The sequence below is a fragment of the Streptomyces sp. JLBG701 genome (assembly GCF_058544905.1).
In genome coordinates this window covers 7,862,414-8,091,049 of record NZ_CM178588.1, presented here as the reverse complement: position 1 = coordinate 8,091,049, position 228,636 = coordinate 7,862,414, and the positions used below count along the sequence as shown (strand labels likewise).

Annotated in this window: 200 protein-coding genes, 5 tRNA genes, 1 pseudogene and 2 riboswitches (1 of these 208 running past the window's edge); of the genes and pseudogenes, 77 read left to right on the top strand and 129 right to left on the bottom strand. The window is 70.1% G+C overall.

Annotated features, from left to right (window positions below; genetic code table 11):
* The first annotated feature begins 16 nt into the window (after positions 1 to 16).
* Together AC5DRG_RS37460 and AC5DRG_RS37455 are read left to right on the top strand one after the other, a co-directional pair.
* Entirely contained in the window at positions 17 to 988 is a 972-nt protein-coding gene (locus AC5DRG_RS37460) for an LLM class flavin-dependent oxidoreductase (protein ID WP_491804136.1), read from the top strand.
* Positions 989 to 1,041: 53 nt separating this feature from the next.
* Positions 1,042 to 1,419 (top strand): hypothetical protein, encoded by a 378-nt coding sequence (locus AC5DRG_RS37455; protein ID WP_491804135.1) that lies wholly within the window; start codon positions 1,042 to 1,044, stop codon positions 1,417 to 1,419.
* Between the two features lie 126 nt (positions 1,420 to 1,545).
* Here the strand turns inward: AC5DRG_RS37455 and AC5DRG_RS37450 are convergent, their stop codons facing one another.
* The 4 genes from AC5DRG_RS37450 to AC5DRG_RS37435 all read right to left on the bottom strand — a co-directional run bounded on the left by AC5DRG_RS37450 (position 1,546) and on the right by AC5DRG_RS37435 (position 7,871).
* Positions 1,546 to 2,964: a sugar porter family MFS transporter gene (locus AC5DRG_RS37450; protein WP_491804133.1), complete on the bottom strand. Its 1,419-nt coding sequence runs from the start codon at positions 2,962 to 2,964 to the stop codon at positions 1,546 to 1,548.
* A gap of 242 nt (positions 2,965 to 3,206) precedes the next feature.
* Positions 3,207 to 6,770: a chromosome segregation protein SMC gene (gene smc, locus AC5DRG_RS37445; RefSeq protein ID WP_491804131.1), complete on the bottom strand. Its 3,564-nt coding sequence runs from the start codon at positions 6,768 to 6,770 to the stop codon at positions 3,207 to 3,209.
* A 235-nt stretch (positions 6,771 to 7,005) separates the two neighbouring features.
* Positions 7,006 to 7,209 carry a hypothetical protein gene (locus AC5DRG_RS37440; RefSeq protein WP_491804130.1) on the bottom strand — a complete coding sequence of 68 codons (204 nt, stop codon included), beginning with the start codon at positions 7,207 to 7,209 and terminating at the stop codon, positions 7,006 to 7,008.
* Between the two features lie 380 nt (positions 7,210 to 7,589).
* Entirely contained in the window at positions 7,590 to 7,871 is a 282-nt protein-coding gene (locus AC5DRG_RS37435; protein ID WP_491804129.1) for an acylphosphatase, read from the bottom strand.
* Positions 7,872 to 8,012: 141 nt separating this feature from the next.
* Between AC5DRG_RS37435 and AC5DRG_RS37430 the strand changes: the two genes are divergently transcribed.
* Together AC5DRG_RS37430 and AC5DRG_RS37425 are read left to right on the top strand one after the other, a co-directional pair.
* Positions 8,013 to 9,107, top strand: a complete 1,095-nt coding sequence (locus tag AC5DRG_RS37430) for a CAP domain-containing protein (protein WP_491804127.1) — start codon at positions 8,013 to 8,015, stop codon at positions 9,105 to 9,107.
* A gap of 75 nt (positions 9,108 to 9,182) precedes the next feature.
* A complete protein-coding gene (locus AC5DRG_RS37425; protein ID WP_491804126.1) occupies positions 9,183 to 9,584 on the top strand; it encodes a winged helix-turn-helix transcriptional regulator in 402 nt (133 codons plus the stop codon).
* Here AC5DRG_RS37425 and mutM read toward each other — a convergent pair.
* From mutM to AC5DRG_RS37385, 8 genes are all read right to left on the bottom strand, one after another.
* Positions 9,557 to 10,417 carry a bifunctional DNA-formamidopyrimidine glycosylase/DNA-(apurinic or apyrimidinic site) lyase gene (gene mutM, locus AC5DRG_RS37420; protein ID WP_491804125.1) on the bottom strand — a complete coding sequence of 287 codons (861 nt, stop codon included), beginning with the start codon at positions 10,415 to 10,417 and terminating at the stop codon, positions 9,557 to 9,559. The genes AC5DRG_RS37425 and mutM overlap by 28 nt on opposite strands.
* 76 nt (positions 10,418 to 10,493) lie before the next feature.
* Complete coding sequence (gene rnc, locus AC5DRG_RS37415; protein WP_491804124.1) at positions 10,494 to 11,378, bottom strand: ribonuclease III; 885 nt, start codon at positions 11,376 to 11,378, stop codon at positions 10,494 to 10,496.
* A gap of 7 nt (positions 11,379 to 11,385) precedes the next feature.
* The gene (gene rpmF / locus AC5DRG_RS37410; RefSeq protein ID WP_007493396.1) at positions 11,386 to 11,559 is read right to left on the bottom strand and encodes a 50S ribosomal protein L32; all 174 of its coding nucleotides are present in this window, start codon (positions 11,557 to 11,559) and stop codon (positions 11,386 to 11,388) included.
* 2 nt (positions 11,560 to 11,561) lie between these two features.
* Positions 11,562 to 12,215, bottom strand: coding sequence for a YceD family protein (locus AC5DRG_RS37405; RefSeq protein ID WP_491804123.1), 654 nt, complete (start codon positions 12,213 to 12,215; stop codon positions 11,562 to 11,564).
* Between the two features lie 133 nt (positions 12,216 to 12,348).
* The gene (locus AC5DRG_RS37400; protein WP_491804122.1) at positions 12,349 to 13,464 is read right to left on the bottom strand and encodes a F0F1 ATP synthase subunit B; all 1,116 of its coding nucleotides are present in this window, start codon (positions 13,462 to 13,464) and stop codon (positions 12,349 to 12,351) included.
* Positions 13,465 to 13,522: 58 nt separating this feature from the next.
* Positions 13,523 to 14,002 carry a pantetheine-phosphate adenylyltransferase gene (coaD, locus tag AC5DRG_RS37395; protein ID WP_491813260.1) on the bottom strand — a complete coding sequence of 160 codons (480 nt, stop codon included), beginning with the start codon at positions 14,000 to 14,002 and terminating at the stop codon, positions 13,523 to 13,525.
* A 26-nt stretch (positions 14,003 to 14,028) separates the two neighbouring features.
* Positions 14,029 to 14,616 carry a 16S rRNA (guanine(966)-N(2))-methyltransferase RsmD gene (gene rsmD, locus AC5DRG_RS37390; RefSeq protein WP_491804120.1) on the bottom strand — a complete coding sequence of 196 codons (588 nt, stop codon included), beginning with the start codon at positions 14,614 to 14,616 and terminating at the stop codon, positions 14,029 to 14,031.
* A gap of 79 nt (positions 14,617 to 14,695) precedes the next feature.
* Positions 14,696 to 17,917 carry a helicase-related protein gene (locus tag AC5DRG_RS37385; protein ID WP_491804119.1) on the bottom strand — a complete coding sequence of 1,074 codons (3,222 nt, stop codon included), beginning with the start codon at positions 17,915 to 17,917 and terminating at the stop codon, positions 14,696 to 14,698.
* 164 nt (positions 17,918 to 18,081) lie between these two features.
* Between AC5DRG_RS37385 and AC5DRG_RS37380 the strand changes: the two genes are divergently transcribed.
* Positions 18,082 to 19,944 (top strand): HSP90 family protein, encoded by a 1,863-nt coding sequence (locus AC5DRG_RS37380; RefSeq protein ID WP_491804118.1) that lies wholly within the window; start codon positions 18,082 to 18,084, stop codon positions 19,942 to 19,944.
* A complete protein-coding gene (locus AC5DRG_RS37375; RefSeq protein WP_491804116.1) occupies positions 19,941 to 22,880 on the top strand; it encodes a tetratricopeptide repeat protein in 2,940 nt (979 codons plus the stop codon). Before AC5DRG_RS37380 ends, AC5DRG_RS37375 begins: the two co-directional genes overlap by 4 nt.
* An 8-nt stretch (positions 22,881 to 22,888) precedes the next feature.
* Here the strand turns inward: AC5DRG_RS37375 and AC5DRG_RS37370 are convergent, their stop codons facing one another.
* A complete protein-coding gene (locus tag AC5DRG_RS37370) occupies positions 22,889 to 24,598 on the bottom strand; it encodes a DAK2 domain-containing protein (RefSeq protein ID WP_491804115.1) in 1,710 nt (569 codons plus the stop codon).
* Positions 24,599 to 24,844: 246 nt separating this feature from the next.
* Between AC5DRG_RS37370 and rpmB the strand changes: the two genes are divergently transcribed.
* The gene (gene rpmB, locus AC5DRG_RS37365) at positions 24,845 to 25,030 is read left to right on the top strand and encodes a 50S ribosomal protein L28 (RefSeq protein WP_004924906.1); all 186 of its coding nucleotides are present in this window, start codon (positions 24,845 to 24,847) and stop codon (positions 25,028 to 25,030) included.
* Positions 25,031 to 25,124: 94 nt separating this feature from the next.
* On the opposite strand, the gene thiD is transcribed toward rpmB, so the two are convergent.
* Positions 25,125 to 25,916: a bifunctional hydroxymethylpyrimidine kinase/phosphomethylpyrimidine kinase gene (gene thiD / locus AC5DRG_RS37360; RefSeq protein ID WP_491804113.1), complete on the bottom strand. Its 792-nt coding sequence runs from the start codon at positions 25,914 to 25,916 to the stop codon at positions 25,125 to 25,127.
* The gene (locus AC5DRG_RS37355) at positions 25,913 to 26,878 is read right to left on the bottom strand and encodes a thiamine-phosphate kinase (RefSeq protein ID WP_491804112.1); all 966 of its coding nucleotides are present in this window, start codon (positions 26,876 to 26,878) and stop codon (positions 25,913 to 25,915) included. The genes thiD and AC5DRG_RS37355 overlap by 4 nt, the downstream gene beginning before the upstream one ends.
* Before the next feature lie 232 nt (positions 26,879 to 27,110).
* On the opposite strand from AC5DRG_RS37355, the gene AC5DRG_RS37350 reads away from it, so the two are divergent.
* On the top strand, positions 27,111 to 27,344 hold the full coding sequence (locus AC5DRG_RS37350; protein WP_003993216.1) for an Lrp/AsnC family transcriptional regulator: 234 nt from the start codon (positions 27,111 to 27,113) through the stop codon (positions 27,342 to 27,344).
* Between the two features lie 20 nt (positions 27,345 to 27,364).
* On the top strand, positions 27,365 to 27,847 hold the full coding sequence (locus AC5DRG_RS37345; RefSeq protein WP_491804110.1) for a DUF3515 domain-containing protein: 483 nt from the start codon (positions 27,365 to 27,367) through the stop codon (positions 27,845 to 27,847).
* Between the two features lie 12 nt (positions 27,848 to 27,859).
* Here AC5DRG_RS37345 and AC5DRG_RS37340 read toward each other — a convergent pair whose 3' ends face one another.
* Genes AC5DRG_RS37340 through AC5DRG_RS37330 form a run of 3 tightly spaced genes read right to left on the bottom strand, consistent with a single transcriptional unit; the run spans position 27,860 to position 30,869 of the window.
* Complete coding sequence (locus tag AC5DRG_RS37340; protein WP_491804109.1) at positions 27,860 to 29,017, bottom strand: D-alanine--D-alanine ligase family protein; 1,158 nt, start codon at positions 29,015 to 29,017, stop codon at positions 27,860 to 27,862.
* Between the two features lie 59 nt (positions 29,018 to 29,076).
* Complete coding sequence (locus AC5DRG_RS37335) at positions 29,077 to 30,087, bottom strand: NAD(P)H-dependent glycerol-3-phosphate dehydrogenase (RefSeq protein ID WP_491804107.1); 1,011 nt, start codon at positions 30,085 to 30,087, stop codon at positions 29,077 to 29,079.
* On the bottom strand, positions 30,084 to 30,869 hold the full coding sequence (locus AC5DRG_RS37330; RefSeq protein WP_491804106.1) for a lysophospholipid acyltransferase family protein: 786 nt from the start codon (positions 30,867 to 30,869) through the stop codon (positions 30,084 to 30,086). The genes AC5DRG_RS37335 and AC5DRG_RS37330 overlap by 4 nt, the downstream gene beginning before the upstream one ends.
* A 154-nt stretch (positions 30,870 to 31,023) precedes the next feature.
* On the opposite strand from AC5DRG_RS37330, the gene cofC reads away from it, so the two are divergent.
* Positions 31,024 to 31,662: a 2-phospho-L-lactate guanylyltransferase gene (cofC, locus tag AC5DRG_RS37325; protein ID WP_491804105.1), complete on the top strand. Its 639-nt coding sequence runs from the start codon at positions 31,024 to 31,026 to the stop codon at positions 31,660 to 31,662.
* Positions 31,663 to 31,716: 54 nt separating this feature from the next.
* Positions 31,717 to 31,920, top strand: coding sequence for a hypothetical protein (locus AC5DRG_RS37320; protein ID WP_491804103.1), 204 nt, complete (start codon positions 31,717 to 31,719; stop codon positions 31,918 to 31,920).
* A 78-nt stretch (positions 31,921 to 31,998) separates the two neighbouring features.
* Here AC5DRG_RS37320 and AC5DRG_RS37315 read toward each other — a convergent pair whose 3' ends face one another.
* From AC5DRG_RS37315 to leuC, 4 genes are all read right to left on the bottom strand, one after another.
* Positions 31,999 to 32,652, bottom strand: a complete 654-nt coding sequence (locus AC5DRG_RS37315; protein ID WP_491804102.1) for an HU family DNA-binding protein — start codon at positions 32,650 to 32,652, stop codon at positions 31,999 to 32,001.
* A gap of 138 nt (positions 32,653 to 32,790) precedes the next feature.
* Complete coding sequence (locus AC5DRG_RS37310; RefSeq protein WP_491804101.1) at positions 32,791 to 33,021, bottom strand: SCO5555 family protein; 231 nt, start codon at positions 33,019 to 33,021, stop codon at positions 32,791 to 32,793.
* Positions 33,022 to 33,287: 266 nt separating this feature from the next.
* Positions 33,288 to 33,881 (bottom strand): 3-isopropylmalate dehydratase small subunit, encoded by a 594-nt coding sequence (gene leuD, locus AC5DRG_RS37305; protein WP_491804100.1) that lies wholly within the window; start codon positions 33,879 to 33,881, stop codon positions 33,288 to 33,290.
* 5 nt (positions 33,882 to 33,886) lie between these two features.
* The gene (gene leuC / locus AC5DRG_RS37300; protein ID WP_491804098.1) at positions 33,887 to 35,320 is read right to left on the bottom strand and encodes a 3-isopropylmalate dehydratase large subunit; all 1,434 of its coding nucleotides are present in this window, start codon (positions 35,318 to 35,320) and stop codon (positions 33,887 to 33,889) included.
* Between the two features lie 191 nt (positions 35,321 to 35,511).
* On the opposite strand from leuC, the gene ndgR reads away from it, so the two are divergent.
* A complete protein-coding gene (gene ndgR / locus AC5DRG_RS37295) occupies positions 35,512 to 36,228 on the top strand; it encodes an IclR family transcriptional regulator NdgR (RefSeq protein ID WP_028806673.1) in 717 nt (238 codons plus the stop codon).
* Between the two features lie 72 nt (positions 36,229 to 36,300).
* Here the strand turns inward: ndgR and AC5DRG_RS37290 are convergent, their stop codons facing one another.
* Positions 36,301 to 36,819 (bottom strand): DUF4188 domain-containing protein, encoded by a 519-nt coding sequence (locus AC5DRG_RS37290; RefSeq protein ID WP_491804097.1) that lies wholly within the window; start codon positions 36,817 to 36,819, stop codon positions 36,301 to 36,303.
* An 81-nt stretch (positions 36,820 to 36,900) separates the two neighbouring features.
* On the opposite strand from AC5DRG_RS37290, the gene AC5DRG_RS37285 reads away from it, so the two are divergent.
* The gene (locus AC5DRG_RS37285) at positions 36,901 to 37,545 is read left to right on the top strand and encodes a MerR family transcriptional regulator (RefSeq protein ID WP_491804096.1); all 645 of its coding nucleotides are present in this window, start codon (positions 36,901 to 36,903) and stop codon (positions 37,543 to 37,545) included.
* A gap of 53 nt (positions 37,546 to 37,598) precedes the next feature.
* On the opposite strand, the gene AC5DRG_RS37280 is transcribed toward AC5DRG_RS37285, so the two are convergent.
* The 9 genes from AC5DRG_RS37280 to AC5DRG_RS37240 all read right to left on the bottom strand — a co-directional run bounded on the left by AC5DRG_RS37280 (position 37,599) and on the right by AC5DRG_RS37240 (position 41,743).
* Positions 37,599 to 37,671, bottom strand: a tRNA-Glu gene (locus AC5DRG_RS37280).
* A 28-nt stretch (positions 37,672 to 37,699) separates the two neighbouring features.
* Positions 37,700 to 37,771 (bottom strand) — tRNA-Gln (locus tag AC5DRG_RS37275).
* Between the two features lie 20 nt (positions 37,772 to 37,791).
* Positions 37,792 to 37,864: transfer RNA gene (locus AC5DRG_RS37270), tRNA-Glu, on the bottom strand.
* 62 nt (positions 37,865 to 37,926) lie between these two features.
* Positions 37,927 to 37,999, bottom strand: a tRNA-Glu gene (locus AC5DRG_RS37265).
* Positions 38,000 to 38,044: 45 nt separating this feature from the next.
* Positions 38,045 to 38,116: transfer RNA gene (locus tag AC5DRG_RS37260), tRNA-Gln, on the bottom strand.
* A gap of 91 nt (positions 38,117 to 38,207) precedes the next feature.
* On the bottom strand, positions 38,208 to 38,939 hold the full coding sequence (locus AC5DRG_RS37255) for an HAD family hydrolase (protein WP_491804095.1): 732 nt from the start codon (positions 38,937 to 38,939) through the stop codon (positions 38,208 to 38,210).
* A 281-nt stretch (positions 38,940 to 39,220) separates the two neighbouring features.
* On the bottom strand, positions 39,221 to 40,705 hold the full coding sequence (gene gltX, locus AC5DRG_RS37250) for a glutamate--tRNA ligase (RefSeq protein WP_491804094.1): 1,485 nt from the start codon (positions 40,703 to 40,705) through the stop codon (positions 39,221 to 39,223).
* A complete protein-coding gene (locus AC5DRG_RS37245) occupies positions 40,698 to 41,474 on the bottom strand; it encodes a fumarylacetoacetate hydrolase family protein (protein WP_491804093.1) in 777 nt (258 codons plus the stop codon). The genes gltX and AC5DRG_RS37245 overlap by 8 nt, the downstream gene beginning before the upstream one ends.
* A gap of 80 nt (positions 41,475 to 41,554) precedes the next feature.
* A complete protein-coding gene (locus AC5DRG_RS37240; protein WP_491804091.1) occupies positions 41,555 to 41,743 on the bottom strand; it encodes a hypothetical protein in 189 nt (62 codons plus the stop codon).
* Between the two features lie 573 nt (positions 41,744 to 42,316).
* Here AC5DRG_RS37240 and AC5DRG_RS37235 point away from each other — a divergent pair.
* The 9 genes from AC5DRG_RS37235 to AC5DRG_RS37195 all read left to right on the top strand — a co-directional run bounded on the left by AC5DRG_RS37235 (position 42,317) and on the right by AC5DRG_RS37195 (position 56,153).
* Positions 42,317 to 46,090: a sensor histidine kinase gene (locus tag AC5DRG_RS37235; protein WP_491804089.1), complete on the top strand. Its 3,774-nt coding sequence runs from the start codon at positions 42,317 to 42,319 to the stop codon at positions 46,088 to 46,090.
* A 9-nt stretch (positions 46,091 to 46,099) separates the two neighbouring features.
* Positions 46,100 to 46,513 (top strand): roadblock/LC7 domain-containing protein, encoded by a 414-nt coding sequence (locus AC5DRG_RS37230; protein WP_003993189.1) that lies wholly within the window; start codon positions 46,100 to 46,102, stop codon positions 46,511 to 46,513.
* Positions 46,514 to 46,624: 111 nt separating this feature from the next.
* Positions 46,625 to 47,020, top strand: a complete 396-nt coding sequence (locus AC5DRG_RS37225; protein WP_491804088.1) for a DUF742 domain-containing protein — start codon at positions 46,625 to 46,627, stop codon at positions 47,018 to 47,020.
* Positions 47,001 to 47,576: a GTP-binding protein gene (locus AC5DRG_RS37220; RefSeq protein ID WP_037744164.1), complete on the top strand. Its 576-nt coding sequence runs from the start codon at positions 47,001 to 47,003 to the stop codon at positions 47,574 to 47,576. The genes AC5DRG_RS37225 and AC5DRG_RS37220 overlap by 20 nt, the downstream gene beginning before the upstream one ends.
* 350 nt (positions 47,577 to 47,926) lie before the next feature.
* Positions 47,927 to 51,229, top strand: coding sequence for a nitrate- and nitrite sensing domain-containing protein (locus tag AC5DRG_RS37215; RefSeq protein WP_491804087.1), 3,303 nt, complete (start codon positions 47,927 to 47,929; stop codon positions 51,227 to 51,229).
* A 10-nt stretch (positions 51,230 to 51,239) separates the two neighbouring features.
* A complete protein-coding gene (locus tag AC5DRG_RS37210; RefSeq protein WP_005479603.1) occupies positions 51,240 to 51,653 on the top strand; it encodes a roadblock/LC7 domain-containing protein in 414 nt (137 codons plus the stop codon).
* Positions 51,654 to 51,749: 96 nt separating this feature from the next.
* Positions 51,750 to 52,331 (top strand): DUF742 domain-containing protein, encoded by a 582-nt coding sequence (locus AC5DRG_RS37205; protein ID WP_491804085.1) that lies wholly within the window; start codon positions 51,750 to 51,752, stop codon positions 52,329 to 52,331.
* Complete coding sequence (locus AC5DRG_RS37200) at positions 52,312 to 52,893, top strand: GTP-binding protein (protein ID WP_009314218.1); 582 nt, start codon at positions 52,312 to 52,314, stop codon at positions 52,891 to 52,893. Before AC5DRG_RS37205 ends, AC5DRG_RS37200 begins: the two co-directional genes overlap by 20 nt.
* Before the next feature lie 95 nt (positions 52,894 to 52,988).
* Positions 52,989 to 56,153, top strand: a complete 3,165-nt coding sequence (locus tag AC5DRG_RS37195; RefSeq protein WP_491804083.1) for an NACHT domain-containing protein — start codon at positions 52,989 to 52,991, stop codon at positions 56,151 to 56,153.
* 70 nt (positions 56,154 to 56,223) lie between these two features.
* On the opposite strand, the gene AC5DRG_RS37190 is transcribed toward AC5DRG_RS37195, so the two are convergent.
* Both AC5DRG_RS37190 and AC5DRG_RS37185 read right to left on the bottom strand, forming a co-directional pair.
* A complete protein-coding gene (locus tag AC5DRG_RS37190) occupies positions 56,224 to 56,415 on the bottom strand; it encodes an acyl-CoA carboxylase subunit epsilon (RefSeq protein ID WP_491804082.1) in 192 nt (63 codons plus the stop codon).
* A 57-nt stretch (positions 56,416 to 56,472) separates the two neighbouring features.
* Positions 56,473 to 58,068: an acyl-CoA carboxylase subunit beta gene (locus AC5DRG_RS37185; RefSeq protein ID WP_491804081.1), complete on the bottom strand. Its 1,596-nt coding sequence runs from the start codon at positions 58,066 to 58,068 to the stop codon at positions 56,473 to 56,475.
* A gap of 440 nt (positions 58,069 to 58,508) precedes the next feature.
* Here AC5DRG_RS37185 and AC5DRG_RS37180 point away from each other — a divergent pair, with 440 nt between their 5' ends.
* Together AC5DRG_RS37180 and AC5DRG_RS37175 are read left to right on the top strand one after the other, a co-directional pair.
* A complete protein-coding gene (locus AC5DRG_RS37180) occupies positions 58,509 to 59,117 on the top strand; it encodes a YceI family protein (protein ID WP_491804080.1) in 609 nt (202 codons plus the stop codon).
* 265 nt (positions 59,118 to 59,382) lie between these two features.
* A complete protein-coding gene (locus AC5DRG_RS37175; RefSeq protein ID WP_491804079.1) occupies positions 59,383 to 60,021 on the top strand; it encodes a hypothetical protein in 639 nt (212 codons plus the stop codon).
* Between the two features lie 37 nt (positions 60,022 to 60,058).
* Here AC5DRG_RS37175 and AC5DRG_RS37170 read toward each other — a convergent pair whose 3' ends face one another.
* The 3 genes from AC5DRG_RS37170 to AC5DRG_RS37160 are packed head-to-tail and all read right to left on the bottom strand — an operon-like array spanning position 60,059 to position 63,311.
* A complete protein-coding gene (locus AC5DRG_RS37170) occupies positions 60,059 to 60,829 on the bottom strand; it encodes an ABC transporter permease (RefSeq protein ID WP_491804078.1) in 771 nt (256 codons plus the stop codon).
* The gene (locus tag AC5DRG_RS37165) at positions 60,826 to 62,364 is read right to left on the bottom strand and encodes a DUF1349 domain-containing protein (RefSeq protein WP_491804077.1); all 1,539 of its coding nucleotides are present in this window, start codon (positions 62,362 to 62,364) and stop codon (positions 60,826 to 60,828) included. Before AC5DRG_RS37165 ends, AC5DRG_RS37170 begins: the two co-directional genes overlap by 4 nt.
* Positions 62,361 to 63,311 (bottom strand): ABC transporter ATP-binding protein, encoded by a 951-nt coding sequence (locus AC5DRG_RS37160; RefSeq protein WP_491804075.1) that lies wholly within the window; start codon positions 63,309 to 63,311, stop codon positions 62,361 to 62,363. The genes AC5DRG_RS37165 and AC5DRG_RS37160 overlap by 4 nt, the downstream gene beginning before the upstream one ends.
* Before the next feature lie 171 nt (positions 63,312 to 63,482).
* Here AC5DRG_RS37160 and AC5DRG_RS37155 point away from each other — a divergent pair, with 171 nt between their 5' ends.
* Entirely contained in the window at positions 63,483 to 64,628 is a 1,146-nt protein-coding gene (locus AC5DRG_RS37155) for a sensor histidine kinase (protein WP_491813259.1), read from the top strand.
* Positions 64,625 to 65,284 carry a response regulator gene (locus AC5DRG_RS37150; RefSeq protein WP_491804074.1) on the top strand — a complete coding sequence of 220 codons (660 nt, stop codon included), beginning with the start codon at positions 64,625 to 64,627 and terminating at the stop codon, positions 65,282 to 65,284. The genes AC5DRG_RS37155 and AC5DRG_RS37150 overlap by 4 nt, the downstream gene beginning before the upstream one ends.
* Positions 65,285 to 65,290: 6 nt before the next feature.
* Here the strand turns inward: AC5DRG_RS37150 and AC5DRG_RS37145 are convergent, their stop codons facing one another.
* Positions 65,291 to 65,860 (bottom strand): hypothetical protein, encoded by a 570-nt coding sequence (locus AC5DRG_RS37145; protein WP_491804073.1) that lies wholly within the window; start codon positions 65,858 to 65,860, stop codon positions 65,291 to 65,293.
* A 222-nt stretch (positions 65,861 to 66,082) separates the two neighbouring features.
* On the opposite strand from AC5DRG_RS37145, the gene AC5DRG_RS37140 reads away from it, so the two are divergent.
* Positions 66,083 to 66,865 carry a serine protease gene (locus AC5DRG_RS37140; RefSeq protein ID WP_491804071.1) on the top strand — a complete coding sequence of 261 codons (783 nt, stop codon included), beginning with the start codon at positions 66,083 to 66,085 and terminating at the stop codon, positions 66,863 to 66,865.
* Between the two features lie 230 nt (positions 66,866 to 67,095).
* Here the strand turns inward: AC5DRG_RS37140 and AC5DRG_RS37135 are convergent, their stop codons facing one another.
* From AC5DRG_RS37135 to AC5DRG_RS37125, 3 genes are all read right to left on the bottom strand, one after another.
* Positions 67,096 to 68,430: a hypothetical protein gene (locus AC5DRG_RS37135; protein WP_491804070.1), complete on the bottom strand. Its 1,335-nt coding sequence runs from the start codon at positions 68,428 to 68,430 to the stop codon at positions 67,096 to 67,098.
* A gap of 120 nt (positions 68,431 to 68,550) precedes the next feature.
* Positions 68,551 to 71,565, bottom strand: coding sequence for a glycoside hydrolase family 3 protein (locus AC5DRG_RS37130; protein WP_491804068.1), 3,015 nt, complete (start codon positions 71,563 to 71,565; stop codon positions 68,551 to 68,553).
* 50 nt (positions 71,566 to 71,615) lie between these two features.
* Positions 71,616 to 72,074, bottom strand: a complete 459-nt coding sequence (locus AC5DRG_RS37125) for an ATP-binding protein (protein ID WP_491804067.1) — start codon at positions 72,072 to 72,074, stop codon at positions 71,616 to 71,618.
* Positions 72,075 to 72,186: 112 nt separating this feature from the next.
* Here AC5DRG_RS37125 and AC5DRG_RS37120 point away from each other — a divergent pair, with 112 nt between their 5' ends.
* The 6 genes from AC5DRG_RS37120 (at position 72,187) to AC5DRG_RS37095 (ending at position 79,064) form a co-directional block, all read left to right on the top strand.
* Positions 72,187 to 73,008: a helix-turn-helix domain-containing protein gene (locus AC5DRG_RS37120; protein WP_491804066.1), complete on the top strand. Its 822-nt coding sequence runs from the start codon at positions 72,187 to 72,189 to the stop codon at positions 73,006 to 73,008.
* A complete protein-coding gene (locus tag AC5DRG_RS37115; protein WP_491804065.1) occupies positions 73,005 to 73,253 on the top strand; it encodes a DUF397 domain-containing protein in 249 nt (82 codons plus the stop codon). Before AC5DRG_RS37120 ends, AC5DRG_RS37115 begins: the two co-directional genes overlap by 4 nt.
* 8 nt (positions 73,254 to 73,261) lie before the next feature.
* Positions 73,262 to 76,042 carry a hypothetical protein gene (locus AC5DRG_RS37110; RefSeq protein ID WP_491804064.1) on the top strand — a complete coding sequence of 927 codons (2,781 nt, stop codon included), beginning with the start codon at positions 73,262 to 73,264 and terminating at the stop codon, positions 76,040 to 76,042.
* A 106-nt stretch (positions 76,043 to 76,148) separates the two neighbouring features.
* On the top strand, positions 76,149 to 78,014 hold the full coding sequence (locus AC5DRG_RS37105) for a ricin-type beta-trefoil lectin domain protein (RefSeq protein ID WP_491804062.1): 1,866 nt from the start codon (positions 76,149 to 76,151) through the stop codon (positions 78,012 to 78,014).
* A 40-nt stretch (positions 78,015 to 78,054) separates the two neighbouring features.
* Entirely contained in the window at positions 78,055 to 78,564 is a 510-nt protein-coding gene (locus AC5DRG_RS37100; protein WP_491804060.1) for a hypothetical protein, read from the top strand.
* On the top strand, positions 78,558 to 79,064 hold the full coding sequence (locus AC5DRG_RS37095) for a hypothetical protein (RefSeq protein WP_491804059.1): 507 nt from the start codon (positions 78,558 to 78,560) through the stop codon (positions 79,062 to 79,064). The genes AC5DRG_RS37100 and AC5DRG_RS37095 overlap by 7 nt, the downstream gene beginning before the upstream one ends.
* A gap of 12 nt (positions 79,065 to 79,076) precedes the next feature.
* On the opposite strand, the gene cimA is transcribed toward AC5DRG_RS37095, so the two are convergent.
* The 4 genes from cimA to AC5DRG_RS37075 all read right to left on the bottom strand — a co-directional run bounded on the left by cimA (position 79,077) and on the right by AC5DRG_RS37075 (position 84,371).
* Entirely contained in the window at positions 79,077 to 80,681 is a 1,605-nt protein-coding gene (cimA, locus tag AC5DRG_RS37090; RefSeq protein WP_491804058.1) for a citramalate synthase, read from the bottom strand.
* Positions 80,682 to 80,977: 296 nt separating this feature from the next.
* Positions 80,978 to 82,156, bottom strand: a complete 1,179-nt coding sequence (locus AC5DRG_RS37085; protein ID WP_491804057.1) for a hypothetical protein — start codon at positions 82,154 to 82,156, stop codon at positions 80,978 to 80,980.
* 215 nt (positions 82,157 to 82,371) lie between these two features.
* Positions 82,372 to 82,971, bottom strand: coding sequence for a TetR/AcrR family transcriptional regulator (locus AC5DRG_RS37080; RefSeq protein ID WP_491804056.1), 600 nt, complete (start codon positions 82,969 to 82,971; stop codon positions 82,372 to 82,374).
* A gap of 92 nt (positions 82,972 to 83,063) precedes the next feature.
* Positions 83,064 to 84,371, bottom strand: coding sequence for an RNA-guided endonuclease InsQ/TnpB family protein (locus tag AC5DRG_RS37075; RefSeq protein ID WP_491804055.1), 1,308 nt, complete (start codon positions 84,369 to 84,371; stop codon positions 83,064 to 83,066).
* A 28-nt stretch (positions 84,372 to 84,399) separates the two neighbouring features.
* Here AC5DRG_RS37075 and AC5DRG_RS37070 point away from each other — a divergent pair, with 28 nt between their 5' ends.
* Positions 84,400 to 84,609, top strand: coding sequence for an Arc family DNA-binding protein (locus tag AC5DRG_RS37070; protein WP_491804054.1), 210 nt, complete (start codon positions 84,400 to 84,402; stop codon positions 84,607 to 84,609).
* A 227-nt stretch (positions 84,610 to 84,836) separates the two neighbouring features.
* On the opposite strand, the gene AC5DRG_RS37065 is transcribed toward AC5DRG_RS37070, so the two are convergent.
* From AC5DRG_RS37065 to AC5DRG_RS37045, 5 genes are all read right to left on the bottom strand, one after another.
* Positions 84,837 to 85,061, bottom strand: a complete 225-nt coding sequence (locus tag AC5DRG_RS37065) for a hypothetical protein (RefSeq protein WP_491804053.1) — start codon at positions 85,059 to 85,061, stop codon at positions 84,837 to 84,839.
* A gap of 1 nt (position 85,062) precedes the next feature.
* Positions 85,063 to 86,382 carry a KamA family radical SAM protein gene (locus tag AC5DRG_RS37060; RefSeq protein ID WP_491804051.1) on the bottom strand — a complete coding sequence of 440 codons (1,320 nt, stop codon included), beginning with the start codon at positions 86,380 to 86,382 and terminating at the stop codon, positions 85,063 to 85,065.
* A 14-nt stretch (positions 86,383 to 86,396) separates the two neighbouring features.
* Positions 86,397 to 87,467, bottom strand: a complete 1,071-nt coding sequence (locus tag AC5DRG_RS37055; protein WP_491804049.1) for a hypothetical protein — start codon at positions 87,465 to 87,467, stop codon at positions 86,397 to 86,399.
* A 139-nt stretch (positions 87,468 to 87,606) separates the two neighbouring features.
* The gene (locus AC5DRG_RS37050; RefSeq protein ID WP_491804048.1) at positions 87,607 to 88,695 is read right to left on the bottom strand and encodes a branched-chain amino acid aminotransferase; all 1,089 of its coding nucleotides are present in this window, start codon (positions 88,693 to 88,695) and stop codon (positions 87,607 to 87,609) included.
* 286 nt (positions 88,696 to 88,981) lie between these two features.
* Positions 88,982 to 90,025 (bottom strand): 3-isopropylmalate dehydrogenase, encoded by a 1,044-nt coding sequence (locus tag AC5DRG_RS37045; RefSeq protein WP_491804047.1) that lies wholly within the window; start codon positions 90,023 to 90,025, stop codon positions 88,982 to 88,984.
* Positions 90,026 to 90,192: 167 nt separating this feature from the next.
* On the opposite strand from AC5DRG_RS37045, the gene AC5DRG_RS37040 reads away from it, so the two are divergent.
* A complete protein-coding gene (locus tag AC5DRG_RS37040) occupies positions 90,193 to 91,764 on the top strand; it encodes a purple acid phosphatase family protein (protein WP_491813258.1) in 1,572 nt (523 codons plus the stop codon).
* A gap of 103 nt (positions 91,765 to 91,867) precedes the next feature.
* On the opposite strand, the gene AC5DRG_RS37035 is transcribed toward AC5DRG_RS37040, so the two are convergent.
* The 4 genes from AC5DRG_RS37035 to AC5DRG_RS37020 form a co-directional block, all read right to left on the bottom strand.
* On the bottom strand, positions 91,868 to 91,999 hold the full coding sequence (locus AC5DRG_RS37035; protein ID WP_015493350.1) for a hypothetical protein: 132 nt from the start codon (positions 91,997 to 91,999) through the stop codon (positions 91,868 to 91,870).
* Positions 92,000 to 92,294: 295 nt separating this feature from the next.
* Entirely contained in the window at positions 92,295 to 93,164 is an 870-nt protein-coding gene (locus AC5DRG_RS37030; protein ID WP_491804045.1) for an alpha/beta fold hydrolase, read from the bottom strand.
* 94 nt (positions 93,165 to 93,258) lie between these two features.
* Positions 93,259 to 94,890 carry an L-glutamate gamma-semialdehyde dehydrogenase gene (pruA, locus tag AC5DRG_RS37025; RefSeq protein ID WP_491804043.1) on the bottom strand — a complete coding sequence of 544 codons (1,632 nt, stop codon included), beginning with the start codon at positions 94,888 to 94,890 and terminating at the stop codon, positions 93,259 to 93,261.
* A 38-nt stretch (positions 94,891 to 94,928) separates the two neighbouring features.
* Positions 94,929 to 95,855, bottom strand: coding sequence for a proline dehydrogenase family protein (locus AC5DRG_RS37020; RefSeq protein WP_491804042.1), 927 nt, complete (start codon positions 95,853 to 95,855; stop codon positions 94,929 to 94,931).
* 128 nt (positions 95,856 to 95,983) lie between these two features.
* On the opposite strand from AC5DRG_RS37020, the gene AC5DRG_RS37015 reads away from it, so the two are divergent.
* Together AC5DRG_RS37015 and AC5DRG_RS37010 are read left to right on the top strand one after the other, a co-directional pair.
* Positions 95,984 to 97,168: a PucR family transcriptional regulator gene (locus tag AC5DRG_RS37015; RefSeq protein WP_491804041.1), complete on the top strand. Its 1,185-nt coding sequence runs from the start codon at positions 95,984 to 95,986 to the stop codon at positions 97,166 to 97,168.
* A gap of 181 nt (positions 97,169 to 97,349) precedes the next feature.
* On the top strand, positions 97,350 to 98,186 hold the full coding sequence (locus tag AC5DRG_RS37010) for a transposase family protein (protein WP_491804040.1): 837 nt from the start codon (positions 97,350 to 97,352) through the stop codon (positions 98,184 to 98,186).
* An 82-nt stretch (positions 98,187 to 98,268) separates the two neighbouring features.
* Here the strand turns inward: AC5DRG_RS37010 and AC5DRG_RS37005 are convergent, their stop codons facing one another.
* Positions 98,269 to 98,850 carry a TetR/AcrR family transcriptional regulator gene (locus AC5DRG_RS37005; RefSeq protein ID WP_491804039.1) on the bottom strand — a complete coding sequence of 194 codons (582 nt, stop codon included), beginning with the start codon at positions 98,848 to 98,850 and terminating at the stop codon, positions 98,269 to 98,271.
* A gap of 97 nt (positions 98,851 to 98,947) precedes the next feature.
* Between AC5DRG_RS37005 and AC5DRG_RS37000 the strand changes: the two genes are divergently transcribed.
* Entirely contained in the window at positions 98,948 to 100,501 is a 1,554-nt protein-coding gene (locus tag AC5DRG_RS37000) for an MFS transporter (RefSeq protein WP_491804038.1), read from the top strand.
* Positions 100,502 to 100,578: 77 nt separating this feature from the next.
* Here AC5DRG_RS37000 and serA read toward each other — a convergent pair whose 3' ends face one another.
* The 6 genes from serA to AC5DRG_RS36970 all read right to left on the bottom strand — a co-directional run bounded on the left by serA (position 100,579) and on the right by AC5DRG_RS36970 (position 110,592).
* A complete protein-coding gene (gene serA, locus AC5DRG_RS36995; protein ID WP_491804037.1) occupies positions 100,579 to 102,168 on the bottom strand; it encodes a phosphoglycerate dehydrogenase in 1,590 nt (529 codons plus the stop codon).
* A 252-nt stretch (positions 102,169 to 102,420) separates the two neighbouring features.
* Complete coding sequence (gene ilvC / locus AC5DRG_RS36990) at positions 102,421 to 103,422, bottom strand: ketol-acid reductoisomerase (protein ID WP_491804036.1); 1,002 nt, start codon at positions 103,420 to 103,422, stop codon at positions 102,421 to 102,423.
* A gap of 118 nt (positions 103,423 to 103,540) precedes the next feature.
* A complete protein-coding gene (gene ilvN / locus AC5DRG_RS36985; RefSeq protein WP_491804035.1) occupies positions 103,541 to 104,068 on the bottom strand; it encodes an acetolactate synthase small subunit in 528 nt (175 codons plus the stop codon).
* Between the two features lie 21 nt (positions 104,069 to 104,089).
* Positions 104,090 to 105,940 carry an acetolactate synthase large subunit gene (locus tag AC5DRG_RS36980; RefSeq protein WP_491804033.1) on the bottom strand — a complete coding sequence of 617 codons (1,851 nt, stop codon included), beginning with the start codon at positions 105,938 to 105,940 and terminating at the stop codon, positions 104,090 to 104,092.
* A 243-nt stretch (positions 105,941 to 106,183) separates the two neighbouring features.
* Complete coding sequence (locus AC5DRG_RS36975) at positions 106,184 to 109,201, bottom strand: putative bifunctional diguanylate cyclase/phosphodiesterase (RefSeq protein ID WP_491804031.1); 3,018 nt, start codon at positions 109,199 to 109,201, stop codon at positions 106,184 to 106,186.
* A gap of 440 nt (positions 109,202 to 109,641) precedes the next feature.
* Complete coding sequence (locus AC5DRG_RS36970; RefSeq protein ID WP_491804030.1) at positions 109,642 to 110,592, bottom strand: 2-hydroxyacid dehydrogenase; 951 nt, start codon at positions 110,590 to 110,592, stop codon at positions 109,642 to 109,644.
* Between the two features lie 162 nt (positions 110,593 to 110,754).
* Here AC5DRG_RS36970 and AC5DRG_RS36965 point away from each other — a divergent pair, with 162 nt between their 5' ends.
* A complete protein-coding gene (locus tag AC5DRG_RS36965; protein WP_491804029.1) occupies positions 110,755 to 111,753 on the top strand; it encodes an aldo/keto reductase in 999 nt (332 codons plus the stop codon).
* Positions 111,754 to 111,905: 152 nt separating this feature from the next.
* On the top strand, positions 111,906 to 113,114 hold the full coding sequence (locus tag AC5DRG_RS36960; RefSeq protein WP_491804028.1) for a PQQ-dependent sugar dehydrogenase: 1,209 nt from the start codon (positions 111,906 to 111,908) through the stop codon (positions 113,112 to 113,114).
* A 33-nt stretch (positions 113,115 to 113,147) separates the two neighbouring features.
* Here AC5DRG_RS36960 and AC5DRG_RS36955 read toward each other — a convergent pair whose 3' ends face one another.
* From AC5DRG_RS36955 to AC5DRG_RS36925, 7 genes are all read right to left on the bottom strand, one after another.
* A complete protein-coding gene (locus AC5DRG_RS36955) occupies positions 113,148 to 113,384 on the bottom strand; it encodes a DUF6191 domain-containing protein (protein WP_491804027.1) in 237 nt (78 codons plus the stop codon).
* A 38-nt stretch (positions 113,385 to 113,422) separates the two neighbouring features.
* Positions 113,423 to 116,470 (bottom strand): helix-turn-helix transcriptional regulator, encoded by a 3,048-nt coding sequence (locus AC5DRG_RS36950; protein WP_491804025.1) that lies wholly within the window; start codon positions 116,468 to 116,470, stop codon positions 113,423 to 113,425.
* Positions 116,471 to 116,550: 80 nt separating this feature from the next.
* On the bottom strand, positions 116,551 to 116,736 hold the full coding sequence (locus tag AC5DRG_RS36945; RefSeq protein ID WP_491804024.1) for a hypothetical protein: 186 nt from the start codon (positions 116,734 to 116,736) through the stop codon (positions 116,551 to 116,553).
* A 184-nt stretch (positions 116,737 to 116,920) separates the two neighbouring features.
* The gene (locus AC5DRG_RS36940) at positions 116,921 to 117,541 is read right to left on the bottom strand and encodes a hypothetical protein (RefSeq protein ID WP_491804023.1); all 621 of its coding nucleotides are present in this window, start codon (positions 117,539 to 117,541) and stop codon (positions 116,921 to 116,923) included.
* 35 nt (positions 117,542 to 117,576) lie between these two features.
* Positions 117,577 to 118,149, bottom strand: coding sequence for a GNAT family N-acetyltransferase (locus AC5DRG_RS36935; RefSeq protein ID WP_491804022.1), 573 nt, complete (start codon positions 118,147 to 118,149; stop codon positions 117,577 to 117,579).
* A complete protein-coding gene (locus tag AC5DRG_RS36930; protein ID WP_491804021.1) occupies positions 118,127 to 120,370 on the bottom strand; it encodes an MMPL family transporter in 2,244 nt (747 codons plus the stop codon). The genes AC5DRG_RS36935 and AC5DRG_RS36930 overlap by 23 nt, the downstream gene beginning before the upstream one ends.
* A gap of 192 nt (positions 120,371 to 120,562) precedes the next feature.
* The gene (locus tag AC5DRG_RS36925) at positions 120,563 to 120,868 is read right to left on the bottom strand and encodes a hypothetical protein (protein WP_491804020.1); all 306 of its coding nucleotides are present in this window, start codon (positions 120,866 to 120,868) and stop codon (positions 120,563 to 120,565) included.
* A 190-nt stretch (positions 120,869 to 121,058) separates the two neighbouring features.
* On the opposite strand from AC5DRG_RS36925, the gene AC5DRG_RS36920 reads away from it, so the two are divergent.
* Positions 121,059 to 121,844 (top strand): SAM-dependent methyltransferase, encoded by a 786-nt coding sequence (locus AC5DRG_RS36920; RefSeq protein WP_491804019.1) that lies wholly within the window; start codon positions 121,059 to 121,061, stop codon positions 121,842 to 121,844.
* Between the two features lie 70 nt (positions 121,845 to 121,914).
* On the opposite strand, the gene gatB is transcribed toward AC5DRG_RS36920, so the two are convergent.
* From gatB to AC5DRG_RS36865, 11 genes and pseudogenes are all read right to left on the bottom strand, one after another.
* On the bottom strand, positions 121,915 to 123,435 hold the full coding sequence (gatB, locus tag AC5DRG_RS36915; protein ID WP_491804018.1) for an Asp-tRNA(Asn)/Glu-tRNA(Gln) amidotransferase subunit GatB: 1,521 nt from the start codon (positions 123,433 to 123,435) through the stop codon (positions 121,915 to 121,917).
* Positions 123,436 to 123,451: 16 nt separating this feature from the next.
* Positions 123,452 to 123,694 carry a hypothetical protein gene (locus AC5DRG_RS36910; RefSeq protein WP_491804017.1) on the bottom strand — a complete coding sequence of 81 codons (243 nt, stop codon included), beginning with the start codon at positions 123,692 to 123,694 and terminating at the stop codon, positions 123,452 to 123,454.
* Positions 123,691 to 125,190 (bottom strand): Asp-tRNA(Asn)/Glu-tRNA(Gln) amidotransferase subunit GatA, encoded by a 1,500-nt coding sequence (gene gatA / locus AC5DRG_RS36905; protein WP_491804016.1) that lies wholly within the window; start codon positions 125,188 to 125,190, stop codon positions 123,691 to 123,693. Before gatA ends, AC5DRG_RS36910 begins: the two co-directional genes overlap by 4 nt.
* Before the next feature lie 6 nt (positions 125,191 to 125,196).
* A complete protein-coding gene (gene gatC / locus AC5DRG_RS36900) occupies positions 125,197 to 125,493 on the bottom strand; it encodes an Asp-tRNA(Asn)/Glu-tRNA(Gln) amidotransferase subunit GatC (protein WP_018531282.1) in 297 nt (98 codons plus the stop codon).
* Positions 125,494 to 125,858: 365 nt separating this feature from the next.
* Positions 125,859 to 128,120: a putative bifunctional diguanylate cyclase/phosphodiesterase gene (locus AC5DRG_RS36895; RefSeq protein ID WP_491804014.1), complete on the bottom strand. Its 2,262-nt coding sequence runs from the start codon at positions 128,118 to 128,120 to the stop codon at positions 125,859 to 125,861.
* Between the two features lie 260 nt (positions 128,121 to 128,380).
* Positions 128,381 to 130,573 carry an NAD-dependent DNA ligase LigA gene (ligA, locus tag AC5DRG_RS36890; RefSeq protein WP_491804012.1) on the bottom strand — a complete coding sequence of 731 codons (2,193 nt, stop codon included), beginning with the start codon at positions 130,571 to 130,573 and terminating at the stop codon, positions 128,381 to 128,383.
* Between the two features lie 15 nt (positions 130,574 to 130,588).
* Entirely contained in the window at positions 130,589 to 131,596 is a 1,008-nt protein-coding gene (locus AC5DRG_RS36885; protein WP_491804011.1) for a methionine synthase, read from the bottom strand.
* A 33-nt stretch (positions 131,597 to 131,629) separates the two neighbouring features.
* A complete protein-coding gene (locus AC5DRG_RS36880) occupies positions 131,630 to 132,031 on the bottom strand; it encodes a hypothetical protein (RefSeq protein WP_491804010.1) in 402 nt (133 codons plus the stop codon).
* The gene (locus AC5DRG_RS36875) at positions 132,028 to 132,726 is read right to left on the bottom strand and encodes an SDR family oxidoreductase (RefSeq protein WP_491804009.1); all 699 of its coding nucleotides are present in this window, start codon (positions 132,724 to 132,726) and stop codon (positions 132,028 to 132,030) included. The genes AC5DRG_RS36880 and AC5DRG_RS36875 overlap by 4 nt, the downstream gene beginning before the upstream one ends.
* A 7-nt stretch (positions 132,727 to 132,733) precedes the next feature.
* Positions 132,734 to 132,877: pseudogene (locus AC5DRG_RS36870) on the bottom strand (LOG family protein); the annotation flags it as partial.
* Positions 132,859 to 133,656: a class I SAM-dependent DNA methyltransferase gene (locus AC5DRG_RS36865; RefSeq protein WP_491804008.1), complete on the bottom strand. Its 798-nt coding sequence runs from the start codon at positions 133,654 to 133,656 to the stop codon at positions 132,859 to 132,861. The pseudogene AC5DRG_RS36870 and the gene AC5DRG_RS36865, both read right to left, overlap by 19 nt.
* Before the next feature lie 86 nt (positions 133,657 to 133,742).
* Here AC5DRG_RS36865 and AC5DRG_RS36860 point away from each other — a divergent pair, with 86 nt between their 5' ends.
* Together AC5DRG_RS36860 and AC5DRG_RS36855 are read left to right on the top strand one after the other, a co-directional pair.
* Entirely contained in the window at positions 133,743 to 134,066 is a 324-nt protein-coding gene (locus AC5DRG_RS36860) for a DUF427 domain-containing protein (RefSeq protein WP_491804007.1), read from the top strand.
* 61 nt (positions 134,067 to 134,127) lie between these two features.
* Positions 134,128 to 134,907 carry an alpha/beta fold hydrolase gene (locus tag AC5DRG_RS36855; RefSeq protein WP_491804006.1) on the top strand — a complete coding sequence of 260 codons (780 nt, stop codon included), beginning with the start codon at positions 134,128 to 134,130 and terminating at the stop codon, positions 134,905 to 134,907.
* A gap of 359 nt (positions 134,908 to 135,266) precedes the next feature.
* On the opposite strand, the gene AC5DRG_RS36850 is transcribed toward AC5DRG_RS36855, so the two are convergent.
* Positions 135,267 to 135,449: a hypothetical protein gene (locus AC5DRG_RS36850; RefSeq protein WP_491804005.1), complete on the bottom strand. Its 183-nt coding sequence runs from the start codon at positions 135,447 to 135,449 to the stop codon at positions 135,267 to 135,269.
* A gap of 14 nt (positions 135,450 to 135,463) precedes the next feature.
* The gene (gene mnmA, locus AC5DRG_RS36845; protein ID WP_491804004.1) at positions 135,464 to 136,591 is read right to left on the bottom strand and encodes a tRNA 2-thiouridine(34) synthase MnmA; all 1,128 of its coding nucleotides are present in this window, start codon (positions 136,589 to 136,591) and stop codon (positions 135,464 to 135,466) included.
* A gap of 60 nt (positions 136,592 to 136,651) precedes the next feature.
* Between mnmA and AC5DRG_RS36840 the strand changes: the two genes are divergently transcribed.
* Both AC5DRG_RS36840 and AC5DRG_RS36835 read left to right on the top strand, forming a co-directional pair.
* Positions 136,652 to 137,326, top strand: coding sequence for an N-acetylmuramoyl-L-alanine amidase (locus AC5DRG_RS36840; protein WP_491804003.1), 675 nt, complete (start codon positions 136,652 to 136,654; stop codon positions 137,324 to 137,326).
* A 213-nt stretch (positions 137,327 to 137,539) separates the two neighbouring features.
* Positions 137,540 to 139,111: a multicopper oxidase family protein gene (locus AC5DRG_RS36835; RefSeq protein WP_491804001.1), complete on the top strand. Its 1,572-nt coding sequence runs from the start codon at positions 137,540 to 137,542 to the stop codon at positions 139,109 to 139,111.
* Positions 139,112 to 139,187: 76 nt separating this feature from the next.
* Here AC5DRG_RS36835 and AC5DRG_RS36830 read toward each other — a convergent pair whose 3' ends face one another.
* The 4 genes from AC5DRG_RS36830 to AC5DRG_RS36815 all read right to left on the bottom strand — a co-directional run bounded on the left by AC5DRG_RS36830 (position 139,188) and on the right by AC5DRG_RS36815 (position 142,227).
* Positions 139,188 to 140,315 carry an FG-GAP repeat domain-containing protein gene (locus tag AC5DRG_RS36830; RefSeq protein ID WP_491804000.1) on the bottom strand — a complete coding sequence of 376 codons (1,128 nt, stop codon included), beginning with the start codon at positions 140,313 to 140,315 and terminating at the stop codon, positions 139,188 to 139,190.
* Between the two features lie 168 nt (positions 140,316 to 140,483).
* Positions 140,484 to 141,647, bottom strand: coding sequence for a cysteine desulfurase family protein (locus AC5DRG_RS36825; protein ID WP_491803999.1), 1,164 nt, complete (start codon positions 141,645 to 141,647; stop codon positions 140,484 to 140,486).
* Positions 141,648 to 141,777: 130 nt separating this feature from the next.
* Positions 141,778 to 142,044: a DUF4190 domain-containing protein gene (locus tag AC5DRG_RS36820; RefSeq protein WP_491803998.1), complete on the bottom strand. Its 267-nt coding sequence runs from the start codon at positions 142,042 to 142,044 to the stop codon at positions 141,778 to 141,780.
* Between the two features lie 18 nt (positions 142,045 to 142,062).
* The gene (locus tag AC5DRG_RS36815) at positions 142,063 to 142,227 is read right to left on the bottom strand and encodes a hypothetical protein (RefSeq protein ID WP_491803997.1); all 165 of its coding nucleotides are present in this window, start codon (positions 142,225 to 142,227) and stop codon (positions 142,063 to 142,065) included.
* Positions 142,228 to 142,360: 133 nt separating this feature from the next.
* On the opposite strand from AC5DRG_RS36815, the gene AC5DRG_RS36810 reads away from it, so the two are divergent.
* A complete protein-coding gene (locus AC5DRG_RS36810) occupies positions 142,361 to 142,987 on the top strand; it encodes a TetR family transcriptional regulator (RefSeq protein ID WP_491803996.1) in 627 nt (208 codons plus the stop codon).
* A 98-nt stretch (positions 142,988 to 143,085) separates the two neighbouring features.
* Here the strand turns inward: AC5DRG_RS36810 and AC5DRG_RS36805 are convergent, their stop codons facing one another.
* Positions 143,086 to 143,463: a hypothetical protein gene (locus AC5DRG_RS36805; RefSeq protein ID WP_491803995.1), complete on the bottom strand. Its 378-nt coding sequence runs from the start codon at positions 143,461 to 143,463 to the stop codon at positions 143,086 to 143,088.
* 212 nt (positions 143,464 to 143,675) lie between these two features.
* Positions 143,676 to 144,536: a thioesterase family protein gene (locus AC5DRG_RS36800; RefSeq protein ID WP_491803994.1), complete on the bottom strand. Its 861-nt coding sequence runs from the start codon at positions 144,534 to 144,536 to the stop codon at positions 143,676 to 143,678.
* A gap of 157 nt (positions 144,537 to 144,693) precedes the next feature.
* Between AC5DRG_RS36800 and AC5DRG_RS36795 the strand changes: the two genes are divergently transcribed.
* A complete protein-coding gene (locus AC5DRG_RS36795) occupies positions 144,694 to 145,917 on the top strand; it encodes an alpha/beta hydrolase (protein WP_491803993.1) in 1,224 nt (407 codons plus the stop codon).
* Here AC5DRG_RS36795 and AC5DRG_RS36790 read toward each other — a convergent pair.
* From AC5DRG_RS36790 to AC5DRG_RS36750, 9 genes are all read right to left on the bottom strand, one after another.
* On the bottom strand, positions 145,826 to 146,482 hold the full coding sequence (locus AC5DRG_RS36790) for a trimeric intracellular cation channel family protein (protein ID WP_491803991.1): 657 nt from the start codon (positions 146,480 to 146,482) through the stop codon (positions 145,826 to 145,828). The genes AC5DRG_RS36795 and AC5DRG_RS36790 overlap by 92 nt on opposite strands.
* A 98-nt stretch (positions 146,483 to 146,580) precedes the next feature.
* Complete coding sequence (locus AC5DRG_RS36785; RefSeq protein ID WP_491803989.1) at positions 146,581 to 147,741, bottom strand: ABC transporter ATP-binding protein; 1,161 nt, start codon at positions 147,739 to 147,741, stop codon at positions 146,581 to 146,583.
* Positions 147,738 to 148,835, bottom strand: coding sequence for an ABC transporter ATP-binding protein (locus AC5DRG_RS36780; RefSeq protein ID WP_491803988.1), 1,098 nt, complete (start codon positions 148,833 to 148,835; stop codon positions 147,738 to 147,740). The genes AC5DRG_RS36785 and AC5DRG_RS36780 overlap by 4 nt, the downstream gene beginning before the upstream one ends.
* Complete coding sequence (locus AC5DRG_RS36775; RefSeq protein ID WP_491803987.1) at positions 148,832 to 149,839, bottom strand: ABC transporter permease; 1,008 nt, start codon at positions 149,837 to 149,839, stop codon at positions 148,832 to 148,834. The genes AC5DRG_RS36780 and AC5DRG_RS36775 overlap by 4 nt, the downstream gene beginning before the upstream one ends.
* A 69-nt stretch (positions 149,840 to 149,908) precedes the next feature.
* The gene (locus tag AC5DRG_RS36770; protein ID WP_491803986.1) at positions 149,909 to 151,657 is read right to left on the bottom strand and encodes an ABC transporter substrate-binding protein; all 1,749 of its coding nucleotides are present in this window, start codon (positions 151,655 to 151,657) and stop codon (positions 149,909 to 149,911) included.
* 58 nt (positions 151,658 to 151,715) lie between these two features.
* Positions 151,716 to 152,714 (bottom strand): ABC transporter permease, encoded by a 999-nt coding sequence (locus tag AC5DRG_RS36765; RefSeq protein WP_491803985.1) that lies wholly within the window; start codon positions 152,712 to 152,714, stop codon positions 151,716 to 151,718.
* A gap of 411 nt (positions 152,715 to 153,125) precedes the next feature.
* Positions 153,126 to 153,932 carry an enhanced serine sensitivity protein SseB C-terminal domain-containing protein gene (locus AC5DRG_RS36760; RefSeq protein ID WP_491803983.1) on the bottom strand — a complete coding sequence of 269 codons (807 nt, stop codon included), beginning with the start codon at positions 153,930 to 153,932 and terminating at the stop codon, positions 153,126 to 153,128.
* Between the two features lie 133 nt (positions 153,933 to 154,065).
* Positions 154,066 to 154,839, bottom strand: a complete 774-nt coding sequence (locus AC5DRG_RS36755) for an enhanced serine sensitivity protein SseB (protein ID WP_491803981.1) — start codon at positions 154,837 to 154,839, stop codon at positions 154,066 to 154,068.
* 81 nt (positions 154,840 to 154,920) lie between these two features.
* Positions 154,921 to 155,595 carry an AAA family ATPase gene (locus AC5DRG_RS36750; RefSeq protein WP_491813257.1) on the bottom strand — a complete coding sequence of 225 codons (675 nt, stop codon included), beginning with the start codon at positions 155,593 to 155,595 and terminating at the stop codon, positions 154,921 to 154,923.
* A gap of 184 nt (positions 155,596 to 155,779) precedes the next feature.
* Positions 155,780 to 155,878: riboswitch (glycine riboswitch) on the top strand.
* A riboswitch (glycine riboswitch) is annotated at positions 155,879 to 155,986 on the top strand.
* Between the two features lie 34 nt (positions 155,987 to 156,020).
* On the opposite strand from AC5DRG_RS36750, the gene gcvT reads away from it, so the two are divergent.
* The 7 genes from gcvT (at position 156,021) to AC5DRG_RS36715 (ending at position 163,753) form a co-directional block, all read left to right on the top strand.
* A complete protein-coding gene (gcvT, locus tag AC5DRG_RS36745; protein WP_491803980.1) occupies positions 156,021 to 157,154 on the top strand; it encodes a glycine cleavage system aminomethyltransferase GcvT in 1,134 nt (377 codons plus the stop codon).
* Between the two features lie 109 nt (positions 157,155 to 157,263).
* The gene (gene gcvH / locus AC5DRG_RS36740; RefSeq protein ID WP_491803979.1) at positions 157,264 to 157,641 is read left to right on the top strand and encodes a glycine cleavage system protein GcvH; all 378 of its coding nucleotides are present in this window, start codon (positions 157,264 to 157,266) and stop codon (positions 157,639 to 157,641) included.
* 15 nt (positions 157,642 to 157,656) lie between these two features.
* Positions 157,657 to 158,919, top strand: a complete 1,263-nt coding sequence (gene glyA, locus AC5DRG_RS36735) for a serine hydroxymethyltransferase (RefSeq protein WP_491803978.1) — start codon at positions 157,657 to 157,659, stop codon at positions 158,917 to 158,919.
* A gap of 56 nt (positions 158,920 to 158,975) precedes the next feature.
* On the top strand, positions 158,976 to 160,343 hold the full coding sequence (locus tag AC5DRG_RS36730) for an L-serine ammonia-lyase (RefSeq protein ID WP_491803977.1): 1,368 nt from the start codon (positions 158,976 to 158,978) through the stop codon (positions 160,341 to 160,343).
* Positions 160,344 to 160,604: 261 nt separating this feature from the next.
* Entirely contained in the window at positions 160,605 to 161,219 is a 615-nt protein-coding gene (locus tag AC5DRG_RS36725) for a type IV toxin-antitoxin system AbiEi family antitoxin domain-containing protein (protein WP_491803975.1), read from the top strand.
* Positions 161,219 to 162,118 carry a nucleotidyl transferase AbiEii/AbiGii toxin family protein gene (locus AC5DRG_RS36720; RefSeq protein WP_491803974.1) on the top strand — a complete coding sequence of 300 codons (900 nt, stop codon included), beginning with the start codon at positions 161,219 to 161,221 and terminating at the stop codon, positions 162,116 to 162,118. The genes AC5DRG_RS36725 and AC5DRG_RS36720 overlap by 1 nt, the downstream gene beginning before the upstream one ends.
* A gap of 687 nt (positions 162,119 to 162,805) precedes the next feature.
* Entirely contained in the window at positions 162,806 to 163,753 is a 948-nt protein-coding gene (locus AC5DRG_RS36715; protein ID WP_491803973.1) for an aromatase/cyclase, read from the top strand.
* A gap of 69 nt (positions 163,754 to 163,822) precedes the next feature.
* Here the strand turns inward: AC5DRG_RS36715 and AC5DRG_RS36710 are convergent, their stop codons facing one another.
* From AC5DRG_RS36710 to AC5DRG_RS36695, 4 genes are all read right to left on the bottom strand, one after another.
* A complete protein-coding gene (locus AC5DRG_RS36710; RefSeq protein WP_491803972.1) occupies positions 163,823 to 164,092 on the bottom strand; it encodes an acyl carrier protein in 270 nt (89 codons plus the stop codon).
* Positions 164,093 to 164,154: 62 nt separating this feature from the next.
* Positions 164,155 to 165,375 carry a ketosynthase chain-length factor gene (locus tag AC5DRG_RS36705; protein ID WP_491803971.1) on the bottom strand — a complete coding sequence of 407 codons (1,221 nt, stop codon included), beginning with the start codon at positions 165,373 to 165,375 and terminating at the stop codon, positions 164,155 to 164,157.
* Positions 165,372 to 166,640: a beta-ketoacyl-[acyl-carrier-protein] synthase family protein gene (locus tag AC5DRG_RS36700; protein WP_491803970.1), complete on the bottom strand. Its 1,269-nt coding sequence runs from the start codon at positions 166,638 to 166,640 to the stop codon at positions 165,372 to 165,374. The genes AC5DRG_RS36705 and AC5DRG_RS36700 overlap by 4 nt, the downstream gene beginning before the upstream one ends.
* A gap of 8 nt (positions 166,641 to 166,648) precedes the next feature.
* Positions 166,649 to 167,713 carry an acyltransferase domain-containing protein gene (locus tag AC5DRG_RS36695; protein WP_491803968.1) on the bottom strand — a complete coding sequence of 355 codons (1,065 nt, stop codon included), beginning with the start codon at positions 167,711 to 167,713 and terminating at the stop codon, positions 166,649 to 166,651.
* 277 nt (positions 167,714 to 167,990) lie between these two features.
* Between AC5DRG_RS36695 and AC5DRG_RS36690 the strand changes: the two genes are divergently transcribed.
* Entirely contained in the window at positions 167,991 to 169,010 is a 1,020-nt protein-coding gene (locus tag AC5DRG_RS36690) for a ketoacyl-ACP synthase III family protein (protein ID WP_491803967.1), read from the top strand.
* On the opposite strand, the gene AC5DRG_RS36685 is transcribed toward AC5DRG_RS36690, so the two are convergent.
* From AC5DRG_RS36685 to AC5DRG_RS36655, 7 genes are all read right to left on the bottom strand, one after another.
* Positions 168,970 to 169,938, bottom strand: a complete 969-nt coding sequence (locus tag AC5DRG_RS36685) for an ABC transporter substrate-binding protein (RefSeq protein ID WP_491803965.1) — start codon at positions 169,936 to 169,938, stop codon at positions 168,970 to 168,972. The genes AC5DRG_RS36690 and AC5DRG_RS36685 overlap by 41 nt on opposite strands.
* 140 nt (positions 169,939 to 170,078) lie before the next feature.
* Positions 170,079 to 170,828, bottom strand: a complete 750-nt coding sequence (locus tag AC5DRG_RS36680; RefSeq protein ID WP_491803964.1) for an amino acid ABC transporter ATP-binding protein — start codon at positions 170,826 to 170,828, stop codon at positions 170,079 to 170,081.
* Positions 170,825 to 171,718, bottom strand: a complete 894-nt coding sequence (locus tag AC5DRG_RS36675) for an amino acid ABC transporter permease (protein ID WP_491803963.1) — start codon at positions 171,716 to 171,718, stop codon at positions 170,825 to 170,827. Before AC5DRG_RS36675 ends, AC5DRG_RS36680 begins: the two co-directional genes overlap by 4 nt.
* Positions 171,719 to 171,728: 10 nt before the next feature.
* Positions 171,729 to 172,793, bottom strand: a complete 1,065-nt coding sequence (locus tag AC5DRG_RS36670; RefSeq protein WP_491803962.1) for an LLM class flavin-dependent oxidoreductase — start codon at positions 172,791 to 172,793, stop codon at positions 171,729 to 171,731.
* 21 nt (positions 172,794 to 172,814) lie between these two features.
* A complete protein-coding gene (locus AC5DRG_RS36665; RefSeq protein ID WP_491803960.1) occupies positions 172,815 to 173,333 on the bottom strand; it encodes a flavin reductase family protein in 519 nt (172 codons plus the stop codon).
* Entirely contained in the window at positions 173,320 to 174,495 is a 1,176-nt protein-coding gene (locus tag AC5DRG_RS36660) for a phosphotransferase family protein (protein WP_491803959.1), read from the bottom strand. Before AC5DRG_RS36660 ends, AC5DRG_RS36665 begins: the two co-directional genes overlap by 14 nt.
* A gap of 9 nt (positions 174,496 to 174,504) precedes the next feature.
* Positions 174,505 to 175,308 carry an AfsR/SARP family transcriptional regulator gene (locus AC5DRG_RS36655; protein ID WP_491803958.1) on the bottom strand — a complete coding sequence of 268 codons (804 nt, stop codon included), beginning with the start codon at positions 175,306 to 175,308 and terminating at the stop codon, positions 174,505 to 174,507.
* 129 nt (positions 175,309 to 175,437) lie between these two features.
* On the opposite strand from AC5DRG_RS36655, the gene AC5DRG_RS36650 reads away from it, so the two are divergent.
* Together AC5DRG_RS36650 and AC5DRG_RS36645 are read left to right on the top strand one after the other, a co-directional pair.
* The gene (locus AC5DRG_RS36650) at positions 175,438 to 176,343 is read left to right on the top strand and encodes an MBL fold metallo-hydrolase (protein WP_491803957.1); all 906 of its coding nucleotides are present in this window, start codon (positions 175,438 to 175,440) and stop codon (positions 176,341 to 176,343) included.
* A gap of 171 nt (positions 176,344 to 176,514) precedes the next feature.
* Complete coding sequence (locus AC5DRG_RS36645) at positions 176,515 to 177,231, top strand: SDR family NAD(P)-dependent oxidoreductase (RefSeq protein ID WP_491803956.1); 717 nt, start codon at positions 176,515 to 176,517, stop codon at positions 177,229 to 177,231.
* 77 nt (positions 177,232 to 177,308) lie between these two features.
* Here the strand turns inward: AC5DRG_RS36645 and AC5DRG_RS36640 are convergent, their stop codons facing one another.
* The 7 genes from AC5DRG_RS36640 to AC5DRG_RS36610 form a co-directional block, all read right to left on the bottom strand.
* Complete coding sequence (locus AC5DRG_RS36640) at positions 177,309 to 177,602, bottom strand: antibiotic biosynthesis monooxygenase family protein (protein WP_491803955.1); 294 nt, start codon at positions 177,600 to 177,602, stop codon at positions 177,309 to 177,311.
* Between the two features lie 10 nt (positions 177,603 to 177,612).
* On the bottom strand, positions 177,613 to 178,716 hold the full coding sequence (locus AC5DRG_RS36635) for an alkene reductase (protein WP_491803954.1): 1,104 nt from the start codon (positions 178,714 to 178,716) through the stop codon (positions 177,613 to 177,615).
* The gene (locus tag AC5DRG_RS36630) at positions 178,713 to 179,162 is read right to left on the bottom strand and encodes a nuclear transport factor 2 family protein (protein ID WP_491803952.1); all 450 of its coding nucleotides are present in this window, start codon (positions 179,160 to 179,162) and stop codon (positions 178,713 to 178,715) included. Before AC5DRG_RS36630 ends, AC5DRG_RS36635 begins: the two co-directional genes overlap by 4 nt.
* A gap of 112 nt (positions 179,163 to 179,274) precedes the next feature.
* Entirely contained in the window at positions 179,275 to 180,096 is an 822-nt protein-coding gene (locus AC5DRG_RS36625; protein WP_491803951.1) for an AfsR/SARP family transcriptional regulator, read from the bottom strand.
* A 185-nt stretch (positions 180,097 to 180,281) separates the two neighbouring features.
* Entirely contained in the window at positions 180,282 to 183,401 is a 3,120-nt protein-coding gene (locus tag AC5DRG_RS36620) for an AfsR/SARP family transcriptional regulator (protein WP_491803950.1), read from the bottom strand.
* A 250-nt stretch (positions 183,402 to 183,651) separates the two neighbouring features.
* Positions 183,652 to 184,671, bottom strand: a complete 1,020-nt coding sequence (locus AC5DRG_RS36615; RefSeq protein WP_491803949.1) for an LLM class flavin-dependent oxidoreductase — start codon at positions 184,669 to 184,671, stop codon at positions 183,652 to 183,654.
* Between the two features lie 41 nt (positions 184,672 to 184,712).
* Positions 184,713 to 185,171, bottom strand: a complete 459-nt coding sequence (locus AC5DRG_RS36610) for a MarR family winged helix-turn-helix transcriptional regulator (protein WP_491803948.1) — start codon at positions 185,169 to 185,171, stop codon at positions 184,713 to 184,715.
* A 217-nt stretch (positions 185,172 to 185,388) separates the two neighbouring features.
* On the opposite strand from AC5DRG_RS36610, the gene AC5DRG_RS36605 reads away from it, so the two are divergent.
* The 9 genes from AC5DRG_RS36605 to AC5DRG_RS36565 all read left to right on the top strand — a co-directional run bounded on the left by AC5DRG_RS36605 (position 185,389) and on the right by AC5DRG_RS36565 (position 196,697).
* Positions 185,389 to 186,870, top strand: a complete 1,482-nt coding sequence (locus AC5DRG_RS36605; protein WP_491803947.1) for a DHA2 family efflux MFS transporter permease subunit — start codon at positions 185,389 to 185,391, stop codon at positions 186,868 to 186,870.
* Between the two features lie 160 nt (positions 186,871 to 187,030).
* Entirely contained in the window at positions 187,031 to 187,951 is a 921-nt protein-coding gene (locus AC5DRG_RS36600) for a zinc-binding dehydrogenase (RefSeq protein ID WP_491803946.1), read from the top strand.
* 80 nt (positions 187,952 to 188,031) lie between these two features.
* Positions 188,032 to 189,009 carry a quinone oxidoreductase family protein gene (locus tag AC5DRG_RS36595; protein WP_491803944.1) on the top strand — a complete coding sequence of 326 codons (978 nt, stop codon included), beginning with the start codon at positions 188,032 to 188,034 and terminating at the stop codon, positions 189,007 to 189,009.
* A 10-nt stretch (positions 189,010 to 189,019) separates the two neighbouring features.
* Positions 189,020 to 190,684 carry an FAD-dependent monooxygenase gene (locus AC5DRG_RS36590; RefSeq protein ID WP_491803943.1) on the top strand — a complete coding sequence of 555 codons (1,665 nt, stop codon included), beginning with the start codon at positions 189,020 to 189,022 and terminating at the stop codon, positions 190,682 to 190,684.
* Between the two features lie 32 nt (positions 190,685 to 190,716).
* Positions 190,717 to 191,544 (top strand): SDR family NAD(P)-dependent oxidoreductase, encoded by an 828-nt coding sequence (locus AC5DRG_RS36585; RefSeq protein ID WP_491803941.1) that lies wholly within the window; start codon positions 190,717 to 190,719, stop codon positions 191,542 to 191,544.
* A gap of 35 nt (positions 191,545 to 191,579) precedes the next feature.
* Positions 191,580 to 192,824, top strand: a complete 1,245-nt coding sequence (locus tag AC5DRG_RS36580; protein ID WP_491803939.1) for a metal-dependent hydrolase family protein — start codon at positions 191,580 to 191,582, stop codon at positions 192,822 to 192,824.
* Positions 192,825 to 193,103: 279 nt separating this feature from the next.
* Positions 193,104 to 194,150, top strand: a complete 1,047-nt coding sequence (locus tag AC5DRG_RS36575) for a methyltransferase (protein ID WP_491803938.1) — start codon at positions 193,104 to 193,106, stop codon at positions 194,148 to 194,150.
* An 11-nt stretch (positions 194,151 to 194,161) separates the two neighbouring features.
* A complete protein-coding gene (locus AC5DRG_RS36570) occupies positions 194,162 to 194,836 on the top strand; it encodes a TauD/TfdA dioxygenase family protein (RefSeq protein WP_491803937.1) in 675 nt (224 codons plus the stop codon).
* 619 nt (positions 194,837 to 195,455) lie between these two features.
* Complete coding sequence (locus AC5DRG_RS36565) at positions 195,456 to 196,697, top strand: hypothetical protein (protein ID WP_491803936.1); 1,242 nt, start codon at positions 195,456 to 195,458, stop codon at positions 196,695 to 196,697.
* A gap of 10 nt (positions 196,698 to 196,707) precedes the next feature.
* Here AC5DRG_RS36565 and AC5DRG_RS36560 read toward each other — a convergent pair whose 3' ends face one another.
* Genes AC5DRG_RS36560 through AC5DRG_RS36550 form a run of 3 tightly spaced genes read right to left on the bottom strand, consistent with a single transcriptional unit; the run spans position 196,708 to position 201,761 of the window.
* A complete protein-coding gene (locus AC5DRG_RS36560; protein ID WP_491803934.1) occupies positions 196,708 to 199,137 on the bottom strand; it encodes a tetratricopeptide repeat protein in 2,430 nt (809 codons plus the stop codon).
* A gap of 57 nt (positions 199,138 to 199,194) precedes the next feature.
* On the bottom strand, positions 199,195 to 200,571 hold the full coding sequence (locus AC5DRG_RS36555; RefSeq protein WP_491803933.1) for a HupE/UreJ family protein: 1,377 nt from the start codon (positions 200,569 to 200,571) through the stop codon (positions 199,195 to 199,197).
* Between the two features lie 38 nt (positions 200,572 to 200,609).
* Positions 200,610 to 201,761: a DUF3500 domain-containing protein gene (locus AC5DRG_RS36550; protein ID WP_491803931.1), complete on the bottom strand. Its 1,152-nt coding sequence runs from the start codon at positions 201,759 to 201,761 to the stop codon at positions 200,610 to 200,612.
* A 487-nt stretch (positions 201,762 to 202,248) separates the two neighbouring features.
* Between AC5DRG_RS36550 and AC5DRG_RS36545 the strand changes: the two genes are divergently transcribed.
* The 7 genes from AC5DRG_RS36545 to AC5DRG_RS36515 are packed head-to-tail and all read left to right on the top strand — an operon-like array spanning position 202,249 to position 214,454.
* Positions 202,249 to 205,068, top strand: coding sequence for an AAA family ATPase (locus AC5DRG_RS36545; protein ID WP_491803930.1), 2,820 nt, complete (start codon positions 202,249 to 202,251; stop codon positions 205,066 to 205,068).
* Entirely contained in the window at positions 205,061 to 206,353 is a 1,293-nt protein-coding gene (locus AC5DRG_RS36540; protein ID WP_491803929.1) for a serine/threonine-protein kinase, read from the top strand. Before AC5DRG_RS36545 ends, AC5DRG_RS36540 begins: the two co-directional genes overlap by 8 nt.
* A gap of 9 nt (positions 206,354 to 206,362) precedes the next feature.
* A complete protein-coding gene (locus AC5DRG_RS36535) occupies positions 206,363 to 210,430 on the top strand; it encodes a hypothetical protein (RefSeq protein WP_491803928.1) in 4,068 nt (1,355 codons plus the stop codon).
* Positions 210,427 to 210,870: a hypothetical protein gene (locus AC5DRG_RS36530; protein ID WP_491803927.1), complete on the top strand. Its 444-nt coding sequence runs from the start codon at positions 210,427 to 210,429 to the stop codon at positions 210,868 to 210,870. Before AC5DRG_RS36535 ends, AC5DRG_RS36530 begins: the two co-directional genes overlap by 4 nt.
* Entirely contained in the window at positions 210,854 to 211,426 is a 573-nt protein-coding gene (locus AC5DRG_RS36525; RefSeq protein WP_491803926.1) for a hypothetical protein, read from the top strand. The genes AC5DRG_RS36530 and AC5DRG_RS36525 overlap by 17 nt, the downstream gene beginning before the upstream one ends.
* Positions 211,423 to 214,053, top strand: coding sequence for an Hsp70 family protein (locus tag AC5DRG_RS36520; RefSeq protein WP_491803925.1), 2,631 nt, complete (start codon positions 211,423 to 211,425; stop codon positions 214,051 to 214,053). Before AC5DRG_RS36525 ends, AC5DRG_RS36520 begins: the two co-directional genes overlap by 4 nt.
* Positions 214,050 to 214,454, top strand: coding sequence for a tetratricopeptide repeat protein (locus AC5DRG_RS36515; protein ID WP_491803923.1), 405 nt, complete (start codon positions 214,050 to 214,052; stop codon positions 214,452 to 214,454). The genes AC5DRG_RS36520 and AC5DRG_RS36515 overlap by 4 nt, the downstream gene beginning before the upstream one ends.
* Here the strand turns inward: AC5DRG_RS36515 and AC5DRG_RS36510 are convergent.
* Together AC5DRG_RS36510 and AC5DRG_RS36505 are read right to left on the bottom strand one after the other, a co-directional pair.
* Complete coding sequence (locus AC5DRG_RS36510) at positions 214,426 to 216,474, bottom strand: CHAT domain-containing protein (protein WP_491803921.1); 2,049 nt, start codon at positions 216,472 to 216,474, stop codon at positions 214,426 to 214,428. The genes AC5DRG_RS36515 and AC5DRG_RS36510 overlap by 29 nt on opposite strands.
* Before the next feature lie 10 nt (positions 216,475 to 216,484).
* Entirely contained in the window at positions 216,485 to 216,898 is a 414-nt protein-coding gene (locus AC5DRG_RS36505; protein WP_491803920.1) for an effector-associated constant component EACC1, read from the bottom strand.
* Positions 216,899 to 217,079: 181 nt separating this feature from the next.
* Here AC5DRG_RS36505 and AC5DRG_RS36500 point away from each other — a divergent pair, with 181 nt between their 5' ends.
* Positions 217,080 to 217,634: a glycoside hydrolase family 25 protein gene (locus AC5DRG_RS36500; RefSeq protein WP_491813256.1), complete on the top strand. Its 555-nt coding sequence runs from the start codon at positions 217,080 to 217,082 to the stop codon at positions 217,632 to 217,634.
* Positions 217,635 to 217,644: 10 nt separating this feature from the next.
* Complete coding sequence (locus AC5DRG_RS36495) at positions 217,645 to 218,187, top strand: MOSC domain-containing protein (RefSeq protein WP_491803919.1); 543 nt, start codon at positions 217,645 to 217,647, stop codon at positions 218,185 to 218,187.
* Positions 218,188 to 218,311: 124 nt separating this feature from the next.
* Here the strand turns inward: AC5DRG_RS36495 and AC5DRG_RS36490 are convergent, their stop codons facing one another.
* From AC5DRG_RS36490 to AC5DRG_RS36480, 3 genes are all read right to left on the bottom strand, one after another.
* Entirely contained in the window at positions 218,312 to 218,971 is a 660-nt protein-coding gene (locus tag AC5DRG_RS36490) for an NADPH-dependent F420 reductase (RefSeq protein ID WP_491803918.1), read from the bottom strand.
* Between the two features lie 155 nt (positions 218,972 to 219,126).
* A complete protein-coding gene (locus AC5DRG_RS36485) occupies positions 219,127 to 219,339 on the bottom strand; it encodes an EF-hand domain-containing protein (RefSeq protein ID WP_491803917.1) in 213 nt (70 codons plus the stop codon).
* 48 nt (positions 219,340 to 219,387) lie between these two features.
* Positions 219,388 to 220,302 carry a helix-turn-helix domain-containing protein gene (locus tag AC5DRG_RS36480; protein WP_491803916.1) on the bottom strand — a complete coding sequence of 305 codons (915 nt, stop codon included), beginning with the start codon at positions 220,300 to 220,302 and terminating at the stop codon, positions 219,388 to 219,390.
* On the opposite strand from AC5DRG_RS36480, the gene AC5DRG_RS36475 reads away from it, so the two are divergent.
* Positions 220,301 to 221,020: a GNAT family N-acetyltransferase gene (locus AC5DRG_RS36475; RefSeq protein WP_491803914.1), complete on the top strand. Its 720-nt coding sequence runs from the start codon at positions 220,301 to 220,303 to the stop codon at positions 221,018 to 221,020. The genes AC5DRG_RS36480 and AC5DRG_RS36475 overlap by 2 nt on opposite strands.
* Here AC5DRG_RS36475 and AC5DRG_RS36470 read toward each other — a convergent pair.
* The 7 genes from AC5DRG_RS36470 to AC5DRG_RS36440 all read right to left on the bottom strand — a co-directional run bounded on the left by AC5DRG_RS36470 (position 220,974) and on the right by AC5DRG_RS36440 (position 227,983).
* Positions 220,974 to 221,567, bottom strand: coding sequence for an ADP-ribosyltransferase (locus AC5DRG_RS36470; RefSeq protein ID WP_491803913.1), 594 nt, complete (start codon positions 221,565 to 221,567; stop codon positions 220,974 to 220,976). The two genes, AC5DRG_RS36475 and AC5DRG_RS36470, sit on opposite strands and share 47 nt — an antisense overlap.
* A gap of 81 nt (positions 221,568 to 221,648) precedes the next feature.
* On the bottom strand, positions 221,649 to 222,830 hold the full coding sequence (locus AC5DRG_RS36465; protein ID WP_491803912.1) for a YncE family protein: 1,182 nt from the start codon (positions 222,828 to 222,830) through the stop codon (positions 221,649 to 221,651).
* Complete coding sequence (locus tag AC5DRG_RS36460; protein ID WP_491803911.1) at positions 222,830 to 223,588, bottom strand: polysaccharide deacetylase family protein; 759 nt, start codon at positions 223,586 to 223,588, stop codon at positions 222,830 to 222,832. Before AC5DRG_RS36460 ends, AC5DRG_RS36465 begins: the two co-directional genes overlap by 1 nt.
* A 115-nt stretch (positions 223,589 to 223,703) precedes the next feature.
* Positions 223,704 to 224,207, bottom strand: coding sequence for an ATP-binding protein (locus AC5DRG_RS36455; protein ID WP_491803910.1), 504 nt, complete (start codon positions 224,205 to 224,207; stop codon positions 223,704 to 223,706).
* A 262-nt stretch (positions 224,208 to 224,469) separates the two neighbouring features.
* Positions 224,470 to 225,237 carry an enoyl-CoA hydratase/isomerase family protein gene (locus tag AC5DRG_RS36450; protein ID WP_491803909.1) on the bottom strand — a complete coding sequence of 256 codons (768 nt, stop codon included), beginning with the start codon at positions 225,235 to 225,237 and terminating at the stop codon, positions 224,470 to 224,472.
* Between the two features lie 98 nt (positions 225,238 to 225,335).
* Positions 225,336 to 226,589 carry a L,D-transpeptidase gene (locus AC5DRG_RS36445; RefSeq protein WP_491803907.1) on the bottom strand — a complete coding sequence of 418 codons (1,254 nt, stop codon included), beginning with the start codon at positions 226,587 to 226,589 and terminating at the stop codon, positions 225,336 to 225,338.
* 161 nt (positions 226,590 to 226,750) lie between these two features.
* The gene (locus AC5DRG_RS36440) at positions 226,751 to 227,983 is read right to left on the bottom strand and encodes a L,D-transpeptidase (RefSeq protein WP_491803906.1); all 1,233 of its coding nucleotides are present in this window, start codon (positions 227,981 to 227,983) and stop codon (positions 226,751 to 226,753) included.
* Between the two features lie 275 nt (positions 227,984 to 228,258).
* On the opposite strand from AC5DRG_RS36440, the gene glgX reads away from it, so the two are divergent.
* Positions 228,259 to 228,636: the 5' portion of a glycogen debranching protein GlgX gene (gene glgX / locus AC5DRG_RS36435; protein WP_491803905.1), read on the top strand. Its footprint extends 1,866 nt past the window's final position; 378 of the gene's 2,244 nt are visible here — the first part of the coding sequence; the start codon lies at positions 228,259 to 228,261; the stop codon falls past the right edge of the window.

Here is a 228,636-nt window from a genome sequence, read left to right as displayed (position 1 = left end):
GGCGAAGGGGACCCCCATGCCCGTCACGGTCGTACGTTTCAACCTGGTCGAGCCCGGCGCCACCCCCGCCTCGCTCAGCGCCCGCTACAAGGCGGCCGTCGAGATGGCCGCGTACGCCGACGAGCACGGGGTCACCACCGTGCAGACCGAGGAACACCACGGCGTCGCCAACAACTGGCTGCCGTCGCCGTTCGCCTTCGCGGGCGCGGTGTTGGGCGCGACCCGGAACATCGCGGTCACGGTCTCGGCGATCATCGGCCCGCTGCACGACCCGCTGCGGCTGGCCGAGGACATCGCCGTACTCGATCTGCTGAGCGGCGGCCGCCTGGTGACGGTCGCCGGGATCGGGTACCGGCCCGAGGAGTACGCCCTGTTCGACGTGGAATGGAAGCAACGCGGCAAGCTCCAGGACGAGCTCCTGGAGACGCTCCTCAAGGCCTGGACCGGCGAGGAGTTCGACTACCGCGGCCGTACGGTACGGGTCACCCCGCGCCCCTTCTCCGACCCGCACCCCCTGCTCCTGGTCGGCGGCTCCTCCCGGGCCGCCGCCCGCCGGGCCGCCCGCCTCGGCCTCCCCTTCTTCCCCAGCGCGCACCTTCCCGAGCTGGAGTCGTATTACAAAGAGCGGCTCGTCGAGTACGGCACCGAGGGCTGGACCATGATGCCCACCACCGAGACCCCCCTGCTGCACATCGCCGAGCACCCGGACCGCGCCTGGTCGGAGTACGGCGCCCACTTCCTGCACGAGGCCCGCACCTACGCCTCCTGGCAGTCCACCGACATCCGCTCAGCGGTGAAATCGACGGCCACGACGGTGGACGAGCTCCGCGCGGAGGGCGTCTACCGCATCCTCACGCCGGACGAGTGCGTGGCCCAGGGCCTGGACAACCTCGTACTGCATCCACTGGCGGGCGGCATGCCCCTCGACGAGGGGTGGCGGAGCCTGCGCCTGTTCGCTGAGCGGGTGCTTCCGGCACTGGGCGGCTGAGCCGCGGCGAAACCCGGTGGTCCGGGCGGGTCCGGCGGTGGTCCACTGCGGTCATGAGCCTGTCGGTGGAAGTGTTCGTCCGCGAGCCGGACGGGGACCTGCGGATACTCGACGTGCCGGACGACGTGTACCAGTCGGGCGGCTTCGAGTCATGGCGTACGACGGTGTGGGGATCGGAGTTCGTGCGCTCTCTGGGCGCCCGCCTCCTGCCCGTGCTGGCCGACGACGATCTCTACGTCGAGAACGAGAACGTGCCGGAACTGCTGCGTGAGGTCGCCCTGTTGCGCACCCACCTGGACGTGGTCGCCGCCGGCACGGAACACCCCCGGACCCTGGAGGAACACCGCGTCGGCATCGAACACCGGTTGTGGATCATCGAGGAGAGCGCCCACAAGGCCCTGGAGATCGGCGGCGGCGTCCTCATCTGGTGAGCGGTAGCCCGGGACACACCACCGCCGCCCCCGCTCGGAAGCTGACCGAGCGGGGGCGGCGGACGGGTACGGGGAGAGGGGCAGCGGGGGACTTGGGCCCTTCTCCCCGAGTCAGCGGGGGCCAGGTCAGCCCATCTCCTCCAGCGTCTTGCCCTTCGTCTCCTTGACGTACTTGAGGACGAACGGGATGGAGAGCGCGGCGAAGATCGTGTAGATCACGTAGGTCGCGGAGAGGTTCCAGTCGGCCAGCGACGGGAAGCTCGCGGTGATGGCCCAGTTGGCGATCCACTGCGCGGAGGCGGCGACGCCGAGCGCGGCGGCGCGGATCTTGTTCGGGAACATCTCGCCGAGGAAGACCCAGACCACGACACCCCAGGACAGGGCGAAGAAGAGGACGAAGACGTGGGCGGCGATCAGGGCGATCCAGCCCTGGGTGGCCGGCAGCTTGCCGTCGACGAGGTCGAAGGAGAAGGCCCAGGCCTCCAGCGCGAGACCGACGACCATACCGACGGAGCCGATGAGGGCCAGCGGCCTGCGGCCGATGCGGTCCACGAAGATCATGGCGATCACGGTGCCGACGATGTTGATGATCGACGTCGTGAAGGAGTACAGGAACGAGTCCGTCGGGTCGACACCGACCGACTGCCACAGCGTCGAGGAGTAGTAGAACGCGACGTTGATGCCGACGAACTGCTGGAACACCGAGAGGCCGATGCCGATCCAGACGATCGGCTTGAAGAAGAAGGAGCCGCCGAGCAGGTCCTTGAAGGTCGACTTGTGCTCGCTCTTCATGGCGTGCTCGATCTCGCTGACCCGGGCGTCCAGATCGATCTGGCCGCCCTCGACCTCTTCGAGGATCTCGCGGGCGCGCTCGTGCTTGCCGACGGAGATCAGGAAGCGCGGGGACTCGGGGATCGCGAAGGAGAGCAGACCGTAGAGGACGGCCGGGACGACCATCACACCGAGCATGACCTGCCAGGCCTCCAGGCCCATGATCTCGCCGCGCTGGTCACCGCCGGCGGCGTTCAGCAGGCCCCAGTTGACCAGCTGCGAGATCGCGATGCCGATGACGATCGCGGCCTGCTGGAAGGAGCCGAGCCGGCCGCGGTAGGCGGGCGGGGCGACCTCGGCGATGTAGGCGGGGCCGATGACCGAGGCCATGCCGATGGCGAAGCCGCCGATGACGCGCCAGAAGGCGAGGTCGTACAGCGAGAAGGGCAGCGCCGAACCGACGGCACTGATGGTGAACAGCACGGCGGAGATCTGCATGCAGCGGATACGGCCGATGCGGTCGGCGATACGGCCGGCGGTCGCGGCGCCGATGGCACAGCCGATCAGCGCGATGGCGATGACCTGGGCCAGGGCCGCGGAGCCGATGTCGTAGCGGTCCCGGATGGCCTCGACGGCGCCGTTGATCACGGAGCTGTCGTAGCCGAAGAGGAAGCCGCCCATCGCGGCCGCCGCCGCGATGAATATGACGTGCCCGAGATGTTCGGGATGAGCCGACCTGGCTCCTGACTGTTGTGCCTGCGCTGTGCTGGTCACGTGGTAACTCCTCGGGCCACCGGCGTCGCTGCCGGGTGGGGGTGGCGACCTTTCCAGTGGCGCACAGCAGGGCGCCGCCCACCACCTGAAGGTAAAAGCAACGTTGCAGAGACTATGCCTTCAAGTTTCGAAGTCAACAGAGGCACGGCTGTGAAGTTTCAGCACCCGCGAGGTGTCAATATGTTCAATACTTGAAGGCAGCTAAAAAAATGCAGGTCGCAATAGGTGTACGGGGCACGCGACTACCGGAGTCGCTGCGAGATGACCTTCGACACACCGTCGCCCTGCATGGAGACGCCGTACAGCGCGTCGGCGACCTCCATCGTGCGCTTCTGGTGGGTGATCACGATCAGCTGCGAGGCTTCCTGCAACTCCTGCATGATGCGGATCAGCCGCTGCAGGTTGGTGTCGTCGAGCGCGGCCTCGACCTCGTCCATCACATAGAACGGGCTGGGCCGCGCCTTGAAGATGGACACCAGCATCGCGACGGCGGTCAGCGAGCGTTCCCCGCCGGACAGCAGCGACAGCCGCTTGACCTTCTTGCCCGGCGGCCGGGCCTCGACGTCGACACCGGTGGTGAGCATGTTGTCGGGATCGGTCAGGATCAGCCGCCCCTCACCACCCGGGAAGAGCCGGCTGAAGACACCCTCGAACTGCACGGCCGTGTCCCGGAACGCCTCGGTGAAGACCTGCTCGACGCGCTCGTCGACCTCCTTCACGACCTGAAGCAGGTCGGCCCGGGTCTTCTTGAGGTCCTCCAACTGCTCGCTGAGGAACTTGTGGCGCTCCTCCAGCGCGGCGAACTCCTCCAGGGCGAGCGGATTGACCTTGCCGAGCTGCTGGTACGCCCGTTCGGCCGACTTCAGCCGCTTCTCCTGCTCGGCGCGGTGGAAGGTCCGGGGCTGGTTGCGCGGGTGCTCGGGATCCTCCGGCAGTTCCTCGCCCTCGGCGGGCAAAGAGGGCGGTACGAGCTGATGCGGGCCGAACTCGTCGACCAGCCCCGCCGGTTCCACACCCAGCTCTTCCAGCGCCTTGGTCTCCAGCTGCTCGATCCGCATCCGCTTCTCGGCGCCGAGCACCTCACCTCGGTGCACCGAGTCCGTCAGCTTGTCGAGTTCGCCCTTGAGGTCGCGCCCCTCGCTGCGAGCGGCGGTCAGTTCCTGCTCGCGCCGCGCCTTGGCGGCATCGGCGGCGGTCCGCTCCTCGTCGGCACGCGCGAGGGACACCTCGACGTGCGCGAGCAACTGCCGCGCCCCGGAGGCGACGGCCTCGGCGACACCGGCCTCGTGCCGCAGCCGCGCCCGCCGCTGCTCGGCACGCGCGCGTGCGTCGCGCTCCGCTCGGGCGGCGCGGTCGAGGGAGTCGGCGCGGCCGGCGAGTCCCTTGACCCGCTCCTCGTGGGTACGGACCTGAAGCCGCGCCTCCATCTCAGTCTGCCGGGCGTTGGCCCCGTCGGCGGCGAGCCGATCCCGTACGGAGGTGTCAGGTTCCTCCTCGACCGGCATCTCCTCCGCGACGGCGAGCCGTTCGGCCAGCACCTCGGCTTCCTCTACGGCCTTGTCGAGCGCTTCCTGCGCCCGTGCCGCCGCCGCAGTGGACCTCTCGGCCTCACCGGCGGCGCCGCGTGCCTGGCCGGCGAGGCGCCCGAGCTGCTGGGCCACGGCCGACTTCTCCCGGTCGGCGGCCCGGCGCCGCTCCCCCACCTCTTCGACGAGGGCGGCACACTCCTTGCGTCGCTCGGCTGCGGCTTGCTGCGCCTCGGCGAGTTCCTCGCATCGCACGGCCAGGTCTTCGAGCTCGGCGGCGGCCTCGTCCACGGACGCCTGTACTTCGAGAAGACTGGGCGCCCCGGCGGACCCGCCGTGCGCGAAGTGCGCTCCGAGCAGGTCGCCTTCGGCGGTTACGGCGGTCAGCTCCGGGTGGGCGTAGACGAGCTCTTCGGCGTCTTCCAGGGTGTCCACTACGACGATGCCGTGCAGGAGGCGTCGTACGGCGGGCATGAGGTCGGAGGGTCCCCGGACGAGGTCTGCGGCGGAGGGGGGTCCGTCAGCGTGGGACTGCGTCGATGCGCCTCCGTCCTCCTCCAGCGCCCCCGCCAACAACAGCGCAGCCCGTCCGCCGTCCTGCTTGCGCAGCAGCCTGATCGCATCCGCCGCCGCGGACGGTGATGTCACCGCGATCGCGTCGGCCGCCGCGCCGAAAGCCGCGGCCAGCGCGACCTCGTGCCCGGGAGTGACCGTCAGCAGTTCGGCGGCGGGGCCGAGAAGCCCGGTGAGCCGGTCCTTCGCCCCCAGCAGTGCCCCGGTGCCGTCCTTGCGGCGCAAGCCCAGCGCAAGCGCCTCGCGGCGGGCCTGGGTCGCAGCACGCTTGCGTTCCGCCGCCGTGGCCGCCTCGCGGGCAGCGGACAGAGCGGTCTCCGCCTCGGCCAGCGTGACTCTCGCCGCCTCGTGCCGCTCGGAGAGCTCCGCGTCGTCGGCGTCGAGGCCATCGACCTCGGCCTTGAGCGTCTCGTACTCCTCCTGCGCGCCGACGGCCCGCTCCTGGGCCTCGTCGCGCGCGGCGGCCAGCCGGTCGATCTCGGCCTGGGCGGAGCCGGCGCGGGAACGGGCCGCGTTGACCTGGCCGTTCAGCCGGGCCAGGCCCTCACGCCGGTCGGCGATGGCGCGGGCGACATCCTTCAGGCGCCGTTCCTCGACGGTGAGTTCGCGCTCCAGGTCGGCGCGGTGGGAGACCGTGTCCTCCAGGGCACGCTCGGCCGCCTCCAGGGCCGCTTCGAGCTCGGCCTCCTGCTCACGGATCCGGGCGGCCTCGCGCTCCATGTCCTCGGGGTCGCGCCCGCGCCGCTCCTCCTCGGGCGCGGAGGTGGCGCTCTTCACGCGCGCGTCGGCGAGCGAGATCGTGCCGCGCACCCGCTCGGCGAGCTGGGAGAGCTCGTACCAGGTGTGCTGGGCGCGCTGGAGACGCGGCGTGAGCTGCCGTACCTCGTCCTCCAGGAGTGCCTCGCGCTGGAGCGCCTTCTTCAGCTCCAGCTCGGCGGACTCCTTGCGTTCCTTGAGGGCGGCCTCGTCGGCGATCTCGGCCTTGAGTGCCTGCCGCAGTCGTACGAGGTCGTCGGCGAGGAGGCGGAGGCGGGCGTCGCGGAGGTCGGCCTGGATGACGGCCGCGCGCCGGGCGACGGCGGCCTGTCTGCCGAGCGGCTTCAACTGCCTGCGCAGCTCGTCGGTGAGGTCCTGCACGCGCGCGAGGTTGGCCTGCATCGCGTCCAGCTTCCGCAGCGCCTTCTCCTTGCGCTTGCGGTGCTTGAGGACGCCGGCCGCCTCCTCGATGAAGGCGCGGCGGCCCATGGGGTCGGCGTGCAGGACGGAGTCGAGCTGGCCCTGGCCGACGATGACGTGCATCTCGCGGCCGATGCCCGAGTCGCTCAGCAGCTCCTGGATGTCCAGCAGACGGCAGGTGTCGCCGTTGATCTGGTACTCGCTGCCGCCGTTGCGGAACATGATCCGCGTGATGGTGACCTCGGCGTACTCGATGGGCAGCGCCCCGTCGGAGTTGTCGATGGTCAGGGACACCTCGGCGCGGCCCAGCGGGGGCCGCCCTGTGGTGCCGGCGAAGATGACGTCCTCCATCTTGCCGCCGCGCAGGGACTTGGCGCCCTGCTCGCCCATCACCCAGCTCAGGGCGTCCACGACATTGGACTTGCCCGAACCGTTCGGCCCCACGACACACGTGATACCCGGCTCGAACCGGAGCGTGGTCGCCGAGGCGAACGACTTGAACCCGCGAAGGGTCAGGGCCTTGAGGTGCACGCCGCTGGACTCTACCTTCCACCCGTATCTCACACGTTGAACCCGGGGTACCCCGCGGTTTCACCAATGAACGTGCAGGGCACACCAGACGTTAAAGAGAGTGAAAGGATGCACGGGGGAAAGAAAGAAGGGACGCCGAAGCGTCCCTTGCAGACTCTGACTCAAACTCTGACAACTTAGCGGTTGATACGGGCAGCCCAACCACTGCGTGAGCTGTCGTGGAGCGATGCAGCGATCAGGTGAGCGCAGGCTCCGCCTGGTGTGCGTCGATGCTCTCCATGAGACTGTCGTGAGAAGCGGCAGCCGCGAGCGCGTCGTTCTCCGCCTGGATCCGAAGGAGCTCGGATTCCAGATCCTGTACGCGCTGCTGGAGCCGTCGCATCTCGGCGAGGAGTCGAGGGTCGGAGCCGCCGACGTAACCGAGAAGCGCCTTTGCCATGATGGATGGTCCTCCACACTGAGTGACCGACCGAATGCGGTGTGGGTCGTGAGGGAATCGCACCCGCGGTGCTTGACACTCTTGAGTTCTTGCTGCCGTTCTCCATGCCAAACAGCTAAGGTGCGCGGGGCTTTCAGCGTCTCACCAAAAAGTTTGACGGTCAACACGATCACGCCCTGCAATGGCGGGCAACCCGGGGGAACGCTGCCCAGATGGGCGGCGCTACGACTCCTGCGGGACCCTGAGGCCGTGGCGATCATCTTTACCTGCGGAGCCTGCCACGACAAGCCCTTCTTGGCAACCACCAGGCCATCTCTGCTTCAGGCAGGTGCCGGTGGCATGTCCCTCCGCTTCTTCCACAGCCGGTTTACAGATTCGGCTCAGCGGATGGCGAAGCCGTCGTAACCCCCACGAGGTGTGTCCCAGATCTCGGTGACACCCTCAACGCGGCCGGGCGTGTCGTCGCCCTGGAGCCAGTCGAGGAGCCCTTCACACCGTTCCCGGGAGCCCTCCGCGACCACCTGGACCCGTCCGTCCCCCAAATTGAGAGCAAAACCACTCAGGCCGCCGAGTTCGAGGGCCTTGGCCCGCGTGAACCAGCGGAAACCCACACCTTGGACGCGTCCCCGCACCCAGGCGACCAGTCGCACATCCTCGCTCATGGGTGCAACCTAACCGGCCAATGTCTCACTGGGCACTCCGTCCCCCAGCGCCATGCGGTACCGTCCCGACCCAATGAATCTCATATGAAACTCACTCAATCGAGTGAGTCTGGTCACCGCAAGGACGAGGAAGGCAAGGACATGGGACGCCACCGACGCTCCGCCGCCGGCCGCGCCGCCACGGGCCGCGCCACGGGGGTCACGGAAACACACGGCTCATACGCGAGCAGCTACGACCCGCATGACTCGTACGACGCATACGGCACGTATGCGGGAGACCTTCCCTCGGTGGGCACGGCGCCCTACCTGCACACGCAGGAGTACGCCGCCACCACCGCGAGGAGCGAGCGTTACCTCTTCGCCACCGACGAGGACTACCGCGTCGTCTTCCCCGAGGGCGGCAGCACGCCCCGTGGGGGTTCCGGCGGGGCGGGTGGGCGTCGGCGCAAGAAGAAGGGTGTGACGCCGGTCCGCACCGGACTGCTCGGCGTGTCCGCGGCGGTCGCCATCGGCACGGTCGCGGTCGCCACGGGCGCACTGCCCGGCATCGACAACTACAAGCTCGGCGGCGGCAACAACGGGGACAAGGTGCAGGCCGCCGACTCACCGACGAACAGCGCGACCGAGCAGGGCGGCACGTCCGGCAGCGCCGACAGCCGCGACGACGGTTCGTCGACGAGCCGCGACGCCGACCGTACGACGTCTCCCTCGCCGTCCGTCTCGGCCTCCACGGCCGCGCCGACCAAGGCTCCGACGAAGAAGCCGACGACCACACCCAGCAAGAAGCCGAAGGCGACGCCTTCCCAGGCGGCCACCAAGCCGTCGAAGCAGGCCAAGGCCCCGGTGACGGTGTCCGCGGAGGCCGCCGCCGAGGCCGCCGTGCTCAAGCTCGTCAACGAGGAGCGGGCGAAGGTGGGCTGCAGCGCCCTGTCCGCCAACAGCGCGCTGGCGAAGCTGGCCGAGGACTTCAGCGACGCGATGGCCGAGCAGGGTTTCTTCGACCACACCGACCCGAGCGGGGCCACTCCGTGGGACCGCGCGGCGGCTGCCGGGATCACCGACCTGGGCGGCGAGAACATAGCCCGGGGTCAGGCCGACGCCGCGGCTGTGATGGAGGCGTGGATGAACAGCCCCGGTCACAAGGCCAACATCCTGAACTGCGACTTCACGACGCTGGGAGTCGGCGTGCACTTCGGGACGGGTGGCCCGTGGTGGACGCAGGACTTCGGATACTGAGTGACAGTGGACGCAGCGCTAACTTCCGGTTAGTGCAACCTGTTGGTTAGCGCTGCGTTCACGTACGCTTGAGGGATGAACACCCCGCAGGAGTACACGGAGGCCCAGGACCTCCCGTACAGCGTGTTCGCCAAGGCCTGTCCGTCGCGCGGCACCCTGGAGCACATCACGGGGCGCTGGGGCGGGCTCGCGCTGAGCGCTCTGTACGAGGGATCGCTGCGCTTCAACGAGCTGCGCCGGCGCGTCGACGGCGTCAGCGAGAAGATGCTGTCCCAGACCCTGCACGCGCTGGAGCGCGACGGCCTGGTGCACCGCGAGGCCCAGCCGACGAACCCGCCCCGCGTGGACTACGAACTGACCCCGCTCGGCCGCCAGGTCGCCGAGCACCTGCTGGCCCTCATCCACCTCGTCGAGGGCCGCATGGACGACGTACTTCACGCACGCACGCGCTACGACGAGACGCGCGGCGCCCGCTGACACTTCGGGCAGAAGTAGCTCGACCGGTTCATCCAGGCGCGTCGGCGCATCGGCGTGCCGCACCTCTTGCAGGGCAGGCCCTCACGGCCGTACGCGTCGAGGGAGCGGTCGAAGTAGCCCGACTCCCCGTTGACGTTGACGTAGAGGCTGTCGAAGCTGGTGCCGCCCACCGCGAGGGCCTCGTTCATCACGTCCCTTACGTGGCCCAGGAGTTCGGCGGTGACGGGGCGGGTGAAGTTGGCGGTGGGGCGTTCGTAGTGGACGCGGGCCCGCCAAAGGGCCTCGTCCGCGTAGATGTTGCCGACTCCGCTGATCAACGACTGGTCGAGCAGGGCCCGTTTGACGGTCGTGCGCTTGCGGCGCAGGGCCTGGTGGAAGGCCTCGTCGTCGAACAGCGGGTCGAGGGGGTCGCGGGCGATGTGCGCGATGACGTCCGGCAGGCCGTCGGGGGTGTTGTCGTGCAACGACAGGCCGCCGAAGGTGCGTTGGTCGACAAAGCGGAGTTCGGTGCCGAGGGCGTCCGCGAAGCCGACCCTGATCCTCAGGTGCTTCTCGTCCGGTGCCTCGTGCGGCTGGACCAGGAGCTGGCCGCTCATGCCGAGGTGGGCCAGGACGGACTGGTTCGTGTCCTCCAGAGGCAGCCACAGGTACTTGCCGCGACGGCTGGGAGCGCCGATGCGGTGACCCTTGAGGCGGTGGGTGAAGTCGTCGGCGCCGGCGACATGGCGGCGCACCGCGCGCGGGTGCAGCACCTCGGCGTCGGCGACAGTGCGATGGGCGACCCACCGCTCCAGGCCACGTCGGACGACCTCGACCTCGGGCAACTCGGGCATGGGCTCCCCCACCACTGATGTATGAAGCGAGCGCCCGCCCCAACGCTCGGGACGGGCGCTCGGTCGCGCTGTTCGGTCAGGCGGACGCCGAGGACGGGCCGTCGTTCTCCTCGGCGATCTCGGCTGCCTTGGCGACCTCGGCCGCCTTGGCAGCTTCTGCGGTCGCCGTCTTGGCTCGCTCGTCGGCGGCAGCGCGGATGGACCGCCATGCGGACTCCGCTGCCTGCTGCTCCGCCTCCTTCTTGCTGCGGCCGGTGCCGGTGCCGTACGAGACGCCTCCGACGCGGGCGGCAGCAGTGAAGGTCTTCTCGTGATCGGGGCCGGTCTCCGTGACCAGGTACTCGGGCACGCCGAGTGTTTCGGTCGCGGTGAGCTCCTGGAGACTGGTCTTCCAGTCCAGGCCGGCACCGAGGTTCGAGGACTTCTCGATCAGCGGGTCGAACAGGCGATGCACCAGCTCCGACGCCGCGTCGAGTCCTTGATCGAGATAGACCGCGCCGATCACCGCTTCCAGGGTGTCGGCGAGGATGGACGCCTTGTCCCGGCCTCCCGTGCCCTCTTCACCACGGCCGAGCCGGATGAACAGGCCGAGTTCCAGGCCACGACTGACCTCCGCCAGCGCACGAGAATTGACCACTGCGGCCCGCAGCTTGGCCAGTTGGCCTTCAGGCAGGTCGGGGTGGGTGGTGTACAGCGTGTCGGTGACGACGAGACCGAGCACGGAGTCCCCGAGGAACTCCAGCCGCTCGTTCGTCGGCAGACCGCCGTTCTCGTACGCGTACGAACGGTGGGTCAGCGCACGCACCAGAAGGGCGGACTCGAGCTTGTAGCCGAGCCGCCCTTCCAGAAGCGTGTGGGACGAGGCTGTGTTGTCCGCTTTCCTGGCGTTCGCATCCGCCTTGGCGGTTGGGTCCGCCTTGGCGTCATCCGCCTTCTTGGGGCTAGACACAGTGCCTCTCACCAGCCGCTCAGACCTCGAGGACCTGGCGCTTGTTATAGGTGCCGCAAGACGGGCACGCGATGTGCTGCAGCTTGGGCTCGTGGCAGCGCTCGCACGCAACCAGGGTGGGGACCGCAGCCTTCCACTGCGACCGGCGGTGGCGCGTGTTGCTGCGCGACATCTTCCGCTTCGGAACAGCCACGGCTACTTCTCCTGCTTCTCGTTGGCGCGCGCCGATCGAGGCGCTTCACCACTGATCTCGTCCTTCTCGCCGTCTTCGAGTGAACCGGCGAGTCCCTGCAGTGCCGCCCAACGGATGTCGACGGCTTCGTGGTGGTGGTCCGGGTCGTCCGCCAGCCGGGCTCCGCACTCGGAGCACAGGCCCAGGCAGTCGTCCTGGCACACCGGCTGCATCGGCAGTGCGAGCACCACCGCATCACGCAGCACGGGTTCGAGGTCGAACAAGCCGTCCTCGATGAAGAGCCTGTCCTCGTCTTCCTCGGCGTCGTCGGCCGGCTCCGCTTTCGGGCGGCCCCGGTCGTCGGCGTCAGGGTACGAGAACATCTCCTGGAAGTCCGCTACGAGCTTCTGCTCAAGCGGCTCCAGACACCTTACGCACTCCCCCTTGGCCTGTGCACGGGCGGTGCCTGTGACAAGCACACCTTCCATGACCGACTCCAGGCGGAGGTCCAGCTCCACCGGGGCGCCTTCCGGCACTCCGATGACTCCCGCGATCCCGAGATCCTGGGGAGCTTCGATCGAGCGGTTCAGGCGCTGCTGCGCACCAGGCCGCCGACCCAGCTCGTGTGTGTCGAACACGAGGGGGTTGCGGTGGTCGAGGCGGGCGTTCAGAGCCATTCCTGCTTTCGATCTTCCAAGCTGAGGGAACGCTGCCCTCCGGTGTTCCCCGGGCAGCGTTGATCGCGGACGTGCACGCGACCGAAGAGCCAGGATACTGGACCTTTCGCTCACGGCCCAATCCGGTGGTCCCTTACTGGCCGCGGCCCTGCTCGTAGGCCCGCAGCTGCTCGGCGCTGATCATGCTCGTGTCGAAGAGGCTGGTCTCGTCGAGGGCATGCGCCTCGGGCCCGCCGTACCCCTGGTGGCCCTGCTGCTGGGCCTGGTTCGGGTCGTAGGCGGCCTGCTGGGCGTCGTAGCCCTGGTAGGCGTAGGGGTCGGCCTGCTGCTGGTAGCCGTAGGTGTCCTGCTGCTGGGCGTACTGCTGCTGGGCTCCGTACTGGTCGGCCTGGTCGGCCTGCTGGTACCCGTACTGGTCCTGCTGCTGATAGCCGTACGGGTCCTGCTGCTGGACCTCGTGCTGCGGGACGTACTGCTGCTGGGCGGGGATCTCCGGCATGCGGGCGGCGGCCGCCTGGTCCGCGTCCGCGAGAGCCGCGAGGTCGTCGAGGTAGTCGGCGTCGCTGGAGTGCTGGACGGGGGCGCCGTCGTCGCCGAAGGCGAGGGAGCCGAGGTCGTCGGTGGCGATACGGCCGTGCAGCTTCTGGCGGCCCTTGCCGACCGCGTCCAGGGTCTTGGCGAGAACCGCCTCGAAGGCGCCCAGCTTGGTGTCCACGTACGTGTCGGCGTCGCGGCGCAGGGTCTCCGGGTCATGGCTGCGCTCGGGGGCGTCCTCGTCCTCGTAGCCCTGCTCGTCCAGGCCGGGGCCCGTACCGAGGAGCTTCTCGCGGCCCCGGCCCACGGAGCCGAGGGTCTTGGTGAGGACGACCTCGAAGTTGGCGAGCTTGGAGTCGACATAGTCGTCGGCCTCCGCACGGACCTCCTCGGCCTCCTTGCGGGCCTCGGCGAGGATGCGGTCGCCCTCGTTCTGCGAGCGGCGGGCGATCTCGGTGTCGGAGATCAGGGAGCCGCGCTCGGCGTGTGCGCCCCGGATGATCTGCTCGGCCTCCTGGCGGGCCTGCTCGACCATCTGCTCCCGGTCGCCGATGAGCTCCTGGGCCTGCGCGAGGGAGCCGGGCAGGGCCGCGCGCACCTCTTCGAGCATCGCGAGCAGCTCGGCGCGGTTGACCACGCACGAGGCCGACATGGGCATCGACCGGGCACTGGAGACCGAGGCGACGATCTCGTCGAGCTTCTTCTGCACGTCCACCGTGTGCTCGCCACTCTCTACAGCTGTGATGGAGACGGACGGGACGACTGTAGCCCGTTCAGCCTTGGCGCAGACGCTTGTTGAGGGCCTCCAGGATCACCGGCGGCACCAGGTGGGAGACGTCTCCACCCCAGGTCGCCACCTCCTTGACCAGGGAGGACGAGAGAAAGCTGTAGGTGGGGTTGGTGGGCACGAAGAGGGTCTCCACGCCCGAGAGGCCGATGTTCATCTGGGCCATCTGCAGCTCGTAGTCGAAGTCGCTCACCGCGCGCAGGCCCTTGACGATGGCCGGGATGTCACGCTGCTTGCAGAAGTCGACGAGGAGGCCGTGGAACGCCTCGACCTTGACGTTCTCGTACTCGGCGGTGACCTGGCGGATCAGGTCGATCCGCTCGTCGATCTCGAACAGGCCCTTCTTGGACTTGTTGATCATGACCGCGACGTAGACCTCGTCGTACAAACGGGAGGCGCGGGAAATGATGTCGAGGTGTCCATTGGTGATCGGGTCGAACGACCCGGGACAGACGGCGCGGCGCACTTGAGATCCCTCGCTCTCCGGTCCGGTCATCGTGCGTCTTCGCACGTAGAGGCGGCGCGACCGTACCAAAACGTCCCCTCGCCGTAACGACGGGCCCGGACCCCTTCGAAGCCGTCCGGCCACCGGAATTCGCCGCCTCTGGTGCTGCGCTCCACGGTGACGAGGGCTTCGCCGGTGAGCCAGCCCTCGGTCCGGAGTGTGAGCAGAATCTCCCGAAGATCGTCGTCCGGGACGGCGTACGGCGGGTCGAGGAAGACGATGTCGTACGGCTGTGTCGGCGCCGGTGACTTGATGATCTGCTCGGCCTTGCCCGCCCTGACCTCCGCGCCGGGGAGGCCGAGGTTCTTGACGTTCTCGCGGATCACGCGGGCGGCCTTGGCGTCGGCCTCCACGAGGAGGGTGTGGGCGGCGCCTCGGGAGAGGGCCTCCAGGCCTACCGCTCCCGAACCCGCGTACAGGTCCAGGACCCGCTCGCCGTCCAGGGGGCCGCCCAGGAGGGCCTGCCAGGTGGAGAAGAGGCCTTCGCGTGCGCGGTCGGAGGTGGGGCGGGTACCGGTCCCTGGCGGCACGGCCAGGCGGCGTCCGCCGGCTGCGCCGGCGATCACGCGGGTCATCTGTGGTCCTTGGGTGTGGGCGGCTTCAGGTATCAGTGTGGCTGGTCGCGCAGTTCCCCGCGCCCCTGGGGGTCAGCCCTCAGCCCTTTTCCAGGTACTGCTCTCTCTCCTCGTCCAGTAGGGCGTCCAGGGCCGTTCGTAGGCCTGGCAGGCGCTCCAGGTCTGGGTCTGCCGCCACTACCTCCGTGGCCTCCTCCCTCGCCTCCGCGATGATCTCCTCGTCCTCGATCACGGCCAGCATCCTCAGGCTGGTGCGGGCGCCTGACTGGGCCTGGCCGAGGACGTCTCCCTCTCGGCGTTGTTCGAGGTCGATGCGGGAGAGTTCGAAGCCGTCGAGGGTGGAGGCGACCGAGTTGAGGCGCCCGCGGGCCGGGGTGGCCTCGGGCATCTCGGTGACCAGGAGGCAGAGACCGGCGGCGGAGCCGCGGCCTACTCGGCCTCGGAGCTGGTGGAGCTGGGAGACGCCGAAGCGGTCGGCGTCCATGATCACCATCGCTGTGGCGTTCGGCACGTTCACCCCGACCTCGATGACCGTCGTGGCGACGAGGACGTCCGTCTCGCCGGCGGCGAAGCGGCGCATCACGGCGTCCTTGTCGTCGGGGGGCATACGGCCGTGCAGGACCTCCACCTTGAGGCCCTGGAGGGGGCCCTTGGTGAGCTGGGCGGCCACGTCCAGGACCGCTAGCGGCGGGCGCTTCTCGGCCTCGTCCTCGGGGGACGGCTTCTTCTTGGACTTCTTGGGGTCGTCGTCCTCGTCGCCGATGCGCGGGCAGACCACGTACGCCTGGTGTCCGTTGGACACCTCCTCGCGCACGCGCTCCCACGCGCGTGCCAGGAAGTGGGGCTTGTCGGCGGCCGGGACGACGTGGCTGGCGATCGGTGAGCGGCCGGCCGGGAGTTGGTCGAGGACCGAGGTCTCCAGGTCGCCGAAGACGGTCATGGCGACCGTGCGCGGGATGGGCGTGGCGGTCATGACCAGGAGGTGCGGGGGCTGCTTGCCCTTGCCGCGCAGGGCGTCGCGCTGCTCGACGCCGAAGCGGTGCTGCTCGTCCACGACCACTAGGCCGAGGTCGTGGAACTGCACCTTGTCCTCGATCAACGCGTGCGTGCCGATCACGATCCCGGCCTCCCCGGTGACCAGATCGAGCAGCGCCTGGCGTCGCGCCGCCGTCCCCATGGAGCCGGTGAGCAGCGTGACCTTGGTGGCCTTCTCCGCGCCGCCCAGCATTCCGCCCTCGGCCAGCTCCCCCATCATCTCGACAATCGAGCGGTGATGCTGCTGGGCGAGCACTTCGGTGGGGGCGAGCATGGCGGCCTGTCCGCCCGCGTCTACGACGGCGAGCATGGCTCGTAGGGCCACCATCGTGTTGTGGGTGACCGTGAAGTTGTCGGTGACGTAGGCGTGGCTGGGGTGGGCGACGCTGATGCACTGGACCGGCTTGTGACCCACGTATTCCACTACACGGATGCCACGGCGGAAGGTGTTGTATTTCGGCCGGGGGCGCACCCGATCTGCCTTGCGGGACAGTCGGAACGGAGCGTACTCGTCGGGCAGCGCGACGGAGACCTCAAAGGCGGCTCGCTTTGGCAGGACCCGCGCTCGGCCTCCCAACGAACGTACAAGCCAGGCAACATCGTCTGCGAGCCGACGCGAGGCCGAGCAGAACGAGATGCTGAGGCCGGTCGCCTGAATGGTGCCGTCAGTGTCCAGGAGCCCCTGCAGCAGAGCGAGACGGTTCTTGATCGAGCTGTTCTTGAACTCGGTGGGGATGAACTTGTCGTGTGAGGTCAGCCCCCACAGTCCCAGATCACGGAGGGTCTGGATGATGGGGTTGCGTACGCCGCCCACGCGACGGGTGAGCTGAATCGTGTGGTCGCACCGAGAGCCGGCGACCGGAACGAGGCGGCAGTCAGGAGCCACGGCCGACGCTGCGGCATCGCGGATCTCGGCGTCGACGGTGGACAGCCTCAAGTTGTGTCGGAACGAGCCGTCGCCCAGCAGCAGGCCGAAGAGGTAGGGGTCGAGCGGAAGCTGCGAATCGTCCCCCAAGTCGACCGGCGTCGCCGCTGGGAGGTACCACTTCGAAGATCCATTGGCCTTGAACGTATCGAGACGGATCTCCCGAGTCGTCATGACCTTGGGAGCCTGGCCACGGTGCCATCCACAGCTCGTCCCGACGATCCAGAGATGCTCGTCGTCGCACTCGACAGAACTTCCGTCAGAGAGAACCAGCCGCCAGACATCGCGCTCTCCCTGCGGGAAGACACCGTCGACCAGCGCGATCTCGCCATTCGGCACGACAACCTCATCTCCGACCGCCAGATCCCCCATGCGACGGAATCCGGTTGGTGTGAGAACGAGCGAGTCGAGCGGCTGCGCCTTGCCCGATCCGACCTCGCCCTGGAGCAGCCGGTGCATCGGATGCTCCGTCGCCAGGTCGTCGAAGATCTCCTTGGAGACCTTCTGCTGGCCGTCGGTGAGGGTGAAGGGGAGCTTCGCGTCGAAGGCGGTCAGGAGGCCGTCGGGGGCGGGTTTGCGGGCGACCGCCGGGAGTTGGGCGTCGGCGTGGCGGCGGCGGGCGAGGGCGACCTGGAGGACGAAGGCCTCGTCCCACTTGAGGCGGTCGCGGGCGCCGGCGATGTCCGCCTTGGTGTGCGGGCGGTGGATCTTGAGGAGGGCCTCGGGGAGGGGGACCAGGCCGCGGCCCTCGCGCAGGGAGTCCGGGAGGGGGTCGATGGCTTCCTGGGCGCTGGGCAGCACCGTCTGGACGGCCTTGCCGATCTTCCAGGACTCCAGCTTGGCCGTGGCCGGGTAGATGGGGATGAGGGCGCCGGCCCAGGTGTCGACCGCCTCCTCGGGGTCGCCTTTGAGCAACTCGTAGGCCGGGTGGGCCAGTTGGAGTCGGCGGTTGAAGAGGGAGACCTTGCCCGCGAACATCGCGCGCGTGCCCGGCAGCAGCTCCTTGTGGGGTTTGTGAACACCGCTGCCGAAGAAGACCAGTTGGAGCCGGCCGCTGCCGTCCGTGATGGTCACTTCGAGGCGCTGGCCCTTGCCCCGGGGCGCCTTGGCCGAGGCGAAGGAGTGCAGCCGGGCGTCGGCGACCATCGCGACCACCGTCACATGCTCGTCCAGGGGCAGCTCGGCGAGGTGTGTGAGCTGGCCCCGCTCCTCGTATCTGCGCGGATAGTGGTGCAGGAGGTCGCCGACGGTGTGCAGGCCGAGATGCTCGGCCATCACCTTCGCGGTGGCGGGGCCGAGCACCTTTGTGAGTGGTTCTTCCAGTGCGGGCACGAGATCCATTGCACACCACGCCACTGACAATGCCGTATACGTCTCGGGAAACCCCTGGTCAGACGGCCGTTCGGAGCCATAGGATGGCGCGCTCCGGCCATGCCGCGGTCACCGCCTCACACGGGACCGCCCGACCCCGCGCCGTCGCCCGTCCCCCCACCGGCGCTGCGACCATGGACTCCCAGACCTCACAGTCATCTCAGGCATCCCAGTCACCTCACACGTTCCAGGTCGACCTGCGCGGTCTGGTGGACCTGCTCTCCCATCACCTCTACTCCAGCCCCAAGGTCTATCTGCGCGAGCTGCTGCAGAACGCCGTGGACGCGATCACCGCCCGGCGTGCCGAGCAGCCCGACGCTCCTGCGCGGGTGCGGCTCCATGTCGAGGGTGGCGTCGGCGACGCGGGCGGCACGCTGCGGGTCGAGGACTCCGGCGTCGGGCTCACCGAGGCGGACGTGCACAACCTGTTGGCAACCATCGGCCGCAGCTCCAAGCGCGCGGACGGGCTTCAGGAGGTCCGCTCGGACTTCCTCGGGCAGTTCGGGATCGGTCTGCTGGCCTGTTTCGTGGTCGCCGAGCGGATCCGGGTCGTCAGCCGCAGTGCCCGTACACCCGACGCGCCGCCCGTGGAGTGGACGGCCACCGACGACGGCTCGTACACCGTGCGGACGCTGCCCGACTCGGCCCGCCCCGAACCGGGTACGACCGTGCACCTGGTGGCGCGGGCCGGGGCCGGCGAATGGCTGGCCAAGGAGCGGGTGCTCGCGCTGGCCCGGGACTTCGGGGCGCTGTTGCCGTACGACGTGCGGGTGGGGGAGGAGGCGGTCACCGACCTTCCGGCGCCCTGGGACCGGGCGTACCCCTCCCCCGCGACCCGGAGGGTGGCTCTGGCGCGGCACTGTCACGAGCAGTTCGGCTTCACCCCGCTGGACTCGATCGAGCTGGATGTGCCGCTCGCCGGTATCCGGGGTGTGGCGTACGTGTTGCCGTCGGCGGTCAGTCCGGCGCAGCGCGCGAGTCATCGCGTCCATCTCAAGGGCATGTTGCTGACCGAGCGGGCCGAACAGCTGCTGCCCGACTGGGCGTTCTTCGTGCGCTGCGTCCTGGACACGGACAGCCTGCGGCCCACGGCCTCGCGCGAGTCGCTGTACGAGGACGAGACGCTGGCGGCCGTACGGGAGGCGCTGGGCGAAAGGATTCGGTCCTGGCTGACGGGGCTCGCGGCGGGTGATCCGGAGCGGCTGGCCGCGTTCCTGTCGGTGCACTACCTGGGTGTGAAGTCCCTCGCGCGGCACGACAAGGAGATGCTGCGCACGATGCTGCCGTGGCTCCCCTTCGAGACGACCGACGGGCGGCTGTCCCTGGAGGAGTTCGCGCAGCGGCACCCGGTCGTGCACTTCACGCGGACCGTCGAGGAGTACCGGCAGGTCGCGCCGATCGCGTCCGCGCAGGGCGTCGGGGTGATCAACGGCGGTTACACGTACGACAGCGAGCTGGTCGAGGCGCTCCCGTCGGTCCGGCCGGGGACCGTGGTCGCCGAGCTGGACGCCGACACGGTGACCGCCCACCTGGACGCGGTCGACCCGGCCGAGGAACTGGCCCTGGCGGGCTTCCTGGCGGCCGCGCGGGCCAAGCTCGATCCCCTGGGCTGCGATGTCGTCCTACGGGCCTTCCACCCGCTCTCCGTCCCCGCGCTGCATCTGGACGACCGGGCCGCCCGGCACGAGCAGGCCCGCGCGGAGGCCGAGGAACAGGCCGACGACCTGTGGGCGGGCATCCTCGGTTCGCTGCGGGGCAGCGCCCCGCGCGCGCGGCTGGTGCTGAACCACCTCAACCCGCTCATCCGCAGGATCAGTTCACTGAACGACCGGGAGCTGATCGGCACCGCCACGGAGTCCCTGTACGGACAGGCCCTCCTGATGGCCCAGCGCCCGCTGCGCCCGGCGGACTCCGCGCTGCTGAACCGCGCGTTCATCGGCCTCCTGGAATGGGCCACCCACAGCGACTCCGACTCCCGGGAGGACGGCCACCGATGAGCGGGCTCGACGACTTCGACTCCCTCCGCCAGGCGATGGCGGAGAACTCCGAGCAGCCGGAGGGACCGGCCCGCAACGCGCGCGCGGAGCAGCTGCTCACCGAGGCCGAGAAGCTGAACATCCCCCTCGCGGTGATCGAGGCGCTCGGACACCAGCTGAAGGTCTACAACTACAGCTCCGAGAAGGACAAGATGTTCGTCCCCTTCGCGCGCCTGCTGCGCCTGTGGGACGAGCGGCCCGAGGACTTCGACGAGTACGAGACGCACTCGCTGCACTGGGTCTTCAAGTGGATGTCCGCAGGCATGCTCGACCAGCCGCACGTCCCGCTCGCCTCCATCGAGAAGTGGCTCGGCGAGATGGAGCACCGCTACCGGCTCGCCGGGCACTCCGAGCGGGCCGTGCGCAGCGCCGAGTTCAGTGTGGCCGCACATGTCGGGGACGTGACCCGGGCCGAACGGGCGTACACCGCCTGGCTGGCCGCCGACCGGGACAAGATGGCCGACTGCCACGCGTGTGAGCTGCACGGGCAGGGCTGGTGGCAGGGGGAGCGGAACCGGGACGCGGAGGCGCTGGAGCTGTGGCGGCCGGTCCTGGAGGGCGAGTACACGTGCGCCCACGAGCCGCACACGGCCCTCGCGTCCTCGCTGACGCCCCTGCTGCGGCTGGGGCGCCTGGACGAGGCGCGCGCCCACCATCTGCGCGGGTTCCGGCTGGTACGCCCGATGGAGAGCATGCGCGCCGCGTACGCGGACCATGTGGAGTTCTGCGCGCTGTCCGGCAACGAGGCGCGCGGTCTTGAGCTCCTCGCGGAGCGGCCGGCGTACTTCACGGACTCCGGGCACCCGCGCAGCAAGATGGACTTCATGGCCGTAGTGGCCCTCCTCATGGACCGGCTGACCGCGCTCGGGCTCGGCGAGCAGCGGGTGCCCGGGCCGGCGGGACGGGAGTGGAGCGCGCGTGAACTCGCCGTCCACGCGCGCGCGGAGGCCCTCGCGCTGGCCGCCCGCTTCGACGAGCGCAACGGCACCGCGTACGTCAGTGAGCGCGCCCGCGCGCGTATGGACCAGCCGGCGCTCGTGGACCGGCTCCCGCTGGGTGTGCGATCCACGCGCCCCGCGCCCACGGCGCACGCCCCTGTTCACGCCCCCGCCCCCGTCGAGCGGCCCGCGACGGCAACGGAGCCGGAGCTGCCCGCCCTGCTCGCGGAGGCACGGCGGCTGTCCAACACGCTGCAGCCGAACGCCGTCGAGGCGTGGGCGGCGGTCGCGCTGGCCGCGGAGGGCGTGGAGCTGGCCGCACGCGACCGTGCGGAGATCGCGGACCACGAGGCGATGGACCTGGGCCCGGACGGTGTCGAGCTGTTCGAGCGCGCCGCCGAGCTGTACGCGGAGGCGGGCGACCCCGGGGAGGCCCTGGCGGCACGCACGCGTGCGGCGTACGTACGGGCGCTGACGGGCGAGGTCGACGAGGCGCTGGCGGCGGTCGCCGGGCCGTACGAGGAGGTCCTCGCGCTCTTCGCCGAGGAGGGCACGGGGCTGCGCCAGACGGCGTCCGTGCTGATGGGGCGGGCGCGGGTGCTGATGCGCCGCATGCATGAGGCCGAGGGCCCCGTGGCGGAAACGGTTCTGGCCGACGCCCAGGGCGCCGCGCGGGAGCTGCTGGCGCTCGTCGACGGGCACACCGGGGACGACATCCGGCTCGCCACCCGGGCCGCCGAGGCGCGGGCGATGCTCGCCGAGCTGGCGGCGCACTCCGGGGACGCCGAGGCGGCCGCGGAGCTGTTCGCGCGGGCCGCGGCGGAGTTCGTGGGGGCGGGGCTGCCGTGGTTCGCCGTGGAGTACGAGGCCCGGCTGGCCGGACTCGCGCACCACCTCGGCGACACGGCGGGGGCCGAGCGGGCGCTGCGGGACGCCCTGGAGCACGGCGGACCGCACCTGGAGGCGGCGGGCCGGGCCCAGCTGAACCTCCAGCTCGCCGAGATCCTCAGCGGCAGGGGCCTGTCCGAGGAGGCGGCGGAGCACGCGCTGGAGGCGGCGCACTGGGCCGACGAGGCGGGCGAGGGCCCGACGCTCGGCGCCTGGGCGCGGCATCAGCTCGGCGGGTTCCTGCTGCGGCAGGGCCGGTGGGCCGAGGCGGCCGAGGTGCTGGAGTCGGCGCTGCCCGACCTGAACGCCGAGACGCACGGCGACGGCGCGATCGTCCAGACGCAGTGGTGGCTCGGCGACTGTCTGAGCGAGCTCGGGGAGCACCGCGCGTCCGCCGAACGCCGACTCCAGGCCGCCGAGCTCGCCCGGCACTGGCCCGAGCAGCACGACCACGCGACGCTCGCCCACCTCGCCGCCGAGTCCCTCGGCCACGCGGGACTGCCCGCCGAGGCCGACCAGGCCTACACGCGCGCGGGCGACCTGTGGCGTTCGCTCGGCAACATCCACGGCCTCGTCCGCTCCCTGCGCGCCCGTGCGTGGCTCGCCCTGCGCATGGACGCGGGGCTCGACGGGGCGCGGGATCTGATGGCGGACGCGGTCCGGGAGTGCGCGGCGGCGCTGGACGCGGCGGACGACGAGAAGGCCAGGCAGCGGCTCGCCGCCGAACTCGGCCACACGCACCGCCAGTTCGGCGACCTGCTCGCCCGTTCCGTGTCCGAGGACGCCGAGGACGGCTCGATCCAGGCCGTGTTCGAGGAGGCCCTGTCCCAAATGGCGGACGCCGTCGTGGTGTTCGCCCCTCTCGGGGACGGCGCCCTGCACGGCAGGACCGGCGCCGAACTCGCCGCCGGCTGGCTGGAGGCCGACCTCAGCCGCCCCGCCGAGGCGGCGGCACGCGCGCGTGCGGTGCTGGAGGCGTACGCGGGCATCGAGGACGACGAGACGGCACAGGCCCGGCGGGCCGAGGCGGAGCAGATGCTCCAGCTCATGGAGGAGCAGGAGAAGGACTGAGCTCGGGACTATTCGACCCCGATGAGCAGCAACGCCCCCTGGCGTCCGCCCCGGTACACCACGGTGTCGACGGCCAGGTACGACTCCCGTACCCGCGCTTCCAGGTGGTCGGCGATCGGCTCGGGTGCCTCGTCGCCCAGGACGAGCGTGACGAGTTCACCGCCGGCCGCGAGCATGCGGTCGAGGACGGCCTCGGCGGTGGCGGTGACGTCGGAGCCGATCACGGCGACGTCGCCGTCGACGAGGCCGAGGACGTCGCCGGCCTGGCAGATGCCGGCCATGGTCCACGACTGACGTTCCGCGACGACGACCTCGGCGTAGCGGGTCGCGCCCGCCGCCGAGGTCATGGACACGACGTCCTCGTCGAAACGGCGTTCGGGTTCGTGCACCGCGAGCGCGGCGATCCCCTGCACCGCGGAACGCGTGGGGATCAGGGCCACCCTGATGCCCTCGGCGCGGGCCTGCTCGGCCGCCGCGGCCGCGGTGTGCCGTAGGTCGGCGTCGTTGGGCAGCAGTACGACCTCGCGCGCGTGGGCCCGCCGTACGGCCTCCACGAGCTCCCCGCTCGCGGGCGGCTCCCCGGGGCGCGCGAGCACGGTGGTCGCGCCCGCCTCGCTGTAAAGGCCGGCCAGCCCCTCACCGGGCACGACGGCCACCACGGCACGCTGGGCCCGCTCCCGGGGCGGCCGCTCACCCCGCGTGGTGTGCACGTCTCCGAGCCCGAAGTGCGTGATGCGGATCCGGTACGGGCGCCCGGCCTCGACGCCCGCCTCCACGGCCGCGCCGGCGTCGTCGACATGCACGTGCACGTTCCACAGCCCGTCTCCGCCGACCACGACGAGCGAGTCCCCGAGGGCGTCGAGCCGCTCCCGCAACCGCGCCACGGACGCGTCCCCGGCCTCCAGGAGATAGATCACCTCGAAGGCAGGGCCGCCCTCCTCCGGGTCGGTGTCACCGTCGGCGCACTCGACGGCGTCACGCAGTGCCGAGTCATGCAGTGCCGCACCCGCCTCGCCCACGCGCGCGTACGACCCGGAAACCGGCGCCGCGGCCACCCCCGGCCGCTCCCCCGTGAACGTCTCCACCAGCGCCGCGAGGACCGCCACCAGCCCCTGCCCGCCCGCGTCGACCACCCCGGCGCGCTCCAGGACGGCCAGCTGGCCCGGGGTCGCCGCGAGCGCCGCGCGCGCCCCCTCGTAGGCCGCCCGCGCGACCCTCCCGCAGTCGCCCTCGGTCTCGGTCGCCGCGTCGGCGGCGGCCGCGGCGACGGACAGGACGGTGCCCTCGACGGGGTGGGCCACGGCCTGGCGGGCGGAGTCGGCGGCGTGCCGCAGGGCGAGCCGCAGGCCCCCTCCGTCGGTGTGAGGGGTCTCACCGTCGGCGGCGAGCACCTGGGCCATGCCGCGCAGCAGCTGCGCGAGGATCGTCCCGGAGTTGCCGCGCGCCCCTATGAGGGCACCGTGCGCCATGGCCCCGACGGCATCGGCGAGCGACGGCTTCCCAGGCGTACCCGCCTCGTGCCCCGCGAACACCGCCTCGACCGCCGCGACGGCCGACTCCACGGTCAGATACAGGTTGGTGCCGGTGTCCCCGTCGGCCACGGGATAGACGTTGATCGCGTCGATCTCCTCGCGCGCCCGACCGAGCGCATCGAGCGCGAGACCGCACCAGGTGCGCACCGCGAGAGCATCGAAGAATGTCTGCGGCACCTGCGGCACCTGCGCCTCCTTGAGCTGCTGGACTGGGACGCAGGGTAGTCCCCGGGCCGGTGTCCGCCGGTAGAGGGCCGGGACGGGCCCCGGATCAGCCATGGTAGTTTCGTTGTACCGGCGCAGACGTTGTATGCTGCTCCGGTTGCCCGATCTGATCGGGCCTTCCCCTGGCAGCGCCACTCAGATCCTACGATCCTGATCCCGGCATGCCGGGATCCACCGTAAGTGCATCTGAAGTCTTTGGAGTGACCCGTGGCTGCCAACTGCGACGTCTGCGGCAAGGGGCCGGGCTTCGGCAACAACATCTCGCACTCGCACCGCCGTACGCCGCGTCGCTGGAACCCGAACATCCAGCGCGTTCGTACCGTGGTCGGCGGGACGCCGAAGCGCGTGAACGCTTGCACCTCGTGCATCAAGGCCGGCAAGGTCTCGCGCTGACGCACAGCTAAGCGCGCGGCCACTGCTGGTTCGCTGCATCGAGCCGGTCCACCTCGTGTGGGCCGGCTTTTTGCCGTGCCCGCCGTGCCTGCCCTCAGACACCCCGTGTGAGCGCCCACCCGTGATCCACCGGCCCGATCCCCCCGCCGAGCGCGAAGCCAGCCGCGATCGCCCCGGTGACATACTCCTTGGCCGCCGCCACCGCCGCCGGCACGGAGTCTCCCTTCGCGAGCTGCGACGCGATCGCGGAGGCGAGGGTGCAGCCCGTGCCGTGGGTGTGCCGGTTGTCGTAGCGGGGTGCGCGCAGCCAGTGCTCCTCGGTTCCGTCCGTGAGTAGATCCACGGCGTCCCCGGCGAGATGCCCACCCTTGATGAGCGCCCACGTCGGCCCGTACGACAGGACGGCGTCCGCGGCCTCCTTCAGCTGCGCCTCCGACTCGACCCGCACACCGGTCAGTTGGGCCACCTCGTCGAGGTTCGGAGTCGCCACCGTGGCCACCGGCAACAGCCGCTTCCGCACGGAGTCCAGCGCGGACGCGGCCAGCAGCGGGTCCCCGTGCTTGGACACGCCGACCGGGTCGACGACGGCCGGCGCGTCCGTGCCGCCGAGCAACTCGGCCACCGCCTCGACGAGTTCGGCCGAGGCGAGCATCCCGGTCTTCACGGCCTGTACGCCGATGTCGTCGACGACGCTGCGGTACTGCGCCCGCACCGCCTCCACCGGCAGCTGCCAAGCCCCCTGAACGCCGAGGGAGTTCTGCGCGGTGACCGCCGTGACGACGCTCATGCCGTGCACGCCGAGCGCCAGCATCGTCTTCAGGTCGGCCTGGATCCCCGCGCCCCCACCGGAGTCGGAGCCGGCCACGGTGAGCACCCGGGGCTTCACGACTCGATGTCCCCGAAGTGGTCCCAGCCGCCCTTGCTGGTCCAGGGGGCTCCGTCGACCGTCACCTGGGGCAGGGCGGAGGGGTTGAGCACCTCTCCGATGATCTTCCAGCGGGCCGGGAGCTTCACGTCCGGCGAGAAGGTCGCCACGATCGCGTGGTCCTCTCCCCCGGTGAGCACCCACTGGATGGGGTCGACGCCGACGGCCTGCCCGATGTCGTTCATCTGGGAGGGGATGTCGATCGCGCCGGAGCGGATGTCGATGCGGACCTTGCTGGCCTCGGCGATGTGCCCGAGGTCGGCGATCAGTCCGTCGCTGACGTCGCACATGGAGGTCGCGCCGAGCGCGGCGGCGGCCGGCCCCGCGTGGTACGGCGGCTCGGGGCGCCGGTGGGCCTCGACGAAGGCGCGGGGCGAGCGGAAGCCGCGGGAGAGCACCGCGAACCCGGCCGCGGACCAGCCCAGCCAGCCGGTCACCGCGACGAGGTCACCGGGCTGCGCGCCGGCCCGCGTGACGGGCTCCTGGCCGCGCAGGTCACCGAGCGCGGTGATCGACACCATGATCGTGTCACCTCGTACGACATCACCGCCGACCACGGAAGCGCCCGCGACCTGGCACTCGTCGCGCAGGCCGTCCATCAGCTCGGTCGGCCAGGCGACCGGGAGTTCGGCGGGGACGACCAGGCCGAGCAGCAGCGCGGTCGGTACGGCGCCCATCGCGGCGATGTCCGCGAGATTCTGAGCGGCCGCTTTACGGCCCACGTCGTAGGCGGTGGACCAGTCCCGGCGGAAGTGCCGGCCCTCAAGGAGGATGTCGGTGCTCGCGACGACCCTGCGGTCGGGCGCGGAGACCACCGCGGCGTCGTCGCCGGGGCCGACCCGGACCGCCGGCGTGGTGGTGAGACGGGAGGTGAGCTCCCTGATGAGCCCGAACTCTCCGAGCTCACCAACAGTGCCCTTCATTGCCCTTTCGACCCTTCTTTGCCTGTCCGTGCCCGGTCGCGGGTCATCTCGGTCCTCGATACGGTCGAGATGGCCGTTCTCTCCATACGGTCGGGATGACCGTCAACTTCTGTCGTGCCTGCACCCCGGCGCGCAAGCCCCGGCCTCCGCAGGTCTCCCCGCGGCGAGCGGCGACGCGATACCGTGGCGTTCCTTTTCCCCACATGATCCTCGTGGCCGCCCTGGAGGTTCCGTGGTACAGGCGTACATCCTGATCCAGACGGAGGTCGGCAAAGCGTCGACCGTCGCTGAAACGATCAGCAAGATTCCTGGGGTACTCCAGGCCGAGGACGTGACAGGACCTTATGACGTGATCGTGCGTGCCCAAGCTGACACTGTCGACGACCTCGGCCGCATGGTGGTCGCGAAAGTCCAGCAAGTGGACGGCATCACCCGTACCCTGACCTGCCCGGTCGTTCATCTGTAGCCCCCGTCTACCCTTGGCCGGTGAACTTCTTCCGCCACCGGCTTCTCGGTCTGCCCGCGTTCGTCCTGCTCATCGCGGTCGCGGGCTGCTCCTCAGCAGACGACAGCGCTTCGGCGGCGGTTCCCTCGCCGGGCGCGAAGGTCGTCGAGCTGTGCGGGAAGCTGGACGCGGCACTGCCGTCGGAGGTCGACGACCAGGATCGTCGGGATCCCGAGCCCGCGTCCGCGCTGACCGCGGGCTGGGGGAACCCGGCGATCATACTGCGCTGCGGTGTCGAGCGACCCACGAAGATGAACGACCCCGAGGCCGACGGAGTCGACGTCAACGGGGTCGGCTGGCTGCTGGAGAAACAGGACGACGGATCGTTCCGTTTCACCACCACCCTGCGGAAGGCGTACGTCGAAGTGACCATCCCGAAGGACCGCACAGGGGACGGAATGGCTCCCCTGGTCGACCTCGCGCCGTCCGTCAAGAAGGCGATCCCCGAAGGGATCGCCGACTGAGGGGTACGACGTTCAGCGCAGGCCCGTCGACCTGCGCAGCGCCGCTTGAATCAACCGGTCCACGAGCTCCCCGTATTCGACCCCGCTCGCCTGCCACATCTGCGGATACATGGAGATCGGGGTGAAGCCGGGCATCGTGTTGATCTCGTTGATCACGAACTCCCCGTCCTCGGTGAGGAAGAAGTCCGCGCGGACGAGCCCCTCGCAGGAGGCCGCGTCGAAGGCGTCGACCGCGAGGCGCTGAACCTCGGCGGTCTCCTCGGGCGTCAGGGGCGCCGGGACGATCCCCGGGGTGGAGTCGATGTACTTCGCCTCGAAGTCGTAGTACGCGTGTGCCTCGGGCGGCGGGATCTCGGCGGGGACGGAGGCCCGGGGCCCGTCCTCGAACTCCAGCACCCCGCACTCGATCTCGCGGCCGCGCAGCGCCGCCTCCACGAGGATCTTCGGGTCGTGCCGCTGTGCCTCGGCGATCGCCTCGTCTAGGCCGCTCAGGTCGTCGACCTTGGTGATGCCGATCGACGATCCCGCGCGCGCGGGCTTCACGAAGAGCGGCCAGCCGTGCTCGCCGGCGAAGTCGACGATCTTCTTGCGGGCGGCAGACTCCTCGCGCTCCCACTCGCGCGGCCGGATCACCACGTACGGGCCCACCTTGAGCCCGAAGGAGGTGAACACCCGCTTCATGTACTCCTTGTCCTGGCCGACGGCCGAGGCGAGCACGCCCGAGCCGACATACGGGACACCGGAGAGCTCCAGGAGGCCCTGCAGGGTGCCGTCCTCGCCGTAGGGGCCGTGCAGGACCGGGAAGACGACGTCGACCTCGCCGAGGGCCTTGGGCACGGATCCCGGTTCGCTGTAGACGACTTCGCGGTTGGCGGGGTCGACGGGGAGCACCACGCCGCCCTCGCTCGACTCGGCGAGCTCCTCGACGCTGGGCGTGCGGCGGTCGGTGATCCCCATGCGTTCGGGTTCGTCCGCGGTGAGCGCCCAACGGCCGTCCTGCGTGATACCGATCGGCAGGACGTCGTAGCGCGTCCGGTCGATGGCCCGCAGTACGGCGCCGGCGGTGACCACGGAGATCCCGTGTTCGGAGGAGCGCCCGCCGAACACGACGGCCACGCGCGGCTTGCGAGGCGGCTGCTCAGGGCTCTGGGGGAGGTTCTCGGTGCTCATATCGCGTTGAGAGTACCCGGTGGTAGTGGCCTGATACAGCGTGCCTCGGCGGGGGTTGCTCAGCGTCGTTCCGGCTTCGCGCTGCGCGACATCAGTTCCTTGACGGCGACCACCGGAGGCTTGCCCTCGTGGACGATGGCGACGACCGTCTCCGTGATCGGCATGTCGACACCGTGTCTGCGGGCCAGATCCAGCACGCTCTCACAGGACTTGACGCCCTCGGCGGTCTGTTTGGTGACCGCGATGGTCTCCTGGAGGGTCATGCCCTTGCCGAGGTTGGTGCCGAAGGTGTGGTTGCGGGAGAGGGGCGAGGAGCAGGTCGCCACCAGGTCGCCGAGGCCCGCGAGTCCGGCGAAGGTCAGCGGGTCGGCGCCGAGTACGACACCGAGCCGGGCGGTCTCCGCGAGGCCGCGCGTGATGAGCGAGCCCTTGGCGTTGTCGCCGAGTCCCATGCCGTCCGCGATGCCGACGGCGAGGCCGATGACGTTCTTCACGGCACCGCCCAACTCGCAACCGACCACGTCCGTCTCGGTGTACGGCCGGAAGTACGGTGTGTGGCAAGCCGCCTGGAGCCGCTGGGCGACGGCCGCGTCGGTGCACGCGACCACGGCGGCGGCCGGCATACGGGCGGCGATCTCCCGCGCGAGGTTGGGTCCGGTGACCACGGCGATGCGGTCATGGCCGACCTTGGCGACGTCCTCGATGACCTCGCTCATCCGCATGACGGTGCCGAGTTCGACACCCTTCATCAGCGAGACGAGGACCGTGCCGGGGGCCAACAGCGGTACCCACTCGGCGAGGTTGGCGCGCAGCGTCTGCGAGGGAATCGCCAGGACGGTGAAGTCGGCGTCGCGCGCGGCCTCGGCGGCGTCCGTCGTCGCCCGCAGGTTCTCCGGGAGTTCGACGCCGGGCTGGTAGTCCGGGTTCGTACGCGTGGAGTTGATGGCGTCGACGAGTTCGGCGCGACGCCCCCACAGGGTGACCTGGCACCCCGCGTCGGCGAGGACCATGCCGAAGGCGGTGCCCCACGATCCGGTGCCGAAGACGGCCGCCTTGACAGGCTTGCTCACGTGCTTTGCCCCTCTTCCTGCTCGACCGGTTCGGCCTGCGCCTGTGTCTCCTGGGCGGTCCTGCGCCGCTGCTCCTTCCGTTCCCGGCGCGGGTCGTACGGCGTCTCGGGGGCCTTCGCGCCGCGGATCTCCTCCAACTGGCGGGTGATGGCGGCCATGATGACCTCGGTGGCCTCTTTGAGGAGGTCGGGGGTCATCTCCTTGTCGTGGAACGGTGTGAGGTCCACGGGCGGGCCGGCCAGCACATGGTGGGTCTTGCGCGGCAGGACGTACAGCTTCTTGGCGTACGGCGGCAGCAACTCGTTGGCGCCCCACTGCGCGACGGGAATCACCGGGCACTTGGTCTGCAGCGCGACCCGCGCGGCACCGGTCTTGCCGGTCATCGGCCACTGGTCGGGGTCACGGGTGATGGTGCCCTCGGGATAGAAGGCGACGCACTCGCCGCGCTCCACGGCGTCGATCGCGGCCCGGAAAGCGCTGAGCGCGTCCGTGGTCTCCCGGTAGACGGGGATCTGTCCGGTGCCGCGCATCGCGGCGCCCACGAATCCCTTCCGGAAAAGCCCGCTCTTCGCGAGGAATCTCGGAACCCGTCCGGTGTTGTACTGATAGTGCGCGTACGCGAGGGGGTCCACGTGCGAATTGTGGTTCACCGCGGTGATAAAACCGCCCTCGGCCGGAATGTGTTCCATTCCTCGCCAGTCCCGCTTGATCAGAACCACCAGTGGCGGTTTGCAGAGGACCGCTGCGAAGCGGTACCAGAAGCCGATTCTGCGGCGGGGCACGCGAACACCTTCCTCTAGAGCCTGGGGGGCCGCACAAGTGTCGCCCCAGGCCGACGGTCTGTCGAGAACACCGTACGCCCCGGCGACGGGCCCGCCAGATGGGTGGTGTGAAAGCCGGGTGACAATGGCCGCGACAAGAGAGGGAACCAACCTCGTGCAGTGGACCTTGGTCGTACCCGTGAAGGCCCTGGCGCGGGCGAAGAGCAGGCTCTCGGACACCGCGGCCGACGGGCTGCGCCCGGGCCTGGCCCTGGCCTTCGCCCTGGACACCGTGGCCGCCGCGCTGGCCTGCCCGGCGGTCCGTGATGTGGCAGTCGTCACGGACGACGCCCTGGCCGGCCGCGAGCTGGCCGCCCTGGGCGCCCGGATCATCGCCGACGAGCCGCGCGGCGGCCTCAACGCGGCCCTGACACACGCGGCGACGGTCATCCGGGCCGAACGCCCCGAAAGCGATGTAGCGGCCCTCAACGCCGATCTGCCGGCCCTACGCCCGCCGGAATTGGCCCGGGTCCTGGACGCGGCCGCCGAATTCCCCCGCGCATTTCTCCCCGACGCGGCGACAATCGGCACAACTCTGCTGACCGCCCGAACGGGCAGCCCATTGCTCCCGACTTTCGGCACGGATTCCCGCTCCCGCCATCGCGCGTCCGGAGCGGTGGAACTCCGCCTGGACGCGGTGGATTCCGTACGACAGGACGTGGACACCGGCGACGATCTGCGGGCGGCACTCGCCCTGGGGGTCGGCCCGCGCACGGCGAAGGCGACCGAGCGGCTGCTGATCGCAGAGCTGTAGCAGCGAACCGGCGACCAATGGCGGCCCTCCCAGCGGAGCGCATACGCTGCGCCCATGCAGGCGACCGCTTACACCTACGACGCCGGGACGCGCAGCGGCAGTGTGCTGCTCGACGACGGCACCCCCGTCTCCTTCGACGCCGCCGCGTTCGACGCGGGCGGGTTGCGGCTGCTGCGGCCCGGGCAGCGGGTGCGGATCGAGGTGGAGGGGCCCAAGGAGGGCCTGCGCATCACCCTGGTGACGCTCCAGACGCTCTGACCCCCCTCAATAAAACGTGCCGCGGGCCGGACTCCGTCATGGAGTCCGGCCCGGTGCGTGAGTACCCCTGCGCCCTTGCTACTTGCGGGCGGTGGCCTTCTTGGCGGTGGTCGTGCGCGCCGTCGACTTCCTGGCGGGGGCCTTCTTGGCCGTCGCCTTCTTCGCCGGGGCCTTCTTGGCCGTCGCCTTCTTGGCGGTGGCCTTCTTCGCCGTGGTCTTCTTGGCGGCCGCGGTGGTCTTCTTCGCGGTCGTCGTCTTCGCCGTGGTCTTCTTGGCGGTGGCCGTGGTCTTCTTGGCCGTCGTCTTCTTGGCGGTGACCTTCTTCGCGGCAGCCGTTGCCCTCTTCGCCGGGGCGGCCTTCTTCGCGGCGGCCTTCTTGACCGTGGCGGAAGCACCGCCGGTCAGGCTGCCCTTGGGGGCCTTCTTGACCGCGACCTCGCCACCGCGCGGGAGCTTCTTCGTGCCGCTCACCAGATCCTTGAAGCCCTGGCCCGCACGGAAGCGCGGTACGGACGTCTTCTTGACCCGAACCCGCTCACCCGTCTGCGGGTTGCGGGCGTAACGGGCCGGACGGTCGACCTTCTCGAAGGAACCGAAGCCGGTGACCGACACCCGGTCCCCACTGACGGTCGCGCGGACGATGGCGTCCAGGACCGCGTCGACCGCGTCGGCGGCCTGCTGGCGGCCGCCCACCTTGTCGGCAATCGCTTCTACGAGCTGCGCCTTGTTCACGTCTTCCCCTTCGGAGACATTGCCAGAACGAAAGTGTTCAAGCTTTTTCGCACGTTAGGCAGATATATACCGCAAATCAAACACGAAACGGGCTTATCACCCGCGCGCCGCAACGGACTCGGCCGCTCTGGACTTGTTTCAGCGTTCCTCTTCGGGCATTCGGCCCGCGTCGAGGTCTGCCATGAACCGCTCCAGACGCCTTGTCGCATCGGCGAGGTCGTGCTTGGCCGCGGCCGTAATGACCAGCAGCTTCCGGGTCAGCGCCATCCGTACGCCCTCCGGGACTTGCAGTGCGCGCACTCTTGTGTGCGCTTCCTTGAGTTGGTCCGCGACTGCCGCATAGAGCTCGAGTTGGCCGTCGTGTTCCATGCACAGATTGTGCCATCTGGGGCGAGTTGTCGCCTGCGCAGGGTGCAACTGCCGCCTCAAACGGCCTTCCGAGCGCCCGCGGACGCCGCGGCCACACGGTGCGCCTACCCCGCCAACAACCGCTCTAACGTGGGAAGTTGAGTGCACCGACCGGGGCTCGCAGGGCCGTTCGGGTGCAGACATGGCTGTACCCCCAATCGTGGCGATCGGGGGTACAGACGGAGTGTTGCGGTGGCCGAAACTCGACTTGTTTCGCAGCCGAAGGGTCAGACCTTGAGCGTCCGCGGCTTGTGCGAGGGCCGCTTGGCCTCGTACGCGGCGATGTCGCCCTCGTTCTGGAGGGTGATGGAGATGTCGTCCAGCCCGTTCAGCAGCCGCCAGCGGGCGTTCTCGTCGAGTTCGAAGGCGGCGGTGATGCCCTCGGCGCGCACCTCGCGGGCTTCGAGGTCGACCGTGACCTCGGCCTGCGGGTCGTTCTCGGTGAGTTCCTGCAGCGCCTCCACGACCTTCTGCTCCAGAACCACCGTGAGCAGGCCGTTCTTCAGCGAGTTGCCGCGGAAGATGTCGGCGAAACGGGAGGAGATGACGGCCTTGAAGCCGTAGTTCTGCAGCGCCCACACGGCGTGCTCACGGGAGGAGCCGGTGCCGAAGTCGGGGCCGGCGACCAGGACCGTGGCGCCGTTGCGCTCGGGCTGGTTGAGGATGAATTTCTCGTCCTTGCGCCAGGCCTCGAACAGCCCGTCCTCGAAACCGTCCCGCGTGACCTTCTTGAGCCAGTGAGCAGGGATGATCTGGTCGGTGTCGACGTTGGAGCGGCGCAGCGGGACGGCCCGGCCGGTGTGCGTGGTGAATGCTTCCATGACTCTCAGACTCCAGCGGGCGCGGGGGCGGCGTTTTCTTCGGTCAGGTCGGCCGGGGAGGCCAGATGACCCAGGACCGCCGTCGCGGCGGCAACCTGCGGCGAGACCAGGTGCGTACGGCCGCCCTTGCCCTGCCTGCCCTCGAAGTTGCGGTTGGACGTGGACGCGGAGCGCTCACCGGGGGCCAGCTGGTCCGGGTTCATGCCCAGACACATCGAGCAGCCCGCGTGCCGCCATTCGGCGCCGGCCTCCTTGAAGACGACGTCCAGGCCCTCGGAGACGGCCTGCAGACCCACGCGCGCGGAGCCCGGAACGACCAGCATCCGTACGCCGTCGGCGACTTTGCGGTCCTTGACGATGTCGGCGGCGGCCCGCAGGTCCTCGATACGGCCGTTGGTGCACGAACCTACGAAGACGGTGTCGACCCTGATCTCACGCAGCGGCTGTCCGGCGGTCAACCCCATGTATTCCAGGGCCTTTTCGGCGGCCAGGCGCTCCGAAGCGTCTTCGTACGAAGCAGGGTCGGGGACGTCCGCCGAAAGCGGCGCGCCCTGGCCGGGGTTGGTGCCCCAGGTGACGAACGGCGCGAGGGAGGCGGCGTCGATGACGACCTCCTCGTCGAATTCCGCGTCCTCGTCCGTCTTCAGCGTCTTCCAGTACGCGACCGCGGCGTCCCAGTCCTCGCCCTCGGGCGCGTGGGCGCGGCCCTTGAGGTAGGCGAAGGTGGTCTCGTCGGGGGCGATCATGCCCGCGCGGGCGCCGGCCTCGATCGACATGTTGCAGATGGTCATGCGGGCCTCCATCGAGAGCTTCTCGATGGCGGAGCCGCGGTATTCCAGGATGTAGCCCTGGCCGCCGCCCGTACCGATCTTCGCGATGATCGCGAGGATCAGGTCCTTGGCGGTGACCCCGTCGGGCAGTTCGCCGTCGACCGTGATGGCCATGGTCTTGGGGCGGGCCAGCGGCAGCGTCTGGGTGGCCAGCACGTGCTCCACCTGGGAGGTGCCGATGCCGAACGCCAGCGCGCCGAAGGCGCCGTGGGTGGAGGTGTGCGAGTCGCCGCACACGACGGTCGTACCGGGCTGGGTCAGGCCCAGCTGCGGGCCGACGACGTGGACGACGCCCTGCTCGACGTCGCCCAGGGAGTGCAGGCGCACACCGAACTCGGCGGCGTTCTTGCGCAGCGTCTCCAGCTGGACCCGGGAGACCGGGTCCGCGATGGGCTTGTCGATGTCGAGGGTCGGGGTGTTGTGATCCTCGGTGGCGATGGTGAGGTCGAGACGCCGCACCGGACGCCCCGCCTGACGGAGGCCGTCGAAGGCCTGCGGGCTGGTCACCTCGTGCAGCAGGTGCAGATCGATGAAGAGGAGGTCGGGCTCGCCCTCGGCGCGCCGGACGACGTGGTCGTCCCAGACCTTCTCCGCGAGTGTCCTACCCATCGCTTTCCCTCCGGCCGGCAAGTGTCGCGCCGGCCCAACTAGAGATCTTCAGAGTCGACGCCGCCCGTGCCCCTGTGTCCGGGCGTCCGCCGTCGGGCCCGTTGGTCCGCGGGCCGCTGTGTATCCAAGGGTTGCGCGTCTCACGAAAAAAGGAACTTGCGTTTCACAGAGTGAGACGCGAGTATCGTTTCATGGACAACAGTAGCGGCGTCGGCGTTCTGGACAAGGCAGCCCTTGTCCTGAGCGCTCTGGAGTCCGGTCCGGCCACCCTCGCAGGGCTGGTCGCGGCGACTGGACTGGCACGACCCACGGCACACCGGCTGGCCGTGGCTTTGGAACACCACCGTATGGTGGCGCGCGACATGCAGGGCCGTTTCATTCTCGGTCCGCGTCTGGCGGAGCTGGCCGCGGCCGCCGGCGAGGACCGTCTCCTCGCCACCGCGGGACCGGTGCTCACCCACCTCCGTGACATCACGGGCGAGAGCGCGCAGCTCTATCGCCGCCAGGGCGACATGCGCATCTGCGTCGCCGCGGCGGAGCGCCTGTCCGGACTTCGGGACACGGTCCCGGTCGGCTCGACGCTCACGATGAAAGCGGGCTCCTCCGCACAGATCCTGATGGCCTGGGAGGAGCCGGAGCGCCTGCACCGCGGCCTCCAGGGCGCCCGCTTCACGGCCACCGCCCTCTCGGGCGTACGGCGCCGGGGCTGGGCCCAGTCGATCGGCGAGCGTGAGCCGGGCGTCGCATCCGTCTCCGCGCCGGTGCGCGGCCCCTCCAACCGCGTGGTGGCCGCGGTCTCCGTCTCCGGCCCCATCGAGCGCCTGACCCGCCACCCGGGCCGTATGCACGCCCAGGCGGTCATCGACGCGGCCGGCCGCCTCTCCGAGGCCCTGCGCCGCACGGGCTGAGTTTCGGGACGTAAGCGAGGAGGGCCTGCCCCAACGCCGCGGCAGGCCCTCCTCGCTTCCCCGATCCCCCCGTCATCCGGCTTCTTCGGCCATCCCCGCCGACCGGTACTCGAACCGGTCCCGGGCGCGGCGCCCCCGCTTCTCCAGGGGCAGCACTCCATGCGCGGCCGCGAGACCGAACACCGGCATGTCCGCGTAGATCGACTCGTACGACCCCTCGGGCACCACGTAGGTCTCGTGCCACAGCCCGACGTGCTGACGCGACTTCCCCGCCTTCTCCTTGCGGTTGATGATCGCCCACGCCCTGTGGTGGAACATGTCGGGCGAGTGCGCGTAGGAGTAGAGCTTCTCCTTGGACTCCCAGTACTGGACGACGTAGTACGTACGCGGCGAGGCCGTCATCAGCACATGCCCGAGCAGCCCTCGGCTCTTGTCCTTCTGGAGCTCGCGCAGCATGCGCGGCATCGCCAGGAGCACCGGCAGCCAGTGGTGCACTCCCCAGAAGTGGTTGATCCGCATGCCGATCAACAGCACGACCACATCACCCTCGGCCGCAGCGCTCGTACGGCCCGGCATCGGCTTCGCGAACATGACCGTCCCCCTCGTCAGATAGCGCCACTATCCTTCTGGCGATGCTTGGATAGTGGCACTTACCAAGGAAAGGCGCAAGAGATGCGGTTGGCGGAGCTGAGCGAGCGCAGCGGTGTGTCCACGGCGACGATCAAGTACTACCTGCGCGAAGGGCTGTTGCCGCCGGGCCACCAGATCAATGCGACCACCGCCGAGTACGACGAGGAGCATCTGCGCCGGCTGCGGCTGGTGCGGGCGATGATCCAGGTGGGCCGGGTGCCGGTGGCGAAGGTGCGCGAGGTTCTCGGGCACGTGGACGACGACTCCCTGGGCCGCTCGATCCGCCTGGGCGCGGCGCTGTGGGCGCTGCCGCAGGTGCCGGAGCCGGATGAGGAGGACGAGTACGTCCAGGCCGCACAGCAGGTGGTCAACGCGCTCCTGGACCAGCTCGGCTGGGAGAACGCCAAGCGGCTCACGACCATCTCCCCCGCGTACCGCTCGCTGGTGGTGGCGGTTGCTGCGTTCCGCCGGATCGGCTACGGCTTCGGGGTCGAACTGCTCGCGCCGTACGCCGAGTTGATGCACCGGACGGCCGTCCTCGACCTGGACAACATGGAGGCACACCCGTCGGAGGCGGAACGGATCGAGTTCGCGGTCCTGGGGGCGATCCTCAACGAGCCGGCGCTGCAGGCACTGCACCGGCTGGCCCAGGAGGAGGAGACGGCGCGGCGGTACGGCTTCGAGTAGCCGGCGCCGAGCACGACGAAGGCCCTCCGCCGAAGCGAAGGGCCTTGTCTCTGTACCCCCGACCGGATTCGAACCGGCGCTACCGCCTTGAGAGGGCGGCGTGCTAGGCCGCTACACAACGGGGGCCTAGATCTTGCGTTTCCGCAGATCGGAGCTGGTCTACCAGGACTCGAACCTAGAATGACGGTACCAGAAACCGTAGTGTTGCCAATTACACCATAGACCAAGGCGATTCAGAGTAAATCGTACCCCCGACCGGATTCGAACCGGCGCTACCGCCTTGAGAGGGCGGCGTGCTAGGCCGCTACACAACGGGGGCCCTAGCGATCCTGCATGAGAGGCGGCGGGTGCGACCCTGACTGCCTTCCCGGGAAGGATCTGTACCCCCGACCGGATTCGAACCGGCGCTACTGCCTTGAGAGGGCAGCGTGCTAGGCCGCTACACAACGGGGGCTTTGCGGATATACTCCGCGGTTGCAGATTCTGGAAGATCTGCGAGCTGGCCTACCTGGACTCGAACCAAGACTAACGGAACCAGAAACCGTCGTGCTGCCAATTACACCATAGGCCACTGGAACTCAAGCCCCTGCGGGGATCTCGTTCTAGCTTGCGCTTCCGGTACCCGGTCTTTCGACCCGCTCTCCGGCGGCGCAGGAAGAACATTACCTGAAGGTGGACGGCGCTCCAAAACGGGTATCGGCGCCGAGCAGCGCAGGGAGTTCGGCCAGGGAGACGATCCGGTGGGGGCCTGTGGGGGCGTCTCCGCCGGTGTGCGCGCCGCCCCGGTCGATCCAGACCGACAGCAGTCCGGCGTCGGCGGCACCGCGCCCGTCGATCTCCGGGTGATCACCGACGTACGCCACCTGATGCGGGGGCAGCGCCAGGGCCTCGCAGGCCGCCAGGAAGGCGTCGGCCTCGGGTTTGGAGACGCCGAGCTCGGCCGCGCACAGGACGGTTTCGAAGCGGTCGCGGACGCCCAGGAAGCGGAGTTTGTACTCCTGGACATGGATGCTGGAGTTGGACAGCACAGCGTGGCGGTGGCTGGCGGCGAGGGCGTCCAGAGCGGGCAGCACGTCCGGGAAGAGGGCCCAGGCGGCCTCGTAGTGCGTCCGGTACCGCCGGAACCAGTCGTCGGCCTCCGCGTCGGTCAGCTCCTCGCCCAGGAAGACCCGTACGCGATCGCGCCGCTGTCCCTCGAAGGTCGCCTCCCCCGCGGCGAACCTCGCCCACTGCTGGTCGGTGATCTCCCGCCAGCGGGCGAGGGCCTGCTCCGGGGTCGCGTAACCGGCGAGCAGGCCCTCGACCGAGAGATGCGTGCGCATGCCCTCGCGGTCCGCGCTCGTGTAGTCGAAAAGGGTGTCGTCGACGTCCCAGACCACGGCGCGGATACTCATGATCCGACGGTAACCCGGGGCCCGGGGGCGCGTCTGCCGGTCTGCGCTTGCTTGCGTCGACGCCGTAGCCGGGGCTGCCGGGAACCAGAGCTGCTCAGACGGCCGATGACACAACGTGGTGGCACCGACGAGAGAGACCGAGCCACAGCCGTGACCGAGTACCGAATCCAGTTCACCATCGAGGCCTGTGCGGTGTACGACGAGGACGACGCCGTCTGACAACGCCGAAGGGGCGGCACCCGGAGATCCGGGTGCCGCCCCTCACACCACGCGTGCGTGCGTTACGCCGCCAGCTTCGCCAGGGCCGCGTCGATGCGGGTCAGGGTCTTCTCCTTGCCAAGGATCTCCAGGGACTCGAAGAGGGGCAGGCCGATCGTGCGGCCGGTGACGGCGACGCGGACCGGGGCCTGGGCCTTGCCGAGTTTGAGGCCGTGGGTCTCGCCGGCGGCCAGGACCGCCTCCTTGAGTGACTCGGGGGACGTCCAGTCCGCCGACTCCAGCTTTTCGCGGGCCGTGGCGAGCAGGGCGTCGCTGCCCTCCTTCATGGCCTTCGTCCAGGACGCCTCGTCCTCCACGGGCTCCGGCAGGAACAGGAAGTCGACGTTGTCCGTGATCTCCGAGAGGACCTTGAGGCGGGTCTGCGCGTGCGGGGCCACGGCCTGCCACTTCGCCTCGTCGAAGTCCTCCGGCGCCCAGGGCGCGAACGGGGCCTGGAGCCAGGGGGCGCAGCGCTCGGTGAAGTCCTTCACATCCAGCAGCCGGATGTGGTCGGCGTTGATCGCCTCGCACTTCTTCAGGTCGAAGCGGGCCGGGTTGGGGTTCACGTCCGAGACGTCGAACGCGGCGACCATCTCCTCCATCGTGAAGATGTCCTGGTCGGCCGAGAGCGACCAGCCCAGCAGGGAAAGGTAGTTGAGCAGCCCCTCCGGCAGGAAGCCGCGCTCCCGGTAGAGGTTCAGCGACGACTCGGGGTCGCGCTTCGACAGCTTCTTGTTGCCCTCGCCCATCACGTACGGCAGGTGCCCGAAGGAGGGGATCTCCTTGGCGATGCCGAGCCCGATCAGCGCCTTGTACAGGGCGATCTGACGCGGGGTCGAGGAGAGCAGGTCCTCGCCGCGCAGGACGTGGGTGATCTCCATCAGCGCGTCGTCGACCGGGTTAACGAGCGTGTAGAGCGGGGCTCCGTTGGCTCGTACGATCCCGTAGTCCGGGACGTTCTCGGCGGTGAACGTCAGCTCGCCGCGGACCAGGTCCGTGAAGGTGATCGTCTCGTCGGGCATGCGGAAGCGGACGATCGGCTCGCGGCCCTGCGCCTCGTAGGCCTCGATCTGCGCGGCACTCAGGTCGCGGCAGTGGCCGTCGTAGCCGGAGGGCCTGCCGGCGGCGCGGGCGGCGTCGCGGCGCTCCTCCAGCTCGGAGGCGGAGCAGTAGCAGCGGTAGGCGTGGCCGGCGTCCAGGAGCTTCCGCGCGACGTCCTTGTAGATGTCCATGCGCTGCGACTGGCGGTACGGCGCGTGGGGGCCGCCGATCTCGGGGCCCTCGTTCCAGTCGAAGCCCAGCCAGCGCATCGCGCCGAGGAGCTGCTCGTAGGACTCCTCGGAGTCGCGGGCCGCGTCGGTGTCCTCGATGCGGAAGACGAGCGTGCCCTCGTTGTGCCGGGCGAAGGCCCAGTTGAACAGGGCCGTGCGGACCAGGCCCACATGGGGGTTACCGGTGGGCGACGGACAGAATCGGACACGGACTGCTGGGGCGGATGCGCTAGCCACGCTTGACAACCTTGTTGGTGAGAGTGCCGATGCCTTCGATGGTGACGGCGACCTCGTCGCCGACGGTGAGGGGCCCGACGCCTGCCGGGGTGCCCGTGAGGATCACGTCGCCGGGGAGCAGCGTCATGGCCTCGGTGATGTTGACGATCAGATCCTCGATGGAGTGGATCATCTCGCTGGTGCGGCCGAGTTGGCGCTGCTGGCCGTTGACCGTGAGCTGGATGGTGAGGTCGGACGGGTCGACATCCGTCTCCACCCAGGGGCCGAGCGGGCAGGACGTGTCGAAGCCCTTGGCCCTCGCCCACTGCTTCTCACGCTTCTGCACGTCGCGCGCGGTGATGTCGTTGGCGCAGGTATAGCCGAGGATGACGTCCTTGACGCGCTCGCGCGGGACCTCGCGGCACATGCGGCCGATGACGACGGCCAGCTCGGCCTCGTGGTGCAGGTCCTCGGAGAAGGTCGGGTACTGGATCTCGTCGCCGGGGCCGATCACCGAGGTGGAGGGCTTGAAGAAGGCGAACGGGGCGTCGGGCACCTCGTTGCCGAGTTCCCTGGCGTGCTCCGCGTAGTTACGGCCGTACGCCACGACCTTGTTGGGGAGCACGGGCGGCAGCAGCCTGACCTTGCTCAGCGGGACCTTCGTACCGGAGAGCTCGAAGTCCCCGAACGGGATGCCCTTGATGATGTCGAGGACGAGCTCGTCCTGCTTGTCGCCCTCGACCACGCCGAAGGCGACGTTCCCGTCGATGGAGAATCTGGCGATGCGCACGGGATCCTGGCGCCCCTCACTGAGCCGACTGGAGTCTGACGCTCCAGGCTAGCGCGGCAAAGGGAGGGCGCCTCGCCCTATTACTCCGCCGCGGCGGCGCTGACCGGGGCGTCCATGAGGATCGTGCGGCGCGGGTTGGCGGTCTGGGCCGGGAGGTCGAGCGAGTGTTCCGGCTGCTCCGGCGTCTGCAACGCGTCGGCGTCCTCGAGGTGCGCCAGCGTCGTGCGCCGGGGGTTGGCTATGTTGCGGAACATCATCGTCGTCTTCACTGTTGTACTCGGCCTCAGTCGTCGGTGGGTTGGCAGTTGACAGAGTCTGCCCTCTTGTAAAGCGCCAGGCTAAACATGCAATTCCCCGCCCAAGACGTGAAGAGCCCTTGAACAGCGTGTGAGTTTGCTCACGAATCCATGGGCAAACCGGTCAATTCAGGCCCGCAACCCACCCCAACGAAACGGACATTGACCCCCTGAAGCCATCATTCCGCTCCTGATCATGGCGACTGGGACACCCCCCGCGCCCGAGCGAGTCGCGTGGATAGGTCCGTAATGTACGAGTTCCCTTTCTACGTCTCGTAACGCACCCCTCACTTGCTGTCACGGAGGTCACAGCTCGGCCCATGGCCCTTGTTGGAGATCCGGCACTGTGCTGGAATTCCACGGACCGCCGCAGGATCGAGCCGGCGCACAGGGGGCGCGAAGCAGCGCCGCGTGGCGGTGAAAAGGGGGAGCCAGCGCCGGTCACTCACGACCACCACTGGGGACGCATTTCAGGGCGTCCCCAAGACGCCGACACCGTCCTTCCGTTCGCGCGGAGGGGCGCCTGGTCCAGAGGTTGCGACGCTAGTGCAGGGACGTTTCAAGAGGGATGGCAGCGCTTCGGCGGAGCCGGAGCCAAACAAGGGAACCGGTAACGGCTCCTCGCCCCAGCACGCCCAGAACCCGGGCCCGGTGGCCGCCTCCGACGGCGGCGAACATGCCGGTCGTCCGGGCGTGTCGGCGTCCGCGGGAGCGGCGGGGCCTACTGGGACCACGACCCCCGCGCCGGCGGTGAAGCCGCCGCAGGGCCCGAGCGGGCCCGGCCCGCGAATTGCCCTGCGCAACTGGCGCATCTCCACGCGTCTGGTGGCACTGCTCACGCTCCCCGTGGTCGCCGCGACCACCCTGGGCGCGGTGCGCATCAACGACTCCATGGACGACATCCAGCAGCTCGACAACATGAAGCTGCTGACGGAGATGACCAAGCAGGCCACCGAGCTGGCGTCCGCGCTCCAGGAGGAGCGCGACAAGTCCGCCGGACCGCTGGCGCACGGCTCGACCAACCCCACGGTCAAGGGCTACCGGGACAAGACCGACCGGGCCATGGAGAACTTCCTGTCGAGCTCGGAAGAGATCGACGCCGCCAGCAAGGGCGGCACCCTCCAGGGCGTCCGCGACAGCCTGGTGGGTCTCGCGGCGGACCTGGCCGATGTCAGCAAGATCCGCAACACCGCGTACGAGACCGAGGGCAACTCGATGCAGACGGTGGAGGCGTACCACCGCCTCATCACCCACCTGCTCGACCTCTCGCAGGACATGGCCGAGGCGACCAGCAACCCCGACATGATCCAGCGCACGCGCGCCCTGTCGGCGTTCTCCTCCGCCAAGGAGTACGCGTCGGTGCAGCGCGCGGTCATCGCGGCGGCACTGCCCGCGGGCAACACCACGTTCGGCAACCTCTCCGAGAACGACCGCCTCTACGCCGAATCGGCGCTGGAGTCCCAGGACTCCGAACTGGCCAGCTTCCGGAGCATCTACGGCGACGAGGGTGCCGAGGAGCTCCTCTCGCCGATCGAGGACGGCAGCCCGACGATCGAGTCGACCGACACCTACGCCGGCCGAGTGCTGAACTCCTCCACCGGTCTGGCCGGTCTGGACAAGCGCTCGTACCAGGACTGGGTCGACGACAGCTCCACCAAGATCGTCGAAATGAAGAAGATCGAGCACACGCTGCTCGAGGACATGGAGCAGAAGGCCCGCGAGCTGCGCAACGAGGCGGAGCGCGAGGCGATCATCTCCGGTGCGCTCATCCTGCTCGTGCTCGGTATCTCCCTGGTCGGCGCCTTCGTCGTCGCCCGGTCCATGATCCGCTCGCTGCGCCGCCTCCAGGAGACCGCCACCAAGGTCGCCCAGGACCGGCTGCCCGAGCTGGTCAAGCAGCTGTCCGAGTCGGACCCGCAGGACGTCGACACCTCCGTCGAGTCGGTCGGTGTGCACTCCCGGGACGAGATCGGCCAGGTCGCCGCGGCCTTCGACGACGTGCACCGCGAGGCCGTCCGCCTCGCCGCCGAGCAGGCCCTCCTGCGGGGCAACGTCAACGCGATGTTCACCAACCTCTCGCGCCGCTCCCAGGGTCTGATCCAGCGCCAGCTCTCGCTCATCTCCGAGCTGGAGTCCCGCGAGGCCGACCCCGACCAGCTCTCCTCGCTGTTCAAGCTCGACCACCTCGCGACCCGCATGCGCCGTAACGGTGAGAACCTTCTGGTTCTCGCCGGTGAAGAGCCCGGCCGCCGCTGGACCCGCCCGGTCCCGCTGGTCGACGTGCTCCGCGCCGCCGCCTCCGAGGTGGAGCAGTACGAGCGCATCGAACTGGCCTCCGTGCCGACCACCGAAGTGGCCGGCCGGGTCGTCAACGACCTCGTGCACCTGCTCGCCGAGCTCCTGGAGAACGCCACCTCGTTCTCCTCCCCGCAGACCAAGGTCAAGGTCACCGGTCACGCGCTGCCCGACGGCCGCGTCCTGATCGAGATCCACGACACCGGCATCGGCCTCTCCCCCGAGGACCTCGCCGCGATCAACGAGCGGCTCGCGTCGCCGCCCACCGTGGACGTGTCGGTCTCCCGCCGCATGGGTCTGTTCGTGGTCGGCCGCCTGTCGCAGCGCCACGGCATCCGCATCCAGCTGCGCCCCTCCGACTCCGGTGGTACGACCGCGCTGGTCATGCTCCCCGTCGACGTCGCCCAGGGCGGCAAGAAGCCCGCTCCGGGCAAGCCCGGCCAGAACGGTGCCCCCGCCGGCGGTCCCGCCGCCGCGGCGGCAGCCGCCGGTGTGGCCGCGGCCCGGCGTGGCAACGGCCAGGGAAGCGGCGGTGCCCTCGGCGCCGGCGCGCCCGGCGGTGGCGGACTTCTCGGTGCCGGAGCAGCTCCGCGCGGCCAGGTCGGCAGCGGCCAGGGTCCGCGGGCCGCGCTGCCGGGCAGTGGGGCAGGCGGGCGTCCCGGTGCGCCGGGCGGAGCGCGCGGACCGCAGGGTCCGGGCACACCGCCGCAGGGTCGGCCGGCTCCGGCCGGTGCGGGTGCCGGTGCCGGTGGCTTCGGCGGCCAGGCTCCGGGTGCCCCGCAGGGCCTCCAGTCCTCGGGCACGGACGCTTTCGGGGGCGGTTCACGTCCGCCGGTGCCTCCGCAGCGGTCCGGCAGCAACTCCGAGCAGAGTCCGCGCAAGTCGCGTGGCAAGCAGCCTCAGCTGCCGCCGCGCGGTGGCGCTCGGGCCGAACTGCCGGGCAGCGGCCCGCAGCAGCGACCGAGCTGGAGCGACGAGAACGCGCAGCCCCCGGTGCCGCGTGCCTCCCTCGACACTCCGCGCGGCCACGACGAGGCCGGCCCGGCCACGGCCCCGATGCCGCGGATCGACGACCGCCAGGGTCCGCCCGCGCCCGCCGAGATCCCGGCGTTCCCCAGCGCGAACGGCCAGCAGAACACCGGCCAGTTCACCCGTCCCGGTGCGAACGGCAGCCAGAACTCGGGCCAGTTCCCCCGTCCCGACGTCGACGCCCCGCGCCCCGGTGCGGGCGGCCAGCAGGGATCGGGCCAGTTCGTCCGCTCGGACGTCTTCGGTGCACCCGGCCCGACCAGCCCGGCCAACACGGGCCAGTTCGCCGTACCGCAGGCGTATGACAACAGCTCCACGGGCCAGTTCCCCGTGCCCGGGTACGACGGCAGCTCGACGGGTCAGCACGCTCTGCCCGGCCGCCAGAACCCTCAGAGTCCCTCGTCCACGGGCCAGTTCGAGCGACCGCAGGGCAACGGAGGCCGTGGCAACGCCGACTTCGGCGGCTCGCGGCCGCCGGTCCCGCCGCGTCCGCCGCAGCGGCCGGCCGCCCGTCCGGAGCCCGAGGCGCTGCCGCCGGCGGGTCCCGGTGACGGACGTACGCCGCTGTACGACACGCTGGAGACCAACTGGTTCCGCGGCCAGCAGCAGGCGGGCGGCTCTGCTCCGGCCCCGCAGCAGCAGTCTCCGCAGGCTCCCCCGGCTCCGGCCGCTCCTCCACGTCCGGCCACCGCGCCGGCCGGCGCCACTTGGCGCAGCTCACCCAACGACGACCTCGTCCGGCAGGCGGAGCGTGTGCGCCAGCCGTCGGCGGGTGGAGTCACCACTTCCGGCCTGCCGCGCCGGGTGCCCCGGGCGAACCTCGTCCCGGGCACGGCTCAGCAGCAACAGCACCACACCGGTCCTGCGGTCTCCCGTGCGCCTGATGACGTACGCGGCCGTCTGACCAATCTCCGTCGGGGTATCGCGCAGGGTCGCCAGGCCAGTGACGGCCAGACCGGCAGCTTCCCGAGCCCCACTCACCAGCAGGAGCGCTAGTTGAGCCCGATGAGCCAGGCGGCACAGAACCTAAACTGGTTGATCACCAACTTCGTGGACAACACCCCAGGGGTGTCCCACACCGTCGTCGTGTCCGCCGACGGACTCCTTCTGGCGATGTCCGAAGGCTTTCCGCGCGACCGCGCCGACCAGCTCGCGGCCGTGGCGTCCGGGCTGACCTCTCTCACGGCCGGGGCCTCCCGGATCTTCGAGGGTGGCAGCGTGGCGCAGACGGTCGTGGAGATGGAGCGCGGATTCCTCTTCCTGATGTCGGTCTCGGACGGCTCGTCCTTGGCTGTTCTCGCCCACCCCGAGTGCGACATCGGCCTTGTCGGCTACGAGATGGCGCTGCTGGTCGACCGGGCGGGAGCGGTGCTCACGCCGGACCTGCGCGCCGAACTACAGGGCAGTCTGCTCCACTGACCGCTCACAGTTCCACCCACCTCACGAAATCACCGTCCGGCCGACACAATCCCCCCACCGGCCCCATTAAGACGGCACGCTGATCGACTTGCTGTCCCGCCCGGAGGATTCATGACCCCGCCCACCGCCTCTCATGATCCGTACGCAGCGCCGTACGAGGACGAGGGCGACCAGCCGCTGGTCCGTCCGTACGCGATGACCGGCGGCCGGACCCGGCCGCGTTACCAGCTCGCCATCGAAGCCCTGATCAGCACGACGGCCGACCCGGCGGCGCTCATGGGACTGCTCCCCGAGCACCAGCGGATCTGCCACCTGTGCCGTGAGGTCAAGTCGGTCGCCGAGGTCTCGGCGCTCCTGGCGATGCCGCTCGGTGTGGCCAGGATTCTTGTCGCGGACCTCGCCGAGGCCGGACTCGTCGCCATTCACCAGCCGGGCGGCGACGAGAGCACCGGCGCGCCGGACGTGACACTGCTCGAAAGGGTGCTCAGTGGACTTCGCAAGCTCTGACGGAGGTCGGGCGACCACCTCCGCGAAGATCGTGGTGGCGGGCGGCTTCGGCGTCGGCAAGACGACGTTCGTCGGTGCCGTCTCCGAGATCAACCCGCTGCGCACCGAGGCCGTCATGACGTCCGCGAGCGCGGGCATCGACGACCTCACCCACACCGGGGACAAGACGACCACCACGGTCGCCATGGACTTCGGCCGTATCACCCTGGACCAGGACCTGATCCTGTACCTCTTCGGTACGCCGGGCCAGGACCGCTTCTGGTTCATGTGGGACGACCTCGTACGCGGCGCCATCGGCGCGGTCGTGCTGGTCGACACCCGCCGCCTCGCCGACTGCTTCCCCGCGGTCGACTACTTCGAGAACAGCGGCCTGCCGTTCGTCGTCGCGCTCAACGGCTTCGACGGGCACCAGCCGTATGCTCCCGAGGAGGTGCGCGAGGCACTGCAGATCGGACCGGACGCGCCGATCATCACCACGGACGCCCGGCACCGCTCGGATGCGAAGAGTGCGCTGATCACGCTCGTGGAGCACGCACTCATGGCACGTCTGCGCTAGCACTCAAGTCGTCCATGCCCTACGGAAGTTGTCGTAGATGCACCGGAGCCGGCTGTGTCCTTTGACACGGTCGGCCCCGGTGTTCATAACGTTTCGGCAGTGGAATCGGGTGGTATCGCCACGCGTCGCGGTCAACCGGTCTCGCTGCGCTCACATCGGCCCCGTCTTTTGACGGGGCTTACTCTTTATGACCGTTTTATCTAGGGCTTACATCACTCGGAATCAGAGCTTTCCACTGTTTGGAAGTGCGGATGCCGACGTGCTGGAATGCCTGAACTGCCCAATAGTCAAAGACGTACTCAGTACTGCGGCACACCGTTGGTGCCGACCGCCGGAAGGTTGTTGGTCGAGTGAGGCGAAGCAAGAACGGTCCCGAGCCGTCGGCCCGGGGCAACTTCACCCCGCCGCCGCGCGGAGCGGCCCCCGTCCCTGTGCCCGGTTCGGAGCCGACGGCCCCACCCGCTCCGAGCGGCGGCCGTTTCTCCCCGCGCAACTGGCGCGTGCCGACCAGGCTGAACGCGATCCTGCTCATACCCGTGGTGGTCGGCCTCGTCATGGGCGGCTTCCAGGTGAAGAGCTCGATCGACACCTGGCAGGAGGCCGAGGACGCGGAGAAGACCGCCGTCCTGGTCCGTGCCGCCCTGACCTATGGCGACGCGCTGTACAACGAGCGTGACGTCTCGGCCGCCCCCCTTCTCAGCGCCAGTACCAGCGCGAAGGACAAGGCGACCGTCGAATCGGTCCGCAAGACCACGGACGAGGCCGCCGACGCCTTCGACGAGGCCGCGCAGAACATGCCGCAGACGGCGGGCCTGCAGCGCCGCCTCAAGCTGTTCCGCGCCGAGGAGCCCACGCTCGAAACGCTCCGTGCGGCCGCGTACACCAGCAAGCTCACGGGTGTGCAGACCGAAGAGGGCTACACCAAGGTCGCCCACCCCCTGATGGAGTTCGCCAACGAGCTCGGTCTGGGCACCGGAAACATCACCAGCTACGGCCGGACCGTCTACGCGATCTCGCTGACCAAGGCGTCCCTGTCGCTGGAGCGGTCCATCGGTATGCACCTGCTGGTCAACCCGGGCCCCAAGGAGTCCGACCTGGCCAGCCAGCGCCTCGCGCTCTCCTCCTACGCGTACCTCGAAGGCATCGCCGTCGAGGAGTACACCGGCGGTGGCACCGAGGCCGACGCGGCCAAGCTCGTCGCGGCCGAGAAGGACATCAAGGCCAAGGGCGTGGCGATGGCCCAGCAGGCCGCCGCGGAGGCCAAGGCCGCGGGCAAGACGTACGTCCCGCCGCCGTCGAACCCGACCGACATGGTCAAGGCCCTCGCGGTCCTGCAGACCACGGACCCGTCGGCTCGCCAGGCGCTGGCCACGGAGGGCGTCACCCCGACCAACTGGTGGGCGGTCAACACCCTCAAGTACGACGCCTACCGGCAGATCGAGTCGGACCTGTCCGACAGGGCCGTGGACGAGGCCGCCAGCATCGCCGACGACGCCAAGCGTGACGCCTTCATCGTCGGTGGCGCCGTCGTGGTCGCCCTGCTCGCCGCGTTCATCCTGGCCGGCATGGTGGCCCGCCAGATGAGCCGCTCGATGCGCCAGCTGCGCAACGCCGCCTTCGGTATCGCCGAGCAGCGCCTGCCGATGCTGGTCGACCAGCTCTCGCGCACCGACCCCGGCCGCGTCGACACCCGGGTGCAGCCCATCCCGATCACCACCACGGACGAGATCGGCGAGGTCGCCCGCGCCTTCGACCAGGTCCACCGCGAGGCGGTCCGACTGGCCGCCGAGCAGGCTCTCCTCCGGGGCAACATCAACGCGATCTTCACCAACCTGTCGCGCCGCAACCAGGCCCTGATCGAGGGCCAGCTGACCCTGATCACCGACCTGGAGAACAACGAGGCCGACCCGGACCAGCTGGAGAACCTCTTCCGCCTGGACCACCTCGCGACCCGTATGCGCCGCAACGGCGAGAACCTCCTGGTCCTCGCCGGCGAGGAGCCGGGCCGCCGCTGGGACCAGCCGGTCCCGCTGGTCGACGTCCTGCGCGCCGCCTCCTCCGAGGTGGAGCAGTACGAACGCATCGAGCTCTCCGGCGTCCCGGAGGCCGAGATCCACGGCCGCGCGGTCACCGACCTCGTGCACCTGCTGGCCGAGCTCCTGGAGAACGCGACGACGTTCTCCTCGCCCCAGACCAAGGTCCGCGTCACCGCGACCCGTCTCCCCGACGGCCGCGTGATGATCGAGATCCACGACAAGGGCATCGGCCTCACCGCCGAGGACTTCGCGGACATCAACCACAAGCTGGCCAACCCGCCGACCGTGGACGCCGCGATCTCCCAGCGCATGGGCCTCTTCGTGGTCGGCCGGCTGTCCGACCGGCACGGCATCCGCGTCCAGCTGCGCCCCTCGGGCGAGCAGGCCGGTACGACCTCCCTGGTCATGCTCCCCGACGCGATCACCCACGGTGGTGGTGGCGAGCAGCAGATGCAGCGCGACGAGTTCACCGTCTCGCAGATCATCCCGGAGCAGAACTTCCCGGGCGAGAGCTTCAACCAGCCCCCGCTGCGCACCGCGGCCGAGCTCGGCTTCGACGACAGCCGCTACACCGAGGTCCCGGACGACATCCGCGAGCTGGACCCCGTAGGCCGCTCTCTGATGCGTGAGGAGCGGCGGGCGGCCCTGGAGGCCCAGTCGGGTCCCCAGACGCCGCAGGAGGCCGCTGAGGCGCAGGCGTACGCCGACGAGTTCGACAACCGGCAGTCCGTCTACGGCAACGGCCAGGCCGGGTACCAGGAGCAGCCCTCGGCGTACGACCAGCAGACGGCGTACGAGGAGCCGCAGCAGGCGCCGTACGAGGAGCCGCAGCGGGCGTCGTACGAGGAGCCGCAGCGGGCGTCGTACGACGAGCCGTACTTCGCGCCGAACGGTGGCGGGCTGCCGCAGCGGGACACCTTCTCCCCCAACGGCGGTTATCCGGAGCCTTCTTACCCGGAGCCCGCCCGCGGAGAGCAGACCGGCGCGCGCGCCGGTGCACCGGAGTCCTTCTCGGCCTTCGAGGAGCAGCCCTACCGGGACGACTGGCCGCAGCAGAACGATTACCAGAACGGCTACGCCTCCCAGTACGCTCCCGAAACGGAATCTCCGCAGGCCGCTGACGTGAGTGAGCGGGACCGCGTAGGCTTCGAGCGTCCGGGACCGGCACCTTCCGCCTCCCACGCGCTGACCGACGCCGGACTGCCCCGCCGCGGCGGAGCCGCCGCGAACGGCAACGGCTCGCGTCCTGCGACCCAGGAGCCGCCGGCCTCCGCGCCGGAGAGCAACGGCAGCGCGAACGGCACGGTTTCGGGCACGGGCACCAGCGACTGGCGCTCGGCCAACGACGAGCGCTGGCAGCAGGCTTCGGCGCTCAAGAAGCCCAAGGCGGGCGGGGTCACCTCCTCCGGCCTGCCGCGGCGGGTACCCAAGGCCAACCTGGTCGAGGGCACCGCCGAAGCGACCCCCCAGGGTGGCCCACAGGTCTCCCGCGCTCCCGAGGACGTCCGGGGCAGGCTGAGCAACCTGCGTCGCGGGGTCCAGCGGGGACGCAGTGCGGGAAGTGAAACGAACGGTCAGGGCTTCGGTTCTGACAGCACCTACAACCAGGAGCGTTAGTGTGAGCCCGATGAGCCAGGCGGCGCAGAACCTCAACTGGTTGATCACCAACTTCGTGGACAACACCCCCGGGGTGTCCCACACGGTGGTGGTCTCCGCCGACGGACTCCTTCTGGCGATGTCCGAAGGCTTTCCCCGTGACCGTGCCGACCAGCTCGCCGCCGTCGCGTCCGGACTTACCTCGTTGACCGCGGGCGCCTCCCGCATCTTCGAGGGTGGCAGCGTGAATCAGACGGTTGTGGAGATGGAGCGGGGATTCCTCTTCATCATGTCCGTGTCCGATGGTTCTTCTCTCGCTGTTCTCGCTCACCCCGAGGCGGACATCGGCCTCATTGGGTACGAGATGGCACTTCTGGTTGACCGTGCGGGTACGGTCCTGACACCTGACCTTCGAGCGGAGCTCCAGGGGAGCCTTCTCAACTAGCAGACAGACGGTGCGTTTTGGCGTCCCGAAGCCATAAGGTTTCGGGACGCGGCTTCCACGTGGTGGATGCCCGGCGCAGTCGGAGGAGGAGAGAAAGTGGCAACACCCCCAGGCGGTTCGTCTTCGGGCAACTGGTCCTATGGCCCTGGCCAAGGCCAGGGCCAGGGTGAGCAGAACCGGTACAACTTCCCCTCCACACCCAGCCAGCGGCGCCAGCCGTACGGAAACCAGGGCCCGCAGGGTCCCGGACCTTCGCCGTACGACCAGCCGCCCGCGCCGCGCATCCAGCCGGTGCAGCCGCAGCGACGCACCCCTGAGCAGGCGCCCACCGGGGCGTCGAACCCCCTGGTGCGCCCGTACGCCATGACGGGCGGCCGCACCAGGCCGCGGTACCAGCTCGCCATCGAGGCGCTGGTGCACACCACCGCGGCTCCGCACCAGATGCAGGGGCAGCTGCCCGAGCATCAGCGGATCTGCAACCTCTGCCGGGAGATCAAGTCGGTAGCCGAGGTCTCGGCTCTGCTCACGATCCCTCTCGGCGTGGCCAGGATCCTCGTCGCCGACTTGGCGGAGGCGGGACTGGTCGCCATCCATCAGCCCGGCGGCGACGAGAACGCCGGCGGCCAGCCAGACGTGACACTGCTCGAAAGGGTGCTCAGTGGACTTCGCAAGCTCTAGCGGAGGGCCTTCCCGCTCCACCACGTCCGCGAAGATCGTGGTGGCTGGCGGCTTCGGCGTGGGCAAGACGACGTTCGTCGGCGCCGTCTCCGAGATCAACCCGCTGCGCACGGAGGCCGTCATGACGTCTGCTTCGGCAGGCATCGACGACCTCACCCACACCGGGGACAAGACGACCACGACGGTCGCCATGGACTTCGGCCGCATCACGCTCGACCAGGACCTGATCCTGTACCTGTTCGGCACCCCCGGCCAGGACCGCTTCTGGTTCATGTGGGACGACCTCGTACGCGGCGCCATCGGCGCGATCGTGCTCGTGGACACCCGCCGCCTGGCGGACTGCTTCCCGGCGGTGGACTACTTCGAGAACAGCGGCCTGCCGTTCGTCATCGCCCTCAACGGCTTCGACGGCCAGCAGCCGTACAACCCGGACGAGGTCCGCGAGGCGCTCCAGATCGGCCCCGACACCCCGATCATCACGACAGACGCCCGCCACCGCGCGGACGCGAAGTCGGCGCTGATCACGCTGGTGGAGCATGCGCTTATGGCGCGGCTGCGGTAGCGGACGGTTCTTCCAGGGGCCCTTTCCTTACGGAGAGGGCCCCTTTGTCGTACCCCGCTGCCACAATGACCTTCTGCGGACTTGGGGGGACGCGGATGAGTGCTGAAGTGGCCGCGGTGCGCCTCGGACAGGCGGTCGCGACGAGCGCGGTGCGGCTGTGGCTGGGAGGCCGGCGACGCGAGCAGGAGCGGCGTGCGGGGATGTCGGAGCTCATCCGCATCCGGGTTTCGGGGCTGCGCTCCCAGCGCAGTGTGGAGCGGCAGTTCGAGGAGATCGCGGACGCGGTGGCGGCTCGCGTGGAGCCGTTGCTGGCGCACGAGTTCCCGGGGCTCGACGAGAACGAGCGGCTGGCCGCGGTCCAGGGCGTCACGGACACGTTCACCCACGCCGACCTGTCGGACGAGGCGGTGCTGGAATCGGACGCGGACGCGGCCGAGTTGGTGCGGCGCATCCGCCGCGACGCACCACACCCGGTCGGCCTGGGCGAGGCCGCCCAGCGGTACTACGAGTTGCTGTTCGCCGAGTGCTGCGAGTGCTACGTACGGATCCTGCGCCGTCTGCCGGTTTTCACCGAACGCGCGGTGGCCGAACTCCTCAGCCGTACGACGTCACTCGGCGCCGAACTGGCCCGCGTACTGGAGCGGTTGCCGACCCGCTCGCTGTACGCGCCCCAGGGAACGGACGAGGACAAGGCGTTCCTGCTGGAGTACCTGGAGCTGGTGAGCCGCTCGCTGGACGAGGTGGAGCTGTTCCGGCTCGCCTCGGAGCAGGTGACCCGGGCGAAGCTGTCCGTGGCGTACGTGAGCATGCGGGCCACGTCGGACGACGGGCGGCGCCGGACTGCCGTCGGGGGACGCCCTCTGCTACGCCGGGGCCTGCGGGACTGGGAGGAGTCCGAGAGCACCGGTATGCGGGTGGAGAACGCCCTCGGAGGCACGTCCAGGGTGCTGCTGCGGGGCGAGGCGGGATCGGGCAAGACGACGCTGATGCAGTGGCTGGCGGTCACCGCGGCCCGGGGCGCCTTCTCCGGCCCGCTGGGCGGCTGGAACGGGCTGATTCCCGTACTGGTGAAGCTGCGCCGGTACGCCGGCCGTGAACTGCCGCTTCCGGAAGCCCTGTTGGACGGCGTCGCGGGCTCCCTCACCGGTCACATGCCCAAAGGTTGGATGGACCGGGCCCTGCGTGACGGGCGCGTGCTGTTGCTGGTGGACGGCGTGGACGAACTGCTCGCCGGAGAGCGGCGGGTGGTCCGGGAGTGGCTGCGGGGTCTACTGGCCGCGTATCCCGACGTACGGGTCGTCATCACCTCCCGCCCGGCGGCCGCCCGCACGGACTGGCTGCGCACGGAGGGCTTCGCCGCGTACCAGCTGGACCGGATGGCTCCGGCGGACCTCACCGCGTTCGTACGGCAGTGGCACCGCGCGGTGCGCGAGCAGGGCGACGAACTGCCCTGCTCTGTCGAGGAGTTGCCCCAGTACGAACGCTCGCTGCTGACCAGTCTCCAGGACCGCCCCCACCTGCAGTCCCTGGCGGCGAACCCGCTGTTGGCCGCCCTGATCTGCGCCTTGCACCTCAGCAAGGGCCGACAACTTCCGCGCAACCGGATGGAGTTGTACAAGATCGCCCTGGAGACACTGGTCCAGCACCGGGATGCGGACCGCCGGGTGCCGAGCGCGCTGGACACTCCGCTCACCCTGTCGGACAAGCTGTGTGTGCTTCGGGACCTGGCGTGGCGACTGTCCGACAACAACCGCACCGAGATCAGCACCGATCAAGCGTGTCTCTACGTGACATCCCGCATGGCTGCGATGCGGCACCTGGACGGGGCCGATGGGAGCGACGTCCTGGATCATCTGCTGGCCAGGTCGGGAATCCTGCGTTCGCCCGTCGAGGGTCGCGTGGACTTCGTACACCGCACCTTTCAGGAGTACCTCGCCGCCCAGGACGCCGCGGACGAGGACAACATGGGCAACCTTGTCGAACGGGCCCACCTGGACCTGTGGCGCGAGACGATCGTGATGGCGGCGGGGCACGCGAACCTGCGGCAACGCCGCGAACTCATCGGCGGCATTCTCGACCGCGCCCGGGATGAACCGCGTCACGCCCGTCGACTGCGGCTGCTCGCGGGCTCCTGCCTGGAGACGATGACGAGCGTTCCGCAGGACTTGAACCGGCGGCTCGACGACGCACTCGGCACGCTGATCCCGCCGAAGCGCGGCTCCGAGGCGAGGTCGTTGGCCGCTGTGGGGCCTTCGCTGGTGCGGCGGTTGCCCGCATCCCTGGAGGGGATGTCGGAGCGGGCAGCGTGGACCACAGCACGTACCGCCGCGTTAATCGGAGGCGAGGAGGCGCTTGACCGGCTGGCCGGATATGCGGTGAACGCGGGCGAGGGCCTGCAGCGAGAACTCGTCGAAGTATGGGAGTACTTCGACCCTGATGAGTACGCGAGCCGGGTACTGCCTCTCCTGCCCTTGGAGAAGGTTCAGCTGCGCCTGACGCATCCCGCTCAGTGGTCCGCGGCAGTGGGACTGCAGCAAACGCGCCGAGTGTTGATTGAGTACGAGTTCACGGACGGCTTGGCCGCCACCTCGGCCCTTGGAGACCTGGACTGGCTCGCGGTGATGCGGCTGCGCGATGACAATGATCTCTCACCCCTTCGGCAGCGAACCGAGCTCAGCAGTCTCGTCGTGTGGGGCGTGGGCGACCGCCCCCTGCTTGACCTCGAACCCCTGCGCGACCTGACCAGGTTGGGCAACCTCCAACTCCAGAACTGGCTCTCGGTGCCTCCCCTCGACTCGATCCCCATCCCGGAGGGGCTGACGAGCCTGGGGCTGGGCAGACTCGCCGAGAACGTCGATCTGAGCCCCCTACTTGAGCGAACGAACTGGCACGCTCTGATCCTGCAAGGTGCCGGCACGCCGCGGGGTATGGGCGATCTGGCGAGGCTGACGACGATGGAACGCTTGGACTTGTACGAATTCGACCTCAGCACATGGCTTCCCGCCCAGGAGACTTGGCCACCCGGGCTGACGATGCTGACCCTGCACGCCTGTCGTCTACCGGCCGACTTGGGACACATCGCCGCACTGAACAAGTTGCGGAACCTGCTGTTGTTGAACTGCCGAACCACCGACGAGCACCCCCTCGCCCTCCACACCCTGGCCCGCACCCCGGATCAGCCACAGCTGATCGTGGACGTCAACCGCGCCACCCCCCTGCCAACCACCCCTATCCCCGGCGTCCGCGTAAAGCACCGCTGAACTCGCCCGCCAACGCCAACGGCCCCGCCCTCCCTACCGGGAGAAACGGGGCCGTGGACGCGAAATGAGCTCAGTGCCAGCTGTGCGGCGCCCTGAACCCAGGCTCGCGCTCCAGGCGGCGCCAGCCGGCCTTCGGGCGGCCTCGGTGGGTCGGGGCTTCGGTCGGCACGGATGCCGCGCGGGCCAGGAGGATTGCCGTGATCGCGGCGACTTCCTCGGGCTCGGCGTGGCCCTTCTCGACGCGGATGTCAGGGGTGTTCATAGGTCACAGTCTCCGTGAGAGAGGTTTCCGCGGGGGTAGCGCGGAGGGTCCGCTGGGTTACTGCGGGGGGTTGCCGTGCTTGCGGGAGGGCAGGTCGGCGTGCTTGGTGTGCAGCATCGCCAACGACCTGATCAGGACCTCGCGGGTTTCCGCCGGGTCGATCACGTCGTCCACCAGACCGCGCTCAGCCGCGTAATACGGGTGCATCAGCTCGGACTTGTACTCCTTGACCATCCGAGTCCTCATCGCCTCGGGGTCTTCGGCGTCCGCGATCTGACGGCGGAAGATGACGTTGGCGGCACCTTCCGCGCCCATCACGGCGATCTCGTTCGTCGGCCAGGCGTAGGTGAGGTCCGCACCGATGGACTGGCTGTCCATGACGATGTACGCACCTCCGTAGGCCTTGCGCAGGATCAGCGAAATCCGCGGCACGGTCGCGTTGCAGTAGGCGTAGAGGAGCTTCGCGCCGTGGCGGATGATTCCGCCGTGTTCCTGGTCGACGCCGGGAAGGAACCCGGGGACGTCCAGGAAAGTGACGATCGGGATGTTAAAAGCGTCACACATCTGGACAAAGCGCGCAGCTTTTTCCGACGCCTCGATGTCCAGGACCCCGGCGAGGGTCTGCGGCTGGTTGGCCACGATGCCCACGACCTGGCCGTCGAGGCGGGCCAGCGCGCAGATGATGTTGCGGGCCCAACGCTCGTGGATCTCCAGGTAGTCGCCGTCGTCGACGATCTCCTCGATGACCTTGGCCATGTCGTACGGACGGTTGCCGTCGGCCGGGACCAGGTCCAGCAACACGTCCGAGCGGCGGTCGCCCGCGTCCGTGGACTCCACCCGGGGCGGGTTCTCACGGTTGTTCTGCGGGAGCATCGACAGGAGGTAGCGCACCTCGGCGAGGCACGTCTCCTCGTCGTCGTACGCGAAGTGGCAGACGCCGGACGTCTCGGCGTGCACGTCGGCGCCGCCCAGGCCGTTCTGGGTGATCTCCTCGCCCGTCACCGCCTTGACCACGTCCGGGCCGGTGATGAACATCTGGGAGGTCTCGCGGACCATGAACACGAAGTCCGTCAGGGCGGGCGAGTAGGCCGCGCCGCCCGCGCACGGGCCGAGCATGACGGAGATCTGCGGGATGACCCCGCTCGCCTTGGTGTTGCGCTGGAAGATGCCGCCGTAGCCGGCGAGGGCCGAGACGCCCTCCTGGATACGGGCTCCGGCGCCGTCGTTGAGCGACACCAGCGGAGCGCCCGCCGCGATGGCCATGTCCATGATCTTGTGGATCTTCGTGGCGTGAGCCTCGCCCAGCGCGCCGCCGAAGATGCGGAAGTCATGGGCGTAGACGAAGACCGTACGGCCCTCCACCGTGCCCCAGCCGGTGATGACACCGTCGGTGTACGGCTTCTTGGCCTCCAGGCCGAAGCCCGTGGCCCGGTGCCGGCGCAGTTGCTCGACCTCGCGGAAGGTGCCGGGGTCCAGGAGCAGCTCGATGCGTTCCCGGGCGGTCAGCTTGCCCTTGGCGTGCTGCGCCGCGGTCGCCTTCTCGCTGGGGCCGGCCAGTGCCTGCGCACGGATCTCGTGCAGCTCGGCCACTCGCCCGCGCGCGTCCGTGGGCTCGCCCGTCGACTCACCCGGCGCCTCATCCAAAACGGTCATGTAGTGACCTTACGAAGGACCGCCAGGAAAGCTCGCCGTCGACTCCGAACAGTCTCCGGCCCGTTTTCCTGGTACCCCTGAACAGAACCACGACGGCGTGCAGCCGTTCCGACTGCTCAGGGGGCATGGCCCTTGTAGGGGTCAGACAAAGGGGGCGGGTGAGAGCCACCTCACATTCCAGGGTCGGACATGCCATCTCCGGGGTGACGGGAGCGGCCCAGACGGCGGCAATCCGACCACGGGGGGTGCGGAAGTCCGAACAGCAGGATTCCGCGACAATCCGTAGCGTTTCAGACACGCTGCGGATGATGTTGAAAGTTGGACGGAATAAGTCTACGGTCTTCCGTGTTGGCCTCATTGAACGTTCAACAGAATGGCAAGCAGCCTCCGCGCCGCGGTTTCCGACCTCGAACCGCGACCCGTCCCCTTAGGAGCACGTCATGGGCATCTTCGGCCGCAAGAGCGAAACCGAGACCGCCGGCACCACCGCGACCGCCGTGAACCCGGAGCTGGCCGCACTGACCGGCGAGTACACGATCGACCCGTCCCACAGCACCATCGGCTTCGTCGCCCGCCACGCCATGGTGACCAACGTCAAGGGCGGCTTCCAGGACTTCTCCGGCTCGCTGCACCTGGACGGCAGCGACCCGTCGCAGTCCACCGCTTCGATCGACGTCAAGATGGACAGCATCAGCACGGGCTCGGAGGACCGCGACGGGCACCTCAAGAGCGCGGACTTCTTCAAGACGGACGAGCACCCGACGATGACGTTCCGTTCGACCAAGGCCGAGGCCCTGGGCGGCGACGACTACCGGATCACCGGCGAGCTGACGATCCTCGGCGCGACCCACTCGCTGACGATCGACCTGGAGTTCAACGGCTCGGCGAAGGACCCCTTCGGCAACGAGCGGGTCGGCTTCGAGGGCAAGGCCGAGATCCTGCGCTCCGAGTGGGGCCTCACCTGGAACGCGGCCCTGGAGACGGGCGGCGTCCTGGTCTCCGACAAGATCAAGCTGAACTTCGACATCTCGGCGATCAAGAACGCGTGACGCTGCGCTGAGCCTGAGCGGGGGTTTCACCGCCCCCGCCGGATTGCGCAACGCCGCTGCCCCCTGAGCGCGCCCGCCTTCCTCCCCCGTACGGAGGGCGGGCGCTCGGCATGTCCGGGCACGATCGTGAGTGATCGAGAGCGGTCGCGGGCGGCCTTGATCGACCTTGAGTGACCGACTCCGGGCAATACCGATCATGCGGAAACTGCCGCGGCCCTTCACACCGTGTCCTGGACAAAGCCGTCAAAGCCGTCCAGGAGGCGCGATGAGCACGAGGACAGGACCGCAGCACTACCCGGGTGCGAACCGGGCCCACTGGTACCAGGACAACTTCGGCGGCGACCGGATGGAGGTCAACGTCGTCGTCCTGCACACCACGGAGGGCCGTACGTTGCCCGGTTACCAGGGCGGCGCCTCGGCGCCCAACCTGACGGCGGTGCCGAACCTGGCCGACAGGAAGCTCGACTGGTACCAGCACTTCGACATCGACATCTCCTCCCGCGCGCTGTTCAACAAGGCCGGCGGCGTCGAGACGAACACCCTCAACGTCTGTCAGGCCGAACTGGTCGGCACCTGCGACCCCGACCGCCACGCCCGCTGGAAGACGGCGGGTCAGGCCCACATCTACTGGCCCGAGGCCCCGGCATGGGCCCTGCACGAAGTCGCCCGCTTCCTGGCGTGGATGCACACCGAACACGACGTACCGCTGCGCGGGCCGGCGCTGTGGCCCGCGTATCCGAGGTCGTCCGGCAGCGGAGGCGGCCAGCGGATGACCGGGACGAGGTGGAACGCGTTCAAGGGGGTGTGCGGACACATGCACGTACCCGAGAACGACCACGGGGACCCCGGCGCCATCGACTTCACCGAACTGGTGAAGTTCGCGAAGGCGGCGCTGGAGGGCTGAGGCGCCGGTTGGGGGTACGTGCTTGAGCCGTACGCGCCTACGCGTCCCGCGTCCTGAACAGCGCCGCCCCCAGCGCCAACAGCCCCGCCGCGTAGGCCGCCAGTACCCCCAGTCCCGGCCAGGGGGCGATCGCGAGGTGGTCCAGGTCGCGGGTCGCCTGGATGGACAACGCCGCCGGCATCGGGGTCCAGCGTTCCAGGCGGGACTGCCAGGTTGGGGAGTTGATCAGATTCGCCATGAGCGGGATCACGTACAAGACCCCCAGGCCCAGCGTGATCGCTCCGGCCGTGTCTCTCAGCAGCGTGGCCAGGGACAGGCCCAGCAGGGTCACCAGGGCCAGGATCATGACCGAGCCCGCCGCCGCCCGGAGTGTCGACGGGTCCGTCAGGGACGGGAGCCCGTAGTCGGCGGGGAGGATCAGGCGGGCCAGGCCCAGGGACGTCAGCGTCGCCAACGCCCCCGCGGCCGCCGCCACCCCCGCCAACACCACCGCCTTCGACAGCAGCACCCGCCACCTCACCGGCATCGCCGTCAGCGTCGTGCGGATCGTGCCCGTGCCGTACTCCGCGCCCATCGACAGGACGCCCAGGATCAGGCACACCGACTGGCCGAGCCACACTCCCGTCAGGCTCAACTTCACCGTGTCCTCGTGGCAGCCATCGGCCGGGCGACAGACGCCGGTCGTGAGGGAGGAGACCGCCGCCGCGCCCACCGCCACCGTCAGGAACAGGGTCGCCGCCAGCAGCCACCAAGTGCTGGGCAGCGTACGGAGTTTCGTCCACTCGGCGTGCAGCCAGCACCACCTCACGCGTCCCTCCTGCGCAGGCTCCAGGCCGCCAGCAACAGGGCCGCCACCACATACACCACCAGGACCGACAGGCCGCCCCCCGGGGACAGCGGGTAACAACCCGTTTCCGGAAGGCAGTTGTGGTCCACGAAGGGGTAGTAGGTCGCCCCCTGCTGGACCGCGAACGCCGCCGCCGGTGTCACGCGCAGCAGCCATTGCCCCGCCGGGAGCGGAAGGGCGTACGCCAGGATCTGCGGGAGGGTGACCAGGACGACCACCGTCGTGATCGTGGCCGCGCTGCTGCGGAGCACCGTGCCCACGGCGAGGGCCAGCACCGCCACCAGGGAGAGCACGAGCGCGCTGCCGACCACCGCCCGTAGTGCCGGGGTCTCCAGGAGGGAGAGGTCCGGGTAGGCGGGGGGCTCGAAGCCGTTCTTGCGCAGGGTGCTCTGGGCCAGGGGGAAGGAGATGGCGGTTGCCAGCAGGCTCACCCCGAACGTCACCGTCCCCATCACCAACGTCTTCGCCGCGAGGACCCGCACACGGCCCGGCGTCGCCGTGAACGTCGTACGGATCAGGCCCCGTTTGTATTCGCTGGTCACGAAGAGGGCGCCCAACGCCACCATGAACAGGACGCCTACGAACACTCCCTGGAAGCTCATCTGGACCGTGTCGCCCCCGGTCTGGTCGGGGGCGATGTCGCCTCGGCCGGTGAGGGTGTAGACGCCGGTCCCCGAGACGTCCGTGGTACCCGGTCCCGCATCGGCCGGGGTCGGGCCGTTCGGGATCTCGCCGTTCACGTCCGTGCTCGTCCACTGCTCAGCGGACGAAGTGCCTTGCAGATCCAAGCCGTCGAACGTTGCCGTGACCAGTCCCCCACCCGCCGTCTGGCTCGTGCCGCCGAACGAACGCTGCAGGTTCTGGTGCGTGGGGGTCGCCACGAACAGGCCCACCTCCAGTGTGCGGGGCAGGTCGTCGGACAGGCGTACGTCCGCGATCTTCTTCCAGCTCCGGCCGTCGGACGACTCGTAACCCGTGAGAGTGTTACCCGTCCTCGTCAGGCGCAGCCATACCGGCGCGGTGGCCAAGTCGCTGTCGCCGCCTGCCTTGTCGTGCGTGAAGTTCCACTGCATGCGGACGCCGTGGTCCGGGGTGGACATCAGCGCCGCGTATGGCGCGCCCGGCTTCAGTCCCTCCTTCACCATCAGGCCCGCCTTCGCCCAGGGCTCCATCTCCTTCCCGTCCGCGCTCTTCAGCCCCGTCACGCGGGCCGTCAGCGTGCCGTCGCCGGTCAGTGGGCGGTGGGTGAAGTGGAAGGAGTCGGTGACGACCGTGCCGTCGGGGGCGGTTACCACGGTCGGGCCGCCACTGGTGCCGGATCCGCTCGCGCCCAGTTGGGATATCACCACCGTCACCGCGGCGGCCAGCGCCAGGACCAGCAGCCAGGCGCGGACCGTCCAGAACTTCGTCCACTCCGCTCGCACGAGACGACCGAAGGCCAAACGGTCGTGGGGCGGCTGTAGTTGGGAGCGGTACGAGGGGATCGTCGTCGTCATCGGGACACCTCGTCCGTGTCCACGTCGGCCCTCGACCCGGCTTTGAACTCCGTCGCGTCCCTGGTGAGTTCCATGTACGCCTCCTCCAACGTCGCCCGGTGCGCGCCGACTTCAGCGAAAGGGATGCGGGCCTCGCTCAGCAGCGCGACGATGCGTTCGGCCGGCAGGCCGGTGACGGTGAGGGTGTCGCGGTCGGTGACCGAGACGGTGGCACCCTCGCGGGCCAGCAGTTCCATGACCTCGGTACGGGCGGCCGTACGGAGTCTGACCCGATCGCCGGATGCCGCGGCGAGGAGTTCGGAGACCGCCGTGTCGGCGATCACGCGGCCCCGGCCGATGACCACCAAGTGGTCGGCGGTGTCCTCCAGTTCGCTCATGAGGTGGCTGGAGATCAGGATGGCCCGTCCTTCCGCGGCGAGATGGCGGAGGAGGGAGCGGATCCACTGGATGCCCTCGGGGTCCAGTCCGTTGACCGGTTCGTCCAGGAGGAGGACGGGCGGGTCGCCGAGCAACGCCGCCGCTATGCCCAGGCGTTGGCGCATGCCCAGTGAGTAGCCGCCCGCCCTGCGCCTCGCGGCCGTCTCCATGCCGACCTGTTCCAGAACCTCGTCCACCCGGCTCATCGGCAGGCCGTGCGAGTGGGCGAGCCAGCGGAGGTGGTCGCGGCCCCGGCGGCTGGGGTGCAGGGCGGCCGCGTCGAGTAGGGCGCCGACCTCCAGGAGCGGGGTGCGCAGGGCGTGGTAGCGGCGGCCGCCTACGAGGGCCTCGCCCTCGTCCGGGGCGTCGAGGCCTAGCAGGGCGCGCATGGTGGTGGACTTGCCGGCGCCGTTGGGTCCGACGAAGCCGGTGACCGTGCCGGGCTCGACCGTGAACGAGAGGCCGTCGACCGCGAGGGTCCGGCCGAACCGCTTGCGCAGGTTGCGGACTTCGATGGTTGCGTCGCTCATGCCAACGGAGGCTAGGGGCGGCGGCGCGGCACGTCGTCACGCCGGAGAGGTCCCTCCCGCGGGGGACGCTCCCCGGGCGGGGGGTCGGCACAATGGGCAGGTCGGCGAGGCAGCTCGGTGAGGCAGATCGGCGACGAGCCAGGGGGCTACGGCGGTGAGGGGGCTGCGGCGGTGAAGAAGTGGGTGCGGGTGCTGCCCGCTGTTCTCGCCGGTCTCGCCGTCGGCGAGATCATCGTCCGCGAGAGCGGCCCACACCCCGGCCCGCGCGGCGACATCGCCGCCATACTGCTGCTCGCCCTCGCCTCGACCCTGCCGCTCGCCTTCGTCCTGCAGACCAACCGGGTCACCCGGGGCGTGGCCGCCCTCGGTCTGAGCGCCGTCTGCGTGCTCGCCCTCGTGCCGTTCCGGGCGCCCACCGTGGCCGGGGTCATCGCACAGCTGACCTGCGTGTACGTGGTCGGCCGTGGCGGCTGGGCGGGGCTGTGCGGGGTGCTCGTCGTGCCGTACGTCGTGACCGCGCTGGTCAGTCACGACGAGGCCACCCGGGTGGTCGCCGTCCTCGTCGCCACGCTCGCCTCCGCCGCCGCCGCGACCGGCATCACGCATCACGTGCGCAGCACCGTCCTCGCCCACAGCGCGACCGAGCGGGCGTTCGCGGACACGCTCCTCGAACATGCCGCCCGGGGTGAACGGGCGCGTATCGCACGGGAGTTGCACGATGTCGTCGCCCACCACATCTCGATGATCGCTGTGCAGGCGGAGAACGCCCGGCTGACCACGGCCGGCCTGCCCACCGAAGGAGCCACCCGTTTCCTCGCCATCGGCGACACCGCCCGCACCGCCCTGACGGAGATGCGCCGACTGCTCGGCGTACTGCGGGAGGACGCGGACACCGGCGTCCAGCGGCGCCCCCAGCCCGGACTCGGCCAACTCCTGGAGCTGCTCGACGAGTCACGGGACGCGGCCGGTTCCGGCACCCGGCTGATCGTCAGCGGGCCGGTCGCCGCGCTCGACCCCGGCATCCAGGTCACCGCCTACCGGATCGTCCAGGAGGCGCTGACCAACGCGCGCCGGCATGCGCCGGGTGCGGCCGTGGACGTAGAACTCCGATACGGCACCGATGAGTTGGCGGTGCGGGTGCGTGACAACGGGCCCGGGACTGAATCGCCTGGATCGTCCGACTCCCCCGGGCACGGACTGCTCGGCATGCGGGAGCGCGCGGCAACTGTCGGCGGCACGCTGCACACCGGTCCCGCCCCCGGTGGCGGCTTCCTGGTCGAGGCGCTGCTCCCGGTCAAGTCGGAGGCCCTGACGTGAGTATCCGCATCGTCGTCGCCGACGACCACGAGGTGGTCCGCGCCGGTTACGCCGGACTCCTCGCCACCCAGGCCGACTTCACGGTCGTCGGCACCGCCCGCGACGGCGCCGAGGCGGTGCGCGTGTGCCGGGAGCAGCTGCCCGACGTCGTCCTCATGGACGTACGGATGCCGGTCATGGACGGGATCGAGGCGACCGCGCACCTCCAGAACGGGCCCGACGCGCCCCGCGTGCTCGTGCTCACCACCTTCGACCTGGACGAGCACGTGTACGACGCCCTCGCGGCCGGGGCCAGCGGCTTTCTGCTCAAGGACGTGACGGCGGAACGGCTCTTCGAGGCGGTACGGGTGGTCGCCGCCGGGGAGGCGCTGCTCGCGCCCGGGATCACGCGGCGGCTGATCGCCGAGTTCGCCCGGATGCGGCCGAAGGCCCCCGCCCAGGGCACTCTGGCCGTCCTCACCCCGCGCGAGACCGACGTCCTGCGGCTGCTCGCGGAGGGGCTGTCCAATCCGGAGCTCGCCGGGCGGCTGCACGTCGGCGAGGAGACGGTGAAGACGCACGTCAGCCGGATCCTGTCCAAGCTGGGGCTGCGGGATCGTACGCAGGCGGTCGTGATGGCGTACGAGACCGGGCTGGTCGTGCCAAGGGCGGGCTGACGTAGGTCAGTTCGCGCAGGCCAGGCGCACCGCGCGGCTGATGCTGTCGAACTGGGCGGCGGTGGGTACGGCCGGGGCGCGGCCCTCGCCGCGGGCGTTGCGCACGGCCACGAACAGCAGGGGTGTTCCGCGTCGTGGGAGGGGCGTCTGGCAGAAGACGTCGAGGCGGGCGTGCAGGGTGCGGGCTCGGCCGGGGAGGAGTGCGGCGCCGGGTGCGGGCAGGTCGAACACGAACAGGTTGGCGTAGCCGTCCTTCAACCCCGTGAACGTGACGCGGGACGCGGCCACCACGCGGAGGGTGACGCCGAAGTCCGGGCGGTAGCGGTGCGGCATCTCCACGTCCGTGATGCGGACGGTGGTGGCGGCGACCGGGTCGGGTGGTGGGGGCGGGGGGCGGTGGGTGAGGACGTAGCCCGCGACCGCGATGAGGACGACCAGGGATGTCGAGACGGCGGTTGCGAGCCGGGCGCGGCGTGACAGCGCCTGCCAGCGGTCCCGGAGCAGGGGTCGGTCCTCGCCCAGGATCTCGGCGGCGTCCTTGTCGTCCTCGTCGCCCCCGGCCGGTGGGGTGAGCATGGCGGAAGCGTAGGAGTGCGGGTGAGCCGACGGGTATCCGACGAACGGCCCATTCGCGACTGGCCGGATTACACCCCTTGTGTGCCGCCTCACAGCGTTCTCATAATCCAGCAACAGAATTGACCGGTCCATGCCAGCAAATGGACGGTTCTTTGGTTTGCCTTGGCATGAGCCTGACAGTTTCTGTCGTTTTCCTGTCAACCCCCCACGGAAGGCAACACGTTGAAGTCATTCCTCAAGGCGCTCAAGAGATGCGCGGTCGCCGCGGCGGCCACCCTCGCGGTCGTCAGCCTTCAGCCCGTCTCCGCCGCGCAGGCCGCTCCGCAGCCCGTCGTCGGTGGGACCCGTGCCGCGCAGGGCGAGTTCCCGTTCATGGTGCGGCTCTCCATGGGCTGTGGCGGCGCGCTCTACACCCAGCAGATCGTGCTCACCGCCGCGCACTGTGTGAGCGGTACCGGTGCCAACACCAGCATCACCGCCACCGCCGGTGTCGTGGACCTCCAGTCCACCACCGGGCGGGTCCAGGTCAAGTCCACGTACGTGTACCGGGCGCCTGGCTACAACGGCAACGGCAAGGACTGGGCGCTCATCAAGCTCGCCTCGCCGATCAACCTGCCTACGCTGAAGATCGCCACGACCACGCAGTACAACACCGGGACCTTCACCATCGCCGGGTGGGGGTCGGCCTCCGAGGGCGGGGCCCAGCAGCGGTATCTGCTCAAGGCGACCGTGCCGTTCGTCAGTGACGCGACCTGCCGGTCCTACAGCGGGTACAGCGGGCTTGTCGCCAGCGATGAGATCTGCGCCGGGTACGCGGCCGGTGGCGTCGACACCTGCCAGGGTGACTCCGGTGGTCCGATGTTCCGGCGGGACAGCGCGAACGCGTGGATCCAGGTCGGGATCGTCAGCTGGGGCATCGGGTGCGCACGGGCGAATGCGCCTGGCGTGTACTCGGAGGTCTCGACGTTCGCGTCGGCGATTGCTTCGGCTGCGGCCGGGCTCTGACGCGGGTTGTTCTGTACGACGGGTCCGGTGCCGCCGTGGCGCCGGGCCCGTGTTTTCGCCCCCGCCGCCCCTACCCGTCCCATCCCTGGGGGCTGCGCCCCCAGACCCCCCTTTCGGCCCTGAACGGGCCTCGTCCTCAAACGCCGGACGGGCTGGGTATTTCAGCCCCTCCGGCGTTTGAGGAGCGGGGGTCCAGGGGGCAGAGCCGCGGGGGCGAAGAACACAGGTCCTCAGAACCCACCGCCGAAGTCCCCACCCCCACCGAAGTCCCCTCCGCCCCCGAAGTCCCCCGAGTCGAAGTCCGCGCCCGAGACGTCGCCGCCCTCGTAGCCGCTGGAGCCGAAGTCGCCGTAGCCGGAGCCGTAGTCGGCGGCGTAGGAGGGGGTGGCCATCATGCTGCCTAGGACCGTGCCGAGGAGCAGGCCGGGCAGGATACCGCCGCCGAAGTAGCCGCCCGCCCAGGGGCCGTAGGCCGGGCCCGCGTCCCAGTACGGGCGGCGGCCGGAGGCCGTGTCCACCTCGCGGATCATCGGGTCGCGGCCGTCGGACAGCCGGGCACCGTCGGCCGCGCAGACCGGGACCTCTCGGGGCGCGCCGCCGGACGGGGTCCACATGGCGTCGGCCACGGACGGGCCGTGGCGGGGGTCGAAGAAGCAGGGGGCCCGGCGTTCGGGCAGCGGGCGGCTCTCGCGGCGGGCGGCCAGCTGGGCGAGCGAGAAACGGCCGTCCTCCAGGGCCTGAGTCACGGCCCGGACGTCCTCCGGTTTCGCCGCCTCCGCCATGTACGTCTTCGCCTTCTCGTAGGCGTCCAGCGCACGCTCGTAGTCCGCGCGCATGGCGTCGTCCGCGCCTGGCTCCGCCGGGTGGAAGTCGAGCCGGTCCAGTTCCTCGCCGAACGCGGTGATGTCCTCGTCGACGACCACCCGCAGCTTCTCCAGCGCGGCCCGCTGCTCCTCCTCGTGGCGCCGGCGGTTGCGGCGGACGAGCGTGTACACGCCGGCGCTGCCGGCCACGACGACCGCGCCGACCGTGATCAGCGCGGCGGCCGACACCCCGCCGCCGTCATCCGAGGAGCCCCAGCTGGCCGGCGCCGAGCCGCCCATTTTGGCCAGGGCGCGGTCGGTGAAGTCGGCTAGTTGGGTCCCAGTGGCCTCGCCCTCCACGCTGGTCACGAGGTTCTGCACGGCATCGCGGGGCAGGACCGAGGAGTCGGCGCCCGCGTCGAAACGGTCGCCGACACGGACCGCGTACAGGCCTGTGACGCCGGTCGCGGTGCGCAGGTTCTGGAGCAGGTCCTGCGTCGGGTAGTCCGCGGGGAGCACGGCCACGAAGAGTGCCTTGTCCGCGTCCTTGATCTTCTTCGCGAGGTCGTCGGCCTCGGCCGTCGAGAGCTGAGCGGAGGCGGCCGGGTCGACGTAGACGGGGCTCTCGCGGAGCGCTTCGGCGACGGTGGAGACGCTCGTCTCGGCGGAGGCGCGCGGGGCGCCGACCAGCAGGACCGAAGCCATGGCGAGCAGCAGCGCGGCCAGCAGTCCGGGAAGCCATCGGAATACGGCGACCTTCATACTTCGAAACTACCCGAAAGCCCACCCAATGGGTCATTGATGCTGATGAGGGAGTGGACGAGGGGTGGATCCGGTGGGAGGTGCAGGCCGCGCCAGGCACCTCCCACCGGATCCGTTGCCTCAGGCCGCCCTGTAGGCCGCCGTCAGCTTTTCCACCGCCGCACCGTACCGCCCGGTCAGCAGAAGATGATCCGCGTCGGCGAAAGGTTTCGAGACGGCCGGCGTGATGCCGGTCAGCCCGATCCGCTGCTGGACGATCAGCCGGGCCTTGGCGACGAGCGCGCCGCCCGCCTCCTCGGCACCGGTCCGCTCGGCCACCGCTGCTGCCGCCGCCAGCACCTTCAGAGTCCCGATACCCCCGTCCGGAACCTTCTTCAGTGTCGTCAGGCCCCAGCCGTACGGGAATTGCGGATCGTACGTCGCGTCTCCGACGTTGATCGGCAGCTGGGCCTCCGACTTCGGCCAGGTGACCGGGAGTTGGCCGGTGAAGGCGCGCCTGCCGTAGAGGACGTCGGCCACGCCGTCGCCCTCCGTGCCCGGCAGCCAGGACGCGACGAGGGCGTCGATGTCGCCGAGCCGGTCGCCGATGAGCTGGGGGCGCCCGGAGACGATCAGCACCGTGCACTTCATGGCCGCGCACACCTTGTCGACGGCTGCCTGGTCGGCGGCGGTCAGCTCCAGATCGCTGCCGTTGCCGACGTCGCCGACGCCCTCGGCGTACGGGGTCTCGCCGACGACCACGACGCCCACGTCGTAGCCGTCGGTCGGCGCCGACGCGTCCTTGGAGTAGGTGACGTCACCGCCGGCGTTCCGCATGCCCTCCAGGATGGTCGTGCCGGGGACGATGTCGCCGGACGAGCCCTGCCAGGTGACGGTCCAGCCGCCGGTCTGGTTGCCGATGTCGTCGGCGTTGGAACCGGCGACGTAGACCTTCTGGGACTTCTTCAGCGGCAGGACGGCGCCGGAGTTCTTCAGCAGCACCTGCGATTCGGCGGCGGCCTTGCGGGCAACGGCCCGGTGTTCGGCGGAACCGATCTCCGAGGCGCCGCTGGTGTCGGCGTACGGTTTCTCGAACAGCCCCAGTTTGAACTTCTGCGTGAGGATGCGGGATACGGCGTCGTCGACGCGCTGCTCGCTGACGCGCCCGGCCTCGACCTCGGCGATGAGCGCGGAGTGGAAGTCCTTGTAGGAGTAGGGGGCCATGACCATGTCGACGCCCGCGTTGACCGACGTACGGACGTCACTCGCGTAGTCGCCGGGTATCTGGTCGATGCCGTTCCAGTCGCTGATGACGAAGCCGTCGAAGTCCATACGGCCCTTGAGCACGCCGTTGATCATGTCGGCGCGGGCGTGCATCTTCACCGGGCCCAGGCCGTCGCCGACGATGTCGAGGGAGGAGTACGACGGCATGACCGTGCCGACTCCGCGGTCCACGGCGTCCTGGTAGGGGGCCAGATGGACGGCCTCCAACTGTTGGCGGGTGACCGTGGTGACGCCCTGGTCGATGGTGTACGAACCGGTGGTGGAGGAGCCGTACGCGGTGCCGCCGTCGCCGACGAAGTGCTTGGCGGTGGCGAGGACCTTGTCGTCGTCCTTCAAGTCCTTGCCGTTCCTTGCCCCTTGGAGGCCCTGGATGATCGTCTCCATGGACTCGACGAGGGCCGGGTCCTCACCGAAGGACTCGTACGAGCGGCCCCAGCGTTCGTCACGGGTGACACAGAGGCAGGGGGCGAAGTCCCAGGGGATGCCGGTCGATCGGACCTCGGCGGCGGTCACCGAGCCGGTGTCCTGCACGAGTTCGGGGTCCCGGGTCGCTCCGAGGCCGATGTTGTGGGGCATGACGGTGGCGCCGACCAGGTTGTTGTGGCCGTGGACGGCGTCGACGCCGTAGATCAGCGGGATCTGGAACCGCGTTGCCTGCGCCCGGAGTTGGAAGGCGTCGATCATCTTCGCCCAGGCCGCGGCGGTGTTGGGCGTCGGAGTGGAGCCGCCGCCGGAGAGCAGCGAGCCGAGGTCGTAGGCGGCTACGTCCGCCCCCTCCCCCACCGCGCCACGCTCGGCCTGGGTCATCTGACCGGCCTTCTCCGCGAGGGACATCCGGGAGAGGAGATCCGCGACGCGCTGCTTCACGGGCAACTTGCTGTTCAGATACGACAGTCCGTGCGCGTCGATGACCACCTGCGGGGTTTCCACGGGGGCCTTGGCGCCGGTCACGGTGAGCTTGAGCGGGATGCTCTCGGCGGATTCGGCGGACCGGTCCTTGAGGGTCGCGACCTTGACGGTCTGCGTGGCACCGGAGGCGGTGCCGGCCGGGAAGGTGAGGGTGCCGGAGACGGGGGTGTAGTCCTTGCCCGCCTCGGCGGTGCCGCCCGCGCTCTCGTAGGTGACGGTCACCGGGTCGTCGAGGGGGACGGAGCCGGTGGTGGCGACGGTGACCTTGACGGCGGCCGCGCCGCCCTCGTCGACCGGGTAGACGGCGGCGTCGGTCGTGACGCTCGCGCGCAGCGACTGGTCGGCCTTGCCGTACAACTCGACGTCGTCCATGGCGAATTGGCCGGGGGCGCCGACCGGGAGGGTGAGGGCGTAGCCCCACATCTGGGTCAGTCCGAGGATGTGGTCGATGCCGCCGACGGGCTGGTAGTCGGTGCGGTACGCGAAGTCCGTGAACGGGATCTCGATCTGCTTCCAGCCCGCGAAGTCGTCCACGAAGGAGGTCGTCCACAGCTCGGAGGCCTCGCCATGGGCGCCGCCGTCCTTGATCTCGAAGGCGATCCGCTTGCCGTTGTTCTGACCCTCCCACCAGAAGCGGATGCCCTGGTGGGCGGACCAGTCGTGGCCGGGTTCGGTCGCGGCGAAGTCGTGCGTGAAGCCGCCGTAGCCGCTGATGTCGTAGGTGCCGGTGAGGACCTTCTCGCCCTCGGGGGCGTCGGTCCGGCCGGTCAGCTGGAGTGCGGGCGGGTCGTCGCTGTCGCTGCCCCAGGTGAAGATGCCCTCGGCGGGCTGACTCGCGAAAGGCACCTCACCCTCGAAGCGGTCGACGGGGACGGGCGCGGGATCGTCGGCGGCCTGGGCGGACACCAGTGGGAGCAACGCCGCCAGCAGTGTGGCGGAGGCGAGCAGGGCGGTTCTTCGCATGGAACTTCCCCCTTGGCTCTCGGACTTGGCTCTCGAATTCCACAAGTGACTTACCTCACGCCGTGAGTTAACTGGTGGCTCACAGGGCCGTCAAGACACCCGGCAACCCCGAACTCACACCACACGACTTTTCCCGGATCCCGTTCCCGCACGCCCCACTTGTCGGCCAGCGCGGCCACGAGCAGCAGCCCGCGCCCGTGTTCGTCGTCCGACGCCGACGCCGGCTCCGGAGTTCTGAGTTCGCCCGGGCCGCTGTCATGCACCTCGACGAGGAGGACTCCGTCGGCGGCGAGGGTGAGGCTGAGACGAAAGCAGCGGTTCGGCGGGACGCCGTACAGGAGGGCGTTGGTGGCGAGTTCACTCACGCAGAGCAGAACGTCGTCGCCGCGCTCTGTCAGCCCCCACTCGGTGAGGGTGGTGCGGGTGAGGTCTCGGGCCGCGCGGACCGACCTGCGGTCGCGGGGGTAGAGGGCGGTGCGGGTGCGGAGGGGTTGGGGTGGGGCGTTCATGGGGCGACTGTCACAGGGAGTCACTAGTGTGGGGCAGTGGGTGAGGTCGTAGTTCTGATTACTACGACCTCACTACGAGGAGTTGCGGCGTGGACGGGGGAAAGGGAACGCCATGCACACGGCCAAGAAGCCCAGGAAGGTCAGTTCGTGGCGCGCGGTGGGGGCGCTGGTGGCGCACTTCCGGAAGCGGGCCCGGTTGACCCAGGAGCAGTTCGCCGAGATGGCGAGCATCAGCGTGGATACGGTGGGGTCGATCGAGCAGGGGAGGATGGCGCTTCAACCGGATCGGGCGGATCAGTTCGATCAACTGCTGGGGACCGGTGGGGCGTTGGGCATCCTGGTGGCCGAGATGCCTGTGCGGGAGAAGGTGGTGCAGTTCGCGCAGGGGTTGGTGGATCACGAGCAGGAGGCAGTGGGGATCCTGTCGTACCAGAGCCTGGCGATTCCTGGACTGCTCCAGACCCGCGACTACTGCCGCGCCGTCTTCGACTACCGGTACCCGGCCATCGGCAGCGAGACGGCCGAGCAGTGGGTGAACGCCCGCATGGAGCGGCAGTTGGTCCTGGATCGGGAGCGGCCTCCCGTATGCCACTTCATCATGGAGGAGAGCATCCTGCGGCGGGAGGTCGGCGGTTCGGAGGTGATGCGGGGGCAGTTCCGCCAGATTCTGGAGTACACCGAGCCCGTCCACATGAGCTTTCAGATCATGCCGATGGATCGGGCACCGCATGCCGGTCTCGATGGGCCCATGGTGCTGCTGGAGACGCCCGAACACGAGCGCCTGGCTTACCTGGAAGTCCAGCGCGTCAGCTTCCTTGTCGACGATCCCGACGAGGTCAGCGACTATCACCACAAGTATGGAATGCTGCGGTCACAGGCCCTCTCGCCCGACGAGAGCGTGCGTTACTTGCACGGATTGCTAGGAGACCGATGAGCACCGCACTTCAGTGGTTCAAGTCCAGCTACAGCGGCAGCGAGGGCGGCGACTGCATCGAGGTCGCTCACAGTTGGCGCAAGTCCAGCCACAGCGGCAGCCAGGGCGGCGACTGCGTCGAGGTCGCCACCCACCCCGCCGCGATCCACATCCGTGACTCCAAGAACACCGGCCCCATCTTCACTGTCGCCCCCGGCACTTGGACCGCGTTCCTCGCGCTCGCGCGGCAGGGCGAGCGCGACTAGGGGAGTAAATGGCCGACGGGGGATACGAGTGGGCTGACGGGGAGCAGGGCGCCTACCGGCGGGCCGTCCTGATCTGCCTCACGGACGACCGGCCGCGTGAACTGCTGGAGCGGCGGCCCACCGTCACCCCGGCCGCTGTGGTGGAGGCGATGTGCGCGGCCCCGTACGTCGACCGGCTGGTGGAGACGCCTCCCCGGTCTCTTCCGCACCGCCTGCATCACTGGATCTGCCGGGTAAACGGGCCCTACCGCTGGGTGATGCCGACGTCTGAGTCGCTGCCTGCGCTACGGGAGTCCGAGAACTACCAAGTCTGGCAAGGAGGAGCGGGCTGCGGCTTCCTGGTGATCATGTTCAGCATGCTCTTCGCTGCCTCGTGGGTTCCGGAGGTGGCCGCCGTCGCGCTCTGCCTGATCGTCGGTGTCCCGTTGCTTTCCCGGGCCCGGCGGATCCTGCGCACCCTGCCGGACCGGGCTCCACGACCGAATCCGCGCTCCGCGATCCGCATCACCCTGCTGGCCTGCCTCGCGTTCCCGCTGTGGTTCCTGGAGCAGGTGATCGCCGCACGCTGGATCAGCGAGTTGCAGCGCCGTGGGCTCGCCGAGGAGGTCGCGCGGGCCGTCGAGGAGTTGCTCGGCGACGATCGCGGCACCCTCCTGGTGACCAGCAGCCACGAAGGGCTGCGCTCCCCGCGGCAGATCTCGTACTTCGTGAAGAACGGCTCCGCAGACGAACTGCAGCGGAGAATGGCCCAGTTGGAGGGCGGCACCATAGCCCTGAGCGGGCCGCGCGGAGTGGGCAAGACGACGCTCATGGAAAACTGCGTGCGCCCTGGAGACTTCTCCGTCTTCGCGCACGCTCCCGCGACCTACGCCCCGCACGACTTCCTGATCTCGCTGTTCGTCCTCGTGTGCCAGACCTACGTCACGAGAGCGGGCCACGCCGCTCCGGATTTCGTACGGCTGTCGTACCTCCGCAGAACCGCCCGTCTGATGTCCCGGCCGCTCCGGCGCCTGGCACAGTGGCTCGCCCTCGCACTGCCTGCCGCCGTGCTCGTCGGCCTCGGCGTGTTCGCCGCCGGACGTTCCCTGGAGGAGGAGCACGCGCCCTGGCTGCGACGCCATCTCGCCTCCCTGCGGGACGAGGTCGCCTCCTTCGTCTCCGATGTCGTCGAGGGCCGGGCGCCGGAGGCCGCAGTGACACTCGCGGTCGCCGGGATCCTGTTGTGGCGTTGGCGCCCCTATCCGTCGCTGTCCCGTCAACTGAAGCGTGGCGCCGACAGCTTGAGGAGCATGGCCAACTTCGGCCTCGGCCTCGGCCTGGCCATCTCGCTCTTCGAGGACTCCGACCTGGGCAAGTCCATCGGCGCCCTGGTCAACCCCTGGGCGATCGCGACGGCCCTGGCCTGGTTGACGTGCTTCGTCCTGTACGCCGGCACCTCGCCGAGCGACGAAGTCCGCGTCCTGGGACGGTCGGTGACGAAGAGGCGGCTCTTCGGCCCGCCCGCCCTGGTGCTCTTGCTCGCGCTCCTCACAGAGGTCGCCGTCGACGGATCCACCCGGCCTCTACTGACCGACGACGATCACCCGGCCCGCATCCTCGCGGTCTTGCTCGCCTGGCTGCTCAGCACCCTCGTCAGCCAACCGTGGTCGTTCCTGCGGCCCACCCCGCAGCTCGTCGTCGCCTGCCGCGACCACCTCTACCGCCTCCAGACCGTCCAGAGTTCCAGCGCCGCCCTCACCTCCGGCGCTTCCCAGGTCCTCACTCTCGGCACCTCGCACACCAGCGCACTGACCACCGTGCCACCGAACTACCCTGTCCTGGTCGCCGAGTTCAGAGGGCTGCTCACCCGAATCGCCCTCGACGAGCACAGCCACGATCACCGCGTTGTGATCGTCATCGACGAACTCGACCGCCTCGGCACGGACTCCCAGGCCCTTGCCTTCCTCGGCGAGATCAAGGCGATCCTCGGGGTGTCGCACGTGCACTACCTCGTCTCCGTCGCGGAAGACGTGGGTGCCGCCTTCGTGCGGCGCGGGCTGCCGCACCGCGACGTTACGGACAGTTCCCTGGACGACGTCGTCCACGTACGGCCGTGCACGCTCCCCGAGTCGACGCGGATCCTGGCGAAGCGGGCACCGGGCATGGGTGACGCCTACGTCCTGCTCGCCCACGCCCTCTCCGGCGGCATCCCACGCGACCTGATCCGCTACGGTCGCCGACTGGTCGAGATCAAGTCGGTCACCTCCCAGGCCGAACTGCCGGACGTGTCGGCCCTGTTGATCGTCGAGGAGCTGTACGAGACGCTGGCCGGGTTCCGGACCCTCCTGGCCAAGCAGCAGTGGCACGAGGGGGATCCCGACGTCCTGGGGCTCTTCCGGAGCGTCACCCGGCAGCTGCGGGCCGCCTGTCCCTGCCCGGAGCCGATGAACGAACTGCGTCTGGCGCTGGCGCGGCTGGCGGCGCCGGAGACGGCCGGTCTGACGGAGGAGTCACGTCAGCTCGTGGACGAGGCCGCCGCCTACGTCTACCTCTCCCTCACCCTGCTCGACGTGTTCGGCCGCCCCGACTTCAACCGGCGCCTGGCCGAGGCCCGTTCCCCGGACGGCGATCCCGACCTGCTCGCCGAGGCCCGCCAGGAGCTGTCGCTCTCGCCGTACACCGCGCGTCCCGTCATCGACGCGATCCGGCGCGCCTGGCAGTTGGACCCGGTGTCCGCGCAGGGGCCGCAACCGACGGCCGTGATCCCGTCACCGCGCGGCGCCTCGTGCAGCTTGCATCACCGCAACTGACCCACAAACACCCGCACTTGGCCTAGACCTGACCCCTCCCCTCTGGTTCACTCACGACTTAGCTCACGCCGTGAGTTAACGTCTCGTCAGGAAGGGTGACGAACCCATGAGGAGAACCCCCCGCGCGATCCGGCTGCTGCTGGCCGGACTGCTCTCCACGGCCGGTATCACCGCGGCCACCGTCCCCGCACAGGCCGCCGGTGAACAGGTCACCGCGTATCTGACCACCACCGACGACAGCGCCGGACGCCATGTCGTTCGCGGGCTCCAGGCACAGACGCCGTTTGCCTTCCAGGCCAATGCCGGTGGCAGCGGTGAGAACATCACCGTCGACGAGAACACCCGCTATCAGACCTTCACCGGCGGCGGAGCGTCCTTCACGGACACCGCGGCCTGGCTGATGAACAGCAGTGGGGCGCTGTCGGCGGCGACGCGGAACGCGACCATGACGAAGCTGTTCTCGCAGACGGACGGGATCGGGCTGTCGTTCCTGCGCAATCCGATGGGCGCGTCGGATCTGGCGCGGTACGGGTACTCGTACGACGACGTGGCGGCCGGGCAGACCGACCCGAACCTGGCCGCGTTCTCCATCGCGCACGACCTCGCCGACGTCGTCCCGCTGACCAAGCAGGCCCTCCAGCTCAACCCGTCCCTCACCGTCATGGCCTCGCCGTGGACGGCGCCTGCCTGGATGAAGGACAGCGGCTCGCTCAACGGCGGCTGGCTGAAGTCGGAGTACTACGGGGCGTACGCCTCGTACTTCGTCAAGTACCTTCAGGCGTACCGGGATCAGGGTGTGCCGGTGTCGTACGTGACGGCACAGAACGAGCCGACCTGCTGCTCGGGCTACCCGTCGATGAGCTGGAACGCCTCCGGCCTTGCCTACTTCACCAAGAGTGAGTTGCTGCCGAAGCTCCAAGCGGCCGGCCTGTCCACCAAAGTCCTCGCCCACGACTGGAACTGGGACGTCTACGACTCCTACGCCGCCCAGACGGTCGACGACTCGGCCGTCCGCTCGCACCCCAACTTCGGCGGCATCGCCTGGCACGGCTACGGCGGTGACGTCGCCAAGCAGACCTCCGTGCACAACCAGTACCCGACGCTGGACGCGTTCGGCACCGAGCACTCGGGCGGCACCTGGATCGCCAACCAGCAGCGCGAGGACATGAACAACATCATCGACTACACCCGGAACTGGGCGAAGTCGGTGACCAAGTGGTCGCTGGCCGTGGACCAGAACATGGGCCCGCACAACGGCGGCTGCGGCACCTGCACCGGGCTGATCACCGTGCACAACGGGGACGGGGCGAGCGGGACCGTCGACTACACGGTCGAGTACTACACGATGGGGCACCTGACCAAGTTCGTACGGCCGGGCGCCCAGCGGATCGCCTCCACGGCGTCCACCAACGTGCCCAACGTGGCGTGGCGCAACCCGGACGGCAGCAAGGCGCTGATCGCCTACAACGACGCGTCGACCGCGAAGACCGTCACCATCAACTGGGGTGGCCAGCACGCGACTTACTCCCTCCCCGGCAAGACATCCGCCACGTTCACCTGGTCGGGGACACAGGCCGGGGGCGGCAGCCAGACCGGCGCCTTCGTCGGACTCGCGAGCAAGTGCCTTGACGTGGCCGGGGGTTCGACCACCAACAACACGGCCGTGCAGCTCTACGACTGCAACGGGTCGACCGCGCAGCAGTGGACCGTGCAGACCGACGGGACGGTGCGGGCGCTCGGCAAGTGCCTTGACGTGACGTCGGCTTCGACGGCGGACGGGGCGAAGGTGCAGTTGTACGACTGCAATGGAACCGCCGCGCAACAGTGGTCGTACAACTCGGCCACCGGTGATGTCGTGAATACGGCGGCCAACAAGTGCCTGGATGTCACGGGCAATTCATCGGCGAACGGGGCGCGGGCGCAGATCTGGACGTGCACGGGGGCCGCCAACCAGAAGTGGCATCTGCAGTAAGCAGGGCGGCTCGTGTCCCGCCCTCGACGGGGGGCGGGACATGAAACGTGTCGTAGTGGCGGTTGTGGGTGCGGTCGGGGGGTGTCTGCTGCTCGGCGGGTGCAGCCCGGCAGACCTGTCGCTCGCGGCCGTCCGGCTGGACAGGAACGGCACACCGGTCGCCACGGTGCGGCTGTGCGACGGTGACCACGGCTCCCGGGCGCAACTGAGCAGTTGGCCCACCGGGAACGCGGGCGCCAGCGAGCCGGTCGACCAGCAGACCGGCTGGCGGCCGGATTTCAGCGCGAAGGTCGAGGTCTCCACGGCTACCTTCCCGCTCTTCTCGCCGCCCACCGCCTGGCACACGGAGGCGACCGGGCAGCAGCGGCTGCAGCCCGACCGCACCTACGCCCTCGACGTCACCGGCCCCCGCTCCGGCTGGTCCCCGTACGACATCGTGGTCTATTTCACCACCACCGACCTGAACCGCCTGAAACCCGGCCAGGTCTGGGCCGACAGCCGTGCGATGAGCCAGGACGCCTTCGCCGACCTCGTGGACGACGCGTGCTGACGCGGGCGCGGGCTCGACGGAGGGCGGCGGCGGTCGCGGGTGTGGTGGCGGGGTGTCTGCTGCTGAGCGGGTGCGGGGGGTTGGATCTGCCGCTGGCGGCGGTACGCCTGGATACGAGCGGCGAGCCGCAGGCGGTCCTACGGCCGTGCGGCGACGATCTGATCCAGGGGCTCGCGCTGACGGGGGCTCCGGCCGATACGGACTCCGACCGGAACTTCTCGGGCTGGTATGTGCCGGGCAAGCGGCAGGGCGCCGACGCCGAGTTCCCGCTCTTCTCACCGCCGTCCGCCTGGCGGGCCCGACCCGAGGGACAACAGCGGCTGATGTCGAACTACACGTACGAACTCGCTTTCGGCAAGGCCGAGTTCAACTACGAGTACACCGGCCGCGTCACGTTCCGCGCAGCCGATCTCACCGCCCTGAAGCCCGGCCAGGTCTGGGCCGACGACCGGGCGATGAGCCTCGGCGAGTTCGAGAAGCTCGCCGAGGACTCCTGCTGAACCACCCGAGACCTAGTTGGCAGGTTCTACGCCCGCCCGCAGCAACCCATACGTGTAAGCGTCCTCCAGCGCCTGCCAGCTCGCCGCGATGACGTTCTCCGCGACGCCCACCGTCGACCACTCCCCCGCCCCGTCGGACGTGGAGATCAGGACGCGGGTCGTGGACTGGGTGCCATGCTTGCCCTCCAGGATGCGGACCTTGTAGTCGACGAGGTCGAGCTTGGCCAGCTGGGGGTAGATCTTTTCCAGGGCGACGCGGAGGGCTCGGTCCAGGGCGTTGACCGGGCCGTTGCCCTCCGCCGTGGCGACGATGCGCTCGCCCTTGGCGTAGAGCTTGACCGTGGCCTCGTTGGCGTGGGTGCCATCGGGGCGGTCCTCGACGATGGCTCGCCAGGACTCGACCTCGAAGTACTTGCGGGCCCTGCCCTCGACCTCGGCCCGGAGCAGCAGCTCGAAGCTCGCGTCCGCCGCCTCGTACGTGTAGCCCTGGAGCTCGCGCTCCTTGACCCGCTCGACGACGCGGCCGACCAGCGCGCGGTCGTCGCCGAGGTCGACGCCCAGTTCCTTGCCCTTGAGCTCGATCGACGCGCGGCCGGCCATGTCGGAGACCAGCATGCGCATGGTGTTGCCGACCTGCTCGGGGTCGATGTGCTGGTACAGGTCGGGGTCGACCTTGATCGCGGAGGCGTGCAGGCCGGCCTTGTGGGCGAAGGCCGAGACGCCGACGTAGGGCTGGTGGGTCGAGGGGGTCAGGTTGACCACCTCGGCGATGGCGTGCGAGATCCGCGTCATCTCGCGGAGCTTGCCCTCGGGCAGCACCTTCTTGCCGTACTTCAGCTCCAGGGCGGCCACCACCGGGAACAGGTTGGCGTTGCCGACGCGCTCGCCGTAGCCGTTCGCCGTGCACTGGACGTGGGTCGCGCCCGCGTCGACCGCGGCGAGGGAGTTGGCGACCGCGCAGCCCGTGTCGTCCTGGGCGTGCATGCCGAGGCGGGCGCCGGTGTCGGCGAGAACTGTCGCCACGACGGCCTGGACCTGCGCGGGCAGCATGCCGCCGTTGGTGTCGCAGAGGATCACGACGGAGGCGCCGGCCTCGGACGCCGTACGCACGACGGCCTTCGCGTACTCGGGGTTCGCCCGGTAGCCGTCGAAGAAGTGCTCGCAGTCGACGAAGACGCGGCGACCCTGGCCGGTCAGGTACTCGACGGTGTCCCGCACCATCTCCAGGTTCTCGTCGAGCGTCGTGCGCAGCGCCAGCTCGACGTGGCGGTCGTGGGACTTCGCGACCAGCGTGATCACCTGGGCGCCCGAGTCCAGGAGTGCCTTGACCTGCGGGTCCTCCGCCGCCTTCGCACCGGCCCGCCGCGTGGCGCCGAAGGCCACCAGCTCGGCGTGCTTGAAGTCGATCTCCTGCCGGGCGCGGGCGAAGAACTCGGTGTCGCGCGGGTTGGCACCGGGCCAGCCGCCCTCGATGAAGCCCACGCCGAAGTCGTCCAGGTGCCGTGCGATGGCCAGCTTGTCCGCCACCGTGAGGTTGATGCCCTCACGCTGCGCGCCGTCGCGCAGGGTCGTGTCGAAGACGTGGAACGAATCGTCGAGTTCGCTGGGTTCCGTCATGGTGTCAAGGCTCCTGTGTTGGATCTCGGTCTTTTACCGGAATGACCGGCTCCACCGTTCCCCAATGATCCCTCGCGCTGCGCTCCCGGCTGAAGGTGGGCCAGAAATGCGAAAAACCTCTCGCGGGTGCGAGAGGTCTGCGCGCGGGTCGAGGACGACGATGGCCGCCCGTACCTGGTCGTACGTGGCGGTCACTGCGGACCGGCGCGCCTGCTGCCAATAATCATGGCGAACGAGAGCACGGGGGCAGTCTGGCACAACCCCGCCCCCGTGCTCAGGGGTGTCTCAGGATCCGGTCATCCGGTCACCGGGAAGTGGCGGACGAAGACATCGGTCGTGCCGTTGGTGTCGTCCGGCACCAGGTCGGCCGCCCACGAGTCGAAGGCGACCGCCGTGCCGTCCCGGTTGACGGCCGCGTTGCCCGCCCAGGAGTCGTTCCGGCCGCCCGCCAGGTCGGCGCTCACGAGCGATGTCGTACAAGTGGCCAGGTCGGTCAGCCACACGCTCGCCGGATCGGACTGGTCGCCGAGCCTGCCGGACTCGTAGGCGACATGGATCCCGTCGGCGCTCAGCGAGGCCCCGTACGTGTAGTACGCGGAGCCCTTCCCCTTGATCAGCTTCGTGCGGCCCGTGTCGAGGTCGCGCACGAAGACGTTGGCGCTGCCGTTGGTGTCGCCGGGCGCCAGGTTGGGGGCGTAGGAGTCGAAGGCGACGGTGCGGCCGTCGGCGCTGATCGACGGGCCGGTGGACTCGCGGTTGGCCTCTCCTCCGCCGCGCGCAACCGACGCCTTCTCCAGCGCGCCGGTCTCCATGTCACGGACGTAGATGTCGCTGTAGTTGGCCGGGCCGCCCGGGTGCGGAATCGTGTACTGGTACGCGATGTGGCGGCCGTCCTCGCTGATCGAGGGCCGGCCCGCGGCGCGCGAGCCGTCCTCGGAGGGCTGGCTGACCGGCGCGATCGAGCCGTCGTAGACGCGGTAGCGGTAGACGCGCGACTGCTCCACGTGGTCGGGCGTGGAGGGCAGGGTCGCCACGAACGCGACCCACTGGCAGTCGAAGCTGATCGCCGGCTCACCCACCGACGTGAACTGCACGCCCTGGTAGCTCCGCGGAATCGCGCCGATCTTGCCGACGCTGCGGTTGCGCAGGAAGATCTGCGGCTCGTGGTCGTCGCGGGGTGTGGTGGTCAGGTTGGCGGCCTCCGAGACGAAGGCGACGAAACGGCCGTTGGCGCAGCCCGTCGGGTCGTACGAGCGGCCGTCGCCCATGCCGTCGCCCGGGAGCGCGTCGTAGCTGACCGCGTGGATCCCCGCCGGATCGCTGTAGTACACGTCGGACAGGCCGTTGGTGTCCCCGCTGTGCACGGCCGCGTTCGTGGTGAACACGAAGCCCCGGTCCGTGGCGGACGGCCCGAACGACGCGTCGGCCAGCTGGCCGCCGTTCGCGTCGACGCTGATGCGCTCGGTGTACGGCACGTCCTCCGCGTACGACGGGACAGCCGTCGCGGCGACGAGCGCGGCGCTTAACAGGGACCCCGCGAGAACCCTTCGCATGACTTTCTTCGATACGGACAAGGCGCATCCCCCGTTGGACACTTCTCCCCCGGCCCGGTGCCAGGGGCACACGAGGATGCAAGCTCATCGCTCGACACGGGGCAATAGGTCGTATTACGTACAACCCGGACGAATGATCAGGCGTCCGGGAGGAGCCCCTCGTCCACGAACTCCCGTACATGGCCGAGAACCTGCGCCCGGTCCGTGCCCAGCAGCCCGACCGCGACATGAATGGAGAAGCCGTCGAGCAGGGCGCGCAGCCGGGTCGCGAAACGGTCGGGGTCGACCCGGCGGAACTCGCCCCGTGACACGCCCTCCGCGATCAGTGCCACCAGGTCGCGGTGCCACATGCCCTCGATGGCGGCCTGGCGGTCGCGGGCGTCGTCGTCGGCGTTCTGCGAGCGGTTCCAGACCTCCAGCCAGAGGGTCCAGTACGGGTCGCGATGGCCGTCGGGGACATACAGGTCGACGTACGCGTCGAGGCGTTCGCGGACCGTGCCGCGCCCCGCGAGCAGCCGGCCGCGCTCGACGCCGAGGCGGCTCTCGCTCCACTCCAGGGTCTGGAGCAGCAGCTCGTCCTTGGAGTGGAAGTAGTAGAGGAGATGACCGCTGCTCATACCGACCTCGCGGCCGAGGGCCGCCATGGTGAGCTTCTCCAGACCGCGCTCGGCGATCATGCCCATGGCGGCGACGAGGACGTCCTCGCGGGGCCGGGCGTTCTTCCGCGCACCGGCCATCCGTGCTCCCGGACCTCTAGCGACTTCCGAATGTTCTAGCGACTTCTAGATCTTCGGCTGCTGTTGCGTGATGCATTGACATCCTCCACCTCTCAAATGAGGGGGATTCCAACCCGGTTGGGTTGAGGTTCACGGGCGCTCGAACGGCTTGTGGCCGCTGTCACCCCTCCGGCACCGGCTGTACGCCGGGGGCGGGGGATCCCGCCCTGTCCTGCCGCGACGTTGACTGCTGCGTTGGTGTCCGCGTTGCAGGTGAAGCCGCAGGAGGAACAGACGAACTCGGCTTGGCTCTCGCGCGAGTTCTTGTCGATCCATCCGCAGGCACTGCACCGCAGACTCGTGTACGGGGCGGGGACGTCCTCGACCCGCCCGGGTGCCTTGTGTTCGGTGCGCTGACGCAGGAGGCCCCAGCCCTGGGCGAGGATGGCCCGGTTCAGGCCGGCCTTGGCGGCACGGCCATTCTTGAGGAACGCGCCGGGCTGGTCTGGGTCGGCCTTCGGCTTGGCTCTGGCCGTCATGTTCTTGATGTTGAGCTTCTCGAAGCGCACGAGATCGTAGGTGCGGGCGAGCATGGTGCTTGTCCTCTCGCACCAGTCCTTGCGCCGGTCCGCCTCGCGCGCTTTGAGTTTCGCGACCCTGGCGTACTCGGCGGTCTTCTCCGGGCTGCCCTTCTTCGCCCGTGCCGCCCGTCGCTGGTGCTTGCGAATCCGGGCGCGTTCCTTGACGGTGAGTTGCGGGCAGTTGAGGGTGCGTCCGTCGGACAGAGCGGCGGTGATGGTGACGCCCCGGTCGATGCCGACGACCTCGCCCGTGCCGGGCGCTTTGACCGGGTCGGGGATGACCGCGAACGCGATGTGCCACCGGCCGTTACGGAAGGTGACCCGGAAGGTCTTCGCGTCGGGGAGGCCGGTGCGGGTGAGACGGAATCGGACCCAGCCACAGCCGGGCACCTTGACCTGCGCCCACCGACGGTTGAGCCTCTGCACCACGACCGACCGGCCCATGACCTGCTTGCCGGTTTTCGCGTTGAGCTTGGCGCTGCCGCCCTCGTTGAACTCTGGAACCCGGTCGGTACCGATGACCCGGAAACCTTCGTGCCGGTACTTCTTGCGCCAGGTCGGCTCACCGAAGCCGGAGGTGAACTTGGCGTTCTTGGCCTTCGTGAAATCCTTCAGGGCCTGCTGCTGAACGTCCGCATTCCCGGCACCCAGCCATTCGTTCTCGCGCCGGGCCTCGGTCAGCTGGCGGCACTGCTCGGCGAAACCGGGAGCGGGTTTGCGCCACCTGCGCCAGTGCGAGTGCTGCTCGACCGCCAGGTTCCATACGTACCGGGCGTGCGCGCAATGCAAGAGCATCTGCTCTTCCTGCGCACGCGTCGGGTACATACGGAACTTTGCCATGCCGTCACTGTAACGGCACAATGACGGCATGCTCAAATTCACGCTCCGCGTTCCCGAAGACCTCCACACCCGGCTGGCCGACCAGGCGGCCACCGACCGGCGGTCTCTCAACTCCGAGATGCTGCACCTGCTTGAGGTCGGCCTCAACGCCGTCGCTCCCGAGACGCCGAATCGCCCTGGCGGCGATTCGGCGTCCCCTGCCCCGCTCCGCGGGAAACCGGATTCACCCCCGATCTAAAGGCCGGGGCACCCTCCGGCCTCACGGTGGTGGGCCTCGGTGAGCGCGATCGTGGCGGGCACGGCGGTCGGTACGGCTCTCACCGCCCCACTGACCCTGATCTCCGGCGGGGTGGACTACAGCTTCCTGCTGTCGGGCGCGGTCGGCGGGCTGGTCCACCTCGCGCTGTCTCCGAAGGCGGCCCCGAGGCCGGCCGACACGAGACGACCTCGGAACCGAAATCGGGGCTACAACAAGCCCACTGCGGTCAAGGTAGACACGCACAACGCCATCGCGCCGGCGAAGGCGACGGCTGCCGACGGCAGGGCCGCGCCGAGACTCTCGCCCTCGTTGATCTTCAGCAGAATCGCGACGAGAGCAATCACCAGAGAGAGGAGGAAGGCGACGAGGAGCCAGGCGGCCACGAGCAGGGGCGACGGACTGTTCGCCGCGAAGGCCGAGAAGGTTCCCATCTCACGAAACCTCCAGCCCCGGCAGGAAACTCGCCCCGAACGCCGGTTTCAAATCCGTGAACCACGTCGCATTCTCGTCGTACGCCGCGAAGAACGGCCGGTTGACGAGGGCCGGGTCACGCGCCTGGATGAGGTGCAGCACGAAGACCTTCTCGCCGCCCACCTCGGTGATGCCGTCGACGCAGACCTTGCCGGGCATGGCCGACATGACGGGCCCGCGAACGGTGCGGGCGAGGCCGGAGACGCGGGCGTAGGCGTCGCGGAAGATCTGGTGGCCGCGGGCGAGCGGGACGCCGAAGTAGCCCTGCGGGCCGGTGTCCCGCTCCACGAACTGGTAGTACGGCACCGCTCCCAGCGTGGTCGTCACATCCCACAGCTCGGCCCAGGCCTCGGCGCTGTCGTTGATGCCGGCCACCAGCGGCCCCTGGCAGCGGATCACCGCACCGGTGTCCCGTGCCCGGCGCATCGCCTCGCGCACGATCGGCGGCCGTAGCTCCTGCGGATGCGTGAAGTGGGCCATCAGGGCGAGGTGACGGCCGCTCGCCACCACCTTCTCGAAGAGCCGCAGCAGGTCGTCGGCGTCCCGGTCGGTAGTGAAACGGTACGGCCAGAAGGCCAACGACTTCGTGCCGATGCGGATCGAGCGGATCGACTCGATCTCCAGGAGGGGCTCGACGTAGCGGCGCAGCACCTCCGTGCTCATCACGAGCGGGTCGCCGCCCGTGATCAGGGCGCTGGTGACCTCGGGGTGGGCGCGGAGGTAGGACGTGGTGGCCGCGATGTCGTCGGTGGCGATCCGCAGGTCGGACTCACCGACGAACTGGGGCCAGCGGAAGCAGTACGTGCAGTAGGCGTGGCACGTCTGGCCCTGGCGCGGGAAGATCAGCACCGTCTCGGGGTACTTGTGCTGGAGCCCGGTGAGACGGACGCCCTCGTGCACGGGGACGTTGGCGTCGAGCTGGCCGGAGGGGTGCGGGTTGAGCCGCATCCGGATCTCGTGGGCCGTGCGCAGGACGTCGGCCTTGGGTGCGTCGCCCGCGAGCAGGTCCACCATCTGCTTGAGATCGGGCTCGGGCAACATCCCCGCCTGCGGGAACGTCAGCCGGAAGATCGGGTCGTCGGGTACGGCCGACCAGTCGATCAACTCGTCGACGACATAGGTGTTCGTGCGGAACGGCAGCACCGACGAGACGGCCCTGATAGCGAGCCGCTCGTCGGAGGCAAGGGACACCCGCTGGAGCAGGCCGTCCAGGTCACGGGGCGTGAAGGCGCGAAATCGTGATGGGCTCGTCTGTGGAGCGAGGTGGAGCGCTGAACTCATGTGTGCCGGGGCCTCTATTCCGTGACCAGGACCGGCGGCCGCAACTCGACAAAGGCGGCCGCCGACGCATCGTACTTCTCCGCGAAGTGCTGCATGAGCAGCTCATGCAGAGGACTTTCGTCGTCTACGACGATCAGATCGTGCGCCTCCTGGACGCTCAAGCCGTCGCTGTACGCCGTGAGTTGGTCGAGGCGGTGGCGGGCCATGTACGACACGAGGTCGTGCCCGGCGACGTACAGACAGTCTTCGACGAAGACGAAGCGGCAGCTGAACTCCCGGCGCCCGTCGGTCGCGTCGACCAGGGTCACCGGCAGATGGGTGAACCGTTCCATCGGCTTGCTCTGCTGCCACAGTTCGTCGAACCGCTGCTCGACGAAGGCGCCGAGCGGGGAGCGGACGGCGACTTCGAGCTGGATGCCCTCGCCGGAGAGGCGGCCGACGGTGAGGAAGGAGACCAGGGAGCGTTCGTCCCAGCGGTAGAGCGTCACACCGGGGGAGGTCGAGCAGAGGCGGACTTCCAGGAGCTGGCCGGAGGTGTCGTCGAGGCGGCGGGCGAAGCGGTCCAGGGTGCGCAGGTTGCGCATGATGTCGCGGCGGATGTCGGCACTCTGCTCGCCCAGTTCGCGGCCGCGCAGGATCACGGCGAGGGAGTCGGGGTCCAGGAGCAGGATCTGCACGCGGGCGCCGTGCGCGGTGGCGGCCTTGATGCCGCGGAAGAGGCGCTCGGAGAACTGCGGGCCGAAGAGGTTGGAGAAGGTGTCGAGCACCTTGACGTTCGAGGTGGAGCCGTAGACCTGGGCGCTGAACCACTCGTAGTCGAGCCGGGTGTGCTCGCGGACCCGGCCTTCCTGGGCGCGGGAGATCAGCGGGCCGATCACGAAGACGGTGACGACGACGCCGACGATGTCGGTGCCGAGGTTGAGGGCGAGGTTCTCCTCGTAGTTGTTCATCCCGGCGCTCTGCCACAGCAGCAGCGCGGCGCAGGCGGCGAGGAGCGTGAGCACCGTGAGGCTCTGCGGGCGGCGCGGGGTGCGTAGCGTCCGTGCGAGCCAGCGCAGCCTCGGTATCGGCGACCGACCGTTCACCCACGCCCCCCTTCCCCTGCCGTGTCGGCACACGGGAGGGCGTGCGCGCTCCCCCCGCGGAATCAGTGAATACCCGCGCGGGGGAAGCGATACGCGTCGAACGAACAGGCGTTGTCCGGCCGCCTGTCGGAGAGGGCGATCAGCCCAGCTGGTGCATCCACCCGTGCTTGTCCTCGGCCGTGCCGCGCTGGATGTCCAGCAGCGCCTCGCGCAGCTTGAGGGTGACCGCGCCCGGCTCGCCGCCCGCCTGCTGCCATTCGGCGCTCTCGCGCTTGACCGTGCCGACCGGGGTGATGACGGCGGCCGTACCGCAGGCGAAGACCTCGGTGAGGGTGCCGTTCTCGGAGTCGCGCTGCCACTGGTCGATGGAGACGCGGCCCTCTTCGGTCTCGTAGCCGAGGTCGCCGGCGAGGGTCAGGAGGGAGTCACGGGTGACGCCTTCCAGGATGGAGCCCGTAAGAGACGGGGTGACGATCTTGTCGCCGTACACGAAGTACAGGTTCATGCCGCCGAGTTCCTCGACCCACTTGCGTTCGACCGCGTCGAGGTAGCAGACCTGGGCGCAGCCCTTCTCGGCGGCCTCGGCCTGGGCGAGCAGGGAGGCCGCGTAGTTGCCGCCGGTCTTGGCGTCGCCCATGCCGCCGGGGACGGCGCGGACGTGGTCCTCGGAGACCCAGATGGAGACGGGCTTGACGCCGCCGGGGAAGTAGGCGCCGGCCGGGGAGGCGATGACCATGAAGAGGTACTCGCCCGCGGGCTTCACGCCCAGGCCGACCTCGGTCGCGATCATGAACGGGCGCAGGTAGAGGGACTCCTCGCCGCCGTGCGCCGGGACCCAGGCCTCGTCCTGCTTGACCAGCGCGTCGCAGGCCTCGATGAACGTCTCGACCGGAAGCTCGGGCATGCCCAGGCGGCGGGCGGAGAACTGGAAGCGCCGGGCGTTCTTCTCGGGGCGGAAGGTGGCGACGGAGCCGTCGGGGCCACGGTAGGCCTTGAGGCCCTCGAAGATCTCCTGCGCGTAGTGCAGGACCATGGTGGCCGGGTCGAGGGAGATCGGAGCGTACGGAACGAGCTGGCCGTCGTGCCAGCCGCGGCCCTCGGTCCACTTGATGATCACCATGTGGTCGGTGAAGTGGCGGCCGAACCCGGGGTTGGCCAGGATCGCCTCGCGCTCCGCGTCGGAGAGTGGCGAGGCCGAGGGCTTGAGCTCGATCGTGGGCGTCGTCATGAGTGGTTGTCCTTCACCGGTGTGGGTAGTGACGGGCCGCGCTCACGCCCGTACTGCCAGTGGCCAGTGTTAGGACGTCCGAGCTTTCCCTCATTCCGCGGCTCCGCGTTCGATTATCGCTCGCGGCGGTCCGTGGAAGAAAACGGCGTGAAATGCGACCCAGGGGATGATGGTGACACCCGGCGGGACATAGGAAAAGCCGCCGGGTGCTGATGCGACCCGGCGGCTTCGAAAGAACTCGAGTGGCCTGGGGGTCCCCCCAGGCCTTTCAGGCTCTGGGGGAGGGTCAGCCGGCTACTCGTACGGCGAGCGCGTCGCCGATCTCGGACGTGCTGCGGGCGGGCTTGCCGGTGCGCTCCGCGAGGTCGGCGGCGACGGCGGCCTCGATGCGGGCGGCCTCGGACTCGTAGCCGAGGTGGCGCAGGAGCAGGGCGACGGACAGGACCGTGGCGCTGGGGTCGGCCTTGCCCTGGCCGGCGATGTCCGGGGCCGAGCCGTGCACGGGCTCGAACATCGACGGGAACTCGCCGGAGGGGTTGATGTTCCCGCTCGCGGCGACGCCGATGCCGCCGGAGACGGCCGCGGCGAGGTCGGTGATGATGTCGCCGAAGAGGTTGTCGGTGACGATCACGTCGAAGCGCTCCGGCTGCGTGACCAGGTAGATGGTCGCCGCGTCCACGTGCATGTACTCGGTGGTGACCTCGGGGAACTCCTCGGCCACCTGGTTGAAGATGTTGGTCCACAGGTGACCCGCGAAGGTCAGCACGTTGTTCTTGTGGATCAGCGCGAGCTTCTTGCGCGGGCGGGCCTGGGCACGGGCGAACGCGTCACGGACGACCCGCTCGACACCGAACGCCGTGTTGACGGATACCTCGGTGGCGACCTCGTGCGGCGTGCCCTTGCGGATCGTGCCGCCGTTGCCGGTGTACGGCCCCTCGGTGCCCTCACGGACCACGACGAAGTCGATCTGCGGCTCGCCGGCGAGCGGGGTGGCGACGCCGGGGAGGAGCTTGCTCGGCCGCAGGTTGACGTGGTGGTCGAAGGCGAAGCGGAGTTTGAGCAGGAAGCCGCGCTCCAGGACGCCGGAGGGGACGCTCGGGTCACCGATCGCGCCCAGCAGGATCGCGTCGTGCTGCTTCAGGGCGTCGAGGTCGGCCTCGGTGAGGGTCTCACCGGTGGCGTGGTAGCGCCGGGCGCCGAAGTCGAACTCCTTGGTCTCCAGCTTCACATCCTGCGGAAGGACGGCGGAGAGGACCTTGAGACCTTCGGCCACGACTTCCTGGCCGATGCCGTCACCGGGGATCACTGCGAGATCGATGCTGCGAGACATGCCCAGCACCCTACTCCCCGTCCCATGGGATGACACGGCATGTCCGCGATACGGACGCGGCGACCAGCGACAACGCCAGGCCGTCGACTGCCGTTCACCCCTATGTGTGGCGGCCGTTGGGATCCGCTGGGAACTTCGTCGACATGGAGACGTTCGAGACAGTCGACATGGGGACTCCCGACTTCGGCATTCCGCCGCAGCTCGCGCGCCGCATGAGCATGGCCGAGCAGCACGAGTACCTGCGCACCAAGCTGACCCGGCGCCGCACGCTGGTGACGGCGGGCGCGGTGGCGGGCGGTCTGCTGACCGGCTGCTCGAACGGCACCCCGGCCGGGACCCGGACGACGGCCTCGGCCTCCCCCGCCACCCAGGTGCACGGCTCCGTCGTCACCCCCTTCGGCCGCCATCTCGCCTTCGGCGCCGACCCGAAGACGCAGATGCGGGTCTCCTGGCAGGTGCCGCTCGCGGTGAAGAAGCCGTACCTCCGGGTGGGGCTGAAGCCCGAGGACCTCGGCCGGAAGATAGAGGCGGAGGTGCGCGGCTTGCACACGCCGGGCGTGAAGGGCGTACGGCTGGCGCTTCAGCAGTACTACCTGCACGCGGCGCTGGACGGTCTCACCCCCGGCACGACCTACTACTACGGCGTCGGCCACGACGGTTTCGACCCCGCCTCCGCCGCCCACAGATCGACGATCGGCACCTTCCGCACAGCCCCCGCGCGCTCCGAGAAGTTCGTGTTCACCGCCTTCGGCGACCAGGGCGTCAACCAGGCGGCCGCCGCCAACGACCAGGTGCTGCTGCGCCAGGACCCGGCCTTCCACCTCCACGCCGGCGACATCTGCTACGCGGACGCGAACGGGCGGGGCACGGAGGAGGACTCCTACGACCCCGGGTCCTGGGACCTCTTCGCCAAGCAGAACGAGTCGGTCGCGAAGTCCGTTCCCTGGATGGTGACGACCGGCAACCACGACATGGAGGCCTGGTACTCGCCCGAGGGCTACGGCGGCCAGCTGGCCCGCTGGTCCCTCCCGGACAACGGCTTCGACCCGCGCAAGGCACCGGGCGTGTACGCCTTCACCTACGGCAACGTCGGCTTCGTGGCGCTGGACGCGAACGACGTGTCGTACGAGATCCCCGCCAACCTCGGCTACACGGACGGAAAGCAGACGGCCTGGCTGGACCGGAAGCTGGGTGAGCTGCGGGCGTCCTCGGACGTGGACTTCGTGGTCGTCTTCTTCCACCACTGCGCCTACTCGACCTCGGCACACGCCTCCGACGGCGGGGTGCGCGCCGAGTGGCTGCCGCTGTTCGCGAAGCACGAGGTCGACCTGGTGATCAACGGCCACAACCACGTCTATGAGCGGACCGACGCCATCAAGAACGGCGAGGTCGGCAAGCCGGTACCGATCGGCGCGTCCACGGACCCGAGGCGGGACGGGATCGTGTACGTGACCGCGGGCGGCGGCGGCAAGGACCTCTACGGCTTTCCCGGCGGCGTCGAGGACAGCTACGAGGGGCATGTCCACGACGCCGAGTCACTGCAGACGTACCAGTGGACGAAGTCGCGGCTCACCAAGGCGGAGACGGTGGAGTGGTCGCGGGTGCGCTACAAGGGCTTCTCCTTCCTCTCGGTGGAGGCGGAGAGCGGCAGTGGCACCGAGGCGGCCAGGCTGAAGGTGTCGGCGCTGGCGCAGAGCGGGGAGCGCATCGACTACTTCGAGGTGCGGCGCGGAGCGTAGACCCCGCGCCGCACCCCGTGCGGGTGCGGCTCCCGGCTTGTGTGTTCTACCCGGACTACCGAGGTCTCACTACTGGGGCATCGGTGCCCGGTGCGTGAAGGTCTCAGTGCCCGGTCTCGCCGCCGTTGTCGCGGCGGTCGAGGGCGCGCTGGAGGGCTGCGGCGGCGTTCTTGCGGTCGGACTCGCTCGTGCGGGACACGTGGCGGACTCGGCGGCGGACGGTCGTCTCGGCCATGAAAGATCGACTCCTTCGAAAATCCGTGGAGTACGGAGGGGGGAGAACTGCGAGACGCCGGGTTGGGGCGGGGAGCGGTGGGCCGCAGGGGTTGCCTGCAATGGGCCCGGCTCACGACCGCCATTCGCTTGGTCGAGCGAGACGTTCGGCTCCTACAAAGCTAGGCGAGGACCCCGCGTCTGTCTCCACAATTACTCGGACTTCCTACTATCTGAGACGGTGTGATGGGTCACACGCCGCTGACCTGCACTTTCGCCCTTCCCGGCTTTCTCGGCTTCTCGGCTTCTCGGCCTTCTCAGCGCAGGGCGCCAGCCACCGCCTCCCGGAAGCCCTCCGGATCCTCGACCCACACCATGTGCCCGGCGTCCGGCAGGCTCACCCGGCGGACGTTCGGCAGCGCCCGCTCCAGGGAGTCCACGGCGGAACGTGGCCTGAGGTCCAGCGCCCCGTCGACGATGACGACGGGCACGTCGAGCGCCTCGCAGGCGCTGTACAGCTCCGGCGTGCCCGCAGCCTCGTGCCGTTCGGCGTCGAGGACCCGGTTGCACTCGAAATTGACCTTGAACCAGGGTTCCGCCATCCGCCCCGCGTGCTCCGTGGCCCGCTCGCGGTCCGTGAACTCGGCCGACCACTGCAGGACGGCCATCTCCCGCTCCGACGCCTGGCTCCGGCGCTTACGGTCCGTCAACTTCCGCCAGCGGGCCAGCCGTTCGGGATCCTCGCCGAGCCGGGAGCGAAAGTTGTTCTTGAACGCGCTGTGCCAGTCGGTGTCCGGACCTATCCCGACACCGCTCACATACACCAGCGCGCTCACCCGCTCCGGATGCGCCAGCGCGTAGTCCAACGCCAGCTGTGCGCCCCAGGAATGACCGAGCAGCGCCATCCGCTCCAGCCCGAAGTGCCGCCGTACGGCGTCCAGATCGGCGACGAACAGCTCACGCGTCCACGGCCCCGCACACCGCTCGGAACGTCCGCACCCGCGCTGGTCCCAGCGATGGACGGTCGCCAACTCCCCCAGCTCCCCCGCCACTTCCCCGAACATGTCCCACAGCCCGGGCCCGCCATGGCACAACACCAACGGCTCCCCCTGCCCCTCCCGACTGGCCCACAGCCGCACCCCGTCATCGGTCCGCACATCCACCGCTTCGTTCTGCGTCGAGGTCATGCTCGTAAGTCTGCCTGGGCGACGCACGGAAACCGCCCCCGTTCCGGAGGGGGGGTCCGGAGCGGGGGCGGCGTTTGTGGGTACCGCGCGGGGGTCAGCCCATGTGCGGGTACGTGTAGTCGGTCGGCGGGACCAGGGTTTCCTTGATGGCGCGGGTCAGGGTCCAGCGCATCAGGTTCTGGGGGGCGCCGGCCTTGTCGTTGGTGCCGGAGGCGCGGCCGCCGCCGAAGGGCTGCTGGCCGACCACGGCGCCGGTCGACTTGTCGTTGATGTAGAAGTTGCCGGCCGCGTAGCGCAGCTTCTCCATCGTGTACGCCGCCGCCGCGCGGTCGCCCGAGATGACCGAGCCGGTCAGGGCGTAGGCGGACACCGACTCCATCTGGGTGAGCATCTCGTCGTAGGCGTCGTCCTCGTAGACGTGTACGGCGAGGAAGGGGCCGAAGTACTCGGTGGTGAAGACCTCGTTGGACGGGTCGCTGCACTCGACGACGGTCGGTCGGACGAAGTAGCCGACCGAGTCGTCGTACGAACCGCCCGCGACGATGGTGCAGTTGGGGTCCGACTTGGCGCGGTCGATCGCCGCCTTGTTCTTGGCGAAGGCGCGCTCGTCGATGACCGCGCCGATGAAGTGGGAGAGGTCGGTGACGTCGCCCATGGTCAGGTGGTCGACCTCGGCCGCGAACTCCTCCTTGAAGCCGGAGTTCCAGATCGACGCCGGGATGTACGCCCGGGAGGTCGCGGAGCACTTCTGGCCCTGGTACTCGAAGGAGCCCCGGGTCAGGGCCGTCTTCAGGATCGCCGGGTCGGCGCTCGGGTGGGCGACGACGAAGTCCTTGCCGCCGGTCTCGCCGACCAGACGCGGGTAGGAGCGGTACTTCTCGATGTTGGCGCCGACCGTCTTCCACAGGTACTGGAAGGTCTTCGTCGAACCCGTGAAGTGGATGCCGGCGAGATCGCGGTGCTCAAGGGCGACCTTGGAGACCTCGATGCCGTCGCCGGTGACGAGGTTGATGACGCCCTTGGGGAGACCGGCCTCCTCAAGCAACTGCATGAGGAGTACGGCGGCGTGGGTCTGCGTCGGGCTCGGCTTCCAGACCACGACGTTGCCCATGAGAGCGGGAGCAGTCGGCAGGTTGCCCGCGATCGCCGTGAAGTTGAAAGGCGTGATCGCGTAGACGAAGCCCTCAAGCGGGCGGTGGTCGAGGCGGTTCCAGACGCCCGGGGAGTTGGCCGGGGGCTGCTCGGCGAGCAGGTCACGGGCGTACTTGACGTTGAAGCGCCAGAAGTCGACCAGCTCGCAGGGACAGTCGATCTCGGCCTGCTGGGCGGTCTTCGACTGGCCGAGCATCGTGGAGGCGGCCAGCGTCTCGCGCCAGGGGCCGGCCAGCAGTTCGGCGGCGCGCAGGATGATCGCCGCGCGGTCGTCGAAGGCCATCGCCCGCCAGGCGGGTGCGGCGGCGAGGGCCGCGTCGATCGCGTCCTGGGCGTCCTGCTGGGTGGCGTTGCGGTAAGTGCCGAGCGCCGCCTTGTGGTTGTGCGGCTGCACGACCTGGAAGGCGTCGCCGCCACCGAGCCGCTTCTCGCCGCCGATGGTCATCGGCAGGTCGATCGGGTTCTCGGCCAGCTCCTTGAGCTTGACCTCCAGACGGGCACGCTCGGGCGAGCCGGGGGCGTAGCCGTGCACCGGCTCGTTGACGGGGGTGGGGACCTGGGTCACAGCGTCCATGAGATCCGTAACTCCTTGTACGTGAGCGGGTGTTCGGGTCAGCCCTTGGTGAGGATCGAACGGGCGAAGAAGAGGAGGTTGGCCGGCTTCTCCGCGAGGCGCCGCATGAAGTAGCCGTACCAGTCGGTGCCGTAGGCGGTGTAGACGCGCATGCGGTGACCTTCGGCGGCGAGCCGCAGATGCTCGTCGCTCCTGATCCCGTAGAGCATCTGGAACTCGTACTCGTCGAGCTTGCGGCCCGCGCGCCGGGCGAGTTCCTGGGCGATGGAGATGAGGCGCGGGTCGTGGGACCCGATCATCGGGTACCCGTCGCCGTCCATCAGAGTCCGCAGGATCCGGACGTACGCCTTGTCGATCTCGGATTTCTGCTGGTAGGCGACGTCGGCGGGCTCCTTGTACGCGCCCTTCACGAGCCGTACGCGGCTGCCGCTCGCGGCGAGGCGGCGGGCGTCGGCCTCGGTGCGGAAGAGGTAGGCCTGGATGACGCAGCCGGTCTGCGGGAAGTCCTGCCGCAGCTCCTCGTGGATGGCGAACATCGAGTCGAGGGTGGTGTGGTCCTCGGCGTCCAGGGTGACGGTCGTACCGATGGCGGCGGCGGCCTCGACGACGGGGCGGACGTTGGCGAGGGCGAGGTCGTGGCCGTTTTCGAGCGCCTGGCCGAACATCGACAGCTTCACGGACATCTCGGCGCGGGTGCCCAGCTCCAGCTGCTTCAGCCGGTCGACGAGCTCCAGATACGCGTCCCGGGCGGCGGCGGCCTGCTCGGGCGTGGTGATGTCCTCGCCGACGACGTCCATCGTCAGCTCCAGGCCCTTGTCCGTCAGCTCCCGGACGATCGGGACGATCTCGTCGACGGTCTCGCCGGGGATGAAACGGTCGACGACCTGCTTGGTCACCGGCGCCGCCGAGATCAGACGGCGCATTTTGTCGCTGCGCGAGGCGGCGAGAATCACGGGACCCAGCACGGGGCACCTCCACAAACCAGCAGACAGAACCACCGTGAAACCTAAGGATCCCTCCGATCGTCGACCATCGACAGCTGTCACGCATCCGTGCCACAGATCTCAGACAGATGTATGAAGACCCTCGGAAAATGCGGGAGAATGCCCGAGTGACATCGGAATTCAACGGTGACTACCAGGAGCTGGTGGACGAGATCTCGGAGCTCCTCGGCGCGCCCGCGACCCTGGAGAACCGCGACTTCGAGCTGATCGCGTTCGGTGTCTACGACAGTGAGGGCGACCTCGACCCGTCGGCCCTGGACCCCGTCCGCACCCGCTCGATCCTGACCCGGCGCTCGACGGCGGCGGTCCGGACGTGGTTCGAGGGTTTCGGCATCACGCGGGCGACGGGCCCGGTGCGCATTCCGCCGACCCCGGAGGCGGGCGTGTACCGGGGACGGATCTGTCTGCCCGTACGCCATCGGGGTGTCGTCCTCGGTTACGTCTGGCTGCTCGACGACGATCCCGGGCCGACCGACCACCAGCTGGCCGCCGCGATGGAGGTGACCGGACGGATCGGCGCCCTGCTCGGCGACGAGGCGCAGGCGGGCGCCGACCTCACCCGGGAGCTGCGCGCGGTCCTCACCGCCGAACGCGGCTGGCAGCGGGACATGGCGGTGGCCGCACTGCGCACGGCACTGGGCCCGCGCGGCGACGGCCTGCACACCATGGTGTGCGTCACCCCGTGGCCCTCGGCCGACCCCGACGACGCCCCATCAGCCCGTACGGTCCCGCACGCGACGGCGCTGTGCACGATCCCGTGGGGAGTGGCCGGGCAGAGCCTGGCCATCCTGGTCCGACTGCGCACACCGGAGTCCCGCACCCCGGCACTGACGGCGGCCTCCCGACTCCTGAAGGAAGGCACGGTCCGGGCCGCCGGCATCGGAGACCCCCGGACCGGCCTCACCGAGCTGGGCATCGCCTGGCAGGAGGCCACGGGCGCGGCCCGCGCGGCCCTGGCGGAACCCCGCCTCGGCCCGGTCGCCGAGTGGTCCCACATCGGCCCGTACCGCCTCCTGACCTCCCTACCCCCGGAGGCAGGCCACGACCCGGCCATCGCCCCGCTCCTCTCCCCCACTCAGCATGAACTGGCCCGCACGGCCGAGGCGTACCTCGACTGCGCGGGGCAGGCGGGGCGGACGGCGGCACAGCTGGGGATCCATCGACAGACGCTGTATTACCGGCTGTCGCGGGTCGAGCAGCTGACGGGGCTGGACCTGGACGACGGGGAGGATCGGTTGTTGCTGCACATGGCGTTGAAGGGGGCGCGGCTCTAGCCATGCCCCTGCTGATGATCGACCTCGACAACACCCTGGTCGACCGTGACGCCGCGTTCCGGGCGGCGGCGATCGTATTCCTGGCCGAACACGCGCTGCCTGTGGGCGACTTGGAGTGGCTGACGGACCTCGACGGCAGCGGCTACACACCACGGCAAGACGTGGCCCGCGCCATGTCCGGGTGCTGGCGGTGGACGTCAACGCCGACCACCTCGCCGCCTGGATCCGCGACCCGCACGGCAACCCCGTCGGCGCGCCCCACGCCCTCCCCCTGGAACTGGCCGGGCTGCCCGCCACGACCCGGGATGCCCGGCTGCGTGGGGTCGTCTCGCAGCTCATCCACCTCGCCCACCTGCACGGCTGCGCGGCGCTGGTGATCGAGGACCTGGACTTCACCGACGCGCGTACCACCGGCCGGGAGAAGCTGGGCCGGGGCAGGCGCGGCAAGGCCTTCCGGCGCCTGGTGGCCGGGATCCCGACCGCGAAGTTCCGCGACCGGCTGGCCGGGATGGCCCATCACGCCGGGCTGTCGGTGATCGCGGTGGACCCGGCGTACACCAGCAGGTGGGGCGCCCAGCACTGGCTGAACCCCCTGCAACAACAGACTTCCACCGGCACGACCACCACCGTCACGGGGCATCACGCCGCCGCGGTGGTCGTCGGCAGACGCGGTCTGGGCTGCACGGCCCGGCGCAGGAAAGACGGACCCCGCCAAACCCCCGCCACCACCGCCACACGGCGTGTCGAGGTGGGGGCCGTGCGACCGGAGGATCGCACCGGGCCAGCCGTCCCCACACCGCCGAGTCACCGCACCCCAGGCCGTATGGAGCGGACAGCTCCGGCCAGGACGACGCGCAGCACCACCGGCCGCACGGCCACCGTGGTGCGTCAGACGCGACCGCGCCCACCCGGAAAGCACCCGCCCCACGGCCCCATCACCGTTCGGGGGCCCCGCGTTCCACACCAGCTCATGCTGTTCGGAATGCCCGAATTGGCCGACCCTGGCCAACAAACTTAGGAACGGTACCTGTTCATCTGCCACGACCATGCGGTCGTACGGCACTTCGCGGACCGCGTGCTGGAGATGCGGGACGGGCGGATCAGCTCTTCGTAACGCCCTCGACCACGCGCCGCAGGCCCTCGGTGATGTCGTCCGCCGTGGCGGCGCTCCCGGGGTCGAAGAGCCACTGCACCATCAGGCCGTTGAGCAGGGCCTGGTAGAAGGTGCCGAGGGTCTGGACGGTGCGCTCGTCGAGGGTGGACTCCTCCTGGCCGGTGAACATGGCGACGAGTCCCGAACGGCCCTCGATCTGGGCCGCGGCCATCAGCTTGCGCAGTTCGGGCACCCGGTCCCCCTGCGTGGCGATCTCCATGCTGGCCGCCCATACGGGCCGGGCGTCGTCGATGCCGTCCAGCATCCGGGCCCACACCCCCCGGAACCTCTCCAGCGACCCTCCGGGCTCGACCTCGCGCGCCTCGGCCGAGTCGAACTTCTCGCCCCACTCCTGAATCAGCTCCACGAAGGCCTGCGTGAGCAGCGCGTCCTTCGAGCCGTAGTGGTAGCCGATCGAGGCGAGATTCGTCCCCGACTCCTTGACGATGTCGCGCGCGGTCGTGCGCACGAACCCCTTCTCCACCAAGCACCGCTTGGCGCCTTCGAGTAGATCCTCACGATGTCCCATGCCGGTCAGCCTACTCCCGATCCATACAACCGTCCCATACGCATGACTTATACAATCGTTCTAGACAGATGTGTAAGACGATCGTACAGTCACTGCCATGACGAACTCGACGAGCACGACCACCTCCCCCGGAGCCCGCGCCGGGCGCCGCGAATGGACCGCCCTCGCCGTCCTGATGCTTCCGCTGCTCCTGGTCTCCATGGACGTCTCGGTCCTCTACTTCGCCATCCCGGCGATCAGCGCGGACCTGGAGCCGAGCGGCACTCAGCAGCTGTGGATCTTCGACATCTACGCGTTCGTGCTGGCCGGTCTGCTGATGACGATGGGCTCGCTCGGCGACCGCATCGGCCGCCGCAAGCTCCTCCTGATCGGCGCGACCGCGTTCGGCGCCGCCTCGCTGGTGGCGGCGTACGCCAACAGCGCCGAGACCCTGATCGCGGCCCGCGCGGTCCTCGGCATCGGGGGCGCGACCCTGATGCCGTCGACGATGGCGTTGATCCGCACGATGTTCAGGGACCCCGGTGAGCGTGCGAAGGCGATCGGCCTGTGGTCCGGCGTGATGACGGCCGGCATCGCGCTGGGCTCGGTGATGAGCGGCGTGCTGGTCGAGTACTTCTGGTGGGGCTCGGTCTTCCTGGTCAACCTGCCCGCGATGGCCCTGCTCCTGATCCTCGGCCCGATCCTGCTGCCGGAGTCGAAGGACCCCGCCCCCAGCCGCTTCGACTGGCTGAGCGTCCCCCTGTCGATGGCCGCGGTGCTCCCCGTCATCTACGGCCTCAAGGAGATCACCAACGAGGGCTGGAACGTCCGGTACGTCATCTCGATCACCGTCGGCCTGCTCTTCGCCGCCCTCTTCGTCCACCGCCAGCGCACGGCGGCCTCGCCGATGATCTCCCCGGCCCTGTTCCGCGGACGCGGCTTCGCCCCTGCCGTTGTCCTCAACCTGCTCTCGGTCTTCGGGATGATGGGCTCGGCGTTCTTCACCACGCAGTACCTGCAGTCGGTGCTCGACAAGAGCGCGCTGGAGGCGGCCCTGTGGGCGCTGCTGCCGTCGGTGCCGATCGGGGCGGCGGCGCCGATCGCGACCCAGCTGGTACAGAAGGGCGTCAACCGCGCCCACGTCGTCACCGCGGGCTTCGCGATCGGCGCGAGCGGCTACGCCCTGCTGGCCTTCGCCGGTACGGACTCGATGTGGCTGGTGCTGACGGCGTGCGGGGTCCTCGCCGTCGGGATCGTCACCGTGGTCTCCCAGATCACGGACCTCGCGATGGGCACGGCCCCGGTGGAACGGGCGGGCGCCGCGTCCTCCCTGCTGGAGACGGGCGCCGAGTTCGGCGGCGCCCTGGGTATGGCCGTCCTCGGCTCCATCGGTACGGCGATCTACCGCCACGAGATCCCGAGTTCGGCCCCGGATGTGGCCCGGGAGACGCTGGGCGGGGCGCTGGCGGTCGCCGATCAGTTCCCGGGGCTGGCGACGGCGGCCCGGGAGGCGTTCACCAGCGGGATGCAGGGGGCGGCGATCGCGGGGGCGGTGCTGTTGGCGGGGGCGGCGGTGCTGGCGTCGGTGACGCTGCGGAAGGTTCACCCGCGGATGTGCCCGCACAGCGAAACGCCGGGCGAGCCGAGTTCCCTCAGCCCGTCCGGCGTTTGAGGACGAGGCCGTTCAGGCCGAAGCAGGGGTCTGGGGGCGGCAGCCCCCAGGCACGGTCACCTCGGCCGACGGCAACCTCAGACCAGGTTCACCGAGCGGGCGGAAGTCGCGCCGATCTCCGCCGCCACCTCGGCCAGCACACCCGCGTCCACCGTGTCGTCAACGGTCAGCACGGCCAACGCCTCGCCGCCCGCAACCGCACGAGCGACCTGCATACCGGCGATGTTGATCCCCGCCTCACCGAAGATCCGCCCCACCGTGCCGACAACACCCGGCCGGTCCTCGTACCGGAACACGACCATGTGGTCGGCGAGCGCGAGATCGACGTCGTACTCGCCCACCGCGACGATCTTCTGCAGGTGCTTCGGCCCGGCAAGGGTGCCGGACACCGACACCTCCTCGCCGCTGCTGAGCGTGCCACGCACGGTGACGACGTTGCGGTGGTCGGCCGACTCGGAGCTGGTCGTGAGGCGAACCTCGACGCCACGCTCCTGCGCGAACAGCGGAGCGTTGACGTACGACACGGTCTCGTCGACGACGTCCTCGAACACACCCTTCAGCGCGGACAGCTCCAGCACCTTCACATCGTGCTGGGTGATCTCGCCGTACACCTCGACGTCGAGGCGGACCGCGACCTCACCGGCGAGCGCGGTGAAGATCCGGCCGAGGCGCTCCGCGAGGGGCAGGCCCGGCTTGACGTCCTCGGCGATGACGCCGCCCTGGACGTTCACCGCGTCCGGGACGAGCTCACCGGCGAGCGCGAGGCGCACGGAGCGGGCGACGGCGATGCCGGCCTTCTCCTGGGCCTCGTCGGTGGAGGCGCCGAGGTGCGGGGTGCACACGACCTGGTCGAACTGGAACAGCGGGGAGTCCGTACAGGGCTCCTTCGCGTACACGTCGAGGCCGGCGCCGGCGACGCGGCCTTCCTTGAGCGCCGAGTACAGCGCCTCCTCGTCGACGATCCCGCCGCGCGCGGCGTTGACGATCCGGACGCTCGGCTTGACCTTGTGCAGCGCCTCGTCGCCGATGAGACCGAGGGTCTCGGGCGTCTTGGGCAGGTGCACGGTGATGAAGTCGGAGACCTCCAGGAGCTCGTCGAGCGACAGCACCTTGACGCCCATCTGCGCGGCCCGAGCAGGCTGGACGTAGGGGTCGTAGGCGACGACCTTCATGCCGAACGCCGACATGCGCTGCGCGACGAGCGCGCCGATGCGCCCGAGGCCCACGACGCCCAGCGTCTTCTCGGCGAGCTCGACGCCCGTGTACTTGCTGCGCTTCCACTCGCCGTTCTTCAGCGCGGTGTTGGCCTGCGGGATGTAGCGCGCGGTGGCCAGCAGCAGACCGCAGGCCAGCTCGGCGGCGGTCACGATGTTGGAGGTGGGGGCGTTGACGACCATCACGCCGGCCTTGGTGGCGGCGGAGACGTCGACGTTGTCCAGGCCGACGCCGGCTCGTGCGACGACCTTCAGTTTGTGCGCGGCGGCGACTGCCTCGGCGTCGACCTTGGTGGCCGAGCGGATCAGGATCGCGTCCACGTCGGCGATGGCGGAGAGCAGTTCGGCTCGGTCGGCGCCGTTGCAGTGCCGGATCTCGAAGTCCGGGCCAAGTGCGTCGACGGTCGCGGGTGACAGCTCTTCGGCGATGAGTACGACAGGGTTCGAGCTCACGTGAGTCCTCACAAGTCCAATGCGTGCGGACGGCCGTCCCGACGGCCGCAAGCGGTGGAGTGCTAGCCGCGTGGAAGACGCACGACGCTGTGGGCCTGACGCGTATGTAGTACGGCAGTGTAGTGGCGCAGCGAAGGGCGTCTTACGCCTCTACGGAAGGATCACCCGGACGTGGATGTCCACGGTGGCCAACAGCGAAATCAGCCCCGCGACGGCGCGCCGGAATGGCGGCACCGTCGCGGAGCGCTCGGCTTACGCCTCGTCGTCGTTGACCCACGACATGAGCTTGCGGAGCTCCTTGCCGGTGGTCTCCAGCAGGCTCTTCTCGTCCTGCGACTTGTACTCGTTGTACCGCTTCAGGCCGCCGTGGTACTCGGCCATCCACTCACGGGCGAAGGTGCCGTCCTGGATCTCGGCGAGGACCTTCTTCATCTCGGCCTTGGTGGCGTCCGTGATGATCCGCGGGCCGGTGACGTAGTCGCCCCACTCGGCGGTCTCGGAGACCGACCAGCGCATCTTCTCCAGGCCGCCCTCGTACATGAGGTCGACGATCAGCTTCAGCTCGTGGAGGCACTCGAAGTACGCGATCTCCGGCTGGTAGCCGGCCTCGGTCAGCGTCTCGAAGCCCGCCTTGACCAGCGCCGCGGTGCCACCGCAGAGGACGGCCTGCTCACCGAACAGGTCGGTCTCGGTCTCCTCGGTGAAGGTCGTCTTGATGACGCCGGCGCGGGTGCCACCGATGCCCTTGGCGTACGACAGCGCGAGCGCGAAGGCGTTGCCGGTCGCGTCCTGCTCGACGGCCGCGATACACGGAACGCCGCGGCCCTCCTCGTACTGGCGGCGGACGAGGTGGCCCGGGCCCTTGGGGGCGACCATGCAGACGTCGATGCCGGCCGGGGGCTTGATGAAGTCGAAGCGGATGTTCAGGCCGTGGCCGAAGAACAGCGCGTCGCCGTCGTTGAGGTTGTCCTTGATGGACTCCTCGTAGACCTGGGCCTGGATCGGGTCCGGGACGAGGATCATGATGACGTTGGCCTCGGCGGCGGCCTCGGCGGGGGTCACCACGCGCAGGCCCTGCTCCTCGGCCTTCGCCTTGGACTTGGAGCCCTCGTGCAGACCGACCCGGACGTCGACGCCCGAGTCACGGAGCGACAGCGCGTGGGCGTGGCCCTGGCTGCCGTAACCGATGACCGCGACCTTGCGGCCCTGGATGATGGACAGGTCGGCGTCAGCGTCGTAGAACAGCTCGGCCACTTTGGGTTCTCTCCTTGTGTGCAGGTGTTGCGTACCACCGTATGACGGCGGGCGGAAATAAAGTTTCGGGGTCTCGGAATACGGGCGGCCGGTGTCACCCGGCCGCCCGAATCCGTCGTTATGCCGACCGGTCGAGGGCCCGCAGCGAGCGGTCCGTGATGGAGCGGGCGCCGCGGCCGATGGCGATCGTGCCGGACTGGACGAGCTCCTTGATGCCGTAAGGCTCCAGCATCTTGAGCATCGCGGACAGCTTGTCGGTGCTGCCGGTGGCCTCGATGGTGACGGCCTCCGGGGAGACGTCGACGGTCTTGGCGCGGAACAGCTGGACGATCTCGACGATCTGGGAGCGCGTCTCGTTGTCGGCGCGCACCTTCACCAGAACGAGTTCACGCTGAACGGCCGAGCCGGGTTCCAGTTCGACGATCTTCAGCACGTTGACGAGCTTGTTGAGCTGCTTCGTCACCTGCTCCAGCGGCAGCTCCTCGACCACGGTCACCACGATCGTGATGCGCGAGATCTCGGGGTGCTCGGTGACACCGACGGCGAGCGAGTCGATGTTGAAGCCGCGCCGGGAGAACAGGGCGGCGATCCGGGCGAGGATGCCCGGGGTGTTCTCCACCAGGACGGAGAGCGTGTGCTTGGACATGATCTTTTACGTCTCTCTCGCTCAGTCGTCTTCGTTGTCGCCGAAGTCGGGGCGGACGTCCCGGGCGGCCATGATCTCGTCGTTGGAGGTGCCGGCGGCGACCATCGGCCACACCATGGCGTCCTCGTGGACGATGAAGTCGATCACGACCGGGCGGTCGTTGATCGAGTTCGCCTCTTCGATGACCTTGTCGAGGTCGTCCGGGGACTCGCAGCGGATCGCGTAGCAGCCCATGGCCTCCGACAGCTTCACGAAGTCGGGGACGCGGGTGCCGGCGCTCGGCTCCTTGCCGGTGGCCTCGGGGCCGGAGTGCAGCACGGTGTTGGAGTACCGCTGGTTGTAGAAGAGGGTCTGCCACTGGCGGACCATCCCGAGGGCGCCGTTGTTGATGATGGCGACCTTGATCGGGATGTTGTTCAGGGCGCAGGTGGTGAGTTCCTGGTTGGTCATCTGGAAGCAGCCGTCGCCGTCGATCGCCCAGACCGTCCGGTCCGGGGCTCCGGCCTTGGCACCCATCGCGGCCGGCACCGCGTAGCCCATGGTGCCCGCGCCGCCCGAGTTCAGCCAGGTCGCCGGCTTCTCGTACCGGACGTAGTGCGCGGCCCACATCTGGTGCTGGCCGACGCCCGCGGCGAAGATCGTGCCCTCGGGCGCGAGCTGGCCGATGCGCTCGATGACCTGCTGGGGCGAGAGCGAGCCGTTCTCGGGCAGGTCGTAGCCCAGCGGGTAGGTCTCGCGCCAGCGGTTGAGGTCCTTCCACCAGGCGCTGTAGTCGCCCGTGTTGCCCTCGCTGTGCTCCTTCTGCACGGCCTGGACCAGGTCGGCGATGACCTCGCGGGCGTCACCGACGATCGGCACGTCGGCGGCGCGGTTCTTGCCGATCTCGGCCGGGTCGATGTCGGCGTGGACGATCTTGGCGTGCGGGGCGAAGCTGTCCAGCTTGCCGGTGACGCGGTCGTCGAAGCGGGCTCCGAGGGCGACGATCAGGTCGGCCTTCTGCAGCGCGGTGACGGCGGTGACCGCACCGTGCATGCCCGGCATTCCCACGTGCAGCTCGTGACTGTCGGGGAATGCGCCGAGCGCCATCAGGGTGGTGGTGACGGGCGCTCCGGTGAGTTCGGCGAGGACCTTCAGCTCGGCGGTGGCCTGGGCCTTGAGGACGCCGCCGCCGACGTAGAGGACCGGCCGCTTGGCGGCGGTGATCAGCTTGGCGGCCTCGCGGATCTGCTTGGCGTGCGGCTTGGTCACCGGGCGGTAGCCGGGCAGGTCCATGACCGGCGGCCAGGAGAAGGTCGTCTTCGCCTGGAGGGCGTCCTTGGCGATGTCGACCAGGACCGGGCCCGGGCGGCCGGTGGAGGCGATGTGGAACGCCTGCGCGATCACCCGCGGGATGTCCTCGGCCTTGGTGACGAGGAAGTTGTGCTTGGTGATCGGCATCGTGATGCCGACGATGTCCGCCTCCTGGAAGGCGTCCGTGCCGATCGCCTTCGACGCGACCTGCCCGGTGATCGCCACGAGCGGCACCGAGTCCATGTGCGCGTCGGCGATCGGGGTCACCAGGTTGGTGGCGCCGGGGCCCGAAGTCGCCATGCAGACACCGACCTTGCCGGTGGCCTGCGCGTAACCGGTGGCCGCGTGGCCGGCTCCCTGCTCGTGCCGGACCAGGACGTGACGGACCCTCGTCGAGTCCATCAGCGGGTCGTACGCGGGAAGGATCGCACCGCCGGGAATGCCGAATACCGTCTCGGCCCCGACCTCCTCGAGAGAACGGATGAGGGACTGCGCACCCGTGACGTGCTCGGGGGCGGACTGCTGTCCTCCGGATCGGGGCCGCGGCTGCGGGTGATGGGCCCCGGTGGCCTGCTCGGTCATCGTCAGTCTCTTCTCGATGCTGAGGGTTTTTGCGAAGTTCGTGCGGTGTACGGCTTTTGTACGACAGGTACCTGTGCAACAAAAAACCCCTCGTGCCGTGAGGCAAGCGAGGGGAGCGCGCCGGGGTGGGTAGCTGTGAGTTCCGGGTCCGTCCGGAGGTCACCAGCTTCAGCCGACGCGCTTTCCAAGTACGAGAATTCGGGTGCGCATGGCACTGACCCTCCCCCCGGCACGCACCACGTGTCAAGTGGGTGGGACGGGAGTCTCATTATGTGAGCGGAGGGCTGTGCCACCCCCCAGAACGGCGGGCACACCACTTGTGTACACCCCCGCGCCGCCACCCGCGAACGCGGGCTCGACCGGACCGTGCGGTACCGGATAACGGCCGGATGTCAGCGCCCGGCGCAGCCGGTATTCGTCCAGCGGACCGGAGAACGCCATGCCCTGCCCGTGCGTGCAGCCCATCGCGCGCAGGGCGACGACCTGCTCGGGAAGGTCCACGCCATCGGCCACGGACGGCAGCCCGAGGTCGGTGGCGATCCGCAGCAGCCCACTGGTGATCTTGTGCAGTCGCGCGGACTCGACGACCCCCTCGACCAGACTGCGGTCGAGTTTGAGTACGTCGACGGGGAGTCGCCTCAGTGCGGTGATGGCCGCATAGCCACTACCGAACCCGTCCAGCGCGATCCGGACACCGAGTCGCCTGAGCGCGCCGAGCCTGCGCTCCAGCTCGTCCAGGGAGACCCGGGGGTCGGGGTCGGACAGCTCGATCACCAGGGACCCGGACGGCAGCCCGTGCCGGGTCAGCAGCGCCTCGATGGAGCCGAGCGGCATCGAGCGGTCCAGCAGCCGCCGAGCGCTCATCCGGACGGCCACGGGCACGGTGAGCCCGGTCGCGGCGCGCTCGGCGGCCTGCTCGACGGCCTCCTCCAGCATCCAGCGGCCCAGCTCGGCGGTCTTGTCGCTGTCCTCGGCCACCCGCAGGAACTCCGCAGGTGTGAAGAGCACCCCCTGCGAGGAGCGCCAGCGCGCCTGCGCGGACACCGCCGTGATCCGGCCGTCCTCAAGGCACACCACGGGCTGATGCAGCAGCGCGAACTCGCCGTCATGCAGCGCGGCACGCAGGCGCGTGGCCAGCTCCGCCTTGCGTACGACGTCCTGCTGCATCTGTGGGGCGTACAGCTCGACCCGGCCCTTGCCGGCCCCCTTGGCCCGGTACATCGCGAGGTCGGCGTTGCGCAGCAGTTCGCCCGCGCCCAGGCTCGGCTCGGCGAAGGCGACGCCGATGGAGGCGGCGACACGGACATCGTTGCCGTCGATGAGGTACGGCTGCGAGAGCGTGATGCGGAGGCGGTCGGCGAGCTCCAGGATGTGGCGTTCGCGGGCGGCCCGGTCGCGGGTGCCGTCGCCGACGATCAGGGCCGCGAACTCGTCGCCGCCCAGCCGCGACGCCGTGTCTCCGTACCGCACCGCGTCCTGGAGTCTGCGTGCGGCCTGGACGAGCAGCTCGTCCCCGGCCTGGTGCCCGATCGTGTCGTTGACGGCCTTGAAGCCGTCCAGGTCGATGAAGAGGACGGCCGTACCGCGGTCGGAGGCGCGTCGGCCGGACAGCGCCTGCTGCACGCGCTTGGTGAACAGCGCGCGGTTGGGCAGGTCGGTCAGCGGGTCGTGCTCGGCGTTGTGCTGGAGCTGCGCCTGGAGGCGCACTCTTTCGGTCACGTCCCGGCTGTTGAAGATGAGGCCGCCGTGGTGGCGGTTGACGGTGGACTCGACGTTCAGCCAGCCGCCGTCACCGGACCTGAAGCGGCACTCGATGCGGGTGGTGGGTTCCTCAAGAGGGCTGGCGGCGAGGAAGCGGCGCAACTCGTGCACCACGCAGCCCAGATCCTCCGGGTGGATGAGATGAGCCAGTTCGGTGCCCACGAGCGCCTCCGCGGACTGGCCGTAGACACCGGCGGCGGCCGGGGAGACGTAGCGCAGGATGCCGCTCGGCGTGGCGATCATGATGACGTCGCTGGAGCCCTGCACCAGGGAGCGGAAGTGGTTCTCCTTCTGCGCCAGCTCCTGGGTGAGGGTGATGTTGTCGAGCAGCATGATGCCCTGGCGGACCACGAGGGCGAGCACCACCGTGCCGCCGGTGAGGAGCACCACGCGGTCGACGCTGCGGCCGCTGAGGACGTTGTAGAGGATGCCCAGCGTGCAGACCGCGGCGGCGAGATACGGGGTGAGGGCGGCCAGGGATCCGGCGATCGGCCGGGTGGCCGGATACCGGCTGTGATCACCGCCCTGCGGGGGTGTGTGGTGGTGGGAGCCGATGCGCTGCCCGGGCAGGCGCTCGCGCACCACGCGCGTGTGCCCGTGTCCGTGCCCATGGCCCTGTCCGTCGGTGTGGGGTCGGTCGCCGTCGTGCTGCCCGTGCCGTGGGGTGGCCCAGGGGGCGTAGGCGAGGAGCAGCGAACCGGCGAACCAGCCCGCGTCGAGCAACTGGCCGGAGCGGTAGGTGTTGTGCAGCAGCGGTGAGGTGAACAGGGCGTCGCACATCACGGTGAGGGCGAGCGCCCCGATCGCGGTGTTCACGGCGGTGCGGTTCACCGACGAGCGCTGGAAGTGCAGCGCGAGCACCATGCTGACGAGGGCGATGTCGAGCAGCGGGTAGGCCAGCGACAGCGCGGTGTGGCTCACGCTCGACCCGTCGAACTTGGCGGCCTGCGCGAGCGCGAGGCTCCACGACAGCGTGAGCAGCGAGCCGCCGATCAGCCACGCGTCCAGGGCGAGGCAGACCCAGCCCGCCTTTGTCACCGGCCGCTTGGCGAGCACCAGCAGTCCGACGATGGCGGGCGGCGCGAAGCACAGGAAGAACAGGTCGGCGTAGCTGGGGCTGGGTACGGGGCGGTCCAGCACGACTTCGTACCACCCCCAGATCAGGTTGCCCAGGGACGCCATCGCCGAGGAGAGGGCGAACAGCAGCCATGCGGGTCGAAAACGGATACGGCGGTTGCGGGCGTAGAGGAAACACGACACGGCGGCGGTGCCCGCGGCGGCGCTCAGCCCGAAGTCGCCCATGATCAGGGCGAGTTCGCCCGAGCCCCAGCCGAGCGCGGAACCGACGGCGTATGCGGCGCACACCAGGGCCAGTACGAGCTGGCGGACCATGCTCCGCGCACCACCGGAAACCGGCGGACGGGGCAGCAGCGCACCCGGCGAAGGCTGAACCCGCAGCCCCGCGTTGAGCGTGGTCGTGGCAGGCGGAGGCGAACTCACCGGGTCCTCCCGGTCCGCACCGCTCCCGGGTCCCGGGGGTCCCGGTGCGCTGGGTGCGCATGCCTCCTGCGACTGCTGTGCCTGCGGTGGTGATGGCTGTGGTGTCCACCGTGATTGCCGTGGTGACCGCGTCTGCGCGCGGCCGTGCGCCAGGGTCGCCGCCGGCGGCCCCGCCGCGTCGGATCGCTCGTCCATAGGCCGTGCATCGCCCGTCGCCCCCCTCACAGTCCTGAAATGTCGATCCCCGGCGCCGAACGGTGCGCGGCGCAGCCCCTGTCGGACGATACACCAATCTCGTCACTCAGGGACATAGTCCCTCTACTCTCCGTGACGACCAGCAGCGATGCGAGCACGGACCGCGTTCGGCAGATTGCGGAGGGTACCCGAAGCGGATTACGTGACCTTTACGTCCGTCTCCTGCGCGCCCGTAGTGCCGCCACCTACACGCCGGTTGCGCCCGTCGTTAGGATCACGTTCCGCAACGGCTCCTGGTTCACGAAACGATTCAATTGGTCCGCCAAGAGCCTTTTGGCGCGGGGCAGGAACGCGGAGGTCGGGCCGCCGACGTGCGGGCTGATGAGCACGCCCGGTGCCTGCCACAACGGGTGCCCCTGGGGCAGCGGTTCGGGGTCGGTGACGTCCAGGGCCGCGATGATGCGGCCGCTCTCCAGTTCGGCGAGCAGCGCCTTGGTGTCGACGACGGGGCCGCGGGCCACGTTGACGAGAAGGGCGCCGTCCTTCATGCGGGCCAGGAACTCGGCGTCGGCCAGGTGGCGCGTGGTCTCGGTGAGCGGCGTGGAAAGGATCACGACGTCCGCCTCAGGGAGCAGGGCGGGCAGTTCGGTGAACGGATGCACCGGGCCGCGCGCCGTGGTGCGCTCGGAGCGCGCGACGCGCGCCACCCGCGCGAGCTCGAACGGAACGAGCCGGTCCTCGATGGCGGCGCCGATGGATCCATAACCCACGATCAGAACGGACTTGTCGGCGAGGGCCGGCCGGAATCCGCCGAGCCACTCCCCCCTGTCCTGCGCCCGCACGAAGTCGGGTACGCCGCGCAGCGAGGCGAGGATCAGCGTGAGCGTGAGCTCGGCGGTGCTCGCCTCGTGCACCCCGCGCGCGTTGCACAACCGCACGCCCGGACGCAGGTACTTGAGGCCCGGCAGCACGTTGTCGACGCCGGCGGACAGCGTCTGCACGACCTCCACGGAACTCAGCAGGGGCAGCGGCCGCAGGCCGACCTCGAGGGGCTTCATGTAGGGGACGACGTAGTACACGCACTCGGCCGGATCCCCGGGGAAGTCCTCACCGCCGTTCCAGAAACGGTAGTTCGGGCCCTCGGGGAGCCCTTCGATATCTTCCGGCGGGATGGGGAGCCATACGTCAGGAGTCATGGTCAGGAGGCTAGGGCCTGTCCGGCGGATCAGGTCGCGGGAAAACGACGGCGCCCCATCAACCCCGTGTCCGCGACAGGATCCGCCGGACAGGCCCTAGTTGAGAGGGGCGGAGGCGCAGAGGTTAGGTTGGGGGGCCAGGAGAGGGAAGGTCACGAGCAGGTGGAGCGCAGGACGATCGGCGCGGCGGCGCTCGTAGTGGGTGCCGTCGGACTCGGGTGCATGCCGATGAGCTGGGCGTACAGCGGGACCCGGCAGCGCGGCGACGAGTCGCTCAGAGCCGTCAACCGGGCGCTGGATCTGGGCTCGACATTTCTCGACACGGCCGACATGTACGGCCCGTTCACCAATGAGCTGCTGGTGGGGCGGGTGCTGAAGGAGCGCCGCGAAGACGCCTTCGTGTCGACCAAGGTCGGCCTGCTGGTGGGCGAGCAGCACATCGTGGCCAACGGCCGCCCCGGCTATGTGAAACGGGCCTGCGACGCCTCACTGAGGCGTCTGCAGACGGACGTCATCGACCTCTACCAGCTGCACCGGGTGGATCCGGAGGTTCCGGTCGAGGAGACCTGGGGCGCGATGGCCGAGCTCGTACAGGCCGGAAAGGTGCGGGCGTTGGGGCTGTCCGCGATGGGCGCGCGCTCCGGCCGCCGGGCGGGGGCGCGGCTGCACGACGAAACGATCCGCCAGCTGCGCCGGGTGCAGCAGGTCTTCCCCGTGAGCGCGGTGCAGGCCGAGCTGTCGGTGTGGTCGCCGGAGGCACTGGAGGCGCTGCTGCCGTGGTGCGAGGCACGCGACGTCGGCTTCCTGGCGGCGATGCCGCTGGGCAACGGCTTCCTGACCGGCACGCTGACCCCGGGCGAGGGCTTCGAACCGGACGACGTCCGCGCCCGCCACCCCCGTTTCACCGCCGAGATGATGGCCGCGAACCAGCCCATCGTGGCCGGCCTGCGCCGCGTCGCCCGCCGCCACGGCGAGGACGCCACCCCGGCCCAGGTCGCCCTGGCGTGGGTGCTGGCGCAGGGCCGCCATGTGGTTCCGGTACCGGGCGCGAAGCGGGAGCGCTGGGTGACGGAGAACGTGGAGGCGGCGGGACTGCGGCTGACGCCGGAGGACCTGGCGGAGGTGTCGGGGCTGCCGGCGGCTCAGGGGTCGTGGGAGTGAGAGCGACGCGGGCCTCGGACGTCGGGGGTTGGCCAACCGGCGCGGGCCGCGGAATTTGGGATGCTTCCGGCCAACCGGCGTGAGCCCGGAACCTGAGGGGCTTCGGCGGCTCGAGGTTTGCTGATCGGGAACCTGTGAGGCGCGAGCGGTGTATGACAAGTAGAACCCGCCGCGTCGAAGGGACCACGATCGTGCAACGTCGAGCTGTGTCTGCCGTGCTGGCCACGGCCGCGCTCCTGGTGACGGCCGGCTGCTCCTCCGACGGAGGAGGAGGCGGCTCATCGGGTGGAGTGGGGAGTACGACGCCGGGGAGTACGGAGTCGGGGTCGTCGCCGTCCGCGCAGGCCACCGAGCAGGCCGCTCCCGCGAAGGGCTCGGTGAAGGTGCTGCGCACGGTCACCGAGGATCTGAAGACGCCCTGGGGCCTGGCGCCCCTCCCCGACGGCGACCTGCTCGTCTCCTCCCGCGACGAGGGCACGATCACCCGGGTCGACGCGGAGACGGGCAAGAAGACCGAGCTGGGCGAGGTGCCCGGGGTGTCGCCGGCCGGCGAGGGCGGCCTGATGGGCCTCGCGCTCTCCCCCGACTACGCCTCGGACCACATGGTCTACGCGTACTTCACCTCGGTCTCCGACAACCGCATCGTGCGCATGCTGTACGACGAGCAGAAGCCGTCCGGGGATCAACTGGGCGCTCCCGACACGATCTTCAAGGGGATCCCCAAGGGCTTCATCCACAACGGCGGCAGGATCGCGTTCGGCCCGGACAAGATGCTGTACGCGGGCACGGGCGAGAGCGGCAACACGGGTCTGTCCCAGGACAAGAAGTCCCTGGGCGGCAAGATCCTCCGGCTGACCCCGGAGGGCGAGCCGGCGCCGGGCAACCCGTTCGCGAACTCCCCCGTGTACTCGTACGGCCACCGCAATGTGCAGGGGCTGGCCTGGGATTCCAAACAGCGCCTGTTCGCCTCGGAGTTCGGCCAGAACACCTGGGACGAGTTGAACGCGATCAAGCCCGGCGCCAACTACGGCTGGCCGGATGCCGAGGGCAAGTCGGACGACTCCGCGTACCAGAACCCCATAGCCCAGTGGCACACCGACGACGCCTCCCCCAGCGGCATCGCCTACGCCGAGGGCTCCATATGGATGGCCGGCTTGAAGGGACAGCGACTGTGGCGCATCCCGCTGAAGGGCACGGAGGCCTCGGCCGACCCGCAGGCCTTCCTGGAGGGTGACTACGGCCGGCTGCGCACGGTGGTGTCGGCCGGCGGCGACAAGCTCTGGCTGGTGACGAGCGAGACGGACGGGCGGGGGTCGCCGGAGAGCGGGGACGACCGGATTCTGGAGTTGGAGGTGAAGTAGGGGGAAGGCAGCGGGGAAGCAGCGGGAGGTCGGTCACTCCGAGGCGCCTGGCTCAGGTGGCTGAAGTTTGTCCTCGGCCTCGGCCTCGGCCTCGGCCTCGGCCTCGTCCGGCGTCGGTGGCCGTACGACCACCTTGCCCGAGTCCAGGTCTATCGGCCCGCGCCCCGGGTCGCCGTCGCCGACGTCCACCCGGGTCGTCTCCAGCCGGTTGCGCTCGTCCTCGGTGTGCTTGCGGCCCGGTGCGAACAGTTCCTCGAACGGGTTGAACACGGGCGCCTCCCCTGTGGCGGTCCGCTCAAGCGTACGACTCAGCCCGCCGACCGCACCTTCTGCGCTTCGGGCGGGAACAGCCCCAGCCGGTGGGCCACGGCAGCCGCCTCGCCCCGCCCCGAGACGCCGAGCTTGCCCAGGATGTTCGACACATGGACGCTGGCCGTCTTCGGGGAGATGAACAGTGCCTCGGCGATCTGGCGGTTGGTGCGGCCGGCGGACACCAGGCGCAGTACGTCGCGCTCCCGGCTGGTGAGGCCGAGTGCCTCGACGGGGTCGGCGGGGGCGAGCGCCTGCTCGGGGACCCGGCTCGGGGTGAGACGGGCGCGCTGGGCGAGCAGGGCGACACGGTCGGCGAGCGGACGGGCGCCGAGGTGGTCGGCGACGGCGAGGGCGAGGCGGAGCAGTTCGGCGGCACGGTCCCGGTCGTCCGGGTCGGCCCCTGCGGCCAGCAGGGCCTCGGCGAGGCGATGGCGGACGAGGGCGAGGTCGTAGGGGCGCTCCAGGGGCTCCAGGGCCTCGACCACCTCGGACCAGTCACGGGGTGTGCCGCGGCCCTCGGCGCGCAGGAGTTCGGCGTGGACCCAGCGTTCGTGCGCCTGCCAGACGGGCACATGGGTGGCGAGCGACTTGGCGGACGCGCGGATGCGTTCGAGGATCGCGGCCCGACCGGGGTCGGCGGCGGGCAGGCCGAGGGCGTCGGCCTCGGCTGTGGCGGCGGCGAGCAGCAAGGGCCAGGCGTAGCGCTGGGTGCCGGGTGGGAAGCCGGTGTCCAAGGTGCGTTCGAGTGCGGCGCGGGCGTCCAGGAGGCGGCCCTCGCCCGCCGCGACACCGATCGCGAGGCGGGCCATCGGCAGGGTGTGCTGGGGTGCCTTGTCGTGGGTGCCGAAGTGCTCGCGGGCGTCGGCCAGTTGGCGGTCGGCCTCGGTCAGGTCGCCGCGTGCGAGGGCGAGTTGGGCGTGGAGGGCGGCGCGGAAGCCGCGGGGTTTGGCGCCCTGGCCGATGCGTTCGGCGTTGTGGCCCGCCTCGCCGGCCTCGTCCCAGCGGGCCAGGGAGAAGAGGGATTCGGCGAGGTTGCTCCACACATAGGCCTCGGTGTCCATCAGACGCAGCCGCCGGACGAATTCCACGCCCTCTTCGAGGATGCGGACGGCGTCCTGCGAGCGGCCTATGCCCTCCAGATGGGAGGGCAGGTTTATGTAGACACGGCCTGCCACCGAGGCGTCGCCGAGTGTCGCCACCTGCTTCTTGACCTCGTACACCTCGGCGAGCCCGCCCTCGATGTCGCCCGAGTCGACCCGCAGTCCGCCGAGGGTGAGCCTGGAGTTCAGTTCGATGTCGAAGGCGCCGACCATGCGCGCGTACTCCACGGCGCGCTCGGCGGAGGTCATGGCGTCGGGGCCGGGCTCGTGCAGCATGGACCAGTTGGCCACCATGGAGAGCACCTCGGCGTGCACCTCGGACGGTGGCAGGCCGCGGACCAGTTCCTGGGCGGTGGCCAGTTCCGTCCAGCCGTCGCCGCGGGCCAGGTTCTGCACCAGACGGGCGCGCTGGGTCCAGAACCAGGCGGCGCGCAGGGGGTCGCCCTCGTCCTCCAGGATGTGCAGGGCGCGCCGGGTGATCTTCAGGGCGCGTTCCCGCTCGCCGCACAGCCGGCCCGCGACGGCGGCCTCGGCCATCAGGTCGAGGTAGCGCAGGGGTGTGGTGGTCGGGTCGCAGCCGCAGGGAGGGTAGACCTCGGTGTAGTCGACGGGGCGCAGATCCGCGCGTATCTCTTCGGGTGCGGAGTCCCACAGCTCCATCGCCCGTTCCAGGAGCCGCAGTTGCTCGGAGTAGGCGTGCCGGGTGCGGGCCGCGACGGAGGCGGCGAGGACGGCGGGGAGGGCCTTGGCGGCGTCGTGGGCGTTGTACCAGTAGCTGGCCAGACGCATGACGCGCTGGTCGGCGGGGACGAGCGTGGGGTCGGCCTCCAGGGCCTCGGCGTAGCGGCGGTTGAGGCGGGAGCGCTCGCCGGGCAGGAGGTCGTCGCTGACGGCCTCGCGGACCAGGGAGTGGCGGAAGCGGTAGCCGTCGCCGGTGGGGGCGGCGAGCAGGATGTTGGCGTTGACGGCGGCTCGCAGGGCCTCGATGAGGTCGTCCTCGGCGAGCCGGGCGACGGCCGCCAGCAGCCGGTACTCGACGGTGGAGCCGCCCTCGGCGACGATCCGGGCGACCCGCTGGGCGCTTTCGCTCAGGCCCTCGACGCGGACCAGGAGGAGGTCGCGCAGGGAGTCGCTGAGGCTGGTGCGGCAGCCCTCGTGGGCGGCCACGGCGAGCTCCTCGACGAAGAAGGCGTTGCCGTCGGAGCGTTCGAAGATCTCGTCGACCTGGGCGGGGTCCGGTTCGGCGGCGAGGATGCCGGCGATCTGGCGGGCCACTTCGGTGCGGTTGAAGCGGGCGAGTTCCAGTCGGCGGACGGTGCGCAGCCGGTCGAGTTCGGCGAGCAGCGGGCGCAGGGGATGGCGGCGGTGGATGTCGTCGGCGCGGTAGGTGGCCAGGACGACGAGGCGGCCGGTGCGCAGGGTGCGGAAGAGGTAGGCGAGGAGGTGGCGGGTGGAGGCGTCGGCCCAGTGCAGGTCCTCCAGGGCGACGACGACCGTGCGGTCGGTGGCGACGCGCTCCAGCAGGCGCGCGATGAGCTCGAAGAGGCGGGCCATGCCCTCCTCGTCGTGCCGTCCCGGCCTCGCCTCGCCGAGTTCCGGCAGGAGCCGGGCGAGCTCCTCCTCCTGGCCCGCGGCAGCGGCGGCCAGTTCCTCGGGCAGTTCCCGGCGCAGGGCGCGCAGGGCGGTGGAGAAGGGGGCGAAGGGCAGCCCGTCGGCGCCGATCTCGACGCAGCCGCCGAGCACGACGACGGCGCCGCGGCGGCAGGCGGCGGTGGCGAACTCCTCGACGAGACGGGTCTTTCCGACGCCGGCCTCACCGCCGAGCAGCAACGCCTGCGGCTCGCCCGCGGCAGCGCGGGCGAGCGCGTCGTTCAGTGTGTCCAGCTCATCGGTGCGGCCGATGAACACCGGGCAGACGGACCTGTTCTCCACGATGCCGAGCATCGCACGCGGGTCTGACAGTCGCGCACCGGTTTTCGGGAGGCCGGCACCTGCTGCCCCGCCGGCCTCCCGTTCCCCCGCGTTCACGCCGCTCGGGCGAACCGGTGCCGGCGGTGACGGTGGCTATGCGACTCCCCCTCGGGCGCGTTCTTGGCGGCTTCGCGGCGGGCGGCGCGGTTGGCGCGGACGGCCTCGCGGACCAGGCGGTCGTGCTCGGCCTGACGGATCAGCTCTGCGGAACGGATCTGCTGGAGCTCGTACTCGAACATCTTGTACCCCTCGTGAAGAGTCGGTTTCGGGCTTCGCTTCTTGCGATGCCTCAACCTTCGTCTCCAAGGGGGGTCCGCCACATCGGGAGAGTTCCGCATCTTGAGCGCACGAAGGGCCTTAGGCCCGTCCTACGTGACGTAGGGCGGGCCTAAGGCCCCTCAGGAAAGCTCGGGAAGCGGGTACTCAGCTGCTTGCGGTCGGCATCGCCAGGAGGACGTCCGTGTACTTGAGCACGGCCAGCAGCAGGCCGATGACCGCGAGCGAGACACCCGCCCAGGCGACGGACTTGACCCACGTGGCCTGCACCGCCCGCTCGGGGTCCCCGAACGCCGGGCGGACCAGCACGAAGACGCCGACCAGCAGGGCGACCAGCGCGAAGATGCCGGCGACCAGCGCGTTGGCGTTCCACGAGTTGCCGTAGACCTGCTCGATCTGCGTGGAGACGGTCGCGGTCGACGCGGTCTCCAGCTGCCCGTACAGCGAGTCGCGCGCCTGGGCGACGGTGCCGAGCCAGCCGCCGGTCAGCGAGACGAGACCCAGCGCGGCCGAGACCACCGCGGCGGCGCCCACGCCCACACCCGAGGGGGCCTTGTCGGCGACAGCCTCGGAAAGCTCGTCCTCGCTGATGTCTTCGACGACCTCGTCGGTGCCCTCGGCGTCGGTCTCGGTGACCTCGGCCTCGGTGTCCTCGGCCTTGGTGTCCTCGGCCTTGATGTCGTCGGACTTGGTTACGTCCACGGTCTCCACGTCGCTCTTCTCTTCGGGGGCCGCGTTCCCGGCCTCGTCAACTGTCTTGGTTCCCATACCTCGCACCGTACGGACGCTGTCTGAGAGGTCTCTTAATGATCCTTGTGAGCGGCACGCGCGCGTGCGTGCTGCCACTCGGGCGCGAGCACCGACCAGACTTCGATGTCGTGGCGTACGCCCCGGTACGGGTGACTCTCCCGCAGAACGGCGTCGCGGCTCATGCCCAGCCGCCGTGCCACATTGATGCTGGCTTCGTTCGCGGCTGCCGCGTGCCACTCCACACGGTGGATGCCTCGTTCGTCAACCGCCCAGTCGATAAGGATGCGCATCGCGCGCGTGATGAGCCCCCGCCCGGTACCGGCGGGTTCCAGCCAGCAGCCGACCTCGCAGTTGCCGCGCTCCGCGTCGAAGTTGAGGAACAGCACCCCGCCCACGAGCTTCCCGTCCAGCCACAGACCGTGCAGGGACCCGGTGTCGGCGGCCCGCATGTCGGCGTACCGCTGGAGCACGTCCCGCGCGCCCACGACGTCGAAGGCCTTGGACGCGAAGGGGATGTACTGGTTGATGAAGTCACGCCCACGGTCCAGGTGCGCGAGGAATTCCTCCGCGTGCCAGGGCTCCAGGGGCTTGAGTTCGACGTCGTCATCCAGAGATATCGCGTACATCCCGCTGCCGCTCCTCCGCCAGTACGTCCGCCACCTCGGCGTCCGTCGCAGCAGCCAGCCTTTCATGGGCGGCGCGGCACTCGGGCGGCTCGATGCTGATGCGCGGCATCCGGCGCTCCAGCCAGCCCGGCAGCCACCAGTTGGCGCCCCCGAGCAGGTGCATGAGGGCGGGTACGAGGAGCGTGCGCAGGACGAAGGCGTCGAGGGCGACGGCGGCGGCGAGCGCGATGCCGAACATGGCGATCACCCGGTCACCGCTGAGCACGAAGGCGAGGAAGACCGAGATCATGATGACCGCGGCGGAGTTGATCACACGGCTGGTCTCGGCGAGGCCGACGCGGACGGCACGCCGGTTGTCGCCGGTTTCCAGCCACTCCTCGTACATCCGGCTGACCAGGAAGACCTGGTAGTCCATGGAGAGGCCGAAAAGCACCGAGACCATGATCACGGGGAGGAAGGGCTCGATGGGCCCGGCGCGGCCCAGACCCAGCAGTTCGCTCCCCCAGCCCCACTGGAAGATCGCGACGACGACACCGAAGGCGGCGGCGACGGCGGCGATGTTCATCGCGGCGGCCTTCAGCGGGATGCCGAGGGACCGGAAGGCGACCAGGAGCAGCAGACAGCCCAGGCCGATGACGACGCCGACGAACAGGGGCAGCTTGCCGACGATCACGTCCGCGAAGTCGTCGTAACTGGCCGTCACTCCGCCGACGTGCACATCGAGCGAGGTGTCCGCCTCGGCCCGCGGCAGCACCTCGGTGCGCAGCCGGTCGACGAGGTCGCTGGTCTGCTGGGACTGCGGCGCGGACTCGGGGACGACGGTGAGGTACGCGATGTCGCCGCCCGTGTTGTATGTCACAGCCGTCACGGAGGCGACGCCCTCGGTGGAGCGGAGGGTGGTGTCGAGGTTGTCGAGGGCGAGCTTGTCCGCGGCTCCGTCGACGCGCGTCACCAGCGTCAGCGGACCGTTGACTCCCGCCCCGAAGCCGTCCGCGAGCAGGTCGTAGGCCTGGCGGGTGGTCGAGGAGCTCGCGTTGTTGCCCTGGTCCGAGGTGCCGAGGTGGAGCGAGAGGGTGGGCAGGGCGAGTACGGCCATGACGGCCAGGGCGGCGGCGCCGAGCAGCTTGGGATGCCGCTCCACGAAGGCGGACCAGCGCGCGGCGAAGCCGGTCGGCAGCTCCGGCTGGGGCCCGTGCTCCGCCAGTCGGCGCCGCTCTCGCCGGCTCAGGGCACGCGGGCCGATGAAGGACAGTAGCGCCGGGAGCAGGGTCACGGAGGCCGCGACCGTCAGGACCACGGTCAGCGAGGCGGCGATGGCGACGCCGTTGAGGAAGCCGAGCCGCAGGATCAGCATCCCCAGCAGGGCGATGCAGACGGTGGCCCCCGCGAAGACGACCGCGCGCCCGGTGGTGGCGACCGCGTTGGTGGCCGCCTCGGTGACGGACAGCCCGCGCTTGAGGCCGCGCCGGTGCCTGGTCACGATGAACAGCGCGTAGTCGATGCCGACGCCGAGCCCGATCAGCATGCCGAGCATGGGCGCGAAGTCGGCGACGGTCATGGCGTGCCCGAGCAGCACGATCGCGGCGTACGCGGTGCCGACGCTCACCAGGGCGGTGGCGATGGGCAGCAGCGAGGCGGCGAGCGAACCGAAGGCGAGGAAGAGGACGACGGCGGCCACGACCACGCCCACCACCTCGGCGAGATGCCCGCCCGAGGACTCGGTGAGCGCGATGGCCTGCCCGCCCAGCTCCACCTGGAGCCCGTCGGCCTGCGCCGACTCGGCGACGCCCACCACGGCCCGCGCCCGGGAGACGTCGATGTCCTCGGCGGAGTCGTCGAAGGTGACGGTGGCGTAGGCCGTACGTCCGTCCTCGCTGATCCGCGCCGCGCCCTGGTCGTCGTACGGGCCGGCCACGGAGGCCACGCCGGGCAGGTTCGCGATCCGGCCCAGGGTGTCGGTCATCGTCTGTTCGACGTCGGCGGAGCGGACGGTGCCGGACGTGGTGTGCCAGACAACGGTGTCGCTGTCGCCGCCGAGGCCCGGGAAGCCGTCCGCGAGCAGGTGGGTGGCGCGGCCCGACTCGGTGCCGGGGGCCTCGTAGTCGTTGGAGTACGCGGAACCGGCGACGGCGGCGGCCGCGGTGACCCCGCCGAAGGCGAGGAGCCACAGCAGAACGGCTACCAGACGGTGCCGTACACACCAACGCGCGAGTGCTGCCACGAACGTGCTCCCAGGGTGACGATTTGTGGATCTTTGACCGGGAACAGTCGTCCATGAACTGAACAGCCCGCAAAGAACGCATGAGCGATGCGAGACCACTCTTGCAGGCAATTTTGATCGTTTACCTCGTACGTGCCCTTATTCACAGGAGTGCGAGGCACGTCACAGGACAATAACGATGGCTCTGTCGCCTCAGTCGAACTGATCGCCGAACGCCATCACCGTCACCCCGACGATCAGCAGCCACAGAGCCCGCCGGGTCCGCCCCCGCGACCCCAGCACCGCCGCGAGCCCGCACACGGCGGCTCCGAGGGCATAGGCGGCCGGGACGAGCGTGGGCGAGGAGCCGGCGACCCGCAGCACCGAAGCGGCCAGGCCCGCCAAGGTCAGCAGCGCCCCGACACCGGTCGCCGTCCAGCGGGCCCGCCGCGCTTCCTGTGCCGAGTCCCCGAAGTCCTCCCCCAGTTCGGATATCTCGGAATCACCACGTCCACTCATGGCGGGCGAGCGTAGCGCCTCCACCTGAGAAATCGGATGCGGGGGACGGACCGCCGCTGCTAGCTTCCCCGCGTCGTCCGCAGTCCCGCGGCCCGTCGCCGCCGACCCGAGCAGGTGCATTGTTTGAAGGTCCGACCGAGCTCCTACGCGAACCGATCCTCTTCCCAGGACCCAAGGAGCCCGTTCACCTATGTCCGACATCACCGACCTGACCGGCCGACTGGCCCACTCGCGCTATCCGCGCAGCAGTAAGTACGACGCGCGCTGGACCATCGACAACCAGATGGGCCCGCACGCGCTGTGGCTGCTGGAATGGCTGGCCCCCGCCCTCGGGCTCGACACCCTCCCGGCGGGCGCCCGTGTGCTCGACCTGGGCTGCGGCAAGGCCATGACCTCCGTCTTCCTCGCCAAGGAGTACGACGTCCAGGTCACCGCGGCCGACCTGTGGATCCAGCCCGAGAAGAACGCGCGCCGCATCGCCGAGGCCGGCGTCGCGGACCGCGTCCTGCCCGTGTCCGTCGAGGCACACGACCTGCCCTTCGGGGACGGCACCTTCGACGCGATCGTGAGCATCGACGCGTACCAGTACTTCGGCACGAACGATCTCTACCTGCCCACCCTCACCCGGCTGTTGAAGCCGGGCGGGCGGATCGGTGTCGCCATGCCGGCACTCCGCGAGGAGCTGACGGGCGTCGAGCCGCCGGAGCACCTCAAGCCGTTCTGGGACCCCGGTTTCTGGGCGTTCCACACCGCCGACTGGTGGCGGCGGAACTGGACACGCACCGGGGCGGTCGAGGTCGAGACCGCCGACTGGCTCACCGACGGCTGGCGTGACTGGCTGCTGTGGAGCGAGGTCTGCGCCGAGGAGAGCACCGAGGAGTTCATGGCGGACATGGCCCGCGACTCGGTGGAGCTGGTACGCGCCGACAGGGGCCAAACCCTCGGATTCGTACGGGTCGTGGGCCGCCGTATCTGAAAACGCCCCTGGGGGACGCGCCACCATCGACGCGTCCCCCAGGGGTTTGTACGGAGTGCGGAGCCTGGCCTCAGCCTTCGCTGACGCCCAGCTTCTCCAGGATCAGTTCCTTGACGCGGGCCGCGTCCGCCTGGCCGCGTGTGGCCTTCATGACCGCGCCGACCAGGGCGCCGGCCGCGGCCACCTTGCCGCCGCGGATCTTGTCGGCGATGCCCGGGTTGCCGGCGATGGCCTCCTCGACGGCGGTGGTGAGCGCGCCCTCGTCGGAGACGACCTTCAGACCGCGCTTGTCGACGACCTCGTCCGGGGTGCCCTCGCCGGCGAGGACGCCTTCGATGACCTGGCGGGCCAGCTTGTCGTTCAGATCGCCCTTCGAAACCAGCTCGGTGACGCGCGCGACCTGCGCGGGCGTGATGGCCAGCTCGTCCAGCGACTTGGCGGACTCGTTGGCGCTGCGCGCCAGTTCGCCCATCCACCACTTGCGGGCGGAGGCGGCGTCGGCACCGGCGTCGATCGTGGCGACGATCGGGTCCAGCGCACCGGCGTTGAGGATCGACTGCATGTCGAAGGCCGAGATGCCCCACTCCGCCACGAGGCGGTTGCGGCGGGCCAGCGGCAGCTCCGGCAGACCGGCCCGGATCTCCTCGACCCACGCGCGCGAGGGGGCCACCGGAACCAGGTCCGGCTCGGGGAAGTACCGGTAGTCCTCGGCCTCTTCCTTCACGCGGCCCGAGGTCGTCGACCCGGTGTCCTCGTGGAAGTGCCGGGTCTCCTGGATGATCGTGCCACCGCTGCCGAGTACGGCGGCGTGCCGCTGGATCTCGAAGCGGGCGGCGCGCTCCACGGAACGCAGCGAGTTGACGTTCTTGGTCTCGGAGCGCGTACCGAACTTCTCGCGGCCGTGCGGACGCAGCGACAGGTTCACGTCGCAGCGCATCTGCCCCTGCTCCATGCGGGCTTCCGACACACCGAGCGCCTTGATGAGCTCGCGCAGCTCGGCGACGTACGCCTTGGCGACCTCGGGAGCGCGCTCGCCGGCGCCCTCGATCGGCTTGGTGACGATCTCGATGAGGGGGATGCCGGCGCGGTTGTAGTCGAGCAGCGAGTGGGACGCGCCGTGGATTCGGCCGGTGGCGCCGCCGACGTGCAGCGACTTGCCGGTGTCCTCCTCCATGTGGGCGCGCTCGATCTCCACGCGGAAGGTCTCGCCGTCCTCCAGCTGTACGTCGAGGTAGCCGTTGAAGGCGATCGGCTCGTCGTACTGGGAGGTCTGGAAGTTCTTCGGCATGTCCGGATAGAAGTAGTTCTTCCGGGCGAAGCGGCACCACTCGGCGATCTCGCAGTTCAGCGCGAGACCGATCTTGATGGCGGACTCGATGCCGATCGCGTTGACGACGGGGAGTGCGCCGGGCATGCCGAGGCAGGTCGGGCAGGTCTGCGAGTTGGGCTCGGCGCCCAGCTCGGTCGAACAGCCGCAGAACATCTTGGTCCTGGTGCCGAGTTCGACATGGACTTCGAGACCCATGACAGGGTCGTACGACGCCAGCGCGTCCTCGTACGACACCAGGTCGATGTCGGTCGTGGTGGTCACGGTGAAAACTTCCCTCTCAGCCCAGCAGGACGTCGTCGTCGCCCAGCCGCTTCAGCTCGCGGTAGAGGATGGCGAGGCCGGTGACGATGGCGGCGGCGGACACGGCCGCGTCGATCAGTCGCAGCGTGTCGTTCTCGAGGCGGGCCTTCTTGACCTGCTTCGCGACACCGACGGCACCGAACACGGTGGTGGCCATGGACAGGTACGTACCGGACTTGGACTTCTTGAAGCCCTTGGCCTTGGACAGTGCCTTGCTCACAGCGACGGAGCCTCCTCTAGCAGCGGGTGCCCCCACTTTTCCACGAAGGCGGCCTCGACGGCGGCTCCGACCTTGTACAGGCGGTCGTCCTTCAGCGCCGGGGCGATGATCTGCAGCCCGACCGGGAGGTTGTCCTCCGGCGCGAGGCCGCAGGGCAGCGACATGGCGGCGTTGCCGGCCAGGTTGGTCGGGATGGTGCAGAGGTCCGCGAGGTACATCGCCATCGGGTCGTCGGCGCGCTCGCCGATCGGGAAGGCGGTGGTGGGCGTGGTCGGGGAGACGATCACATCCACCTGCTCGAACGCCTTCTCGAAGTCCCGCGTGATGAGCGTACGGACCTTCTGGGCGCTGCCGTAGTAGGCGTCGTAGTAGCCGCTGGACAGGGCGTAGGTGCCGAGCATGATGCGGCGCTTGACCTCGGGGCCGAAGCCCGCCTCACGGGTGAGGGAGGTGACCTCCTCGGCGGAGTGCGTGCCGTCGTCGCCGGTCCGCAGGCCGTAGCGCAGGCCGTCGAAGCGGGCGAGGTTGGAGGAGCACTCCGAGGGCGCGATCAGGTAGTACGCGGAGAGCGCCAGGTCGAAGGACGGGCAGTCCAGCTCGACGATCTCGGCGCCCAGCCCCTTGAGGAGGGCGACGGACTCGTCGAAGCGCTGGATGACGCCGGCCTGGTAGCCCTCGCCACGGAACTGCTTGACGACGCCGACGCGCATGCCCTCGACGCTGCCGTTACGGGCGGCCTCGACGACCGGCGGGACCGGGGCGTCGATCGAGGTGGAGTCGAGCGGGTCGTGCCCGGCGATGACCTCGTGCAGCAGCGCCGTGTCCAGGACCGTACGGGCGCAGGGCCCGCCCTGGTCGAGGGAGGACGAGAACGCGACCATGCCGTAGCGGGAGACCGCCCCGTACGTCGGCTTGACGCCGACCGTGCCGGTGACGGCGGCCGGCTGGCGGATGGAGCCGCCGGTGTCGGTGCCGATGGCGAGGGGCGCCTGGAAGGAGGCGAGGGCGGCGGACGAGCCACCGCCGGAGCCACCGGGGATGCGGGTGAGGTCCCAGGGGTTGCCGGTCGGGCCATACGCGCTGTTCTCGGTGGAGGACCCCATGGCGAACTCGTCCATGTTGGTCTTGCCGAGGATGACGACGTCGGCGGCCTTCAGCTTCTTGGTGAGGGTCGCGTCGTAGGGCGGGATCCAGCCTTCGAGGATCTTGGAACCGACGGTGGTCGGGATGCCCTCGGTGGTGAAGATGTCCTTGAGCGCGAGCGGGACGCCGGCCAGCGGGCCGAGCTTCTCGCCCCGCTCCCGCTTCGCGTCGACGGCACGGGCCTGGGCCAGCGCGCCCTCGCGGTCGACGTGCAGGAAGGCGTGCACCTTCTCGTCGACGGCCTCGATACGGGCGAGGTGGGCCTCGGTGACCTGCACCGCGGTGAGCTCGCCGGACGCGATCCTCGCGGCGGTCTCGGCGGCCGTGAGCTTGATGATGTGGGTGTCCGTCATGGTGTCTTAGTCCTCCCCCAGGATCTGCGGCACCTTGAAACGCTGCTGCTCCTGGGCCGGGGCGCCGGAGAGCGCCTGCTCGGGGGTGAGCGACGGACGGACCTCGTCCGCCCGCATGACGTTCGTCAGCGGGAGCGGGTGAGAGGTCGGCGGCACGTCTTGGTCGGCGACCTCACTGACGCGGGCGACCGCGCCGATGATGTCGTCCAGCTGTCCCGCGAAGTGGTCAAGCTCTTCGGGCTTCAGCTCCAGACGCGCCAGCCGTGCGAGGTGGGCGACCTCCTCGCGCGTGATGCCAGGCATGCAGCGATCCTCTGGGGTGAGTGAGTGTGGTTTGGGCCCAATCCTAGGGGGCGGGGGGCTGTGGCCGTTAAACGGTTTCGCATGGCATGGGATGAGGGGCCGGGTGGCGGGGTGCGGGGTCGTGCGGCGGAGGGCCGGGCGGCGGTGTACGGGGTGGTGCGCCGGAGGGCCTGGCGACGGTGTGCGGGCGTACAGCGAACGGCCGGGCGGCAGGCTGCGGGGACGCGGCGGGTGGCCTGGCGGCGGACCGCGGAGCAGGTCCGCGGCGTCGGCAGCTGTCTGAGACCTGCGGACGCCGACGGCGGGACGTCCCACGGGCGGGGCCCACTCCTCACCCGAGTTGAACGGGCAGGCGGGTGGGTGAACTACTCGTCGGTCGCTGCGGCCGGCAGGGCCGCCCTGGGCCGCTGCCACCCCCGCGACCCCCTGGCCCGGAGCCACGCGGTCGTCTCCGCCGGAGGCATCGCCGCGGCGACCAGCCAGCCCTGAACGGCGTCACAACCCATATCGCGCAGCCGTTCCCACGTCTCGTCGTCCTCGACGCCCTCGGCGACCACGAGGAGCCCCAGCGAATGGGCCAGGTCCACCGTGCAGCGCACGATCTCCGAGTCCTCGTTGTCCACCGCGAGCCGCGCCACGAACGAGCGGTCGATCTTCAACTCGCTGACCGGCAGCCGCCGTAGATGCACCAGCGACGAATACCCCGTGCCGAAGTCGTCCAGCGACATCTTCACCCCGTGCCCGGTCAGCCCGGCGAGCGTGTCGGCGGCCCGCTGCGGGTCCTCCAGGAGCACATGCTCGGTTATCTCCAGCTGGAGCGACCCCGCCGGAACCCCGTGCCGGGCCAGCCGCGCGGCGACCGAGCCGGCGAAACCCGGGGTGTGCACATCGCGCGGGGACACATTGACGGCCACCGGCACGAACAGCCCCTGCGCCCGCCACTTGGCGACCTGCGCGAGCGCCGTGTCCAGCACGTACTCCGTGAGATGAGGCATGAGGCCCGACGACTCGGCGATCGCTATGAACTCGTCCGGCGGCACCTTCCCGCGCTCCGGGTGCACCCACCGGACCAGGGCCTCAAGGCCGGCCACCTGCCCGTCGAAGCGGACCTTCGGCTGGTAGTGCAGCTCGACCTCGTGCGCGTCGAGCGCCCGGCGCAGATCGCCGAGCAGTCCGAGCCGGTCAGGTGTGTTCGAGTCCCGCTTGGACTCGTAGACCTCTACGCCCGTACGGTCCCGCTTCGCCTGGTACATCGCGACGTCGGCCCGCCGCAGCATCCCCTCGGCGTCGAGGGCGTGGTCCGGGAAGACGGCGACGCCCGCGCTGGCCTCCAGGACGAGGGTGAGTCCGTCGAGGTCGAGCGGCGAGCTGAGCGCGGCGACCAGCGCGCGGGCGACCCGGGTCGCGGACGTCGTGGAGTCGGCGACGGGCAGCAGAACGGCGAACTCGTCACCGCCGAGCCGCGCGGCCTCCGCCCCGCGCGGCAGCGCCACCCGCAGCCGGTCCGCTATCTGGAGCAGGAGCCGGTCGCCGGCCAGGTGCCCCAGCGTGTCGTTCACCGAGCGGAAGCGGTCCAGGTCGATCAGCATCAGGGCGGAGCGGGCGCCGATGCGCTCCGCGTCGTCCAGGGCCGTCCAGATCCGCTCCTGCAGCCACTGCCGGTTGGGCAGCCCGGTCAGTGGATCGCGCAGCTGCTCTTCCGCCCGCGCGCGGGCCATCCACAGGGTGGAGTCGAGGGCGATGAGCGGGATGGAGAACAGGGGCAGCAGCACCGGCTGGGCGATGGCGACCACACAGACCAGGGGTGCGATGCCGAGCAACGCGACCACGACCAGGCCCTGTCGGACGAGGGCGGTGCGGGCGACCGTGGGCAGTCCACCCGCGCGCGGGGCGTGCAGATACCACAACAGGGTGCGGGTGACCGCGAGATAGGCGGCCGCGACCAGGATCACCTGGGGGACGGTGTAAGGGCTCCAGGTCTCGGGGTTCCAGGGCTGCTCGACGGAGGGGTGCAGTCCGAAGGCCAACAGCACCAACTCCCCGGCGCAGATGCCGAGGATGTCCACCGCGCCGTGCAGCACGCCCGGCCGCCAGCGGTTGCGGCGGGCCACGCCGACCAGTACGACGACGGTGAGGCTGACCATTCCGGCGGGCACCCAGCCGTAGAGCAGCAGGACGGCGAGGGTGAGGGCGGCGCCGGAGCCGGTGCCGCCCCACCAGCGGGCGCGGCCGAGCGCGACCAGGTGGCCGACGATGATGCCGGTGAGGACGGCCAGGGACCAGCCCGCGGTGCCGGACGGGAAGAGCGCGTGGCCGCCGCTGAACGCCCGGTAGAAACCGGCGCCCAGGACGAACCCGGCCGCCGCGACGACCGCCGCGGGCAGCGCGGGCCAGGTCAGATGTCGTGCGGAGTCCTGTTCCTCGGCGCCGGAAGCGTGCTCGGCGGTGAGCCGGCCGGAGCCCGGTCCGTCCGCGGTGCGCTGTCCGGTGGTGAACTGTCCGGTGGCGCGCCCCTCCACGCCCGGACGCTCCGAAGCCCGCTTGGCCCAGCGGCTCTCCCGCCAGGCGCCGGTTATCCGGCGCAGGCGCAGCCGTGAGTACGGGGCGGCGCTCTCGGTCGGTTCCATTCCCGTCCCTCTCACAGCCGGCGGTGCCCACGCCACGCGGTCCGTCGCCCGACATCCGTCAACGGCACCGCGTTGGGAAAACCCTTCCCCCGGCTCTTCAGGAGCAAGGGGTTGCCCCAACCGCAGCTGGGCACGGCAGGCGCACATCTCAACAGTAGGCCGCAGAAGGCTTCCACGGGCAGCGGTCGTAGACGGTTGCCCGAATGGGTCCTGGCCACCCGTATGCATCTGGTATGCGCCGAACGGGTGGCCTTCAACCGCTACTCCTCTGTTGGAAGCGCCACTTCGGTAGCCGCCTCCGGCCCTTGTGCGAGCAGGACGTTGAAGCCGTCCTCGTTCAGGACGGGCACCTTGAGCTGCATCGCCTTGTCGAACTTCGAACCAGGATTGTCACCCACAACGACGAAAGACGTCTTCTTCGAAACAGAACCGGTCACTTTCGCTCCCCGGCTCTGCAGTTCCTCCTTGGCGCCGTCCCGCGTGAAGTGTTCGAGCGTGCCGGTGACGACGACGGTGAGCCCTTCGAGCGGACGCGGACCCTCGTCCTCGCCGGCCCCCTCGTCCTCCGTACGGACACCGGCCGCACGCCACTTGCGGAGGATCTCCTGGTGCCAGTCCACCGCGAACCACTCCTTGAGCGAGGCCGCGATGATCGGACCGACCCCGTCCGTGGTCGCCAACTCCTCCTCGGAGGCCTGCTCGATGCGCTCGATCGAGCGGAATTCACGGGCCAGTGCCTCGGCGGCGACCGGACCGACGTGCCGGATCGACAGACCGGTGAGGATCCGGGCCAGCGGACGGTCCTTGGCGGCGGCGATGTTGGCGAGCATCGCGACCGCGTTCTTCCTGGGCTCGCCCTCCTGGTTGGCGAAGACGGTGGCGATCTTCTCCTCGCCCGTCTTCGGGTCCCGCTTGGGCAGCCCGCTGTCCTGGTCCAGGACGTACGCCTTGATGGGCAGCAACTGCTCGATGGTGAGGTCGAAGAGGTCGCCCTCGTCGACGAGCGGCGGATCGGCCGGCTCCAGCGGCTTGGTGAGCGCGGCTGCGGCGACGTACCCGAAGTTCTCGATGTCGAGGCACTTGCGCCCGCCGAGATAGAACAGCCGCTCTCTCAACTGGGCCGGGCACGACTGCCCGTTGGGGCAGCGCAGGTCGACGTCGGCTTCCTTCATGGGCCGCAGCGGAGTACCGCACTCGGGGCACTCGGCCGGCATCACGAACTCCCGCTCGCTGCCGTCGCGCAGGTCGGCGACCGGCCCGAGGATCTCGGGGATGACGTCACCGGCCTTGCGCAGCACCACCGTGTCGCCGATGAGCACGCCCTTGGCCTTGACGACGTCCTGATTGTGGAGCGTCGCGAACTCGACCTCCGAACCGGCGACCGTGACCGGCTCGACCTGGGCGTACGGCGTGACCCGGCCCGTACGTCCCACGCCCACGCGGATGTTGATGAGCTTGGTGTTGACCTCCTCGGGCGCGTACTTCCAGGCGATCGCCCAGCGCGGTGCGCGTGAGGTGGAGCCGAGCCGTCCCTGGAGGGGGATCTCGTCGAGCTTGACGACGACTCCGTCGATCTCGTGCTCCACGGAGTGGCGGTTCTCCCCGTAGAACGCGATGAACTCCCGTACGCCGTCGAGGTCGTCGACCACCTTGGCGTACTGCGTCGTCGGCAGGCCCCAACCGTGCAGCAGCTCGTAGGCCCCGGAGAGCCGGCTGAGGGCCTCGAAGCCCTCCAGGGCGCCGATGCCGTGGACGACCATGTGCAGCGGGCGGGTGGCGGTGACGCGCGGGTCCTTCTGGCGCAGTGAACCGGCCGCCGCGTTGCGCGGGTTGGCGAAGGGCTTGTCGCCTGCCTCGACCAGGCGGGCGTTGAGCTCCTCGAACTTGTCCATCGGGAAGTAGACCTCGCCGCGGATCTCGACGAGGTCCGGGACGCGGTCGCCGGTCAGCCGGTCCGGGATCTCCGCGATCGTACGGACGTTGGGCGTGATGTCCTCGCCCGTGCGGCCGTCGCCGCGGGTCGCCGCGCGCGTGAGACGGCCGTGCTCGTACGTGAGGTTGACGGCGAGGCCGTCGACCTTGAGCTCGCAGAGGAAGTGGTAGTCGGAGGTGCCGACGTCCTTGTGGACGCGCTCGGCCCAGGCCGCCAGCTCCAGGTCGTCGAAGGCGTTGTCCAGGGAGAGCATCCGGGAGCGGTGCTCGACCGACGTGAAGTCCGTCTCGTAGGCCCCCGCGACCTTCTGGGTCGGCGAGTCGGGCGTACGCAGCTCGGGGTACTCCTCCTCCAGTGCTTCGAGTGAGCGCAGGAGCTTGTCGAACTCCGCGTCGCTGACGACCGGAGCGTCGTTCACGTAGTACCGGAAGCGGTGCTCCTCGATCTGCTCAGCGAGCTGCGCGTGCTGCTCCCGTGCCTCCGCGGGCACCGTCGTCTCCGCTTGCTTGTCGCCGGCCACCGTGTTGTCCTCCCGTTACTCAGGGTTGTCCGCGAGGGATCTCGCCGCCCGGACGCAGTGGGCGAGAGCCTGGCGCGCGTACTGCGGGGAAGCCCCCGCGAGTCCGCACGCCGGGGTGACCGTGACCGCCTCCGGGAGAAGTCCCGGTTGCAGCCCCAGCCTGCGCCACAGCGTTCTGACACCCATGACGCTACCGGCAGGGTCTGACAACGGGCCGTCCGTGCCCGGCACGACACCGACGAAGAGGCGGGTACCGCCTTCCACCGCCTCGCCGATCGTGTCGTCGTCACGCTCGGTGAGGAGGGAGAAGTCGAAGGAGACCGCGTCCGCGCCCGCCCGGCGCAGCAGGGCGAACGGGACGTCCGGTGCGCACGAGTGGACCACGACCGGGCCGTCCGCGTGAACCCCGACGACGTCCCGGAGGGTGGCCTCGACCACCTGGCGGTCCACGGCCCGGTGGGTGCGGTAGCCGCTGGCGGTCTTCACCTGGCCGCGCAGTACGGCGACGAGGGACGGCTCGTCGAGCTGGAGGACGAGTTGGGCTCCGGGGATGCGCCGCCGGACCTCGTCGAGGTGGAGGCGGAGCCCCTCGGCTAGCGAACCGGCGAGGTCGCGGCAGGCGCCGGTGTCGGAGAGGGACACCTCGCCGTTCCTCAACTCCAGGTTGGCGGCGAGGGTCCAGGGGCCGACGGCCTGTACCTTCAGCGGGCCCTCGTATCCCTGTGTGAACTCCTCCAGCGCGTCGAGGTCCTCACCGAGCCACGACCATGCCCGCCTGGTGTCCCGCCCGGGCCGGTCACCGATCCGCCACCCGCTGGGCTCCACGCGCGCGTACAGCTCGACGAGCATCCCGGCGGTCCGCCCGATCATGTCCGCGCCGGGGCCCCGGGCGGGCAGCTCGGGGAGGAACGGAAAGTGCTCGAATGACCCGGTCGCGGTCTTGGCGGCCTCGCGGGCGTCACCGCCGGGCAGGGAACCCACGCCGGTGGCGGGGCCGAAGCTGAACTGGCTGTTGTTGCTCACCCCCGAAGCGTACGTAACCCCCAGGCCACGGCTTCAACGCATGCGGATCCCGTGCCGCTCCAGGAAGGCGACCAGCCGCTCCGGGGCCGCGACCTCCAGGTTGTTCCGGAAACGGCCCCGCTCCCAAGCGACGTCCGTCGCCCCGTGCACGCTGCCACTCCCGATGAACTCGGCGTCCATATCGAGCAGGGCGACGGTCACGCTGCCGTGGCAACGGCAGATGTCGTCCGCGAACTCGCCGGTCGTGGTGAGGGAGCGCAGCTCCGCGAGGTCTTCGGGGTCGAACACCTCACCGAGGATCCCGCGCTTGGCGAGCGGTCCGCCGCCGTCACCGCCTGCGAGGATGACCGCGGCCTGGGTGCGCCCCCACGCCTCGTCGAGCCATTCCCGGACCTCGGCACCGCTCGCCCTCCTCCACCGCGCCGGCTCGGTCACCTTCCCGGCCTGACCGTCACATCGTTGATCTCCGCGTCCCTCGGCAGGTCCACGGCCGTCAGGATCGTCGTCGCCACCGACTCGGGGTCGATCCACTTCGACGCGTCGTACTCCTTGCCCTCCTGCTGGTGGACCTTGGCCTGCATCGGGCTGGCCGTGCGGCCGGGGTAGACCGAGGTGACGCGGATGCCGTTGGGGTGTTCCTCCTGGCGGAGGGAGTCGGCCAGGGCCTTGAGGCCGTGTTTCGACGCCGCGTACGCGGACCAATCGGCGTGGGCGTGGAGGCCTGCGCCCGAGTTGACGAACACCACGTGGCCCTGGGCGACCCGGAGTTGGGGCAGGAAGTGGCGGGTCAGCTCGGCGGGGGCGATGAGGTTGACGTTGAGCTGGTGGCGCCAGGACTTGGGGGTCAGCTCGCCGACCGGGCCGAGGTCGACCACGCCCGCGATGTGCAGCAGCGTGTCCACGCGGTCCGGCAGGCTCTGGTGTGAGAAGGCCCAGGAGAGCTTGTCCGGGTCCGCCAGGTCGCCCACCAGCGTCTTCGCACCGGGGAACTCCCCCGCCAGTTCCTTCGCGCGGCCCGCGTCGCGCGCGTGGAGGACGAGTTCGTCCCCGCGCGCGTGGAGGCGACGGGCGACGGCGGCGCCGATGCCGGAACCGGCTCCGGTGATCACATGTGTAGCCATGCCCGCCATGCTCGCATCACCGGGTTCCCCGCGACTCCTCCAGGTACGCCGGCGCCCCCACCGGCTCCTCCGCGAAGAACACCAGGTCGGTCCGGGGGAGGGGCAGGAAGCCCTCGTCCTCCGTCCGGCGGAACTGAGTCTTCAGACCGTCGTAGAAGCCCCCGACCTCGCGGTCACACGGATCTTCGACTGGGCGTGCGGCAACTGCTCCCAGTCATCCATGAGACGGGCCGACAGGCCGTGTTCGGCGGCCAGGGAGACGAGCGTTGACGTGCGGTAGTAGAAGTCCTCGTGCAGCACCTGGTGCTCCCTGCTCTCCGTCCGGTCGAAGGTGAAGTCGAAGAAGCCGCCCGGTGCGAGAACGCGGCCGACGTGTGCGAAGCATTCCTCGATGACGGGCAGCGGCGAGTGCGAGAACACGCTGTGCGCGTGGACGACGTCGAAGTGCGCGTGGGGCAGGAAGTCGAGGGTGAGGTCGGCGACCAGCGTCAGATGGGGCAGCTTCGCCTGGAGCCCTTCCTGTACGAGGACGTCCTTGGCGGCGACCAGGATGTCCGGCGAGATGTCGACCCCGTAGTAGTGACCGGGTTCCAGATGGTCGATGAACAGGCGCCCCGCGCGCAGGTTGCCGCAGCCGATCTCCAGCATCCTGTGGTGGGGCTTCAGCCCGTGCCGGACCAAGTAGTCGAACTGCATCCCCCCGATCTCCGCCCACCGCGCGGGCGACGGGTTGTGGCCCACCGCGGCCTCGGCACCGCGCGCGACGTTGGAGGCCATGACGGCCCGGTAGTACGCGATGTGGTCCCGATGTCTGAGCCGCAGCCAGGCGTCCCGGGCGGCCCGGCGTACATGCGCGGGCACCCGTTCCGGGTGGTTCAGGACGTACTTGGCCTGGTGGGCGAGGCTCTTCCGGTTGGCGGACACTGGCGCGGCTCGCATCGGGCCTCCTTCGGTGAGGAACGGGGAAGAACACGGCATCAGCGTGCGCTGTACTTCCACAGACGGCTACCCGAGGAGGCGCCACCGTGACCGAAGGCCACCGCATCACCATCGAGCAGGGCACCGAGCACATACGCGTCGTCCACGGCGACCACGTCCTGGCGGAGACCGACCGCGGGCTCGTCCTGAAGGAGACGGGCTGTCCCGTGCGGTACTACATCCCGGCCGAGGACGTACGCCTCGACCTGCTGACGCCCTCCGAGACACACACGTACTGCCCCTTCAAGGGCACCGCGTCCTACTGGTCCCTGCCGGACGCGGCGGATCTCGTCTGGGCGTACCCCGACCCGAAGCCGGAGGTGGCGGAGATCAAAGACCACCTTTGCTTCTACGAAGCAGAAGTGTCGTGATCGGTTGACTCGCCGCTCGCCTCACCGATGATTTCCGTACCCTGCGGCAGTCTCCACAGGTATGGACAAGAAGATCCTTTCGCGCGACGGCACCCCGATCGCGTACGAACGCACAGGGCAGGGCCCGGCGGTCATCCTCGTGAGCGGCGCGATGTCCACGGGCGGCACGGTGGCGCCCCTGGCCGGGCCGCTCTCGGACCGCTTCAGCGTCATCTGGTACGACCGCCGGGGCCGCGGCGAGAGCGGTGACACGGCCCCGTACGCGGTGGCTCGGGAGGTCGAGGACATCGCCGCGCTCATCGACGTGGCGGGCGGCGGCGCAGCGCTCTACGGCATCTCGTCGGGCGGTGCGCTGGCGCTGGAGGCGGCGGCGAGCGGGCTGCCGGTCGGCCGGGTCGCCGTGTACGAGACGCCGTTCGCCGACTTCGGGGGCGGGGCGAAGGAGCGCGCCGAGTACACCGAGCGGCTCACCGAAGCCCTCGCGCAGGGGCGGCGCGGGGACGCCGTCGAGCTGTTCCTCTCCCTCACCGGCATGGCCCCGGAGATGATCGCGGGCGCCCGCCAGTCCCCCATGTGGGCCGGCATGGAGGCGATCGCGCCGAGCCTCGCCTACGACACCGCCGTGATGGGTGACGGCCTGGTGCCCCGGGACCGGCTGGCCTCGGTCCCCGTCCCCGTCCTGGCGGTCGCCGGCGGCGCGAGTCCCCAGTGGCTGCGAGAGGCGGTGCGAGCGGTCGCGGAGACGGTACCCAAGGGCAAGTACAGGACGCTCGCCAGTCAGACCCACATGGTGGACCCGACCGTTCTGGCGCCGGTGCTGGCGGAGTTCTTCGCGCAGTGAAGCGTGCGGCGAAAGCAACGCTGGTGCCAACTGATTGCCGTGTCAGGGCCGCAGTCACACCTGCCTCAGCCTTTCAGCGGGGGCGCCCACCGTCTGAGTGGAATCGCAGAGCAGCCAAGGCATTGGCTTCCGCCCGCGCATCGCCACCACGCCCATCGCCCTACCGAGCCCTCCCACGCCACAGTTGTGGTTCCTCTTCTGCGAACCACTTCTCCCGCCGGTCGACGTCCGACAGGACGAGCCGCATCTCCCGGCACAACGGGTGGCTTGCCGGGCAACGGAAGCTCGGCGATCGCCTGCTGGACGGTTGTGCTCACCGGCCATTCCTGCCACCCGGTACCGACAGTGCCGGACTGGGCTCAGTCGGTGTCACCCGGCTCGTAGCGCAGGAAGTCGCCGTGCCGCTCGGCCGCGAGTTCCACCAGCAGGTTCTCGTAGGCGGCGCCCAGCATGTCCGGGAACTCAAAGTCCTCGTTGCGCAGCCGGTAGAGGCTGAAGTGGCGGATGAGCGCGCGGAGTTCGGCGTTGGTGAAGCGCCACACCTACGCCCGGAGCCTTACGCCACCCCGGCGGTCGCCCGCACCGTAGACGCGATCGTCGCCGAGCCCACCACGCGCGTGTCGTCGTACAGGACGATCGCCTGGCCCGGTGCCACACCGCGGACGGGCTCGGTGAAGGTGACCTCCAGGGAGCCGTCGATCAGTTCGGCGGATACCTCGGTCTCGCCGCCGTGGGCGCGGAGCTGGGCCGTGTAGGTGCCGGGGCCGGACGGGGCCGTGCCGCACCAGCGGGGCTTGATGGCGATCAGGGCGGTGACGTCCAGGGCGGCCACCGGGCCGACCGTCACCGTGTTGTCCACCGGCGAGATGTCGAGGACGTAGCGCGGCTTGCCGTCGGCGGCCGGGGTGCCGATGCGCAGGCCCTTGCGCTGGCCGATGGTGAAGCCGTACGCGCCCTCGTGCGTGCCGACCTTGGTGCCGGACTCGTCGACGATGTCGCCCTCCGCCTTGCCCAGGCGGCCCGCGAGGAAGCCCTGGGTGTCGCCGTCGGCGATGAAGCAGATGTCGTGCGAGTCGGGCTTCTTGGCGACCGCGAGGCCGCGGCGCTCGGCCTCCGCGCGGATCTCGTCCTTCGTCGTCAGCGTGTCGCCGAGCGGGAACAGCGCGTGCGCGAGCTGCTTCTCGTCCAGGACGCCGAGGACGTACGACTGGTCCTTCGCCATGTCGGACGCGCGGTGCAGTTCGCGCGTGCCGTCGCCGTGCTCCACGATCTTCGCGTAGTGGCCGGTGCACACGGCGTCGAAGCCCAGCGCCAGCGCCTTGTCCAGCAGGGCGGCGAACTTGATCTTCTCGTTGCAGCGCAGGCACGGGTTCGGGGTGCGGCCGGCCTCGTACTCGGCGACGAAGTCCTCCACCACGTCCTCGCGGAAGCGGTCGGCGAGGTCCCACACGTAGAACGGGATGCCGATGACGTCCGCGGCGCGGCGGGCGTCGCGGGAGTCCTCGATCGTGCAACAGCCCCGCGCGCCCGTGCGGAACGATTGCGGGTTCGCGGAGAGCGCGAGATGCACGCCCGTCACGTCATGGCCTGCTTCCGCCGCGCGGGCGGCGGCTACGGCGGAGTCCACGCCGCCGGACATGGCGGCCAGTACGCGGAGGGGGCGCTGCGAGGAGGTGTGAGTCATAACTCTTCAAGAGTACGGGGCGCCGGGAACCGGAGCCCGCGAGTATCCGTTCTCGATCACATGGGGGAACGAAAGGCAGAGCGGAAGGCTCCGAAGGACGGCGACCGGCGTCTCGGGCGGCGCGCCCTGCTCGTCGGCGGTGCGGCCGCGTTGGCGGGCTCGGCGGTGCTGGCGCGGGACGAGCTGGGGCGGCTGTGGTGGCGGGTGCCCGGCGTGGCGAAGCCGCGCAAGGAGGGCGAGGTCGACTTCGCGGGTGCGAAGTGGGTGACGGCGTCCTCGGCGAACTGGCGGATGGCGGACCGGCCCGACGACTACGGCATAGACCGCGTGATCATCCACGTCACGCAGGGCAGTTTCGACAGTGCGGTGAAGGTCTTCCAGGACCCGGGGCACGGGGCCGCGGCGCACTACATCGTGGGCAAGGACGGGCACATCACGCAGATGATCCGCGAGCTGGACGTGGCGTACCACGCGGGCAACCGCGGCTACAACGAGCGGAGCGTCGGCATCGAGCACGAGGGCTTCGTGGACCGGCCACAGGACTTCACGGACGCGATGTACGCCGCCTCCGCGCGGCTGACGGCCCGGATCTGCGCGCGGTACGGCATACCCGTCGACCGGGAGCACATCATCGGGCACGTGGAGGTGCCGGGCACCGATCACACGGATCCGGGGCCGGGTTGGGAGTGGGACCGGTATCTGCGGCTTGTACGGGAGACCACCCAGGCCGTGTGATGCAGGTCACGTAAGCGCATTCTCCTGAAGGTTTCATTAAAGCCACCCGCCCGATGTGTCCCCCACCCTGATCTTGACCTGCGGCCTACCAACTTGGCTTTTCTTCAGGGGAGTTGACGTACGCAGTTACACAAGGTGTTTGCACAGTCTCCCTGGCTCCCTCCTATTTTCGCCTCAGTCCTTACATAGCCCTTAGGCCAAAGCTCCGTGGCCATGACACACACCACAGATCCCGCCTCGGGCGAGGAGCAGCAGCGCAGGGGCGCCCACGCCAGACGCGATCAGAGCGGCAAGCCCGAGCACACGAAGATCACCGGGAGCCGGAGCGGCAAGGGCCTGCACCGGCGCAAGTTCCTCGGCGGAATGGCCGGGGTCGGGCTGGCCGCGGTTGGAGCTGCCGGCGCGACTTTCTCCCTCCTCACCGACGGCAACACCAACAAGGCGGCCGCCGCCGACGGCACCCTGAACATCCCGGACCTGCTGGAAGGCACCACGACCGACGGCACCACCACCTTCACCCTGGCGACCCAGACCGGCACGACCGAGGTGATCAGCGGCGTCTCCAGCACCACGTCCGGCTACAACCAGTCGTTCCTCGGCCCGACCATGAAGTGGACCAACGGCGACACGGTCCTGCTGAACATCACCAACAACCTCGACGAAGAGACCACCGTCCACTTCCACGGCGCACACGTCCCGCCCGCGATGGACGGCGGCCCGCAGAACGCCTTCGCCGCCGCGGCGTCCTGGGCGCCCACCTTCACCGTCCTGGACGAGGCCAAGACCCTCTGGTACCACCCGCACGCCTTGGGCACCACGGCAAAGCAGGCGGTCCACGGCCTGGCCGGCATGATCATCGTCGAGGACGACACGGACACCTCGGCCGCTCTGCCCAGCGAGTACGGCGTCGACGACATCCCGCTGATCTTCCAGTGCCTCGCCGTCGACAGCGCCGGCGACATCAAGTACGACCAGGCCGGCTACCTCACCAGCGGCCTCAGCTTCCCGGTCCTGGTGAACGGCACCAACGTCGACGACACCACCCTCGGCTTCAGCGCCACCAAGACCCGCAACCGGTTCCGGGCGCTCAACGCCTCGCCGGCGGACATCATCACCATCCAGCGCAGCGACGGCGGCACCCTGACCCAGATCGCCACCGAGCAGGGCTACCTGACGGAAGCGACCGAGGTGACCACCATCCGGCTGGTGGCCGGTTCCCGCGCCGAGTTCGTCATGGATGTCACCGAGGACGTCACTCTCCAGGTCGTCATCACGACCGGCTGGATCCGCGGTGGCTCCGGCACCTACGACTTCCTCACCGTCAGCGCGGGCGGCACCGACACACCGGACGACCTGCCGAGCACCCTCAACACGATCGACCGGTACGACACCACCGACTTCACGGCCCGCACGATCACGCTCAGCAACACGGGCGCGACCATGAAGATCAACGGGACGGCCGGACTCACCATGGAAAGCATGGCGATGATCAGCACCACGCTGGGCGCCAAGGAGATCTGGACGATCACCAACGCCAGTCAGCTGGAACACTCGTTCCATCTGCACGACGTGCCGTACCAGCTCATCTCGATCAACGGGGAGGATCCCACGGGGGTCGACCTCGGCTGGCGCGACACCTATGAAGTCGTCGGTGGCGGCGAGATCGTGATCGCGATGGAGTTCACCGACTTCGCCGACGACACGTACATGTACATGCTCCACTGCCATCTGCTCCAGCACGAGGACGAGGGAATGATGGCCTCCCTCATGGTGACGGAAAGCTAGAACCTGGCCGTCGCCCCTTGGGACGGCTGCCGCCGGCAGTGGAAGTGCCGGCGGCAGCCTGCTGAGGGGGCTGGCGCTAGCAGGAGCCCTTGAACACATCGACCTGTCCCTCGGTACTGTTCGCCACCGCCAGGTCGCGTACGCCGTCGCCGTCCAGGTCGGCCGCCGTCGCATCGTAGGCGCCGGTGGCCGACAGCTTGGTGAGCAGGGCGAGTTGACCGCTCGCGGCGCCCTGGAAGAGCGTGACGGAGTTGCCTCGCAGGGAGGACACCATGACGTCCGTGATGCCGTCGCCGTCCAGGTCGGCGGCGCCTACGGCGACGGGCAGCGCGGAGGTGGCGTACGTGGTGGCCGCGCCGAAGGTCCCGTCGCCGTTGCCGAGCAGCACGTCCAGGGCGTTGGCCCCGTTGCTCACCGTGGCCAGGTCGAGGATGCCGTCGCCGTCGAAGTCGCCCTCCGCAAGGGAGTAGAGGCGGGAGGTCGCCGCGTACTGGGTCGAGGCGCCGAGCCCGCCCGTGCCATCGCCGAACAGGACACTGATCCCGGCGCTCCCGACGCTGGCCGTGGCGACATCCAACGCACCGTCGCCGTCGAAGTCGCCGATGACGACGCCGTGCGGCTGGCTTCCCGTGGCGGTCTGGCCCTGGTCGTCGAAGGTGCCGTCGCCGTTGCCCAGCAGCACGCGCACCGCGCTCGGGCCCTGCTCGGCGACGACGAGGTCGGACGTACCGTCGCCGTCGAGGTCGCCGGTGGCCAGGGCGCGCGGCGAGGCACCGACGTCCAGGGCGGACGCAGCGCCGAAGGTGCCGTCGCCCTCGTTGAGCAGCACGCTGACCTGAGCCCCACCGAAGTCGGCGACCGCGAGATCTGGACTGTCATCGCCGTCGAAGTCGGCGACCACGGTCTGGTAGGGGCGGGTCCCGACCGCGTAGGTGGTGCCCGCGGCGAACGTCCCGTCGCCGTTGCCGAGCAGCACGGTCACCGAGTCGGCGTCGAGGTTGGCGGCGACCACGTCCTGCGTGCCGTCGTCGTTCAGGTCGGCGGTGACGACGTGACGGGTGTTGGTGCCGGCCGTCGCCGAGGTGGCCGGCGGGGTGTACGCCGGGGCGCAGGAAACGCTCGCGGCGGCGGCTGGTGAAGCGGTCAGGGTGCCGAGCACGGCCAGAACGGCACAGCCGGCCAGGACGATCCGAGGCATCTGCATCGCAGGAAAGTAGCCCGACACATCACCTACTGTCGACACCTTGGACGCACATTGACAGCTGAGCCATATAATGGCCTTGAGTGTCGACAGTTGACTGAAACGCTCGGACCTACGGCACTCAGACCTACGGCACTCAGCCCTACGGCAATCACCCCCACCGCACTCGACCTAGGTCAGCCCCGCCGCGCGCGCCCGTTCCACCGCCGGGCCGATCGCCTTGGCGACCGCTTCCACGTCCGCCTCCGTGGAGGTGTGACCGAGGGAGAAGCGGAGGGTGCCGCGGGCCAGGTCCGGGTCCGTGCCGGTGGCGAGGAGGACGTGGCTGGGCTGGGCGACGCCGGCCGTGCAGGCCGAGCCGGTCGAGCACTCGATGCCCTGGGCGTCGAGCAGGAGGAGCAGGGAGTCGCCCTCGCAGCCCGGGAAAGTGAAGTGGGCGTTGGCCGGGAGGCGGTCCGCCGGGTCGCCGCCCAGGATCGCGTCCGGAACCGCCGTACGGACCGCCTCGACCAGGCTGTCGCGCAGGGCGCCGATCTCCCGCGCGAACCACTCGCGCTGCTCGGCGGCGAGTCGGCCCGCGACCGCGAAGGAGGCGATGGCCGGGACGTCGAGGGTGCCGGAGCGGACGTGGCGCTCCTGGCCGCCGCCGTGCAGGACGGGTACGGGGGTGTACTCGCGGCCCAGCAGCAGCGCGCCGATGCCGTACGGGCCGCCGATCTTGTGGCCGGAGACCGCCATCGCGGCGAGCCCGGAGGCGGCGAAGTCGACGGGGACCTGGCCGAAGGCCTGGACGGCGTCGGCGTGCAGGGGGATGTCGAACTCCCGTGCCACGTCGGCGAGTTCACGGACCGGGAACACCGTGCCGATCTCGTTGTTGGCCCACATCACGGTGGCCAGGGCCACGTCGTCGGGGTTGCGGGCGATGGCCTCGCGCAGGGCCTCGGGGTGGACGCGGCCGTAGGAGTCGACGGGGAGGTACTCGACCGTGGCGCCCTCGTGTTCGCCGAGCCAGTGGACGGCGTCCAGGACCGCGTGGTGCTCTACGGGGCTGGCCAGGACGCGGGTGCGCGCCGGGTCGGCGTCGCGGCGGGACCAGTACAGGCCCTTGACCGCGAGGTTGTCGGCCTCGGTGCCGCCGGAGGTGAAGACGACCTCGCTGGGGCGGGCGCGGAGCGCTTCCGCGAGGGTTTCACGGGCCTCTTCAACGGTTCGCCTCGCGCGGCGGCCGGCTGCGTGGAGGGCGGAGGCATTGCCGGTGATGCCCAGGTGCGCGGTGAGTGCCTCGACCGCCTCGGGGAGCATCGGCGTGGTCGCGGCGTGGTCGAGGTATGCCATGGTGACGCCGATTCTACGGGGGCACAGCGTTGGCTAAGCAGTTGGTTCGCCGCGGGCCCGGTGGGGGCTGGTCGCGCAGTTCCCCGCGCCCCTTAGGCATGCTGGTGCGCAGCCCAGTTTCCAGTACCGCTCAGAAGCTCCACGAGATCGTGCTGTCCGCCTGCATGAACGCCGCCAACACCAGGAAGTCGGCTACACCCAGGGCCAGGCCCAGGTAGGCGCGGCCTCGGCGGGCCGTTCCGCGCCAGAGGGCCACCGCTGCCAGCACGATGGCGATCGGGCCCAGGAAGACGTTGAGGACGAGGAGGCCCACCAGGCCGAGGATGAAGGACGCTACGGCCATGCCGTCGGCGTCGCGTGTGCGGGTTCGGCTGGTGGCCGATGCGGTGAGTTGCATGCTGAATGAGCTCCCTGGTCAGTTGGCGGACGCGTGCCGGCGGTCGTGGCGCTCGCGGAGCGCGAAGATGCCGAGCCAGACGGCGATGACGGCCGCGGCGACGATCGTGAAGGTGAACGGCGCGTGGGCGACGGTGCCCATGACCACACCCAGCAGCAGGAGTGCAAAGACGAGGAACAGCATGAGATGGATCCCCCTCCGAGATGCCTCTCGTTACGTTTCGGTGAACGGTTGTAGTTACAGATGTTCACTGACTCTTGAGTCTAGCGCGTCCCTCGGCTTTCCAATTACAGAGAACAGTTGTTAACTGCATGGCATGAGTCACACCCTCGGCATCCGGCAGGCACAGAAGCAGAGGACCCGACAGGCGTTCCTGGACGCGGCGTTGGAGCTGCTGGAGGAGCAGAGCCTGAGCAGTCTGGGTCTGCGCGAGGTCACCCGGGCCGTCGGCGTCGCCCCCACCGCCTTCTACCGGCACTTCCGTTCCACGGCCGACCTGGGTGTCGCGCTGGTCGAGGAGGCGCTGGGCAGCCTGCATCCGATGATCCGGATGACGGTGTCCTCCTCGGAGGGCAGCGAGGAACGCATCGTCCGTGCCGTCGAGTTGATCACCGACCATGTGCGGACACACCCCGCCCACGTCCGCTTCATCGCCCGCGAGCGCAGCGGCGGCGTCCAGCCGGTGCGGGAGGCCATCCGCGACCAACTGGCCCGGTTCACCGAGGAGGTGAAGGCCGAGCTGGTCAAGGACCCCCAGTCGCAGGGGTGGACCGACGACGACGTACTGATGCTCGCCGGCCTCTACGTCGACCAGATGCTGATGACCGCCTCGTTGTTCCTGGAAGCGCTGGAGGCGCCGGAAGCGGAGCGCGAGCGCGTGGCCCAGGTCGCGACCCGGCAGATGCGGCTGATCAGCATCGGCCGCAGGCACTGGCTCGACTGACGTACCCGGCCCGGGCGTACGGACCCGGACCTACGAACACACAGGGGCGGCGCGCCCGTTCACCGAGCGCGCCGCCCCTGTCGTACGAGAGCCGTGGGTCAGCTCTTCGTCGCCGCCGCCGTCGGTGCACCGGAGGGGGCTCCGCTCGGCTGGCCGCCGCCCATGCCGCCACCACAGCCGCCCTGCCCCCCGCCGGGACCACCACCCTGGCCGCCGCCGGGGCCGCCCGACGGCATGCCCGAGGGGTTGCCGGAGGGGGCGCCGGACGGGGCCGCCCCCGTCGGTGCACCGGAGGGGGCTCCGCTCGGCATGCCGGACGCGTTGCCGGTCGGCATGCCGGAGGGCGCCGCACAGCTCTCCTGCGAGGAGGTGCCGGTGTTCGTGGACGACGAGGCGTCCGAATCGCCGCAGGCGACGAGCAGCAGCGGCGACACGGCGAGGAGGGCCACGGCGGGGACGAGACGCACACGGTTCATGAGAAACAACTCCAGGTCAGATGAGGGAGTTCTGAGGAGGGAACTCAATCAACGGCACTTAGGCCTTCGTTGAGCACCCACTGTTCCCCGCCTGTCAATCAGGCAAAGAGGATCTCAAGAAAACGCTCTGACCAGGGACTTTCACATGCGCACTCTGCCTACTCGCTGGTACAAGCCCGTGACAGAAAGGGCCGTCGCGGCCCCTTCCCGCCCTAACCGAGCCTTACGCGGGCGAGTTGGCGGGACTGGGCGACCAACCGGTCGGCGCTGTCCCAGACTTCGGCGTCCTCCTCCAGGAAGCCGCCGGCGAGGTTGCGGGTGGTGATGGAGACCCGGAGCGGGCCGGGGGCCGGGCGGCAGCGGACGTGGACGGTGAGTTCGACCGTGGGGACCCAGCCCTTGAGGCCGATCTCGAAGGCGGTCGGGGGCAGCGCGTCCACGGCGAGGAGCAGCGAGAGGGGGTCCGCATCGCGGCCGTCGGCCAGGCCGAACCAGGCCCTCATCTCGCCCCTGCCGGACGGCGATCCGAGCGCCCAGCCCAGGGTCGAGGGGTCGAGCTTGAGCATCAGCCGGTCGACGATGGCCGAGCTGCCGGAGACCGGGGCGGGCCCGTCCTGGGGGCCGAAGCACTGGTCCATGGGCGGGATCGCGGGCGGCTTGGCGGTCGTACGGACGTCGTCGGGGAGCGTGCCGAGGTCGCCGTAGGAGGCGAGGACGCGGATGCGTTCGACTTCGCGGCCCTGGTCGTCGTACTGGAAGAGCGAGGCCTGGCCGGTCGACAGGGTGCGGCCGGTGCGGACGACGTCCGTGCGGACGACCGCGGGGCCCGGCTGGGACGCGGTCAGGTAGTGCGCGGAGATCGTGAACGGGTCGCTGTGCGGCAGGGCTTCCGCGAGGGCGCGGCCGAGGACGGCCAGCAGGTAGCCGCCGTTGACGGCGCTGAGGATGGTCCAGCCGGCGGAGAGGTCGATGTCGTAGACGCCGGGTTCGCGCGCGGTGAGTGCGGTGTCGCGGTCGAACTCGCTGTCGCCGATCGTGGCTCGCGTGGCCGGTGCGGAGGCTGCTTCTGGCATGTCTGCACGGTACAACAAGAGAATACTAAGCGGTAGCTTTGGCCGTTGCGGCCATGTGAACACCCGGCCGACTCCGCAGGTGAGACCCCGGCAATTTCTCGGTAAGTGTCCGCACTCGTCCGTAAACCCGGGGCACCCGCATCCCCTCTGTAGGGACATGAGCCTCACCGGGACGCCGTTCCTCTACACCCTGATCGCGCTGTCCGTCGTCGCGGTCGTGCTGCCGCTCATCCTGTGGTCCCGGATGCGGGGGCCCAGCGCCCTGCGAGCGGCGGCCCGGGTGCTGATGCTGCTGTTCGCCCAGGGCACGGCCGTCGCCCTGGTCTTCGTGCTGGTCAACAACCAGAACAATCTCTACGACAACTGGGCCGACCTCCTCGGCACGGGCGACCACGTCCAGCAGGCCGCCGATCTGGGGGCCGACGGCACCGGCGGCATCGCGCTCAGGCAACTGCCCAGGGTCACGCAGAGATTCACCTCGGCCGGGATCGACGATGTGCGCGTCACCCAGCTCAAGGGGCGGGTGTCGGGCGTGAACGCCGAGGTCTACGTCTGGCTGCCGCCGCAGTACGACCAACCCGCCTACCGGCACCACAAGTTCCCCGTCGTGGAACTGCTGTCGGGCTATCCGGGCTCGGCGAAGGCCTGGTTCGGGTCGCTGCACGCCGAGGAGCAGCTGCGTCCGCTCGTGCGCGACGGCCAGATCGCGCCGTTCATCCTGGTCGCCCCGCGCACCAACCTGCTGGCCGGGGTGGACACGGGCTGCGCCAACATCCCGGGCACGGTCAACGCCGACACCTGGCTCAGCCTGGACGTACCGAAGATGGTCATGGACAACTTCCGGGCCCAGGCGGCGCCCGGGGGCTGGGCCGTCGCCGGATACTCGGCGGGCGCGCACTGCGCGGTCAAGCTGGCCGTCGCCCATCCCGACCGGTACCGGGCCGCGGTCAGCCTGTCCGGCTACAACGACCCGATCAGCGAACGCAATTCGCTGCCCGCGCAGAACCCGCGCCTGCGGGCCGAGAACAACCCGTACCTGCTGCTCCGCGCTGCCCGCACCCCGCCCCGGGTCGCGCTCTATCTCTCCGGCCAGCCGCGCGACGGCTACGAGGCCGCCCTCGCCCTCCACCAGAGCGCGAAGGCGCCGACGACCGTGCACGTGGTGTTCGTGCCGCTCAGCGCGGGCGGCCACACGATGGCGCTGTGGCGGCCCCAGGTGGTCCCGGCGTTCCGCTGGCTCACCGAGGAGATGGGCCAGGCTCATGGTCGTAGCGGACGTAGTGCGGGTGTCACTCCTCTCGTACCGTCGACCGGCGGTTCCACGCGCGCGGCGCTCGCCAGTGGAACCGCATCGCGAGCAGCCGCAGGGCGAAGGCGGTGATGACGGCGAGCCCGCTGGTGAACGCGTTCAGCGCGTCGTAGCGGATGCACAGGACGGCCAGGGTGGCGCCGACGATCGCCGGGACCGCGTACAGGTCGCGGTCCCAGCGCAGCAGGGACGGCACCTCGTTGGCGAGTACGTCCCGCAGGACGCCGCCGCCGACCGCGGTGGCGAGGCCGAGGGCCGCCGAAGAGGTGAGGCCGAGCCCGAAGTCGTACGCCTTCACCGTGCCGGTGACGCAGAACAGACCGAGGCCCGCCGCGTCGAAGACGTTGACCCCGACCTGGATGCGCTCCACCTGCGGGTGGAGGAAGAAGACGAGGAGGGCGGCGAACAGCGGGGTGACGAAGTACCCCAGGTCCGTGAAGGCGGCCGGCGGGACGGCGCCGATGATCAGGTCCCGGAACAGCCCCCCGCCCAGCGCGGTCACCTCGGCGAGGACGGCGATGCCGAAGACGTCGAAGTTCTTGCGGACGGCCAGCAGGGCGCCGGAGATCGCGAACACGAAGATCCCGATCAGGTCGAGCGTGTGCTGGACGGTGGGGCTGAACAGTTGCTGGAGCACCCGACAGTTCTACCCGTGAGGGCAGCTCGCTGGACGGCACGGAAGGGCCCCGGCGACCTGGCTCACGGTCACCGGAGCCCTTCCGTGCCCAACAGGCCCTACTTCTCGGCGTTTTTCACGGCATCCGCCACATCGGTCGGCGTCGCGGCCGCAGCCGCCTCTTTCGCCACCGACAGCAACACCGTGTCCTGCGGCGCCTGGTCCGCCGCGTTCTCGGGGTGGTGGCAGGCGACCTGCTGACCCGGCTTCAGCTCCAGCAGCGGCGGCTCGGTCGTCCTGCAGATCTCCGTCGCCTTCCAGCACCGCGTGTGGAAGCGGCAGCCGCTCGGCGGCGCGATCGGCGAGGGCACGTCGCCCTTGAGCAGGATGCGCTCGCTCTTGGCACCCCGGCGCTTGGGATCGGGCACCGGCACCGCGGACATCAGCGCCTTGGTGTACGGGTGCATCGGGGCCGCGTACAGCGAGTTGCGGTCGGCGAGTTCGACGATCTTGCCGAGGTACATCACCGCGATGCGGTCCGAGACATGGCGGACGACGGAGAGGTCGTGCGCGATGATCACGTACGTCAGGCCGAGCTCCTTCTGGAGGTCGTCCATCAGGTTGACCACCTGGGCCTGGATGGAGACGTCCAGCGCGGAGACCGGCTCGTCCGCGACGACCAGCTTCGGCTTCAGGGCGAGCGCGCGGGCGATGCCGATGCGCTGACGCTGGCCGCCGGAGAACTCGTGCGGGTAGCGGTTGTAGTGCTCGGGGCTCAGGCCCACCAGCTCAAGCAGCCGCTGGACCTCCTTCTTCACCCCGCCCTCGGGCTCCACGCCCTGGAGCCGGAAGGGCGCCGAGACGATGGAGCCGATGGTGTGCCGGGGGTTCAGGGAGCCGTACGGGTCCTGGAAGATCATCTGGATGTCCCGCCGCAGCGGACGCATCCCGGCGGTGCTCAGCCGCGTGATGTCCTGGCCCTCGAAGTGGATCGAGCCGCCCGTCGGGTCCTGGAGCCGGGTGATGACCCGCCCCATGGTCGACTTGCCGCAGCCCGACTCGCCGACCACGCCCAGGGTCTCGCCCTTGCGCACCTCGAAGTCGATGCCGTCGACGGCCTTCACGGCGGCGACCGTGCGCTGGAGGATCCCCTTCTTGATGGGGAAGTGCTTCTTCAGCCCCTCGACCTTGAGCAGCACCTCGCGCTTCTCGCGCTCCTCGGGCGAGGACGCCTGCTCCGGGACTGCCGCGGCGGCGGTGTCTTTCTTCGTCTCACTCACAGCTTCGGCGCAATCTCTTCGGTCCAGATCCGCGTACGGTCCTCGGGCGAGAGGTGACAGGCGGACCAGTGTCCGCCGCCGACCTGCTGCAACTCCGGGCGCACGGTGCGGGTGACGTCGCCCTTGGGGACGTCCGCGTACGGGCAGCGCGGGTGGAAGGCGCAGCCCGAGGGGACGTTGATGAGGCTCGGCGGCTGGCCCTTGACCGGGATGAGCCGGTCCGAGGTCTCGCGGTCGATGCGGGGCATCGAGCCGAGCAGACCCCAGGTGTAGGGGTGCTGCGGCTTCTCGAAGATCTCGTCGACCGGGCCGCGCTCCACGCACCGGCCGCCGTACATCACCAGGACGTCGTCGGCGATCTCGGCGACCACACCCAGGTCGTGGGTGATGAGGACGACCGCGGAGCCGAACTCCTTCTGCAGGTCCCGGATCAGGTCGAGTATCTGCGCCTGGACGGTCACGTCCAGGGCGGTGGTCGGCTCGTCCGCGATGAGCAGCTCGGGGTTGTTGACCAGCGCCATCGCGATCATCGCGCGCTGGCGCATACCGCCGGAGAACTCGTGCGGATAGCCGTCGACACGCTTGGCGGGCTCGGGGATGCCGACCCGGTCGAGCATCTCGATGGCCCGCGTGCGGGCGACCTTCTTGCTGACGTCGTTGTGGACCCGGTAGGCCTCCACGATCTGGTTGCCGATCGTGTAGTACGGGTGCATCGCGGACAGCGGGTCCTGGAAGATCATCGCCATCTCGCGGCCGCGCAGCCTGCGCACCTCGTCCGGGTCGGCGGAGACCAGTTCCTTGCCGTCGAGCCAGATCTCGCCGGACATCTCGACGTGCTTGCCCTGCGCGCCCAGCCGGTGCAGGCCCATGATCGCCAGCGAGGTGACGGACTTGCCGGAGCCGGACTCACCGACGATGGAGAGGGTCTTGCCCTTCTCCAACTCGAAGCTGAGCCCGTCGACGGACTTGACCAGGCCGTCGTCGGTCGGGAAGTGCACCTTGAGGTCGCGTACGGCGAGGAAGGCGTCCGGCGCGTCGGAGGGGGCCTTCACAGGCTCGCCCACGGCGGCTCCGGTCTTGGAGAGTTCGGTCACGAGAGCCTCACCCGCGGGTCGGCGGTGGCGTAGAGCAGGTCCACCAGAAGATTTGCGATCACGACGAAGAGGGCGGCGAGCAGGGTGACACCGAGGATCTTGGGCAGATCGTTGTCGGTGATGCCCTGTACCGCGTACTGGCCGATGCCGGGCAGCGAGAACACGCTCTCGGTGATCACGGCTCCGCCGAGCAGCAGACCGAGGTCCATGCCGAAGATGGTGATGATCGGCGTCAGCGCGGCCCGCAGCCCGTGCCGCACCACGACCTTGCGCTCACGCAGGCCCTTGGCGCGTGCCGTACGGATGTAGTCCTCGTTCATCGTCTCCAGCATGCCCGAGCGGGTGAGCCGCGCGTAGATGGCGGAGTACAGCAGGGCGAGCGAACACCACGCCGGGAAGAGCGTGTTGGCCCACTGCGCGGGGTTCTCGGTGAAGGGGACGTAGGTGCGGCCGAAGATCGGCCACTGGAAGGTGAAGAGCAGCAGTGCGAGGTTGCCCGTGAAGAACATGGGCAGCGAGACGCCGGCCAGCGCGATGCCCATGAAGGTGCGGTCGAGGAACGAGCGCGGCTTGAGCGCGGAGACCACACCGGCCGTGACACCGGACACCAGCCAGAGCACGGCGGCACCAGCGGCCAGCGAGACCGTCACCGGAATGCGGGAGGTCAGCTCCGGCCAGACCGCCTGGTGGGTCTTGAAGGAGTAGCCGAAGCAGGGCGCGTCGCAGTGCGCCGTGGTGGGGCCGAGGTCATAGGTGGCTCCGACCACGATCCCCTTGATGAAGTGCCAGAACTGGACGTAGAGGGGCTGGTCCAGTCCCAGGTTGTGCTTGACCGCGGCGATGTCGGCCGCCGACGGGTTCTTCCCGATGTACTGCTGGGCCAGCGAGTCTGCGGTCTGACCGGCGAACCGCGGCAGCACGAAGAAGATGGCGAAGGTGACCGCGGTGACGACCAGGAGCAGGATCACTGCCGCGGCCATCCGGCGGAGGATGTACGAGATCACGGGGACCGGCGCTGGTGCCCGCGGGCCGCGAAGCCCGCGGGCACCAATGCCTTCACCTGCCTTCCGGGGCTACTTCTTGGTCGTGCCGATGTTGAGGTAGTCGTACTCACCGCTGAAGGCCGACGTGGAGACCAGGTTGGTGAAGCCGGCCGGGCGGTACAGCAGGACCTTGAAGTAGGTCAGCGGAACGAGGGCCGCCTCCTCCATGACCTTCTTGTCGACCTCGGTGTACATGGCGTCACGCGCGGCCTTGTCCTCGGTGCCGATCGCCTTCTCCAGCGTCGAGTTGACGTCGGCGTTGTCGAGCTGCGACAGGTTGGTGTTGCCGGAGGCACCGATCGCGTCACCGTGCAGGATCTGCTGCAGGAAGCCGTAGCCGGACGGCCAGTCGGCACCCCACTGCATCATCATCAGACCGATGTTGTTCTTCTTGTCGAACTCGGGGACACCCGCGTTGTCGGTGAAGTACTTGCCCGACGGGTACTGCTTCAGGGTGGCGTTGATCCCGGCGGCCTTCAGCGAGTTGATGATCGCGGTGGCCGCGTCGATCTCCGCCGGGCGGTCGCTGCGCGCGGAGATGTTCGTGGTGATCGACGTCTTGCCGCAGGCCGTCAGCTGCTCCTTGGCCTTGGCCACGTCGCCCTTGTTGCCGGTGGTGGCGTAGACGTCCGCCTTCTCGTAGCCGGGGATGTCCGGCGGGAGGACGGTGGTGGCGATGTCACCGCGGATCGGGCCACCCTCGGCGGTCTGCACCGAGACCTTGTCTATCGCGTACTCGACTGCCTTGCGGCAGGCGACGTTGTCGAACGGCGCGAGCTTGGTGTTGATCGCCATGTAGACGAGACGGCCACCGTAGGCGTTGTCGGTGTTGGCCTTCAGGTCGGCGGAGTTGATCACCTTCGCCTGCGTCGCGGCCTGGACACCCGTACCGCCGAGGTCGAGAGCGTCACCGGCCATGACGTCCTGGTCGATGGTCTCGGCGTTGATCTTCAGCTTGACGACGATCTTGTCCGGGTACTGCTTGCGCAGCGGGTCGGTCGACGCGTCCCAGTTCTCGTTGCGGACGAGGACGACCTGCTTGCCCTCCTCGTAGCTCTGGAACTTGTACGAGCCCGAGGACACGATGTTCTTGACGTAGTCGACGCCGGTGTCCTTGGCCTGCGGCACCGGAGCCGTCTGCGGATTCGCGGCCAGGTAGTCGAACTCCTGGAAGGCGCGGTTGAGGTGGAAGACGATCGTCGTGTCGTCCGGCGTCTCGATGGACGCAAGGCCGTCGGCACTCTTGTCCTTGTAGGGACCCTTGTACTTGTCGCCGCCCTCGAGGAACTGCTGGAAGTAGTTCGGGCCGAGGGAGAGCACGTCACGCGCGAAGTTGGAGCGCTCGACGGCGTACTTCACGTCCTTCGACGTGATCGCCGTGCCGTCCTGGTACTTCAGGCCCGAACGCAGCTTGTACGTCCAGGTCTTGCCGCCGTCACTCGACTCACCGGGGGCTGCGGCGAGGTCCGGGACCAGCTCGTTGCCCTTGTCGCCCGCGCCGGGCTTGAAGGTCATCAGCGGGCGGGCGTACAGCCGGCTGAAGTTGATCATGTACGCGTAGTACGTGTTGCCCGGGTCGAAGGAGTCCGGGACGTCGGAGTACTCGTAGGTGACCGTCCCGCCCTTGTGGGTCGAGGCGTTGACGATGTCCTTGGTCGCTGCGTTGGCCCCAGCTGACTTGGTCTCGTCGTTCGTGTTGTCATCGGCTTTGCTGCAACCCGCAAGCAGCAGGCTCACAGTGCCGATGGCCGCAACCGCGGCCAGCGCTGACCTTCGCATGATGGTCTGCTTCCCCTCCATAGTTGGAAACTTGATGGACCCTCGACGCGGCCGCATGTCAGCGGCTGCGCGGGTCGAGAGCGTCACGGAGACCGTCGCCGAGCAGGTTGAACGCCAGCACGGTGACGAAGATCGCGAGTCCGGGCACGATCAGGAACTGCGGATCGACCTCGTAGTAGGTGACCGCCTCACTGATCATCCCGCCCCAGGACGCCTGCGGGGGCTGGATGCCGACGCCCAGGAAGCTCAGGCTGGCCTCGAACAGGATGTTGGTCGGGATGAGCAGCGTCGAGTAGACGATGATCGGGCCGACCAGGTTCGGGAGCAGCTCGCGGAAGAGGATGTACGGCCCCTTCGCGCCCATGCCCCGAGAGGCGTCGACGAACTCGCGCTCGCGCAGGGCCAGGGTCTGGCCGCGAACAATTCGCCCGAGATATGGCCAGTTGAAGAAACCAATGATGAAGATGAGCACGCTGATGTGCAGGGGAAGACCTTCGAGGCCGAACGCGCCGCCCTGCAGTGTCGCCGAGATGGCGATGGCGAACAGCAGCAGCGGGAAGGCGAGGAAGGTGTCCATCAGACGGCTGATGATCGTGTCCACCCGCCCCCCGTAGTAACCGGCCACCACACCGAGGACCGTGCCGATCACGTTGGACAGGATCGTGGCCCCGAACGCGACGACCAGCGAGACCCAGGAGCCCTCCAGGATGCGGGTCGCGATGTCGCGCCCGAACTTGGGCTCGACGCCGAGCGGGTGGTCCCAGCTCATCCCGCCGAAGTCGCCGGTGGGCAGCGAGGTGTTGGGGTCGATCAGGTCCTGGTTGAAGGCGTTGGGGTCGAGGCCGAACAGAGCCTGGATGGGGCGGGAGAGGATCGCCAGCAGGATCAGCACGATCACGATGACGCCGCCCGCGACGGCGACTCTGTCCTTCTTGAACCGGGTCCAGGCGATCTGCCCCAGGGAACGGCCTTCGATCTTCGCCTTGTCGACGCCGGCGAGCACAGCCTCCGGCTGCACCTCGCCTGCCGCCCCCGTGGTTTCGATCGGTGCGGTCACAGTGACCCGACCCCTCTCGCCGGTGGTGACCGGCCTACGCCCGCCGCTGTGTGCGGCTTTGGTTCACTTGCGGGCCGGATGCCGGCCGCAGATGGTGCGGCCGTTGACCCGGCGTTTGCTTCGACTTGTCGACTTGTCTTCACGCACGAGGCCGATGACCCCGCGTCTGAGTCGGGAGTCTTCAGCTTCGTCGCGATCACCCGCCAGACTTGGCGGCGAAAGTATGCGCAACCGTGATGCAGTCCTGGGGATTCCGTTATCCGAACAGCGGGTAACGCCTCTCGGACGCGGCACGGTTGGGACAGAACGGCAGTTCGCCGACGATCGTGACCTTACGCCGTTATCTACGCGCGAAGAAGTGTGTCAGGGAAGTAAATTCTTCGGCGGACCGGTAAACGGGGTGGGCGGCGCTCAGTATCCGCCGTGGGCCGGCGGGAAGCCGTACCCGGCGGCCGGGGCCTGCGCCGGCGCCTGGACCGGGGCCGCGTGGGCCTCACGGTCGTAGAAGGGACGGGCGCCCGCGCGCATCCACATCGCGACCGGGTCGTACTCATCGGACATCGCGACCGTCGACACCGGCAGCCCGTCCGGGACCGCGCCGATGGACTGCTGCATCATCGCGCGCACCGAGTCGACGGCCGGCGGGCTGGTGTCGTACACGTCGAGACCGATGGCGAGGTACGGCGCCCCGAGCGCCGGCTGCACCCAGGCGCGGCGCAGTGCGCGCACGGCCGGGGTGCGGTGGGCGTTGTGCGTGAGCAGGGCGTAGAACTGCGGGACCTCGATGGCCGGTTCGGACAGCCGCAGCGGGCCGGCCGGCTGGCGCTCCAGGCCGGTGGCGATGCGGCGCAGGTCCAGCCAGGGGATGCCGAGGCCGCCGCCGGGGGCGTGCGGGTTGAGCCAGAGGCCGAAGTGGTCGGGGTAGAGGGTGCGGGCCACGTCCACTCCGTCGACGACTTCGTAGGAGCGGTTCCAGCCGCTGGCGGAGAGTTCCTGGGCGGAGGTGACGCATGGGGCGTAGCCGAAGCCGTCGACCTCCATGTTTCCGTACTGGGCGTCCGGGGATCCTGCCTGGCCGTGCCACAGGAGCATCCAGATCTGGCCGGAGGAAGGGGTCGCGAGCGCGCGGAGCAGCGCCTCGTAGGCGTCGTAGCGCCCGGGCGTCACTTGGCGCAGCATGTGCTCGACCTGCCCGGTCGCGATGCCGCTGGCGCTCACCTGTACCGCCCCTTCGATTGTCTGCCCCGGATATGAAACCAGCTTAAGCGCCCAATCGCCCGGGGCCGGTTGTTCGTCGGCGAGTGCGGGTTCGCTGTGGCTGGTCGCGCAGTTCCCCGCGCCCCTAGGTGGGTTAGACCTGCGCCTGGTAGAAGGGGCGGACCTTCTCCCTCAGCCAGTCCGCTACCGGGTCCTGGGCTACGTCCATCAGGACCAGGTTGACCTGCCACTTCACCGGGGCCTGGCCTAGCGCCCTGCCCAGTGCTTCCAGCGGCAACGCCCTGATGTCGCCCTCCCACTGGGAGAGTTCGACTCCTACGAACATCACCGGATCCGCCGTCTCGATCGCCGCCAGGCAGCGGCGGGCCGTCGCCACCACGCCGATCCGGGCGAACTCGGCGGAGGCGGCGGACAGGAAGTCGACCGGGTCGTCCTGCCAGTCCGGTTCGAAGAGGCGGACGCGGGCGCCGGTCGTGCGGCCGAGGCGGCACAGTTCGGCGACGGCTTGCGGGGGCAGCGGTACGCCGACCAGGCCGTCGGGGTTCACGGCGATGCCGACCTGCGGGGGCAGGCCGCGGGCGAACTCCACGGCCGGCGCGATGGTGTACGACATGTGGGAGCCGACGACCTGGCGGAACTGCTCCTCGGAGCTGAAGACGGGTACGTAGGGCTGGCCGTCGATCTGCGTCGTGGGCAGGTCCAGCGGGCCGCTGTGCGGACCGCCGCCGCCGGGCAGCGGCACCCAGACGAAGCTGCGCCCGAGCACCTCGATGATCCGGCCGCCGGCACCTGGGATGCCGAGGGACGCCGACAGGACCTCCTCCAGTTCGTTGCCCGGCCAGCCGCCGTGCGGGTGTGGGTGTGCCTGTGCCGGGAAGTCCGCGGGAAATTCCGCCGGGAAGTCCATCTGCCTACCGCCTGCTCAAGTACCTGCTGTGGCTGGAAAGGCTAGCGGGTGCGGACGTACGACCGACCGGTCTACGGCCACTCAGCCCGTGAAGCCGATGCGGCGCAGCACGTTGGCCGCGTCCCGGTCGAGCAGGACCGCCGAGCCGCAGCCCTGGGGCAGGTCGCCCTGTTCCACCGAGCGGATCAGCCGGCCGGCGGCCGTGCGGTGGCGCAGGAAGGCGTACCGCGAGACACCGCGGCCGCGCTCGCGCTGGCCGGCGAGGGCGGTCTTCGGGGTGACGTCGAGGAGGAGAAGGTGCAGCGTGCCGCCCCGGCGGCGGGCCTCGCGGGCCAGCCAACCGCGCACCCAGGCCTGCGTACCGCAGTCGTGGACGACGACTCCGGAGTCGGAGCGCAGGGCGCGGTGGAGTCCGTAGTAATGGGCGAGGCGGACCAGGGGGCGGTAGATCGCGTAGGGCAGGAAGCGGGGGGTTCGCTCGTCCCAGCGGTCGCGGGTGTCCTGGGAGTCGATCCGCATGCCCTTGACCGTGCGCCGCATCAGCGTGGACTTGCCGCTGCCGGGCAGGCCGGTGATCACGACCAGGTCGCGGGGGTTGAAGAGCAGGGCGTGCGGGCTGTGGCCCGCTCGGTCGCGCAGGTCTCGGACGACGGGCGCCGGGCACGCGCCCGAGGCCTCCCGGGCCGGGGCCGTGCGCTGCTCGGGCAGCGCGAGGGCCGAGGTGGTCGCGTACGCCGTGGTCCTGTTCACCGTGATCGTCCTCCCCTGGGGTACGGGAGTCCCCATCCCCGTCGAGTGTAAAGAGAAGGTAATCCGAGGTCTCTCGTGTTTTCGTTCTTGTCCTGCCACAGCCCGGTTACAAAGAGCGGTGTTAAAAGCCGGTCTGCCACGAACCGGCGAGCCGTGCAATGATGTGCGCGCCAACTGCATACCGGCCGCTTGAATCCGCGCGGGAGAGTCCCCAGCAGTGCTTCGCTGGGGCGCCGAAGGAGCAAGTCCCTCCCTTGAATCTCTCAGGCCCCGTTACCGCGCGGGCGAGGCACATCTGAAAAGCGGGCCGCTGTCGCAGTGGCCCCACCCAAGGTGCAACCCGTGATCCCTCGTGGTCACGGCGAACCTCTCAGGTTCCGATGACAGATGGGGAGGAACGACCTCGCCGTCATGCCCTGGGAGCACTACCGATGAGCAGTAGCCCTACCCGTCGTACCGCACTCGATGCCCTGCATCGTGAGCTCGGCGCGACGATGACCGATTTCGCCGGCTGGGACATGCCCCTGCGCTACGGCTCCGAGCGCGACGAACATGTCGCGGTGCGTACCCGTGCCGGTCTCTTCGACCTCTCCCACATGGGCGAGATCACCGTCACCGGCCCGCAGGCGGCGGAGTTCCTGAACTTCGCCCTGGTCGGCAACATCGCCTCCGTGGGCGTCGGCCGCGCCCGCTACACCATGATCTGCCAGGCCGACGGGGGCATCCTCGACGACCTGATCGTCTACCGGCTGGCCGAGACCGAAGCCGGGTCTTCTCACTACATGGTCGTGGCCAACGCCGGCAACGCGCAGATCGTGCTGGACGCCCTGGTGGAGCGGGTCATCGGCTTCGACGCCGTCGTCCGCGACGACCGGGACGCCTACGCCCTCCTCGCCGTGCAGGGGCCCGAGTCCCCCGGCATCCTCAAGTCGCTCACCGACGCCGACCTGGACGGCCTGAAGTACTACGCGGGCCTGCCCGGCACCGTCGCCGGCGTCCCCGCGCTGATCGCCCGCACCGGTTACACCGGCGAGGACGGCTTCGAGCTGTTCGTGGCCCCCGCCGACGCCGAGAAGCTGTGGCAGGCGCTGACCGAGGCGGGCGCGCCCGTCGGTCTGGTTCCCTGCGGCCTCTCCTGCCGGGACACGCTGCGCCTGGAGGCGGGCATGCCGCTGTACGGGCACGAGTTGACGACCTCCCTGACTCCCTTCGACGCCGGGCTCGGCCGGGTGGTGAAGTTCGAGAAGGAGGGCGACTTCGTGGGGCGCGAGGCCCTTGAGGAGGCGGCCTCCCGCGCTCAGGAGAACCCGCCGCGCGTCCTGGTCGGCCTGATCGCCGAGGGCCGCCGTGTCCCGCGCGCCGGGTACCCCGTCGTCGCCGACGGCCGGGTGATCGGCGAGGTCACCTCCGGCGCCCCCTCCCCCACCCTCGGCAAGCCGATCGCGATGGCGTACGTCGACGCCGCGCACTCGGTGCCGGGCAGCGCCGGTGTCGGTGTGGACATCCGGGGCAGCCACGAGCCGTACGAGGTCGTGGCGCTGCCGTTCTACAAGCGCCAGAAGTAGCCACCCCAAGCGGTCGGTGCGTGACCCTGCGCACATTTTCGCTGTTCACGCACGTCTCCAGCAGTCCCCCATTCACCAGCACTCCCCCGCGTACAGGAGAATTCAGGCCATGAGCAACCCCCAGCAGCTGCGCTACAGCAAGGAGCACGAGTGGCTGTCGGTCGCCGAGGACGGCGTCTCGACGGTCGGCATCACCGAGTTCGCGGCCAACGCGCTCGGCGATGTCGTCTACGCCCAGCTCCCGGAGGTCGGTTCCACGGTGACCGCGGGTGAGTCCTGCGGCGAACTGGAGTCGACGAAGTCGGTAAGCGACCTGTACTCCCCGGTCGACGGCGAGGTCACCGAGATCAACGAGGACGTGGTCAACGACCCGTCGCTGGTCAACTCGGCCCCCTTCGAGGGCGGCTGGCTGTTCAAGGTACGCGCCACGGAGGAGCCGTCCGACCTGCTCTCCGCCGACGAGTACACCGCCTTTTCCGCCGGCTGAGGAGTCCTACGCCTGATGTCCGTTCTGAACACGTCCCTGCACGAGCTCGACCCGGAGATCGCCGCCGCGGTCGACGCCGAGCTGAACCGCCAGCAGTCCACCCTCGAAATGATCGCCTCCGAGAACTTCGCGCCGGTCGCGGTCATGGAGGCGCAGGGCTCGGTCCTCACCAACAAGTACGCCGAGGGCTACCCCGGCCGCCGCTACTACGGCGGCTGCGAGCACGTCGATGTCGCCGAGCAGATCGCGATCGACCGGGTCAAGGAGCTGTTCGGCGCCGAGTACGCCAACGTCCAGCCCCACTCGGGCGCCTCGGCCAACCAGGCCGCGCTGTTCGCGCTGGCCAAGCCCGGCGACACCATCCTCGGGCTCGACCTCGCGCACGGCGGTCACCTCACCCACGGGATGCGGCTGAACTTCTCCGGGAAGCAGTTCGACGTGGTCGCCTACCACGTCGACGACGCCGGTCTGGTCGACATGGCCGAGGTGGAGCGGCTCGCCAAGGAGCACCGGCCGAAGGTGATCATCGCGGGCTGGTCGGCGTACCCGCGCCGGCTGGACTTCGCCGAGTTCCGCCGTATCGCGGACGAGGTCGAGGCGTACCTGTGGGTCGACATGGCGCACTTCGCCGGCCTGGTCGCGGCGGGGCTGCACCCGAACCCGGTGCCGTTCGCGGACGTGGTCACCTCCACGACCCACAAGACGCTGGGCGGCCCGCGCGGCGGCATCATCCTCGCCAAGAAGGACTTCGCAAAGAAGCTGAACTCCTCCGTCTTCCCGGGCTTCCAGGGCGGCCCGCTGGAGCATGTGATCGCGGCCAAGGCGGTCTCCTTCAAGGTCGCGGCGAGCGAGGACTTCAAGGAGCGTCAGCGGCGTACGGTGGAGGGCGCACGCATCCTCGCCGAGCGCCTGACGGCCGCCGACGCCCGCGAGGCCGGCGTCAACGTCCTGTCCGGCGGCACGGATGTGCACCTGATCCTGGTCGACCTGCGCGAGTCCGAACTGGACGGGCAGCAGGCCGAGGACCGCCTCCACGAGGTCGGCATCACGGTCAACCGCAACGCCGTCCCGAACGACCCGCGCCCGCCAATGGTCACCTCGGGCCTGCGGATCGGCACGCCGGCCCTGGCGACCCGAGGCTTCACGGCCGAGGACTTCACCGAGGTCGCGGACGTCATCGCGGAGACGCTCAAGCAGTCGTACGACGTGGAAAGCCTGAAGGCCCGGGTCAAGGCCCTCGCCGACAAGCACCCGCTGTACCCCGGTCTGAACAAGTAGTTCCCAGGTGGGGGCACCCGACGACGTGTGCCCCCACCCTCTCAGGAGGAGTTCCCGTGGCCATCTCGGTCTTCGATCTGTTCTCGGTCGGCATCGGCCCGTCGAGCTCCCACACGGTCGGCCCGATGCGCGCGGCCCGCATGTTCGCCCGCCGCCTGCGCAACGAGAGCCTGCTCGACTCCGTCGCCTCCGTCCGCTCCGAGCTCTACGGCTCCCTGGGCGCGACCGGCCACGGCCACGGCACCCCGAAGGCCGTCCTGCTCGGCCTGGAGGGCGCCTCGCCCCGGACGGTGGACGTGGAGGGCGCGGACGAACGGGTGGAGTCGATCAGGTCGGGCGGCCGCATCCGGCTGCTCGGCGAGCACGAGATCCCGTTCTCCTACGACGACGACCTGGTCCTGCACCGCCGTAAGACGCTCCCGTACCACGCGAACGGCATGACGATCTGGGCGTACGACGCGCAGGGCGCCGAACTCCTGTCGAAGACGTACTACTCGGTGGGCGGCGGGTTCGTCGTCGACGAGGACGCCGTGGGCGCGGACCGCATCGTGCTCGACGACACGGTGCTGAAGTACCCCTTCCGCACCGGCGACGAGCTGCTGCGCCTGACGCAGGACACGGGCCTGTCCATCTCCTCGCTGATGCTGGAGAACGAGCGGGCCTGGCGGACCGAGGAGGAGATCCGTGCGGGTCTGCTGGAGATCTGGCGGGTGATGCGGGCGTGCGTGTCGCGCGGCATGTCCCGCGAGGGCATCCTGCCGGGCGGGCTGCGGGTCAAACGCAGGGCCGCCGTCACGGCCCGCCAACTCCGGGCGGAGGGCGACCCGTTGGCGCACGCGATGGAGTGGATCACGCTCTACGCGATGGCGGTGAACGAGGAGAACGCGGCGGGGGGGCGGGTGGTCACGGCCCCGACCAACGGCGCGGCTGGCATCATCCCGGCAGTCCTGCACTACTACATCAACTTCGTGCCCGGCGCCGACGAGGACGGGGTGGTCCGCTTCCTGCTCGCCGCCGGCGCGATCGGCATGCTCTTCAAGGAGAACGCCTCCATCTCCGGCGCCGAGGTCGGCTGCCAGGGCGAGGTCGGCTCGGCCTGCTCGATGGCTGCGGGGGCGCTGGCGGAGGTGCTCGGCGGATCTCCCGAACAAGTCGAGAACGCCGCCGAGATCGGCATGGAACACAACCTCGGCCTCACCTGCGACCCGGTCGGCGGCCTCGTCCAGATCCCGTGCATCGAGCGCAACGGCATGGCCGCGGTGAAGGCGGTCACCGCGGCGAAGATGGCGATGCGGGGCGACGGCTCGCACAAGGTGTCCCTCGACAAGGTCATCAAGACCATGAAGGAGACCGGGGCCGACATGAGCGTCAAGTACAAGGAGACGGCCCGGGGTGGGCTCGCGGTGAACATCATCGAGTGCTGAGAAAGTAGGCCCTGACCAGCGCGTTCTTGTCTTTCAGCGCTCTCAGGGCCTTCCCTGCTTGCGCGGCGGAAAGTCCCTGGAAACTCCCAGGGACAGTCGTGAAAGTCCCTGAAAAGTCCCTGGGAAATCCCACGGGGCAGGAGCCTGACCTGGGGTTTCGTGACAACCTCGATCACTGCTCCTCTTCGCCCAAGGCGCCGACAGTCGGCAGGATGTATCAAATCGATCCCCTGAGATAGCCAGAGGGGTACCATTCGATACATGAGTGCTGTGGAGAACTCGCGCCTGGAGCAACGGCTGACCAACCTCTCCCCCACGTTCACGACGGCGCAGGCACGTCAGGTCCTGCTCTCCCCCCGTGATCTGGCGTCCTTGGTCGCGGCGGGAGAGATAGACGAACTGTCCCGGGGGGTCTACCGGCGGGCAGACGCACCGGAGACCGCGCACGCAGATCTGCTTGCTGTGTGCGCACGGGCTCCGCGTGCCGTCGTATGCGGTGAGTCCGCCCTGGCCCTGCATGAACTCATCGACGACATCCCTGCAGCGGTACACATCGCCGTGCCGCGCGGTACACGCCGCCCCACAATTTCCTACCCGCCGACCGTAGTGGCGCAATACGCCCCGACGACCTTCGCCCTCGGCGTCGAACAATTCGAGGCAGCTCCGGGAGAGACCGTCCCCGTGTACAACGCCGCCCGCAGCGTCGTCGACGCGATGCGCCACCGCAACCGTATCGGCGAGACCCTCGCCCTGTCCGCGCTCGGCCGCTATCTGCGCCGAGGCAAACGCAGCGATGTCGGCGAACTCCAGGAAGTCGCACGCGAGTTGGGTGCTCTCTCCGTCATCCGCCCTGCCGTTGAGGCGGTGCTCGCCTGATGGCCAACCCCACGCGTGACACCACCGCCGGCCGCGTCTACAACGACCTGCGCAACCTGGCCCGCCGCACCAGCCGGTCCACGGACGAGATCATGGTCGAGTACGTCCTCGAACGCTTCCTCTACCGCTTGGCCGCATCGCCCCTCGGCCGGGAACACTTCGTCCTCAAGGGCGGCCTGCTCCTCGCCCAGTTCGGCGCACGCCGGATGACCCGCGACATCGACATCCTCGGCCGCTCCTTCCCAGGCACCGAAACCGAGATCATCCACAGGATCGCGGCCATCGCCACTACCGAGATCGACGACGGAGTCGTATTCGATCCCGCGACGCTCAAGACCGTGTCCATCCGCGAGGAGGACGAGTACCACGGTCTACGCCTGTCCATGGCCGCCTCCATCGCCCGAGCACGACTCAAGCTCCAACTGGACGTCAGCTTCGGCGACCCCGTCACCCCCGGCCCCCGGACCATCGACTACCCACAGCAGCTCACGGCGGAGAGCTTCCAGATCCTCGGCTACCCACTCGCCACCGTCATCGCCGAAAAACTCTCCACCGCTGTCTCCCTCGGCGACCTCAACACCCGCGACCGCGACTACGGCGACCTCTACCGCCTACTCACCCTCAACGACCTCGACGGCCAGGAACTCACCACGGCGCTGACCGCCACTGCCACACACCGCGGCATCACCCTGAAACCCCTCAGCACCACCATCAGTGACCTCGGCGAGCGTCGCCAGGCCTCGTACACCGCCTGGCGTCGTCGGCAGGGCCCGGCTGCAACTGGCTACCCCGAACGCTTCATTGACGTCGTCCGGCAGGTCGTCGCCTTCGCAGACACGCTCCTCCACGGCGATGCCGCCACCCGCACATGGAGCGCAGCAACCCTCACATGGTCATGACCCGAGGTTGGCCAGCCGCCCAAGCCTTCGGGATTCGAACCCGAGACCTACGCATTACGAAGGCCTGCATGATCATCCCGGGTCGTGCTGGGCACTACCACGAGATCCCCTTTTGCCAGGTCAGAGAGGTGCTGCCGAACTCCGCACTGGTGCCCAGTCCACCACGTGCCGCCTTGTCCGCTCACGCAGGCGGGCGCGGCTCTCGCCGACCCAGGATCTCCGCGACAGTGCCATCGGTCCCTCCCGCACGTCCGGTGCCAGGCACGTGCGAGCGTCGGCTGCTCCTCCAGCAGCCACTCAGGCCATGGCGGAGCGCATCCAGTCCGCCTTGATTCCGTCACCCGACCGCCGTGATCTGCCCGTCCGCCTCCCTCAGCCTGCCCTGGCGGCGCAGTTCGTCGATGTCGGAGTCCAGGAAGCCACGGATGTCCCGGCCCTGGCTTGACGCAGATCGGACCTGCCCATACCAAATGCACAGGTCAACTCCGTGATCAGTAGCGGCCGACATAGTCGTGAAGTACAAGGAGACGGCCCGGGGCGGGCTCGCGGTGAACATCATCGAGTGCTGAGGGAGACGGCCCTGGCCTGGTTCTTCGGTGTCCTGCGTGGCCGCGTCCAGGCTCCCTCCACTCCTGCTGGATCGGGCTGCCCCACACTCTCGGCGACATCACCGGGAAGGGGTACCGCATGCCGGACTCAGGCATAGTCAGGACGCGTCATGGTGTCGAGGTGGCGGCCGATCCGAAGGCCGTGTACGAGCTGATCGCGGCGGCGGAGGGGTGGCCGCACGTCTTTCCTCCCACGGTGCACGTGGAGCGGCTCGACGGGGACAGCCGTTCGGAGCGGCTGAAGATCTGGGCGTTCGCCAACGGGGAGGTGCGTTCCTGGACCTCGCGGCGTGAACTGGACCCCGCCGCACTGCGGGTGACGTTCCGTCAGGAAGTCTCGTCGGCACCGGTGGCGTCGATGGGCGGGGAGTGGATCGTCGAGGCGGCCCCCGGCGGTTCCAGCGTCGTGCTGCTGCACGACTTCACGGTCGTCGACGACGACCCGGGGGCGCGGGAGTGGGTGCAGCGGGCCGTCGACACCAACAGCGCGGCCGAGCTCGCCGCGCTGAAGTCCGCCGCCGAGTCCCTGGGTGCCGAGCCCCGGGCGTTGTTGTCGTTCGCCGACCATGTGGACATCGCCGGGCCGGCCGAGGCCGTGTACGACTTCCTGTGGCGGGCCGACCTGTGGGAGGAGCGGCTGCCGCACGTCAGCCGACTCGTGCTCACCGAGCCCGGCGAGGATCTGCAGACGGTGGAGATGGACACCCGGGCCGCCGACGGTTCCGTACACACCACGAAATCGGTGCGCGTCGGCTGCGGGCCGGACCGGCTCGTGTACAAGCAGACCCGGGTGCCCCCGCTGATGAGCGCGCACACCGGCCGCTGGGTCGTGGAGCCGACCGGGGACGGAGTGCGCGCCTCCTCGCACCACACCGTCGTCCTGCGTCCCGACCGGGTGCGGGAGTTGCTGGGCGCGGACGCCACGCTGGACAGCGCGCGGGATCTCGTACGCAACGCGCTCGGCGGGAACAGCACGGCCACGCTGACGCTGGCGAAGCAGGCCGCTGAACGGGCCGCGGCTCACTGACCGCGCCGAACGCGAGGGGCGGGCCCCGGAGGACTCCGGGGCCCGCCCCTCGCGTTCGGGTCAGGAGCTTCAGGCCCGCGAGAGCTCCGTGTTGACCAGTTCGACGAAGGCTCGCGGCGTCTCGGCGCGGTCCAGCTCCTCGTCCGGCAGGGACACCCGGTATTCGCGGGTGATGCGGCTCGCGACCTCCAGCAGGGCGAGCGAGTCGTAGCCCAGGTCCGTGAACGACACGTCGGCGATGTCACCGCTCAGATCGACCGCTTCGTCCTCGCCGGCCGACTCGCGCAGGATGCGGGTCAGGTCGTCGAGGCTCAGTGCCGTGGTCCCGTTGGCGCTCATGGGAAGTTCCTTCCTGTCGTGGCAGATGCTTGTCGTGGGAGGGGGAGGCGGGTTGTGCCCGCTCAGTCCGCGGTCGTGACGACGGCTGCCGCGTTGAAGCCGCCCTCGCCGCGGGCCAGTACGAGCGCCGCGTCGCCGGACAGCGGGCGGGCCTCGCCCGTCACCAGGTCGATCGGGCAGTCCGTGGCGACGGAGGTGACGTGTGCCGTGGGCGGGATGCGGCCGTCCCGCAGGCAGAGCAGGGCCGACACCAGGTCGAGGGCTCCGCCGCCGGCGTAGAGGCGTCCCGTCTGTGTCTTGGGCACGGTCACCGGCACTCCCCCGGGGCCGAACACCGCACTCACCGCGGCTGCTTCGGCCCGGTCCGCCGAGGGCACGGCGGCACCGTCCGCGAAGACGACGGCGATGTCGGAGGGGGCCAGGCCGGCGTCGGCGAGGGCCCCGCGTGCGGCCCGCTCCAGGCCGTCGGCGGCCGGGGAGTTCGGGTCGGGGTCGAACGTGGCCGCGTACCCGGTGAGTCGGCCGTAGAGGTGCGCACCGCGGTCCCGGGCGGCCCCGGGGTCTTCCAGGACCAGGTAGGCGCCGCCCTCGCCGGGGACGTGTCCGGCGGCGTCCTCGTCGAAGGGCAGGTAGGCCCGGTCCGGGCTGGCGGCGGTGCTGAGCCGGCCCGAGCTGAGCTGTCCGGCCAGGCCGAGGGGGCACAGGGCGCCGTCGACGCCCCCGGCGAGCATGACCTTCGTGCCCTTGCGGATCTGGCGGCGGGCGTGGCCGATCGCGTCCAGTCCCCCGGCCTGGTCGGTGACGACCGCGCTGCTCGGTCCCCTGAGCCCGTGCCGGATCGAGATCTGGCCGGTGTTGACGGCGTAGAACCATGCGAAGGACTGGTAGGCGCTGACGAACTGGCCGCCCTTGCTCCACAGGTTCTGCAGTTCGCGCTGGCCGAACTCGAAGCCGCCCATCGAGGAGGCGGAGGCGACGCCGGCCGCGTACGGCGGCAGCCCTGCGAGGTCGAGGCCGCTGTCCCGGAGTGCTTCGTCGGCGGCGTACAGGGCGAGCCGGGTCATATGGTCGGTCTGCGGAAGCAGCCTGCTCGGGATGTGGTCGGCGGCCTCGAAGCCGGGCACTTCGCCCGCGAGGCGCGCGGTGTAGCCGGAGGCGTCGAAGCGGGTGATGGGGGCGATGCCGCTGCGGCCCTCGACGGTCGCCGACCAGTGGGCGTCCGTGCCGAGTCCGGTGGGGGCGGCGACGCCGAGCCCGGTGATGACGGGTGCGGACGCGGTCACGCGGCGCTCCTCTCGGGGCGGGCGAGCACGACGGCGCTCTGGAAGCCGCCGAAGCCGCTGCCGACGCTCAGGACGGAGTCGACGCGCGCCTCGCGAGCGGTCACCGGCACGTAGTCGAGGTCGCACAGGGGGTCGGGTTCGTGGAGGTTGGCGGTCGGCGGGATCAGGCCGTTCTCCATGGCGAGGACGCTCGCTACGAGTTCGAGCGCGCCGATCGCGCCGAGCGAGTGCCCGATCATGGACTTGACCGAGCTGACGGGGACCCGGTAGGCGTGCTCTCCCAGCGAGGTCTTGAACGCGGCCGTCTCGTGGCGGTCGTTCTGCTTGGTGCTGGAGCCGTGCGCGTTGACGTAGTCGACGTCCTCGGGTGCCAGGCGCGCCTCGGCCATGGCGACGCGGATCGCCTCGGACATCTCGGCGCCGTCCGAACGCAGACCCGTCATGTGGTACGCGTTGCTGCGGGTGCCGAACCCGGCGACCTCGGCGTAGATACGGGCGCCGCGCCGCACGGCGTGCTCCAGCTCCTCCAGGATCAGCACCGCCGCGCCCTCGCCGAGGACCAGGCCGTTGCGGGTGTTGTCGAAGGGGCGCGAGGCGTGCTCGGGGTCGTCGTTGCGCGGCGTGGTGGCCTTGATGGCGTCGAAGCAGGCGAGGGTGATCGGGGAGATGGGCGCGTCGGTCCCTCCCGCGACGACGACGTCGGCGCTGCCCTCGCGGATCAGGTCGGTGCCGTGGCCGACGGCGTCGAGGCCCGAGGTGCAGCCGTCGGACACGAGCGACACCGGGCCCCCGGCGCCCACCTCGCGGGCCAGTTCCGCGGCGAGGGAGCTGGGCACGAAGTGGTCGTAGAGACGCGGCACGGCGTACGCGGGGTCGACGAGCCAGCGCGCGCCCCCGTCGCTGAGCACGGTGTACTCCGTCTCCATCGAGGTGGTGCAGCCCACCGCGCAGCCGAGCGCCACCCCGGTGCGCTCGGGGCGCGGTCCCGTGACGTCGAAGCCGCTGTCCGCGAGCGCCTCCCGGGCCGCGACGAGCGCGAACTGTCCGGCCCGGTCGAGCCTGCGCTCCTCCTGCGGGGACAGTCCGGCCGCGACGGGCGAGAAGTCGCACTCCGCGGCGACCTGGGAGCGGTACGGCGAGGCGTTGAAGAGGGAGATGGTGCGGGTGGCCGTCCGCCCGGTCGACAGCAGATCCCAGTACTGCTTGATCCCTGTTCCCCCGGGCGCCACCGCACCGATTCCGGTTATGACGACGCGTCGTTGCATGGGCATCCTCACTCGCTGTCGGCGGGGACCGGTGTTCCGGCCCCCGGTCGTGACCGTGGCAAGGCGGTCTGGAGACCCGCTGGAGCGGGCCCGGACACGGCGGGCGGGCTCACAAGACCCGCGAGGGTCTTCTCGAAGGCCGCGTACTCGGTGTCCGCGTCGGCGGGACGGGCGGGCAGCAGCGCGAGCGCCTCGGACGCCCCCCGGGTGACCCGCGGATGGCGCCGGGCCAGCGCGGTGAGCCCCTGGCCCGGACCCGCCTCGACGAGGACGACGTCCCGCTCGGCGAGCAGGGTGTCGAGCGCCGGCCCGAACAGGACGGGCGAGGCGGGCTGAAGCGCCCAGAACCTGGTGTCGCGGGCCTGTTCCGGCGTCAGGAGCCCGCCTGTGTAGGCCGAGTACAGCGGCAGGCGGGGCGGGTTCGGCCGTACCGAGGCGAGGAAGGGCAGACCGCGCAGGGCCGCCTCGGTGAGCACCGGGCTGTGGAAGGGGTTGAGGGCGCGGGCCCGCCGGGTGGTGAAGCCGTCGGCGCGCAGCTTCCCCTCGGCCAGGCTCAGGCCCTCCTCGGGCCCGGCGAGGAGCACTTGGCGAGGCGCGTTGACGGCGCCGACGACGACCTCGTCCGTCGTGTACGGGACCATCTCGTCGGGGCTCGCCAGCACCGCGAGCATGCCCCCTGCCGGAGTACCGGCCAGCTGGGCGATCCGGTCCGCCATGACACCGACGGCACCGGCGAGGTCGAACACCCCGGCGAGCGTGGCGGCGGCGACCTCCCCGACACTGTGGCCGAGCAGCGCGGCGGGCCGCACCCCGGCGTCGAGAACGGTACGGCCGAGCGCCCAGTCCAGGGAGAACAGCAGGGGCTGGGCGACACCCAGGCGATCGGCCTCGGGGCCGGGGCGGGCGGCGAGCCAGTCCGCGCGCAGGTCGAAGCCGTGGTCGCGCCACAACTCCAGGGCCTCGTCCATGCGTTGCCGGAAGCCGGGATGCGCGTGATACAGGCCGACGCCCATGCCGGGCTGCTGCGCGCCCTGACCGGGGAACAGCAGCGCGGTCGGCGGCGGTGCGGTCACGGCGGGTCTCCTCTCCTTCGGGTCCCGCCCATGGTGGGAGCGGGGGCTGGAGGATGGCTCGACCCGGGGGACAGTGACCGTCCATGCCGACGGCTCCAGCGGCTCTGGACCACTCGTCCACCGGCGGGCCGGAGTGTTCGTGGTGGCCGGAGGCACGCGACCCGTCGCCCCGGTTCACCGCGGTCGGTTCGAGGGCCGCCGGTCCGGACACCCTCCGGACCGGCGGCCGTCGGCGTCCGCACTCCCCAGCAGACAGCCGGTGAAAGGGCATCGGGAGATGAGGTTCGAAGACCTGCACATCGCCGGAGCGGCCCTGCACGTGGAGGACACCTGCTCCGTCGATCAGGCACTGCGCGAGGGCCTGTGCGACGGGCGGACCGCCGCGCGCAGTGCCGTCGAGTCCGTGGCGGTGTCGGCCGGCGGTTCGGCACCCGAACTCGCCGTGGCAGCGGCACGGCAGGTGCTGGAACGTACCGGCACGCCCGCCACCGACATCGACCTGCTGCTGCACGCCACGGTGCAGTACCAGGGGCACGACCTGTGGGCGCCCGCTTCGTACATCCAGCGGTACGCGGTCGGCAACCGGTGCCCGGCCGTGGAGATCAAGCAGCTGTCCAACGGCGGCATGGCCGCGCTGGAGCTCGCGGCCGGCTATCTCAGCGGGGCGCCGGGCCGAAAGGGCGCGCTGCTGACCACGGGCGATGTGTTCGGCGAGCCCGGTTTCGCGCGCTGGCGAAGCGACCCCGGCACCGTCTACGGCGATGCGGGCACCGCGCTCGTCCTCACCCGGGGGCGGTCGGGGCTGGCCCGGCTGCGGAGTCTGGTGACCGTGTCCGACGCGGACCTCGAACAGATGCACCGTGGGCGGGATCCGTTCTCCCGGGCGCCGTTCGCGCTGCGGCAGCCGCTCGATCTGGGCCTGCTGCAGCGGACGTTCATCGAGGACACCGGACGTTCCTACAGCGTGGCCCGGATCACCGCGGGGCAGGACGAAACGCTGAAGCGCACCCTCGCGGAAGCCGACTGCACGCTCGCCGACATCGCGTGGTTCGTCCTGCCCAACTTCGGATACGGACGGCTGAACTCGACCTTCCTGCGCCGCTGGAGCATTCCCGAGGAGCGCACCACCTGGCCGTGGGGCCGGTCGGTCGGTCACCTCGGAGCGGGCGACCAGTTCGCCGGACTCGCCTTCCTGGCCGAGTCCGGCCGGGTCAGGCCCGGCGAGCTGTGTCTGCTGTTCGGGATCGGCGCCGGGTTCACCTGGAGCTGCGCGGTGCTGGAGTGGGGCCGGGGTTGATGTCGGCGGCCGGAACCGCCGCCGCCCGCAGGTTCCACTTCTTGAGGATCCTGTCGTACGTCCCGTCGTCGATGAGGTGGTCGACCGCGTTCTTCAACGGGCCGGCCAGCGGGGACCCCTTCTTGACCGCGAGGCCGACGTTCTTGCGTTCGATCTCGTTGAGGTAGCGCAGCCCCGGCTGCTGGGTGGCCGCGTAGCGCAGGACGCTCGACGAGGTCATCAGCACGTCGACGCGGCCCTGGCGCAGGGCCAGGAAGTGGGCGGCGGCATCGGGGTAGGTACTGATCCCGATCGGTTTTCCGCCGTCGGCGACGCAGTCCTCGCTCGCCTTCTGGAGTTCGGCCTCGAACGTCGTCCCCGTACCCGTGCCGACCCTCAGCCCGCACAGCTGGTCCAGGCTCTTGACCTGCTTGAGCGCACTGTCGTCGCGTACGGCGAAACCGGAGCCGTCGGTGAGATAGAGGACGAAGTCGAGGACCTGTTCGCGCTCCTCGGTGACGGCGAGATTCGCGGTGCCGACCTGGTAGCGGCCGGCGTTGAGGCCGGTGATCAGGGAGGCTCCGCTCACGTGCGTGCGCTGCACCTTCAGCCCGAGGACGCGCGCCACGGCGTCGGTCACGTCGATGTCCACGCCACGCGGCGGTCCCCCGTCCTCGGGGCTGAAGGCGATGGGCGGCACTCCGATGGCCGAACCGACGCTCAGCACGCCCGACTTACGGAATTCCGCGGGCAGCGTCGCCGACAGCTGGGCGTCCTCGTGGACCGCCGACACCACGTCCTGGCTGCCGAGTCGGCGTGCCTGGGCGTCCTCGGGGACGTCGTCGGCGGCACCGCAGCCGGTGAGCAGCAGCGGTAGCAGCGCCACCGTAAGAACTGTTCCGAGGTAGGCGCGGCGGGTGGTGGGGAGAACGGGGCGGGCGGATGACATCGGTCTCTCCTCGTGGGGGAAGTGCCCGGGGGCGCTTAGGGCCTGTCCGGCGGATCAGGACGGAGACGCGGGGCTTGGCACGCACATCTGCGCTGATGAGGCACCGTTACTTTCCTCCGTCCTGATCCGCCGGACAGGCCCTAATGGGGGGCCAGGAACCGGATGGTGCGGTCGTGCCGGGGGGCGTCGAAGACCGTCTCGGGCGGGCCGGTCTCCACGATCGCGCCGTTGTCCATGAAGACGACCTGGTCGGCGATGCCCCTGGCGAACCGCATCTCGTGGGTGACGACGACCATCGTCATGCCGCCGTCGGCCAGCGAACGGATCACCTGGAGGACGTCGCCGGTCAGTTCGGGGTCGAGGGCGCTGGTGGGCTCGTCGAACAGCATGGCCCTGGGCTCCATGGCGAGGGCGCGCGCGATGGCGGCGCGCTGCTGCTCGCCGCCGGACAACTGGTGCGGGCTCGCCTTCTCCTTCCCGGCGAGGCCGACCTGGGCCAGCAGTTCGCGGGCGCGTTCCTCGGCCGCCCCCCGCTTCAGTCCGAGGACCGCGCGCGGCGCCTCGGTGATGTTGTCGAGGACCGTCATGTGCGGGAAGAGGCGGAAGTTCTGGAAGACCATGCCGATCCGGGACCGCTGGCGGGACACGGCCCGGCGCGAGCGCTCGTACAACTGGTCGCCGTGCCACTCGTATCCGACGAGTTCGCCGTCCACGGTGATGCGCCCGGCGTCGATGCGCTCCAGCCGGTTCATACAGCGCAGCAGGGTGCTCTTGCCGGAGCCCGAAGGGCCGATGACGCACGTGACGGTGGACGCGGGAACGGTGAGTGAGACGTCGTCGAGCACCAGCCGGGTGCCGAAGGACTTGCGGACGCCTGCTGCCTCGATCATGGCCGGGCTCCCGGGGCGTAGCGGCGTTCGACGAAGTACTGGGCGATGCCCAGCAGGGTGGTCAGCAGCAGGTACCAGAGCGTGGCCACCAGCAGCAGCGGGATGACCAGGTAGTTCCGGTTGTAGATGAGCTGGGTGGCGTACAGCAGGTCCTGGACGGCGATGACGCTGACGATGGAGGTGCCCTTGAGCAGCGCGATGACCTGGCTGCCCGCGGGCGGCAGGATCGCGGGCATCGCCTGCGGCAGCACGATGCGCCGGAAGATCCGCCAACCGCTCAGTCCCATGGCCTCGGCGGCCTCGGTCTGGTCCCGGCCGACGGACAGGACGCCGGCCCGTACGATCTCGGCGAGCTGCCCCGCCTCGTGCAGGACGAGGCCGATCACGGCGGCGGTCAGGCTGCTGATCATCCGCTCGGTGGAGAACTCGGTGAAGGCCGGGCCGAAGGGGATGCCCAGCGACAGCTTCGGGTACAGCAGCGAGATGTTGTACCAGAACAGGAGTTGGACCAGCATCGGCACCGACCGGAACAGCCAGGTGTAGCCCCAGCTCAGCGACACCAGGACCGGGTTGGCCGACAGCCGCATCACGGCGAGCGCGGTGCCGAGGACGAAGCCGCCGGTGAAGGCCACGGCCGTCAGCCACAGGGTGGTGCCAAGGCCGGCGAGCACCGTGTCGGCGGTGAAGTACCTGGCTACGACGTCCCAGCGGAACGCGTCATTGGTGGCGAGTGCGTTGAGGGCCATGGCGAGCAGGACGAGCCCGGCCGCGGCGGCCACCCAGCGCGACGGCCGGGGCCGGGGCCGCGCGAACGCCGCGTCGGCCCCGTCCCCGGCCCGCCCGGATCCGCCGGCGAGTTCCTTGCCGGGATCGGTGCGGAGGGAAACCATCGGCGGTACCTCAGTCGTTGGTCCGGTAGTACGGCAGGACCTGGTCGGCGAAGAGGCGCATGGTGCGGGCGGACTCCTCGAACGGCATGGCGCCGGAGATCACCTGGAGGCTGATGGTGAAGTCGCCGAACCAGGCGCGGATGTCGTCGATCGCGGCCCGTACCTCGGCGGGCGTGCCGACCAGCGCCTTGCGTTCGGCGACGGCACGGTCGAAGTCGCCCTTGCCCGCCCGCTCGACGATCTTCTCGTAGCCGGGGTAGTCGGCGCTTCGCGTCTCCTTCCAGGCCGATACTGCGGAGGCGAGGGCCTGGTTGGCGCGGTCGGAGGCGAGCTTGCCCTTCTCCCTGGCGGCCTGGGCGTCCTCGGCGATATAGCAGCTGTAACTCATGTGGACGTCCTCCTCGGTGGGCTTGAACCCGGCGGCCGAGGCGGCGTCGCGGTACAGGGCGAGCGTCTTCTGCACCTGCTCGCGCGGGTTGATGGACGGCACGAGCATCACGCCGTACCCGGCGCGGCCGGCGGCCTCGGCGGACGCGGGGGTCTTGGCCGTGGCGACGAGGATGCGCGGGTGCGGGCGCTGCCAGGTGCGGGGCAGCAGCGTGAGCGGCCCGAAGCGGTGGAAGCGGCCCTCCCAGACGACGTCCTCCTCCGCCCACAGCCGGCGGCATGCCTCGACTCCCTCGTCGAAGCGGGCCCGGCTCTCGTCCATGGACACTTCGAAGGCGGTGAACTCGTCGGGCAGGAAGGCCCGTCCGAAGCCGACGTCGAGCCGGCCCTGCGAGATGTTGTCGAGCATGGCGAGCTTGCCGGCCAGCTTCAGCGGGTGCGTGAACGCGGGCAGTACGGCACCGGTGATCAGCCGGACCCGGCGGGTGCGGGCCGCGGCGGCGGCGAGGAAGGTCACCGGGTCGGGGCTGTAGCCGCCGTACTCGTGGAAGTAGTGCTCCACGGTCTTCACGTGGTGGAAGCCGAGTGTGTCGGCGAGCTCGGCCAGTCGCAGCGACTCCTCGAAGTGCTGTCCCGCGGACTTCTCCGCCGGGCCCACGGTGGGGAAGAGGTTGATGCCGAACTTCATGAGAGCCCCTCGATGTGATGGCTAGTCGGACGCGGCGGGCGCGGACAGAGCGGGTGCCGGCAGGTGGATGTAGTCCCGGTGGTGGTAGAGCATCGGGGCGCGGCCCGACACGGCCGCGTCCTCGATCCGGCCGAACAGGACGCAGTGGTCGCCGGCCGGGATCTCCCGGAGGACCGCGCACTCGGCCACCGCGCTGACGTGCGGCGCGGGCAGCAGGGGTGCCCCCGACGCACGCTCGGACGGCCGCCAGTCGAGCCCCTCGAACTTCTGGGTGCTCTTGCCCGCGAAGCGCTCCGCGAGCCGATCGGTGTGCACGGCGAGGAAGTTGACCGCGAAGCCGCCGGAGTGCCGGATGGCCCGCAGGGTCCGCGACTGTGTGCCGAGGCAGACCAGCAGCAGGGGTGGCTCTTTCGACAGGGCGGTGACGGCGCTGGTGGTCAGGCCACTGGGCCGGCCCTCCGGATCCAGTGCGGTGACGACGCACACCGCGGCCGGGTGCGCGCTGAACACCACTCGGAAGAGCTCGTCATCGATCGCCATGGTCCGCGCCTCCTCCATTCCGCGCCAAGGCTGGCCACGCACTCTGGAGGGCTGGTCCATGCTCCCTGGAGGCGTCGTCCGCCACGGGGGTCCCGGACACCTCCCGGAGGACCTTCGCGAGCAGCGCCGTGGCGTTGCGGTGCAGCGGGAAGTCCGTACCGGACGGCAGGATCCCGCTCTCGTCGAGGAGCCGTGCCACGCGGGCGGTGACGACGCAGAACCGGTACGCGGCGAACACCTCGTGGTACGGCAGGTCGCGGGCCCGGCGTCCGGTGCCGCTCTCCCAGCGCGCCACCGTGGTGGCCCGGTCGGGCAGTCCGGCGAGGCGTGCGGCACCGATGCCCTCGCTCAGGTGGCGGTCCATGTGCAGGTACCAGGCGAGGTCGGCCTCGGGCGGGCCGAGCGCCGCCATCTCCCAGTCGAGCAGCGCCGCGGGCCGGGTACCGGAGTAGATGATGTTGCCGATGCGTGCGTCCCCCCACAGCAGCGCGGGCGGTCCGGCGTCGTCGGGCTGGTTGCCGCGCAGCCAGTCCAGCGCCGCCTCGGCGGTGACGTTGCCGCCGGCGCCGTAGAAGTCGAGATGGTGGGTGAAGTGCCGCAGCAGCCGGCCGGCCCCCGGGGGGCCGAACTCCGGCCGGTCGAGGAATTCGAGCCCCAGCGCCCGGGGGTCGAGGCGGTGCACGGCGGAGAGCGCGTCCACTCCCCCGTTCCACACCTCGGCGCGTGCCGCGGGCTCCAGGTCGGCGAGCCAGCCCTGGCGGTGGTACGAGGGCAGGTCGGCGGGGACCTGCCCTTCGACGCGTTCCATGACGAGGAACGGGGCGCCCAGGAACTCGGCGGACGGCTCGTCCCACAGCACCTTGGGCACCGGCAGCCCGGTGTCGCCGAGCGCCCGCAGGAGACGTACCTGGTCGGCCCAGAAGTCCTCGGGGAAGACGCGGTGTCCGGTCGGGGCGACGCGGATGGCGAGGGGCTCGCCGCGGCGGACGCCGGCCACCGTCCACTCCGCGTCGAGAAGCAGGATCTCGCCGGAGAACCCGGCCTCCTTGGGCACGGTGACGGGGCCGAGTTCGACCGCGTCGATCTCCGCGGAGCGGGTGCCGAACCAGTGGGTGAGCACGGCTCGGGTCAGGTCGGGGTCGCGTTGCAGTGGTACGGGCACGGGGCCTCCTCAGGCCGGCCGGCGGCCGGGGACGGTCAGGGCGGGGACGGGCATGCTGCCGCCGTCGCGGATCACGGACTCCAGACGGCGGATGGCGGGGCCGGGCGCGACGCCCAGGTCCTGGACCAGCCGGTGGGTGAGCCGGGTCGCGGTTTCGAGGGCGTCGCCCATCCGGCCGACCTGGTAGAGAGCGGTCATGTAGCGGGCGTGCAGGGGTTCGTGGGTGGGGTGGCTGCGCGTCAGGACCGCCAGCTCGGGCAGGACCTCGCGATGGCACCCGAGGCGCAGCCGTGCGTCCAGGTAGGCCTCGTGGACTTCGAGCCGCCGCCGTTCCCAGTGGGTGACCGCGGACTGGAGCACCGGGCCCGTGCGTACGTCGGCGAGGATCGGCCGGTGCCACAACGCGAGGGCGCCGCACAGCAGTCCGGCGACCGCCGCGTCGTCGCCCGCCGGCACCCGGCCCGCTCGCTCTACGAGGTCCTCGAAGCGCAGGAGGTCCAGTTCACCGGGGCCCACGACCATCAGGTAGCCCTGGCCGACGGTCCTGAGCCGGTCGCGGGCGGCGGCGCGTGAGGAGATCGACGGCAGCCGGGCGAGCAGCCGCCGCACGTGCATGACGTACGTCTGGAGCGTGGTCGCCGCGCTGAGCGGCGGATGGTCGCCCCAGATCTCGGCCACACAGGTGTGGACCGGCATGACCTGGTTGGCGTGGAGCAGCAGCAGGCCGAGCAGCTGGCGCTGTTTGGGTGCCGTCGGCAGGTGGCGGCCTCCGCCGTCCGTGACGGACAGCCCCCCGAGCACGCCGAATTCCATCGTGGTTCCTCTCTCTTCCGGTCTTCTCCGGTCTTCTCCGGTCTTCTCCGGTTGCTCCAGTCGCCCTCCACCGGCAGGCGGCGCAATGGGGCGTCGGAGCACAGATCACGTCGAGCGGGTGGAGGTCTCGTGTCGGGGACAGTGGTGACGGTGGCCGAAGGGGTGCACGCATACGTCCAGGCACCGGGCGGCTGGTGCGTGAACAACGCCGGGATCGTGGTGGGCGAGGACGCCGTGCTCGTGGTGGACACGGCGGCCACCGAGAAACGGGCGCTCGCGCTGCGGGACGCCGTCGACGCGCTGGCCCCCGGGCCGCGTCGGATCGTGGTGAGCACCCACCACCACGGTGACCACACGTTCGGCAACCACGTGTTCGCCGGCCCGCACACCGATCTCGTCAGCCACGAGGGAGGCCCTGCCGAACTGCTGCGCAGGGGTACCGCGTTGCAGTCGCTGTGGCCGGACGTCGACTGGGGGAACACCCCGACGGTGCTGCCGACCTTCACCGTCAGCGAGGGCGCCACGCTGCACCTGGGCGGCATCACCGCTCGGCTCTTCCACCCGGGCGTCGCGCACACGGGGGACGACCTGGTGGTGTGGCTGCCGGAGCAACGGGTGCTGTTCGCGGGCGACTTGGTGTTCTCCGCAGCGGCGCCGTTCGTCCTGATGGGCTCGCTCGCCGGGTCCCTGGAGGCCCTCGCGCGGCTGCGGGCGCTGCGTCCCCGGGTGGTGGTCGGCGGCCACGGGCCGGTCGGCGGGCCCGAACTCCTCGACTCGGTGGAGGAGTACCTGCGCTGGGTGTCCGGCCTGGCCGAGCGGGGTCTGGCCGACGGACTGAGCCCGCTGGAGACGGCGCGACGCGCGGACGAGGGCGCGTTCTCCAAGCTCCTGGACCGAGAACGCCTGGTCGGCAATCTCCACCGCGCCTTCCAGGAGGCTGCGGGCGGGGTGCGCGGCGCCCACATCCCGTCGACCCCGGCCATGCGGGAGATGGTCGCCTTCAACGGCGGGCGTCCCCTGAAGTGCCTGGCCTGAGGTCGCGGAGGAGTCCATGGCGCCGAGGGTTTCCCGGCCCGGTCGAGCGGCACTCCAGATCCGCTGGACCGCCGGGGCGTCGTCTCCAGCGCCGCTCCGCCGTGGCACGAGCCGGGCCGCCAACGCTCGGCAGGGCCCCGAAGGCCCCGAAGCCGAAGCTGTGGAGGAAAGATGAAACTGCGTGGCAGGACCGCCGTCGTCACCGGAGGTACCCGTGGGCTCGGCCGGGACGTGGCGCTCGCGCTCGCCGCGGAGGGCGCCACGGTGGTCGCCGCGGCCCGGGAGACGGCCGAGGATCCGGGCGGCGGTGTCGTGGTGCTGAAGGCGGACGTGACGGCGCCGGACTCGATGCGGACGCTGATGGACACCGTCCACGAGCGGTACGGGGGGCCGCACATCGTGGTCGCCAACGCGGGCCTGAGCCGGCCGGGCCCGGTCGCGCGGCTGTCCGTCGAGCACTGGAGCGAGGTCGTCGACACCAATCTGCACGGCGTCTTCCACACCGTACGGGCGGCCCTGCCGTATGTGCGCGAGTCGCCCGGCGGGCGGGTGATCACCATGTCCTCCCTGCTGGGTTCGCGGGCCATGCCGGGTGCCGCCGCGTACTGCGCGTCGAAGGCGGCGGTGGAGGCGTTCACCCAGGTGACGGCGTTGGAGCTGGCCGCCGACGGGGTGACCGTGAACTGTGTGGCGCCGGGGTACATCGACTCCGGCATGGGCCGGGCGCTGATCGGCAACGAGGAGCTGTGGGCGAGGCTCGCCCCGACGCTCGCGGCGGGCCGTCCCGGCACCGGCGACGAGGTGGCCCGGGCGGTGCTGTTCCTGGCCTCGGCGGACAGTTCGTACGTCAACGGGCAGGTGCTGCGGGTGGACGGCGGGGTGCTCTGACGGACCCACGGAACGGGGTGCGGGCGGCGGAGTCGGCTCCGTCGCCCGCACCCCGTTCTCCGTGTCAGGGCTCGGAGTTACGCGGGCTGTCCCTGGCGCACCGGCACGGTGAGGTGCGGCTCCCCCTTGATGAGACCGGTGAGCGCGTCGAGCCGGCTGCGGAACTCGGGCTCGGCGAGGGCCTTGCGGAAGGTCTCCTCGTCCTCCCACTCCGCGAGGTTGAAGTAGACGGAGGAGTCCTTGCCGGACCGGACGAGGGAGTAGCGGATGAGCCCGGGCTGGGTCTCCATGAAGGCGCCGACGGCCTCGTAGCGCTTCTCGAACTCCTCGGCGTCGCCGATCAGGGTGAGCTTGTTCACGAACACGACCATGGTGGTCTCCTCAGTGTGCGGCCGTTACGGCAGGGGTGTCGGGCGCGGTCTCGCTCAGGACGGGATAGTCGGTGTAGCCGCGGGCGCCGCCCTCGTAGAAGAACGGGGGCTGCCAGGCGTTGAGCGGGGCCCTGGTGCGCAGCCGGTCGGGCAGGTCGGGGTTGGCGAGGAACTGCCGCCCGAAGGACAGCAGTCCGGCGCCGTCCTTCAGGGCCCGGTCGGCGGCGGCGAGCGTCGCGTCGGTGTCGAGCGGTCCGGTGCCGCAGTTGACGATGACGCTGCGCTCCCACAGCCGGCTCAGCCGCCGTACGAGATCGGTGTCGCTGCCCGCGACGAAGTGGACGTGGCCGAGGCCGAGCCGGTCGAGTTCGGCGAGCAGCGCCGGATACGTCTGAGTACGGTCCGGCTCGGACATGTCGTTGAGGGGGAAGCCCGGCGACAGGCGCATCCCGACCCGCTCGGGCCCGACTTCGGCGGCCACGGCCCGGGCGACCTCGACAGCGAACCGGATCCGGCCCGCGACGTCACCGCCGTGGGCGTCGGAGCGCCGGTTGGTCGCCGACGCCAGGAACTGGTGCAGCAGGTAGCCGTTGGCGCCGTGGATCTCGACGCCGTCGAAGCCGATCTCGGCGGCGGTGCGCGCGCAGCGCGCGAAGTCCTCGACGGTACGGGCGATGTCGTCCTCGGTCATCGGCCTCGGCACCGGATAGTCCGGTTTGCCGCGGAAGACCCGGGCGGTTCCGTCGGCCCGTACCGCGGAGGGTGCGAGCGGAGTCTCCCCGTGCAGGTCCGGGTGACTGATCCGGCCCGCGTGCATGATCTGCAGGTACATCCGCCCGCCGCGCCGGTGCACCGCGTCGACGACCTCGGCCCAGGCACGGGCCTGCTCGGCCGTGTGCAGCCGGACGCTGTGGGCGTGTCCGACCGCGACCGCGCTCGGATGGGTCGCCTCACTGATGACGAGGCCGGCCCCGGCCCGCTGCGCGTAGTACTCCGCCATGACCGGCAGCGGGGTGCCGTCGACGGTGGTACGGCCGCGGCCCATCGGGGACATGACGAGCCGGTTGGGGAGTTCGAGGGCGCCGAAGGGGACCGGGTCGAACAGCGTGCTCATGCGTCGGTCCCGTCATGGGTGATGTACCGGCTGCGCACCAGCCATCCGTCGCCGTCGCGTTCGAGGACGTCCTCGGCGGTCGTACTGAGATACAGCCGCGGCTCCCCGCCGCGCGGTGTCTCGAACACCACGGCGTAGTAACGGGTGGCCACGACGTCGGGCTCGACGGGTTCCGCGGCCACCATGCCGAACCAGTGGCGCCGGGTGAGGCCGCGCGCGGCAAGGGCGTCGATGCCCTTGCGCATGCCCGCGGCGATGTCGGCGCGGCCCTGTTTCACGCCCGGCTTCACGTTCTGGGCGAACGTCCCGTCCTCGGTGAACTGCTCGGCCCACTCCTCGGCCCGTCCGGCGTCCAGCAACTGTGCGTGTCCGGCGTAGAACTGGATGATGGCCGCGTAGTCCAGGTGGGACACGGTCTGCGTGTCCGACGGTGCGGTCCGCGTCACGGTCTTCCTCCCTCTGATCGGGGTCGCCGGTCGGGCGCTGTCCGTGCCAGGTTCGGCGGCACCGGTGGAGCGGGCGTGGAGTCCGGCTCCACTGGGGCCCGGGCCGGGCCGGTCAGCCCGCGGACCGCAGGGCGAGGGGACCGGCGCCGCCCGGAGCGGGCAGGTACACCGACTCGGCCAGCGGGGCGGAGTTGAGCAGGTCGGTCTGCAGGGCGCGCATCCGGGCCGAAGGTTCCAGGCCCAGCTCGGTGTTGAGGGTGCTGCGCAGCCGGGCGAAGACCTTCAGGGCGTCGGCGGTCCGCCCGGACCGGTGGAGCGCGATCACGAGCTGGGCGTACAGGTTCTCGTAGGTGGGGTACTGCCGGGTGAGCACGCTGAGTTCACCGATCAGCTGGTGGTGCCGGCCGATCCGCAGGTCCGCGTCGATGCGCTGTTCGAGGGCGCCGAGCCAGGTCTCGTGCAGTCCGCTGAGCCGCATCCGCAGCAGGGGGCCGCACGTCACGTCCGCGAGGGCCTTGCCGGTCCACAGTCCGAGGGCGTCGTGCAGCAGCGCGGACTCCCGGGCGTGGTCACCGGCGATCCGGGCCATGGACGCCTGGTCGCCGAGTTTCTCGAACTGCTGCAGGTCCAGCCGGCCGGGGTCCACGGCGAGCAGGTAGCCGCGGTCCCGGGTCTCAAGGCGCAGGTCCGCGGGGGCCGTCCCGCCCGCGCTTCTGAGTGTCTTGCGTATCTGCATGACATAGGTCTGCAGCGTGGAGTGCGCGCTGTGCGGGGGCGCGTCGTCCCACAGCTCGTCCACGCACTCCTCGACGGTGACGACCTGGCCGGCGTGCAGGAGCAGCAGGGACAGCAGCTGCCGCTGTTTCGGGGCCCGCGGAGTCAGGGGCCGCAGACCGTCGGTGAGGGTCAGCGGGCCGAGGATCCGTGCGTACATGTCGCCTCCAGGGCTGGCCGGTCGGTGGGCACCATCGTGCCGCCCGGGCCTTACGGCTTCCCTTCGGCGCCCTTTCACCCCGGCCGAACCGCCCTTTCACGCGCCCTCGCCCGTCGGCGCCGTACATCTCGCCGCAACACTGCGGCGACGCGACGCCCCGAAGTCACCGCCAACACGCCCCCGGTTCACGCATTGCACTCCGGGAACAGCGCCCGCCCGTCGAAGTCCTCGGGCAGTTGCCCTTCCACGAGTTGGTCCTCACCGGCTTCGGCCGGGCCGGCACCGACGCGCGCCGGGGCCAGACCGGTCCGCCTGCACAGTTTCCCGGCCTGTGCGCTGAGCAGCAGTAGCCCGGACCGCTGGGCGACAGCGGACGCGCGCATGCCGAGTTCGTACGCCTCGGCCTGCCGACCCTCGTCGAGCTCCAGCATGCCGAGGCCGATCAGCGAGTGCGCCTCGGCCTGCGGGTGGCCGATGCTCTCGGCGATCCGCAGGGCCCGGCCGAACTCCTCGCGGGCCTCGGTCGACCGCCCCCGGATCAGGTGCACCCCGGCGAGCACGGTGCGCGCGTTGGCCTCCGGGGCGAGATAGCCGTGGTCCCGTGCGATGACCGCGGCGCTCTCGGCGTGCTGGTGGGCGAGTTCGACATAGCCGTTGCAGGCGTAGACCTGGGCGAGTCCGGAGGAGGCGAGCACCGAGGAATGCGGGGCGTTGAACTCCTCGCTGAGCGACAGCGCCTCGCTGAGGTCGGCCATGGCGGCGTCCCAGTCCTGCAGATCGGCGTGGACGGCACCGAGCCGGGCCAGGACCTCGGGCCGGGAGCGGCGCGCCCCGTCCTCTTCGAGGATCGCGGCGGCGCGGGCGAAGTGGGCCTCCGCGGCACGCAGCCGGCCCTGGCTGTGCCGGGCCATGCCGAGATAGAGCAGGCCGCGGGCCTCCACCTGCCGCAGTCCAAGGCGCCGGCTGATCTCCAGCCCCCGCTCCAGCAGGGTGACGGCACTGTCGATGTCCTTGTTGGGCCGCTGGAGCTGGTTCATGGCGATGGCGTTGACGGTGACCGCTTCGAAGTCGCGGATGCCGAGCCGGATGAACACGCGGTGGGCGGCGCGCAGTTCGCGGGCGGCGTCGCCGAGCCGGTTGAGTCCCTGCAGGGCGAGGCCGACGTTGAGCCGCATCCCCGCCCTGAGCCGCGGTTCGCCCAGTGAGGTGGCGGCGCGGAGTCCGGCCTGGGCGACCGTGAGCCAGTCCGTCTGCAGCCGGCCCAGTGAGAAGTAGCCGCGCAGCATGTCGGCGAGCCGCACGCAGACCTCGTCGAGCCCCTCGTCCGCGGCCCGTACGACGAGGGTCACCAGGTTGGACTGCTCGGCCTGCAGCCATGCCTGGGCGGCCTGCGGGGCGATCTCGCGCACGGGGACCTGCGGGTCGGGCCGCAGCACGCGCAGGAAGCCCGGGTAGCAGGACTGCACGGCCTCGTCCGTCCGGTGCAGATACCACCGGCACAGCTGGTTCAGCGCCTGCCGCCGGTCCTCGGGGCTGTCCTCCTCGACACCGCGTTCCGCCGCGAACAGGGCGATGAGGTTGTGGAAGCGGTACGTGTCGCAGGCCTCGGCCTCGATCAGCTGGGCGGCGGCGAGCTTGTCGAGGAGCTGCTCCGCCAACCGCGGTTCACAGCCCGCGAGCTGCGCTGCCGTACGCGTGGTGAAGGCCATGTCCCCGACGATGCCGAGGACCCGGAAGAACCTCCGGGACAGCGCGGGGAGTGACTCGTAGGCCACGCTGAACGCGGCCCGTACGGCGGTGGCGGGGCTGTCGCCGAGGGCGAGCAGCTCCAGCGGGTCTCCCTCGCGCAGTGCCTCCACGAAGGACTCGACGGAGCGCCAGGGCCGGCCGGCGAGGTGCCCGGCGGCGATGCGCAGGGCGAGCGGCAGCCTGCCGCACAGTTCGACGAGTTCGGCGACGGCCTGGCGGGACACCGTCTGCTGCGGGCGGTCGAGCACCGCCGTCAGCACCTCCTCGCTCTCCCGCTGCGAGAGCAGGTCGAGGGTGAAGCTGCGGGCTCCGTAGACGGCGACCAGGTCGGGGCGGTACTCACGGTGCAGTGCCAGGACGGCGCAGCTCGGTGAGCCCGGCAGCAGGTCGTGCACCTGCTGGCTGTCGTTGACGTCGTCGATGACGATGAGGACGCGTCGCTCCGCCAGCCTGCTGCGGAGCACTCCGGTGAGCTGATGGCGTTCGGCGGGCAGCGCGGAGACGTCCGCGCCGGAGGAGAAGAGCAGTTCGGCGATGATGTCGTGGACCGGGCGGGCCTGGCCGCGGGGGTCGTGGAGTCGTACGTACCACTGGCCGTCCGGGTAGGCGGAGCCGAGCCGGTGGGCGGCGCGCAGTGCGAGGGCCGTCTTGCCGATGCCGGGCGGTCCCACGAGGCTGACCAGGGGGACGGCGGTGCGCTGCCGTGGGGTGAGGGCGTTCACGACGTCCTCCAGGACTTCCTCGCGGCCCACGAAGTGGGTGGCCCCGGGCGGCAGTTGGCGCTGGACGACCCAGGGCGCGCCGGGGTTGACGGTCGGCACTCCCACGGGCCGGCGCAGGGCGGACGGCGCGCGTGAGGGGCTCGCGGACGGCGTGGCCCGCCGGGCGGCGGGGTCGGGGAGTTCGCCGATCTCCGCGAGCAACTGCCGGTGCAGGTCCTGGAGTTCCTGTCCCGGCGGCAGCCCGAGCTCGCGGTCGAGCATGCGGTAGTAGTCCCGGTACTCCTCCAGGGCCACGGCGATCTGCCCGGTGCGCCGCAGTGCGCGCATGAGGTACTCGCGCAGCCGCTCCCGCAGGGGGTGTTCAGCGATGAGGGCGCGGATCTGCGGGATGACGTCGGGGCCGCCGCCGAGGTCGAGCACGAGCGCGAAGCGTCGCTCGGCGAGGCTGAGGCGCTCCTCGACGAGTTGCGGCAGGACCTCCGTCTGCAGGGAGGCGGAGGCGATTGTCTCGAAGGGGTCGCCCCGCCATTCGGCCAGTGCCCGTTCCAGGGCGGCCAGTTCGCGAGCGGTGTCGCGGTCGCCACGGGCGGCCCGGGCCTCTTCCGCGGCGCGGCGGCTGCGTGTGAGGTCGAGGGCGGCCGGGTCCACGGCGAGCCGGTAACCGCCCGGATGGGTTTCGATGACCGGGCTGCCGCCGGTGTCCGGCGGTGTTCTCAGCAGGGCCCGCAGCCGCGTGGTGTGGACGTGCAGCGCGGCGCGGGTGTCCCGGGGCGGCTGGTCGTCCCAGAGCCGCCGGATGAGTTCGTCGGAGGTGACCACCTGATCGATCCTCATCAACAGCGAGGTCAGGAGCACTCGCTGCTTGGGGGACGAGACGGTCAGTTCACGTCCCCCCAGTCGAATCGCCAGCGGCCCGAGTATTCGGAAGTCGGTAGAAGCACGTTCTCCGTTCAAGCGCACACCTGCCTGCTAGCTCCCCCGTACACGGTCGGCCGTGCACGGTCGCCACAGTAGGACCCGCTCGCACACCTGACCGCCGACGTGTGATCCAGGTCTCAGTCAGTCGAACAGTCGAAGCTCCAGTTCAAGACACAGTCGCCTGACCGTCCGTCAGCCCGAAGCGCCGCGCCAGCAGTTCGTAGGAGCGCATACGGTCCTTCGGGGAGTGGATGGTGGACAGCACCATGAACTCGTCGATGTCGAGCGCCTCCGCCATGGAGGTGAGCACCTTGTGCACATGGTCGGGATCGCCTACGACGCAGCGCGGCCAGTCGGCCACCTCGTCGGCGAGCGGCTCCGTCTCTCCGCGCAGACCGTCAAGGGCGGCCTCGGGCGACGGCAGCGGCAGCAGCAGCCCGCGCCCCATGCGCAGCCTGAACAGCCGCTGACTGGCGAAGACGCGCTGGGCCTCGTCCTCGGTGGGGCCGCAGTAGACGCCGACCCCGATCTGGATGCGCGGCCTGGAACCGCCCCTGCCGTCGAAGGCCCCGCGATAGGCCTCGACGACGGAGCGGGTGATCTGCGGACGCCCGAAGTGCGCGATGGAGATGGGCAGTCCGAGCCGTGCGGCGCGTTCCGCGCTGCCGGTGCTGGCGACCAGGAGCCACACCTCCGGGGCTCCGGCGGTGGGCATGAGCTGGATACGGCCGTAGGGATGGCCGTCGGGGAATCCGCCGTGCAGGAACGCCAGGAGTTCCGCGAGCCGTTGGGGGAAGTCGTCCTCGCCGTCGACCGCGGAGCCGGGCGCCAGGGCGTGCGCCTCGATACTGCCGGCGCCGGTGCCCCGCCCGATGCCGAGGTCGATCCGTCCGGGCGTCAGGGCCCCGAGGACCCGGAACACCTCGGCGACCTTCAGCGGGCTGTAGTGAGGCAGGAGGACTCCCCCGGAACCCACCCGGATCCGGCTGGTCTCGGCGGCCGCCCGGGCGACCATGACCTCGGGCGCGGGGCCGGCGAAGGAGGGCGTGGCGTGGTGCTCGGCGAACCAGTAACGGTGGTAGCCGAGCCGGTCCGCGAGGCGAACCAGGTCCAGGGAGTTGTGCAGCGCGGCGGCCGGGGTGGCACCCTCCGGCACCACGGACTGGTCCAGGACGGACAGTTTCATGCGGGTCTCCTTCACGATCGAGGCCGTGAGGAGAGGGCGGTCTAGGGGGTGACGCCGGCCGCGGTGTGCCTCAGGCGGGCGACGAGTGAGGCCCAGCGGTCGTCGAACGAGGCGATGTCGAGCAGTCCCGTGAGTTCGTCACGGCAGCGGGCCTCCGCCTGCTCACAGCGTTCGGCGCCCTCGGGCGTCAGCATGCAGTAGACGCCCCGGCGGTCGTGCTCGCAGGAGACCCGGGTGGTCAGTCCCTTGTTCTCCAGTCGGGTGACGAGCCGGCTCATGGACGACTGGTCGAGCCCGACCGCGGCCGACAGCTCCTGAACGCGCGTGCCCCGGACATGGCCGAACCGCAGCTCGTTGAGCACCATCAGCTCGGGCAGCGAGATCTGGTACTCGCTCGCCAGCGTCCGCTCCAGCGACTGGTTGAGCTGACCCACCATCAGCGTCAGCCGACGCCACAGGTCGAACTCGTCGGGACGCCCCGCACGCTCCTCGGCCGACATGTCCGCCTCCCCTTCGTTCGCTCCTCCTCCACTATAGCCGCCTTTATGCACAGTCCTTGTGTACGCATGCATTTTTCAGGCGCCTTCCCGAGCAACCCTGCCCCAAACGGCAGGCGAGGAACAGCTCAAACAGAGATCTGGCTCAAAAGTAGATGCGTGCACCCGCATTTATCTCTACGGTGGAAGGGCACTGTCCACCAACATCCAGGCGGTACGCATGACAAGCGGAACACCCGAATCCACCACGGCAAGCGACAAGCTCGATCCGGCGTTCCTGCGGATGGCCGGTGTCCTGCTGCTCGCGCTGCTGATGGCGCTGCTTGACGAGACGATCGTCAACGTCGGCCTCAAGACGCTCGGCGGCGAGTTCGACTCCCCCCTGTCGACCATCCAGTGGGTCACCGCGGGCTATCTGCTCGCCGTGGCCGTCGCCACGCCGTTCGCCGGATGGGCGGTGGACCGGTACGGCGGCCGCACGATGTGGCTGGTGGCCGTCTCGCTGTTCGTCCTCGGCTCCGCGCTGTCCGGCTTCGCCTGGTCGATCGAGTCCCTGATCGTCTTCCGGGTGCTCCAGGGCATCGGCGGCGGCATGATCGTCCCCGTGGTGCAGAGCGTGCTCGCCACCAGCGCCGGCCCCGCGCGCGTCGCCAAGGCGATGGCCCTCATCTCCCTGCCGCTCACCCTCGGCCCGATCCTCGGCCCCGTCGTCGGCGGTGTGCTCGTCGACGCGGTCAGCTGGCGCTGGATGTTCCTGATCAACCTGCCGATCGGCCTGATCGCCCTGGTCCTCGCGCTGCGCACCCTGCCCGCCGACGAGCACCGGGGCCGGCCGGAGGAGCGCCTCGACGTCCTCGGACTGGTGCTGCTCTCCCCCGGCTTCGCCGCGCTGGTCTACGGCTTCACCACCGCCGCCCACTCCGGCGACGCGTCGTCCCCCGAGGTGCTCGTCGCGTTCGGCGCCGGCGTCCTGCTCCTCATCGGCTACGTGGTGCACGCGCTGCGCACGACGGTGACACCGCTCATCGACCTGCGCATGTTCGGCAAGCGCGGCTTCACCATGGCCGTCATCACGATGTTCTTCGTCGGGGCCGTCGCCAACACCCTGCTGCTGCTGACCCCGCTGTACTACCAGCAGTCCCGCGGCTTCGGCGCCCTGCACGCGGGGCTGCTCCTGATCCCCTCCGGTGTGCTCGGTGCCGCCGGCGCGATCACCTCGGGCAAATCGGCGGCCAAGGTCACCGCGCGGCTGACCTCGACGGTCGGTATGGCGGTGACCGCGCTCGGCGCGCTCGCCTTCACGCAGGTGGGCCCGGACACCAACACCGCATGGCTGTCGTTCGCGTTGGCGCTGACCGGATTCGGCATCGGTCTCACGGCACCGGGCACGATGGCGTTCATGTACCAGGCCGTCGGTGAGGCCAGTGCGCCCCGGGCCACCAGCGCGCTGTTCATCTTCAACCAGATCGGCGGGGCCCTGGGCATCGCGGTCATCGCCATCACCCTGCAGACGCGGCTCGACGACGTCACAGGCCACCCGGCCGGTGCCTACGGCGGCAGCTACTGGGTGGTGATCGCGTTCAGCGCCGTCGCCGCACTCGCCGCGCTGACCCTGCCCGGCGCGTTCCGCGCGTCCGCGCCCCAGCAGCTCCAGCCCTCCGACGAGGAACACGACACGGTCCCGGAGTCCACCCGCGCCTGACCGGAATCACCTGCCCCGTCCCCCGGCGCCGGCCCGCCCACCACCCCCAGGGCGGGCCGGCGCGTTTCCCGGCCATCCAGCCCCATGAGCGCTGGATCAGGAATCCAGTGGGCGGGACTACACCTCAGGACATCCACCGCTACTGCGCTGACGAGGAAGCATGAAGGCACTCGTAACCACCGGAGTCGAGCCGCTCGCCTTGGAACTGCGGTCCGTGGCCGACCCCCGCCCTCGCCCCGACGAGGCACTCGTGGAGGTCCACGCCTCCGCCCTCAACCGGGCCGACCTGCTGCTGGCCCGGCACCGCCCGGTCGGTTCGTCCCTCGGCCTGGACGTGGTCGGCACCGTGCTGCGCCCGGCGGCCGACGGCAGCGGACCGCCGGCCGGAGCACGGATCGCCGGCCTGGCCGAGAACAACGCGTGGGCCGAACTCGTGGCGCTGCGCACCGACCGCATGGCCGTGCTGACGGACGGCCTCACGGACACCGACGCGGCCACCCTGCCGGTCGCGGGACTCACCGCGCTCTACGCCCTCCAGCGCGCCGGCTGGCTGCTCGGCAAGCGGGTCCTGGTCACCGGGGCGAGCGGTGGAGTCGGCCGGCTGGCCGTGCAACTGGCGCGGGCGGGCGGCTCCGAGGTGACCGCCTGGGTCCGTTCACCGGCGCGCGGCGCGGGACTCGCCGAGTTCGGGGCCGAGGTCGTCACCGGCTACGACACCCCGCCGACCACGCCGGCCGACATCCTCGTCGACAGCGTCGGCGGCGAGGTGTTCAGCGCCGGCTACACACTGCTGCGGGCCGGCGGTGTGGCGACCGTGTTCGGCAACACCGTCCGCGCCGAACTGCGCCTGCCCGCCGACTGGGGCCACGCACGGCCCGGGGTCCGGCTTGAGTACCTCTTCCTGCTCGACGAGGTCACGCGGCGCTCCGTACCGGCCGATCTCGGTCTCCTCGTGGACCTCGCGGCGACCGGACGGCTGATCGCCGAACCGGGCCTGGTCACCCCGTGGACCGATCCCGACCGAGCCGTCCGCTCCCTGTACTCCCGCGAGATCAACGGCAAGGTCGTCCTGTCCATCTGAGGGCGGCCCGGACCGTACGACCGACTGCCGCACCGCTTCCGGGACGGCACACCCCCGCCACCGCACCGCGAGGACTCACCATGCGACTGATCAGCTACGCCGAGCACGGCTCCCCCGACGTCCTGCGCCTCGAAGACGTGTCCGTGCCCGCCCCGGGCCCGGGCCAGCTGCTGCTGCGCACCGAGGCCGTCGGCGTCAACTTCATCGAGACCCAACTGCGCGCCAACACCACCCCGTTCCCGTCGCCGTTGCCGGGACGCCCCGGCGGTGACGTGGTCGGCCGGGTGGCGGCCCTGGGCCCGGACACGCAGGGAGCGCGGCCCGGTGACCGGGTCGTGGCCTTCGGTGTGCCCGCCGCGTACGCGGACCAGGTCGTCGTCGACGCCGCGCGCACCCTCGCCGTACCCGACTCCGTCGACGCGGCCACCGCCACCGCGCTGGGCTCCACCGCCCAGACCGCCTGGAGCGTCCTGGACGCCGCCCGGCTCGGCAAGGACGAGACCGTACTGGTGCACGCCGCCGCGGGCGCCATCGGGCACCTGGTGACCCAGCTGGCGAAGCTCCGGGGCGCGGGCCGGGTCATCGGGACCGTCAGTTCGCCCGCCAAGGCCGACTTCGTGCGCGCGCACGGCGCCGACGAGGTCGTCGACTACAGCCGGCCCGACTGGGCGGACCGCGTCCGTGAGCTGACCGGGGGGCAGGGCGTCGACATCGTCCTGGACAGTGTCGAGGGCTCGGTGTTCCACGACGGGCTACGGCTGCTGAAGCCGTACGGGCGCCTGGTCTACTACGGCTTCGCCGGGGCCGGGGGCGAGGTCGCGAAGGTCTCGATGACCGAACTCCTCGGTCTCACCTACGTGGTGGGCACCTCGCTGGACGTCTGGACCAAGGCCGCCCCGGAACGCGTCGCCGAGGCCCGCCGGGAGCTGGTCCGCCTGGTCACGGCGGGCGATCTGCGCGTCGCCGTGCACGCCCGGCTGCCGCTGGCCGACGCGGCCGAGGCACACCGGATCATCGAAGGCCGTTCGCACCTGGGCCGTGTCGTACTCGTCCCCTGAGGAGCCGGACATGACAGAACGACAGGCCCGCACCGAGGCCCCGCCGACCACCCCGCCCGACGAGACCGTGCCCGTCCTCGTGGCCGGTGCCGGGCCCGGTGGCCTCAGCACCGCCGTCTTCCTCGGCCTGCACGGTGTGCCCGCGCTGGTCGTCGAGCGGCACCCGGGCACCTCGACCGCGGTCAAGGCCACCGGGCAGTATCCGCACACCATGGAGGCGCTGGAGATAGCCGGCGCCGCCGACGCCGTACGCGAGCGGAGCCGCGCCTACCGCAGCGACTTCCACATGGTCGTCGCCAAAACCCTGGCGGGGCCGGTGCTGCGCACCCTGATGAGCGGTGCCGAACTCGGCATGCGGCACGTCTCGCCGCAGGACTGGGGCACCGCGAGCCAGTCGGGGGTGGAGGCCGTACTCGCCGACCGGGCCCGGGAGTTGGGTGCCCGACTGCGCTTCTCGACCCGGCTGGCCTCGCTCACCCAGGACGCCACCGGGGTCACCGCCGTCACCGATGACACGGTCACCGGTGAACGCCGTACCGTCCGGGCCCGGTACCTGGTGGCCGCCGACGGCTGGCGGAGCGGGATCAGGCAGTCCCTCGGCATCGCGATGCGCGGACGCGGCACGGTCGGCAGGGTGCTGCGCGTCCTGTTCCAGGCCGACCTGCGCGAGCAGCTCGCGCACACCGACGGCGCCGCGGACGGCCGGCGGTTCACGGCCCTGCACGTCGGCCGCGCGGTCCTCTTCAACACCGAAGTTCCCAGCCTCTACGGCTACTTCCGCAACCTCACCCCGGAACTCCCGGACGGCTGGTGGGCCGGCGAGGACACCGTCGCCGAACAGATACGCACCGACCTCGGTATCCCGGACACCCCGCTGAAGATCGAGGAGATCGGCGAGACGGAGATCTCCTGCGGGGTCGCCGAGCGGTTCCGCGAGGGGCGGGTCCTGTTCGTCGGCGACGCCGCGCATGTCATGCCGCCGACCGGTGGCATGGGCGGCAACACGGCCTATCTGGACGGTCTCTATCTGGCGTGGAAACTCGCCGCCGTGCTCGACGGAACGGCCGGTGACGCACTCCTCGACAGCCACGACGCCGAACGCCGCCCGTACGCCGAGCAGTTGGTGGAACAGCAGTTCACGAACCTCGTGGACCGCATCTCCCCCGAACTCGCCGACGAGTCGATGACCCCACCCCTGCCCCCGCCCGTGATCGCCTTCGGGTACCGGTACCCGAAGGGGGCGGTCCTCACCGAACCCGGCGACCGCGGCGACCTGTTCGAGGACCCCGTGCACCCCACGGGCCGGCCCGGGTCCCACGCCCCGTACGTCCCGCTCGTCGGCCGCGACGGCACACCGTCCTCGACCACGGCCCTCTTCGGCCGCTCGTTCGTCCTGCTCACCGGGGCCGACGGCGCCGCGTGGGCGACGGGTGCCACGGCCGCCGCCCGGGCCCTCGGCGTCGGGCTGCGGGTGCACCGCATCGGCCCCGAGGCCGAACTGCGGGACACGGAAGGCGCGTTCACCGCCGCGTACGGCATCGGTGACGCCGGGGCCGTGCTGGTGCGGCCCGACCGGTTCGTGGCCTGGCGGGCCCCGGGCTCGCACGACGCCCCTGAGGCGGAGATCGACCGGGTACTGCGGCACGTCCTGCACAGGGCCGACAGCGCGGCCTGACCCCACCGTCCCGAAGTTCGAAAGGACCATCCATGGCAGCGGTAGAGAAGGCAGCTGTAGAGAAGGCAGCGGCAGGAAAGACGGAAGAGCGGCGCGTCGCGCTGATCACCGGAGGCACGAGCGGCATCGGGCTCGCCTGCGCCGACCTCCTGGGTGAGCAGGGGCACGCCGTGTTCATCTGCGGCCGGGACGGCGACAGCGTCGCCGCCGTCACCGACAAGCTCCGCAGCCGCGGCCTCGACGCCGACGGCATCGCGGCCGACGTCACCTCGAAGAGCGCGGTCAAGGACCTCGTCCACGCGGCGGTGGAGCGCTATGGCCCGGTGCACGTCCTGGTGAACAACGCCGGGCGCGGCGGCGGTGGTGCGACGGCCGAACTCCCCGACGAGCTGTGGGAGTCCGTGATCGAGACCAATCTGAACAGTGTCTTCCGCGTCACCCGTGAGGTGCTCTCCCGCGGCGGCATGCTCGACCGCGGCCACGGCCGCATCATCAACATCGCCTCGACCGGCGGGAAACAGGGCGTGGAGCTCGCCGCCCCGTACTCGGCGTCCAAGCACGGCGTCATCGGCTTCACCAAGGCGCTCGGCAAGGAACTCGCCCTGTCCGGGATCACCGTGAACGCCGTCTGCCCCGGCTATGTGGAGACCCCGATGGCGGCCCGGGTGCGGCAGGGTTACGCCGCGCATTGGGGCACCACCGAGGCGGACGTGCTCACGAGGTTCCAGGCGAAGATCCCGCTGGGCAGGTACTCGACCCCCGAGGAGGTGGCCGGGCTGGTCGGATATCTCGCCGGGGACGTCGCGGCCTCCATCACCGCCCAGGCCCTCAACGTCTGCGGCGGTCTCGGCAACTACTGACCTGGCCGCAGCCTGGGGGCCGGAGCAGGCCGTGGGTGCCGGGCCGCACGTCCTCACGTCGCCCCGGCACCCACGGCGGAATCGAGAGCCCGGTGAAGTACTACACGGCGGACCGGATGATCACAGGTGACCGCGGCAGATGCATCCGCGACGGCGGGGTGCTGGTGGACGGCGAGGTCATCCGCTGGGCGGGTCCCAGTCGCGAGCTGCCCGACCGGCTGCGGCGCGGCAGCGAGCACATCGGCCTGGGGCCGCTGACGCTGCTCCCCGGCCTCATCGACAGCCACGTCCACCTCGCCCTGGACGGCGCCGGCGGCGCCATGGACCGTATGCGCGCGGCATCGGACGAGGAGCTGTACGCGCTGATGCTGCGCAACGCCGCCGAACTGCTGACGGCGGGGGTGACGACGGCCCGGGACCTCGGCGCGCCCGCCGGACTCGGGGTGCGGGTCCGCGACGCGATCCGCTCGGGCCTCGCCCCGGGCCCCGAACTCGTGGTGTCCGGGGCACCGCTGACATCGCCGGACGGTCACTGCTGGTTCATGGGCGGCACCTGCGTCGGCGAGGAGGCCCTGCGGCAGGCGGTACGGGACCAGGCGGCAGCGGGCGTCGACCTCATCAAGGTCATGGCGACCGGTGGCTCACTGACCACCGGCCCCGCTTCCTGGGAGCGGCAGTTCAGCGAGGCCGAACTGGCGGCGGTGGTCGACGAGGCGGCCCGCGCGGGCCTCGTCGTGGCCGTACACGCGCACGGCACGGACGGCATCGCCGCGTCCATACGGGCCGGGGTGCACACGGTCGAGCACTGCAGCTTCGTCGACGCGACGGAGTCCATCGTCCCCGACCCCGAGCTCGTACGACGCCTCGTCGCGGGCCGGATCCACGTCTGCCCCACCATCAGCCGGCGTTTCACCAACCGCTGGGACCGAGGGGAGCGGCACCAGCTGCCCGCCCTGCCGGTGCTGTACCGGGAAGGCGTCCTCGTCGTCGCCGGCACCGACGCGGGCACGGACGGGGCGCCCCATCACGCCTACGTGGACGGGCTGCTCGGCATGGCCCGGCTCGGTCTGCCGCCCGAGGAGATACTCCAGGCGGCGACCTCACGTGCCGCCCGCGCCCTGCGGGTGGACACGGTGACGGGCCGTATCGCGCCGGGCATGCGCGCCGACCTCATCGCCGTCGAGGGCGACCCGCTCCACGACATAGCCGCCCTCCGCGAGCTGCGAATGGTGCTGGCCAAGGGGGTCGCCGTACGGTCGCCGCGGTGGGTGCCGGAGTAGCCGGACGGGGTGTGGAGCAGAGCTCGATCGCGTCTCCACCGGCCCGGGCGACGCTTCCCTCATGCGTACCGACATGCGTACCGAAGCCGAACCACCCGCGACCGGCGCCTCTGTGTCCCGGACCCCGGAGCACCTCACCATCCCCCTGGGCTGTGCGCTGCTCGCTCCGGGAGGCCGGACGACCGCCTCGCGCCTGCTGGGTCTCCCGGACGAACCCGCACCGCCGGCGCCGCGACGCGTTCCGTGTCCTTGATCCCTCCGTACAGCCGAGGAGCCGCCGTGTACAAGCACCCGCACACCGGAACCGTCCCGCTCACGCCCGTGCCGCTGATGGAGATGGCCGCCGGTTTCCGCATCTCCAAGGTTCTCGCCACCGCCCTCGAACTGAACGTCTTCGGCACCCTGGACGGTTCCCGGGGCATGGAGGTCGCCGAGTTCGCCGAAGCCGTCGGTCTGGCCGAGCGTCCCGCCAAGATGCTGCTGGTCGGCTGCGCCGCTCTCGGTCTGCTGGAGCGGACGGCGGAGGGCTACCGCAACTCCCGCCTCGCGGACGAGTTCCTGATCCGCGGCAAGCGGTACTACTTCGGGGACTTCATCCGCTTCAACGACCGCAGGGCCTACTCGGGATGGCTGCACCTGGAGCAGGCGCTGCGCGAGGACCGGCCGATGACCTGGGACACGGCCGCCGCGTCCAGCGTCTTCGACGGCGACGGCATGCTCAAGGACATGTTCTGGCAGGCGCTGTACTCCGGCGCCATGTTCACCGCGAGGGCGCTCGCGCTCTCCGTGGACTTCGGCCCGTACCGGAAGCTGCTCGACGTCGGCGGCGGCTCGGGAGCCTTCTGCATCGAGCTGACCGCGCATCACCCGGCGCTGTCGGCCGCGGTCTACGACCGGGCGGTGGTGTGCGAACTGGCCCGGCAGTCCGTCGAGGACGCGGGCGCCGGGGACCGGGTCGAGGTGATCGCCGGGGACTTCTGGCAGGAAGACCTGCCGCGCGGCCACGACGTCATCCTGCTCTCCAACGTCCTCCACGACTGGAGCGAGGAGGAGAACCTGGTGCTGGCCCGCAAGTGCTTCGCCGCGCTCGACGCGGGCGGCGCGGTGATCGTGGCCGAGTCGTTCGTCGACGACGAGGGGACGGGACCGGTCTCCGGCGCGGTCTCCAGCCTGCACATGCTCCTGGAGACGTCGCACGGCCGGAACTACTCCCGCGCGGAGTACGAGTCGCTGCTGCGCAAGGCCGGCTTCTCCGACGTCTCCCGGGTCGACTTCATCCTCGACGCCCCCGGCGCCAACGGCGCCCTCGTGGCGCGCAAGATCTGACAGGAGGCCACATGCGCACCAGGGAACTGAGCTCCTTCATCGGCACCGAGGTCACCGGCGTCACCAGCCGGGACCTCACGGGACGGCAAGCCCTCGACGAGGTGCTGGACCTCGTCCACCGCAGCGAGCTGGTCGTCGTCCGGGACGTCGAGCTGACGCCCGCCCAGCAGGTGCTGCTCGCCGCCCGGATCGGTCAACCGGTGCCCCTGCGCAGACAGTCGCACCCCGACCACCAGGAGATCATGGTGCTGTCGAACGAGATCCGGGACGGCAAGCCGGTCGGCGTGGCACGAGCGGGGAACTTCTGGCACCAGGACTCGTCATGCACGCCCGCCCCGGAGACGTACACACTGCTGCACGGCGTGGACGTGCCGAGCACCACCGGCCACACCCTGTTCGCCAGCGCCGTCGACGTCTATGACCGGCTGCCCTCGGAATGGAAGGACAAGGTCGCCGGGCGCACGGCCCTGCACACCGCGGCCAAGCGGCTGCGGATCGGCCCGGAACACCTCGGCCTGTCGATCACGGAGCTCAGGCAGGACCCGGATCACGTCTACACCCACCGCTGGCGCCCCAGGGACCTGGTGCTGTGGAAGACGGCGACCACCTACCACAGCGCCACCGATCTGGCACCGGGCACCTTGAGGAGGGTGCACCGGGTGAGCATCAGGGCGGAGGCCGGGTAGAGGTGTACCCCCGATAGCATCCAGAGCGACGACAGCGACAACGGACTCGATCACGTCAGGGGAACAAGGCCGCGGTGACAGGTGGGGCAGCGCGGTTGCGCGTACCGGTGGGTGAGGACGCGGAGCGCTGGGTCACGCGCGTGGGCTGTCGTCGCGTTCTGTTCGTCGTGCACAACGTGACGTCGGCGACCCGCCTGTTGGACGTCATGCCGCTGTTCCACAGCGATGTCCGCGTACAGATGTTCGCCACCTGCACGGGCTCGTCCCCGTTCCTCGCCGGAGTGCCCGAGCTGCTGGCTCGGGCGGGACTGCCGGTCCTCCCCTGGGAACAGGCCAAGGACACGGCGTTCGACCTGGCGGTGGCTGCGAGCTACGGCGGCGAACTGGGCGCGATACAGGGCCAGTTGGCCGTGCTGTCACATGGAGCCGGATACAATAAGAGGCTGGCTACACCGGACACCGGACACCGGACACCGGACACCGGACACCGGACACCGGACGTCCGGTCTTCGGCCTGTCGCCGGACTGGCTCCTGGCCGACGGGCGTCCACTCGCGACGTCGACGGTCCTCTCGCACCCCGAACAGCTGGACAGACTGCGGTCGTCCTGCCCCGAGGCGGTGCCCACCGCCGTACTCGCGGGCGATCCCTGCTACGACCGCATCCTCGCCGCTCTCCCCCAACGCGACCGTTTCCGCCGCACCTTGGGCGTCGGCCCCGGCCAACGGCTGATCGTCGTCAGCTCGACCTGGGCACCGCGTTCCCTCTTCGGCGGCGCCGGGGATGATCTGCTGCCCTGGCTGCTGTCACGACTGGCGGCGGAGCTGCCCGCCGACGAGTACCGGACGGCCGCCGTCCTGCATCCGAACATCTGGTACGGCCACGGCCCCGGCCAGGTCCGCGCCTGGCTGGACAACGCCCGGCGAGCCGGCCTCGACGTCATCCCACCGCTCGACGGGTGGAGACAGGCCCTGATCGCGGCCGACTGTGTGCTGGGAGACCACTCCAGCGTCACCTACTACGCGGCATCCATAGGCATCCCCGTCCTCCTCGGCGCGTTCCCCCAGGAGGACCTCGACCCGCACTCCCCGGTGGCCGCCCTCGGCCGTACGGCTCCCCGACTCAGCCGCCGCGGCAGCCTCCGCGCACAGATCGACCGGGCCATCGCCTCGCACGATCCCGCCCGCTACAAGGACCTGGCGGAGCAGACGAGTTCGGCACCGGGCGAGTCGGCCGCCCTCCTGCGCCGCCTGTTCTACGGCCTCATGGACCTCCCCGAGCCCGACGGCCATCCGGCACTGCTCGACCCGCTGCCGCTGCCGCCCTACGCCCCCGTTCGCGTCACCGCGCCGATCCGGGTCCTCGTCCGGCAGGTCAGTACGGATCCGCCGGAGGTCGCCGTCGTCCGGTACGCCGTCGCCGGCGACGAGCCGGACCCGTCGGAAGCCCCGGCCGCACAGGCAGACTCCGCGCACACGGTGGTCGACGAGGAGACCCGGGAGACCGGCCGGCTGAGCGTCGCCGACATCGTCGTACGGCATGCGGCCGCGGACGACCCACGGCTCGGTCCGCCGGCTGCCTGGGCGTCGGAGGCGCTTGACCGTTACCGGTACTGCGGGCTGGTCGCCTACGTCGAGGGGCCGGACCGCTGTGTCGTCCGCACTCGCGAGGGGGATCTCGTACGGCTGTCCGCGGCCCCGGACGCCGACGGGCGCCGCGACCTGTGCGATCCCGCCGTCTACGCCTCGGCGCTGTACGCCTGGACGGCGAGTGGCAGGTCCCTGGCTTCGGCGGGTCCCGAGATCACCGTGCGCACCGGTGGCGCAGAGCACCGTGTGGCGGTCGAGCCGCTCTCTCCTTGAGTCGGGATCCTCACGTCTCCACCACGGCCAGCCGAGCGCGGACCCGTTCGAGGCCGACCTGGTCGTCGTTCGCCTCGAAGCACGCCTCGGCGGTGCGCAGATCCTCCGCCTCCTCCGCCGGGCGGCCCAAGGCGCGATGGCACTCGGCCCTCGCCAGGACGGCGTCGGCGAGTTGCAGCCCCGCGCCCGCCTCGGTCATCGCTTTGACGGCCTTGTCCAGGCACACCCGCGCGAGCTCGGCGTCCCCCGCCTCCAGGTGTGCGCCGCCCAGACTCATGTAGACGCGGCCCTCGTTGTACGGGTCGCCGCCCGGCAGCTCGCGGAACCGTGCGAGGGCGTCGTTCAACCGGCCGACGGCGGCGGTGAATTGACCCTGCTTGGTCTGCGCGCGGCCGATGTGGTGCTCCAACAGGGCTGTGGCACGAGGGACGTCCTTCCACCCGTCCTCGCCCTGGCCGATACGGCCGAGAATCTCCTGCGCCTCCTCGAAGCACCGCTGGGCCGCCTCGAACTTCCAAGTCCTGAGGCGGAGCAGCCCCAGAGCCTCGACGGCGGTCGCCTCCCCGCGATGGTGGCCGCAGGCCTGATCCGCCGCCCTGGCCTGTACGAGGGCGTTCTCGGCGTCGACCGCCTGGCCAACTCCCATGTAACCGAAGGCCAGTTGGGTGCACATGCGGCCCACGGCACGCGGGTCGCCGAACTCCTCCGCGCCGCGTCGCGCGGCCTCGACCCCGAGCAGGTGCGTGTCGATCCACTGGGCGTGGAAGCCGAGCAGCAGATGCAGGCCCCACATGGCCTCGCACAACTGCCATACGAGGTCGTCGAAACCGTGGTGCGCGGCGCCCCGGATGACCGCCGCGAGATTCTCCCGTTCACGGCGCAGTTCCGCCAACGCGTGCTTGCCGTCCGCCCGTTCACGGTTTTCCGGGAGGGCGAGCCCCTGATAGGCGGGGCCGAGCCGCCAGCGCAGCGGCATGACCCGGAAGTCCGCGCCCGCCGCGAAACGTAGATGCGCGACCGCCACCCGGCGGACCGAGGCCGACATGCGGCCGTGGCCGTCCTCGGCGGAGGCGAGTTCGCGGGCGTGTGCCCGGGTCAGGTCGTGGAAGCGGTAGCGCTCCTCCCCGACCTCCTCCAACAGATGCACCCGGGCCAACTGCTCAAGGAGCGCCCGGGCTTCGGCCTCCGCGACGCCTGCGGCATGGGCGGCGCACATGACGGTCACGGTCGGCCAGGCCCACACCGCGATCGCGCGGTACAAGGCGGCGCAGGCGGGGGTGAGTTCGCCGTAGGAGACGTCCTGGGCGAGCCGGACGGGATCGGCCGGAGCCCCCGGGCCGTCGGGGCTGCCGTCTTCCATGGCGGTGGCTTCCTGGTCGTGGCCGTGGATCCGGTCGGACAGTTGCCGCGCGACGCGCTCCCAGGTCAGGTGTTCCCGGACGGCCAGCCCTGCGCCCGTGGTGCACACCGCGAGGGGAATCCCGCCGGTGCCCTCCGCCACGGCCCGGACGACCGCGTCGGAGGCGGCCGGGCGGTCGCCTCCGACGACCCGCCTGATCAGGCTGACGGAATCCTCGGTCGACAGCGGTCCCAGCGGAAACGGCCGAGCCCCGTGGCCGGCCACGAGGCGCCCCAGCCGGTGCCGGCTCGTCACCAGGACGAGGCACCCCGGCGAGGCCGGGAGCAACGGGATGACCTGGGCGTCGTCATGGGCGTTGTCGAGTACGACGATCATGCGCCGGTCGGCCGTGCAGTCGAGGTACAGATCCCGCTGCCGCGCCTCGTCGCCCGGCACCATGTCGGGTGGAACCCCGAGCCGTTCCAGGAACCGTGCGAGGACGTCGGAAGGCGGGAGGGCGGTTGCGGCCGACGCGCCGTTCAGGTCGGCGAACAGGACGCCGTCGGGGAACCGTTCCCCCAGTTCGAACGCACAGTGGACGGCTGCGGCGGACTTGCCGATGCCGCCCGGACCCGTGAGCGCGGCGATCGTCGGCGCACCGGGCGCGCGGCGCTCCTCGTCCAAAAGGGCCGTGATCCACGCGAGTACGTCCGCGCGGTCGGTGAACACGGCTGTCGTCGGTGGCAGCATCTGCGGACGGGAGGCACCGTGTGCGACGGCGGGCACGGAACGCGGCGCCAGCCAGGAGGCCTCACGGACCCATTCCGTCACCTCCCGCGCGAACTCCGGGGAGCTTTCGGCGAGTTCGACGAGCCGTAACGCGGCCGCCGCCCGCTCGGGCTCGGTGACGGGCAGGGTGACAGGCAGAGCGGGGCGGCCGGTACCGCCCGTCCCGGACCCGGTGTCCCCGGCACGGCCGCGGCTCAACAGGTCGTAGAGCCGCTCCGAGATCCGTCTGCCCAGCTCGCCACCGGCTCCGGAAACGGCGCTCGAAGCGACCGTGGCGACAGCCGAGAACGCCATGCCCATCAACGGTTCCACGCCGGACCCACTCCCCCAACTCGCCATCGCCGCAATGGTATCGAGGCGACACGACCATCATCGGGTGCTGAGGGCCCTCGGCTCGGTCCTCCCGTCGGCTTCCTCAGGGTGTCCTCCTCTGGTTTCGTCCCGACGGTGGTCGGCGATCATCCAGAGTGCGGAGAGCAGAGCCGCACCGCTGAGGACGAGGAACAGGTGGGCCGTGTGCGTCCCGGCGCTGTCCGCCGCGCGGGCCACCGGGTTGGGCATTCCGATGCGGTCGAGCAGCCAGCCCAGAGCGGCACCGGCGGTGAGCGCAGCGCAGATGTCGCGCAGTGCGGCGTGCCGGGGCAGCCGGGAGAGAGCGATCAGGGTCGGCAGGGCGAGGAGGACGAGCAGGAGCTGCATTCCTTCGATGCCGAGGTTGAATCCCGCGAGGCTGAGGGCGAGTTGGGTGGTCGACAGGTTCATTTCGGCGAGAGTGAGGGAGAACGCCAGGCCGTGCCCGAGCCCGAAAACGCCGGCGACGACCGCCTCGTGCCCCGGGAAGAGCGGGCGAATCGCATGGATTGCGCCGACAAGAATGCTGATGGCGATGAATGCCTCGACCGGTTGGGCGGGGATGTCGAGGTGGCCGAATGCGCTCAGGGCGAGTGCGAAGGAATGCCCGAGCGTGAATGCGAGGGTGGTCCGGGCGATGCGTTTGACGGCGGTCCCGGTGTTCACCAGTCCGCGCCAGCGATTCCTGACCGCGCGCAAGGGTGCGGGGAGCAGGAGGATGAGCAGGAAAAGCAGGTGATCGGCGCCTTCGAGAATGTGGCTCGCGCCGAGCCGGAACATCGCGAACGTCCCGCCCCAGACGCTTCCGCTCTCCAGGTTGATGGAGAGGGGCGAGACCGTCATGGTCCCGGTGTCGACGCGGATGACGCCGACCTGCATGGCCGCGGTCGGGTCGTCGCCGCTCACCCGGCCGGCGGCCCAGTCCTGGCCGATGGAGACCAGGGCGGTGTGGGTGACGACCTGGTGGATGACGGCGTCGTAGTCGAGGGTGAAGCGGCGCAGGTCTCCGCCGGAGGGCGGGGTGAGCGTGGAGTGGACGGTCAGCTCACGGTAGGTGCCGGAGGTGCTCTGCTCGGCCTCGCCCAGCGTGACGTCGCCGAAGTCGACGGTCCACGCCTTTCCCTGGGTGGTGGTGGCGTGCAGGTGAGCGGCCAGGTAGCTACGGATCGCGGCGGCGGTGCGCTTGGACGGCTCGGCCGCCGTGGTGTCGGTGTCGGTGTCGGCCAGGTTGATACCGCTCGCCCGCGAGAAGTCGTCGACCGGCAGTTGCAACTCGGCGGCCACCGACGTCTCGTGCACGTCGAGCAGGAGCACCGAGTTGGGCATGGGATGCGCCGCGGCCGGCGGCGCCGCGAGAAGCAGCGCCGCCAGCGTCAGCGCGATCCCGGCCATCATGCGCGCTGTTGATGACATCGAGATCGGCCGGCGGTTCATCAGAAGGAGAACTCTCCGCCGTAGTCACGGGTGTGGTCGCGGTAGACCGTGTGGTAGTGGATCTGGTCGGAGTAGACCACCCCGTTCTGGCAGACGAACTCGATCCAGACGCTCGGCCCGTCGATCCGGACGTAGTCGCCCTGGGCGTCCAGGTCGGTGCCGCCGGAGTACGAGATGTAGGTCTCGTCGAGTTCCGACTCGTACGTGCTGAGCAGCTCGGCGGCGCTCGTGTCGTCCACCACCTCGACCCACGGGGTCAGGGCCGCGAGCACCAACTCCTGCTGCTCGTCGGTGAGTTCACTGACCGCGAGGCCCTCCTTGGTCTCCGGGAACTCGCCGTCCTCGCCCGGGCCGAGCAGCACGTCACTGAACGACTCGGAGAGTTCCGCCGACGCCAGCTCGGTGGTGCTCAGGCTGTCGAGCATCGACACCATCCCGTCGTGCATCCCTTCCATGGGTGCGTACGAGGTGCCGTCGTCGTCGGTCCAACTGGTCGGCTCCACGCCGATGAAGAACGGGCTGGCGCCGCTGACCTCACCGTCCGCGTAGGTGAGGTTCACTGCGAGGTGGTGGCCGCCGAAGTGGAGCTGCCAGGTGCCGGAGGTGCTGGGGGTGCCCAGGAAGGCGAGGTAGTAGTTGCCGCTGCCGTAGCCGCTGGCGGTCTCGCCGAGGTAGTCGTCCGCCGCCAGGATCTCGGTGAGCTGGTCGTAGCCGGTGCCGGTACCGGTGCCGGCCGCGGCCTCCAACACCGCCTTGGCGGCGGTCAGTTGGGTGTCGGTGAGCGAGCTCAGCGCGATGCCTACCCGGCAGGTCGAACCGCACGGAAGGTTGGACCAGGCGGTGGCGTTCTCCTCCGTCAAGTCCAGGAGCACCTCCGCCTGCTGGTCCTCGTCCAGGGTGGCGACGAACGCGTCGGCGGCGGTCACCACGTCCGAGACGGCGGTGCTCGACACGGTCGTGGACGAAGCGGCGGTCGTGGGCGTGGGCGCCGGTGCGCTGGCGGAGGGATTGGCGGACGGGTTGGCCTCGACGGATGCGGCGTTCGCGTTGGCGTAGAGCGCGCCGGCGAGAATGGTCCCTGCCGCCGCTAAGGCCGCGACCGCTTTCCTGTGACGGCCCGGCAGCCTGCGGTGAGCGTTTTTGGTCTGCAATTCACTATTCCCTTCAGAGGGCTTGCCAATAGGACTTTCGGGAAGCTTTTCCCGCACTCGAAAAGAGCGTTTGAGAAAGCCCTGCGGCATTGGTTCGGGCGAGCCACATTCGATCGCCGAACACTGTGATTCGCATCTCAAGGCGCTTGGCTTTACGTATCACTTATCTTCAGCTTACCTTCAGGTAATGAAGAAACTCCTGCTAGACGAATTGCCGTAAAAAACCTGCCCGCATGAGACCTTACGCACCTTTCCATCCCATTGAGGCCGATATATCCCGTTCGCCTGGTCCACGATGGCCCGTTCCCGACCCCCGTGACACGAGTGCGGCGAGCGGCATTGTCGGGCCCGTGTCAAACTTTGAAGCGAACGGGGAAAGCGTCGTAGGCTGCGGCGTTGTCCGCGAACATGGCGTGCCGGTAATGGGTACGGGGGTGCCGTCGCTTTGTCACTTTTCTCGCAGGGGATCTTCACTCCGCACGCACTATTGGACGAACGCGCGATCGATATTCTCTCGGCCGCGACCCAGCGCTGTTCGGGCACGGTCCGACCGAGTGACATCTTCTACGCCGCGATCGACTCCGGTGACCAGGGAGTTCTGTCGGCGATCACTCTCACGCTCGCCGAAGGCGCCCAGCCCCGGCACCTCCTGGAAACCATCGCGGTGTACAACCCAGGTGGCCAGGACGGGCAGGATTTCGATTTCGACGGAAGGCGTGAGCGCTTCACGCCTCAGACACTGGCCGCCCTCGACACCTTCGCCAAGGAGTTCGCCGAGGACCCAGGCCGGTTACGTCCGGTCTGCCTCGAACTGCTCGTCGCCTGTGTCCTGGACCATCCCGACGACGGTGACCGCAAGTTCCTGCGGATCATCGACACGGCCGCCGCCGCGCGGGCGCTGCGGGAACAGGCCCGCGTCAGCACCGAGCCGCCACCGGTGCTGCTCGACGACACCGGGCGGCTGCGCTCGGAGGAGTTCTCGGCGGACGCCTGGGCGATTCTGGAGCAAGCAGCCGAGCGCGCGGGCGAGTTGGGGTACGACCGTCTGCTGCCACCCCACTGTTTCCTCGCCCTGCTCGGCGAGACGGAGGGGCTGACCGAGCGGCTCGTGCGGCTCCAGATCCCGCCGCAGCTGGGCTTCGCGAAGGTCGCTGACATGCTGAGCGGCGCCTTCCGGCTCTCCCAGCACGGCAAGGACGCGCCGCCCCTGCACCGCGACGGCCTGGGCGAACCCCTGCTCGCCCTGCTCCAACGGGCCCGGCGGGCCGCGCTGATGGGCGGGGCCGAACTGGTCGACACACCGCATCTCCTCGATGCCCTGCTGGCGGATCCCCCGCCGAGGCTGGCCTCGGTGTTGCAGACGGAGCCGCTGCGGATGGACCTCGCCCGGATGCGCGAGCTCCTCGCCCAGGCAGCCCGGGAGGCGCGCGCCTCGGGACCGCGCGAGGTCGCCTTCCGGTTACCCGCTGACTCGCCGCCCGCCGAGGACCTCACCTGGCTGGCGCGGACCCAGGGGATAGCGCCCGCCCGGCATCTCGACCGCTACTTCGACGCCTTGGGCCGGGCCCTGCACCGTACGACCGACAACCATGTGCTGATCACCGGGCCCGCCGGGGTCGGCGCCACCACCCTGGTGCGCGAACTGGCCAGGCGCGCGGCGGCAGGAGAGCTGCCCTTCCTGCGCCGTAAGCGCCTGCTGCGGGTCGACTGCCGTGACGTACCGGAGTCGGAGAGCGGCGCCAAACTCGCCAGGATCATCGCCCATGTGGCCGGGCGCACCGACCTCATCGTCTGCCTCGACGGACTCGGCGCCCTGCTCCGCGGCCCCGGCGGCTCCGACCACGTACTGGCCCTGCGCAGCGCGCTGAAGGAACGCCGCATCCACCTCGTGGGAGTGCTGTCCGGCCAGGAGTACGACGACCTGCTGGCCGCCGACCACGCCCTGCGCGAGCTCACCACCCGTATCGACATGACCGAGCCCGACCGGGCCTCCGCGCGGGACATGGTGCGGCAGGCGGCGAACGCTCTGGAGGCGGAGTTCGGGGCCGAGGTCGACGACCGGGCCGTCGACCGGGCGGTGGTGATGTCGGCGGACTACATCCTCAACCAGCGGCTGCCGCTCGCGGCCGTCAAGGTGCTCCGCCGGGCCTGCGAGGACCTGGACTACCGCCGTACCCAGCTCGGCGACACCCGGGCTGCGGTGACCACCGAGGACGTGGTGCGGGTCATCGCCGAGGTGTCGGGCGTACCGGCCGGGCAGATCGCCGGCACGGGCGGCGAACGGACCGACTACGTCACGGCGTTGGGCGCCTCCGTCTTCGGCCAGCGGGAGGCGGTGGAGGTCGTCGCGAGCGAGCTGCGCCGCATCAAGTCGGGCCTGGCCGGCGCGAGCGGCGGCCCCGCCTCGGTGCTGCTGTTCGCCGGGCTGACCGGGACGGGCAAGACCGAGCTGGCGAAGACCGTCGCGAGTTTCTACTCCTCCTCCAAGCGGCTGCAGACCTACCCCATGGAGAACTTCTCCGAGGGACACAGCGTGTCGGGCATCATCGGCTCCCCGCCGGGATACGTCGGCTTCGAACGCGGCGGCCGGCTCATCAACGAGCTGAACGCGGACCCGTACTGCGTCTTCCTGCTCGACGAGGCGGAGAAGGCCCACCCCGAGGTCTGGCGGCCCTTCCTCAACCTCTTCGACGAGGGCTGGATCATCGACCAGCGTGGCGTCAAGGCCCACGGCGACCGGGCGATCTTCATCCTCACCAGCAACGCGGGCCACGAGATCATCGCCCGGATGACCCGCGAGGGCCGGTCGGGCGAGGAGATCACCGCCGCGGTGAAGGAGGCGCTGCTCCAGGTGGGAAGGGGGGCCAAGGGCGGCCCGGTCTTCTCCCCCGAGTTCCTGGCGCGCATCCGCCGGATCATCGTGTTCCGTCCGCTGGACCTGGACGCGATGATCGACATCTGCCACAAACTGGTCGACCAGCAGCGCGAGTTCTGGCTGGACAAACGCGAGAAGGAACTGTTCGTCCCCAAGTCGCTGATCCACTACGCCGCCGGGCAGGGGCATCTCCTGAACGAGAAGCTGGGTGGCAAGGAGGGCGCCCGCATCCTCAAGAGGATCGTGTCGGACCTGATCGAGAACCCCGTCCTCCTCGAACAGGAGCGCCGCGAGGAGGAGTTCCAGCGGTGCGCCCGCATCGAACTCGACTTCCACCCCGTCGGCCCCGACGGCCCCTGGACGGACGTCCGCTTCCTCCCGGCCGCTGAGCCGCCGACGCCGGCGCACGAGGCGGGGCCGGGCCATGAGTGACGCGGGGGGCGGGATCGACCTGCGGTCGTTCGAGGGCCGGGTGATCAACGACCGCTATCTGCTCACCAAGTGGATCGGCGGCGGTGCCTTCGGTGCCGTCTTCCTCAGCGAGCAGCGCATCCTCGGCCGCCCCGTCCGCCGGGTCGCCTGCAAGCTATCCCGGGACACGGGGATGACCGAGGCGGACGCCCAGGACCGGTTCGCCGACATTCTGCGGCTGGCCGAGGCGATGGACGGGATGACCGACGCCGAGGCCCGCCGCCACCTTGTCCATGTGTACGACGGCGGGCTCGCCCAAGACGCCGGCGGCCGGGCCTTCCTGGTGATGGAGTTCGTGCAGGGCACCACGCTGGCCGACCAGTTCGGGAGCCTGAAGACGGTTCCCGCCAAAATGCTCTTCAACTGGGCGCGGCAGATCTGTGTCGCGCTGCGCGGACTGCACGCCCTGGACCAGCCGTTGCTGCACCGGGACCTCAAACCTGACAACGTCCTGCTGGGCACGGACCAGACCGTCCGGCTGATCGACTTCGGCCTCGCGGCCAGGCTGCTGGAGTCCGGCACCGTGCCCGGAGTCGCCGGCACCCTCACCTACATGGCGCCCGAGACGTCCCAGGGGGAGAGCCTGCCCGCCTCCGACCTGTACTCGCTCGGGGTGCTGATGTACGAGGGACTGACCGGCCGGCTGCCCTTCGCGCACCTCATACCGCCGCCCGAGCTGCCCGACGCGCTGCACGGCGACTGGCTGTACCAGCAGAAGAAGGACGGGCCCCCGGCGGACCCGCCGTCACGGCTGAACAACACCGTGACGCGGGAGACGGACGCGGTCGTCCTGCGCTGCCTGGAGTTCGATCCCGCCCGACGCTTTCGCAGCGCGACCCAGCTCCTGGACGCCCTCGCCGAGGCCGAGGCGGGGACCCGTCGCCCGCCGCCCGGCGAGAACGCCCTTGAGGAGGCCCGCGAGCAGGCCGCCGACGGCGATCCGGCCGGCGCCTGCCACACCCTGCGCACCTGCCTGGACTCCGGTGCGCAGGAACCCACGCCCGGCATGCGGCTGGCGCTCCTCAACGAACTCGCCCGTCTGCTCGACGCGCAGGGCGACCCGGCCGGCTCCGCACGACGGCTCGCCGAGGCCTGGCAACTGGTGCGCAACAGCACCCTCCTGCGCACCCGGCAGGAACGCTGCGCCCTGCTGACACGTACAGCCGACGCCTACCGGCGGGCCGGGAACGTCTACCAGGCGACCCACTTCGAGGATCTCCTGCGGCGCGAGCGGGGCAGGGGGTGAGTACGCGGCATGGCACGTCTGGGCAGGCAGTGGAGCGGGGCCCTTGAGGAGCCGGACCCGGGCAAGGGACTGGCGCGGTTGCGCGAGGTCTGGGCGCGGATGGAGAAGCGCCCTGAATCGGCCGTCTCGATGTGGGAGGAGTTCGTGCGGTCCGTGGTCGGGCAGCCGTACCAACCGCTGCTCACCGAGGCCGACTTCGAGGCGCTGGAGCGGATCGGCGGGCTCATCGCGAAGAGCGGGCAGCTCTCCCTCTACCGAGCGGTCCGGCCGCTGGCCATGGCGCGCCTGGGGCGTGGCGAGCAGTGGCAGGCCGACGAGCTGCTGACCCGGCTGTACTGGGCGAAGGAGGTCCAGGACCAGGTCAAGGTCGTACTGGCGGACGAACTGGCCAGGGACGGGCGGCGGGACGCCCCCCGGCTGAAGGTCTACGCGGACCTGCTCGGCCGGGCCGGACCCTGGCCCCAGGCGGTCGTCGCGCTGGCCACCGACGTGCTGCGGGTGGACTTCGCCTCGGATCCCGAACAGCTGTGGCAGGCGGCCGAGTTGGCGGTGCCCGGGCTCCCGGGCGCGGACCGCGCGGCCGGGCTCCACCGCTTGTTCGTCACCGGGGAACTCGACGCGGCCCGGGACCACTTCCTCGCGGCCCGCGCGGCGGACCCGCACGACGAGACCGCTCTCCTCGGGGTCCTGGCCACCCACGTACGGGCCGGACAGGCCACGAGTGTCCCGGAAGAGGCCTTCGAAGCGGCCGGTACGGCCACTCCCAAGGTCGCCGCGATGGCCGAACTGGCCCGGATACTGGCCTGGTTCGACTCCGACTCCGACACCTCTCCCCCGGCCGCCCACCTGCTGGCCACCCACGACCTGACCCGCGAGGCGGGCCCCTGGGCCGCCTACGCCCTGGGCCGCCTGCATCTCCTGGACGGCGACGCGGCGGCGGCCCGCGACCTCCTCGTACCCCTGACGTCGGACGACTCCTCGCTCCCGCAGTGGCGTTACCACGCCGCCTGGTCGCAGTTGCTGTGCGGCGACCGTGCCGGACTGTGGCTGCTCATCGGCCGGATGACCCCGCACCAGGACGACTGGGCGCTCGCCTGTCTCCTGCTGGACTGCGAGCCGGACGCGGTGACCAGCACCGACGCGGAACGCGCTGCGGCGGCCGTCCCGCCCGGCTACGAGCGGATCGCCGGGCTCCGCCGCGACCTGGCCGCCGGCCGCCGCCCGCCCGACGCCCCCGAGCGGCCTGCGGGAGGCGGCGCACCGCAGCGGCTGGAGGCGCTGCGTACGGCCCTGGGCGCGGCGTACGGCCGCCAGGCCTGGGCCGGGGAGATGGCGGAGCTGCTGAAGGACCCGCTGTACCGGCGCCTCCCGCGCGCCGACCGGCTGTTGTGGTCGGGACTGCTGGCGCTGCGCCAAGAGCCCGAGGAGGGGCGGCGGTTACTGGAGGCGGCCCTGGCGCTCGGGCATCAGCGGGCGGCGCTGGTACTGGCCGCACACCACCTCGAAGAGCATCGCCCGTCCAGGGCACACCGGTTGCTCGCCGGGCACAGCGGCGCGAAGGCGGAGTTGCTCACCACGTGGGCCGAGGCGGTCGGGGGCGCGTCGGACGATGCGGTCGAGGACCGGCTGGAGCGGCTCCCGGCCCGCCGACCGCCCCAACTGCCATACGTACTCGGCGCGCTGTGGCTGCACCGACTGGCCGGGGAGGGCTCGACCCTGGACCCCGAGGACGCCCCGTACCACGCGCGGCGGGCGGCGAGGGACCTCGCCAAAGCCGTCGCCGCCGGGCCGGAACCCGTACCCGCCGACGCGGAGGTACTGCTGCGGGCCGCCAGGACGGTCGCCCACGGCACCCTCCCCGACGACGGGCCGGCCGCGCTGTCGCCCTCCGTACGGCAGCACGCCTGGGCGGAGTGGGTCCTGGGCCTGGCGCTGCTGGCCGAGCATCCGGAGGCCGTCGGCCTGGGGCTGTGCGGGCGGCTGGTCGCCCTGGTCGAAGAGGCCGACGAGCCACCCCCGCAGGTCGTGGCCGCCTTGGCCGCCGCACTCACCCGTGCGGGCATCCTCAGCGAGGACCCCGGCCGCCGCAACGCCCTCGCCTCGCTGGTGCGCGACCTCGCGGACCGACACCCCTCGCCGGAAGTACGGGCACTGGCCGAGCAGGCCACGGCCGCGGCGATGGCGCTCCCGGCCGCCGGACGCCCACCGCTCCAGCCGGCGCCGGCCTCCGGAACCGTACAGCCGGTGCTGGCCCTGGCCTCCGCCGTGGGTGAGCTCGCCCGGGGTGAACAGGCCGCCGCCATACGCCAGTTGAGGACCGCACCGGCGGACGACGACGTGTGCGCCCTGCTCGCCGACGTCCTCGACGGCCGCCCGCCCACCGCGCCCCCGCCCGACGGCACCGGCGAACAGGCCGCGCTGATCCGGCTGGTCCATGCGGCGGGGCTCGTCGAGAGCGATCCGGGGCGGAGTCTGGGCCTGCTCTCCGCGGCGGCGGCCGACTGCGACCTGGCCGCCCTCACCGACACCACCCGGCTGCTGCCCGCACTGCTCGCCCACACCGGCGGCAAACCCGGCGCCAAGCCCGCCGGCAAGGGCAAGTCCGGTGGCGCCAACCGCCGTTCCGGCCAGGCCCATCCGCTGGCCGTCGTCGTCAAGCGGCTGATCGACGGCGGTGGGCGCGGGCTCGACCCGGCGGTCCTGGCCGGCTGCGCGACCGCCATCGGGGACTACGAGGTGGCCGAGGAACAGTGGATGGCCGCGTACTACGCGGCGGACCAGGAGGGGGTCGACTCCGGCCCGGTCCGAGCGCAGTACGCCCGACTGCTCCTCCACAAAGCCGTGGCCGCCCGCAACGCGGCGGATCCGCTGCGGGGTGCGAAGCTGCTGCGCCAGGCCGGCGACCTGCAACCGGCGCAGGGCCCCGCCCTGAAACGCGTCCCGACCCGCAGCAGAGCCCTGTCGGTCGCCCGCGGTCTGGAACTCGACGTGTACGTCGACCGCCTGCTGCTCGTCCTCTTCCCCGGCCTGGACCGGGAGTCCGTCCCCTGGGAGCGGCCCGGCCGTTACGCGGCCCTGGAGGCGGTCGTCGAATCCGACGCCGGTCTCTCCCGCGCCGTTCGGAAGGGCAGCGGCAAGGGGATCCAACGGAGTTGGGCGGACTGTCTGAAGACCGTGGAGTACGACGTCCGCCTCCACCACACCCTGGCCCTGATCCACCGGGACCTGGCGCTGGAGAAGCCCGAGCCCACCGCGCAGGCCGGCGGACACCTCGCCCGCGCGACCGCGCTGTGGGCCCTGCTGCTGGCCTCGGGCGGATTCTGGGAGCAGCACGGCGAGACGCCCGCCGGCCCCGACGCGGAGACACGGATGCGCACCGCCGTATGCCGGGAACTGCTCGGCACGCACCGAAAGCTCGGCGCCGACGCCCTCCAGGCCGGGGAGACGGACACCGCCCGGCTGCATCTGCGGATGCTGGAGGCAGCCCGTAAGGGGGAGTCCGAAGTCCGAGTCCTCCTGCGGGAGTTCGGCATCCCGTGGTCCCCGGCGGTGGACACGGAGCGCTGGGCGGAGATCTCGACGCTGGCCGGTTCGGTCACCGACGAGTGGTGCGACGAGGTCATCAAGACCGCCGAGAGGGCGGTCAACGACCGTGCCGCCATCGAGCAGTTGGCCGAGGGCGTCGAAAAGGACTACGAGTCCGGCATCCGCAGGCTGGAACCGATGATCGATCTCGGCATTCCACTGCTCCGCCTCCTGCAGCAAGCCCTCGCCTGGCACAACGGACTGCAGAACTCCCTTTACGACATGGGGAAGTACGACGAGCTGCGCAAGGTGGTCGGAAAGGCACGCAGGTTCGCCGACGCGCTCATCCCGCTCTGCGAACCGGGCCAGGGTTACCTTCCGGCCAACAAGGCGCTCGCCACGCATTTCGTGGACCGCGGCATTTTTCTCGCGCAGGACCAGCGCACCAAGATCGCGATGTACCGAACGGCGCTGAAATGGAATCCCGGCGACATCAGCGCCCCCGGACTGCTCGCGAAGGCCGGGGAGCCCCGAGACCAAGGAGACCAATGAAACCGAATCCCTTCCATGTCCTCGGACTTCCCGTGTCGGCGAGCGACGAGGAGGTGGCGGAGCGCTTCCGGGAACTCGCCGTGACCGGGGCCCAGGACGCGGGCGCGCTCGCGGAATGGGCCAAGGACGAGCTGATGGGCCTGGCGGAGACGCGGGAGTTACACGTCCTGCTCGAAGCGCCGGGCGCGGACTACCGGGGCGAGCGGTGGGAGGACTTCGCCAAGCAGTACGGGCGCCGTCCCGTCGCGTTCGAGGGACAGTCCGGAAAGGCGGAGCCGCCACGGGCGACGGACTTCGATCTCGCGGCCGTGGCAAGGCAGTTGCTGGACGGCATGCTGACGCCGCCCGCCGTCGACATCCGCCCCGCCCTGGACAACCCTCCGGTGCCGCTGCACCTGGAGCGACCCCCACTGGAGGTGCGCGATGTCCTCTTCGGCTGATGCGGCTGATGCGGCTGAACTCCCGTCGTCCGAGGCGACCGACTGGGACGAGTTCGAGGAACGCCCGGTGCCGGAGGGGCTGGGAGGGTCGGACCCCGTAAGCCCGGGGCGTGAGATGGCCGCCCTGCTCCAGCGGTACTGGGCGGACCTGCAGAGCGAGAGCAACAGGGTGGAGAAGGAGACGGCGGCGGCACGCAAGGTGCTCACCGAACTCGCCGTCCACGTCGCCCGGTTGGACGGGCTGCTGCGGGAGGCGGCCGGTCCGCTGGAGGCGGCGGGCGCCAAGTCGCTTGGCCGCCGCCTGGAGGTGGCCAGAAAGCAGGTCCTCGAACCGCTGCACGCGATGGACATCACCACACAGGACCCCACCGGCAAGCCCTACGAATCGGTCGCGGACGTCGTCGACATCACCGGATGGCGTTACGGACCCGGGTTCACCTCCGAGGTGGTGGCGGAGACCGTGGAACCGATCGTGCTCGACCGCGGCACGGTCGTACGGCTGGGACAAGTGATCATGGGCGCCCCGTCGAGCGCCGATACGGAGGACAACGGATGACGCAGTACGTGAGCAAGGCCGTCGGGATCGACCTGGGGACCACCAACAGCGCGGTGGCGGTGATGAATCCGACCGACACCGACATCGTGATCCACCAGGACGGGATGAACGCCCGCACGACACCCAGCTGTGTGTGGCGCAACCCGAACAGCGGCGAACTGGTCGTCGGCCGCAAGGCGTTCGCGCGCGTGGGCAGCACCCCGGAGCCGATCACCTCCGTCAAACGCCTCATGGGCTCACCCACCACCGTGACGCTGGCCGGCGAGGAGCGCACACCCGTCGAGATCTCGGCGGAGATCCTGCGGGAGATGAAGCGGCAGATCGAGCAGGACGTGACGGGCTTCGAGACCCCGGACGTGCGCTGGGTCGTCGACCGGGCCGTCATCACCGTACCCGCGTACTTCGACCAGCCGCAGATCGACGCCACCCGCCAGGCGGCCCAGAGCGCCGGACTGGCCGTGGTGGACCTGCTGCACGAGCCGACGGCCGCCGCGAGCTACTACTGCTGGCGCACGGGCACCCGGGACGGCACGTTCCTGGTCTACGACCTCGGCGGCGGAACCTTCGACGTCAGCGTGGTGCGCTGCAAGGCCGCCGACTTCAGGGTGCTCGGCATCAGCGGCAACACCATGCTCGGCGGGGACGACATCGACACCGCCCTCGCCGGCCACCTCCAGCAGCTGATCCAGGCGGACGGCTGGGCGATGGACCTGGACCTGAAGAACAGCGCGGAGGACCGGCTGCGCTTCCGGCACCTGAAGACCCTCGCCGAGTCGGCGAAGAAGGGCCTGTCGGACCGTACGGAGTTCATGGTCCGCGACGCCGGAGGGCTCACCGACAAGGACGGGCAACGGGTCGTCATCGACACCCTGATGGAGCGCGCCCAGCTGGAGAAGATCGCCCGGCCCCTCCTTGAGCGCACCTTCCAGTACTGCGACGAGGCGCTCGACCAGGCGACCAGGGAGGCCGGGGTCACCCTCGCCGACATCGACCAGGTCATCCTGGCCGGCGGATCGACGCATCTGCCGCTGGTCCGGGAGATGGTGCGCAACCGGCTGTGCTCCCCGGCCCCCGGGTCCCCCGCCGCCGACTCGCCGCGGGCGAGGTGCACCGAGCCGGTGTACGAGCAGGTGGACACGGTCGTCGCGCTGGGTGCCGCCGTGCGTGCCTCGGCGGTGGGCGGCCTGGACATCCTGAACGAGGAGCGGACGGTCCGGGTGGGCTTCCGCGGCACCGGCGTCACGGCCGCGGACCGTACCGTGGTCGGCGGCACGGTCGAGGCCCTCGACCCCGACCTCGATCTCACCGACGGCTCGGTGCGGCTCAGCACCGAGGAGTACGAGGACGAGGCCCAGCTCAAGCCGGGGGGCAGCTTCGCGTTCACCCGCATTCCCGTGCAGCCGGACGCGCAGAGCCTGCTCACCATCGAAGTCTTCGACGCCGACGGGGAGTTGCTGGCGGCCGTGGGACGCGCGGTCGTCCACGACCGGGACGCCGGAGCCAAACCGGTGGGCAACCCGACCAGCGCGGCCATCAACGCCAAGCCGATCCTGCTGGAGGTCAAACGCGAGGGGCGCACGACCCGCGATGAGCTGATCCCCGCGCTGAAGTCGCTGCCGTTCAAGAACCGCCACGACTTCAGCCACCCCGGTGACACCGACACCGTGGAATTCCGGCTGTTCCAGGGGCCCCGACCGATCCAGGTCATCAGGGTGCCCGTGCCGTCCTCCACCCCCAGGGGCACGGTCATCGACCTCGACGTGGAGATGGACCTGCACTCGCTGATCACCGTGCGCGGCTCCATCGGCGACCACCCCTTCGAGGCCCTCGTCGAGGTACCGCCGGAGGCCGAACTGCCGAGCGACGACAAGGTGGCGCAGCTGCTGACCGCCTTCGAGCAGAGCGTCGAGTTCCTGCCGGCGGGCGAACGGAGCGTGCAGAAGGCCAAGATGGAGATGGCCCAACAGGCCTTCGAGGACGCCGTCGCACGCGGCGAGAACGCGGTCGCGAGTCATGAGTTCGAGGAGATGCAGGCGATCGCCGATGTCACCGGCAACGCCCCGACCGGTGATCTCCAGCCGCCCCGGGCGGACTTCGAGAAGCTCGTCAAGGACTGCACCGAGCTCAACCGGTACGTCGCCTCGATCAGCGCCGAGGCCGAGATCCCGCACGACGAACGGGAGATCAGCCAGGCCATCGAGGTCCAGCGGGACCAGGGCGAGCGGGCTCTGAGCGCCGGCGACCAGAGGTCGTACTCGGAGGTCATCACCCAGCTCCAGCACATCTACGAGCACCTGCGGAACCTGCGGTCCCAGTCCCTGTCGAAGAGTCAGCCGGTCGCCGACGCCGACAGGGCCGCGTCCCTGTTGCAGAGCGCCCTGGAGATGCTGCGTCAGGTACGCAATCTGGTCCAGGTCTCCCGCAACGCCACCGCCGAACACCGCCAGCAGGTGGCGGACATCGGGCAGCGGCTCAGCGGCCTCCAGGCCGTCATCGCCCAGGACCCGCACCGGGTCCAGCAGGAGGCCGCGCAGGACCGCCAGCGCCTGATCCGGCTCAAGAGCGTCCTCTCGGGCTCGTCCGACGAAGTGACCAGCAGCCCGGGCATCCCCGAGGCCCGAGGATGACGGCCGTAGCGGCGGGCGTCCGCTGCCCGGTGGTGCTGTGCGGCAGGGAGAACGCGTACGGGACGGAGGTGTGCGCCGGCTGCCGCACGCCCCTGTCCGGCTACGCGCGGCTGTACGCCCACCCCGCGCACCTCTTCAACAGGGGGCTCGCGGCGGCACGCGAGGGCCGTCTCACCGCCGCCCGCGACTGCTTCGCCGCGGTGGTGCTCTGGTGCCCCGGCGACACCGAGGCGCGCAACGCCCTGGCCCTGGCCGGCCTCCGGCTCGGTGACCCGGGCGAGGCGCGACGGCAGTGGACGGAGGTGCTGGACCGCAGGCCGGGCGACCCGAAGGCGACCCGAGGGCTCGCGACTCTCGCCGGGCTCACCGAGGTCAGTGAGGCCGGCCCAGTGCCTGGATGAGCAGTTCGGGGTCGATCCCGAGCTGACGCATCAGCTCACGCCCCGACGATCCCTCGTCCTCCAGCAGAGCGAGCAGGATCGCGGCCTCGCCGACCCGACCGGACGAGGTACGCCCGGTGCCCTCGCGCCGGCGTGCCTGGTCCAGTACGTCGTGGACGCGGGGCGACAGGTCACGACGCCGGGGCGTGAGCATCCCGGACAGCTTCCGGAACGCGCGCTCCCCGGCCGGCCCCTGCTCGTACAGGCCGCGGCGCAGCACCTCGCTGCCCGTCGCACCGAAGGCGAGCAGGAGCGTGTAGGTGCCGATGACCTCACCGCGCGTCTGGGCCAGCAGGTTCGCGAGCCGCACCGTGCCCACGGCGCTGCGGCTCAGGTCGTCCAGCGGCAGCCACTGGTCGCCGTTCCCCGCCGGCGGGTCCGGCTCGGGGGCCGGCGCCGGGACCGGGACCGGCAGCAGCGCCGGGTCCGGGGTGGCCGGTCCGCTCTCCGGGTCCGGCAGCAGCCGGGCCAGCGGGACCCCGCAGAGTTCCAGCAGCCGGGCGGAGAGCCCGCCGCCGACCGCCACGAAGGCCGCGGTGATGTCGACCGTGGTGATGGTGGTCCTGCCGTCCTCGGCGACCCGGGTGGCCGCGTCCGCGAACACGCGGTTGACCGTGTCGGACAGAACGCCGTCGTCGGCGCCGGAACCGCCGTCCGTACCGGAGCTACCGTCCGTATCGGAACTGCGGCTGAGGACATGGTGGATCACCTGGTCGAGGGCCTCCATGGCCTCCGCCCCGATGCTCTCCTCGATCCGCTGCCGTATGTCCACCTCGCCGAGCAGCCCCTGAAGCAGATCGACGGAGGCGACCCCGCCCCGGCCGGCGGCGGACGCGTACACCCGCCGCATCAGCCGCTTCGCGTCGGGAGCGAGCGTCAACGTCAGGTCGTCGTCGGGCGGTTGGGGTGGCTCGTCGGCCCCCGGCGTCTCGTCCTTGGTGATGCCGGCGGCCGGATCGCCGTACAGGATGAAGGACGCCCAGGCCGCGTCCGGCCGTTCACGCGTCGCGGCGCGCGCCGCCCGGACAGCGGCACCGGCCGGCTCGCCCGCGAGTAGCCCGCCGTAGAACTCTGCGGCGAACTGCCAGGCACCCTCGTCGGCCACATCGGTGCGGGTGCCTACGACGGTCTTCGCGCCCAGCGCCATGAACGCCACGGACATGCTGCCCACGTCGCCCTCCCCCGCGGAGCCGCAGCCGTTGATGAAGACCACCGGCGGCGCGCCGCACGACGAGAGGGTCTGCAGGCCGACCTCGGTGAGCAGTTGACGGTTGTGCATCATCAGCCCGGTCGTGCCGCGGCCGGTCGCCACATGACCGCAGAAGTGGAAGAGGTCGTACGACGTCTCCTCCGAGGCCAGCTCCTTGACCACGTCGAGCACGGTGGCGTCGCGGCCCAGCAGCACCTTGCACTCGATACCGCGCCCGCGCAGCCACTCGGCGACCTTGTCGGCCTCCTCACGGGCAGAGGCGAGGTCGCCGTCGGTGTCGCCCACGACGAGCGCCCGGCCGACCCGGCTGATGCCGCGCCCGCCGACGACGGGGCGCTTGCCCATCAGCCGGCGCCCCAGGTCGTGCTTGAGTCCGAGGAAGTCCGCACCGTCGTGCAGCAGTTCCCAGGGGATCTCCTGCTCGTTCGTGCGGACCAGGACGGGGCCGGTAGACGCGTGCAGCCGGGTCACCAGCTCGGCCGCGTTGCCCTGTACACGCGGGAACAACTGCTCGTAGAGCAGCCTGCCCCACTTGGCCAACTCCTTGATCACGCCGGGTTCCAGGTGCGGTTCCCCGGCGGAGGCCTCCGTCAGGACCTCGTCGATGCGGGCGCGGCAGCCCTTGACCAGTCCCAGGTCGGCCTCGACCGTGTACTCCATTTCGAGCGGTGGAGTGTCGCCGACGGGGCTGCCGACGCGCAGGTCGTAGTCGTAGCGAACGGTCATGTCCTGGAGGGTGGCCCGGACGTTCAGCGTGGTGAGTTCGCTCATGACGGCCCGCTCATGACGACGGGGTGTGCCGCTGGATGAAGGCCTCGACGAGCCGTTCCTCGGCGGCGGTCGAGGGCTGGATGATCTCCACCCGTTCGTCGCCGATGATCACCGTGATCGAGTGGACGCCGCCGGTGGGTTCCGCCGCGCCGCGCTCGGCCGCGAGCCAGCCCCGGATCGTGTCGACGACCGCGACCAGTGTCCCGACCGAGGTGACCATGAGGGTCGCCACCTCGACGACACCGCCCGCGCGCCGCCCGGGCGCCGGCTGCGCCGCGTAGACGGGCACCACCCGCGCGGCGGCCACCTCCTCGGTCAGCTTCCGGCCCAGCGACGCGGGCGCGTCCGCTCGTACCGCATCCCCGTTGCCCCCGTTGAGGACCAGTTCGCACGCGAACCCCCCGTCGGGCTTCCGCTCCACCACCAGCGACCTCCATTTTCTCTCCAGCAACCCTATGACGTGCCTTGCGTGTTGGGTGGTTCTTCGGCCGCAGCTGAGATTTTCCGGCTGCGTGGGAGGGATCACTCGTGCAAAGGTGGGGCATGAGTTGAACAGGAATCAGGAACAACTCCTGTCCCTCCACCAGCACTTCAGGGAGCTCCTCATGCTGCGCGGCGTAGACGTCAGCGGATACCAGTCGTCCTCTTACGACACGGACGGCCTCTCCTTCGTCTTCATCAAGGCGACGGAGGGCCGTTCCTACGTCAACCCCAAACTCGCCGCCCAGACGAAGACGGCCCGCGAGGCCGGCCTGGTCGTCGGCTTCTACCACTTCCTCTGGCCCGGCAACCTCACAGCCCAGGCCGAGTACTTCGTCAGCCACGCTCCCGAGAAGGGCAGCGACATCCTCGCCGTCGACTGGGAATCCACCAGCGAGGGCACCCACGCGACCAACGCCGAGAAGGACCGCTTCATCCGCAAGGTGAAGGAACTACGGCCGAACCACCGGGTCGTCCTCTACTGCAACCGGAACTTTTGGTTGAACATCGACGACACCTCGTACGCCGGTGACGGCCTCTGGATCGCGGACTACGTGACGGCGGGCGAACCCCGCATCAAGGCGAAGTGGCGCTTCCACCAGTACACCGACGAGCCGCTCGACAAGAACGTGGCGGACTTCGACAGCCTCGCCGACCTGCGGAAATGGGCGGCCTCGTAAACTGCCGGACATGGGTGGGACGATCGCTGCCGTCAGCAGCAACGGGACGTATTCCTTCACGAAGCCCAACCGCGACAGCATCACGCTGCTCGCCGGGCTCGGCGTGGAGGGCGATGTACATGCCGGCGAGACCGTGAAGCATCGGTTCCGGATGGAGAAGGATCCCTCGCAGCCGAATCTGCGGCAAGTGCACCTCATCCACGCGGAGTTGTTCGACGAGGTGCGGGAAGCCGGGTTCGAGGTCGGGGCCGGGCAGCTCGGGGAGAACGTCACCACCCGGGGGATCGATCTGCTCGGGCTGCCGGTCGGGACGCTGTTGCGGCTCGGGGAGGCGGCCGTCGTCGAGGTCACCGGGCTGCGGAATCCCTGCGCGCAGATCGACGGCTTCCGGAAGGGGCTGATGAAGCAGGTCGTCGGGCGGGACGCGGACGGGACGGTCCGTTTCAAGTCCGGGATCATGAGCGTCGTCGTCAGCGGTGGCGTGGTGCGGCCCGGGGATGCCGTGCGGGTCGAACTGCCGGACGGGCCGCACCGGCCCCTCGAAGTCGTCTGAGGCGCCGGATGGGCCGCACGTGCCCCTAAAACGCCGGAAGGCCGCACCTGACCCTAGAGGTCGCCCGAGGCGCCGGGGACAGGCCGGCACCTGACCGTAGAGGTCGCCTGAAGCGAGTCGGCCGTTACGCCCGGAACTCCGGCTTCCGCTCCGGCGATGCCTCCGCCAGGCCCTTCGTGATCCCCTCCACGCCGGCCCGCAGGCCGTACACGGGGGTGCCGGGCTGCTGGCGCCAGGAGTCGTCGAGGCCGCCCGCGTCGACCGTGTCGAAGCCGAGTTCGTCGATCAGCGCGCGGACGACCCGCTTCGCCGCCTCGTCGTCGCCCGCCACCGGGAGTGCGATGCGGTCGGGTGCGCCGGCCGGGCGCGGGCGGTCCAGGATGTCCTGGGCGTAGGTGCCGTTGAAGGCCTTGACGACCGGGTGGCCGATCCGGCGTTCCGTCCAGCGGCTCTCGGCGACGCCCTCGTCCACGATCTCCGCGATCCTGCCGTCCCGCCCCGGGTAGTAGTTGCCGGTGTCGATCACGGCCACACCCTCGGCCGCCCCGTCCAACAGCCCGGCCGGCAGATCCGCGACCGCCTTCACCGGGACCGTGATCACGACGACCTCCGCGCCGCGCGCCGCCTCCTCGACACGGACAGGGGTCGCACCCGTCTCCTCCGCCAGCTCCTTCAACGTGTGCGGGCCACGGGAGTTGGCGACGGAGACGTCGTGGCCGAGAGCGGTGAGACGTCGGGTGAGGTTGCCGCCGATGTTGCCCGCACCGATGATGCCGATCTTCATGACAGGGCCTTCCGGGGTTGGTGCTCCTGTACCTGACGGGCAGCACCAACCCCGGGGTTCGGGTCGCTATTCCATCGCGTACGGCGTTGGGGTGACACCGCTCGCAAACAGAAGGGGCGCCCGACCGGAAACCGGACGGGCGCCCCTCCCCGACGTCACTTGTTCAGGTAGGTCCAGAACTCGTCGAAGGAGAGGAGCTTGTCGCCGTTGAGGTCGCGGGAGCCGATGATGGCCTCGGCGACCGCCTCGGTCACGTTCCAGTCGCCCTCCTGCGCCAGGGCCGACTTGAACTCGCCAGCGGTGATGAACCCGTCACCATCCGTGTCGATCCGCTCGAACTGCTTGCGTGCCTCGTCGATGTCCGCCACCGATCCGCCCCTTCGTCGTGCAATACCGCCATGTTTACAGAGGTCAGGTTAACGGCCTGCCCGAGCACGCAGTGCGGCGACCACCCACGCGAACTCCTCGCGGTGCGCGGCGGCGGGCTCCCCGCCCTTCACCTGGACGAGCAGTTGGCGATAGTGCGCGAGCCGGTCGTTGGACGCCGCCTCCATGCGTTCGAGTACGGCGGCCGGGTCGCCGTCCCCCACCACCTCCCGCAGGATCTCCTCCGCCTCGGGCGCCTCGGGCGCGATGCCCCGCTCGCGCGCCTCCCCCGCGAGCTGGACCAGGCGCATGGGAAACCACGTGGATCGCCCGGGGGCGAGGCCACCGCCCTGGTCGGCCGCGTTGAACTCCATCACCTGCCGCATCTGCGCCCGGAACTCCGGGTCCTGGACCAGCTCCGCGAGCTCCACCCAGGCGTCCACCTGCTCGGGGGTCGGGTCGTCCGGCAGGTCCACCGCGATGGTGCGCATCCGCTCCTCGATGGCCGGATCCACGGAGTCGAGCCCGTGGAAGAGTTCCTCCACGAACTCCTCCATGATCCGCCTCCGCTCGGCCGCCGACAGCCGCGCCAGCTTGTTCATGAGTGTCATCTCCTCTGCGGTGGAACCGCGTCGCGCCACGGTCGACAGCACCGCCCGGGTCACCTTCAGGGAGCGGATCTGCGCGTCCAGGGCGGTGACATGCGCCTCCGCGACCTCCGCGACCGTCGTCTCGCCCGCCAGCACCTTGCGTACGGCGTCCAGGCCGAGGCCCAGCTCGCGCAAGGTGCGGATCAGTTCCAGGCGGGCGAAGGACTGGGCGTCGTAGAGGCGGTAGCCGCCCGTGGAGCGGGTCACCGGGGACAGGACGCCCTCGTCCGACCAGTAGCGGATGGTGCGCACGGTCAGCCCGGTGGCGCTGGCCAGCTCTCCGATGGTGAAAAGTCCGGTGCCGTCGTCGATCATGTCTGCGAGTGTGGGCCTTCCAGTGGGTGGAGACTCAAGGAGCGCGGTGGCGGAGACTCTTCGGGACATTCTCGACTCGGCGGCCCGGGGTGTCTTCCCCCCGTCCGACGGCCGTACGACCGTCGTGCCGCAGGCCTCCGACCGGGACGCGGGCGTACTCGCCTTCACCGCCCACGCGGTCGTCTTCACCGACGAGGATCCGCAGTGGGTCTACGACACCCTGGCCACCGTCCCCTGCGACGTCCTCGCGGCACCGATGAACCCACGGTTCCTGACGGCCCTCCTCGACCGGAGTGGCCGTACGGCCGAGACGATCGACGCGATGCTGGTGGGCTCACCACTCGCGGGCGAACCGCCGCTCTCGCTGCAGGAGATCACGGACGGCGACCACCCGCGGATCGTGTACGCCCGGGGCCGGCGCGACGACGTGCGCGCGTGGACGACGCCGGGCGGTGTGCTGGTCCTGGGGCGCGGGATCGCCGGCCGCCTGGAGGTCTCCGTCGAGGTCGACGAGGAGGTACGGCACCGGGGCCTGGGCCGGGCCCTGGTGACGGCGGCCCGGCATCTCGTCACGGAGCCGCTGTGGGCCCAGGTCGCACCGGGGAACGCCCGCAGTATGCGGACGTTCCAGGCAGCCGGTTACCGACCCGTGGGCGCGGAGGCGTTGCTGCTCAGTGCCAGGCCTCGAAGTGCGGGTTGCTCTGGCAGCCGCTCATGATCTCGACCTTGGTCGTCTTGTTCACCGGGCAGACCCCGATGATGTACTTCCGGGCGATACCGCCGGGGAAGGCGACCTCGACCTGGTCGGCCCACTTGTGGGTGTCGCCGATGGTCTTGTTCACGTCCACGCCGCCCGGGGCGTCGATGTAGTAGTTGTAGCCCGACTTCCACCAGGTCTTGTACAGGTCGTGGTCGTACGTCGTGGAGACGTACGGGGAGGGCTGGTTGACCAGGACGTACTTCTCGATGTCGTACTGGCCGCCCACCACGTCCTTGGGCTTGAAGCCCTCCGCGAAGACGATCTCCGGGCCGCGGCCGTCGCTGCGGTAGAGGGTGGCGCAGGTCTTGCGCCAGACCGGCTCGGGGGTGATGCGGTCGACGTCGACGTCGCGGTTGACGGCCGCCTTGATCGGGTCGTCGAACTGGACAGGACAGTCGCGGGGGGCTGGGGCCTTCGTGGGAGCGGCGGCTGCCGTCGTCGCGAAGACGGCCGCGAGGGACAGGACGGCGGCAGCGGCCCGCCGCCGCAGAAGAGTTGAGATCATGGGGTGCACGATCCCGGTTCAACGGCGGCGAGTTGTGGATCACCACTCGTACGGCGGCGTGTTGGCCCAACTGGCTTTACGTCAGCGGAAGATGCCCGTATGGCCCAGCGAGTACCGCCCCGGCTGCGGATACACCGCGAGGCCGTGCGGGCCGCTGCCGACCGGAATGCGGGCGAGTTGGCGGCCGGTGCGGGTGTCGATGGCGTAGACCTCGGCGTCGTAGCGGCCGGAGAGCCAGAGGACCTTGCCGTCGGCCGAGACGCCGCCCATGTCGGGGCTGCCGTCGTCGGGGAGGTGCCACTTCCTGGTGACCTTGTCCTTGGCGAAGTCGAAGACGGAGACGGTGCCTTCGCCGCGGTTGGAGACGTACATCTCGCGCGAGTCGCGGCTGACGTAGAGGCCGTGGGTGCCCTTGCCGGTGGGCAGGAGGGTGGGCTTGGTGAACTTGTCGCCGTCCAGGACCCACATGCCGTCGGCCATCATGTCGGCGATGTAGAACGTCTTGCCGTCCGGGGAGATCTTGACGTCCTGCGGCATGGCGCCGTCGTACGGCAGTTTCTGCTGGCCGACGACCTTCATCTTCTCCGTGTCCACCTTGAGGAGTTCGCCGCTGAACTCGCAGGACACGATGAAGTACTTGCCGTCGAGGGAGAAGTCGGCGTGGTTGACGCCGTAGCAGGTGACCGGCTCGGTCTTGATCGCCTTCATGGTGTGCGGGTCGCGGAAGACCAGCTCGCGGTCGAGGGAGGCCATGACGACGGCGTACTTGCCGTTGGGCGTGAAGTAGAGGTTGTACGGGTCGTGCACCTCGACCGGCTTGCCCGCCTTCCCGGTCTTCGGGTCGATCGGGGTGAGGGTGTGGCCGCGGTTGTTGTTGACCCAGAGTGTCTTCATGTCCCAGGAGGGGACGACGTGTTGGGGCTGGCGGCCCACGTGGATCGTCTCGATGATCTCGTACGTCTTCGGGTCGATGACCGAGACGGTGTCGGACTCGGTGTTGGGGACGTAGACGCGCGACGGGAAGTCCCTGACCACCGGGGAGAGCCGGTTCGGGCGGTCGGCGGCGTACACGTCCTTCGAGTCGAGCACCGGTGGCATACCGGGCAGGCCCTGGACCGGCTTCTTCTTCGGCGGGGCGGAAGTGGCCGCCTGGGTGGCGTGGTGTTCGGAGGTGGCCTGGCCACCCGTCTCGGTGCCGCAGGCGGCGAGGGCGGCGAGTACGGCACCCGCGGCCAGGGTGTGCTTCACGATGTTGCGGTGCATCAGCTGAACAGCTCCGTGGTGGTCACCGCGGCCAGACCGCGGCGGTCGAGTTCTTCCAGTACGGCGGGGAGGGCGGCGACCGTGTCGGCGTACCCGAAGTGCAGGCTCACGATCGATCCGCCCCGGATCTCGTCGGCGATGCCGCGAGTGACGGCGGCCGGGCCGGGCGAGGTGAAGTCGAGCGAGTCGACGTCGTAGGAGAGGACGTGGGGGTAGCCCGCGGTGCGGGCCAGCCGTTCAACGAGCGGGGAGGCGCGGGAGGATCGCGAAGGGCGGAACCAGGTGCCGATCCCACCGGTGAGCCGCTCCAGCCGCTCGGCGCATCCACTGATCTCGGCGTGGGCGTCGGCCTCGGACATGGCGTTGATGTCGAGGTGGTGGTGGGTGTGATTGCCGAGGTCATGACCGCCGTCGAGGATGCGGCGGGCGAGCTCGGGGTGCTCGTCGAGCCAGGTGCCTACGGCCAACACCGTGACTCGGGCGCGGTGTCGCTCCGCTGTGTCGAGCAGGGTTCTGGCGATGGCGGGGTCACCCTGGCCGTGGAAGGTGAGGGCGACTCGGGGGTGGTCGCGGGGGCCGTGGGTGATCTGGGCGGGGGCTTGGGGGAAGCGGCGAGGCTGCGCCGCCGGGCGGGAGGTGGCGGCGGGGTGTGCGACGGCGTTGTTGCCGGAGCAGCTGGCAGCGAGGGCACCTGCGGCGACGAGGCCGGCACCAGCTCGGAGTGCGGCGCGGCGGTCGGTCTTTGTCACGCGCCCCATTTAAGAGGGTTTGCTCTCAATGCCGGCCGATTCACCCACCCAGGGGCGCGGGGCTGTGACATTAGCGGCTCCGCCGCGGGGGGCGACAAGCCACGAAACACCCGCAGCCGAAGTACTACCTGTCAGCCACCCGCATCTCGAACCAAGTCGTCTTCCCCCGCGGCAGCAAATCCACGCCCCACCGATCCGACAGCTTGTCCACGAGGAACAGCCCCCGCCCGCTTATGTCCATCTCCTGCACCGGCATCAGACAAGGCAGCCCACGGGACGGATCGCGAACCTCCACCCTGATCCAGCCCCGACGCCGCCGCATGCGCAGGCCGAACACGCGGGCGCCCGTGTGACGGACGGCGTTGCCGACAAGTTCCGAGACGAGTAAGACCGCGTCCTCGGTCATCTTGGGGGTGAGCCCCCACTGGCGCAGGACCACAACCTGGGTCAACCGACGTGCCGTGGCGGCGGATTCGGGGCGGGACGGCAGCGGAACCTCCGCCTCCGTCGGATTGCCGAACAACTCAAGCGCTTTGAGCGCCCGTTCGTCCTCGACCGCAGGCGACCAGCGCGCCGCGGTCCCACGCCCGTGTCCCCGCGGCTGTTCGATACCCTCCAGCCCCGCCATGTCACCATCATGGCCGCCCAACGCGCCGTCCGGGGCCGTTCCCGAGGAATACGCCCCCCGGAACCCCCCATTCCGCGAGATCCGTTCGGCATATGCCAAGGGCATTTCAGGGGCCGCCACAGCCCATCTGGCCTGCGACGGAGGCTCGGTTGCCGGCAAGCGACACGCTCCCTCGACAAGGCAGGCTTAAGGGTGACTTAAGGTTCCCATAAACCGCCCCATCGAGGGACCCGGATCAGACATCACGTCAATTGCAAGTGATTCAGAGGAATTTCGCCTTGCCGGGGCCCTCCTCCACGAAACTCCGCATGCCCCGCTCACGGTCCTCCGTGGCGAACAGCCCCGCGAACCAGTTCCGTTCGACGGCGAGCCCGGTCTCGATGTCCGTCTCCAGGCCCGTGTCGATCGACTCCTTCGCCGCACGCAGCGCCAGAGCCGGCCCCTGCGCCAGCTTGGCCGCCCAGGCGTGCGCCGTCTCGTACACCTCGGCGGCCGGGACGACCCGGTCCACCAGGCCCAGCGCCAGCGCCTCGTCCGCCTTCACCATGCGGCCGGTGAAGATGAGATCCTTGGCCTTGGACGGGCCGATCAGCCGGGACAGGCGCTGGGTGCCGCCCGCGCCCGGGATCAGGCCGAGCAGGATCTCCGGCTGGCCCAGCTTGGCGTTGTCCGCGGCGATGCGGAAGTCCGCGCACAGGGCCAGTTCGCAGCCACCGCCGAGCGCATAGCCGGTGACGGCCGCGACGACCGGCTTGGGAATGCGGGCCACGGCCGTGAAGGAGTCCTGCAACGCCCGGGAGCGCACGACCATCGCCGCGTGGTCCATGGCCTGCATCTCCTTGATGTCCGCGCCCGCCGCGAACACCTTCTCGCCGCCGTACACGACGACCGCGCGCACGTCCTCGCGGCGCGTGGCCTCCTCGGCGAGTTCCTTGAGGCGGTCCTGGGTGGCGACGTCCAGCGCGTTCATGGGCGGCCGGTCGAGACGGATCGTGCCGACGCCTTCGGCGACTTCGAGATTCACGGTCATGCCAGCAGGTTAACGGGGACTAACGACAACGGGCCCGGTGCCGTCAGTCACACCGAGCCCGTACGTCAACAGAAGGAGTCAGGAGGAGCCAGGAGGCGTTACGCCTTCCACTTCTCCCAGCTCATGTTCCAGCCGTTGAGACCATTGGCCGGGTCCACCGTCGCGTCGTCGGAGTTCTTGACGGTCACCACGTCGCCGATCAGCGAGTGGTTGAAGAACCACGCGGCCGGCACGCCGCTGTCGTAGCCGCCGCGCACATCGCGCAGGCCCACGCAGCCGTGGCTGGCGTTGTAGCTGCCGAAGGCGCTGCTCCAGTAGTTGCCGTGGATGAAGGTGCCGGAGTTGGTGAGGCGCATGGCGTGCGGGACGTCCTTGATGTCGTACTCGCCGCCGTAGCCCACCGTTTCGCCGTTCATACGGGTCACCGTGAGCTTCTCGCTGATGACCATCTGCCCGTTCCAGGTGTCGTAGCCGGGCTTGCCGGTCGTCACGGGGATGGTCTTGATGACCTTGCCGTCCTGCATGACCTTCATCTGGTGGGACTTGGCGTCGACCACGGAGACCTGGTTGCGACCGATGGTGAAGGAGACGGTCTTGGCCTGCTCGCCGTAGACACCGGGGCGGCCCTCGACGCCGTCGAGGTTGAGGGTGACCGTGACCTTGGTGCCTTCCTTCCAGTACTTCTCCGGACGGAAGTCGAGGCGGTCGTTGCCGAACCAGTGGCCCTCGACGTCGACGGCCGGCTCGGTCTTGATCTCCACGGCCTTCTCGACGTCCCCGGGGCTGGTGATGCCCCGGGTGAAGCGGAGCGAGAAGGGCATTCCGACGCCGACCTCGGAGCCGTCCTCGGGCGTGAAGTAGCCGATGAACGTGTTCTGCGGGGTGAGGGTCGTGAAGGTGGAGTCCTCGGCGGCCTCGCGTCCTTCGGCGTCCTCGGCGACCGCGTGGACCTTGTACTTGGTGGAGGCCGCGAGATGCGTCGCGGGCTTCCAGCTGGCACCGTCGGCGGTTATCTCGCCGTCGACCTTCGTGCCCTTGCCGTCCTCGACCTCGACCGCCGTCAGCTTGCCCTTGCTCGCGCTGATCTTGAGGGCGCCGCTGGTGTCCACGGACTTCGCACCGTCCTCGGGCGCGATGGAGACGACGGCCTCCGACTGCTTGCTCTCGGCCGAGGCGGAGGCCCCGGGCTCCTTGTCCTTGCCGTCATCGGAGTCCGAGCCGCCCCCGCCGCACGCTGTCACGGCGAGCAGCAGCACGCCGAGTATCAGCGCCAGAAGCCCCCTGCTTCCGCGCCCCTCTTGGTGGCCCGCGCGCGCGTCAACCGACGCCCCCGATATCGGTCGCCCGTTCAAGTTCTCTCCCCTCACCGGGCCGGTCAGGCCCGAACCCCCTGCGCGTCCCGCGCGCACTTGGCGCATATTAACCACATGGTCAGGGACGTTGACGATCTCCCCAGGTCACCGTTGAGTCCCAACTTCGACTGATCCATCTGCGGCTGATCCACCTGCGCCGGTCACTTGACCGCACTGCCCGCCTTCCATGCCCCCCAACCCATGTTCCACCCTCCGAGGCCGTTGTCAGGAGCCACTTCTTTGTCCTTGCTGTTGATGACCTCGACGACGTCCCCGATGATGCTGCGGTCGAAGAACCAGCCCGCCGGAGTGTCCGAACTCCCGCCCTTCACATCCCTGAGTCCCACGCAGCCGTGACTGACGTTGGTCTCGCCGAAGACGTTCTTCGCCCAGTAGTTGCCGTGCAGGAAGGTGCCGGAGTTGGTGAGCCGCATGGCGTGCGGGACGTCCGGGATGTCGTACTCGCCGCCGAAGCCGACCGTGCGGCTGTTCATGCGGGTGACCTCAAGCATCTCCGAGACGACCATTTTCCCGTTGTAGGTGGTGTTCTTGGGCGACCCGGCCGTGATCGGCACGGTGGCCAGCAGCTCGCCGTCCCGCCGTACCTGCATGGTGTGCTCGGCCGCGTCGACCAGGGAGACCTGGCTGCGGCCGACGGTGAAGGAGAACGTCTTGTACTGGAGGCCGTAGACGCCGTCGGCGCCCTCGACGTCCCTGAGCCGCAGGGCGACGGTGACCTGTGTGCCGGGTTTCCAGTACCGCTCGGGGCGGAAGTCCAGGCGGGAGTCGCCGAACCAGTGCGGGCGGATCTCGACGGCCGGCTTCGCGGTGACGTGGATGGCGCGTTCGACGGCGGCCCGGTTCTCGATCTCCCGGTTGAACTCCAGGGAGACGATCATTCCGGTGCCGACGGTCGAGCGGTTCTCGGGGTTGACGTACCCGATGAACCGCTCCTCGGGGACGTAGGTGGTGAAGGTCGTGTGCCGTGCCGAACGGCGGCCGTGGCCGTCGAGGGCCACCGCGTCGACCGTGTACTTGGCGGCCAGCGCCAGTTTCTCGTCGTCGGGCTCCCAGCGCAGACCGTCCTCCGAGATGTGCCCGGGTACCGGGGACTCCTGCGCGTCCTGCGACTTGACGACCTCGACCGACTCCAGGCGCCCGCTGGGCACCCGTACCCGGATCGTCTCGTCCGGTTCGACGCCCTTGAGCCCGTCGTCCGGTGAGATCCGGATCACGTCCTCGGGTGCCGGGGGTTTGCCGAGCACCCCGCCGATGTCGATCCCGCCGGTGGGGTCCGCGGTGCAGCCGGCGGCTCCAGCCAGCAGTCCTGCCCATGTCAGTACGGCGACCAGCCCGACCCTCGCGCGCCTCGCGCGCCCATGTACGTGCCTCACACCGACCCCAACGACCGGGCCCACCCCGGGGAAACGTGAGTGCGAGGCATGCGCTGGGCAGAACAGAGGGGAGGACGACGCGATGGGGAGCCGCGCCCGTGAGCCGCAGGGGCGCGCCGGTGTCGAGAGGTCGAGCGCGCGGAGGCCCGAAGGGCTGAGCACGGTCGGGCTCTCGACACCGGCTTTGGCGACACGGAGGCGAACGGGCCAGAAAGAGGGGCCGGGACGCCGTGCGCCCTTTACCCGTCGTTCCATGAGCCGCAGGAGGGCTGAGGGTGTCCAGCGCAGCCGAGCAGGAGGCGGTGGCGGACGAGCACGCCATCACCGTGAGCCCCGACGCCGTGTTGAACGGCTCGCGGCGCAGCACACCACCCGCCGTGCCCTTGTGGCCCGGGGCGCCCACGCCTCTCGGCGCCCGTTTCCGGACCGGCCCTGACGGGGTGTCCGGCACCAACTTCGCGCTGTGGGCGGGCGGTGCGGAGGCGGTCGAGCTGTGCCTCTTCGACGAGCAGGGCCGGGAGACACGGGTCCGACTTGCGGAGTTGACGCACGAGATCTGGCACGGGTTCGTGCCGGGAGTCATGCCCGGCCAGCGATACGGCTTTCGGGTGCACGGCCGCTGGGATCCGTGGACCGGCGCCCGCTGGAACCCG

Bases quoted from the DNA above. Each gene is read 5' to 3' on its own strand.
- AC5DRG_RS37460 (WP_491804136.1), top strand. From the start codon at position 17: ATGCCCGTCACGGTCGTACGTTTCAACCTGGTCGAGCCCGGCGCCACC.
- AC5DRG_RS37455 (WP_491804135.1), top strand. From the start codon at position 1,042: ATGAGCCTGTCGGTGGAAGTGTTCGTCCGCGAGCCGGACGGGGACCTG.
- AC5DRG_RS37440 (WP_491804130.1), bottom strand. From the start codon at position 7,209: ATGGCAAAGGCGCTTCTCGGTTACGTCGGCGGCTCCGACCCTCGACTC.
- AC5DRG_RS37435 (WP_491804129.1), bottom strand. From the start codon at position 7,871: ATGAGCGAGGATGTGCGACTGGTCGCCTGGGTGCGGGGACGCGTCCAA.
- AC5DRG_RS37430 (WP_491804127.1), top strand. From the start codon at position 8,013: ATGGGACGCCACCGACGCTCCGCCGCCGGCCGCGCCGCCACGGGCCGC.
- AC5DRG_RS37425 (WP_491804126.1), top strand. From the start codon at position 9,183: ATGAACACCCCGCAGGAGTACACGGAGGCCCAGGACCTCCCGTACAGC.
- mutM (WP_491804125.1), bottom strand. From the start codon at position 10,417: ATGCCCGAGTTGCCCGAGGTCGAGGTCGTCCGACGTGGCCTGGAGCGG.
- AC5DRG_RS37405 (WP_491804123.1), bottom strand. From the start codon at position 12,215: ATGGCTCTGAACGCCCGCCTCGACCACCGCAACCCCCTCGTGTTCGAC.
- rsmD (WP_491804120.1), bottom strand. From the start codon at position 14,616: ATGACCCGCGTGATCGCCGGCGCAGCCGGCGGACGCCGCCTGGCCGTG.
- AC5DRG_RS37385 (WP_491804119.1), bottom strand. From the start codon at position 17,917: ATGGATCTCGTGCCCGCACTGGAAGAACCACTCACAAAGGTGCTCGGC.
- AC5DRG_RS37380 (WP_491804118.1), top strand. From the start codon at position 18,082: ATGGACTCCCAGACCTCACAGTCATCTCAGGCATCCCAGTCACCTCAC.
- AC5DRG_RS37375 (WP_491804116.1), top strand. From the start codon at position 19,941: ATGAGCGGGCTCGACGACTTCGACTCCCTCCGCCAGGCGATGGCGGAG.
- AC5DRG_RS37355 (WP_491804112.1), bottom strand. From the start codon at position 26,878: ATGAAGGGCACTGTTGGTGAGCTCGGAGAGTTCGGGCTCATCAGGGAG.
- AC5DRG_RS37340 (WP_491804109.1), bottom strand. From the start codon at position 29,017: ATGAGCACCGAGAACCTCCCCCAGAGCCCTGAGCAGCCGCCTCGCAAG.
- AC5DRG_RS37320 (WP_491804103.1), top strand. From the start codon at position 31,717: ATGCAGGCGACCGCTTACACCTACGACGCCGGGACGCGCAGCGGCAGT.
- AC5DRG_RS37310 (WP_491804101.1), bottom strand. From the start codon at position 33,021: ATGGAACACGACGGCCAACTCGAGCTCTATGCGGCAGTCGCGGACCAA.
- leuD (WP_491804100.1), bottom strand. From the start codon at position 33,881: ATGGAAGCATTCACCACGCACACCGGCCGGGCCGTCCCGCTGCGCCGC.
- leuC (WP_491804098.1), bottom strand. From the start codon at position 35,320: ATGGGTAGGACACTCGCGGAGAAGGTCTGGGACGACCACGTCGTCCGG.
- ndgR (WP_028806673.1), top strand. From the start codon at position 35,512: ATGGACAACAGTAGCGGCGTCGGCGTTCTGGACAAGGCAGCCCTTGTC.
- AC5DRG_RS37290 (WP_491804097.1), bottom strand. From the start codon at position 36,819: ATGTTCGCGAAGCCGATGCCGGGCCGTACGAGCGCTGCGGCCGAGGGT.
- AC5DRG_RS37285 (WP_491804096.1), top strand. From the start codon at position 36,901: ATGCGGTTGGCGGAGCTGAGCGAGCGCAGCGGTGTGTCCACGGCGACG.
- AC5DRG_RS37255 (WP_491804095.1), bottom strand. From the start codon at position 38,939: ATGAGTATCCGCGCCGTGGTCTGGGACGTCGACGACACCCTTTTCGAC.
- AC5DRG_RS37230 (WP_003993189.1), top strand. From the start codon at position 46,100: ATGAGCCAGGCGGCACAGAACCTAAACTGGTTGATCACCAACTTCGTG.
- AC5DRG_RS37225 (WP_491804088.1), top strand. From the start codon at position 46,625: ATGACCCCGCCCACCGCCTCTCATGATCCGTACGCAGCGCCGTACGAG.
- AC5DRG_RS37210 (WP_005479603.1), top strand. From the start codon at position 51,240: ATGAGCCAGGCGGCGCAGAACCTCAACTGGTTGATCACCAACTTCGTG.
- AC5DRG_RS37195 (WP_491804083.1), top strand. From the start codon at position 52,989: ATGAGTGCTGAAGTGGCCGCGGTGCGCCTCGGACAGGCGGTCGCGACG.
- AC5DRG_RS37190 (WP_491804082.1), bottom strand. From the start codon at position 56,415: ATGAACACCCCTGACATCCGCGTCGAGAAGGGCCACGCCGAGCCCGAG.
- AC5DRG_RS37185 (WP_491804081.1), bottom strand. From the start codon at position 58,068: ATGACCGTTTTGGATGAGGCGCCGGGTGAGTCGACGGGCGAGCCCACG.
- AC5DRG_RS37180 (WP_491804080.1), top strand. From the start codon at position 58,509: ATGGGCATCTTCGGCCGCAAGAGCGAAACCGAGACCGCCGGCACCACC.
- AC5DRG_RS37175 (WP_491804079.1), top strand. From the start codon at position 59,383: ATGAGCACGAGGACAGGACCGCAGCACTACCCGGGTGCGAACCGGGCC.
- AC5DRG_RS37165 (WP_491804077.1), bottom strand. From the start codon at position 62,364: ATGACGACGACGATCCCCTCGTACCGCTCCCAACTACAGCCGCCCCAC.
- AC5DRG_RS37160 (WP_491804075.1), bottom strand. From the start codon at position 63,311: ATGAGCGACGCAACCATCGAAGTCCGCAACCTGCGCAAGCGGTTCGGC.
- AC5DRG_RS37145 (WP_491804073.1), bottom strand. From the start codon at position 65,860: ATGCTCACCCCACCGGCCGGGGGCGACGAGGACGACAAGGACGCCGCC.
- AC5DRG_RS37135 (WP_491804070.1), bottom strand. From the start codon at position 68,430: ATGAAGGTCGCCGTATTCCGATGGCTTCCCGGACTGCTGGCCGCGCTG.
- AC5DRG_RS37130 (WP_491804068.1), bottom strand. From the start codon at position 71,565: ATGCGAAGAACCGCCCTGCTCGCCTCCGCCACACTGCTGGCGGCGTTG.
- AC5DRG_RS37125 (WP_491804067.1), bottom strand. From the start codon at position 72,074: ATGAACGCCCCACCCCAACCCCTCCGCACCCGCACCGCCCTCTACCCC.
- AC5DRG_RS37120 (WP_491804066.1), top strand. From the start codon at position 72,187: ATGCACACGGCCAAGAAGCCCAGGAAGGTCAGTTCGTGGCGCGCGGTG.
- AC5DRG_RS37115 (WP_491804065.1), top strand. From the start codon at position 73,005: ATGAGCACCGCACTTCAGTGGTTCAAGTCCAGCTACAGCGGCAGCGAG.
- AC5DRG_RS37110 (WP_491804064.1), top strand. From the start codon at position 73,262: ATGGCCGACGGGGGATACGAGTGGGCTGACGGGGAGCAGGGCGCCTAC.
- AC5DRG_RS37105 (WP_491804062.1), top strand. From the start codon at position 76,149: ATGAGGAGAACCCCCCGCGCGATCCGGCTGCTGCTGGCCGGACTGCTC.
- AC5DRG_RS37100 (WP_491804060.1), top strand. From the start codon at position 78,055: ATGAAACGTGTCGTAGTGGCGGTTGTGGGTGCGGTCGGGGGGTGTCTG.
- cimA (WP_491804058.1), bottom strand. From the start codon at position 80,681: ATGACGGAACCCAGCGAACTCGACGATTCGTTCCACGTCTTCGACACG.
- AC5DRG_RS37080 (WP_491804056.1), bottom strand. From the start codon at position 82,971: ATGGCCGGTGCGCGGAAGAACGCCCGGCCCCGCGAGGACGTCCTCGTC.
- AC5DRG_RS37075 (WP_491804055.1), bottom strand. From the start codon at position 84,371: ATGGCAAAGTTCCGTATGTACCCGACGCGTGCGCAGGAAGAGCAGATG.
- AC5DRG_RS37070 (WP_491804054.1), top strand. From the start codon at position 84,400: ATGCTCAAATTCACGCTCCGCGTTCCCGAAGACCTCCACACCCGGCTG.
- AC5DRG_RS37065 (WP_491804053.1), bottom strand. From the start codon at position 85,061: ATGGGAACCTTCTCGGCCTTCGCGGCGAACAGTCCGTCGCCCCTGCTC.
- AC5DRG_RS37060 (WP_491804051.1), bottom strand. From the start codon at position 86,382: ATGAGTTCAGCGCTCCACCTCGCTCCACAGACGAGCCCATCACGATTT.
- AC5DRG_RS37050 (WP_491804048.1), bottom strand. From the start codon at position 88,695: ATGACGACGCCCACGATCGAGCTCAAGCCCTCGGCCTCGCCACTCTCC.
- AC5DRG_RS37045 (WP_491804047.1), bottom strand. From the start codon at position 90,025: ATGTCTCGCAGCATCGATCTCGCAGTGATCCCCGGTGACGGCATCGGC.
- AC5DRG_RS37040 (WP_491813258.1), top strand. From the start codon at position 90,193: ATGGGGACTCCCGACTTCGGCATTCCGCCGCAGCTCGCGCGCCGCATG.
- AC5DRG_RS37035 (WP_015493350.1), bottom strand. From the start codon at position 91,999: ATGGCCGAGACGACCGTCCGCCGCCGAGTCCGCCACGTGTCCCGCACG.
- AC5DRG_RS37030 (WP_491804045.1), bottom strand. From the start codon at position 93,164: ATGACCTCGACGCAGAACGAAGCGGTGGATGTGCGGACCGATGACGGG.
- pruA (WP_491804043.1), bottom strand. From the start codon at position 94,890: ATGGACGCTGTGACCCAGGTCCCCACCCCCGTCAACGAGCCGGTGCAC.
- AC5DRG_RS37015 (WP_491804041.1), top strand. From the start codon at position 95,984: ATGCGGGAGAATGCCCGAGTGACATCGGAATTCAACGGTGACTACCAG.
- AC5DRG_RS37005 (WP_491804039.1), bottom strand. From the start codon at position 98,850: ATGGGACATCGTGAGGATCTACTCGAAGGCGCCAAGCGGTGCTTGGTG.
- AC5DRG_RS37000 (WP_491804038.1), top strand. From the start codon at position 98,948: ATGACGAACTCGACGAGCACGACCACCTCCCCCGGAGCCCGCGCCGGG.
- ilvN (WP_491804035.1), bottom strand. From the start codon at position 104,068: ATGTCCAAGCACACGCTCTCCGTCCTGGTGGAGAACACCCCGGGCATC.
- AC5DRG_RS36980 (WP_491804033.1), bottom strand. From the start codon at position 105,940: ATGACCGAGCAGGCCACCGGGGCCCATCACCCGCAGCCGCGGCCCCGA.
- AC5DRG_RS36970 (WP_491804030.1), bottom strand. From the start codon at position 110,592: ATGACTCCTGACGTATGGCTCCCCATCCCGCCGGAAGATATCGAAGGG.
- AC5DRG_RS36960 (WP_491804028.1), top strand. From the start codon at position 111,906: ATGACAAGTAGAACCCGCCGCGTCGAAGGGACCACGATCGTGCAACGT.
- AC5DRG_RS36950 (WP_491804025.1), bottom strand. From the start codon at position 116,470: ATGCTCGGCATCGTGGAGAACAGGTCCGTCTGCCCGGTGTTCATCGGC.
- AC5DRG_RS36945 (WP_491804024.1), bottom strand. From the start codon at position 116,736: ATGTTCGAGTACGAGCTCCAGCAGATCCGTTCCGCAGAGCTGATCCGT.
- AC5DRG_RS36940 (WP_491804023.1), bottom strand. From the start codon at position 117,541: ATGGGAACCAAGACAGTTGACGAGGCCGGGAACGCGGCCCCCGAAGAG.
- AC5DRG_RS36935 (WP_491804022.1), bottom strand. From the start codon at position 118,149: ATGTACGCGATATCTCTGGATGACGACGTCGAACTCAAGCCCCTGGAG.
- AC5DRG_RS36925 (WP_491804020.1), bottom strand. From the start codon at position 120,868: ATGAGTGGACGTGGTGATTCCGAGATATCCGAACTGGGGGAGGACTTC.
- AC5DRG_RS36920 (WP_491804019.1), top strand. From the start codon at position 121,059: ATGTCCGACATCACCGACCTGACCGGCCGACTGGCCCACTCGCGCTAT.
- gatA (WP_491804016.1), bottom strand. From the start codon at position 125,190: ATGACGGACACCCACATCATCAAGCTCACGGCCGCCGAGACCGCCGCG.
- gatC (WP_018531282.1), bottom strand. From the start codon at position 125,493: ATGCCTGGCATCACGCGCGAGGAGGTCGCCCACCTCGCACGGCTGGCG.
- AC5DRG_RS36895 (WP_491804014.1), bottom strand. From the start codon at position 128,120: ATGGAACCGACCGAGAGCGCCGCCCCGTACTCACGGCTGCGCCTGCGC.
- AC5DRG_RS36875 (WP_491804009.1), bottom strand. From the start codon at position 132,726: ATGGCGGGCATGGCTACACATGTGATCACCGGAGCCGGTTCCGGCATC.
- AC5DRG_RS36865 (WP_491804008.1), bottom strand. From the start codon at position 133,656: ATGCGAGCCGCGCCAGTGTCCGCCAACCGGAAGAGCCTCGCCCACCAG.
- AC5DRG_RS36855 (WP_491804006.1), top strand. From the start codon at position 134,128: ATGGACAAGAAGATCCTTTCGCGCGACGGCACCCCGATCGCGTACGAA.
- mnmA (WP_491804004.1), bottom strand. From the start codon at position 136,591: ATGACTCACACCTCCTCGCAGCGCCCCCTCCGCGTACTGGCCGCCATG.
- AC5DRG_RS36840 (WP_491804003.1), top strand. From the start codon at position 136,652: ATGGGGGAACGAAAGGCAGAGCGGAAGGCTCCGAAGGACGGCGACCGG.
- AC5DRG_RS36835 (WP_491804001.1), top strand. From the start codon at position 137,540: ATGACACACACCACAGATCCCGCCTCGGGCGAGGAGCAGCAGCGCAGG.
- AC5DRG_RS36830 (WP_491804000.1), bottom strand. From the start codon at position 140,315: ATGCAGATGCCTCGGATCGTCCTGGCCGGCTGTGCCGTTCTGGCCGTG.
- AC5DRG_RS36825 (WP_491803999.1), bottom strand. From the start codon at position 141,647: ATGGCATACCTCGACCACGCCGCGACCACGCCGATGCTCCCCGAGGCG.
- AC5DRG_RS36820 (WP_491803998.1), bottom strand. From the start codon at position 142,044: ATGCAACTCACCGCATCGGCCACCAGCCGAACCCGCACACGCGACGCC.
- AC5DRG_RS36815 (WP_491803997.1), bottom strand. From the start codon at position 142,227: ATGCTGTTCCTCGTCTTTGCACTCCTGCTGCTGGGTGTGGTCATGGGC.
- AC5DRG_RS36810 (WP_491803996.1), top strand. From the start codon at position 142,361: ATGAGTCACACCCTCGGCATCCGGCAGGCACAGAAGCAGAGGACCCGA.
- AC5DRG_RS36805 (WP_491803995.1), bottom strand. From the start codon at position 143,463: ATGAACCGTGTGCGTCTCGTCCCCGCCGTGGCCCTCCTCGCCGTGTCG.
- AC5DRG_RS36800 (WP_491803994.1), bottom strand. From the start codon at position 144,536: ATGCCAGAAGCAGCCTCCGCACCGGCCACGCGAGCCACGATCGGCGAC.
- AC5DRG_RS36795 (WP_491803993.1), top strand. From the start codon at position 144,694: ATGAGCCTCACCGGGACGCCGTTCCTCTACACCCTGATCGCGCTGTCC.
- AC5DRG_RS36770 (WP_491803986.1), bottom strand. From the start codon at position 151,657: ATGCGAAGGTCAGCGCTGGCCGCGGTTGCGGCCATCGGCACTGTGAGC.
- AC5DRG_RS36755 (WP_491803981.1), bottom strand. From the start codon at position 154,839: ATGGACTTCCCGGCGGAATTTCCCGCGGACTTCCCGGCACAGGCACAC.
- gcvT (WP_491803980.1), top strand. From the start codon at position 156,021: ATGAGCAGTAGCCCTACCCGTCGTACCGCACTCGATGCCCTGCATCGT.
- gcvH (WP_491803979.1), top strand. From the start codon at position 157,264: ATGAGCAACCCCCAGCAGCTGCGCTACAGCAAGGAGCACGAGTGGCTG.
- glyA (WP_491803978.1), top strand. From the start codon at position 157,657: ATGTCCGTTCTGAACACGTCCCTGCACGAGCTCGACCCGGAGATCGCC.
- AC5DRG_RS36725 (WP_491803975.1), top strand. From the start codon at position 160,605: ATGAGTGCTGTGGAGAACTCGCGCCTGGAGCAACGGCTGACCAACCTC.
- AC5DRG_RS36720 (WP_491803974.1), top strand. From the start codon at position 161,219: ATGGCCAACCCCACGCGTGACACCACCGCCGGCCGCGTCTACAACGAC.
- AC5DRG_RS36715 (WP_491803973.1), top strand. From the start codon at position 162,806: ATGCCGGACTCAGGCATAGTCAGGACGCGTCATGGTGTCGAGGTGGCG.
- AC5DRG_RS36710 (WP_491803972.1), bottom strand. From the start codon at position 164,092: ATGAGCGCCAACGGGACCACGGCACTGAGCCTCGACGACCTGACCCGC.
- AC5DRG_RS36700 (WP_491803970.1), bottom strand. From the start codon at position 166,640: ATGCAACGACGCGTCGTCATAACCGGAATCGGTGCGGTGGCGCCCGGG.
- AC5DRG_RS36690 (WP_491803967.1), top strand. From the start codon at position 167,991: ATGAGGTTCGAAGACCTGCACATCGCCGGAGCGGCCCTGCACGTGGAG.
- AC5DRG_RS36685 (WP_491803965.1), bottom strand. From the start codon at position 169,938: ATGTCATCCGCCCGCCCCGTTCTCCCCACCACCCGCCGCGCCTACCTC.
- AC5DRG_RS36680 (WP_491803964.1), bottom strand. From the start codon at position 170,828: ATGATCGAGGCAGCAGGCGTCCGCAAGTCCTTCGGCACCCGGCTGGTG.
- AC5DRG_RS36675 (WP_491803963.1), bottom strand. From the start codon at position 171,718: ATGGTTTCCCTCCGCACCGATCCCGGCAAGGAACTCGCCGGCGGATCC.
- AC5DRG_RS36670 (WP_491803962.1), bottom strand. From the start codon at position 172,793: ATGAAGTTCGGCATCAACCTCTTCCCCACCGTGGGCCCGGCGGAGAAG.
- AC5DRG_RS36665 (WP_491803960.1), bottom strand. From the start codon at position 173,333: ATGGCGATCGATGACGAGCTCTTCCGAGTGGTGTTCAGCGCGCACCCG.
- AC5DRG_RS36655 (WP_491803958.1), bottom strand. From the start codon at position 175,308: ATGGAATTCGGCGTGCTCGGGGGGCTGTCCGTCACGGACGGCGGAGGC.
- AC5DRG_RS36645 (WP_491803956.1), top strand. From the start codon at position 176,515: ATGAAACTGCGTGGCAGGACCGCCGTCGTCACCGGAGGTACCCGTGGG.
- AC5DRG_RS36640 (WP_491803955.1), bottom strand. From the start codon at position 177,602: ATGGTCGTGTTCGTGAACAAGCTCACCCTGATCGGCGACGCCGAGGAG.
- AC5DRG_RS36635 (WP_491803954.1), bottom strand. From the start codon at position 178,716: ATGAGCACGCTGTTCGACCCGGTCCCCTTCGGCGCCCTCGAACTCCCC.
- AC5DRG_RS36625 (WP_491803951.1), bottom strand. From the start codon at position 180,096: ATGTACGCACGGATCCTCGGCCCGCTGACCCTCACCGACGGTCTGCGG.
- AC5DRG_RS36620 (WP_491803950.1), bottom strand. From the start codon at position 183,401: ATGAGGATCGATCAGGTGGTCACCTCCGACGAACTCATCCGGCGGCTC.
- AC5DRG_RS36615 (WP_491803949.1), bottom strand. From the start codon at position 184,671: ATGAAACTGTCCGTCCTGGACCAGTCCGTGGTGCCGGAGGGTGCCACC.
- AC5DRG_RS36610 (WP_491803948.1), bottom strand. From the start codon at position 185,171: ATGTCGGCCGAGGAGCGTGCGGGGCGTCCCGACGAGTTCGACCTGTGG.
- AC5DRG_RS36605 (WP_491803947.1), top strand. From the start codon at position 185,389: ATGACAAGCGGAACACCCGAATCCACCACGGCAAGCGACAAGCTCGAT.
- AC5DRG_RS36600 (WP_491803946.1), top strand. From the start codon at position 187,031: ATGAAGGCACTCGTAACCACCGGAGTCGAGCCGCTCGCCTTGGAACTG.
- AC5DRG_RS36595 (WP_491803944.1), top strand. From the start codon at position 188,032: ATGCGACTGATCAGCTACGCCGAGCACGGCTCCCCCGACGTCCTGCGC.
- AC5DRG_RS36590 (WP_491803943.1), top strand. From the start codon at position 189,020: ATGACAGAACGACAGGCCCGCACCGAGGCCCCGCCGACCACCCCGCCC.
- AC5DRG_RS36585 (WP_491803941.1), top strand. From the start codon at position 190,717: ATGGCAGCGGTAGAGAAGGCAGCTGTAGAGAAGGCAGCGGCAGGAAAG.
- AC5DRG_RS36570 (WP_491803937.1), top strand. From the start codon at position 194,162: ATGCGCACCAGGGAACTGAGCTCCTTCATCGGCACCGAGGTCACCGGC.
- AC5DRG_RS36555 (WP_491803933.1), bottom strand. From the start codon at position 200,571: ATGATGGCCGGGATCGCGCTGACGCTGGCGGCGCTGCTTCTCGCGGCG.
- AC5DRG_RS36540 (WP_491803929.1), top strand. From the start codon at position 205,061: ATGAGTGACGCGGGGGGCGGGATCGACCTGCGGTCGTTCGAGGGCCGG.
- AC5DRG_RS36535 (WP_491803928.1), top strand. From the start codon at position 206,363: ATGGCACGTCTGGGCAGGCAGTGGAGCGGGGCCCTTGAGGAGCCGGAC.
- AC5DRG_RS36530 (WP_491803927.1), top strand. From the start codon at position 210,427: ATGAAACCGAATCCCTTCCATGTCCTCGGACTTCCCGTGTCGGCGAGC.
- AC5DRG_RS36525 (WP_491803926.1), top strand. From the start codon at position 210,854: ATGTCCTCTTCGGCTGATGCGGCTGATGCGGCTGAACTCCCGTCGTCC.
- AC5DRG_RS36520 (WP_491803925.1), top strand. From the start codon at position 211,423: ATGACGCAGTACGTGAGCAAGGCCGTCGGGATCGACCTGGGGACCACC.
- AC5DRG_RS36515 (WP_491803923.1), top strand. From the start codon at position 214,050: ATGACGGCCGTAGCGGCGGGCGTCCGCTGCCCGGTGGTGCTGTGCGGC.
- AC5DRG_RS36510 (WP_491803921.1), bottom strand. From the start codon at position 216,474: ATGAGCGAACTCACCACGCTGAACGTCCGGGCCACCCTCCAGGACATG.
- AC5DRG_RS36500 (WP_491813256.1), top strand. From the start codon at position 217,080: ATGCTGCGCGGCGTAGACGTCAGCGGATACCAGTCGTCCTCTTACGAC.
- AC5DRG_RS36495 (WP_491803919.1), top strand. From the start codon at position 217,645: ATGGGTGGGACGATCGCTGCCGTCAGCAGCAACGGGACGTATTCCTTC.
- AC5DRG_RS36490 (WP_491803918.1), bottom strand. From the start codon at position 218,971: ATGAAGATCGGCATCATCGGTGCGGGCAACATCGGCGGCAACCTCACC.
- AC5DRG_RS36475 (WP_491803914.1), top strand. From the start codon at position 220,301: ATGTCTGCGAGTGTGGGCCTTCCAGTGGGTGGAGACTCAAGGAGCGCG.
- AC5DRG_RS36480 (WP_491803916.1), bottom strand. From the start codon at position 220,302: ATGATCGACGACGGCACCGGACTTTTCACCATCGGAGAGCTGGCCAGC.
- AC5DRG_RS36470 (WP_491803913.1), bottom strand. From the start codon at position 221,567: ATGATCTCAACTCTTCTGCGGCGGCGGGCCGCTGCCGCCGTCCTGTCC.
- AC5DRG_RS36465 (WP_491803912.1), bottom strand. From the start codon at position 222,830: ATGCACCGCAACATCGTGAAGCACACCCTGGCCGCGGGTGCCGTACTC.
- AC5DRG_RS36460 (WP_491803911.1), bottom strand. From the start codon at position 223,588: ATGGGGCGCGTGACAAAGACCGACCGCCGCGCCGCACTCCGAGCTGGT.
- AC5DRG_RS36455 (WP_491803910.1), bottom strand. From the start codon at position 224,207: ATGGCGGGGCTGGAGGGTATCGAACAGCCGCGGGGACACGGGCGTGGG.
- AC5DRG_RS36450 (WP_491803909.1), bottom strand. From the start codon at position 225,237: ATGACCGTGAATCTCGAAGTCGCCGAAGGCGTCGGCACGATCCGTCTC.